Source organism: Halomonas sp. LBP4 (assembly GCF_003202205.1).
Lineage (GTDB): Bacteria > Pseudomonadota > Gammaproteobacteria > Pseudomonadales > Halomonadaceae > Halomonas > Halomonas flagellata.
This window is the reverse complement of the sequence record NZ_PDOG01000001.1, coordinates 435,726-629,330: the sequence shown is the minus strand read 5'-3', so window position 1 is coordinate 629,330 and position 193,605 is coordinate 435,726. Positions and strand designations below refer to the sequence as shown.

176 protein-coding genes, 5 tRNA genes and 2 riboswitches are annotated in these 193,605 nt (G+C 67.2%); of the genes, 108 read left to right on the top strand and 73 right to left on the bottom strand.

The features are described from left to right. Positions 1-562: 562 nt before the first annotated feature. Complete coding sequence (locus CR157_RS02990) at positions 563-1,588, top strand: D-alanine--D-alanine ligase family protein (RefSeq protein WP_110282041.1); 1,026 nt, start codon at positions 563-565, stop codon at positions 1,586-1,588. Positions 1,589-1,621: 33 nt separating this feature from the next. Here the strand turns inward: CR157_RS02990 and CR157_RS02985 are convergent, their stop codons facing one another. Next, positions 1,622-3,595 carry a CocE/NonD family hydrolase gene (locus tag CR157_RS02985; RefSeq protein ID WP_258364050.1) on the bottom strand — a complete coding sequence of 658 codons (1,974 nt, stop codon included), beginning with the start codon at positions 3,593-3,595 and terminating at the stop codon, positions 1,622-1,624. 186 nt (positions 3,596-3,781) lie between these two features. Here CR157_RS02985 and CR157_RS02980 point away from each other — a divergent pair, with 186 nt between their 5' ends. The 3 genes from CR157_RS02980 (at position 3,782) to rlmM (ending at position 7,501) form a co-directional block, all read left to right on the top strand. Beyond that, positions 3,782-5,794, top strand: coding sequence for a CocE/NonD family hydrolase (locus tag CR157_RS02980; RefSeq protein WP_110282039.1), 2,013 nt, complete (start codon positions 3,782-3,784; stop codon positions 5,792-5,794). A 205-nt stretch (positions 5,795-5,999) separates the two neighbouring features. Continuing rightward, positions 6,000-6,437 (top strand): DUF2721 domain-containing protein, encoded by a 438-nt coding sequence (locus tag CR157_RS02975; RefSeq protein WP_110282038.1) that lies wholly within the window; start codon positions 6,000-6,002, stop codon positions 6,435-6,437. Next, entirely contained in the window at positions 6,434-7,501 is a 1,068-nt protein-coding gene (gene rlmM, locus CR157_RS02970) for a 23S rRNA (cytidine(2498)-2'-O)-methyltransferase RlmM (RefSeq protein ID WP_110282037.1), read from the top strand. Before CR157_RS02975 ends, rlmM begins: the two co-directional genes overlap by 4 nt. A 31-nt stretch (positions 7,502-7,532) precedes the next feature. On the opposite strand, the gene CR157_RS02965 is transcribed toward rlmM, so the two are convergent. Continuing rightward, positions 7,533-7,820 (bottom strand): antibiotic biosynthesis monooxygenase family protein, encoded by a 288-nt coding sequence (locus CR157_RS02965; RefSeq protein ID WP_110282036.1) that lies wholly within the window; start codon positions 7,818-7,820, stop codon positions 7,533-7,535. 42 nt (positions 7,821-7,862) lie between these two features. Here CR157_RS02965 and tusA point away from each other — a divergent pair, with 42 nt between their 5' ends. Then, positions 7,863-8,114, top strand: coding sequence for a sulfurtransferase TusA (gene tusA / locus CR157_RS02960; RefSeq protein WP_110282035.1), 252 nt, complete (start codon positions 7,863-7,865; stop codon positions 8,112-8,114). A gap of 15 nt (positions 8,115-8,129) precedes the next feature. On the opposite strand, the gene CR157_RS02955 is transcribed toward tusA, so the two are convergent. From CR157_RS02955 to CR157_RS02945, 3 genes are all read right to left on the bottom strand, one after another. After that, a complete protein-coding gene (locus CR157_RS02955) occupies positions 8,130-8,846 on the bottom strand; it encodes a hypothetical protein (protein WP_110282034.1) in 717 nt (238 codons plus the stop codon). A gap of 182 nt (positions 8,847-9,028) precedes the next feature. Continuing rightward, entirely contained in the window at positions 9,029-10,102 is a 1,074-nt protein-coding gene (locus CR157_RS02950; protein ID WP_110282033.1) for a DUF3080 family protein, read from the bottom strand. Beyond that, positions 10,074-11,522 carry an MATE family efflux transporter gene (locus CR157_RS02945; RefSeq protein ID WP_258364049.1) on the bottom strand — a complete coding sequence of 483 codons (1,449 nt, stop codon included), beginning with the start codon at positions 11,520-11,522 and terminating at the stop codon, positions 10,074-10,076. The genes CR157_RS02950 and CR157_RS02945 overlap by 29 nt, the downstream gene beginning before the upstream one ends. A gap of 149 nt (positions 11,523-11,671) precedes the next feature. Between CR157_RS02945 and CR157_RS02940 the strand changes: the two genes are divergently transcribed. Further along, on the top strand, positions 11,672-12,250 hold the full coding sequence (locus tag CR157_RS02940) for an elongation factor P hydroxylase (RefSeq protein WP_110282031.1): 579 nt from the start codon (positions 11,672-11,674) through the stop codon (positions 12,248-12,250). Here the strand turns inward: CR157_RS02940 and CR157_RS02935 are convergent. Next, positions 12,205-13,068 (bottom strand): LysR family transcriptional regulator, encoded by an 864-nt coding sequence (locus CR157_RS02935; RefSeq protein WP_110282030.1) that lies wholly within the window; start codon positions 13,066-13,068, stop codon positions 12,205-12,207. The two genes, CR157_RS02940 and CR157_RS02935, sit on opposite strands and share 46 nt — an antisense overlap. Positions 13,069-13,169: 101 nt before the next feature. Here CR157_RS02935 and CR157_RS02930 point away from each other — a divergent pair, with 101 nt between their 5' ends. Continuing rightward, positions 13,170-15,443, top strand: coding sequence for a thiamine pyrophosphate-dependent enzyme (locus CR157_RS02930; RefSeq protein ID WP_258364048.1), 2,274 nt, complete (start codon positions 13,170-13,172; stop codon positions 15,441-15,443). After that, positions 15,440-16,480, top strand: a complete 1,041-nt coding sequence (locus CR157_RS02925; protein WP_110282029.1) for an ACP S-malonyltransferase — start codon at positions 15,440-15,442, stop codon at positions 16,478-16,480. The genes CR157_RS02930 and CR157_RS02925 overlap by 4 nt, the downstream gene beginning before the upstream one ends. Before the next feature lie 4 nt (positions 16,481-16,484). Here CR157_RS02925 and CR157_RS02920 read toward each other — a convergent pair whose 3' ends face one another. Together CR157_RS02920 and CR157_RS02915 are read right to left on the bottom strand one after the other, a co-directional pair. Further along, on the bottom strand, positions 16,485-16,964 hold the full coding sequence (locus CR157_RS02920) for a hypothetical protein (RefSeq protein WP_110282028.1): 480 nt from the start codon (positions 16,962-16,964) through the stop codon (positions 16,485-16,487). A 1-nt stretch (position 16,965) separates the two neighbouring features. Beyond that, positions 16,966-17,853, bottom strand: a complete 888-nt coding sequence (locus tag CR157_RS02915; protein WP_110282027.1) for a TatD family hydrolase — start codon at positions 17,851-17,853, stop codon at positions 16,966-16,968. Between the two features lie 146 nt (positions 17,854-17,999). Between CR157_RS02915 and CR157_RS02910 the strand changes: the two genes are divergently transcribed. Beyond that, positions 18,000-19,928: an ATP-binding cassette domain-containing protein gene (locus CR157_RS02910; RefSeq protein ID WP_110282026.1), complete on the top strand. Its 1,929-nt coding sequence runs from the start codon at positions 18,000-18,002 to the stop codon at positions 19,926-19,928. Positions 19,929-20,105: 177 nt separating this feature from the next. Here the strand turns inward: CR157_RS02910 and CR157_RS02905 are convergent, their stop codons facing one another. Next, positions 20,106-20,561, bottom strand: coding sequence for a universal stress protein (locus CR157_RS02905; RefSeq protein ID WP_110282025.1), 456 nt, complete (start codon positions 20,559-20,561; stop codon positions 20,106-20,108). 118 nt (positions 20,562-20,679) lie between these two features. Between CR157_RS02905 and CR157_RS02900 the strand changes: the two genes are divergently transcribed. After that, on the top strand, positions 20,680-21,210 hold the full coding sequence (locus CR157_RS02900) for a preprotein translocase subunit YajC (protein ID WP_110282024.1): 531 nt from the start codon (positions 20,680-20,682) through the stop codon (positions 21,208-21,210). A 6-nt stretch (positions 21,211-21,216) separates the two neighbouring features. Here CR157_RS02900 and slyA read toward each other — a convergent pair whose 3' ends face one another. Together slyA and CR157_RS02890 are read right to left on the bottom strand one after the other, a co-directional pair. Continuing rightward, a complete protein-coding gene (slyA, locus tag CR157_RS02895; RefSeq protein WP_110282023.1) occupies positions 21,217-21,660 on the bottom strand; it encodes a transcriptional regulator SlyA in 444 nt (147 codons plus the stop codon). 65 nt (positions 21,661-21,725) lie between these two features. Continuing rightward, complete coding sequence (locus tag CR157_RS02890; protein ID WP_110282022.1) at positions 21,726-23,075, bottom strand: DUF5924 family protein; 1,350 nt, start codon at positions 23,073-23,075, stop codon at positions 21,726-21,728. 190 nt (positions 23,076-23,265) lie between these two features. Between CR157_RS02890 and fadB the strand changes: the two genes are divergently transcribed. Continuing rightward, the gene (gene fadB, locus CR157_RS02885; RefSeq protein WP_110282021.1) at positions 23,266-25,443 is read left to right on the top strand and encodes a fatty acid oxidation complex subunit alpha FadB; all 2,178 of its coding nucleotides are present in this window, start codon (positions 23,266-23,268) and stop codon (positions 25,441-25,443) included. A 26-nt stretch (positions 25,444-25,469) separates the two neighbouring features. Further along, complete coding sequence (gene fadA, locus CR157_RS02880) at positions 25,470-26,648, top strand: acetyl-CoA C-acyltransferase FadA (RefSeq protein ID WP_110282020.1); 1,179 nt, start codon at positions 25,470-25,472, stop codon at positions 26,646-26,648. 88 nt (positions 26,649-26,736) lie between these two features. Here fadA and CR157_RS02875 read toward each other — a convergent pair whose 3' ends face one another. Then, positions 26,737-27,819 (bottom strand): TAXI family TRAP transporter solute-binding subunit, encoded by a 1,083-nt coding sequence (locus CR157_RS02875; RefSeq protein WP_110282019.1) that lies wholly within the window; start codon positions 27,817-27,819, stop codon positions 26,737-26,739. Positions 27,820-27,985: 166 nt separating this feature from the next. Next, a complete protein-coding gene (locus CR157_RS02870) occupies positions 27,986-28,447 on the bottom strand; it encodes a flavodoxin family protein (protein WP_110282018.1) in 462 nt (153 codons plus the stop codon). A gap of 86 nt (positions 28,448-28,533) precedes the next feature. Between CR157_RS02870 and CR157_RS02865 the strand changes: the two genes are divergently transcribed. Next, complete coding sequence (locus tag CR157_RS02865) at positions 28,534-29,010, top strand: YbhB/YbcL family Raf kinase inhibitor-like protein (RefSeq protein ID WP_110282017.1); 477 nt, start codon at positions 28,534-28,536, stop codon at positions 29,008-29,010. A 49-nt stretch (positions 29,011-29,059) separates the two neighbouring features. On the opposite strand, the gene CR157_RS02860 is transcribed toward CR157_RS02865, so the two are convergent. After that, positions 29,060-29,992 (bottom strand): 2-dehydropantoate 2-reductase, encoded by a 933-nt coding sequence (locus CR157_RS02860; protein WP_110282016.1) that lies wholly within the window; start codon positions 29,990-29,992, stop codon positions 29,060-29,062. 245 nt (positions 29,993-30,237) lie between these two features. On the opposite strand from CR157_RS02860, the gene CR157_RS22930 reads away from it, so the two are divergent. The 3 genes from CR157_RS22930 (at position 30,238) to CR157_RS02850 (ending at position 32,999) form a co-directional block, all read left to right on the top strand. Continuing rightward, positions 30,238-30,360 (top strand): hypothetical protein, encoded by a 123-nt coding sequence (locus CR157_RS22930; RefSeq protein ID WP_258364047.1) that lies wholly within the window; start codon positions 30,238-30,240, stop codon positions 30,358-30,360. Between the two features lie 153 nt (positions 30,361-30,513). Beyond that, positions 30,514-32,094, top strand: a complete 1,581-nt coding sequence (locus tag CR157_RS02855; RefSeq protein ID WP_110282015.1) for a thymidine phosphorylase family protein — start codon at positions 30,514-30,516, stop codon at positions 32,092-32,094. After that, positions 32,094-32,999, top strand: a complete 906-nt coding sequence (locus tag CR157_RS02850; RefSeq protein ID WP_110282014.1) for a ribose-phosphate diphosphokinase — start codon at positions 32,094-32,096, stop codon at positions 32,997-32,999. The genes CR157_RS02855 and CR157_RS02850 overlap by 1 nt, the downstream gene beginning before the upstream one ends. A gap of 131 nt (positions 33,000-33,130) precedes the next feature. Here the strand turns inward: CR157_RS02850 and CR157_RS02845 are convergent, their stop codons facing one another. Then, positions 33,131-34,093, bottom strand: a complete 963-nt coding sequence (locus CR157_RS02845) for a zinc metalloprotease HtpX (RefSeq protein WP_258364046.1) — start codon at positions 34,091-34,093, stop codon at positions 33,131-33,133. A gap of 170 nt (positions 34,094-34,263) precedes the next feature. Between CR157_RS02845 and CR157_RS02840 the strand changes: the two genes are divergently transcribed. Continuing rightward, positions 34,264-34,635 (top strand): thiol-disulfide oxidoreductase DCC family protein, encoded by a 372-nt coding sequence (locus tag CR157_RS02840; RefSeq protein WP_110282013.1) that lies wholly within the window; start codon positions 34,264-34,266, stop codon positions 34,633-34,635. A gap of 36 nt (positions 34,636-34,671) precedes the next feature. On the opposite strand, the gene fabF is transcribed toward CR157_RS02840, so the two are convergent. Then, positions 34,672-35,937 carry a beta-ketoacyl-ACP synthase II gene (fabF, locus tag CR157_RS02835; RefSeq protein ID WP_110282012.1) on the bottom strand — a complete coding sequence of 422 codons (1,266 nt, stop codon included), beginning with the start codon at positions 35,935-35,937 and terminating at the stop codon, positions 34,672-34,674. 91 nt (positions 35,938-36,028) lie between these two features. Between fabF and CR157_RS02830 the strand changes: the two genes are divergently transcribed. Beyond that, on the top strand, positions 36,029-36,685 hold the full coding sequence (locus CR157_RS02830) for a TetR/AcrR family transcriptional regulator (RefSeq protein ID WP_110282011.1): 657 nt from the start codon (positions 36,029-36,031) through the stop codon (positions 36,683-36,685). 42 nt (positions 36,686-36,727) lie between these two features. Here the strand turns inward: CR157_RS02830 and CR157_RS02825 are convergent, their stop codons facing one another. The 3 genes from CR157_RS02825 to CR157_RS02815 all read right to left on the bottom strand — a co-directional run bounded on the left by CR157_RS02825 (position 36,728) and on the right by CR157_RS02815 (position 39,645). Then, entirely contained in the window at positions 36,728-37,177 is a 450-nt protein-coding gene (locus CR157_RS02825; protein WP_181421940.1) for a GNAT family N-acetyltransferase, read from the bottom strand. A 57-nt stretch (positions 37,178-37,234) separates the two neighbouring features. Further along, on the bottom strand, positions 37,235-38,980 hold the full coding sequence (locus CR157_RS02820) for a M14 family metallopeptidase (RefSeq protein WP_110282009.1): 1,746 nt from the start codon (positions 38,978-38,980) through the stop codon (positions 37,235-37,237). 74 nt (positions 38,981-39,054) lie between these two features. Continuing rightward, positions 39,055-39,645, bottom strand: coding sequence for an NADPH-dependent FMN reductase (locus tag CR157_RS02815; RefSeq protein ID WP_219999868.1), 591 nt, complete (start codon positions 39,643-39,645; stop codon positions 39,055-39,057). Positions 39,646-40,094: 449 nt separating this feature from the next. Between CR157_RS02815 and CR157_RS02805 the strand changes: the two genes are divergently transcribed. From CR157_RS02805 to gloA, 3 genes are all read left to right on the top strand, one after another. Further along, entirely contained in the window at positions 40,095-41,033 is a 939-nt protein-coding gene (locus CR157_RS02805) for a hypothetical protein (RefSeq protein WP_181421939.1), read from the top strand. Between the two features lie 15 nt (positions 41,034-41,048). Then, entirely contained in the window at positions 41,049-42,176 is a 1,128-nt protein-coding gene (locus CR157_RS02800) for a CapA family protein (RefSeq protein ID WP_110282006.1), read from the top strand. A gap of 194 nt (positions 42,177-42,370) precedes the next feature. Then, a complete protein-coding gene (gene gloA, locus CR157_RS02795) occupies positions 42,371-42,904 on the top strand; it encodes a lactoylglutathione lyase (RefSeq protein ID WP_110282005.1) in 534 nt (177 codons plus the stop codon). A 91-nt stretch (positions 42,905-42,995) separates the two neighbouring features. Here the strand turns inward: gloA and CR157_RS02790 are convergent, their stop codons facing one another. From CR157_RS02790 to CR157_RS02780, 3 genes are all read right to left on the bottom strand, one after another. After that, positions 42,996-44,102, bottom strand: coding sequence for a histone deacetylase family protein (locus CR157_RS02790; RefSeq protein WP_258364045.1), 1,107 nt, complete (start codon positions 44,100-44,102; stop codon positions 42,996-42,998). Between the two features lie 102 nt (positions 44,103-44,204). Continuing rightward, complete coding sequence (locus tag CR157_RS02785; protein WP_110282004.1) at positions 44,205-45,107, bottom strand: complex I NDUFA9 subunit family protein; 903 nt, start codon at positions 45,105-45,107, stop codon at positions 44,205-44,207. A 14-nt stretch (positions 45,108-45,121) separates the two neighbouring features. Continuing rightward, positions 45,122-45,889 (bottom strand): class I SAM-dependent methyltransferase, encoded by a 768-nt coding sequence (locus CR157_RS02780; RefSeq protein WP_110282003.1) that lies wholly within the window; start codon positions 45,887-45,889, stop codon positions 45,122-45,124. A gap of 443 nt (positions 45,890-46,332) precedes the next feature. On the opposite strand from CR157_RS02780, the gene CR157_RS02775 reads away from it, so the two are divergent. The 7 genes from CR157_RS02775 to CR157_RS02745 all read left to right on the top strand — a co-directional run bounded on the left by CR157_RS02775 (position 46,333) and on the right by CR157_RS02745 (position 53,079). Further along, positions 46,333-46,797 carry an SUF system Fe-S cluster assembly regulator gene (locus tag CR157_RS02775; protein WP_110282002.1) on the top strand — a complete coding sequence of 155 codons (465 nt, stop codon included), beginning with the start codon at positions 46,333-46,335 and terminating at the stop codon, positions 46,795-46,797. Positions 46,798-46,869: 72 nt separating this feature from the next. Then, positions 46,870-48,312: a Fe-S cluster assembly protein SufB gene (gene sufB / locus CR157_RS02770; RefSeq protein WP_110282001.1), complete on the top strand. Its 1,443-nt coding sequence runs from the start codon at positions 46,870-46,872 to the stop codon at positions 48,310-48,312. Positions 48,313-48,381: 69 nt separating this feature from the next. Next, positions 48,382-49,134, top strand: coding sequence for a Fe-S cluster assembly ATPase SufC (gene sufC / locus CR157_RS02765; protein WP_110282000.1), 753 nt, complete (start codon positions 48,382-48,384; stop codon positions 49,132-49,134). Continuing rightward, entirely contained in the window at positions 49,131-50,489 is a 1,359-nt protein-coding gene (sufD, locus tag CR157_RS02760) for a Fe-S cluster assembly protein SufD (RefSeq protein ID WP_110281999.1), read from the top strand. The genes sufC and sufD overlap by 4 nt, the downstream gene beginning before the upstream one ends. Before the next feature lie 15 nt (positions 50,490-50,504). Beyond that, a complete protein-coding gene (locus CR157_RS02755) occupies positions 50,505-51,764 on the top strand; it encodes a cysteine desulfurase (protein WP_110281998.1) in 1,260 nt (419 codons plus the stop codon). Positions 51,765-51,772: 8 nt separating this feature from the next. Further along, on the top strand, positions 51,773-52,345 hold the full coding sequence (gene sufT, locus CR157_RS02750) for a putative Fe-S cluster assembly protein SufT (RefSeq protein WP_110281997.1): 573 nt from the start codon (positions 51,773-51,775) through the stop codon (positions 52,343-52,345). 20 nt (positions 52,346-52,365) lie between these two features. After that, positions 52,366-53,079 carry a SanA/YdcF family protein gene (locus tag CR157_RS02745; RefSeq protein WP_110281996.1) on the top strand — a complete coding sequence of 238 codons (714 nt, stop codon included), beginning with the start codon at positions 52,366-52,368 and terminating at the stop codon, positions 53,077-53,079. A gap of 11 nt (positions 53,080-53,090) precedes the next feature. On the opposite strand, the gene CR157_RS02740 is transcribed toward CR157_RS02745, so the two are convergent. From CR157_RS02740 to CR157_RS02725, 4 genes are all read right to left on the bottom strand, one after another. Then, positions 53,091-53,534, bottom strand: a complete 444-nt coding sequence (locus CR157_RS02740) for a hypothetical protein (RefSeq protein WP_110281995.1) — start codon at positions 53,532-53,534, stop codon at positions 53,091-53,093. 110 nt (positions 53,535-53,644) lie between these two features. Beyond that, positions 53,645-54,553 (bottom strand): 30S ribosomal protein S6--L-glutamate ligase, encoded by a 909-nt coding sequence (gene rimK / locus CR157_RS02735; protein ID WP_110281994.1) that lies wholly within the window; start codon positions 54,551-54,553, stop codon positions 53,645-53,647. A gap of 28 nt (positions 54,554-54,581) precedes the next feature. Continuing rightward, positions 54,582-55,019 carry an ATP-dependent zinc protease family protein gene (locus CR157_RS02730; RefSeq protein ID WP_110281993.1) on the bottom strand — a complete coding sequence of 146 codons (438 nt, stop codon included), beginning with the start codon at positions 55,017-55,019 and terminating at the stop codon, positions 54,582-54,584. A 24-nt stretch (positions 55,020-55,043) separates the two neighbouring features. Further along, on the bottom strand, positions 55,044-56,069 hold the full coding sequence (locus CR157_RS02725; RefSeq protein ID WP_110281992.1) for a DUF3549 family protein: 1,026 nt from the start codon (positions 56,067-56,069) through the stop codon (positions 55,044-55,046). Between the two features lie 386 nt (positions 56,070-56,455). On the opposite strand from CR157_RS02725, the gene CR157_RS02720 reads away from it, so the two are divergent. After that, positions 56,456-56,788: a YqcC family protein gene (locus CR157_RS02720; RefSeq protein ID WP_110281991.1), complete on the top strand. Its 333-nt coding sequence runs from the start codon at positions 56,456-56,458 to the stop codon at positions 56,786-56,788. 20 nt (positions 56,789-56,808) lie between these two features. After that, positions 56,809-57,309, top strand: coding sequence for a gamma-glutamylcyclotransferase family protein (locus tag CR157_RS02715; protein WP_110281990.1), 501 nt, complete (start codon positions 56,809-56,811; stop codon positions 57,307-57,309). 72 nt (positions 57,310-57,381) lie between these two features. Here the strand turns inward: CR157_RS02715 and CR157_RS02710 are convergent, their stop codons facing one another. Continuing rightward, a complete protein-coding gene (locus CR157_RS02710; protein ID WP_110281989.1) occupies positions 57,382-57,975 on the bottom strand; it encodes an OmpW/AlkL family protein in 594 nt (197 codons plus the stop codon). 290 nt (positions 57,976-58,265) lie between these two features. On the opposite strand from CR157_RS02710, the gene CR157_RS02705 reads away from it, so the two are divergent. Next, positions 58,266-58,559 carry a hypothetical protein gene (locus CR157_RS02705; protein ID WP_110281988.1) on the top strand — a complete coding sequence of 98 codons (294 nt, stop codon included), beginning with the start codon at positions 58,266-58,268 and terminating at the stop codon, positions 58,557-58,559. Between the two features lie 72 nt (positions 58,560-58,631). Here the strand turns inward: CR157_RS02705 and putP are convergent, their stop codons facing one another. The 5 genes from putP to CR157_RS02680 all read right to left on the bottom strand — a co-directional run bounded on the left by putP (position 58,632) and on the right by CR157_RS02680 (position 64,966). Then, the gene (gene putP / locus CR157_RS02700) at positions 58,632-60,110 is read right to left on the bottom strand and encodes a sodium/proline symporter PutP (RefSeq protein ID WP_110281987.1); all 1,479 of its coding nucleotides are present in this window, start codon (positions 60,108-60,110) and stop codon (positions 58,632-58,634) included. A gap of 42 nt (positions 60,111-60,152) precedes the next feature. Next, positions 60,153-63,344: a bifunctional proline dehydrogenase/L-glutamate gamma-semialdehyde dehydrogenase PutA gene (gene putA, locus CR157_RS02695; protein ID WP_110281986.1), complete on the bottom strand. Its 3,192-nt coding sequence runs from the start codon at positions 63,342-63,344 to the stop codon at positions 60,153-60,155. Positions 63,345-63,528: 184 nt separating this feature from the next. Continuing rightward, entirely contained in the window at positions 63,529-64,329 is an 801-nt protein-coding gene (locus CR157_RS02690; protein ID WP_110281985.1) for a helix-turn-helix transcriptional regulator, read from the bottom strand. 63 nt (positions 64,330-64,392) lie between these two features. Next, a complete protein-coding gene (locus CR157_RS02685) occupies positions 64,393-64,767 on the bottom strand; it encodes a hypothetical protein (protein WP_110281984.1) in 375 nt (124 codons plus the stop codon). 67 nt (positions 64,768-64,834) lie between these two features. Beyond that, positions 64,835-64,966, bottom strand: a complete 132-nt coding sequence (locus tag CR157_RS02680) for a 3-keto-5-aminohexanoate cleavage protein (RefSeq protein ID WP_219999867.1) — start codon at positions 64,964-64,966, stop codon at positions 64,835-64,837. Positions 64,967-65,254: 288 nt separating this feature from the next. Here CR157_RS02680 and CR157_RS02675 point away from each other — a divergent pair, with 288 nt between their 5' ends. After that, positions 65,255-65,884, top strand: coding sequence for a hypothetical protein (locus CR157_RS02675; protein ID WP_110281983.1), 630 nt, complete (start codon positions 65,255-65,257; stop codon positions 65,882-65,884). A 108-nt stretch (positions 65,885-65,992) separates the two neighbouring features. Here the strand turns inward: CR157_RS02675 and CR157_RS02665 are convergent, their stop codons facing one another. Then, the gene (locus tag CR157_RS02665; RefSeq protein WP_110281982.1) at positions 65,993-66,895 is read right to left on the bottom strand and encodes an FRG domain-containing protein; all 903 of its coding nucleotides are present in this window, start codon (positions 66,893-66,895) and stop codon (positions 65,993-65,995) included. Between the two features lie 285 nt (positions 66,896-67,180). Here CR157_RS02665 and CR157_RS02660 point away from each other — a divergent pair, with 285 nt between their 5' ends. Further along, on the top strand, positions 67,181-67,795 hold the full coding sequence (locus tag CR157_RS02660) for a recombinase family protein (protein WP_110281981.1): 615 nt from the start codon (positions 67,181-67,183) through the stop codon (positions 67,793-67,795). 416 nt (positions 67,796-68,211) lie between these two features. On the opposite strand, the gene rnhA is transcribed toward CR157_RS02660, so the two are convergent. Then, positions 68,212-68,754, bottom strand: a complete 543-nt coding sequence (gene rnhA / locus CR157_RS02655; protein ID WP_110281980.1) for a ribonuclease HI — start codon at positions 68,752-68,754, stop codon at positions 68,212-68,214. A 527-nt stretch (positions 68,755-69,281) separates the two neighbouring features. Continuing rightward, complete coding sequence (locus CR157_RS02650) at positions 69,282-70,841, bottom strand: helix-turn-helix domain-containing protein (RefSeq protein WP_110281979.1); 1,560 nt, start codon at positions 70,839-70,841, stop codon at positions 69,282-69,284. A 994-nt stretch (positions 70,842-71,835) separates the two neighbouring features. Here CR157_RS02650 and CR157_RS02645 point away from each other — a divergent pair. After that, positions 71,836-72,561, top strand: a complete 726-nt coding sequence (locus CR157_RS02645) for a hypothetical protein (protein ID WP_110281978.1) — start codon at positions 71,836-71,838, stop codon at positions 72,559-72,561. Positions 72,562-72,798: 237 nt separating this feature from the next. After that, positions 72,799-73,323 carry a hypothetical protein gene (locus CR157_RS02640; RefSeq protein ID WP_146218649.1) on the top strand — a complete coding sequence of 175 codons (525 nt, stop codon included), beginning with the start codon at positions 72,799-72,801 and terminating at the stop codon, positions 73,321-73,323. A 174-nt stretch (positions 73,324-73,497) separates the two neighbouring features. Here CR157_RS02640 and CR157_RS02635 read toward each other — a convergent pair whose 3' ends face one another. From CR157_RS02635 to CR157_RS02620, 4 genes are all read right to left on the bottom strand, one after another. Beyond that, on the bottom strand, positions 73,498-73,848 hold the full coding sequence (locus tag CR157_RS02635; RefSeq protein WP_110281976.1) for a hypothetical protein: 351 nt from the start codon (positions 73,846-73,848) through the stop codon (positions 73,498-73,500). A gap of 125 nt (positions 73,849-73,973) precedes the next feature. Further along, positions 73,974-75,299, bottom strand: coding sequence for a tyrosine-type recombinase/integrase (locus tag CR157_RS02630; RefSeq protein WP_181421938.1), 1,326 nt, complete (start codon positions 75,297-75,299; stop codon positions 73,974-73,976). 149 nt (positions 75,300-75,448) lie between these two features. After that, positions 75,449-75,522: transfer RNA gene (locus CR157_RS02625), tRNA-Gly, on the bottom strand. Between the two features lie 344 nt (positions 75,523-75,866). Further along, complete coding sequence (locus tag CR157_RS02620) at positions 75,867-76,274, bottom strand: CBS domain-containing protein (protein WP_110281974.1); 408 nt, start codon at positions 76,272-76,274, stop codon at positions 75,867-75,869. A gap of 330 nt (positions 76,275-76,604) precedes the next feature. On the opposite strand from CR157_RS02620, the gene CR157_RS02615 reads away from it, so the two are divergent. The 15 genes from CR157_RS02615 to CR157_RS02545 all read left to right on the top strand — a co-directional run bounded on the left by CR157_RS02615 (position 76,605) and on the right by CR157_RS02545 (position 90,922). Next, positions 76,605-77,120, top strand: a complete 516-nt coding sequence (locus tag CR157_RS02615) for a YqaE/Pmp3 family membrane protein (protein ID WP_110281973.1) — start codon at positions 76,605-76,607, stop codon at positions 77,118-77,120. Positions 77,121-77,485: 365 nt separating this feature from the next. Further along, on the top strand, positions 77,486-78,574 hold the full coding sequence (locus CR157_RS02610; RefSeq protein ID WP_110281972.1) for an ABC transporter ATP-binding protein: 1,089 nt from the start codon (positions 77,486-77,488) through the stop codon (positions 78,572-78,574). Between the two features lies 1 nt (position 78,575). Further along, positions 78,576-79,676, top strand: a complete 1,101-nt coding sequence (locus CR157_RS02605) for an ABC transporter ATP-binding protein (RefSeq protein WP_110281971.1) — start codon at positions 78,576-78,578, stop codon at positions 79,674-79,676. Then, complete coding sequence (locus tag CR157_RS02600) at positions 79,669-80,550, top strand: carbohydrate ABC transporter permease (protein ID WP_110281970.1); 882 nt, start codon at positions 79,669-79,671, stop codon at positions 80,548-80,550. Before CR157_RS02605 ends, CR157_RS02600 begins: the two co-directional genes overlap by 8 nt. A 1-nt stretch (position 80,551) precedes the next feature. After that, on the top strand, positions 80,552-81,445 hold the full coding sequence (locus CR157_RS02595) for a carbohydrate ABC transporter permease (protein WP_110281969.1): 894 nt from the start codon (positions 80,552-80,554) through the stop codon (positions 81,443-81,445). 16 nt (positions 81,446-81,461) lie between these two features. Beyond that, entirely contained in the window at positions 81,462-81,734 is a 273-nt protein-coding gene (locus tag CR157_RS02590; RefSeq protein WP_110281968.1) for a DUF2160 domain-containing protein, read from the top strand. A 57-nt stretch (positions 81,735-81,791) separates the two neighbouring features. Further along, entirely contained in the window at positions 81,792-83,534 is a 1,743-nt protein-coding gene (locus CR157_RS02585) for an ABC transporter substrate-binding protein (RefSeq protein ID WP_110281967.1), read from the top strand. A gap of 307 nt (positions 83,535-83,841) precedes the next feature. Continuing rightward, complete coding sequence (locus CR157_RS02580; RefSeq protein ID WP_110281966.1) at positions 83,842-85,521, top strand: glycerol-3-phosphate dehydrogenase/oxidase; 1,680 nt, start codon at positions 83,842-83,844, stop codon at positions 85,519-85,521. Further along, the gene (locus CR157_RS02575; RefSeq protein WP_373681000.1) at positions 85,487-85,681 is read left to right on the top strand and encodes a hypothetical protein; all 195 of its coding nucleotides are present in this window, start codon (positions 85,487-85,489) and stop codon (positions 85,679-85,681) included. The genes CR157_RS02580 and CR157_RS02575 overlap by 35 nt, the downstream gene beginning before the upstream one ends. 63 nt (positions 85,682-85,744) lie before the next feature. Beyond that, complete coding sequence (locus CR157_RS02570) at positions 85,745-86,641, top strand: NAD(+) kinase (protein WP_110281965.1); 897 nt, start codon at positions 85,745-85,747, stop codon at positions 86,639-86,641. Positions 86,642-86,660: 19 nt separating this feature from the next. Continuing rightward, positions 86,661-87,647, top strand: coding sequence for a metallophosphoesterase (locus tag CR157_RS02565; protein ID WP_110282799.1), 987 nt, complete (start codon positions 86,661-86,663; stop codon positions 87,645-87,647). Between the two features lie 178 nt (positions 87,648-87,825). Continuing rightward, positions 87,826-88,677 (top strand): rhomboid family intramembrane serine protease, encoded by an 852-nt coding sequence (locus tag CR157_RS02560; protein ID WP_110281964.1) that lies wholly within the window; start codon positions 87,826-87,828, stop codon positions 88,675-88,677. Between the two features lie 12 nt (positions 88,678-88,689). Then, entirely contained in the window at positions 88,690-88,974 is a 285-nt protein-coding gene (locus tag CR157_RS02555; protein WP_110281963.1) for a YeaC family protein, read from the top strand. Beyond that, on the top strand, positions 88,958-89,821 hold the full coding sequence (locus CR157_RS02550; protein WP_110281962.1) for a DUF2797 domain-containing protein: 864 nt from the start codon (positions 88,958-88,960) through the stop codon (positions 89,819-89,821). The genes CR157_RS02555 and CR157_RS02550 overlap by 17 nt, the downstream gene beginning before the upstream one ends. A 105-nt stretch (positions 89,822-89,926) precedes the next feature. Continuing rightward, a complete protein-coding gene (locus CR157_RS02545) occupies positions 89,927-90,922 on the top strand; it encodes a zinc-dependent alcohol dehydrogenase family protein (RefSeq protein WP_219999866.1) in 996 nt (331 codons plus the stop codon). A 12-nt stretch (positions 90,923-90,934) separates the two neighbouring features. On the opposite strand, the gene CR157_RS02540 is transcribed toward CR157_RS02545, so the two are convergent. After that, positions 90,935-92,023, bottom strand: coding sequence for a PA0069 family radical SAM protein (locus CR157_RS02540; RefSeq protein ID WP_258364044.1), 1,089 nt, complete (start codon positions 92,021-92,023; stop codon positions 90,935-90,937). A 130-nt stretch (positions 92,024-92,153) separates the two neighbouring features. On the opposite strand from CR157_RS02540, the gene cobT reads away from it, so the two are divergent. The 12 genes from cobT (at position 92,154) to CR157_RS02480 (ending at position 104,525) form a co-directional block, all read left to right on the top strand. After that, complete coding sequence (gene cobT, locus CR157_RS02535; RefSeq protein WP_110281961.1) at positions 92,154-93,203, top strand: nicotinate-nucleotide--dimethylbenzimidazole phosphoribosyltransferase; 1,050 nt, start codon at positions 92,154-92,156, stop codon at positions 93,201-93,203. Continuing rightward, positions 93,200-94,180 (top strand): adenosylcobinamide-phosphate synthase CbiB, encoded by a 981-nt coding sequence (gene cbiB, locus CR157_RS02530; protein ID WP_110281960.1) that lies wholly within the window; start codon positions 93,200-93,202, stop codon positions 94,178-94,180. Before cobT ends, cbiB begins: the two co-directional genes overlap by 4 nt. Then, on the top strand, positions 94,177-95,268 hold the full coding sequence (gene cobD, locus CR157_RS02525) for a threonine-phosphate decarboxylase CobD (protein ID WP_110281959.1): 1,092 nt from the start codon (positions 94,177-94,179) through the stop codon (positions 95,266-95,268). The genes cbiB and cobD overlap by 4 nt, the downstream gene beginning before the upstream one ends. After that, positions 95,265-95,798, top strand: coding sequence for a bifunctional adenosylcobinamide kinase/adenosylcobinamide-phosphate guanylyltransferase (locus CR157_RS02520; protein WP_110281958.1), 534 nt, complete (start codon positions 95,265-95,267; stop codon positions 95,796-95,798). The genes cobD and CR157_RS02520 overlap by 4 nt, the downstream gene beginning before the upstream one ends. Further along, on the top strand, positions 95,795-96,565 hold the full coding sequence (gene cobS / locus CR157_RS02515) for an adenosylcobinamide-GDP ribazoletransferase (RefSeq protein WP_110281957.1): 771 nt from the start codon (positions 95,795-95,797) through the stop codon (positions 96,563-96,565). Before CR157_RS02520 ends, cobS begins: the two co-directional genes overlap by 4 nt. Next, complete coding sequence (locus CR157_RS02510; RefSeq protein WP_110281956.1) at positions 96,517-97,158, top strand: histidine phosphatase family protein; 642 nt, start codon at positions 96,517-96,519, stop codon at positions 97,156-97,158. Before cobS ends, CR157_RS02510 begins: the two co-directional genes overlap by 49 nt. Further along, a complete protein-coding gene (locus CR157_RS02505) occupies positions 97,110-97,562 on the top strand; it encodes a bifunctional adenosylcobinamide kinase/adenosylcobinamide-phosphate guanylyltransferase (RefSeq protein WP_110281955.1) in 453 nt (150 codons plus the stop codon). The genes CR157_RS02510 and CR157_RS02505 overlap by 49 nt, the downstream gene beginning before the upstream one ends. A gap of 20 nt (positions 97,563-97,582) precedes the next feature. Further along, a riboswitch (cobalamin riboswitch) is annotated at positions 97,583-97,812 on the top strand. A 121-nt stretch (positions 97,813-97,933) separates the two neighbouring features. After that, entirely contained in the window at positions 97,934-99,772 is a 1,839-nt protein-coding gene (locus tag CR157_RS02500) for a TonB-dependent receptor domain-containing protein (RefSeq protein ID WP_110281954.1), read from the top strand. Then, complete coding sequence (locus CR157_RS02495; protein ID WP_258364043.1) at positions 99,769-100,686, top strand: cobalamin-binding protein; 918 nt, start codon at positions 99,769-99,771, stop codon at positions 100,684-100,686. Before CR157_RS02500 ends, CR157_RS02495 begins: the two co-directional genes overlap by 4 nt. Before the next feature lie 15 nt (positions 100,687-100,701). Beyond that, positions 100,702-101,670 (top strand): FecCD family ABC transporter permease, encoded by a 969-nt coding sequence (locus CR157_RS02490; protein ID WP_110281952.1) that lies wholly within the window; start codon positions 100,702-100,704, stop codon positions 101,668-101,670. Beyond that, the gene (locus CR157_RS02485; RefSeq protein ID WP_110281951.1) at positions 101,670-102,464 is read left to right on the top strand and encodes an ABC transporter ATP-binding protein; all 795 of its coding nucleotides are present in this window, start codon (positions 101,670-101,672) and stop codon (positions 102,462-102,464) included. Before CR157_RS02490 ends, CR157_RS02485 begins: the two co-directional genes overlap by 1 nt. A 120-nt stretch (positions 102,465-102,584) precedes the next feature. Next, a complete protein-coding gene (locus CR157_RS02480) occupies positions 102,585-104,525 on the top strand; it encodes a PTS fructose transporter subunit IIABC (protein WP_110281950.1) in 1,941 nt (646 codons plus the stop codon). A gap of 11 nt (positions 104,526-104,536) precedes the next feature. Here the strand turns inward: CR157_RS02480 and CR157_RS02475 are convergent, their stop codons facing one another. The 3 genes from CR157_RS02475 to CR157_RS02465 are packed head-to-tail and all read right to left on the bottom strand — an operon-like array spanning position 104,537 to position 107,378. Continuing rightward, positions 104,537-105,301 carry an ABC transporter ATP-binding protein gene (locus CR157_RS02475; RefSeq protein ID WP_110281949.1) on the bottom strand — a complete coding sequence of 255 codons (765 nt, stop codon included), beginning with the start codon at positions 105,299-105,301 and terminating at the stop codon, positions 104,537-104,539. Further along, positions 105,298-106,365, bottom strand: a complete 1,068-nt coding sequence (locus tag CR157_RS02470) for a FecCD family ABC transporter permease (RefSeq protein ID WP_110281948.1) — start codon at positions 106,363-106,365, stop codon at positions 105,298-105,300. Before CR157_RS02470 ends, CR157_RS02475 begins: the two co-directional genes overlap by 4 nt. Then, positions 106,362-107,378, bottom strand: a complete 1,017-nt coding sequence (locus CR157_RS02465; protein WP_110281947.1) for an ABC transporter substrate-binding protein — start codon at positions 107,376-107,378, stop codon at positions 106,362-106,364. The genes CR157_RS02470 and CR157_RS02465 overlap by 4 nt, the downstream gene beginning before the upstream one ends. 321 nt (positions 107,379-107,699) lie before the next feature. Next, positions 107,700-107,913, top strand: a riboswitch (cobalamin riboswitch). A 149-nt stretch (positions 107,914-108,062) separates the two neighbouring features. On the opposite strand from CR157_RS02465, the gene CR157_RS02460 reads away from it, so the two are divergent. The 8 genes from CR157_RS02460 to cobJ all read left to right on the top strand — a co-directional run bounded on the left by CR157_RS02460 (position 108,063) and on the right by cobJ (position 119,654). Beyond that, positions 108,063-109,796 carry an AAA family ATPase gene (locus CR157_RS02460; RefSeq protein ID WP_258364042.1) on the top strand — a complete coding sequence of 578 codons (1,734 nt, stop codon included), beginning with the start codon at positions 108,063-108,065 and terminating at the stop codon, positions 109,794-109,796. After that, the gene (locus CR157_RS02455; RefSeq protein ID WP_110281945.1) at positions 109,793-111,235 is read left to right on the top strand and encodes a cobyrinate a,c-diamide synthase; all 1,443 of its coding nucleotides are present in this window, start codon (positions 109,793-109,795) and stop codon (positions 111,233-111,235) included. The genes CR157_RS02460 and CR157_RS02455 overlap by 4 nt, the downstream gene beginning before the upstream one ends. Further along, the gene (cobW, locus tag CR157_RS02450) at positions 111,226-112,359 is read left to right on the top strand and encodes a cobalamin biosynthesis protein CobW (RefSeq protein ID WP_110281944.1); all 1,134 of its coding nucleotides are present in this window, start codon (positions 111,226-111,228) and stop codon (positions 112,357-112,359) included. Before CR157_RS02455 ends, cobW begins: the two co-directional genes overlap by 10 nt. Next, positions 112,359-116,207: a cobaltochelatase subunit CobN gene (gene cobN, locus CR157_RS02445; protein WP_110281943.1), complete on the top strand. Its 3,849-nt coding sequence runs from the start codon at positions 112,359-112,361 to the stop codon at positions 116,205-116,207. The genes cobW and cobN overlap by 1 nt, the downstream gene beginning before the upstream one ends. After that, entirely contained in the window at positions 116,204-117,412 is a 1,209-nt protein-coding gene (locus CR157_RS02440) for a cobalamin biosynthesis protein CobG (RefSeq protein ID WP_258364041.1), read from the top strand. Before cobN ends, CR157_RS02440 begins: the two co-directional genes overlap by 4 nt. A 132-nt stretch (positions 117,413-117,544) precedes the next feature. Next, the gene (locus tag CR157_RS02435) at positions 117,545-118,174 is read left to right on the top strand and encodes a precorrin-8X methylmutase (RefSeq protein WP_110281942.1); all 630 of its coding nucleotides are present in this window, start codon (positions 117,545-117,547) and stop codon (positions 118,172-118,174) included. Next, positions 118,171-118,896, top strand: a complete 726-nt coding sequence (locus CR157_RS02430; protein WP_110281941.1) for a precorrin-2 C(20)-methyltransferase — start codon at positions 118,171-118,173, stop codon at positions 118,894-118,896. Before CR157_RS02435 ends, CR157_RS02430 begins: the two co-directional genes overlap by 4 nt. Further along, complete coding sequence (cobJ, locus tag CR157_RS02425; protein ID WP_110281940.1) at positions 118,893-119,654, top strand: precorrin-3B C(17)-methyltransferase; 762 nt, start codon at positions 118,893-118,895, stop codon at positions 119,652-119,654. The genes CR157_RS02430 and cobJ overlap by 4 nt, the downstream gene beginning before the upstream one ends. Here the strand turns inward: cobJ and CR157_RS02420 are convergent. Beyond that, positions 119,618-120,376, bottom strand: coding sequence for a cobalt-precorrin-6A reductase (locus CR157_RS02420; RefSeq protein WP_110281939.1), 759 nt, complete (start codon positions 120,374-120,376; stop codon positions 119,618-119,620). The two genes, cobJ and CR157_RS02420, sit on opposite strands and share 37 nt — an antisense overlap. A 172-nt stretch (positions 120,377-120,548) precedes the next feature. Here CR157_RS02420 and cbiE point away from each other — a divergent pair, with 172 nt between their 5' ends. The 6 genes from cbiE to bluB all read left to right on the top strand — a co-directional run bounded on the left by cbiE (position 120,549) and on the right by bluB (position 125,247). Further along, positions 120,549-121,775 (top strand): precorrin-6y C5,15-methyltransferase (decarboxylating) subunit CbiE, encoded by a 1,227-nt coding sequence (gene cbiE / locus CR157_RS02415; protein WP_110281938.1) that lies wholly within the window; start codon positions 120,549-120,551, stop codon positions 121,773-121,775. Next, the gene (locus CR157_RS02410; RefSeq protein WP_110282795.1) at positions 121,772-122,146 is read left to right on the top strand and encodes a cobalamin biosynthesis protein; all 375 of its coding nucleotides are present in this window, start codon (positions 121,772-121,774) and stop codon (positions 122,144-122,146) included. Before cbiE ends, CR157_RS02410 begins: the two co-directional genes overlap by 4 nt. Continuing rightward, positions 122,143-122,946 (top strand): precorrin-4 C(11)-methyltransferase, encoded by an 804-nt coding sequence (cobM, locus tag CR157_RS02405; RefSeq protein WP_110281937.1) that lies wholly within the window; start codon positions 122,143-122,145, stop codon positions 122,944-122,946. Before CR157_RS02410 ends, cobM begins: the two co-directional genes overlap by 4 nt. Continuing rightward, positions 122,943-123,785: a precorrin-6A synthase (deacetylating) gene (cobF, locus tag CR157_RS02400; RefSeq protein WP_110281936.1), complete on the top strand. Its 843-nt coding sequence runs from the start codon at positions 122,943-122,945 to the stop codon at positions 123,783-123,785. The genes cobM and cobF overlap by 4 nt, the downstream gene beginning before the upstream one ends. A gap of 1 nt (position 123,786) precedes the next feature. Next, positions 123,787-124,392, top strand: coding sequence for a cob(I)yrinic acid a,c-diamide adenosyltransferase (gene cobO / locus CR157_RS02395; protein WP_110281935.1), 606 nt, complete (start codon positions 123,787-123,789; stop codon positions 124,390-124,392). A 129-nt stretch (positions 124,393-124,521) separates the two neighbouring features. After that, positions 124,522-125,247, top strand: coding sequence for a 5,6-dimethylbenzimidazole synthase (gene bluB, locus CR157_RS02390; protein ID WP_110281934.1), 726 nt, complete (start codon positions 124,522-124,524; stop codon positions 125,245-125,247). A 149-nt stretch (positions 125,248-125,396) separates the two neighbouring features. On the opposite strand, the gene CR157_RS02385 is transcribed toward bluB, so the two are convergent. From CR157_RS02385 to CR157_RS02365, 5 genes are all read right to left on the bottom strand, one after another. Next, positions 125,397-125,795, bottom strand: coding sequence for a GFA family protein (locus CR157_RS02385; protein WP_110281933.1), 399 nt, complete (start codon positions 125,793-125,795; stop codon positions 125,397-125,399). A 26-nt stretch (positions 125,796-125,821) separates the two neighbouring features. Continuing rightward, on the bottom strand, positions 125,822-126,244 hold the full coding sequence (locus CR157_RS02380; protein WP_110281932.1) for a VOC family protein: 423 nt from the start codon (positions 126,242-126,244) through the stop codon (positions 125,822-125,824). Further along, on the bottom strand, positions 126,225-126,650 hold the full coding sequence (locus CR157_RS02375; protein WP_110281931.1) for a hypothetical protein: 426 nt from the start codon (positions 126,648-126,650) through the stop codon (positions 126,225-126,227). Before CR157_RS02375 ends, CR157_RS02380 begins: the two co-directional genes overlap by 20 nt. 332 nt (positions 126,651-126,982) lie before the next feature. Then, a complete protein-coding gene (locus tag CR157_RS02370; protein ID WP_110282794.1) occupies positions 126,983-127,279 on the bottom strand; it encodes a type II toxin-antitoxin system RelE/ParE family toxin in 297 nt (98 codons plus the stop codon). Next, positions 127,267-127,524, bottom strand: a complete 258-nt coding sequence (locus CR157_RS02365; protein WP_110281930.1) for a type II toxin-antitoxin system Phd/YefM family antitoxin — start codon at positions 127,522-127,524, stop codon at positions 127,267-127,269. The genes CR157_RS02370 and CR157_RS02365 overlap by 13 nt, the downstream gene beginning before the upstream one ends. 91 nt (positions 127,525-127,615) lie before the next feature. Between CR157_RS02365 and CR157_RS02360 the strand changes: the two genes are divergently transcribed. Continuing rightward, positions 127,616-129,070 (top strand): cobyric acid synthase, encoded by a 1,455-nt coding sequence (locus CR157_RS02360; RefSeq protein ID WP_110281929.1) that lies wholly within the window; start codon positions 127,616-127,618, stop codon positions 129,068-129,070. Between the two features lie 28 nt (positions 129,071-129,098). Here CR157_RS02360 and CR157_RS02355 read toward each other — a convergent pair whose 3' ends face one another. Further along, positions 129,099-129,854, bottom strand: coding sequence for a glycerophosphodiester phosphodiesterase family protein (locus CR157_RS02355; RefSeq protein ID WP_110281928.1), 756 nt, complete (start codon positions 129,852-129,854; stop codon positions 129,099-129,101). 142 nt (positions 129,855-129,996) lie between these two features. Here CR157_RS02355 and CR157_RS02350 point away from each other — a divergent pair, with 142 nt between their 5' ends. Further along, on the top strand, positions 129,997-130,563 hold the full coding sequence (locus CR157_RS02350) for a hypothetical protein (protein ID WP_110281927.1): 567 nt from the start codon (positions 129,997-129,999) through the stop codon (positions 130,561-130,563). Between the two features lie 248 nt (positions 130,564-130,811). Further along, positions 130,812-131,789, top strand: a complete 978-nt coding sequence (locus CR157_RS02345) for an NADPH:quinone reductase (RefSeq protein WP_110281926.1) — start codon at positions 130,812-130,814, stop codon at positions 131,787-131,789. Positions 131,790-131,950: 161 nt separating this feature from the next. Here the strand turns inward: CR157_RS02345 and CR157_RS02335 are convergent, their stop codons facing one another. Further along, the gene (locus CR157_RS02335; protein ID WP_110281924.1) at positions 131,951-132,868 is read right to left on the bottom strand and encodes a MurR/RpiR family transcriptional regulator; all 918 of its coding nucleotides are present in this window, start codon (positions 132,866-132,868) and stop codon (positions 131,951-131,953) included. A gap of 239 nt (positions 132,869-133,107) precedes the next feature. Here CR157_RS02335 and CR157_RS02330 point away from each other — a divergent pair, with 239 nt between their 5' ends. The 4 genes from CR157_RS02330 to CR157_RS02315 all read left to right on the top strand — a co-directional run bounded on the left by CR157_RS02330 (position 133,108) and on the right by CR157_RS02315 (position 138,998). Beyond that, positions 133,108-133,914 (top strand): enoyl-CoA hydratase/isomerase family protein, encoded by an 807-nt coding sequence (locus tag CR157_RS02330; protein WP_110281923.1) that lies wholly within the window; start codon positions 133,108-133,110, stop codon positions 133,912-133,914. 55 nt (positions 133,915-133,969) lie between these two features. Continuing rightward, positions 133,970-136,168: an acetate--CoA ligase family protein gene (locus tag CR157_RS02325; protein ID WP_110281922.1), complete on the top strand. Its 2,199-nt coding sequence runs from the start codon at positions 133,970-133,972 to the stop codon at positions 136,166-136,168. Then, on the top strand, positions 136,165-136,971 hold the full coding sequence (locus CR157_RS02320; protein ID WP_110281921.1) for an enoyl-CoA hydratase-related protein: 807 nt from the start codon (positions 136,165-136,167) through the stop codon (positions 136,969-136,971). Before CR157_RS02325 ends, CR157_RS02320 begins: the two co-directional genes overlap by 4 nt. Positions 136,972-137,111: 140 nt before the next feature. Beyond that, positions 137,112-138,998, top strand: a complete 1,887-nt coding sequence (locus CR157_RS02315; protein ID WP_110281920.1) for an SLC13 family permease — start codon at positions 137,112-137,114, stop codon at positions 138,996-138,998. A 223-nt stretch (positions 138,999-139,221) separates the two neighbouring features. On the opposite strand, the gene CR157_RS02310 is transcribed toward CR157_RS02315, so the two are convergent. The 4 genes from CR157_RS02310 to betI form a co-directional block, all read right to left on the bottom strand. Then, a complete protein-coding gene (locus CR157_RS02310; RefSeq protein WP_110281919.1) occupies positions 139,222-141,669 on the bottom strand; it encodes an acyl-CoA dehydrogenase in 2,448 nt (815 codons plus the stop codon). A gap of 252 nt (positions 141,670-141,921) precedes the next feature. Further along, positions 141,922-143,619: a choline dehydrogenase gene (gene betA / locus CR157_RS02305; protein ID WP_110281918.1), complete on the bottom strand. Its 1,698-nt coding sequence runs from the start codon at positions 143,617-143,619 to the stop codon at positions 141,922-141,924. A gap of 184 nt (positions 143,620-143,803) precedes the next feature. Next, entirely contained in the window at positions 143,804-145,273 is a 1,470-nt protein-coding gene (gene betB, locus CR157_RS02300) for a betaine-aldehyde dehydrogenase (RefSeq protein WP_110281917.1), read from the bottom strand. Between the two features lie 11 nt (positions 145,274-145,284). Next, positions 145,285-145,890, bottom strand: a complete 606-nt coding sequence (gene betI, locus CR157_RS02295; RefSeq protein ID WP_181421937.1) for a transcriptional regulator BetI — start codon at positions 145,888-145,890, stop codon at positions 145,285-145,287. Positions 145,891-146,167: 277 nt separating this feature from the next. Here betI and CR157_RS02290 point away from each other — a divergent pair. The 3 genes from CR157_RS02290 (at position 146,168) to CR157_RS02280 (ending at position 146,571) form a co-directional block, all read left to right on the top strand. Next, positions 146,168-146,244, top strand: a tRNA-Met gene (locus CR157_RS02290). 132 nt (positions 146,245-146,376) lie between these two features. Beyond that, a tRNA-Asn gene (locus tag CR157_RS02285) sits at positions 146,377-146,452 on the top strand. A 43-nt stretch (positions 146,453-146,495) separates the two neighbouring features. Continuing rightward, positions 146,496-146,571, top strand: a tRNA-Asn gene (locus CR157_RS02280). 272 nt (positions 146,572-146,843) lie between these two features. On the opposite strand, the gene CR157_RS02275 is transcribed toward CR157_RS02280, so the two are convergent. Then, a complete protein-coding gene (locus CR157_RS02275; RefSeq protein WP_110281915.1) occupies positions 146,844-147,284 on the bottom strand; it encodes a quinol oxidase in 441 nt (146 codons plus the stop codon). 225 nt (positions 147,285-147,509) lie between these two features. On the opposite strand from CR157_RS02275, the gene CR157_RS02270 reads away from it, so the two are divergent. Further along, the gene (locus tag CR157_RS02270) at positions 147,510-148,325 is read left to right on the top strand and encodes a class I SAM-dependent methyltransferase (protein ID WP_110281914.1); all 816 of its coding nucleotides are present in this window, start codon (positions 147,510-147,512) and stop codon (positions 148,323-148,325) included. A gap of 291 nt (positions 148,326-148,616) precedes the next feature. Here CR157_RS02270 and CR157_RS02265 read toward each other — a convergent pair whose 3' ends face one another. Next, positions 148,617-150,677, bottom strand: a complete 2,061-nt coding sequence (locus CR157_RS02265; protein WP_110281913.1) for a carboxy terminal-processing peptidase — start codon at positions 150,675-150,677, stop codon at positions 148,617-148,619. A 148-nt stretch (positions 150,678-150,825) separates the two neighbouring features. Between CR157_RS02265 and CR157_RS02260 the strand changes: the two genes are divergently transcribed. After that, positions 150,826-152,124: a M18 family aminopeptidase gene (locus CR157_RS02260; RefSeq protein ID WP_110281912.1), complete on the top strand. Its 1,299-nt coding sequence runs from the start codon at positions 150,826-150,828 to the stop codon at positions 152,122-152,124. A gap of 121 nt (positions 152,125-152,245) precedes the next feature. On the opposite strand, the gene CR157_RS02255 is transcribed toward CR157_RS02260, so the two are convergent. From CR157_RS02255 to CR157_RS02220, 8 genes are all read right to left on the bottom strand, one after another. Then, positions 152,246-152,322, bottom strand: a tRNA-Met gene (locus tag CR157_RS02255). A 65-nt stretch (positions 152,323-152,387) separates the two neighbouring features. After that, positions 152,388-153,479: a redox-regulated ATPase YchF gene (gene ychF / locus CR157_RS02250; protein ID WP_110281911.1), complete on the bottom strand. Its 1,092-nt coding sequence runs from the start codon at positions 153,477-153,479 to the stop codon at positions 152,388-152,390. Between the two features lie 153 nt (positions 153,480-153,632). Beyond that, positions 153,633-154,223, bottom strand: a complete 591-nt coding sequence (gene pth / locus CR157_RS02245) for an aminoacyl-tRNA hydrolase (RefSeq protein ID WP_110281910.1) — start codon at positions 154,221-154,223, stop codon at positions 153,633-153,635. Positions 154,224-154,309: 86 nt separating this feature from the next. Beyond that, complete coding sequence (locus tag CR157_RS02240) at positions 154,310-154,957, bottom strand: 50S ribosomal protein L25/general stress protein Ctc (protein WP_110281909.1); 648 nt, start codon at positions 154,955-154,957, stop codon at positions 154,310-154,312. A 100-nt stretch (positions 154,958-155,057) separates the two neighbouring features. Continuing rightward, positions 155,058-155,999 carry a ribose-phosphate pyrophosphokinase gene (locus tag CR157_RS02235; protein WP_181421936.1) on the bottom strand — a complete coding sequence of 314 codons (942 nt, stop codon included), beginning with the start codon at positions 155,997-155,999 and terminating at the stop codon, positions 155,058-155,060. Between the two features lie 62 nt (positions 156,000-156,061). Next, positions 156,062-156,919, bottom strand: a complete 858-nt coding sequence (gene ispE / locus CR157_RS02230) for a 4-(cytidine 5'-diphospho)-2-C-methyl-D-erythritol kinase (protein WP_110281907.1) — start codon at positions 156,917-156,919, stop codon at positions 156,062-156,064. Next, a complete protein-coding gene (gene lolB, locus CR157_RS02225; protein ID WP_110281906.1) occupies positions 156,912-157,532 on the bottom strand; it encodes a lipoprotein insertase outer membrane protein LolB in 621 nt (206 codons plus the stop codon). Before lolB ends, ispE begins: the two co-directional genes overlap by 8 nt. A gap of 30 nt (positions 157,533-157,562) precedes the next feature. Next, a complete protein-coding gene (locus tag CR157_RS02220) occupies positions 157,563-159,347 on the bottom strand; it encodes a tetratricopeptide repeat protein (RefSeq protein WP_110281905.1) in 1,785 nt (594 codons plus the stop codon). A 172-nt stretch (positions 159,348-159,519) separates the two neighbouring features. On the opposite strand from CR157_RS02220, the gene hemA reads away from it, so the two are divergent. The 12 genes from hemA to CR157_RS02160 all read left to right on the top strand — a co-directional run bounded on the left by hemA (position 159,520) and on the right by CR157_RS02160 (position 172,570). Continuing rightward, a complete protein-coding gene (gene hemA / locus CR157_RS02215; RefSeq protein ID WP_110281904.1) occupies positions 159,520-160,788 on the top strand; it encodes a glutamyl-tRNA reductase in 1,269 nt (422 codons plus the stop codon). Between the two features lie 8 nt (positions 160,789-160,796). Next, a complete protein-coding gene (gene prfA, locus CR157_RS02210; RefSeq protein WP_110281903.1) occupies positions 160,797-161,888 on the top strand; it encodes a peptide chain release factor 1 in 1,092 nt (363 codons plus the stop codon). Next, on the top strand, positions 161,888-162,736 hold the full coding sequence (gene prmC / locus CR157_RS02205; RefSeq protein WP_110281902.1) for a peptide chain release factor N(5)-glutamine methyltransferase: 849 nt from the start codon (positions 161,888-161,890) through the stop codon (positions 162,734-162,736). Before prfA ends, prmC begins: the two co-directional genes overlap by 1 nt. A 181-nt stretch (positions 162,737-162,917) precedes the next feature. Next, complete coding sequence (locus CR157_RS02200; protein WP_110281901.1) at positions 162,918-163,418, top strand: Lrp/AsnC ligand binding domain-containing protein; 501 nt, start codon at positions 162,918-162,920, stop codon at positions 163,416-163,418. A 30-nt stretch (positions 163,419-163,448) separates the two neighbouring features. After that, positions 163,449-164,192: a HesA/MoeB/ThiF family protein gene (locus CR157_RS02195; RefSeq protein WP_110281900.1), complete on the top strand. Its 744-nt coding sequence runs from the start codon at positions 163,449-163,451 to the stop codon at positions 164,190-164,192. 239 nt (positions 164,193-164,431) lie between these two features. Beyond that, the gene (locus CR157_RS02190; RefSeq protein WP_258364040.1) at positions 164,432-165,751 is read left to right on the top strand and encodes an NAD(P)/FAD-dependent oxidoreductase; all 1,320 of its coding nucleotides are present in this window, start codon (positions 164,432-164,434) and stop codon (positions 165,749-165,751) included. A 31-nt stretch (positions 165,752-165,782) separates the two neighbouring features. Continuing rightward, positions 165,783-166,898, top strand: a complete 1,116-nt coding sequence (locus CR157_RS02185; RefSeq protein ID WP_110281899.1) for an ABC transporter ATP-binding protein — start codon at positions 165,783-165,785, stop codon at positions 166,896-166,898. Positions 166,899-166,908: 10 nt separating this feature from the next. After that, the gene (locus CR157_RS02180; RefSeq protein WP_110281898.1) at positions 166,909-167,832 is read left to right on the top strand and encodes an ABC transporter permease; all 924 of its coding nucleotides are present in this window, start codon (positions 166,909-166,911) and stop codon (positions 167,830-167,832) included. After that, entirely contained in the window at positions 167,829-168,626 is a 798-nt protein-coding gene (locus tag CR157_RS02175) for an ABC transporter permease (protein ID WP_110281897.1), read from the top strand. The genes CR157_RS02180 and CR157_RS02175 overlap by 4 nt, the downstream gene beginning before the upstream one ends. Positions 168,627-168,663: 37 nt before the next feature. Next, on the top strand, positions 168,664-169,728 hold the full coding sequence (locus CR157_RS02170; RefSeq protein WP_110281896.1) for an ABC transporter substrate-binding protein: 1,065 nt from the start codon (positions 168,664-168,666) through the stop codon (positions 169,726-169,728). 55 nt (positions 169,729-169,783) lie between these two features. Further along, the gene (locus CR157_RS02165) at positions 169,784-171,151 is read left to right on the top strand and encodes a glutamine synthetase family protein (RefSeq protein ID WP_110281895.1); all 1,368 of its coding nucleotides are present in this window, start codon (positions 169,784-169,786) and stop codon (positions 171,149-171,151) included. Between the two features lie 126 nt (positions 171,152-171,277). Next, positions 171,278-172,570 (top strand): NAD(P)/FAD-dependent oxidoreductase, encoded by a 1,293-nt coding sequence (locus tag CR157_RS02160; RefSeq protein ID WP_110281894.1) that lies wholly within the window; start codon positions 171,278-171,280, stop codon positions 172,568-172,570. A gap of 20 nt (positions 172,571-172,590) precedes the next feature. Here CR157_RS02160 and CR157_RS02155 read toward each other — a convergent pair whose 3' ends face one another. Next, positions 172,591-174,324 carry a formate--tetrahydrofolate ligase gene (locus CR157_RS02155; protein ID WP_258364039.1) on the bottom strand — a complete coding sequence of 578 codons (1,734 nt, stop codon included), beginning with the start codon at positions 174,322-174,324 and terminating at the stop codon, positions 172,591-172,593. A gap of 292 nt (positions 174,325-174,616) precedes the next feature. Here CR157_RS02155 and CR157_RS02150 point away from each other — a divergent pair, with 292 nt between their 5' ends. Then, complete coding sequence (locus CR157_RS02150; protein ID WP_110281893.1) at positions 174,617-175,654, top strand: GlxA family transcriptional regulator; 1,038 nt, start codon at positions 174,617-174,619, stop codon at positions 175,652-175,654. 66 nt (positions 175,655-175,720) lie between these two features. Here CR157_RS02150 and CR157_RS02145 read toward each other — a convergent pair whose 3' ends face one another. Then, complete coding sequence (locus CR157_RS02145; protein ID WP_110281892.1) at positions 175,721-178,288, bottom strand: GcvT family protein; 2,568 nt, start codon at positions 178,286-178,288, stop codon at positions 175,721-175,723. Between the two features lie 296 nt (positions 178,289-178,584). Between CR157_RS02145 and CR157_RS02140 the strand changes: the two genes are divergently transcribed. The 3 genes from CR157_RS02140 (at position 178,585) to CR157_RS02130 (ending at position 181,651) form a co-directional block, all read left to right on the top strand. Then, positions 178,585-179,781 carry a glycine cleavage T C-terminal barrel domain-containing protein gene (locus tag CR157_RS02140; protein WP_110281891.1) on the top strand — a complete coding sequence of 399 codons (1,197 nt, stop codon included), beginning with the start codon at positions 178,585-178,587 and terminating at the stop codon, positions 179,779-179,781. A 3-nt stretch (positions 179,782-179,784) separates the two neighbouring features. Continuing rightward, positions 179,785-180,699, top strand: a complete 915-nt coding sequence (locus CR157_RS02135; protein WP_110281890.1) for a methylenetetrahydrofolate reductase — start codon at positions 179,785-179,787, stop codon at positions 180,697-180,699. Between the two features lie 313 nt (positions 180,700-181,012). Continuing rightward, on the top strand, positions 181,013-181,651 hold the full coding sequence (locus CR157_RS02130) for a glycine zipper 2TM domain-containing protein (protein WP_110281889.1): 639 nt from the start codon (positions 181,013-181,015) through the stop codon (positions 181,649-181,651). A 140-nt stretch (positions 181,652-181,791) separates the two neighbouring features. Here the strand turns inward: CR157_RS02130 and CR157_RS02125 are convergent, their stop codons facing one another. Then, the gene (locus CR157_RS02125; protein WP_110281888.1) at positions 181,792-183,168 is read right to left on the bottom strand and encodes a glutamine synthetase family protein; all 1,377 of its coding nucleotides are present in this window, start codon (positions 183,166-183,168) and stop codon (positions 181,792-181,794) included. Positions 183,169-183,428: 260 nt separating this feature from the next. Here CR157_RS02125 and CR157_RS02120 point away from each other — a divergent pair, with 260 nt between their 5' ends. The 3 genes from CR157_RS02120 to CR157_RS02110 are packed head-to-tail and all read left to right on the top strand — an operon-like array spanning position 183,429 to position 187,170. After that, positions 183,429-184,205, top strand: a complete 777-nt coding sequence (locus CR157_RS02120) for a gamma-glutamyl-gamma-aminobutyrate hydrolase family protein (protein WP_110281887.1) — start codon at positions 183,429-183,431, stop codon at positions 184,203-184,205. A gap of 32 nt (positions 184,206-184,237) precedes the next feature. Then, the gene (locus tag CR157_RS02115) at positions 184,238-185,662 is read left to right on the top strand and encodes an aspartate aminotransferase family protein (protein ID WP_110281886.1); all 1,425 of its coding nucleotides are present in this window, start codon (positions 184,238-184,240) and stop codon (positions 185,660-185,662) included. Further along, complete coding sequence (locus CR157_RS02110) at positions 185,659-187,170, top strand: aldehyde dehydrogenase (protein ID WP_110281885.1); 1,512 nt, start codon at positions 185,659-185,661, stop codon at positions 187,168-187,170. The genes CR157_RS02115 and CR157_RS02110 overlap by 4 nt, the downstream gene beginning before the upstream one ends. A gap of 69 nt (positions 187,171-187,239) precedes the next feature. On the opposite strand, the gene aguA is transcribed toward CR157_RS02110, so the two are convergent. Together aguA and CR157_RS02100 are read right to left on the bottom strand one after the other, a co-directional pair. After that, positions 187,240-188,364 carry an agmatine deiminase gene (gene aguA / locus CR157_RS02105; protein WP_110281884.1) on the bottom strand — a complete coding sequence of 375 codons (1,125 nt, stop codon included), beginning with the start codon at positions 188,362-188,364 and terminating at the stop codon, positions 187,240-187,242. Positions 188,365-188,506: 142 nt separating this feature from the next. Further along, on the bottom strand, positions 188,507-189,931 hold the full coding sequence (locus tag CR157_RS02100; protein ID WP_110281883.1) for an aminotransferase: 1,425 nt from the start codon (positions 189,929-189,931) through the stop codon (positions 188,507-188,509). Positions 189,932-190,116: 185 nt separating this feature from the next. On the opposite strand from CR157_RS02100, the gene CR157_RS02095 reads away from it, so the two are divergent. Next, complete coding sequence (locus CR157_RS02095; protein ID WP_110281882.1) at positions 190,117-191,361, top strand: Zn-dependent hydrolase; 1,245 nt, start codon at positions 190,117-190,119, stop codon at positions 191,359-191,361. A gap of 18 nt (positions 191,362-191,379) precedes the next feature. Here the strand turns inward: CR157_RS02095 and CR157_RS02090 are convergent, their stop codons facing one another. The 3 genes from CR157_RS02090 to CR157_RS02080 form a co-directional block, all read right to left on the bottom strand. Continuing rightward, positions 191,380-192,228 carry a helix-turn-helix transcriptional regulator gene (locus CR157_RS02090; RefSeq protein WP_110281881.1) on the bottom strand — a complete coding sequence of 283 codons (849 nt, stop codon included), beginning with the start codon at positions 192,226-192,228 and terminating at the stop codon, positions 191,380-191,382. Positions 192,229-192,373: 145 nt separating this feature from the next. Next, positions 192,374-192,826, bottom strand: a complete 453-nt coding sequence (locus tag CR157_RS22465) for a hypothetical protein (protein WP_181421935.1) — start codon at positions 192,824-192,826, stop codon at positions 192,374-192,376. Between the two features lie 188 nt (positions 192,827-193,014). Then, positions 193,015-193,566, bottom strand: coding sequence for a cupin domain-containing protein (locus tag CR157_RS02080; protein WP_110281880.1), 552 nt, complete (start codon positions 193,564-193,566; stop codon positions 193,015-193,017). Positions 193,567-193,605: the final 39 nt, after the last annotated feature.

Below are 193,605 nucleotides of genomic sequence, written 5' to 3'. Positions count from 1 at the left end.
AACCCCGAGCACATCCGTGTTCGGGGTTTTTTCATGGGCATGGGGAGACCCGCGCTTTATCTCGTGGGGCCGCTTCGCGGACCGGCCCCTCGCCGGCTCGGGGCGTTCGACCGCCCTCGCGGCGGTGCCGCGAAGGGCCGGGCGGTCTCACCCCCATGCGAGAGTAGGGTGAGCGCCGCCCGGACAAGGCATTGCCTTGTCAGGCGCGAACGGGCGAGGGATGCAAAGCCGCGAAGCGGCGCCCCGAGCCCTGGCTCAAGCCCACGCAGTGGGAGAAGAGGCGTCAGGCACTTCTTCAGAGAAAACCCCGAGCACATCCGTGTTCGGGGTTTTTTCATTTCTTCCCGGAGTTCAGGGCCAAGATCGTGGCTGCCTGCCTCCAGCCGGCGTCTCCATCGCCCAAGTCGCCCTGCACACGGCCTGAATACCAACCTCGTTCAGACTCGGATCCGCAAGGCCAAGCGGCAAAGCCGGGCACCCGGACGGATACCTCGGTCATGCCAGAGCCTGGCGTATACTTTTCTTACCTTGCGTGAGTTGGCGAAAGGGGGAGGACTATCGGATGCAACACCTGAACGTGACCGTGCTGCTCGGCGACCCCCGCCTACCGTATGCCTATGCCGTCGATGGGGTGTTCGGTGCCGAGGAGCTCGAGGCGGTCGAGCAACTGCGCCGTGCCTTGGAGCGCCTATCGGGGTATCGCTTCAGCTACCTTGATGACCATGCCAGGCTAATCGACGACCTGCGCACTCATCCTCCCGATCTGGCGCTGAACTTCTGCGATACCGGGTTCCGCAACGATTGGGATTTGGAGCGCAATGTGCCGGCATTGCTGGAAATCCTCGATATCCCCTATACCGGTGCCGACCCGATGAGCATCAGCCTGACCACCGACAAGGCCTTGGTTCGTGCGCTGGCGGCTGGGCAGGGGATTCCCGTGCCCAACGAGACCTACGTGGAGCTGTCCGCCGATCCTCTGGTACTGCCGAGCATCTATCCCTGCCTGATCAAGCCGAACAGCAGTGGTGGAAGCTTCGGCATCACGCGGGACTGCGTGGTGCATGACGCCAGCGAGGCGGAGGCCTATCTGCGCTGGCTGGCTGAGGAGCTTGCGGTCGCGGATGCGCTGATCCAGGACTTCCTGACCGGCCCGGAGTATACCGTGGGGCTGGTCGGCAATCCCCAGACAGGCTTCACGGTGCTACCGCCGTTGGAGATCGACTATAGCGCTCTCGACCCCGTTCTGCCGCCGATCCTCACTTACGGCTCGAAAGCCGACCCTGACTCGCCGTACTGGAAGAAGCTGAGTTTCCGTCGCGCGGAGATCGACGACGTCAAGTGGAGCCAACTGGTCGATTATTCCGTGAAGCTGTTCCGTCGGCTGGGGCTGCGTGATTACGCCCGCTTCGACTTCCGCGAAGGCGAGGATGGGCAACCCCGGCTGCTCGATGCCAACACCAATCCAACCTGGTACTGGGACGGCAAGCTGGCGCTGATGGCCGAGTGGGCCGGCTACCCTTATCACGAGCTGCTGAGCTTGATCCTCGAGGCGGCGGCAGCGCGCTACGAACTCGGCGGGACGTCCTGACCTGGCGGCACACCACGGAGACGTATGGGTTATTCACAGCAGCTCGCGGGCGACTTCCTCGTCCCAGTCGCGGCGGGCGAATAGCGTGCCGCCGTCGTAGGCTTTCAGTATGCCGCGGATGCGAAAGCTCTGCGGTGTTGCGGTGAGTTGCGTGCGGCACTCCAGTCGCGTGGACCAGTCGCCACGTCGATGCGTGGTGGTCTGTTCGACCGTCGATTCGGCCAGCTCCGGGTCGTAGTCGTGAATGCGGTAGGTCTTGGTGATGGTGTAGCCGACGGTCAGGTCGATATCCTCGATCCGGGCGAGGGCAGCGTCGCCGAAGTCTCCGCCGGTGGTCGAGATGCGGTAGACCGTCATGCCGGTGGTCAGGTCCCGCTCGACCTGACGGCGGAGGGGCGCGACGGTGAGCGTCGTCATCTCGGGCATGGGAGCGCGCTCCGGCGGTTCGAAGACTCGTAGCTCGGCGTCTTCCGAGCGCGGCGGTCGTGCCGGAAGCCGTAGTTGGCTGGTACCGGTGTAGAGGGTCAGGTTGACGGGCTCCGGTGCCGGCCAGATCACCGGCCAGTAGCTGGTCGAGATCGCCAGGCGGATGGTGTGTCCGGGGGCGAAGGCATAGGCGATGTCGTTCAGCTTCACCGTCACACGATAGCGGTGCCCGGGCTCCAGCGGTTCGGGATGTTCGCGACTGTCGCGCTGGGTCAGGTTGAGAATGCCGTAGCTGACCCGGTCGGACGCGCCGTCGGGGGCGACATCATTGAGGCGTACGATAACGTAGGCGACAGGGCGGTCGGCTGCCAGTTCCAGTGAGACGATGGGAGCGCCGAGAATTTCCAGGCGCTCCGTCAGGGGGTCGGAGTCGAAGACCAACGACTTGCCGTCGTCCTCACGCTGGTCCGTGGGCGATTCGCCTTCCGCCCCGAAGCCGTACCAGTCCCCAGCCGCCAGCCCGGTGGTTTGCGGGGAAGCGATCCGCATCCGGTCTTCGCTGTCGGGGCGTTCGCCCAGCGACAGCACGTTGAGGTAGAAGGTGCGCGGTTGCAGGCGTCCCGATGGCCAGGTTTCCTCCGCCACCCAACGGCCCGGCCTTTCCGCGTGCATCGGGGCGGGCGGCACGTATTCCTCCATCCATACCCGCAGCATGGGTTCGTCCATGAGCCCGCTGTCGATTCCCTTCAGCCAGTGATCCCACCAGCGCAGCGCCTCCTGGAAGAAACCGATGGCCGGGCCGGGCAGGGCGGCGTGGGGGAAGGCGTGCGACCACGGTCCGATCAATGCCTTGCGCGGTACCTTCAGGCCGGCCATAAGGCGCGGAATGGCATCCACGTAGCCGTCGGCCCAGCCACCCACCGCGTAGACGGGACAGGCGATGGCGCCGAAGTCCTCGCAGATCGAACCATGCTTCCAATATTCGTCACGCTGCGGGTGGCGCATCCACACCAACGGGTAGAACGGCGCGTTGTCGATCCGGTGGCGCCACTTTGCACGCCAGTCGCCACCCACGATGTCGGGGTCGGGGGGCGTGGTGGCGCAGGACAGCAGGACCGAACCCCAGCCGAGGTTCTCGTTGAGCAGGCAACCGCCCTGGTAGTGCACGTCGTCACTGTAGCGGTCGTCGGTGGAGCACATGGTGATGATGGCCTTGAGCGGCGCGGGGCGCATGGCGGCGACCTGGAGCGCGTTGAAGCCGCCCCAGGAGATGCCCATCATGCCGACCTCGCCGTTGCACCACGGCTGGGCGACCAGCCAGTCGATGGCGTCGACGGCGTCATCGAGTTCCTGCTGCAGGTATTCGTCCAGCAGCAGCCCGTCGGAATCGCCGCTGCCGCGCAGGTCGAGCCGGATACAGGCATAGCCATGCCCGGCGAAGTAGCGATGCAGGGGTTCGTCGCGCAGGCGCGTGAAATCGCGCTTGCGATAGGGCATGTACTCCAGGATGGCCGGTACGGGGCTATGCTCCGCGTCGCTGGGTAGCCAGACGCGAGCCGCCAGCCGGATGCCATCGGACATGGGAATCCAAACGTTTTCTATGACCCGGACTTCGCGCGGAAAGTCATGGACGATTTTCATGGCACCCTCTGTGGGGCCTGTGGAGGAGAGTGCGCCGCAACGGCGATGCATGTCCTAATGATATACGATAAAAAGGCTTCCACTGGCCCGGCATCGGTGCCGGCCCCATAGTCGGGGGAACGCGAAATGAACGATGGGCACGCGGCCGCGGTGACGGTCATCGAGAATAGCTGGATCCCCATGCCCGACGGTTGTCGCCTGGCCGCCAAGTTATGGCTTCCCGCGGATGCCACGGACCACCCGGTTCCCGCGATCCTCGAATACATTCCCTATCGCAAGCGCGACTTCAGGGCCGTGCGTGATAGTGAAATCCACGGTTTCTTGGCTCGTCACGGCTATGCCAGCGTGCGCGTGGACCTGCGCGGCAGCGGCGATTCCGATGGCGTACTTCACGACGAGTACCTGCCCCAGGAACTGGCCGACGGCGTCGAGGTGATCCGCTGGATCGCCGCCCAGCCGTGGTGCAATGGCCGTGTGGGGATGATCGGTATCTCCTGGGGCGGTTTCAACGGTCTGCAGATCGCCGCCTTGCAACCGCCCGAGTTGCAGGCCGTGATCACCGTCTGCTCGTCCGACGACCGCTATACCGACGACGTGCATTACATGGGCGGCTGTCTGCTGACGGACAACCTGTCGTGGGCCTCGGTGATGTTGTCCTATAACGCCTGTCCGCCGGACCCGGCCATCGTCGGCGAACGCTGGCGCGATCTATGGTTCCAGCGCCTCGAGGAAAGCGGACCGTGGCTCAAGACCTGGCTGGAGCACCAGCGGCGCGACGCGTTCTGGCAGCATGCGTCCGTCTGCGAGGACTTCGCGGCGATTCGTTGCCCGGTGTTCGCGGTCAGCGGCTGGGCCGACGGTTATTGCAACACCGTGTTCCGGCTGATCCGCCATCTCGACGTACCGCGCAAGGGCCTGGTGGGCCCTTGGGGCCACAAGTATCCGCACATGGGCGGTCCCGGTCCCTCCATCGACTTCCTCGGCGAATGCGTACGCTGGTGGGACCGCTGGTTGAAGGACATCGATGACGGTGTCGACGCCGAGCCGATGCTGAGGGCCTGGATGCAGGACAGCGTATCGCCCATCAGTGACGATCGCCCCGGGCGTTGGGTGGCCGAGGACGAATGGCCGAGCCGGCGCCTTCAGACCCGGGCCTATGTCTTGACCCCGGGGCGGCTCGAACCGGGTGGTGACAACGCCGTCACTAATGCGCCTCCGCTCGAGATCCGCAGCCCGCTCAGCGTGGGGATGTTCGCCGGCAAGTGGTGCAGCTACTCGGAAAGCACCGATCTGCCCACCGACCAGCGCCTGGAGGATGGCGGTTCGCTGTGTTTCGACACGGCGCCGCTCGAGGAGGCCGTCGAGATCCTGGGGCAGCCGGTGGTCGAACTCGAACTGTCGGCGGACCAGCCGCAGGCGATGGTCGCCGTCCGGCTGTCCGATATCGGCTCCGAAGGCACGGTGACGCTCGTCACCTACGGCCTTCTGAACCTGAGCCACCGCGGCGGGCATGCCCGGCCCGAACCGGTTCGCCCTGGTGAGCGGTATCGGGTTTCGGTGCGGCTGAATCACGTCGCCCAACGGTTTCCGGCAGGCAACCGCATCCGGGTGGCCATCTCGACGTCCTACTGGCCGCTGGCCTGGCCGTCGCCGGTTCCCGCGGCTCTGACGCTTCACCCCGGCGGTCGTCTCCTGCTCCCTTCGCGCCCGTTGCGGGAGGCGGATGCCGGCCTGCTCGATCTCGGCGTGCCACGAGTGGCGCCGGGGCCGACGACGACGCTGCTCGTGCCGGCGCATCGCGAATGGACGGTACTGTTCAACCTGGCCACCAACGAGGCCACCCTGCAGGTCATCGATAACGATGGCCAGTGGCGCCTCGACGAGTTGGGCCTCACCATTGGCTACGACGTCACCGAGCGCTATCGCTATGCCAACGACGATTACGCCACGTTGAGAGGTGAGGTGGTCAATAGCCGCAGCTTCGAGCGAGGCGACTGGCGCATCGTCGTGGCCACTCGCACGCAGTTGACCTCGACGCCGACACACTTCCACTTGAATGCCACCGTTGATGCCTACGAGGGCGATGAGCGCGTCTTCTCCACCACCTGGAATGAAACCGTGCCGCGCGACAACATCTGATGCTTGCCGCGAAACGGCGCCCCGAACCCTGGCTCAAGCCCACGCAGTGGGAGAAGGGGCGTCAGGCACCTATCCCGAAACCCCAGCCTCCTTCGAGGCTGGGGTTTCTTCATTTAGGGGCCTCCCCATGGAGTCGAGTCGCCGGCAGGAAACGTGGCTGATAAGATAGCGAGCTTTGCCGATCATGCCTTTCTGGAGCCGAGCCTTGACCCTGACGACCCCGGCGCTGCTGTTTCCCGCCATTTCCTTGCTGTTGCTGGCCTATACCAACCGTTTCCTGGTGCTGGCCCAGCTGATCCGCAAGCTGGCCGATGAGGAACGCAACCAGCACCAGGACGTCAATGCCAAACAGATCCTGCTGCTACGCCAGCGGATTTCGCTGACCAAGCGCATGCAGCTGGCCGGAGTGATGAGCTTTCTGCTGTGTACCCTCTCGATGTTTGCACTGTTCCTGTCGCTGGAATTCACCGGTATGGTGCTGTTCGGCATCAGCCTGCTAAGCCTGTCTGTCTCGCTGGTCTATTCCCTGTGGGAGATCCAGATCTCGACCAATGCCCTCAATGTGCAGCTACAGGATATTGAGGACGTGCTGACGTCGGGCTCGCCCGCTGAATCGCCTGGCAAGTCGGGAGAAGACGCATGACGTCTCCCGTCGAACTGTTGTGCTATTGCCGCCCGGGGTTCGAACCGGATCTTGCCGCCGAGATCACCGAGAAGGCCGAGGCCATCGGGTGGACGGGGCAGGCGCTCTTCGATGCCAATGCCGGCTTCGTGCGCTTCCGGGTCGAGGGCGATGAGCCGGTCAATGCCCTGCATCGCGAGCTGCCGTTGATGTCCCTGGTATTCGCGCGCCAGAGCCTGGTGGCACTGCCGCCGCTGTCACTTGCGCGCGAGGACCGCCTGACCCCCATCGTCGAACAGGTCGTGGCCAGCGGCTGGAGCTTCGAGTCGCTCTGGCAGGAGACGCCCGACACCAATGACGGCAAGGCGCTGGCTGGCCTGATCAAGGCACTGAACCGACCGCTGGAGTCGGTGCTGAAGAAGCGCAAGGCGCTGCGGCGCAAGGCCGGTGGGCGGCGCCTGCATCTGCTCTGGGGGGCCGGCGACCGGGTACAGCTGGGCATGAGCTTCCCCGGTAACCGCAGCGAGATGCCGGGGGGCATTCGCCGGCTACGTTTCCCCCACAGTGCCCCGAGTCGCTCGACCCTGAAGCTCGAGGAGGCCTGGCACGAGTTCGTGCCCCGGGAGCAGTGGGACACGCGACTGGCCGAAGGGATGCAGGCCGCGGATCTCGGCGCCGCTCCCGGCGGCTGGACCTGGCAACTGGCGAAGCGCGGAATGCACGTCTATGCCATCGACAACGGCCCCATGGACAAGGCCTTGATGGCCACGGGGCTGGTGGAACACCTGCGTGAGGATGGCTTCGTCTGGGAACCACCCTATCGTCTGGACTGGCTGGTCTGCGACATCGTCGACAAGCCGTCCCGGGTGGAAGCGATGATGGAGCGCTGGCTGGTGCGGCGCTGGTGTCGCGAAGCGGTGTTCAATCTCAAGCTGCCGATGCGGCGGCGCTGGCCCGAGGTCGCCTCCTGCCTCGAGCGTCTCGCGCAGGCACTGGCGGAGGCCGGGATAGCGGCAGAGATCGGCTGCCGTCACCTCTATCACGATCGTGAGGAGGTGACGGTGCACGTGCGGATCACGGACTGATCCGCACCGTTGACGAGTGGCGGGCGTCCGGCTACCTCGTGGGTTCGTAGATCCGGATGCGCTCGTCCTCGGTCAGCAGGGGCAGGAGACGCTGTATCACCCGGGCGCGCTCCTCACTGGTGTACCATTCCTTCCAGGCGCGCAGGTCGCGCCACTTGGTGATCATCAGGCGTCGGTCGCTGTGCCCGAGCTCGACGAGGCTCTCGCCGCCCACGAAGCCGCGTGCACCCAGGGAGTGGCGCATGGCTTCACGAGCGGCTACCTCGTATTCCTCCTCGAGTCCGGGCATGATGCGACGTTCGATAATGATCTTGATCATCTAGTTGCTCCCTACTGATTGCTTCCCACGACGAGGTCATCGATGGTTGATTCCACTGATTCCCCGCCCGATTATCAAGCAGAACTCGACACCACCGGGCTCTACTGCCCCGAGCCGATCATGCTGATGCACAACAAGGTGCGCGACATGCGTGCCGGCGAAGTGCTCAAGGTGGTCGCCAGCGATCCGGCGACCACCCGGGACGTACCCAGGTTCTGCAGCTTCCTCGGACACGAGCTGGTTCATCAGCAGGAGCTCGATGGCTGTTATCTCTACTTTATCCGGTTGGGGTAAGCGACGGCCCTCGGCTCAGCCCGACGGCGGGCCGGTCTCGTCATCGGGCATCACCATCAGCGCCAGTGCCTCCAGGGTGGCGGGATCCTCGCGGCGAATGCGGTTGGCGATCCGGCGCTGGAAGAAGTAGACCACCCGATGACGGCTGTGGCCGGGGTAGAGGCAGGCGTCACCGGGGAGGATCGGCGTCGAGTCCACCAGTCGCTCGTCGGCCAGCAAGGCCTCCACCGAGCCATCGTTGTAGAGTCGCCAGCCGAATACCTGTTTGAGCTGCCAGGGGGCGTCGCCCTCGTCCATGCACAGGGCGTGGGTGCCCTGGGTCTCGGGGAGCTGCTGGATGAGGGTGGTCTCGCTGGTGTCTTCGTAGTCGAAGTAGGCCGCGGCGTGCTCGAGCTCCAGTACCTTGTGCTCGGGGGCCGATTCGAAGAGCTCTTCGGTCTCCGGATCGCGATACCCGACGAAGCTGCCGTGTTCGGGGTCATCCAGGCGGTGACAGGGAGTCAGCGCCTCCATCCAGGGCACCAGTCCGACCACCTCGCCATCCTCGCGCAGGCCCCAGGCGAGCAGTGGCATGCCATAGAGGGTGTCGGGGCTGGAGGCGAGCCGGTAGACCATCTCCAGGCTATCCAGTTCGGGAGCCAGGCGGATCAGGCGGCGCCTGGCACGCTGACGCTGGCGCATGATCTCCAGGTCGATGACCTGGGCCGGGCGGGGTGACAGCGGGATACCCATGATCTCCCTCCACGTGCTGCGTGTTCACGGCATCGGCTTCTGGGGGCCGTCGGGCCTGACGCTGATCCGTTGCGAAACCAGGGATGCTCGCCACGATCGCTCAAGCCCGGCAGGCCCTTGGGCCGGACGGTAGCGCACTGCGTCACTCGTTGCACAACCAATAGCACAGTCGCTCTCGCAGGTTAAGCCCCTCGGGGCAAACGGCAGCGGCGGGCGAGCTCCTCCCGCAGGGACTCGTGGCGCTCGCGGGCGGCGTCGAACGCCGGCAAGGGGGCCTCGGGGGCCTCCAGCGAGAGCCAGCGACGGCGATAGTCGGCGACCGGCTCGGGCCCTTCGGTCTGGGCCGCTAGCAGTTCGTCGATGGCACCGAGCCAGCCCCTGGCGGTCTTCTCGAGCCGTGCGAGCCAGGCCTCCAGTCGTGCGTGTTCGGGCGACTGGTGAAGCGCGTCGGGGAATCCCGACAAGCGGGAACAGCTACGCTCCAGGGAATGCTCGAGCAACTCGGAAGCCTCCTCCAGGCGCTGCTCGGCCAGCAGCAGGGTGCGCAGCAGCTCGGCGGAGAAGGGCCGGGTCCGCAGCGTCTTGAGGTGGCCTTCCAGGGTCGCCGAGTCGGGCTGCCAGCCGGGATCGAACTGGTGGAGGGTGGTGTCACGCAGGTAGGCCAGTGCGGCGAGCTGGTCGTCATGGGGCCGGGTTTCCGCCGGCGAGAGCGGCGAACTGGCGCGGGAGAAGCTGTCGGCCCATTCGCTCGAGTCGAACAGGGCGTTCCAGCTGACCCGCGGCAACTGCTCCGTCTTGGCCTCGGTGAGCCGTGCCAGGCGCTCCCGGTCGCTCTCGGCGAGGGTCTCGGGCACCTCGCTGCGCCAGCAGGCATCGAGGCGGCGCCACAGTTCCAGCTCATAGAGCCAGCGCTGGCTGGCGGGCGCCACCCGGCCGAGCTGGTTGTTGCGTCCGGCCACCAGGCTGGTGATATGACACTCGCGCAGGGCATAGACGTTGAGCATGCCGTCGCGGGTCTCGGGGATCTCGAGCAGGCGCTCGCGCTTGTCGGGGAAACTGCCGATATTGTCGGGTGAGCGGGGGGCGGGGGCCTCGAGCCCGAGGCTGGCGGCGAGGCGTTGCTGGTACTCGGTCAGCAGGGTGTCGCTCTCGCCGCCAGCGCTACCACCGCAGCCGACCAGCAGGGCGGCCACTAGCACCAGCCATGGCCAGTGGCGGGTGCATCGCTCAGTCCCGAGGGAGTTCCAGTCGCCCATGCGCCACCGCCTTGCCCATTCGCCGCAGGCGCTCGCCGAGGAGCAGGGCCGCTACGCTGAGCCCGGCGATCAGGCCGATCCAGTAGCCGTGCACCCCGAGCGGCTCGGTCCAGCCGAACGGCCCCCGGGTGCCGAGCCAGTGCCCGCCCCCCAGCCCCACCAGCCAGTAGGCCACCAGGGTGATCAGCATGATCACGCGGGTGTCCTTGTAGCCGCGCAGGGCACCGGCCAGGTTCACCTGCAGCGAATCCGACACCTGGAAGATCATGGCCAATATGACCAGCGAAAGCGCCAGGCGTTGCACCGCCACATCGTGGGTATAGAGCGCGATCACCGGTTCGGCGGTGAGCCACAGCAGCAGGCTGTTGAGCCCCGCCACCAGCAGGCTGATGACGATGCCGTTCCAGGCCACCAGGCGGGCGAACTCGGGCCGGCCCTGCCCCAGGGTGTTGCCCACCCGCACGGTCAGCGCCATGCTCAGCGACAGCGGGAGCATGAACAGGATCGAGGTGTAGTTCAGCGCCACCTGGTGGGCCGCCACCGTCACTTCGCCGAGGCTGGCGATGAACAAGGCGATCAGGGTGAACAGCGTCACCTCGACGAAGATCGCCACGCCGATCGGCACGCCCACGTAGAGCAAGCCGCCGATCAGGCGCCAGCGCGGCGGCGTCGGCGTGTGCCAGAGCTCGATGTCGCCGTAGATGGGGCTCTTGTGCGTATAGGCGCTCATTGCCAGGCCCATCACCCACATGGAGAGCGCCGTGGCGATGCCGCAGCCCAGGGCGCCGAGCGCCGGCAGCGCCTGCACCCAGCCCGGCAGCCAGGTGCCGAACAGCCCGCTGAGGCCAGCCCCGCCATAGATCAGCACGAAGTTGCCGGGGATGTTCACGCCGAGCCCGATCAGACTGATCCACAGCGCCGGTCGCGTATGGTTGACGCCGTCGGAGAAGGCGCGCAGCGCCTGGAACAGCGCCACCCCCGGCATGCCGAAGGCCACCGCCGCGAGGTAGGCGGCTGCGCCGCTGGCGACCTCACCGGGAACGCCCAACAGGCGAAAGATCGGCATCACCGAGAACCACAGCAGCCCCGCGGCGGCGATGCCGAGCACCAGGGCCACCCACAGCGCCTGGTGGACGTTGGGGCGGATACCGGCGAGGCGTCCGCCCCCGAGCAGCTGGGCGACGATGGGCGTGAGCCCCATCAGGGTGCCGGTCATGAACAGCATCAGCGGCAGCCACAGGCTGGAGCCCACGGATACCGCGGCCAGGTCGGTGGCGCTCAACCGGCCGGTCATCATCACGTCGACGACGCTCATGCCGGCCTGGGCGAGCTGGGCGCCGCAGATGGGCAGGGCGAGGCGGATCAGGGGTCGCGCTTCCTTGCGACTGGCGGCCAGAAGGTCGGAGGCAAACTGGGCCAAGGGGAGTGCTCCAGGCATGGGTCGAGAGATGGCCCCGACACCGCGGGGCGAACCGGTTAGTCTATCAGCCGTTGCCAATTTTCGCCTCGGCCGTCGTACCCCTATAATGGCCCGCTTTCCTGGCCCGATTCCGCCTACAGGGAGCTTGTGTGACCCATCGACTCGAGGATGTCATCACGCTGTTCGACGGCCTCTTCCGGGAGCCCTTCGGCACCCGGCTGGTGCGTGGTGGCGACGAGCCTCTCTACCTGCCGGCCGACGCTGCCTGTCCCTGGCATCGGGTGATCTTCGCCCGCGGCTTCTACGCCAGCGCGCTCCACGAGATCAGTCACTGGTGCATCGCCGGTGCCCGGCGGCGCGAGCTGGAGGACTACGGCTACTGGTACCTGCCCGACGGACGCGACGCCGCCGAACAGCAGGGCTTCGAGGCCGTCGAGGTGGCGCCCCAGGCCCTGGAACTGCTCTTCTCGCAGGCCTGCGGGCTGCGCTTCCATGTCAGCGTCGACAACCTGGGCGGGGAGGTGGCGGTCGATCGTGACGCCTTCCGTGCGCGGGTCGAGGCGCGGGCGGCGCGCTATGAGCGCGAGGGCCTGCCGGCCCGGGCGGCGGCCTTCCGGACGGCGCTCGAGGGCTTCTATCGCGGCGGCCTCGATCTGGCCAGGGCCCTCGAGGCGGGGCGCCGTCACCTGGCGACACCGGTCCGCCCCCTCGCTTCCCAGGCCTGCTGACCCAGCGCCAGCAATGGCGCCAGGGCCGGGGTGGCGCCGCGGGCCGGGTAGGCCACGCCGATGGTCTGGTGAATGTCCAGGCCCTCGAGGGGGCGGCACTGGACGTCGTGGCGGGCGAGAATCTCCGGCCAGGCCGGCACCAGGGAGGCGCCGATGCCGGCGGCCACCAGCCCCAGGGTGTACTCGATGGTGCGCAGTCGCGCCCTGACCTGGCAGCGCACGCCGGCCTCGTTGAGGGCGTCGGCCAGCCGCTCCATGGCGGCACAGGGGTGGCGCCAGATGAAGGGCAGTTCCGCGAGGTCGTCGAGCGTGATCCTGCCCTTCAGCAGCAGCGGGTGCCCGCCGGGCAGGGCCAGTCGGTAGCGGTCGTACCAGATCGGCTGAAACGCCTCCTGGGGCGCCAGCTCCTGCTCGCCGATGATGCGGGCGTCGCAGGGCTCCTCCGGATTGACCAGGGTCAGCGCCAGGTTGTCGCCCTGGCCGATGTACTCCTTGAGCAGCGTCGTCATGCGGCTGGCCCCCAGCGAGCGCATCAGCCCGAGGCGCACCGGCATGGTCGGCGAGGGGCGGCGAAACAGCCGCGTGATCGCCTGCAGGTCCTCGCTGACCTGCTGTGCCAGCGGATAGAGCCGCTGTCCTTCCTCGGTGGGGGTGATGCCGCGGCGGTGACGTTCGAACAGCGTCGTGCCGAGCCGCTCTTCCAGTTGGCTCAGCGCCGCCGAGATCGACGGCTGGGCCACGTGGCAGCGCCGGGCGGCGGCGCTGATCGAACCGCCCTCGAAGGCGGCGATGAAGTAGCGCAGGCTGCGTACATCCATAGGGGTATCCTGTAGCTGGTGCAGGATATCGATATTATTCCTTTGTCAGGCTCGCGCGCTAGGCTATAGGCAATACACCATGCCGACGGGAGTCTTTCATCGTGGCCGCCCCTTTGCCCCATCACAGCCCGCCTCACCACAGCCCGCCCCGGGACCGCCTGCCCCAGGAGAACCGCTTCTACGCCGCCCTGCGTGACGGCGACTGGCCCCGACCCGAACGGTCCTGGCGGCTGGGCGATGTCGGCCTGAGTGCCACCGCCCTGGCCGAGCTGTTCGAGTCCCAGCTCATGAGTCGCCACCTGGACCTGCATGCCCGGCGGCTGCAGGCCCGGGGCGAGGCCTTCTACACCATCGGCAGCGCCGGCCACGAGGGCAACGCCGCCATCGCCCGGGCGTTCCGGGCGACCGATCCCGCCTTCCTGCACTACCGTGATGCCGCCTTCCTGATCCAGCGCAGCCGCGCCGTGCCGGGGCAGACACCGCTGTGGGACCTGCTGCTGAGCTTCGCCGCCTCGGCCGACGATCCCATCTCGGGCGGCCGGCACAAGGTGCTGGGGTCCCGTGCCCTCAACGTGCCCCCCCAGACCAGCACCATCGCCTCGCACCTGCCCAAGGCGGTGGGCGCCGCCTACAGCCTCGGGCTGTGGCGGCGCCTGGGCGGGGGCGGCGAGTGGCCCGCCGACAGCGTGGTGCTGTGCAGCTTCGGCGACGCTTCCTTCAACCACTCCACCGCCCAGGGGGCGCTCAATGCCGCCGCCTGGGCGGCCTACCAGGGTACGCCCATGCCGCTGGTGATGATCTGCGAGGACAACGGCATCGGCATCTCGACCTCGACGCCCCGGGGCTGGATCCAGGCCGGCATGCGCGCACGCCCCGGCTTCCACTACCTGAGCTGCGATGGCCTCGACCTGCTCGACACCTGGCGTGCCGCCCGTGAGGCGGAGCGCATCGCCCGGACCCGCAAGCAGCCGGTGTTCCTGCACATGCGCTGCGTGCGACTGTTCGGCCATGCCGGCTCCGATGCCCAGCAGGCCTACATGACGCCGCAGCGCATCAAGGCCGACGAGGCCCGCGACCCGCTGCTGGTCAGCGCCGGCCTGCTGCAGCGACATGGCGTGCTCGACACGGATGACATCGCGGCCCTCTATCGGTCGGTGGGCGAGCGCGTCGCCCACGTGGCCGAGGAGGCGATTCGCCGCCCCAGGCTGGTATCCGCCGAGCAGGTCATGGCGAGCATCGTGCCGCCGCCCCGGCCCGGTCGACGCCGCCCCCGGGAGGAGGTGGTGGACGCCACGCCCGCACCCATGGCCAAGCTGCTCAACCAGGCGCTGCAGCGCCTGATGGCCAGCTACCCGCACCTGGTGATGGCCGGCGAGGACATCGGCCGCAAGGGCGGCGTCTACGGCGTCACCCAGCGGCTGCAGGCGCAGTTCGGCCCCCATCGGGTGATCGACACCCTGCTCGACGAGCAGAGCATCCTGGGACTCGGTATCGGCCTGGGCCACAACGGCCTGGTACCGATCCTCGAGATCCAGTTCCTCGCCTACCTGCACAATGCCGAGGATCAGCTGCGCGGAGAGGCCGCCACCCTGAGCTTCTTCTCCAATGGTCAATACACCAACCCCATGGTGGTGCGCATCGCCGGGCTCGGCTACCAGAAGGGCTTCGGCGGCCACTTCCACAACGACAACGCCATCGCCGTGCTGCGCGACATCCCCGGCCTGCTGGTGGCGTGCCCGTCCAATGCCGCCGACGCCGTGGGGCTGCTGCAGGAGGCGGTGCGCCTGGCCGACGAGGAGCAGCGCATCGTGGTCCTGCTCGAGCCCATCGCCCTCTACCACCATCGCGATCTGCTGGAGGAGGGCGACCAGCGGTGGTGCTTCGCCGACCCGGGGCCGGAACATCGCCTGCCGGTGGGCGAACTCGGCTGTTGGGGCGAGGGGCGCGAGCTCGCCATCGTCACCTATGGCAACGGGGTCTACCTCGCCCGTCAGGCCGCCGCGCGGCTCGAGGCCGAAGGCATTGCCCCGCGCATCGTCGACCTGCGCTGGCTCACCGCCATCGACCACGACGCCGTGTATCACCGGGTGGCCGACTGCGACCAGGTCCTGGTGGTGGACGAGTGCCGGCGCTCGGGCTCGATCAGCGAGGAACTGGTCACCGCCCTGGTCGAGCGTGGCGTCGAGAGCCGCCGCCTGCATCGCCTGACCGCCGAGGACAGCTTCATTCCGCTGGGCCGGGCCGCCACCGTGACCCTGCCGTCGAGCGAGGCGATCGCCGAGCGGGCGCGACACCTGGTGAGGTCCGGTTGCAAGGAGGAAAAGGCTGCCGACGAGGCGGCCCAGGGAACACTGGCAGGGAGCGATGAGGCATGAGCGGGACGCGCGAACGGTTGCTGGTCGTCTGTCCGGGACGCGGTACCTACAACCAGACCGAATGGGGCAGCCTGCTCCGGCACGCCGCCGGCAGCGAGTGGCTGACGCGCTTCGACGCCCGGCGGCGCGAGGCGGGGCTGCCGACCCTGAGCGAGCTGGACGGCGAGATGCCCTTTCGCCAGAGCCTGCACGGGCGAGGCGAGCACGTCGCACCGCTGATCCACGCCTGTGCCCTCGCCGACCTGCTGGCCATCGACCCCGGGCGCTACGAGATCGTCGCGGTCACCGGCAACTCCATGGGGTGGTATATCGCCCTGGCGGCGGGGGGCGCCCTGGAGCACGAGGAGGCCTTCACGCTGATCGGCAGCATGGGGCTGATGATGCAGGAAGCCCTGATCGGCGGTCAGCTGCTCTACCCCTGGGTGGACGAGCAGTGGCGGCCGCAATGGTCGCGGCGCCGTGAGCTGCTGGCGCTGATCGGGCGGCTGCACGGCGAGGAGGAGCGGGAGCTCTACCTGTCGATCGAGCTGGGCGGCATGCTGGTGTTCGGCGGCAACGAGGCGGGGCTGGCCGCGCTGAGCGAGGCGCTGCCGCCGCGGGAGCGCTTCCCCTTGCGGCTGCCTCAGCATGCCGCCTTCCATACCCCGCTGCAGCGGGAGGTGAGGGACGCCGCCCGTGAGCGGTTCACCGCCGCCCCCTTCCGGGCGCCGCGGGTGCCGCTGGTCGACGGTCGCGGCCATGTCTGGACGCCCTGGAGCAGTGATCCCCAGGCGCTCTGGGACTACACCCTCGGCGAACAGCTGGTGGCGCCCTATGACTTCACCGCGGCGCTGCGCGTCGGGGTGCGCGAGTTCGCGCCGGACCGCATCGTGATTCCCGGCCCCGGTGCCACCCTGGGCGGCGCCACGGCCCAGGCACTGATCCAGCTCGGCTGGCAGGGGCTGGACGACAAGGCGGCCTTCCAGGCCCGCCAGGCAGAGGACCCGCTGTTGATCAGCATGGGCATCGAGGCGCAGCGGAACCTGGTGGTTGGTTAGGCGCTTAGTCGGGAAGCCCCAGGCGTTGGTGCAGTAGCAGCATCACCTCGACCTCGTGCTCCGGCCGCAGCGGCTCCAGCCCCAGTTCGCCGAACAGCTCGCCCCGGGCCCGCGACCAGTCGCCGGGGTCCAGGGCGGCATAGAGGGTCTCCGCCGGGGCCAGCTCGACGAAGGGGTCCAGGCCATAGGTGTCGAAGAGTCGCGAGAGCGCGGCCTCGTCGTCACCGACACCGGCGGTGTAGAGCGTCTCGCTGAAGTGGTCGTTCTCCAGCTCACGGATCACGTCCAGCGGGCTCACGCCGATGCTGTTGAGCTCCTCGAGACTGTACCCGCCCAGCGAAACCAGTTCCTCGTTCAGCCAGTCGTCATCGGGCTGGATCAGGGTGTGCTTGATGCGTCCATCGCGCAGCGTCCAGGCGACGGCCAGCGGCAGGCCGCCGTCGTCGCCGGTCTCCACGGCGATGAAGCCGGGAACCTCATCCATGTCATTGCTCCTCGGGTTGAGCGTCATGTTGTGCCTGATCGGCCGGCAGGCGGAAGAAGGCCCGGCTGGTGGCCGTGGTGGCGCGGGCCAGCTCGAGTTCCGCGATGCCTCGCCAGTGGGCGATCTCCCGCACGATCCACGGCAACAGTGCCGGCTCGTGACGTCTACCCTTGAGTTTGGCAGGTAAATTGCGCGGCAGCAGGTAGGGACAATCGGTTTCCACCATCAGACGGTGCAGTGGGATCTCGCCGACCAGCTCGCGCAGATGATGGCCCCGGCGCTCGTCGCAGAGCCAGCCGGTGAGGCCGATGTGCAGGTCGAGATCGAGGTAGCCGTAGAGGGTGTCGCGGTCCGCCGTGAAACAGTGCACCACGGCATCGGCGAGGTCGTCGCGCCAGGCGTGCAGCATCTCGCGCATGCGCCGGCCGGCATCCCGCTCGTGGAGGAACAGCGGCTTGCCGCTCTGCGCCGCCAGGTCCAGTTGGGCCTCGAAGGCACGCTCCTGCTCGGCGGGGGTGGAGAAGTTGCGATTGAAATCCAGGCCGCACTCGCCCACCGCCACCACCTCGGGTAGGCGATGCAGCGCCCCCATGGCCCGCGCCAGCGCGGCGTCCCAGCGGCTGGCGTCATGGGGGTGTACCCCCGCGGTGGCGTACAGGCCGGGAAGGCGGCGGGCGAGCGCCACCGCCTGCTCGGCATGCTCCCGGTCGGTGCCGGTGAGGATCAGGGTGGTGACGTTGGCCGCCCGGGCGCGAGCCAGTACCGCCTCGAGGTCACGGGAAAAGCTGTCGTGGGACAGGTTGGCGCCGATGTCCACCAGCGGCGCCGGCGAGCGCAGCCGCAGCGCCTCGGGCAGGAAATCGTCGAAGGTCTCGGTCGGATCCACCAAGGCGGAACTCCTCTGGTCTTGAAGGCCGGAGCAATCCGGGCGCGCCGCATTGTACTCGGGATCGGGTCCCGGGACACGCGACCGGGATCACCTCGAGCCGGCCATGCGTTACACTAGCCGCCTTCGGAATGCGATGAGGTGAGCGAGTGACCCTGCTACGTCTGGAACGGCTGCAACTGTCCTATGGTACCCATGTGCTGCTCGACGGCGCCGACCTGGTGCTGGAGAAGGGCGAGCGCCTGGCGCTGGTGGGGCGCAACGGCACCGGCAAGTCGACCCTGCTCAAGCTGGTCGCCGGCGAGATCCTTCCCGACGGCGGCAGCATCTGGCGCGCGCCGGGGCTGAAGATCGGCGTGCTCGCCCAGGACCTGCCCGAGGCCACCGGCCAGACCATCTTCGACGCGGTCGCCGAGGGGCTGCCCGAGGCCGGCAAGCTGCTGTCCGAGTATCACCACCTGATTCACGAGGCCGACCCGGACATGCGTCGCATGGAGCAGCTGCAGACCCGGCTCGAGGCCATCGACGGCTGGACCTTCCACCAGCGCATCGACGTGGTGCTGACCCGCCTCGGCCTGCCGGCCGACGCCGAGATGGCCGCGCTCTCCGGTGGCTGGCGGCGCCGCGTGGCGCTGGCCCGGGCGCTGGTCGCCGAGCCCGACCTGCTGCTGCTCGACGAGCCGACCAACCACCTGGACCTCGACACCATCGCCTGGCTGGAAGAGCAGCTCGCCGCCTTCAACGGGGCGGTGCTGTTCATCACCCACGACCGGACCTTCCTGTCGAAGCTGGCCACGGCGATCCTCGAGCTCGACCGCGGGCGGCTGGGGCGTTACCCCGGCGACTACGCGAAATACCAGGAACAGAAGACCCATGAGCTGGAGGTCGAGGCCCGCGAGAACGCCGAGTTCGACAAGAAGCTGGCCCAGGAGGAGGCGTGGATCCGCCAGGGCATCAAGGCCCGGCGCACCCGCAACGAGGGGCGTGTGCGGGCGCTGGAGCAGCTGCGCCGCGAACGCAGCGAGCGTCGCGAGCGCCAGGGCAAGGCCAATCTGTCGGTGGACAGCGGCGAGCGCACCGGCAAGCGGGTGGTCGAGCTGAAGGGCGTCTCCCGGTATTTCGGCAACGAGGCGGTGATCCGCGACCTCAGCCTGGAGATCCAGCGTGGCGACCGCATCGGCTTCATCGGCCGCAACGGTGCCGGCAAGACCACCCTGCTGAAGATCCTGCTCGGCGAGCTCGAGCCCACCGAGGGCCAGGTGCAGTTCGGCACCAAGCTGCAGGTGGCCTACTTCGACCAGCTGCGTGCGGGGCTCGAGCCCGAGAAGAGCGTCTACGACAACGTGGCCCAGGGCAGCGACCGGGTCACGGTGGGGGGCCGGGACCGCCACGTGATGAGCTACCTGCAGGACTTCCTGTTCACCCCGGAGCGGGTGCGCCAGCCGGTCAAGGCACTCTCCGGCGGCGAATCGAACCGCCTGCTGCTGGCCAAGCTGTTCACCCAGCCGGCCAACGTGCTGGTGCTCGACGAGCCGACCAACGACCTCGACGTCGAGACCCTGGAGCTGCTCGAGGAGCTGCTGCTCGACTTCGACGGCACCCTGCTGCTGGTCTCCCATGACCGCGCCTTCATGGACAACGTGGTGACCAGCGTGCTGGCCTTCGAGGGGGAGGGGCGGGTGCGCGAGTACGTGGGCGGCTACAGCGACTGGGTGCGCCAGGGCGGCAAGCTGCCCCCGGCCCCCTGGGAGGGTGCGGCGCGCCAGGGGGCCGAGCCGGCCCGGACCACCGAGGAGATGGCCGGACAGGCGAAGCCGGCCCCGAAGGCGACGGCGGTGAGGAAGCCGGCCAAGCTCTCCTACAAGCTGCAGCGCGAGCTCGACGGCCTGCCGGCCGAGATCGAGCGGCTCGAAGCCGAGGTGGCCGTGTTCGAGGCCCGGGTGGGGGAGCCGTCGTTCTACCAGCAGGATGCCGAGCGCGTCACAGCGACCCTGCAGGCGCTGAGTGACCGGCAGGCCGAGCTGGATGCCGCCATGGAGCGGTGGATGGAGCTGGAGGCGATGGCGGCTGGAGAGTAAGAAAGCGATGATTCGCTACTGCGCTCGATATCCTGACCGCCGGCGGTGCTCGCCATCCTCATGTAGCAGGCTACACTCCGGTGGCTGCGCTCCGGCGGCGGTCAGCCTACCTTCGCTCGTGACGCGAATCCTTCGCTTTCTAAAGGATGATGTGACTGATACTCGGAAAGAAGGAGCCTACTCGGCGCTCTCCTCCCCCTTCTTCCCCACGCGCACGGCGAGCACGTCGCACTGGGCACCGTGCAGCACGCCGGTGGAGGTGGAGCCCAGCAGCAGGGCGAAGCCATGGCGGCCGTGGGAGCCGACCACGATCAGGTCGACCCCCTGTTCCTCGGCGAAACGGTGGATCTCGGTGTCGGGCATGCCCACCAGGACGTGCTGGTCCTCTCTGGCCACGTGGGGGTCGGCGATCTCGGCCAGGCGCTGCTTGGCGTGTTCGTCGAGCTGGTCCTGGATGCTGGTAAGATCCATGGGGATGTCGCCGCCATAGGCGAAGCCCAGCGGCTCGAGGGTGTGCATGATCGAGAGCTTGGCCTCGTTGCGTTCGGCGATCTGTACGGCGCGTTCCAGTACCTTGTGGGAGTCCTTGGTCAGGTCGACGGCGACCAGGACGTGACGATACTCGTTGCTCATGGTGTGGATCTCCGGCAGACGTCCAGCAACTGGTGATGCTTCCACTCTAGGACGCCTGACGAACCACGACAACGACTTGCATCAAGATTTGCGCATCAAGCGCCATTCGGGAGAGAGCATGACCTGGCTGATCATACTGTTCGTTCTGATGCTGGTGGTCTCGCCGGTGATGTGGCTCAGGCCGAGCCCGCGCCAGCGACGGGTCGCCGACCTGCGCAGCGAAGCGATGAAGACCGGCCTCTCGATCAAGCTGGAGGCGCCGCCGCTGCACGACACCCGAACCGCCATGCCGGCCTACCGCTGGCACTATCCCCAGGAACGGCCCGGCCCGGACTTCGTGCTGGTACGCGACAGCGAGTCCGCCGACTCGCTCAAGCCCTATGCTCACGGCTGGCGCTGGCGCAAGGAGCCGTTGCGGCCACTGCCCGAGGCCCTCGAGGAGCGCTTCAGGGGGCTGCTGTCGCGACTGCCCCGGGATGCCCTGGTGATTGAGTCGAATCACCGCGCCCTGACCCTCTGGTGGTGGGAGTCCCAGGACTTTTCGCGTTTCGCCACCTACCTGGAGGACTTCACGGCCCTGCGCGACGGCCTGGCCGGGCGCCCCGACGACCCCGGGATGTCGGACGTTTCCGTCGGTCGCCGGACGTGACGGGCCTCAGTCGCTCGCTTCGCGGGCCTGGATGGCCAGGCCGTTGTCCTCGATGCGTGAGAGCAGGCCGGCGAGCTGCTCCACGTCCTCGTCGCTGAGCCCGGCCAGCATCTCGGTACGGGCCTGGGTCACCACCGCATCGATGCGCTCGAGAAGAGGCGTGGCTTCGGGGGTGAGGTAGACACGCTTGGTGCGGCGGTCCTGGTCGCAGGGCTGGCGCGCGATCAGCCCCTGCTCGGAGAGCTGGTCCAGGGTGCGCACCAGCGACGGGGCCTCGACACCGATGGCACGGGCCAGGTCGCACTGGGGCTGGCCGTCGCCGAGTCGCCACAGGGTGTAGAGGGTGACCCAGCGGGTCTGGGTCAGCCCCAGAGGGGCCAGACGTTGATCGATGACGGCGCGCCACAGACGCGGGACTCGGGTCAGCTGTAAGCCGATGTTCTGATGCATGGGACTCTGGGTTCCGGTTGGCTTCGCTGGATTGTCCGTAGACCCAGCGTGTAATGCAAGCACGCTTACCGTTCGTCTGCCGCCGGATCGTCCTCGTCGGCCGCCCGTGCCGCGGCGTCTGCCTCGCTGGCTTCCTCCCCGGCACGACGCTCGGCAGCCTCTTCACGACCTTCCGCCGGTGCGGCGTCACCATCGGTCTCGTCCCGATCCGTCTCCTCGGTGCTGCGTCCTTCCCGCGGGGCGTCGTCCGCTTCCGAAGCCGCCTGCCCCTGGCCCGGTATCAGCCGGCGCCAGTCGAGCCCGGGCAGCCCCGGGGGCGACTGGATACGTCCGTCGGCCAGGGTCCCGCTCTTTTCGTTCACCGTGAAGCGCAGCACGCCGATGCGCTGGCCGCTGTCGGTCATCACGTCGATACGCCAGCGGCCCGCCACGTGCTCGGGGAAGTTCTGCTTGTGACTCCAGGCCCGGTAGCCCTGTTCGCGCCCGCCCTCGATCACCAGCGGGATCCGGTCGATCGCCTCGCCCTCGTGCCGCCAGACGTGGAAGACCTCCTCGCGCAACCCGCGCGGTGCGCGGATCGCCGTGTAGGCATAGAGGCCGGAGGCCTGCAGCGCCCGGGGGGTCAGGCGCAGGCTGTCGCGGGGCTCGCGGGCTTCGGTGTCGAAGCTGGGCGAGAGTGCCGTGGCGGTGATCCAGAGGTTCGCCGGCGGCACCCAGACCCGGCCGGCCCAGGCCAGGGTGGCCAGCATGCCCACGAGGGCGAGTAACGCCAGCCAGCCGCGAGGCCGACGGGGATGGAACAGGTGCAGCAGGCTCGGCAGGCTGAAGAGCAGCATGGCGGCCAGCGCCAGCTTGAGGCTCTGCCCGGTGCTCAGATGCAGCAGGGTCGGCAGGGTCACCAGCACCACCAGGAAGACGCATTGGGCGTGGAAGGCGAAGTAGAGCCAGCGCTGGCGATCGGCCAGCTTGTAATAGAGGGGGTCGAGAATCGAGAGTACCGCCATGGCCAGTAACAGCAGGGTGAACAGCGCCTGGCCGCTGGCCCAGACGGTGGTGGCCAGCAGGAACGGCAGGCAGAAGAACAGGGTCTCCTGGTGGATCATCTGGGCGATGAAGGTGGTGACCCCGCGGGGCAGGGTGGGATAGCCGCGGCGGGCCATGAGGCGGCCGATCAGGCTCTCCGAGAGCAGCAGCAACCAGGCCAGCAGCATCCCCAGGGCGAGCAGCGCTCCCAGCCATTGCTGGCGGTCGACCAGGAAGAAGCTACCAAGCCCGGCGGCGAAGGCGATCGGCGGCCACAGCCAACTCCAGGGACGAATATGCTCGATCAACCGCTCGATGCGTTCATGCAGCCGGTGCAGCCGCGGTGAGTCGAGGCTGGCGGGGGCCGGGGAGGAACCGGAGGGAGGAGGCATAGGCGTGTCGACTACCCTGAACAGAACCAGACTCGGATCCTACCAGCTTGGTCCGGGCGACGGGGACCTGTCATATCGTCGCGGGTCGTCGTGGCGGGCGGGGCAAGGAGAGCGGGGGCTTGACGTCGCCGTCGGAGTGGACCAAGCTGTGCGCATTCAAACGGTCGTATGAAATCGTGGAGATTCGCGGATGATCTATCAAGGCAAGGCCATCTCGGTGGCGCGCAGCGGCGACGACATCGCCACGCTCACCTTCGATCTGAAGGACGAGTCCATCAACAAGCTCTCCAGCGCGGTGGTTGCCGAGCTGGAAGAGGTGGTCGAGGCGCTCCAGGCCGAGAGCGGCCTCGCGGGGCTGGTGATCGGCAGTGCCAAGGACGTCTTCATCGTCGGTGCCGACATCACCGAGTTCCATGGCATGTTCGAGCAGGGAGAGGACCAGATCGAGGCCATGCTCGAGCGGGTGCATGGCATCTTCAACGCCATCGAGGACCTGCCGTTCCCCACCGTCACCGCCATCAACGGCCTGGCGCTGGGTGGCGGCTGCGAGGTGGCCCTGGCCACCGACTTCCGCGTGATGGCCGAGGGCGCGAAGTTCGGCCTGCCCGAGACCAAGCTGGGCATCCTGCCGGGCTGGGGCGGCTGCGTGCGCCTGCCGCGCCTGATCGGCGCCGACAACGCCATCGAGTGGATCGCCGGCGGCAGCGAGAACAAGGCGGCCGACGCCCTGAAGATGGGCGCCGTGGACGTCGTGGTGCCGGGCGAGGAACTCGAGGCGGCGGCGCTGGACATCCTGGCCCGGGCCAAAGCCGGCGATCTCGACTACCTGGCCCGCCGGGAGGAGAAGACCGGCCCGCTGAAGCTGGGTCCCATCGAGCAGATGATGGCCTTCGAGACCGCCAAGGGCTATGTGGCCGGCAAGGCGGGCCCGCACTACCCGGCACCTATCGAAGCGATCAAGGTGATTCAGAAGGGCGCCGGCGAGGCGCGCGGCCGCGCCCAGGCGATCGAGGCCAAGGCCTTCGCCAAGCTGGCCCTGACCGAGGTCTGCTACAACCTGGTGGGGCTCTTCCTCAACGACCAGCTGGTCAAGAAGAAGGCCGGCAAGTACGAGAAGCAGGCCCAAGCCGTCAAGCAGAGCGCGGTGCTGGGCGCCGGCATTATGGGCGGCGGCATCGCCTACCAGAGCGCCTCCAAGGGCACGCCGATCCTGATGAAGGACATCAAGGGCGAGGCCATCGAGCTGGGGCTCAGGGAGGCCCGCAAGCTGTTCGCCAAGCAGGTCGAACGGGGCAAGCTGACCACCGAGCAGATGGCCGAGCGGCTCACCAACATCCGCCCGACCCTCTCCTATGGCGACTTCGGCAGCGTCGACCTGGTGGTCGAGGCGGTGGTCGAGAACCCCAAGGTCAAGGAGGCGGTGCTCACCGAGGTGGAAGGCGTGGTCGGCGAGGGGACCATCCTCACCTCCAACACCTCGACGATCTCGATCACTCGCCTGGCCAGGAACCTCGAGCGCCCGGAGAACTTCTGCGGCATGCACTTCTTCAACCCGGTGCACCGCATGCCGTTGGTCGAGGTGATCCGCGGCGAGAAGACCGGTGACGCCGCCGTGGCGGCCACCGTGGCCTACGCCCGCGCCATGGGCAAGACGCCCATCGTGGTCAACGACTGCCCGGGGTTCCTGGTCAATCGCGTGCTCTTCCCCTACTTCGGCGGCTTCAGCCAACTGGTCGAGCAGGGCGCCGACTTCCAGCGCGTCGACAAGGTGATGGAGAAGTTCGGCTGGCCCATGGGCCCCGCCTACCTGCTCGACGTGGTCGGCATGGACACCGCGGTGCACGCGGGCGAGGTGATGGCCGAAGGCTTCCCGGAGCGCATGGCCAGCATGGGCGGCGAGGGTGGCAAGAGTGTCATCCAACTGATGGTCGAGAAGGAGCGCCTGGGCCAGAAGAACGACAAGGGCTTCTACGCCTATGAGGAAGACAGGAAGGGCAAGCCGCGGAAGGTCAGCGACGAGGCCGCCATCGAGCTGGTCAAGGGCGTGGCCAAGGAGCGCCGCGAGTTCAGCGACGAGGAGATCATCGCCCGCATGATGGTGCCGCTGTGCCTGGAGACGGTGCGTTGCCTCGAGGATGGCATCGTGGGCAGCGCCGCAGAAGCCGATATGGCGCTGATCTACGGCATCGGCTTCCCGCCGTTCCGCGGTGGCGCACTGCGCTACATCGACGCCATGGGCGTGGTGGCGTTCGTCGAACGGGCCGAGGGGCTGGCCGAGGAACTGGGACCGCTCTACGCCCCCACCGACAGGCTGCGCCAGATGGCCCAGGCCGGCGAGCGCTTCTATTCCACCAAGACCCAGGGCTGAACCCACCACGAACAGGAGATGGAAGAATGAATTTGAATCCGAGAGACATCGTGGTGGTCGACGCCGTGCGTACCGCCATGGCCAAGGCGAAGAACGGTGCCTTCCGCCACGTGCGCGCCGAGAACCTCTCCGCCGCCGTCATGCAGGCGCTATTCGAGCGCAACCCGGGCCTCGACCCGGCCGAGGTCGACGACGTGATCTGGGGGTGCGTCAACCAGACCCTCGAGCAGGGCTACAACATCGCCCGCAACGCCGCGGTCATGACCGGCATCCCGAGCAGCGTGCCGGCCCAGACCGTCAACCGCCTGTGCGGCTCCTCGATGAGTGCGCTGCATATCGCCGCGGCCAACATCAAGGCCGGCATGGGCGATTTCTACATCATCGGTGGCGTCGAGCACATGGAGCACGTCTCCATGATGCACGGCGCCGACGTCAACCCGGCGGTCAGCAAGCACACCGCCAAGGCCGCCATGATGATGGGCCTGACCGCCGAGCTGCTGGGCAAGATGCACGGCGTCACCCGCGAGGAGCAGGATCGGTTCGGCGTGCGCTCCCACCAGCGCGCCCAGGCCGCCATGGAGAAGGGTTACTTCGACAACGAGATCATCGGCATCGAGGGCCACGACCAGCGCGGCTTCAAGGTGCGGGTCGACCGCGACGAGGTGATCCGCGCCGATGCCAGCCTGGAGAAGATGGCCGAGCTCAAGCCGGTCTTCGACCCGCGGGGGGGCACCGTCACCGCCGGTACCTCCTCGGCGCTCTCCGTGGGTGCCGCCGGCATGGCGGTGATGAGCCACGAGCGCGCCCTGGCCCTGGGCCTCACCCCCATCGCCCGGGTGCTCTCCACCGGGGTGGCCGGCTGCGATCCCTCGATCATGGGCTACGGCCCGGTGCCGGCCTCGAAGAGGGCGCTCAAGACGGCGGGATTGACCAGCGACGACATCCAGACCGTAGAGCTCAACGAGGCCTTCGCCGCTCAGGGGATACCGGTGCTCAAGGACCTCGGGTTCCTCGATGCCCTGGACGACAAGGTCAACCTCAACGGCGGTGCCATCGCCCTGGGCCACCCGCTGGGCTGCTCCGGGGCACGCATCTGCACCACCCTGCTCAACGTGATGCAGCAGCGTGACACCACCCTCGGTCTGGCCACCATGTGCATCGGCATGGGGCAGGGCGTGGCCACCGTCTTCGAGCGGCTGAAGTAGCAGCAGAGCGACACCGGCCTGCAGCACGCCCCTGAACGACGGCACCCCGCGGGGTGCCGTCGTCGTTGGTGGCAGGCCATTTCGTTGCTCAGTCGGTGCCCTCGCCCCCGTCGTCCGGCTCGTCGGGCGCCGTCTCTTCCGCGGTATCCTCGCTCTCGTCGGGGGTGTCGTCCTCATCCTCGTCGCCCTCGATCCAGCCGCGCTCCCGGTAGTAGCGCAGGGCGCCCTCGTGCAGCGGGGCCGTGAGTCCTTCCCGGATCATCGACTCGACCGTCAGTTCGCCATAGGCTGGATGGAAGGACTTGAAGTGATCGAGATCGTCGAAGACCGCCGCGACGATGGTATGGATGGTCTCGGGGTCGGTTTCCGCCGAGGCGACCAGGGTGGCCCTCACGCCGAAGGTCTCGACGGCCGGCTGGTCGGGAGCGTAGATGCCGGCGGGAATCGTGGTCCGGGTGAAATAGGGGGTCTCCTCGACCAGTCGGTCGACCGCCTCGCCACCCACGTCGATGATGGCCGCGTCGCAGAGCCGGATCGCCTGTGCCACCGAATCATTGGGATGCCCCACCGTATAGACCATGGCATCGACGTTGCCGTGGCACAGCTCCAGCGACTGCTGGTCGGCGGGCAGGTCGTTGGCCAGGCTGAAGTCATCGAGGGTCCAGCCCTTGGTCTCGAGCAGTTTCATCATGGTACCGCGCTGGCCCGAGCCGGGGTTGCCGACATTGACGGCACGCTGTCGCAGGTCGTCGAACTCCCGGATGCCGCTGTCGCGGCGGACCACCAGGGTGAAGGGTTCGCCATGGACCGAGAAGAGCGACCGCAGCGAGTCGTCCGGCCCGACATCGCTGAACCCCTCGATGCCCGAAACGGCATAATGCTGGAGGTCCGACTGGGCCAGGGCGACGGTCACCTCGCCCTCGCGCACTGCCTGGAGGTTCGCGGCCGAGCCGTCGCTGATCCGGGCGGTGCAGGGGGGCTCCAGCAGCCGGCAGAGGGCGCGTCCGGTGACATGGTAGACGCCGGCCGAACTCGCCGTGCCGATGATGATTCGCTCCTCGTCGGCGAAGCCGCCTCCCGGTATCAGCAGCCCGGCCAGCAGGCCCGCCAGGCAGCTGGCCCGGGCGAGACGAGCAGGGGCGCACGGCGGTGCTGTTCTGTCGGTGTGCATGGGCGTCCCTCCGTTGAGGTCATCGGCCCGCCGGGCGGCGGCGTGCGTGCCGTCAGGGAAGGTGCGCGAAGCCGAATGACCTCGCTCAAGCCAAGCATAGCCGCCTGCCCCGCACGGTGCCGCTCTCCGGCCACCTGGCACACCCGCTACTCGACGGGGGGATGCCTCACAGGATCCCGCTGTCGAGCCCGGCGGCGAGGTAGAGGCCGAGCTCCTCGACCTGGTCGGCGAATCCCTCCTGCCACTCGCCGCGCAGGATGAGCGGCTCCTGTGCCCATCGCCAGCGCAGCCCGGTAACGATGCTCTCCACCGCCCGGCGGGTGCCGGTGCCGTCACGGCCGGCGCGAATGTAGAGCGCGCAGGGCAGCCCCTGCTTCTCCTCCAACACCGGGTAGTAGCTGCGGTCGAAGAAGTCCTTCAGGGCGCCGCTCATGTAGCCGAGGTTCTCGGTAGTGCCCATCAGGATGGCATCGCAGGCGCGCACGTCGTCGGGTCCCGCCTCGAGCGGTGGCTTGACCACCACCTCGACGGCCTCGATGTCCGGGTGGCGGGCGCCGCGCTCGGCGGCCTCGCGCAGCCTGAGCGTATTGGGGGAGGGCGCATGGGCCACGATCAGCAGGCGTTTCATGATTTGACAGTCTATCCTCTTTCTCCGACGCTGAGGCGTCCCGCCCACGTAATCCGCCAACTCAACGAGCAAGGAGGTTGATCGTCATGGCCTTTGCACTTTCGACCATGCAACTGGAAAGCTCCGCCTTCAAGGCGCAGGGCGCGATCCCGGTGAAGCACACCGGCGAGGGCGAGGATGTCTCGCCGGCATTGGCCTGGCGCGATGCACCGGAGGGCACCAAGGGTTTCGCGGTGATCTGCCATGACCCGGATGCCCCCCTGGTGCAGAACGGCAGCTACGGCTTCGTGCACTGGGTGCTCTACAACCTGCCGGCATCGACCACCTCACTGGAGGAGGGCACCACGGCAGGCACCAGTGGCCTGAACGACTTCGGCAAGTCCAGTTACGGTGGCCCCATGCCCCCGGAGGGTCACGGCGTGCACCAGTACTACTTCTGGGTGCTGGCCCTGGACAAGGCCACCGATCTGCCGGAAGGGCTGTCGCTGGCCGAGCTGCTCAAGCAGGTCGAGCCTCACCTGCTGGGCATGAACCGGTTGGTGGGAACCTATCGGCGCGGCTAGGAGGCCGATCTCCCCCGCCGTGACGCGGCCTTCCCGTCACGGCGGAGCGTCATGCGTTCTCCCGGGCCTTTCTCTCCTGGGGCAGCAGGGCGGCGTGGATCACCGCATTGACCGGGGTGGCCACGCCGTACTGCAGTCCAAGCCTCACCACGGCGCCGTTCTGGGACTCCAGCTCGGAGGGCCGACCGGCCATGATGTCACGCTGCATGGAGGCGGTGCTTTCGGGAGGCAGGGCGTCGATGAACTGCATCGCCCGGGCCACGGCGTCGCCCGGTAGCGCCACCCCGCAGGCCCGGGCCACGGCCTCGATCTCGGCCAGTATCCGTTCGATCAGCGCGCGGGTCTCGGGCAGGGTGCGGGTCTCGCCGATCGTCGCGCGGCTGATGCTGCCGATGCCACTCATGGCGCAGATGAACAGGAACTTGCTCCACACGCTTGCCTGGATGTCGTCGGGGACCTCGGCGCTCACCCCCTCGGCCCTGTCGAAGGCGGCCTTGAGCCGGGCGGTGCGCTCGCTCGCCCGGTTGTCACGTTCGCCGAAGCGCACGAAGGGATCGACTCCGGCATGGCGGATATGACCCGGACTCTCACGCCAGGCGAGGATGCCGCACAGGCCGTCGAGCACCGGCCCCTTGCCCAGCACCCCGGCCAGGATGTCGGCCGCCTCGACGCCGTTCTCCAGTGGCACCACCAGGGTCTCGGGGCCGACCATGGGACGAATCGCCTCGGCGGCCTCATGCACCTGCCATGCCTTCACCGCGACCAGTACGCAGTCCACCACGCCCACGGCGGCGGGGTCATCGGTGGCGCTGGCCGGGGCAATGGTGACGTCACCCTTGATACTCGAGACCTTCAGTCCGTCGCGGCGGATGGCCGCCAGATGCTCACCGCGGGCGATGAAGGTGACCTCCTCGCCGGCCGCGGCCAGGCGTGCGCCGAGATAGCCGCCGACGCCACCGCTGCCCATGATCGCGACTCTCATGTCCTGTCCTGTCGGGTTTCATGTCTGTTCAGCCAGCCTAACGCCAAAGGCGGCGTCTCGCACCGGGTCACCGCGGCTGGTGCCGCATCGCCGGGCGGTGTAGGCCTTCCGGCCTCATCCGATCCTCCCGCAACCAGGACTCCCCCATGAAGCTGAAGTCCGAGTTCGTCAAGAAGGCCTGAGCACCTGACCCTGGGGCGGCAGGCCCTCCTGCTCGCCGACGAGACGGCACCGGCTCGCGCAACATGCTCGGCTACTTCCTGCACAACTCCAAAGTGGTGGGGTCGGCAGCGAACCGGCGAGATGGCTACTACTTCGACTTCTCGCGCTACCCGTTCGACAAGGCCCTGCTGGGCCGCGAGGTCTGAGAGGCCACGCCTTCGCCTCGGCAGGGGACGAGCCGGGCGCTCTTGCGCCCGATCAAATGACGCCTTATCGGGGCGCTGCTAGGATGGAGCCATCCGTCACACTCGTGACAGGGGGGCGGCCAGTGCGCCGGCTCCTGCTGCATGGAAGGCGCCATGAAGAAGACCCGCCCCGATGTCGACGCTCTGGACGATACCCTCTCGCCGCTCAAGCTGAAGCGCGTGGGCATCGACACCTACCGCGAGAACGTCGCCTACCTGCACCGCGACTGCGCGCTGTATCGTGCCGAGGGCTTCCAGGCGCTCTCCAAGGTCGAGGTGCGCGCCAACGGCCAGCGCATCCTGGCGAGCCTCAACGTGGTGGACGACACCGCCATCGTCGGTTGCGACCAGCTCGGTCTCTCGGAGGACGCCTACGCCTCGCTGGGGGCGGGGGAGGGCCACCCGGTCAGCGTCTCCCAGGCCGAGCCGCCGGCCTCGATTCCCGCCCTGCACCGCAAGCTCGTCGGCGAGCGTCTCTCCCGGGATGACTTCCGCGACATCATCCATGACATCGCCGAGCTGCGTTACTCCAAGATCGAATTGACCGCCTTCGTGGTCGCCTGCAACCGTGGCGAGCTCGACCGCGAGGAGGTGTTCTACCTCAGCGACGCCATGAGTCGCGTCGGACGCCGGCTCGACTGGCACGAACACCCGGTGGTCGACAAGCACTGCATCGGCGGCATTCCCGGCAACCGTACCTCCATGCTGGTGGTGCCCATCGTCGCCGCCCATGGCCTGCTCTGCCCCAAGACCTCGTCGCGGGCGATCACCTCGCCCTCGGGCACCGCCGACACCATGGAGGTGCTGGCCAGGGTGGACCTGCCCTTCGATGACCTGGGCGATATCGTGCGCACCCATCGTGGCTGCCTGGCCTGGGGCGGCACCAGCCAGCTCTCGCCCGCCGACGACGTGTTGATCTCGGTGGAGCGGCCGCTCGCCATCGACTCGCCCGGCCAGATGGTCGCCTCCATCCTCTCCAAGAAGGCCGCCGCCGGCTCCACCCATTTGCTGCTCGACATCCCCGTGGGGCCCCACGCCAAGGTGCGCTCGATGCCCGAGGCCCGGCAGCTGCGCCGGCTGTTCGAGTTCGTCGCCAAGTGCCTGGGGCTGACCCTGGACGTGGTGATCACCGACGGCAGCCAGCCCATCGGCCGTGGCATCGGCCCGGTGCTCGAGGCCCGCGACGTGATGCGCGTGCTCGCCAACCACCCCGAGGCGCCCATGGACCTGCGCCAGAAGTCGTTGCGCCTGGCCGGGCGGATGCTGGAGTTCGACCCCGACGTGCGCGGCGGCGACGGCTTCGGCATCGCCCGGGACATCCTCGACTCCGGCCGGGCACTCGAGAAGATGCAGGCGATCATCCGCGCCCAGGGCGAGAAGCCCTTCGACCCGGACGACCCGCCGCTGGCGCCCCAGAGCTTCGAGGTCGTGGCGCCCGCGGCCGGCGTGGTCACCGCCATCGATAACCTCAAGCTGGCGCGCATCGCCCACCTGGCCGGCGCCCCCATGGCCGCCGGTGCCGGGGTCGATGCGTTCGTGCGCATCGGCGATACGGTAGGGGCCGGCCAGCCGCTCTACCGCGTGCATGCCGCCTACCGCAACGAGCTTGCCTTCGCCCACCGGTCCAGCGAGCGCGACAGCGGTGTCACCCTCGGACGCGCCGACGAGATCACCCGTTTGAACGTGGAGTTCTGATGACCATTGCACTGCTCCATTTCCCCGACGAGGCGGCCCCCGCCACCCGCCTGGCCGAGACCGCCGGCCTGGCCGCCCATGCCGTCGACCGCCACCGCTTCCCCGACGAGGAGCTCAAACTCCGGCTTCCCTTCGCCGAGGCCGGCACCTTTCCCGACACCCTGGTGATCTACCGCAGCCTCGACCGCCCCAACGACAAGCTGATCGAGCTGCTGCTGCTCGCCCGCCATGCCCGGCGGCAGGGCGTGACACGCCTGGTGCTGGTGGCGCCATACCTGGCCTACATGCGCCAGGACATCGCCTTCCACCCCGGCGAGATCGTCAGCCAGACCATCGTCGGCGGCTTTCTCGCCGAGCTGTTCGACGCCGTGATCACCGTGGATCCGCACCTGCACCGCATCAATCGCCTCGACCAGGCGATCCCCATCGAGCACGCCATCGCGCTCTCCGGCGCACCACGCCTGGCCGAGCTGATCGCCAGGAAACGCCGCGAGGCGCTGCTGCTCGGCCCCGACGAGGAGGCGCGGCAGTGGGTGCAGGGTGCCGCCGAGGTCACCGGCTTCGACTTCGGCGTATGCCGCAAGGTGCGCCACGGCGACCGGGAGGTGGAGATCCAGCTTCCCGACCTGGACCTTTCCGGCCGCCGGGTGGTGCTGATGGACGACGTCGCCAGCTCCGGCCACACTCTCGCCCGCGCCGCCGAGCAAGTGCTCGCCGCCGGCGCCGCCTCGGTCGATGTGGCCATCACCCATGCGCTCTTCGCCGGCGATGCGCTGGCGGTGATCAAGGCCGCCGGCGTCGACGAGATCTGGAGCACCGACTGCATCGCCCACGAGAGCAACGCCATCGCCATGGCGCCGGAGCTGACCGAGGCGTTGGACCAGGTGCGGAGGAAAATCGGGTGACCATGCGACTCCCGCCTTGCGAGGCCATGGGGCGGCGGCGAGCCACTGGGTGAGGGGATCCTGCGCTGATGGAGCTTGGTCAGCCACAGCAAGGCGGAGATCGCCGAGGTCTGGCGCGACCAGGAGGCCCGTCAGCGCCGCAGGATCCAGTAGCGTCCGCCCAGCGGGCCGGGGCGTTCGAGGATGATCGGGGGCTCCTCGGCGGGGATCCGGATGACCGGAGGGGGGCCGGCCTGTCGGGGCTGTGCGCCGAGCTCCCGCAGCCGGCGGATGCGCGTTTCCGTCGGCGGGTGGGTGCGCAGCCAGTCGAGCCAGGCGGGCTGGTAGCGGCCGTACATCGTCGTCAGCCAGCTGCCGTGGTAGCGCTCCAGCACGTCCAGGGCCGAGGCGAGGCCGTGGGGGTCGCCGGTGAGGGCGGCGGCTTCCAGGTCGGCAGTGTATTCGCGGTTGCGGGAGAGCGCGAGCTGCAGCAAGGTGCTGAGGGTCGGGGCAAGGGCCAGCAGCAGCAGTGGCAGCCACGGCACGACGAGCTCCCCGGCCATGACCAGGGGCAGCATCACCAGCAGGCTGATCTGCACCAGGGTCGTCACCCAGATTGTCAGGCGGGTCATGGCGGCGGCCATCGACATCACCCGGGTGTCGCCGTGGCGCAGGTGGCTCACCTCGTGGGCGAGCACGCCGGCCAGTTGGCGCAGGTCCAGCGCCCGCAGCAGGCCCTCGGTGACCGCAATGCCGCCGTCGTGCCGGCTACCCACGGCGAAGGCGTTGAGGTCACGCGACGGGGCGTAGTAGAGCAGCGGGGCGATCTCCAGGCCGGCCCGACGATAGAGGATATCGAGGACCCGATAGAGTTCCGGGGCCTGGTGAGGGCGGAGCAGCCCGGCGCCGGCGTTGGCCAGGATCAGGCGGGCCGGGATCCAGCCGCTGAAATACACCGCCAGCAGCGCCGACGCGAGGCACAGGAGCACGCCGCCGGCGCCGGCGAGGAGATAGCCCGGCACGGAGAGCACCAGGGCCAGTCCGGCCATGATCAGCAGGGTCTGCAGGCCATTCTTGAAGCGGCTGCGCCAGAGCCGTCCCGGTTCGAGTGCCACGGTGAACCTCGCTCCCGACAGAGGTGTGCGTCAACGGGTCAATCCACGATATCCGAAACCCGGGAGATGAAGAAGGCACCTGGGTTCTCAGGAAGCCCGGGCGGCTGGGTCATGGTACGCTCTGAGGCGTACCCCGACATTGGCCGACACCGCCGGCGATGGGAGCCCCCATGAGCGATCTGCCCCTCCTCAAGGTCTACTACGACGCCGTCTGTCCCGGCTGCCGGCGCGACCGGGCGCGCTATGAACGGTGGGCCGGCGGGGCGGCCGAGGCGGTGGAGTGGATCGATGTCACCGATAACGCGGCCCGGCTGCGAGAGCGGGGCGTGGAGCCCCGCGAGGCGTTGCTGTCGCTGCATGTGGAGGATCACCGCGGGCGCATCGTGGAAGGCATCGACGCCTATATCCTGCTGATGCGCCGGGTGCCGCGGCTCAGGCCGCTGGCCTGGTTGCTCGACCTGCCCGGGGTGAAGGCGCTGCTGGAACGGGCCTACCGCCGCTGGGTGCGGCGGCGTCTGGCCCGGGAAGGGCGGCTTCCGTGACCGGGGGCCGCCTCGCCGTCCTCCCCGGGTGTGCCCCTACACCTTGCTGACGATCAGGGCGGCGTTCACCCCGCCGAAGCCGAAGCCGTTGCACAGGACGTGCCGGGTGAGCTGGTCGCGCGCCGCCCCGGGCACGAAGTCCAGGTCCCGCATGTCGTCGTCGGGGGTCTCCAGGTTCAGGGTCGGGGGGAGCCGGTCCTGCATCACCGCCAGGCTGGAGAAGATGCTTTCGATACCGCCGGCGGCGCCCAGCAGGTGGCCGGTGGCCGACTTGGTGGAGGAGATCGGGATGCCCGCGAGCCTATCCCCGAACACGCTCCTGAGCGAGGCGATCTCGGCGCGGTCGCCCACGGGCGTCGAGGTGGCGTGGGCGTTGATGTAGCCGATCTCCTCGGGCGACAGCTGTGCCATGCGCAGGGCGGCCCGGATGGCCGCGGCGGCGCCGGCACCGTCTTCCGGTCCGGCGGTGATGTGGTAGGCGTCGGCGCTGGTGCCGTACCCGCTGAGGATCGCGAGCGGCGTCGCACCACGCGCCTCGGCGTGCGCCAGGGTCTCGATCACCATCAGTCCCGCTCCCTCGCCGATCACGAAGCCGTTGCGTGCCCGGTCGAAGGGCCGCGAGGCTCGGGTGGGCTCATCCCGTTCGGTGGAGAGCGCCTTCAGCGCGTGGAAGCCGGCCAGCGAGAGCGGGTCGACACAGGCCTCGGCGCCGCCCACCAGGGCGACATCGGCCTCGCCGCTGCGCAACAGGCGCATGCCGTCGCCGATGGCCTGGAGGCCCGCCGCGCACGCCGTGACCGGGCAGCCCAGCGGGCCCCGGAAGCCGTACCGGATGGAGAGGTTGCCCGCCGCCATGTTGGCCAGGAAGGCCGGCACGGTGAAGGGGGAGAGGCGCCGGTAGCCGCGCTGCACCAGGGTGTCCTGCGCCTGGGTGATGGTGGGAAGGCCGCCGATTCCCGTGCCCACGATGGTTGCGGTGGCCTGCTGTCCGGCCTCGTCCTCGGGGAACCAGCCGGCCTGGGTCAGCGCCTGTTGGGCGGCGGCCAGGGCGTAGAGGCTGAACAGCTCCAGCTTGCGGCGCTCCTTGCTGTCGGCGACCCGGTCGAGGTCGAAGCCGGCCTCGGTGTCGTCGCCGATCGTGGGGACCAGCCCGGCGATCTTGATCGGCAGGTCGCCGGTGTCGAAGCGGGTGATCGGGCCGATGCCCGAACGCCCCTCGAGCAGGCGGCGCCATGCTGCCTTGACGCCGCATCCGAGGGGACTGATCATGCCCATGCCCGTGATGACGATCGGTGATTCCATGGTGTCTCCTGAAGGTCAAGGGTCGCGGCCAACCTAGCATCGGGCTAGATATGATCAAGATAATATTCAGTCTCGTGACGGCGAGGTGGTCATGCCATATTCAGCAGCGCACAAGGCGAGATCCAGGGAGCGCATCCTGACGTCCGCCACCGAGTTGTTCTGTCGCCATGGCTTCGACAAGGTCTCCATCGGGCAGATCATGAAGCTGGCGAAGATGACCCATGGCGCCTTCTATGCCCACTTCGCATCGAAGGAGGCCCTCTACAATGCCTCCGTCCATGAAACCCTGGAGGGCAGCCGCGCGGCGCGACTGGTCAAGGGGCCCTTGTCAGTGAAGCACCTGACGGCCCTGGTGGCCAACTACTGGAACCTCCAGGAACTGGAGCGCAAGCACAAGCCGGGGCCGGAAACGGTGCTGTTCAATGAGATAGGCAACGAGAACGCCGAGATCAGGACCCTGTTCGAGGCCTCTTACCAGCGCATGAGGAAGATGCTGGAAACCCGGCTCATCGCCCTGAGCCGCCTGAAGCAACTGCCCTTCGAGCCCGATCGCCAGGTCATCGCCGAGAAGTCCCGCGCCATCCTCGCCTCCCTGGTGGGCGCCGTCGCCATCGCCAAGAGCCTGCCCGAGGAGGAGGAACGGCGGAACCTTCTCGAGGCCGCCCAACGGCAGATCCTGCTCATGCTCGGCGTCAGGGAGAGCGAGCTCGAGGGCCTGCTCGGCGCCGCCGGGCAGGGTGGCGACTGACGCCGGGCGCCTGCCCGGGTCGGCGACGGGGGAGCGACATCGTCACCCCCGGATCTCGGCGATGACCTCGCCGGTCTCCTCGCTCAGCCCCGTCTCCTGGAAGCCGAGACTGGCGTAGAAGTCCCGGGCGACCTGGTTGGTGGGCACATAGCAGATCGCGATCCGCTCGAAGGGGCCCTGTGCCCTGATCTCGTCCAGCACGCACTGCATGGCCCTGTGCCCGATGCCTCTTCCCTGATGGTGTCGGTCGACCATGAGACGGAAGATGTTGTAGGCAGGCGGCCGGTCGTCGTGGTCGAAGGATTCGTACATGAGAAAGCCGACCACTTCCCCGTCGCAATAGATGGCGCGAGGATGATAAGTCGGATGGAAGCTCGCTTCGGCAATGGAGTACAGATTGTCAGCGACATAGTCACGCTGCGATGTCGCTACCTCCAGCGCAATGACGGCCTCGAAGTTCTCGCGGGTGACGTCCTTCAGTGCTATGTCCATCACATGCTCCTCCTTTGGGGGCATCACCCGCCGCATGGGCAGAGGCGTCGCGGCCGCTCAGCAGGCGCCCGGTGCACCGGACTCCCCGGGGAGCGGGATCGTCTGGTGCACCTCACCCAGCCGCGGGCTGCCGATCCGCACGGTCACCTCGCCCTCGCCCAGGATCACCCAGCATACACGGGCCTGGTGGCCGTTGCCTCGGGAGCGCTGGAACCAGGGCATCTGGGCGGTGTCGCCCAGCCCGCGGCCCCAGCCCTCCAGGTGACCCAGCACCTGGCGAGCCTGGCCGGGGTCATGCAGCCGGCAGCCCACGGCGCTGGCCGTGGCCTCGACACCGCTGTTCCAGGGCCGTTCGCGGGCGGCCTGCACGCCATAGCTCGGCAGGTAGCCGTGGTTGGCCACTGTCACCGTCAGCTCGTGGTAGCCGTCGCCGAGGGATGTGCAGCGCACCGCCTCGATCACCAGCCGCGGCAGGAGGGAGGCGACTTGGAGCCAGTAGGTGACCAGGCCGTTGCAGATCGCCGGCAGGATCTCCGGCGGCGGGTTCCAGATGCCGATGCAGGCATCCAGCCCACCGACCTCCACCGCCCCCAGCTGCGGATGGTCCAGGGGGTGCCAGGGGTGGAACAGGCGACCGTGGTTGTTGACGAGGTCCCACTGTGCCAGTCGTTCCATCTCCTCGCGGTCGAAGGCGGTGTAGTGATCGATGAAACGCTCGGGCCGGGGGCGGCCGAGCCGGTGGAAGAGGTCCCAGAGTTCGCAGACCTGGGCCACGCAGCCTCGCTGATGGTAGGCAAAGTCGGTGAGGTCGCCGTGCAGCGGGGTGTCCGGCTCGTAGGTGAACTCCTCGAAGCCACTGACGGTGGGGTAGCCGACCAGCGACTGGCCCCAGGCGGCCAGTTGCCGGTAGAGGGCGAGGTCGTGCTGGTCCATGCGATCGTCGGGGGCATCGGCGAGCGGGCGGATGAACACGCCGCCGAAGGTGTGCAGGTTCAGCCAGGCATAGAGGTTGGGGTGGGCGAGGGCGAAGTCGATGACGGCACGGGGCTCGGGCTCGTCGCCAGGGTAGTGGCCGGCGCCGAGCTGATCGGGCTCCGGCCGCCAGCCCCAGGGGAAGTGGCGGTTGAAGTCCGGCGTATCGCGCAGCCAGTCGGGTTCGGGGATCGTCACGCCGTCCCAGTGTGCGATCACGCCCTCGGGATAGAGGCGCCAGTAGGGCGGCGGGTCTTCCACCCGGCGCGGCAGCATCAGGCCGGGGTGGTCGGGCGACTCGACGAAGTCGCCGGCCTCGTCGTGTCGGCGCAGGTAGCGGCACTGGCCGTCGCCGTCCAGGTCCTCGGTACGCCAGTGGGGCCTGGCGGGGCTGTCCGGGGTGCGCCGTGGGGCGGAGCGCACGAACCCGCGCTGGCGCAGCACCTGCTCGGCGCCGTCCGGCGAGATGCGCGGGCAGACGTAGAACAGCACCTCGCGCAGGAAGCGGCGCTGGTGCTCGGGCCAGCCACCTGGCAGGGCCTCGGGGTCGAGGTGCAGCGCCAGGGCTGCCTCGGCCACGGCCAGGGCGACACTGGAGCCGGCCAGCTCGGTTCCGTGCATGTTGCCGTCGACCCAGACGCCGGGGCGTCGACGCTCCGGCTCGGGGCCGATGGTCAGCACCCAGATGTCGCGCCCCTGGGGGGTGGTACCGATGCTCTGCAGGCGAGCCAGCTGCGGGAAGGCCTGCGCCCACTCCTCGAGCTGTCGCGTCAGCGCCTCGTGGGTCAGGTAGCGATGACGAAAAGGGCCATCGAGTGCGTCCTGCGCCATGCCGATGCCTCCGGTTGCCAAGCTCCGCTGTCAGTATGGCTGACTTTGCGGGCCGGCCCGCCGGATCGCGGGCCTCAGGCGCCGAGCCTGACCAGTGTGTCGATCAGCCGCCGGCAGATGGTGTCCAGCTTCTGCTGCTGGCCGTCGCTTGCCAGGCTGCCGTCGTCATCGAAGGCCTCCGCGGCCCGGGCGACGGCGAGCTGGTCGGGCAGCACCGTCACGCCGATATTGCCCAGTAACTGGCGGATCAGCGCCAGGCTGCGGATACCACCGAGCCCGCCGGGGGAGGCGGAGACCACCGCGGCGACCCGCCCCTGGAACAGCTTGAGCCCGCTGTCGCCTTCATGGGGGCGGGTGAGCCAGTCGATGGTGTTCTTGAGCAGTGGCGTGATGAAGCCGTTGTACTCCGGCGAGGCGATCAGCAGGCCCTGGTGCTCGGCCAGTAGCCTGCGCAGAGCCAGGGCGTTCTCGGGCAGGCCGCTCTCGGCCTCCAGGTCGCCGTCGTAGAGCGGCAACGGGTAGTCGCGCAGGTCGATGAAGGTGGGCTCGCCGCCCAGCGCCTCGATGCGATCGGCGGCCAGGCGGGCCAGCTGCTTGTTGAAAGAGTCCTCCCGGGCGCTGCCGGCGAAGACCAGGATGCGGGGCGGGATCGGGCGATCGGTCATGTTCTCGGGCTCCATGGGCAAATACCTCCCTCTTCACGAACTTCCCTAGCAAGAGTGGCCGTCATGGGCTGTCTGCGCCAGGCGAAACGGGGCCTGGCGAGAGGGGGCAGGGCGACGTACTCTACTCGCATGGTCCCGCCTCAGGAGCCTCACGAGTGGACATGGACATGCAGGCCGCCCGGGAGGAGGCCCGCCAGGGGCTCGCCGAAGGGGGCATTCCCATCGGCTCGGTGCTGGTGCACCGGGGCGTGGGCATCGACCGTGGGCGCAACCGGCGGGTGCAGCTGGGCAGCACTGCTCTACGGCATCCCGAGGGTGGTGATCGGCGAGAGCCGCACCTTCCTCGGCGAGGAAGCGCTGCTGCGCTCCCGAGGCGTCGAGCTGGAGGTGCTCCAGGCGCCCGAATGCATCGCACCGATGGAGGGCCTTATCCAGGAGTCGCCGGCGCTATGGAACGAGGATATCGGCGAATACCCCCGGACCGGGCGGATCGCCTCGCCTGGGCGGTGTGGCTGGTGCTCTGGGCGTGGCTGGCTTGGCTGCTGCCGGGACCAGCCGTGGCCCAGGACGACTGGCTGCGCGATAGCTGGCGGGAGGTGATTGCCGGCTCCCCCTTCGACGAGCCCCTGCAGGTCGAGTCGGAAGCGCGCAGCTACTCGGTGAGCGGCCGCGTCCACGCCCGGGTCCATTACCCCTTCGAGCGCCTCGCCGAGGAGCTCGCCTCGCCCGCGGCCTGGTGCGAGATCCTCTTCCTGCACCTGAACGTCAAGGGCTGCCTTCACGGGCCGGGGGGGAGCGCCGAGGGCATTGCCCTGGCGCTTTTCGTGGGGCGCCAGGACCAGGCCAACCCGGCGGACGCCGAGCGTCTCGACCTGCGATGGCGGGTCGTCGCCCGCCAGCCGCGCTACCTGGATGTGGCACTGGAGGGGGACGAGGGGCCCTACGGCACCCGCGCCTTTCGCCTGCAGTTGCGGGCGGTGCCCGATGACGACGATCACAGCCTGGTCCAGCTGCGCTACTCCCTGGTCTTCGGCATGCGGGCGCGGCTCGCCCTGCGTGGCTATTTCACCTTCGGTGGGCGCGATCGTGTGGGGTTCACGCTGGAAGGCACGGGAGCGGACGGGCAGCCGACCCATGTGGGCGGCACCCGGGGCATGATCGAGCGCAACGTCATGCGTTTCTACCTGGCCCTCGAGGCGCATCTGGATACCCGCATGCTGCCCGAGGCCGAACGGCTCGACGCCAGCCTGCAGCGCTGGTTCACCCTGACGATGCGCTACCCCCGCCAGCTCTTCGAGATCGACCGGGCCACCTACCTCGACCAGAAGCGGCGCGAGTACGAGCACCAGCAGGCCCTGGCCGGGGAAGAGGCGCAGAGAATCCGATAACGGAGGCATGCACCGATGGCTTCCCCACGTCGCGACGCGACCGATACGACCCTGTGGCTGACCGGGGATGTGATGACCGGGCGCGGCATCGACCAGGTCTTGCCCCATCCCGGCGATCCCCGACTCTTCGAATCGTACATGACGTCGGCCATCGGCTATGTCTCGCTGGCCGAACGGGCGACCGGCCCCATCCCCCGGCCCCAGGACTTCGCCTACATCTGGGGCGATGCCCTGGAGGAACTGGACCGCCTGGCGCCGGACCTGCGGCTGGTCAACCTGGAGACGGCGGTCACCACCAGCGACGATGCCCAGCCCAAGGGCATCAACTACCGCATGCATCCGGCCAACCTGCCCGTGCTCGGTGCCGCCGGGGTGGAGGGCTGCGTGCTGGCCAACAACCATGTGCTCGACTGGGGGCCGGATGGCCTCGTCGAGACCCTGGAGGTGCTCGAAGGCGCCGGATTGCGCACCGTGGGGGCCGGGCGCCGCCGCGCAGAGGCGCTGGCGCCGGTGCCCTTCGACGTGCCGGGGGGCCGGGTATGGCTGCTGGCCCTGGGGGCACCCAGCAGCGGCATCCCCAGGGCCTGGGCGGCCACCGATGAGCGGCCCGGCATCCACCTGTTGCCCGAGCTCACGGCCGATGCCGTGGGTGCCATTGCAACCGAGATCGCCAGGCGTCGGGAGCCGGGGGACCTCGCCGTGGTCTCGCTGCACTGGGGCGGCAACTGGGGCTACGAGATTCCTCGCGCGCATCGGCGTTTTGCCCATCGGCTCGTCGACGAGGCCGGCGTCGATCTCGTCTGGGGGCACTCTTCCCATCACCCCCTGGGCATCGAGGTGCACCGCGGCAAGCTGATCCTCTACGGCTGCGGCGACCTGATCAATGACTATGAAGGCATCTCCGGGCACGAGGGCTTCCGCAGTGATCTGGTGCTGCTCTACTTGCCGACGCTCGGGCTGGCCGATGGCCGCCTGGCGCGGCTGGTCCTGGTGCCCATGCGGCTGCGTCACTTTCGCCTGAACCGGGCGACGCCCGACGAGGCGCAGTGGCTGTGCCGGATGCTGAATCGGGAAGGGCGGCGGTTCGGCACCGGGGTGCGGCTCGACGCGCACGGGCGGCTGGTCCTCGCGTGGCGTGGATAGCCCGGTGGCGAGGGGAGACCCTGGCGCCGGGCCCGCCGTTCATGGCAGCCTTTCTCGATCCCTGTGCCTGGGAGCCCTTCACCGGGGCCCTGGGCCAGTACGGCCACCATGGCGGGTAGACGAGGCCTGAATCCGATAGCGGGCACCCGGCCTGGCGGGGTGCCCGCGCACTGTGCAGCGAAAAGGAGATCAAGATGAGCTTTCAGGGTGAGCAGTATCCCGGCGTGCAGTCGCCGACAGCGGAGTCCGACGGCTTTCGCCTCAACCACACCATGCTGCGGATCAAGGACCCGGAGAGGGCGCTGGCCTTCTATACCCGGGTGTTCGGCATGCGCGTGCTGCGCCGGCTGGATTTCGAGGAGATGCAATTCTCGCTCTACTTCCTGGCCCGGCCGGAAGCCGGCGAGACCGTGCCCGAAGCGACCGGCGAGCGCACGGTCTGGACCTTCAGCCAGCGCGGCGTGCTGGAGTTGACCCACAACTGGGGCACCGAGGAGCAGGCGGACTTCGCCTACCACGACGGCAACGCCGAGCCCCAGGGCTTCGGCCATATCTGCTTCTCGGTACCCGATCTCGAGGCGGCCGAGGCCTGGTTCGACGCCAACGAGGTCGAGTTCGTCAAGCGCTCGGACCAGGGCAAGATGAAGAACGTGGTCTTCGTCAAGGACCGCGATGGCTACTGGATCGAGGTGGTCCAGGCCGAGCGACTCGCCGCCCTGGGCGACTGACTCCGCCGGCCCGAGCCCGGCATCGTGATCCGGGAAGTCGCTTGCGTGCCACCTGCGAGGCTGGCCGGCCCCGTTCCCTGCGTTCGCCGGGTCAGTCCGGGGGTGGCCCGACGAAGGCAGCGCGGTGAAAGCCCGCCGCGGCCTCGACCTCGGCGATGCCCCGCTGGCCGGGTTCCGGCGGCTCGTCGCCGGCCAGCACCCGCAGCACCGACCTGACACCGCGTGACAGCGAGATCAGGTTGTAGCCGCCCTCCAGCACGAAGACCAGGCGTCCCTGGCAGTGCCGGCGGGCCAGGGCCTTGAGGATGCCGGTCATGGCGGCGAAGCCGTCATAGGAGACCTCCAGGGCCAGGTCATGGCTGTGCGGATCGAAACCGGTCGAGACCAGGATCAGGTCGGGCTGGAACCAGTCGGCCGCCGGTACCAGGATCTCGCGAAAGGCCTTGAGGTAGGCGGCGTCGCCGGCGTCGGCGGGGAGGGGAACATTGACGTTGGTGCCATCCCCCAGGCCCATGCCGATCTCCTCGAGACCCCCCGTGCCGGGATAGAAGGGGGCGGCGCGGTGCAGGTCGAAGAACAGCACATCCGGGTCGGCCCAGAAGATATCCTGGGTGCCGTTGCCGTGGTGGGCATCCCAGTCGACGATCATCACTCGCGCACAGCCCAGTGCCGTGCGGGCATGAGCGGCGGCCACCGCCACATTGTTGAACAGGCAGAAGCCGCGGGCGCGCACCGGCTCGGCATGGTGGCCGGGGGGTCTCACCAGCGCGAAACTGCTCTCGGCTCTTCCCTCGACGACGGCCTCGACGGCGGCGATCGCCGTGCCGGCGGCCACCTCGGCGGCGTCGACGCTACCGGGTGACACGGCCGTGGTGTCCACATCCAGCCAGGCACTCTGGCCGCGAAGCTCGAAGATGTGGTCCAGGTAGGAACTGGTGTGCACGCGCCCCAGCTGCTCCCGCGTCGCCGCCATGCCCGACTCGAAGATCACGCCGGGAACCGGCTCGAGTTCCAGAAGATGCCGGATGGCGGTGAGCCTGGCGGGGTGTTCCGGATACTTCCAGGGGACGCCCAGCTCCGACAACAGTGAGCGGATACGATCGTCCATGCGACCCGGCAGGAAAGGCACCTCGATATCCGGTTCATGGGCCAGCATCCGCTCGTCATAGAAGGCGATCACGCTGTTCTCGTCGGCCACAATACAAGCTCCATGGGTGTGCAGCGAAAAGGCGATTCAGGCGAAGTGTGTGGCTACAGCATAGACGGGGCAGGGTTGTCGGGGGAACGGGTGTCGATGAACTCACTCGGTGGCCAGGCACTCCGGCAGGCTATCGCGCAGCGAACGCGGGCCGATGCCCAGGTCGTCGAAAGTGCCGACGCCGTCACCGACGAGGTTGTCCCGCTGCATCAGGATCACCTGGTCGCGGGTCAGGGGAGGGCTGGGCAGGGCCGAGGCCAGTGCCGCCAGCGTCCGCCAGGCGACGAAGGGCACCGGCAGCAGCCGCCGGTCGCGCTTCAGGTGAGCCAGCACCAGTTCGAGGATCTCGCGGTAGCGCATCACGTCCGGCCCGCCCAGCTCGAACAGCCGGCGCTCGGTGAGCGGCTCGCCGAGCAGCCGGATCAGGGCCCGGGCGACGTCCACCACATGCACCGGCTGCAGCCGGGTCTCGCCGTGGCCGAACAGCGGGATCAGCGGCAGGCGAGTGAGGCCGGCGAGGGTGGAGAGGAAGGCGTCGCCGGGGCCGAACAGCACGCTGGGACGCACGATGATCGCCCTGGGCAGGGCCTCGAGCACGGCGGCTTCACCCCGGGCCCGGGCACGCACATAGGCCGAGGCCGAGTGCGGGGTAGCGCCGATGCCGGAGATCTGCACCAGCCGCTCGATACCGGCCAGGCGCGCCAGGCGCGCCAGGCGGCTTGCGCCTTCCACATGGATGGCCTCGAAGCTCGCCTGGCGGGACTCTACATAGAGGCTCACCGCATTGACCGTGGCGCTGGCGCCGGCAAGGGCGGCGGCCGTGCTGGCCTCGTCACGGATATCGGCGGTGACGGGCTCGAGCCGGTCGCCGTCCTCGGCCCAGTCGGGCAGGGCCGGGTGGCGGGCGGCGATGCGCACCGCCTGGCCGGCGTCCGCCAGCTCGCGGACGATGGCGCGGCCCAGGAAACCGGTGCCGCCGAAGACCGTGATCGGGCCCCGGGTCATGGCGGTGCCTCCCGTCAGCAGTGTGCCTTGAGTCTCAGCCGCACATAGTCGGCCGTCCAGTTGCCGTGGCTGTCGCACAGGCTGGGGGCCAGCCAGGCGAGGGCGTCGTCCAGCACCGCCTCGCGCACGTCATCCTCGAGGCCGTGCAGGAAGGGGTTGGCGAAGGTGGCGAGCCAGCCGGCCATGCCGGTGGGCAAGGGCGTGGGGCGGGGAATCAGCTCGAGGGTCTCGACCCTGAAGCCGGCGGCCTCCAGGCAGTCGCGATACTCGTCGGCGGTGGGGAAGTACCAGGGGAAACGGGCCTTGCCGCTGATGCCGCGAACCTGCAGGGCCGCCAGCAGGGCGGTGCAGATGGCGGCGACATTGCCGTGGCCGCCGAACTCGGCGACGAAACGTCCGCCCGGCTTCAGCGCCCGCCGGACGCCGGCGACCACCGCCTCGTGGTTGAGCATCCAGTGCAGGGCGGCGTTGCTGGAGACGGCGTCGAACTCGTGATCGAAGGGCAGGTTGTGGGCATCCACCACCCGGGCATCCAGGCCACGGGCCCGGGCGGCGTCGACCATGTCGGCCGAGGCATCGACCCCGACCAGGGTGGCGCCGGACTCGGCCAGCACCTCGCTCAGGGCGCCGTCGCCACAGCCCAGGTCGAGGATACGCTCGCCGGGTCGTGGTGCCAGCAGTTCGGCCACGGCGCTCCCCAGGGCCGGTACGAAGTCGGCGTGCTGGGCATAGCCATTGGCGCTCCAGTGCTGGCCGGGGGCGTTGTGCGGGACATCGGTCATGGGAGGCTCCATGGCTGGGGCAGGATGCGTGCCGTACTGGCTTCAGGTTAACCCATTACCGGTAGCCGGCCATCAACGCGCGGATCAGCGAGCGCGGGCGATAGCGGCGTGCGAGAGGTTGGTGATGCCCTCCGCCACGCCCATCGACTTGACCCGTTCGAATGCCACAAGCTTAGCAGAGCCGGTTATCTATTTGTTTTGGCAATGGATGACGATCTGCAATGGGTGGAATGGATGGTTCCGATCCATGCGTGGTGGGGGATCGATAGCGGTGGCAAATGAGAATGATTGGCGTTTTTGATGGGATCGGCGCTGATCATGCCGGCATCCTGCCGCTTGCGCGCGAGAAGTGGTCGGGGGGCTTCACATCGAAATCATACAGGACTAAAATGGTCCCCAATCGATCGCGGGTCCGTCCAGACCCGCGCCCTGAGGAGTCAGGCATGCTCAAGCTTTCACGGCTGACCGACTATGCCGCGGTGGTGATGGCGCATATCGCCAGGCACCCCGACCAGTCGCATGCGGCGGCGGAGCTCGCCGAGGCGGTGCAGCTGCCGCATCCCACGGTCAGCAAGACCCTGAAGATGCTGGTCAAGGCGGGATTGCTGGAATCGCACCGCGGCGCCCAGGGGGGGTACTCCCTGGCGCGGCCGGCATCAAAGATCACCGCCATCGACATCATCACCGCCATCGAGGGGCCGGTAGCGATGACCGAATGCAGCCACGCCGAGGGCGACTGTGATCTCGCCGCCACCTGCGGGGTCGCCGACAACTGGCAGCGCGTTTCACTGGGGGTGCGCACCCTGCTCGACAGCGTGACGCTGGCCCACCTGGCCGATACCGCGCCGCTCAAGCTGCCGGTGCAGCTACCCATACAGAGCGTGAGCCTGGCCGCCGACACGGCCTGAGCCCACCGAACCGGATTCATTACCCGAGGCGAGCACGGCTCGCCGACCCAACCGCCCGGGAGGGGAAGCATCATGGCAAGTCAGGAAATGGAACAGCTCGTCCGTCGCGACTACAAGGAAGGGTTCGTGACCGACATCGAGAGCGACACGGTACCGCCCGGTCTCGACGAGAGCACCATCGCCTTCATCTCGAACAAGAAGGGCGAGCCGGAGTGGATGCTCGAGTGGCGCCTCAAGGCCTACCATCAGTGGCTGAAGATGACGCCGCCCTCCTGGGCGCACCTGGACTACCCGGCCATCGACTACCAGGCGATCTCCTACTACAGCGCGCCCAAGCGGCCGGAGGACCGTCCCCAGAGCCTCGACGAGGTCGACCCCAAGCTGCTCGAGACCTACGAGAAGCTGGGCATTCCGCTGCACGAGCGGGCGGCGCTGGCCGGGGTGGCGGTTGACGCGGTGTTCGACTCCGTCTCGGTGGCCACCACCTTCAAGGAGAAGCTGCACGAGGCGGGGGTGATCTTCTGCTCGATCTCCGAGGCGATTCGCGAGTACCCGGAGCTGGTCAAGCAGTACCTGGGCACCGTGGTGCCCCAGGGGGACAACTACTTCGCGGCGCTCAATTCGGCGGTGTTCACCGACGGCTCCTTCGTGTTCGTGCCCGAGGGCGTGACCTGCCCCATGGAGCTCTCGACCTACTTCCGCATCAACGCCGCCAACACCGGCCAGTTCGAGCGCACCCTGATCATCTGCGAGAGCCGCGCCCAGGTGTCGTACCTGGAGGGCTGCACCGCGCCGATGCGCGACGAGAACCAGCTCCACGCCGCGGTGGTCGAGCTGGTGGCCCTGGAGGACGCCTACATCAAGTACTCCACGGTGCAGAACTGGTACCCCGGCGACGAGGACGGCAAGGGCGGCATCTACAACTTCGTCACCAAGCGTGGCGACTGCCGCGGCGACCGCTCGCGCATCAGCTGGACCCAGGTCGAGACCGGCTCCGCCATCACCTGGAAGTATCCGTCCTGCGTGCTGCGCGGCCGCGACAGCATCGGCGAGTTCTACTCCGTGGCGGTGACCAACGGCCGCCAGCAGGCCGACACCGGCACCAAGATGATTCATATCGGCGAGGGCACCCGCTCCTACATCGTCTCCAAGGGCATCTCCGCCGGACGCGCCAACCAGTCCTATCGGGGGTTGGTCAAGGTGGGGCCGCGGGCGAAGAACGCGCGCAACTTCACCCAGTGCGACTCCCTGCTGATCGGCGACCGGTGCGGCGCCCACACCTTCCCCTATCAGGAGATCGGCAACAGCAGCGCCACCGTCGAGCACGAGGCGACCACCTCCAAGATCGGCGAGGACCAGCTGTTCTACTGCCAGAGCCGCGGTATCTCCGAGGAGGATGCGGTCAGCATGATCGTCAACGGCTTCTGCAAGGACGTCTTCCAGGAGCTGCCGATGGAGTTCGCCGTCGAGGCCGAGGCGCTGCTGAATGTCACCCTCGAAGGGGCGGTTGGCTAGGCCGCCGCGGAAACCACCGAACGTATCGGCGCCGCGCGGGCGGCGCAAACTGGATCAAAGGTAATCAACATGCTCGAAGTCAAGGATCTGCACGTCACGGTCGAGGGTTCCGAAATCCTCAAGGGCCTCAGCCTGACCGTCAACGCCGGGGAAGTCCACGCCATCATGGGTCCCAACGGGGCCGGCAAGTCGACCCTGTCCGCGGTGATCGCCGGCAAGGACGGCTATGAGGTGACCGCCGGCTCCATCACCTTCGAGGGCCGGGACGTCCTGGAGATGGAGATCGAGGAGCGGGCCCAGGCGGGGCTGCTGCTGGGCTTCCAGTACCCGGTGGAGATCCCCGGGGTCAAGAACATCTACCTGCTCAAGGCGGCGCTCAACGCCCAGCGTGCGGCCCGCGGCGAGGGGGAGATCCCGGCGCCGGAGTTCATGAAGCTGATCAAGGAGAAGGTCGCCTTCATGAAGATGGACACCAGCTTCCTGCAGCGTGCCGTCAACGAGGGGTTCTCCGGCGGCGAGAAGAAGCGCAACGAGATCCTGCAGATGCTGGTGCTGCAGCCGCGGCTGGCGATGCTCGACGAGATCGACTCCGGCCTCGATATCGACGCCATGCGCGTGGTCGCCGACGGCGTCAACAGCCTGCGCGCCGAGGATCGCGGCATCCTGCTGGTGACCCACTACCAGCGCCTGCTGGACTTCGTGGTGCCCGACAAGGTCCACGTGCTGGTCGACGGCCGCATCGTCAAGAGCGGCGATGCCGGGCTGGCCCGCGAGCTCGAGGCCCGCGGCTACGAATGGCTGCTGGAGGAAACCGCCGCATGAGCGATGTTCAGAACGATGTGACGCGCTTCCTCGACCGCCTGGCCGAGCGCGCCGCTTCACGAGGGCCCGAACCGACCTGGATCGCCGCCCGGCGCCAGGCCGGCGCCGCCCGCTTCGAGGCCATGGGCTTTCCCCATCGCCGCGTCGAGCAGTGGAAGTACACCGACGTGCGCGCCATCGCCCGGGGCGACTTCGCCCTGGCCACCGACGGCGAGTTTTCCCAGGCCTCGGCGGCGGCCCTGACGCTGCCCATCGAGGCGCACCGCCTGACCTTCGTCGACGGGGTCTTCTCCGCGGCGCTCTCCCGGCTCGACGACCTGCCCGCCGGCGTGCAGCTGCTGCCGCTGTCGCAGGCGCTGGTCGAGAACCACGAGGCCGTGGGCGGTCCGCTGGGGCGGCTGACCGGGGTCGAGTTCTCGCCCTTCTCGGCGCTCAACACCGCCTTCATGGAGGAGGGCGCGGTACTGCGCCTGGCGCCGGGCACCGTGGTCGAGAAGCCGATCATCCTGCAGTTCCTCTCCCGGGCCGGCGAGGCGCCGGTGATGAGCCACCCGCGCATCCTGGTCGAGGCGGGCGGGCGCAGCCAGGCCACGGTGATCGAGCACCATGTGGGCGAGGAGGCCGCGACCAACTTCACCAACCTGGTGGAGGAGATCATGCTGGATCGCGGGGCCATCCTGACCCACTACAAGCTGCAGGAGGCGCCGCTCGGCGACCTGCACGTGGCCAGCATCCAGGTGGAGCAGGCCCGCGACAGCCGCTTCACCTCGTTCAACCTGAACCTGGGCGGCGGCCTGGTGCGCACCGACCTGGTGGCGGACCTCAACGGTCAGGGGGCGGAGACCCACTTCAACGGCCTCTTCTACGGCCAGGGGCGCCAGCACGTGGACAACCACACCCTGGTCAACCACAACGCGCCCTACACCTTCTCCGACGAGAACTACAAGGGCATTCTCGACGACCGCGCCCATGGCGTGTTCAACGGCAAGGTGATCGTCAAGCGCGACAGCCAGAAGATCGAGGCGTACCAGAACAACGCCAACCTGCTGCTCTCCGACCGCGCCGAGATCGACACCAAGCCCGAACTCGAGATCTATGCCGACGACGTCAAGTGCTCCCACGGCGCCACCACCGGCCAGCTCGACGAGGAGGCGATCTACGCCCTGCGCACCCGCGGCATCGACGAGCAGACCGCCCGCGGCCTGCTGACCCTGGCCTTCGCCGGCGAGGTGATGGAGCAGGTGGATCTCGAGGCCGTGTCCGAACGGGTCGAGCTGGCCGTGGCCGGCAAGCTGCCCGAACGCTTCAACCTGGCCGGCCTGGTGGAAACCGCCGTGGCACTCGGCGAGCAATGAGGAGGGGAAGCAGCCATGACTGACCTGGCCACCAGCACCACACTTGATGTTCCGTCCCTCGACGTGACAGCGGTCCGCGCGGATTTCCCGATCCTGGCGCGCCAGGTACACGGCAGGCCGCTGGTGTATCTCGACAACGCCGCCACCAGCCAGACCCCGCGGCAGGTGATCGAGGTATTCGACGACTACTACGGCCGCTACAACGCCAACATCCACCGCGGGCTGCACACCCTCGCCGACGAGGCCACCGCCGCCTTCGAGGGCACCCGAGAGACCGTGCGGGCCTTCCTCAACGCCGCCGAGAGCCGCGAGATCGTCTTCACCCGCGGCACCACCGAGGCGATCAACCTGGTGGCAGGCGCCTGGGGCCGGGCCAACCTGACGCCGGGCGACGAGGTGCTGGTGTCGCTGCTCGAGCACCATTCCAACATCGTGCCCTGGCAGCTGCTGGCCAGTGAGCTCGGCATCGTGATCAAGGTGATTCCGGTGGACGAGCGGGGCGTGCTGGACCTCGACGCCTACCGTCGGCTTTTCACCGCACGCACCCGACTGGTGGCGGTGAACCATGTCTCCAATGCCTTCGGTACCGTCAACCCGGTGCGCGAGATGGCGGCGATCGCCCACGCCGAGGGGGCCCTGATCCTGGTCGACGGTGCTCAGGCGGCGCCCCACCAGAAGGTGGACGTGCGCGATATCGATGCCGACTTCTATGCCTTCTCGGGGCACAAGGTCTACGGGCCTACCGGGGCGGGCGTGCTCTACGGCAAGGCCGGGCTGCTCGAGGCGATGCCACCCTGGCAGGGGGGCGGCGAGATGATCCGGAGCGTCTCCTTCGAGACGCCCACCACCTTCGCCGCGATTCCCCACAAGTTCGAGGCCGGCACCCCGGCCATCGCCGAGGTGATCGCCCTGGGCGCCGCGCTGAAGTGGGTCGACGCCCTGGGCCTCGAGGCCATCGGCGCCTGGGAGCAGCGCCTGCTGGCGCACGCCACCGCACGTGTCTTGCGCATCGACGGCCTGCGCATCCTCGGCACCGCACCAGGCAAGGCCGGCGTGCTGTCGTTCGTGGTCGACGGGGCTCACTCCCAGGACATCGGCCTGCTGATCGATCAGCTCGGCGTGGCGATCCGCACCGGCCACCACTGTGCCCAGCCGCTGCTGACGCACTTCGGCGTCGATGCCACCTGCCGGGCCTCGTTCGCCGCCTATAACACCCTGGAAGAAGTCGATGTCTTCGCCGAGGCCCTGGAGCGGGTCATCGGCATGGTGCGCTAAGGAGCCCCATGAGCACTATCGAGCAGATTGCCAGCCTCGAGAAGGGCCAGACGCTGCCGCTGCAGCGCGACGTGGAGGCGATCTCCATTCCCTTCGGCAAGACCGTGACCCTGGTCGAGGACAGCCTCGTCAGCGTGATGCAGGCCAAGGGCAGCTCGGTCAGCGTTGGCTTCGAGGGGCGGCTCTACCTGATCGAGGGGGCCAACCTGGATGCCCTGGGGCTCGAGGCCTTGCCGCGCCCGACCCTGCCCGAGACGGCCTCCGACGACGAGATCGAGCAGTTCGTCTGGGACCAGTTGCGCACCTGCTTCGATCCGGAGATCCCGGTCAACATCGTCGACCTGGGCCTGGTCTACGGCTGTCGGATCGAGCGGCTGATCACCGGCGAGCGCATCGTCACCATCCGCATGACCCTGACCGCACCGGGCTGCGGCATGGGCGACGTGATCGCCGCCGATGCCCGCAACAAGATTCTCGGCGCCCCGCAGATCAGCAAGGTGCACACCGAGATCGTCTTCGACCCACCCTGGAGCCGTGAGATGATGAGCGACGAGGCCAAGCTGGAACTGGGCATGTTCTAGCCTCGCGGCCGGGGAGTTCGATGCACGCGCTGCTGTTGAGGTTCTTCAAGGTGTTGCTGATGTCGCTGGGGGCGTTGCTGCTCCTGGCGACACTGCTGTTCGTGGCCGGCAACCTCTGGGTGCTCGGCAAGACCCAGGCGCGCATCGAGCACGAACTGCCGCTGTGCGGCGCGGAGCGGGTCGGCATCGTCTTCGGCACCTCCCACTGGACCCGCAGCGGCGTCCGCAACCCTCACTTCGATGCCCGCATGAGCGCCTCGGCACGCCTGATTCGCCTCGACCGGGTCGACCACCTGCTGCTCTCCGGCGACAACCGCACCCGTTTCTACAACGAGCCCGTGACCATGTGGCGCGACCTGCGCGGGCGCCATGTCCGCGACGAGGACATGACCCTGGACTATGCGGGCTTCAGTACCTTCGACACCCTGACCCGGGCGCGTGACGTGTTCGGCGTGGAGAGGGCGCTGTTGATTACCCAGGCGTGGCATCTGCCGCGGGCGCTGTACATTGCCGACACCCTGGGGCTCGAGGTGACCGGCTGTGCGGTGCCGTCGCGGCCGGTGAGGGGAGTCTGGCGGCTGCAGGCGCGGGAATGGATCGCCCGGGTGGCGACCCTGGGGGATCTCTACGTCTGGGGCCGAGAGCCCTACTTCCTCGGCCCGCTGGAGCCGCTGGAGATCGCGCCCCGCTCCTGGGAGGCGTGGGTGCTGGACGGAGCCGTCGTCGAGGAGTAGGTGGCCGGCGGTCAGCGGCGCTGACGCTGCTGGGAGGCGTAGAGCTCGCGGATCAGTGCCCGGCAGCCCTTCAAGCACTCCTCGATCACCGGCTCGATGGGCTCGGGCAGGGGGTGGGTGAAGAGGGTGGAGAGCGCCTGCATCAGTACCCGCTCCTGTTCGAGCAGCTCGCCGATCAGCACCTGGCTGTCGTTGCCGACGAAGCTCTTCAGCCGACTCCACAGCCACATGTAGTCGTCTCGCTCGACATCGGCATCTCGAGGCAGCAGGGCGAGGTGCTTGCGGGCCAGCTCCTGCAACTCGTGCATCGACTTCGCCCTGGCTTCGTAGTGGGGCTTGAGGGCGTCGCGCAGGGATGGGCGCAGGCGCTCCAGATTGTCCTGAAAGTAGTCGATGCTGTCGGCCAGCGCCTCGAGGGCGCTGTCCATCGCCACTTGGCGATTGTCGAGAAACATGAGCGGTCACCTCCTCCGGTGACGGCGATTGTGGCGGGGGAAACACTGTTTTGCTACCCCCGGGAGCGATTAATTTCCCCTTTTTACAAGTTCGGGCGCTTTTCCCGCAATTAACCCTTGGGTTTAGGGGGGGCCTTGCGCGGGGTGGCGGCGTTCTTCTCGATGTGCTCGATGATCAGGCCGGCGATGTCCTTGCCGGTGGCGTCCTCGATGCCCTGTAGGCCCGGCGAGGAATTCACCTCCATGATCACCGGGCCGTGGTTGGAGCGCAACAGGTCGACGCCCGCCACCCGCAGCCCCATGGCCTTGGCGGCACGGATCGCCGTGGAACGCTCCTCCGGGGTGATGCGGATCACGCTGGCGGTGCCGCCGCGGTGCAGGTTGGAGCGGAACTCGCCATCGGCCGCCTGACGCTTCATCGATGCCACCACCTTGTCGCCGATCACGAAGCAGCGGATGTCGGCCCCCCTGGCCTCCTTGATGTACTCCTGAACCATGATGTTGGCCTTCATGCCCATGAAGGCCTGGATCACGCTCTCGGCCGCCTGGTTGGTCTCGGCCAGCACCACGCCGATGCCCTGGGTGCCCTCCAGCAGCTTGATCACCAGGGGGGCCCCCTTGACCATGGTGATCAGGTCGGGAATGTCGTCCGGCGAGTGGGCGAAGCCGGTGATCGGCAGGCCCAGCCCCTTGCGCGAGAGCAGCTGCAGCGAGCGCAGCTTGTCCCGGGAGCGGGTGATGGCCACCGAGTCGTTGAGCACATAGGTGCCCATCATCTCGAACTGGCGCAGCACCGCGCACCCGTAGAAGGTTACCGAGGAGCCGATGCGCGGGATCACCGCGCCGAACGGTTCGATCTCCTGCCCCTTGTAGTGCATCGAGGGCCGATGCGAGGCGATGTTCATGTAGCAGCGCAGGGTGTCCACCACCCGAGCGGTATGGCCCCGTTGCTCGGCCGCTTCCACCAGTCGGCGGGTGGAGTAGAGGTTGCGGTTGCGTGACAGCAGCGCGATATGCATGCAGGACTCCGGGTCGATTGCCGGGGGGTCAGGGTTCGCCGTGCAGGAAGGCGGCGCCGGGGGCCACCAGGAGGCGGCGCAGGGCGCGGCGTCCCAGCAGCATGGGGTGGCGCATGTTGCGCCGGTCGGACAGGGTCAGCTCCACCGGGTACTCGAGATCGCCCAGGCGCATCGGTGTGCGGATCACGTAGCGCCACTCGGCCTGGCCGTTGGAGCTGGTCACGAGGCGCCGGTCATGCAGGTGCAGGCGATAGACGTGCGCCGGGGTTCCGGGGCCGGCACTGCGGGTGGTGAAGCTGACCCAGAGGTGGTCGTCCTCTTCATAGGACTCGATGTCCTCGGCATGCAGCGCCGACGTACGAGCCCCGGTGTCGGCCTTGGCACACAGGGTCAGGTGCAGCTCCGGCAGGGTGATCATCTCGCGACGGCCGATCACCGCCTTGGGCGTGTAGGGCAGTTCTTTCATCGTCTCGCTCCCAGGTCTCTGCGCTCAGCGTGACAGCCCGGCCAGTCGACGACCGATGGCGCTGTCCACCTCGGCCTCGCGCAGCGTCATCAGTACCGGCAGGCGCAGCCGTGGCACCAGCGCCAGGTCGCGTATCAGGGCGGCGAAGTCGACCTCCCGCTGCTCCGCGAGGCGCGTGAGGAAGCGCGGCAGGCGCTCGCCGTGCTCGAGGTGCGTCCAGCCACGGCCGGCGATGGCCGCCAGCAGGTCGGGGCCGCAGGCGTCCGGGTCGTCGAGCAGTGCGTCGAACCAGGGGCCGGCGATTGTCGCCGAGGCGCCGCCCATGGCGCGCACGCAGGCACAGAAGCCTTCGATGTCACCGGCGGAGGCGGCCGCCTCCCCGCGCTGGCGCAGTGCCCGGGCGAGGTCGTCGTCGATGGTCACATGTTCGAGACAGTAGCACAGCGAGACGAGTACCTGGCCGGGCAGCTCGGGGAGGCGAGCGGCCAGGCTTCGGCTCGCCTCCTCGTCCATGCGCACGGCGAAGTCGGCCAGGCCCTGCAGGCCGAGCGCCTGCCAGTCGAGCGCCTGCTGGCCGCTCAGATAGGCCTCCACCGGCTCCAGGTGCTGGCTGGCTGGCAGGCCCAGGTCGAGGCTGGCCCGGGCGTGCAGCATGGCCTGGAAGGGCAGGGCGGGCGTGAAGGCCAGCGGGTTGTCCTGCATCAGGTTGTCGACCTCGGCGCCATCCCCGCGGCCCACGGCCGAGACGCTGCGGCCCAGGGTCTCGAGCAGGCGCTGGACGAAGGCGTCTCGCGGTGCCGGCACCAACCGGCCCTGTTCGTCGAGGGGCAGCGCCAGGAACCAGATCAGCGGATCTCGCACGTCACCCAGGCGGAACACCAGGCCGAGGCGCGCCTCGCCCCGCCAGGGGGTTGGCCAGGCGAGCTCGTCGGCCTCGAAGGCGGCCAGGGTCGCCAGGGGGCAGGGCTCGACGCGTCGCCCCAGGTGGTAGAGGTACACCTCGGCGCCGCTGCGCACGAAGAAATCATGAAGGCTGTGAATCGGTTGCATGCTCCCTCCTCTCGGACCGTGCACTCTACCGTGGCGCCTGCGTCCTGTCAGCCCGCAGCGAGCAGGGCGGCGGGACCGCGCTGGTCAATTCCTGATCAGCGGTGGCGAAGGCCCGGCTTACCGGCGTATGACACACCTTTCCAACGATTATCCACAGGGACGTTCAGGGATTCTGTGAATGAACTTCCTGCACAGCTGGCCTATGGCAGGCATGATCAGCGGTTATTGGCCGTGGCCCGGGTCGAGGTGATCCTGTTCGACGAACCGACCTCCTCCCTGGGGCCCGAGTGGGTCGAGCATCGGCTTCGGGGGGTCTCTGATCCCGGTTGGCCCTCACCGGGTGGGCGCGAGATAATGAAGGGACAGACATACCGGAGGGACACCCCATGACCGTTCACGAGGAGCTCGAGCAGGCACTGCGGGAGCTCGAGGCCACCATGAGGGCCACCAACCTGTGGAGCATGGAGCGCCCCGACCCCGAGGCCTTCGAGAGCGTGCAACCCTTCTGCGTGGACACCATGGCGCTGCCCCAGTGGCTGCGCTTCGTGTTCATCGTTCGCCTGGACGCCCTGGTCGAGGAGGCCGCGCCCCTGCCGGCGAAGTGCGAGGTGGCGCCGGCGGTGGACGCCTACCTGGCCCAGCAGGGGGCCCGGACCAGCGAGCGGTTGCTGATGCGCAAGGTGGTCGAGGAGATCGATCGCCTCGTCACCGAAAACTAGTACCGGGAGCCGAACCTGACATGCCTTACTACTTCGCCTATGGCAGCAACATGAACCCGGCCCGGGTCGCGGCGCGCATCGGCGATACTCGCCGCGTGCTCGCCGGGGTCCTGCACGACCATGCCCTGCGCTTCGACAAGGCCTCGAAGGTCGTGGGCATCGCCCATGCCAACGTGGCACCGGTGACGGGGGCGCGGGTCGAGGGGGCGCTGTTCGAGCTCGAGCACCCGGAACAGATCCGGCTGATGGATCCCTTCGAGGGCTATCCTCGCGAGTACGATCGCCATCGCCTGCCGGTGACGACCCGCGAGGGTGCCATCGAGGCCTGGGTCTATATCGCCGCGCAGGGCACCACCGCCGAGGCGCTGCGGCCGGCCCGGGAGTATCTCGAGCACCTGCTGGCCGGCGAGCCCTTCCTGACCCCCGACTACCACCGCCGCCTGGCGGCGGTGGAGGCCGTGGCCGGCCTCGACGACCACGCCCTGGGGCAACTGGGGTTGTCGCGGCATGCGCCCCGCTGACGTCGTGTCGCTACCCGGAAACGCCACGAGGCCCGCCAATTTTGGCGGGCCTCGTCATGACGGGCGGTGCGCTCAGAAGCGCAGGGTCACGCCGCCGCCGATGGTCATCGGGTCGACCTTGGCTTTGCCGATGCGCTCGCCGTCCACCGACAGGCGGGATTCGACGTCGGCGTAGTTGGCGAAGCCGTTGAGCATGAAGTTGTCGGTCACGGCCAGATCGATACCCACCTGACCCACGGCACCGTAGTTGCGGCGGGCGTCGATGCCTTCCGGCTCGCCGGAGAAGCGAGTGTAGTTGAGGCCGGCGCCGACGTAGGGCTGGACACGGGAGTCGAGGCCACCCAGCGGGTAGTAGTTGACCAGCAGGTTGACCGGCATGCGGTCGAAGCTGCCGGACAGGTCGCCGGCGGAGAAGTCATGCTCGATCTTCTCGGAACCGTTGAGCTCGACGCCGATCTTGTCGTGGAACAGGTAGCCGGCACCGTAGGTGAAGCCGCGCTCGCCGCTGCTGATGCTGTCGACGACGCCGTTGTCGGAGCGGGTGTCGGACTTGCCGATGCCGCCACGGACGAAGATGTCACCGGCGCTATAGGCCAGGGCGGCCTGGCTGGCGAAGGCGCAGCCGGCAGCGATGGCGACGGCAGAGATCAGTTTGGTCTTGCTCATGAGGGGATTCCTCCATTAGTTCGAGCCAGAAACTTCTCACCGGATAGCCCGGCGGGCATTGGACGTTCCCATTATAGGAAACGCTGTTTCTAAAAGTCTTGTAAAAAATTGTTATGGCCGTGGCGATCCTGATATAGCGAGTGTATCACCGATGTTCTCCCTCAGGGCGGCGGCGAGAGGATAATGAGGTGTTGCAAAACTTGTACAAATATTTCTGCACTGCAGCAGGTGTGACTCGCCAGTTCGGCCGGAATCGTCTTGACTAGAGGGAGGCGACAAGGAGAGCCGTGATGAGGATCGAGACACGTCGATGTCTGCCCTGGATAACGCTGGGGGGCATCCTGCTCGCCGCGGGCCTGGCCGGATGGTTGCTGTTGCAGCCGGCGCTGCTGCGCGGTCTCCCGCTGCCGCTGCGGCTACCGTTGGTGGGGCTCGGGATCTGGGCGCTGGGCGCGGCCTTCATGCAGGCGCTCGGGCTGGAGGCCCGCTGGCCGTGGCTCAGGCGGATGACCACGCCACCCTGGAGCCTGGTGGCACTGGCCGGCTTTACCCTGGTGGTGGTGATCCGTGCCCTGATGCTCTAAGCCCCGGCCACCAACACATGAAGCCGCCTCCTGGGCGGCTTCATGTGTTGCTTGCGGGCTGGGCGCCGGTGATCAGGCCTGGTCGAAGGTGTCGAAGTCGGCGGTGATGGCGTCGCTCGGCTCCTCGGTGGCCAGGCTCGCCACCACGATGGCGATATAGGCGAAGATCACGCCGGGCACGATCTCGTAGAGGTCGAAGAGCCCGCCGGAGAACTCGGCCCAGAGCACCACGGTCACGCCGCCCACCACGATGCCGGCGAGCGCCCCCCACTTGGTCATGCGGCGCCAGTAGAGCGACATGATCAGGGCGGGACCGAAGGCGGCACCGAAGCCGGCCCAGGCGTAGGCAACCAGGTCGAGCACGGTGGCGTCCGGGTTGAGCGCCAGCAGGTAGGCGAGGATGGCGATGGCGATCACCGCGAAGCGGCCCACCCAGACCAGCTCTGACTGGCTGGCTTCCTTGCGGAAGAGGGCCTTGTAGAAGTCATCGGTCAGCGCCGAGGAGGAGACCAGCAGCTGGGAGTCGGCGGTGGACATGATGGCGGCCAGGATGGCGGCCAGCAGGATACCGGCGATCACCGGGTGGAAGATCAGGTTGACCATCACCATGAATACCGTCTCACCGTCGGCCAGGTCGCGCTGAACGAAGCCCACACCGAGCAGGCCCACGGCGATGGAGCTGACCAGGGCGATGGCGGTCCAGCTCACCGCGATGCCGCGGGCGGCGGGAATGTCGTGCTCGCTGCGGATGGCGGCGAAGCGCGCCAGGATATGCGGCTGGCCGAAGTAGCCCAGGCCCCAGGCCAGCGAGCTGACGATGCCGATGACCGACAGCGCCTCGCCGGTAGAGGCATCCCGGAACCAGGCCAGCATGTGCTCGCTCTCGGCGGCCAGTGCCGCGCCGGCCCCGCTGGCCCCGCCCAGGTCGGCGAAGGCGATGATCGGCACGATGGCCAGCGCCGCGGCCATCATCAGGCCCTGGATCAGGTCGGTCCAGGAGACCGCCAGGAAACCACCGATGAAGGTGTAGACGATGATGGTCAGGGTGCCCACGGTGACCGCGGTGCGGTAGTCGAAGCCGAAGACCGTCTCGAACAGCCGGCCGCCGGCCACCAGGCCGGAACTGGTATAGAAGAGGAAGAACAGCAGGATGAACAGCGCCGAGATCACGCGCAGCAGATGTGACTTGTCCTGGAAGCGGTTGGCGAAGTACTCCGGCAGGGTCAGGGCATCGCTGACCTTGAAGCTGTAGAGCCGCAGGCGCCGCGCCACCACCAGCCAGTTGAGCCAGGTGCCGATCAGCAGGCCCACGGCGATCCAGCTGGCCGAGATGCCGCTGACATAGGCGGCACCCGGCAGGCCCAACAGCAGCCAGCCCGACATGTCCGAGGCCCCGGCGGAGATCGCCGAGGTCCAGGGGCCCAGCGAGCGGCCGCCGAGGATGTAGTCGGAGAGGTCGGTGGTGCGCTTGTAGGCGACGATACCGATGCCGAGCATCACCAGCAGATATATCGCGAAGGTGATGCCGATGGCCATGTTGTTTTCAACCATTAGAGAGTTCCTTCAATGTTGTTGTCGATTCGACGAGCGGGGTCACTCGTCTCCCAGCGCGAGCAGTGACGCGTTGCCGCCCAGGGCAGCGGTGTTGACGGTCACCGTCTTTTCCGTGGCAAACCTCAGCAGGTAGTGAGGACCACCCGCCTTGGGACCTGTGCCGGAGAGGCCCTGGCCACCGAAGGGCTGGACCCCGACGACGGCGCCGATGATATTGCGGTTGACATAGACATTGCCAGCCCGAATCTTCTGCGCTATCAGCTCGGCAAAGGATTCGTTGCGGCTGTGCACGCCGAACGTCAACCCGTAGCCACGGCCGTTGATCGAGTCGATTACCTTGTCGATCTCGCTGGCCTTGTAGCGCACGATGTGCAGGACCGGACCGAACTGCTCCCGCTCCAGGGCATCGATGCCGTCGATGCGGAAGGCCGTGGGCGCGATGAAGGTACCGTGGGCGGTGTGGGCCGGATCGAGCCGTGTCTCGGCCAGCAGGCGGCCTTCGCCCTTGAGCTTCTCGATATGCGCCATGAGGCCCTTGCGGGCATCCTCGTCGATGACCGGGCCGACGTCGGTGCCCAGCTCGCGGGGATCGCCGACATGCAGCTCATCCATGGCGCCCTCGAGAATCTCGATCACCCGGTCGGCGACATCGTCCTGCAGGTAGAGCACGCGCAGCGCCGAGCAGCGCTGGCCGGCACTCTGGAAGGCGGACTGGATGACGTCGGCCACCACCTGCTCGGGCAGGGCGGTGGAGTCGACGATCATGGCGTTCATGCCGCCGGTCTCGGCGATCAGGGTCGGCAGCGGGGCGTTCTCCCGTGCCGCCAGGGCGCGGTTGATGATCTGGGCGGTGTCGGTGCCGCCGGTGAACACCACGCCGGTGATGCGCGGGTCGGAGGTCAGCACGCTGCCCACGGTGGGGCCGTTGCCGGGCAGCAGCTGGACCACGTCCCGCGGCATGCCGGCTTCAAAGAGCAGCTCGACGACGCGGTGGGCGACGATCGAGGTCTGCTCGGCGGGCTTGGCCAGCACGGTGTTGCCGGCCACCGCGGTGGCGACCAGCTGGCCGCAGAAGATCGCCACCGGGAAGTTCCAGGGGCTGATCGCCGCGAACACGCCCTTGCCGCCCATCACCAGGTCGTTGGACTCGCCGGTCGGCCCGGGCAGGCGGGTCGGTTTGGCGAACAGTTCCTCGGCGCGGGTCGCGTAGTAGCGGCAGAAGTCCACCGCCTCACGGATTTCGTCGACGCCGTCGGTGAGCAGCTTGCCGCCCTCGCGGGAGCACAGCGCCATCAGCTCGGCCAGGTGTTCCTCCATCAGGTCGGCGAAGCGGCGCAGGATGGCCGCACGCTCGGCCACCGGGGTCTCGTCCCAGCGGGGGAAGGCTGCCCAGGCGGCGTCCAGGGCCTGCTGTGCCTGCTCCTTGCTGGTCCACAGCACGCTGCCGACGGTCTGGCGTCGGTCATGGGGACTGGTGACCTCGTGGACCAGGGCCGGGTCGGTGGCCACGTCGAAGGCCAGCAGGGGGCGGGCCTCGTACCGGGTGTCCATGTGCTTGGCCATGGCGTCCATCAGCGGCTGGTACTGGCTGTTGATGTTCAGGTTCACTCCCTTCGAGTTCCGACGGTCAGGGCCATAGATGTCCTTGGGCAAGGGAATCCTGTTGTTGGCATAGGTCTTGTGCTGCTTGAGGGTCTCCACCGGGTGCACGCACAGCGATTCCACCGGCACCTTGGGGTCGACCAGCTGGTGGACGAAGGAGGAGTTGGCGCCGTTCTCCAGCAGGCGACGCACCAAGTAGGGCAGCAGGTCCTTGTGGGCGCCGACCGGCGCGTAGATGCGGCAGTAGGTGCCCCGGGGGGCGCGCTTCAGGGCGGCGTCGTAGAGCGCTTCACCCATGCCATGCAGGCGCTGGAACTCGAAGGCGCGCGAGACCTCGTTGGCCTGCTCCAGGATGGCGCTGATGGTATGGGCGTTGTGAGTGGCGAACTGCGGGAAGATTCGACCACGCGTCGCGTCGGAGAGCAGGAAGCGTGCGCAGACCAGGTAGGCCACGTCGGTGGCGGCCTTGCGGGTGTAGACCGGGTAGCCGTCCACGCCGAGTTGCTGCGACTCCTTGATCTCGCTGTCCCAGTAGGCACCCTTGACCAGGCGCAGCGGGATCTCGTCGCCCTGATGCTCGGCCAGGCGGTTGAGGTAGTGCAGCACCGGCAGGGCGCGCTTGGAATAGGCCTGCACCACCAGGCCGAACTTGCCCCAGCCCCGGCAGGTGACGCTCTCGTAGACGGCGCGGAACACCTCCAGGGACAGCTCCAGGCGGTCGACCTCCTCGGCATCGATGGTCACCGCCACGCCCAGCTCCCGCGCCAGGCCGGCCAGCTCCAGCACGCTGCCGACCAGCTCCTCGAGCACCTGCTCGCGACGGCCGAACTCGTAGCGCGGATGGAGCGCCGAGAGCTTGATCGAGATCGAGGGGGTGGGCGTCTTGGCGGACAGCGAGCGGCTGGTCTTGCCGACCTGCTCGATGGCCCGAGCATAGTCGTCGAAGTAGCGCTTGGCGTCGCGGCGGGTGCGGGCGGCCTCGCCGAGCATATCGTAGGAGTAGGTGTAGCCCTTGTCGAACAGCGGCTTGGAGCGCTTGAGCGCCTCGTCGATGTCGCGGCCCAGCACGAACTGCCTGCCCATGATCTTCATGGCCTCGACCATGGCGCGGCGGATCACCGGCTCGCCCATGCGATTGACCAGCCTGTTGATGAAGCTCGAGGGCTTGCCGTCCTTCGGCTTGTCCAGGGTCACCACCCGGCCGGTCATCAGCAGGCCCCAGGTGGAGGCGTTGACCATCCAGGACTCGCTCTGGCCGAGGTGGGCCTTCCAGTCGGCAGGGCCCAGCTTGTCCTCGATCAGGGCATCGGCGGTGGCCTTGTCGGGGATGCGCAGCATCGCCTCGGCGAGGCACATCAGCATCAGCCCCTCGTGGTTATCGAGGCTGTACTGCTGGAGCAACTCGTCGATGGTGTCGACGGCGGTATCCATCTCCCGGACCTCGCGCACCAGCTCGGCGGTCTTGCCGGCGATGCGACGGAAGTCCTCGGGGTTGGCGCTGAGGGTGTCGATCAGCTCGCCGACGAAGGCGTCCTCGTCGACCACGTAGTGGTCGCTGATGCGGGCGAAGAGGGTGTCGAGATCCTGCTGCCAGGTGGTGGCATTCAGCATGTTGTTGGAATTGAGCATGAAAGAATTCCTGGTGGAGTCGTCTGACGCGGTGGGCCGGATTCGTGGCAGGCGTGATGCGCCAGGTAAAACGGCTTTACCCTGACTTTAGGAGGCGATGGGCATGGCTGCTTGCCGATTCCGCGGAGATTCTTGTCGATTCTGCGGTTATCGGTGCGCGGGCGCCCTGGAGTGCGACCTTGGTCTAATGCCCGGCGAGCGCCGCGGTCCGCGACGACGCGGGATGCCCGACCCGTCGCAGCTTGCTGGGTGACTGGCCGAAGGCTTCGCGACAGGCGTTGGAGAGGGCGCTCTGGTTGGCGAAACCGGTGAGGGCGGCGACCTCGGAAAGCGGCAGCCGGCTCTCGGCCAGCAGCCGCCGTGCCGATGCGAGGCGCTTGCGTCGCACGTACTGCCAGGGGCTGAGCCCCGTCTGCTGTCGGAAGCAGTGGCGGAAGTGGGCCTCGCTCAGGCAGGCCTCGCGGGCCAGGTCGCCCACGCTCAGGCGGCTCGAGAGGCGACGCTCGATGAAGCGGTCGAGGTGTTGCAGGTCCAGCCGGTGGCGGTCGGGCTCGGCTCCACCGGCCAGGCGGGCGTGCAGGCAGCCCAGCAGGGTGGCGGCCAGGCGGTCGCCCTGGGTGGCGGTCGCCGAGGCCGGGGAAACGGCCAGTTCGTGGAGCAGGAAGTCGAGATAGCGCCTGAGCGGATCATCCAGGGTGAAGAAGCGCGGAGCGTCGAACAGTCGTGCCAGCTCGTGGTGGAAGCCGGTCAGCGACGGGGCCTGGGCGGGCAGGTCGAGGATCAGCTGGCGATTGTCGCCGGTGCCGGCGTAGTAATGCACGTGGTTGGCCGGCACGATGCAGCCCGACAGCGCCGTGATCGAGCCGCCCAGCCCCTCGATCTCGAATTCCGCCTGGCCACGCAGCCCGATCACGACCTGGTGAAAGTCGTGGTCGTGGTGCTGGGTGGCGGTGTCGAGGGGAATCTGGCGGATGAAGCTGGGCATGGCGGTCCCCGTCCCGGACGGTGTCGGCATGAGCCCACATTCTAGCCGAAGCGGTGGCGGAACTCATGTCTCATGGCGCCGGCGCTCCTGCAGGTCGGCATGGGCGGCGAGGTGCTTGCGCAGCGCGGCGAGTTCCTCCCGCCCGGTGCTGTCGAGCAGCGGGCTGCCCTGCGCCTTGCGCCAGTGGCGGCCGTGCTCCTCCATCAGCCGACGGGCCCGCCGGCGTACGCCGTCCAGGTAGTCGTCATGGCGAATCGGGTAGTCGATGATGGCGTTCCATTCGCCCTCGTCGACACGGTCCTCCAGTGCCTTGTCGAACAGGTCGAGCAGATGGCGAGGTTCGGTGCGGTAGCGGGGCGTGCGGGAGAACAACAGGATGGCGATCATGCCGCCGAAGATCAGCAGGCAGACGGCGAAGACGAGTAGAAACAGTGCCATGGAGTGACTCATTGCCAGGCTGCCCGGGATGGGCCGGGCGGCCGTGTTCGCGAAACCCGGTCGTGGTTCAGGGCATGTCGAGCTGGAGAATCTCGCGGGCCTGCTGCCAGGTCGCCACGGGGCGCTCGTAACGTTCGCACATCTCGGCCACGCGCTTGACCAGGGCCGTATTAAAGGTAGGAAAAATCCGGATGATCAACTAGTTGGATGGTGCCTGGAGCGGGTGAAGGGAATCGCCCGTCATTCGACAATGTGTTTTAAAATCAACTCTTTATCTGTCATCGGTAGCCATCTGTAGGCACATCTGTAGCCATTGGCGTAGCCACCGATTCCCTGATAATACGGTCCTCAGGCAGGGGGTTCAACAATCGCTGTCTGTGGGGCTCGCCACCCGACTGGGGCAGCGTTGATGCGTTATCCCAGGTGGCACCTCCTCAGTGCTATTGTGTATCTGTGTTGTAAATCTCAATGAACGCAGGGGGAAAGCATGGGACTGGAAGATCTTTACCGTGACAGCGTCAAGATCGAGAAGCCTGACGGTGAAACCTTGGGTCCGGTCAAGGCATCGGTACAGAAGAGGAAGATTCATCTCCAGGCCAAGCATCCTCTTGAACCGGGGGATGTCCTGATCAGAGAGATGCCCTTCGGGAAGCCAGAGAGGTATGTTGTTGATGAGCCCGGTTACAGTCCCGGTTTGCAAGGTATCCCGCCTCACTTTCAAGCGGATGTAAGAAGAGAGGGTGAGCAAGGTAGCAATGCGGTCGCTGCTGGTGGCAATAAAACTCCAGTCGACGAGCTTCCCCCCTCTGTCACCTACAACATCTATGGCCCAAACGCGAGGGTGAACCAAAGCTCGGCTGACCATTCGGTAAACATCACAATTGACACTAGCGACAGCGTCTTCGATGACCTTAGGTCTGAACTCTTTGCTCAGGTTGATGATGCCGAGTTGCGAGAAAAGCTCTCGTCCTTGGTGGATGAGATGGAGAAGGCTAAAGGAGATAGCCCAACAATGTCGCAGAAGCTCGGCCAGTTCATCAGCACTGGCTCTAACGTGATGGGGATCATCGGGCCGTTTATCCCCATGCTCACAGGCATTGCCTCTGGGGCTGGGTGAACTGCGAAATAAAGTGGGTGATGACCACGAACAAGGCGCCCGCCAATTAAGCCATGCCCCCGATATGCTGAACTTGCGGTCAATCTCGCGGGGGCTATGGTGGCATTTTTAATTGCTACCCTTGAAGGCGTAAGAGTTCCTAATTTCTTGGTCCAAGTCCTCAAGCAGCATGGATTCAATTGAGTGTTTCGCAGCACCGTCGTGGCCAGGAAAGAGTGTCGCTGTAGTCACTCCTAACATTTCGATCTGCCGCATCAAGTTGTATGCCGCTGAAAGAGGAAGAAGATGTCTTTTCAGGTAAGTATGGGAAAGCCTATGATTCAAAAGATCAAGGTTATCAAGCTCAAACCCTTTGATAAACGTAAAGCGCCCTTTCTGGGCGGCCAAGTTCTGGCTGGTGGAGCCCGGAGCATGTCTGATCCTAAACGTCTCGTTGAATGGTGCTGCTTGCATCGTATCAAGCTCAATAATGGCCAGTCTCCACTCTGCTAGATTTGCATATTTTTTCTCTGAAAATAGCCTCCTTCGCTCATGTATAGCTTGGGAAACAGTGAAGTAACAAGCAACTAACGGCGAGGTTGTCCAGTCTAGGAGTCGTGTGGGAACACCGTGATGTTGGGCTTGTGCAAGAAAGTGAAATACAGCATTACCATCTGACGGCCAAAGGCTTGGGTACTGAAATAAATCCACGACATGCCCGCGACTATTTGGACCTCGTGGCTCTAAGAGAAACTCTCTAAGCTGGTCACTGTCTCCAGCGACTTTTAGTCCCGCATCATCGCAAGCATTTACGAATCTTGCTAAATAAGCAATTTCCTTGAAGGCTCTTGAGTCATCGGCGTAGACAGCATCCAATTTACGCGAGCCTGTAGCTCTAGAAATTGATGGGCTAAGGGTCCAAGCCTGATGCCCTAGTCCTCTATAAATGATATTAGCACTTTGTTGAGCAATAAAGTATTGCAGGAGTCCTGAGGCAGTGTGGTGCTCAATCTGTGGTATCTCATCCCACATCGTTTACTCCTTCTTGTGATGCTAACTCACGGTGGCGTTCAATCTGCATGAAAAAATCATATCATGCCAGACGTTCTCGGTAAGAAATTGAGGATTGCTCCAAGGCATTGTCTGTGGTTGCTCGGTATCGATCTGGAACTGTCATTCTTGCGTGTTCCTTAGTGTGTACATCAGCGGTTACGCCTCAGTTCCGCCCTTATCCGTGTTCACATACCATGGTTGACAACCCAAAAGAGTACGCATATTGTGAACACACCCATGCGAATACAAGGGAGTAGCTTGACCATGTTCATCCGTGCCTACCTCAGAGCCTCCACCGATGACCAGAACGCCAGCCGTGCACGTGAGGCGCTCACCAGCTTCACCAAGGAGAAGGGAGCGAAAGTCGCCTCGTGGTACGTGGAGAACGACAGTGGGACCAAGGCCGATAGGACTGAGCTGGCGCGATTGATCGACGATGCTCAGCCAGGAGACGTTCTGCTGGTCGAGCAGGTGGACCGACTGACGCGCCTGACGAAGGGCGATTGGGACAGGCTCAAGGGAGCCATCCAGAGTGCTGGTCTTCGGGTCGTGTCCCTCGATCTACCGACCAGCCACACGGCCTTGACCGTCAATGCCAGCGATGACTTCACCGGGAGGATGCTCGATGCAGTGAACGCCATGCTCTTAGACATGCTGGCTGCTGTCGCTCGCAAGGACTATGAGGACAGGCGGAGGCGTCAGGCTGAAGGGATTCAAAAGGCCAAAGAACAGGGACGCTACAAGGGCCGTCCGGTGAATGAAGGGCTACATCGGCGGATCGTGGAGCTTCGAGAGCAAGGCTTCAGTGTTCGCAAGACCGCCGACATCATCGGGTGTGGTGTCAGCACAGTTCAGCGAGCCACCAAGAGACAAGAGTAAGTACCAGTCGAAGGGGTAGACCTGATCTATCCCTCGGCATTCTCATCACGACGCTAGCCTTCGCAGGTACGGCAAGCCTCAACTACTCAGCTTTGACCAAGAGCATCGGATGCACATTGTCCAAGAAATAAGCAGTGGGTGCCTCGAAAGATTAATTTCTTGGATTCGCCTGGACCTTCACCAAGGGCACCGTGGGGTAAACGCGCTGCTCTATATACATCAATACCGGCTTAGATGTTCGCCACAAAATAGCCCGGTGAACGTTTCCGGAAGCAAACCCCAGAGGCCGCCAGAAGATCATCGATTAGGAGTCCCGTTCCTCCAGTTCAAGGACGGACACGAAGTCGAAGATATTCGGGTAGGAGTCCCGTTCCTCTGGTGCTGCACCTTCAACACCGCTCACCACATCACTGGTATCACCTTTCCCGCTGCCCGAGATGACTGACGGGGGCGTGGTCGTACTCCCTCACTGACTGGCCTTCAGCACCAGCCACCGCCAAGGCATCCGCGAGTTCATTCTCTGGATGACCTCTGTGACCTCTTACCCAGTGGAACCGGACGGAGTGAACCTCCAGCAGTTCATCGAGCCGCTGCCACAGGTCGGCATTCTTGACGGGCTTCTTGCTGGCCGTCTTCCAGCCTTTCCGTTTCCATCCGCTGAGCCACTTTATGGCACCGTTCATAACGTATTCGCTGTCGGTGGTGAGATCCACGTCTGACGCCTTCTTCAGTGCCGACAGGGCTTCAATGACGGCGGTCAGCTCGGCTCGATTGTTCGTCACAGGCTCGCCCTGGAGCTTGTCGGCGATCTTCAGACGATGCCCAGAGGCGCTGAGTAGGACAGCCCCCCAGCCAGCTTGTGGATTGCTCTGACCGTTATTGGTACAGGCTCCATCGGTGTAGATGCTGATGGTAACGGTCGGGCCATTGGTATCGGCAAGTGTGTTCGGTGCAACCATGATTGTTTCGTCCTCATTGTCGGAGACAGTCGGTTCCCTTTCAGACAGACGGACCAGCAGACGGACGAAACCGCCAGTCTGACCGACTGCCTTCGAGAATGTGCTGGTGATGATCGAAAGGGATGGCTCAAGGGACGAGCCTTCTGGATAGCCTGATGCAGGTCTATCGACTTCATTGGACGTGCTGTTAGATGAACGAGGGGGTCATCGATGAGACTGACCGGAAGTCTTCGATAGCGTCTACGGCGGAGCCAAGGAAGTAATGATGTCAGCCCCGAGCGAAGCGAGTTATCGGACCAATCTTCAGGACCATGTGTCAGTCCAACCATCGACCCCCCATGGCTCGTCTGACAGACATCCTGAAGGCGAACCCTACAGACGGACTTTGTTCGTGGTATTCACCACGGTTGAAACATCCTCCGTAGATGAGGCTAACAGACGAATCGATTCGATGATCTACTAGTGGCCTCGATGGGGATTTTTTGTCTTAAAGCCTCTAAGACATTTTTTCCCCACCCTCGGCATCCTCAAGCTGCCTGTACTTCCTGAGCCCACCACTTCCTGATGGTCTTACGATCCGCTGGAACGGCTCTGCTTACAGCCGAGATGGTGTGTCCCTCCTTGAGCAGCTTCACGGCCTTCATCCTCCTGGCCTCACTGGCTTCTCGATTGGCCTGTCGCTCAGCTTGTTGTTTATGGCTCGGCTGTGACTTCTCACTTGGCTCAGGTGGATCGATCATAATGCTAGTATCAACCTCACAGTCGATCTTCAAGTTGTCTCTGACCGCACCCACAAGGCCCATCGTGGGAATCACGGAGACGGTCTGATACTTCTGTTCATCTAGGTTTCGCATGTCCGTACGAAGCATTGTCTGAGAAATCTTCTCAACGAGCCGTTCATGCCGAAGAGCTTGAAGCCCCTCCTGTACGTCAACTCCCATCAGCTCCAGCATCCGCTTGTTCATTTGGGAGTCTACCGGGGCAGCATTGCCATGGATCATGTGAACCGTTCTGTTCAAGTGCCTATGCTGATTCAAGCCACGGCTATCGAGATCAACCACCACGACGTTCGGGTAGGTGTTTGCCTTGAAGAACGGCTTCATCCACTTGTAGATGTGAACGAGCAGGGGCTTTCCCTCGTGGTACTCGATTGCCCGCTTGAGCATCTGCCAGCCGACCGTAGACGTGTCGAAGGTATCGGACTTTGATCCGTCCTTCTCCCGAGTCAACATCATTGTCTTTGAGAAGCGATCCCCGGACAGCAAGGGGACCAGCCGAGGGGACATCTTGTAGCCATCGAATTTCGGGGTGAACTTGGATTCGTCGAATCTAAACCCCTTGGCCTTCAGGAAAAGGTAGAACAGGCTTTTCTCGATAGCATTCCCCATTACATGGACCTCCTTTGCCGCCCTGAAGACAGGCGAGAAGTCATGGTAGCCGACCGACTTTAGTACCTGCCTCCCGTTGGACTTGGGTTCAAGCGAGACTTCGGACGTCTCATGGATCAGTCCCTCGAACATCAGGACTGCGTGGCTGAAGTCGGTAGCCTTGGCCTTCGAAAGCTGGTCCTTGGCATCGAACTCCATCCCGTCCTTGAGCTCTAGTCGACCAGTTTTCGTGTCTACCATGTAGACGTGGTCGGAGAAGTTCCTCTCGAATTGATCCTTGAAGATGAACATGTAGGCGCTCGCCTTGATGTCCGGCACCTCGTCGAGGATCAAGGTCCAGCTCTGCCCTCTTAGGATGTCCGGCGGGAGGTTTACCAGGGTGGCCTGAGTCAGGATCAGAACCTTGCCGACACTGCCCGACATGCCGAAGCTCTCCGCATACTCTGTGTCAGTGTTCACTTTGTTGATGGCGTCGATGGCTTCACAAAGGACCGTTGAGCCGGAGCAGACGGTATCGGAGTTGACTAGGTCTACGTCCAGGTCTTGGCGTTGGCTCTTGAAGGACTTGAAGATTTCCCGGCACAGTTCCTTCTTCGGCGCGGCCACAATGATGCAGTCGTCTGACTCAATGCCGTTGATCATGGACTGTGTCTTGCCGGAGCCCATCAGGGCGGATGCAAGATGTATAGTGTTGCTCATATCGTACTTTCCTCATGAGTAGAACCACGCACCAGCCGAGCCCACCACAAGCCCGTAGACGCAGGACTACCTGACCGGGCGTACGAAAGGCCCAGTCCTGCGCTTGGTTAGTAGGTGGCTCTACTGATGAGAGGTCAGGTAGTGTGTGGTGGAAGCGTCATCGAACGCCAGTGAGACTGGCTTACTTGAATGCTGTGATGAGTGGAAGGACGCTCTCTTCCTTGGGTGTCTGGTATTTACCCGATATGGCCATGCTCCGTCCTTGGGTGCAGGGTAATTGCTTGGTGGGAGAGTCTCATTCCTCCCTGAGGTGCACCCTAATCACCTGAGACCGCCGGCGGTTCTCTCCCATAGGTCAGGGTCAATTCCCCCTCTTCCCAAGAGAGGTGATCTGTACGCTCGCTGCGCAACGTGGATCACTCTTCCTCCCTGAGGTGCATGGTTTTTCCTGAGGGGCGTCCGAAGGGATGCTTCTCTCTCCCTGAGCTGAGTGCAGTTAATCAGCGCCTATCACAGCCGCGTCTCTTCCCGAGATGCAGGGTTTTCACTGAGGCTGACGGTTCTCTCCCTGAGGTGGGCACAATCACTGCCTGTGAAAGGGAACGGCCTCTTGAAGGTGGGGAAGCGGCTCCGGCTTGAGATGAGAGGCAGCTCTCCCTGAAGTGAGGGAGAATTGATGACGCCCAGAGAGCGTCTCTGAGGAGTTCTGCCAGCGTGGCGGGGGAGGCCAGGGTGCTCGGATGGATGCGCTCAGAGAGGCGCGCAGGGCCGTACAGATTCTTCGATGAAAGCACTAGGCGAAGCCAGAAGATACGTCACGGGATTTAACTTCGCATGGCGCCACGACTGCTAATTGGCTTCTTGCCGAAGTGGGCAGTATTGGCCATATGGGTATAAACTGACACTCTTTGTTGGCTATATCTTACATTGGGTGATCATCAGCTAGTCTACTGTTATTGCGGATGGCGATAGAAGATCAGCCAAAGGAGAAACGATGTCAAAGCGAAGACAGGGATTGAATGTGGTGGCAATTTTTCTCGCTAGCCTTACGCTCAGCGGTTGTAGTGAGGACACGGAGGAAATGTCCGCAACGACAGAGGAGGCGCGCACGGAAACGACAGCGGCGACGGCTCAGGAGGACTACTATTTGAAAGCCACTCCTGAAGTGCAGAGCGGAGAGTGGCTCATCGTGCCGCTGACCTCGAACATCCCCGGGGATATCGAGGTGATGGTTTCGGTAGGGTTGGTTGGACAGGCGCCTGATGACCTTGCTGTTGGCACAAGTCAGCGCGTACCACTTAGGGGTGGACGCGGGGAGGCAGTGCTTCAGCTGTCCGAGGTTCCCCAAGGGGACTATGAAGTTGGTGCGACCTTCTATCCGCGCTGGGGATTCAGGGATGGCGAGAAGATCGTAGATATCAGGGAACCGATTGCTTCAGAGACACAAGTACTAGCGATCACTGGTTCGGGAGAATCCGCCGAGGCCTATCTCGACCGAGAGGAAGGGCAGATGTGGGTGATGAATAATGTCTTTCCCGGCACCCCCTGGAAGCCCGAGACCTTTCGCACCCGATTTGGCGAATGGGAAGAGTTCCCAGCTACCAAGAGAAACCCCGCTATCATCAAGAACTATTACTTTTCGAATCTCGAAATGACCATTGTGGTTAATGATCTGAAGGGGGAGGTGGCGACCTGGATGATGGGGCGAGAGGGGCTATAGTCGAGGGGCTAGCAACGAAGGTGGATATTTTATCCGGCATCTCCTGGCTATGCTAAACAACTGAAATGTAAATAAATATCGATAAAAAGATCTTCAGCATGTACTATGTGATTCCCTCTGAATGGCTCGCGGGGTACACCTTATGACCCCTGCTTCATGCAAAGGTAAACAGACTGTGCTAATATTGCTTAGGCTGATGACAAAAAGCGGATAAGCTCACCAAATGTAGGGAAGGAAATGAAAAAATCACTGGCTTCATTGCTCGGCATAACCACCTTTTGCCTCTCTAGCTTTGCTTTCGCCCAAGAGTTCTTAGGTGGCATAAAGGTTGGGATGACACCTCAAGAGGTCGTTGAGGCTTCAGATGGAGCAAGAATGATAGAAGGAGGAGACTCCCTAGGGACAGGCGCTGTGGAATTAGTCAGGAGGGATGACTACAGGGTAGTCGGCGAGTCATTCAGAAAGAAATTCTACTTCTCTGGTGGCGAACTGAATCAAGTCACGCTATCCCTTGATAGACAAAGAGATTTCCACGCGACGTTGCTGGTTTTTGAATCCCTTGTCGAAGCCTTGCGCGCTAGGTATGGCCAAGAGGTTAATTACTCAGTAGAACCCTTAGGAGTTATGAAAGAAGCCGAGGCTGATTGGTTCAATAGCAATGGAGTTAACATCTCCTTGTACGCCATGACAATTGGTGACAGCGACGCCTTGCTAAATGTCAACTATCAGGTCCGTGTTTCAGAAGAAGCTGGCAAGCTGTGACCTAATACACAGCAAGCCATTAATATTATTATAGGTCTTCAAAAACATGACTTGAGCAAATTATGACCACCGGCTGACTTGTGGAGATCGTTGATGTTGCAGCGGCCATCATCGTCATGTTGAAGTAACTTGCTTGGCGGAAGGTCAGGGTCTTGTTTTTCCACTGCTTGGTGATCAGTTGGTGATGCCTTTGTAGAGAAGTGCTTGCCGACTGGTGACGTAGAGATCTTCGAACAGTTCGGCTTCGTCATCTTCAGAGAAGCCCGGTAAGGCTTCAACTAGCTCTGGAGTATCAAAGACAGTTTTCTTGGCTACCCCGTCTGCTGCTAGAGCCAGCTTGGTTAGTTTCCAATGTGATGCCTTGTGTCCGTTCTCTTGGAGCCAAGCCATAACGAGTTTCTGCCTGAAATCTTCATCAACCCATGCTCCCTGTTTGGCATAGAAGCCAATGGTCGAGGCAGCCACATAGGTGACAAGGTGGGTCATCTGATCAAGGCTCATTGTGTTCTGAGTGAAGAATCCCATGTTACTCCCTGCGTTGTACGGACCTCGTCACGACCCTAGCTTTTTCGGTGATCTACCATCAATCACATTTTGGCTGATTTTGTGCAACCCTTCGCCCGCAAGGTCTACCAAGCCTCCGAAGGTTCTCAGTGCAGAGCCTCCAGCCGTATCGTCTCCACCGCCTCAAGCCTTGTCTTGAAGGTTGGCCCCCGGTTATAGACCTTGTTGGCGGTAGTAAGCCCTCGCTCATGCCCTGTGATCCACACGATGACCGATTCATTCACTCCAGTGTCACCCATGATGGTGATGGCGGTTGTCCTGAACGAGTGGAAGCCGAGCTTCCGGTCTCCTCTGACGATGGCCTTCTTCGACAGCCGGGCGAACCACTGGGAGAACTTCGGACCCTTCTTACCGTCGCTCCGTGTGGATGCCTCGGCTTCGGGGAACAGGTACGTGCATCCAGCAGCCTTAGCGCTACGTAGTTGGTCCATCACAAGGGACTTGATCTCAGGGTGAAGCGGGACTTCCCGTGTGGCGTTCTGGTTCTTCCCCTCGCGGATCGCCAGACACCAGATGCCCTGACGCTGGATGATGTCGGTCACCTTCAGCGAGCACAGTTCATCGAGCCGAGCGCCTGTGTAGAAGCCCAGACGCGGGAGTAGGTGATAGATGCCTTCGTTCTCTGCCGTGGCCTTGAAGATGGCGGCTACGTCTCTCCGGGTGAACTGGTCGTAGCTCCTGACGGTAGCCTTGGGCTTGAGCTGGTGACCCTTGAAAGGGTTGCCGTTTGGCAGTTCCTCTTCCATCGAGTATTCGGCGTGATGCCAGATGGCCGATAGCCCGGACAGGTAGTTGGCCACGGTCTGCTTCGTCTTGCCCTCGCCAAGCATCGAGGTGATGAAGCCCTTGATCTGGCGGCGGTCGAGGGAGATCAGTGTTACGTCATCCTCACCCAGGTGCGCCAGCAATCGCTCCATGGCCAGCTCATTCTTCGAACGAGTCGAAGGCTTGCGCTCCACCAGCGGTGATGCCTTCCAGTCCTCCAGCGCCGCTCTCAGGGTCAGACGGTAGCGGGCCGGTGTGTCCCCCTGGTAGACGCTCCGAAGCGCGTCCTGCTCGATCTCTGGCAGTTTCTCGGGGTCCATGATCTCGGTCAGGCTCACAGGGTCGCGGGGATCAGTACTGACGAGTGTGTTTTCTGTGCCCTGGTAGTGGTCCCGTGCCTGGAGGAACATCCGCCGTTGTTGGAGCTGGCTGGCCTCGCCCTTCAGTTGGGCTTCAAGGTCGCCCAGGTCGGCCAACACTCGGTCCCGTATCCGACAGGCTTCGTCGAGGTCGCCCGTCCGGGTGCTCTGCTGGAGGATCTTCTTGCCCAGGTGCTTGGCGAGGGTTGGCGATAGCCGCTTCTGGATGAACCAGACGTTGCCACGCTGGCGAAGGCTGCGGGTGTCGGTGGGCTTGCCTCTGGCCATGATGGTTTCCCCCAATCGCACGGCGGTCGATAGGGCGAGGATATCATTGGAGCGGGGAGCAGGTGTAGCCACTTGTGTAGCCATTCCTGTAGTACCTAACCCCATGAAAGGCAGGAAAAATATTGAATATCAACTAGTTGGATGGTGCCTGGAGCGGGTGAAGGGAATCGAACCCTCGTCTTAAGCTTGGGAAGCTTCTGCTCTACCATTGAGCTACACCCGCGAGGCGGATTCGATAGTAAATCCAACGGCTTATGCTTTGCAAGCCGTCTCGTGCTTTTCGTGGTCCTCATCCGCTAAGTGGTTGTTTTTCTGTTCCATCAGGCCGCCGGGGCGGGAGGAAGAGAAAAATTTGCCCCGCTCGAGAACTTTTCGCTTCGTTGCTGTCTGACTGGGGGCACAGGCAGCAGCATGCGATAGCAGTCGCTAACACTGTTGTTCTGGCTCGCAGTTTCGATCGATTCTTGCCGCCTCGGAAACGGGGCGGCTTTTTCTTTGCGCGCCCGAGGGGGCAACGGCCGACACGACGACGTCACCCGGCGGGCGACCGGGTGGCGTCGGCGGGGGTCAGCTGTAGCGCATGCGCAGGACGGCGCTGAGTACGTCGCGGCGGGTGACGATGCCGACCAGGCGACCCTGCTCGACCACCGGGTAGACCTTGGGTTTGGCCCCCAGCATCTCCTGGGCGAGGTCGGTGATGCTCTTGTTTGGCGACACGGCGAGCACCTCGTTGCGCATCAACTCATGGACCAGCGGCGGCTCTTCGTTGAGGTAGGAACTCTCCAGTACCTTGCCCAACACGTCCTGCTCGGAGATGAAGCCGATCAAGTGGTCGCGTTCGTCGACGACGGGGACCCCGGGCAGGCGATGCAGTGCCAGGCCTTTGGCCAGGGTGGACACCGAGGTCTTGCCGGTGACCCGGTAGCAGTCACGGGACATGATCTCGCGAACGATGGTGGGGGCCTTGCTGGGCATGGCATGTCTCCTTGTGCCGGCGATGATTGCCTGTTGCTACGGGGGCCGTGCCGGCCGGTCCCGGGGCTTTTCCTCTCGGGGGTGCTGGGTTGCCTGCGGCGCTGTACTGGGCCCGTAGCCGGGTCTCGAGTTCAGCATAGCCGACTCGCGGGGTTGCCAAGGGCGATCGGCAAGGGGCTCCACCAACGGTTCGCGAGGCCCGTACCTGCATGGCGTACGGTGCGCCGGAACCCGGGGAGCGGCATCGGCTCCAATATGTTACACATCCGATCAGTGGTCGGGGTGTACCCCCGGCCCGAGTCGAGTTCAACCGAGTGATGGAGGCGCACCGTGGATGCCCGTGAATACCTCGCCAGGAAGGGGCTGAGTGGAGAGCGTGACGAGGAGCGGCCCAACACCCTGGAGGAAAAGGCCTGGTCGCGAGCCCGGGAAGCTGGCGAGCACCGTCCTCATGCCGGTACTCCCCATGACTGGGAGGACTGGGAGCGTTACCACGACGCGCTGGCCGAGGGCGCCTCGGAACTCGAGCAGAAGATCGATCACGACGCTCATCGCAAGGCACTCGAGCATGAGTCACGTCGGGGCGTGGAGCATTTCACTCCCGCCGCCGGTGATGGTGCGCGAGTCGACCGGGTGCCAGGCGGTCCGGCGCACGGCGCGGCGCCGGCGTCACCCGAACCCCGCGCGGCCCTGCTGGCACTGGCGCTGTTGATGCCCCCGCTTGCCGTGGGGCTCTCCCGGGGTGGCGGGCAGCGGGTGGCGTTGAGCCTGCTGCTCACGTTGCTGGGCTGGCTGCCCGGTGTCGGCCATGCCCTCTGGTGGCTGAGACGGCAAGGGCGCTGGTGACCCGCCGATGCCGTGATCGTACATTCCCTTCCTGATCGAAAGCGAAACTCCGCTGTCTGGCCTCGGCGACTCCCCCTTGTCGTGAGGTCTCATCTCTTCTGTTCCCTTTAGTGTCTGATATACATATAGAAATACGTGATACCCCGCCTTTTTTAGACCAAGGTCTAGGGGCTTGGGGGGTGTTTCGGCATTGCCGTGGGATACTGGCTGGGCTAGTCTCGCTATCGGAAACGAACATTAATGCTCGAGTGTGTTGCAAATCGAACAGTAGCTGGCCTGGCCCCCGCGAGGGATGGATCGGTCACTGTTCATGAGCACAGCGTGCTTCACGCATCCAGCTCGACAACAACGACAACGAGGACGCCATGTCCCTGATCCTAGAAAACATCGACCGCGTGGTCGGTGGAGCCACTCACATCGAAGGGGTGCAGCTGGAGCTCAAGCCCGGCTCGTTCAACGTGCTGCTGGGCCGTACGCTTTCCGGCAAGACCACCCTGATGCGCCTGATGGCGGGACTGGACGCACCGACCCGGGGACGGGTGCTGATGGACGGCGAGGACGTGACCGGCCGCTCCGTGCGCCAGCGCAATGTCTCCATGGTCTATCAGCAGTTCATCAACTATCCCGGCCTCAGCGTCTACGACAACATCGCCTCGCCGCTCAAGCTCGCCAAGGTGGAGCGCCGCGAGATCGATCGCAGGGTGCGCGAGATCGCCGAGATGCTGCACATCGAGCACCTCCTGGCGCGGCTGCCCCTCGAGCTGTCCGGTGGCCAGCAGCAGCGCACTGCCATGGGGCGGGCGCTGGTCAAGGACGCCGACGTCGTGCTCTTCGACGAGCCGCTGGTCAACCTGGACTACAAGCTGCGCGAGGAGTTTCGCGAGGAGTTGCGCGCGGTCTTCAGCGAGCGCAACTGCATCGCCGTCTACGCGACCACCGAGCCGGCCGAGGCGCTGGCCCTGGGGGGCAATACCGCGGTGCTCCACGAGGGGCGGCTGCTGCAGTACGGCCGCACCGAGGATGTCTATCACCGTCCGCGGGACATCCTGACCGCCGAGATGTTCTCCGAGCCGCCCATCAACATCGTGCGGGGGATCATTTCCGGGTCCGAGGTGACCTTCGACAAGCGCCTGCACTTCCCCCTCAACGACGAGCTGCGCTCGCTCCCGCCAGGGGAGTATCGCTTCGGCGTGCGCGCCTCGCATCTCTCGTTGACCCCCCGGGCCAAGGATGACATCGAGGTGAAGATGACCGTCGACCTGGCGGAGATCAGCGGCTCCGAGACCTTCCTTCACGTGCACAACGACCTCTTTAACATGACGGTACATCTCGAGGGCGTCCACGAATTCGCCGTCGATGCGCCCGTGACCCTCTACTTCCCGACCCACAAGGTCTATGCCTTCGACCGGCAAGGGGCCGTGGTGCATATCCCGACCCACCTGGGAGGCATCTGACATGGCCGAGATCACGCTGAAGTCCCTGGCCCACTCCTACCTGGCCACTCCGGCATCGCCGGAGGACTACGCCATCCGCGAGATGAACCACGTCTGGCACCAGGGCGGCGCTTATGCCCTGCTCGGCCCCTCGGGCTGCGGCAAGTCGACCCTGCTCAACATCATCTCCGGGCTGCTGGAGCCCTCCAGCGGTGATGTGCTCTTCGACGGCGAGCGGGTCAACTCGTTGCCCCCGGAGGCGCGCAACATCGCCCAGGTTTTCCAGTTCCCGGTCATCTACGACACCATGACGGTCTACGACAACCTGGCCTTCCCCCTGCGCAACGTGAAGACGCCCGAGGCACGGGTGCGCGAGCGAGTCATGGAGGTGGCCGACGTGCTGGAGCTCACGGGCCAGCTCAGGCGCAAGGCCAAGAACCTCACCGCCGACGAGAAGCAGAAGGTCTCCATGGGGCGTGGCCTGGTGCGCGACGACGTCTCCGCGATCCTCTTCGACGAGCCGCTCACGGTGATCGACCCGCAGCTCAAATGGAAGCTGCGCCGCAAGCTCAAGGAGATCCACCAGCGCTTCAACCTCACCATGGTCTACGTGACCCACGACCAGCTCGAGGCCTCCACCTTCGCCGACAAGATCGCGGTGATGTACGAGGGGCAGGTGGTGCAGTTCGGCACGCCCCGGGAACTCTTCGAGCGGCCGAATCACACCTTCGTCGGCTACTTCATCGGCAGCCCCGGGATGAACTTCCTCGAGGTCTCGACCCGGGACGATCGGGTCATGGCCGGCGAGACCCCCATCGCCGTCGGCCCGCGCCTGCGGGAGGCCGTGGCCGGTGCCCGCTCGCGCAACGTCAAGCTGGGTATCCGTCCCGAGTTCATCGAGGTATCCGGCGAGCCGGTGGAAGGCGGCATGGAGGCGGTGGTCGAGCACGCCCAGGACCTGGGCACCTACTCGATCCTCTACCTGCGGTTGGGCGAGTACGCCGTGAAGGCCCGTATCGAAGAGGACCAGGAGCCGCCCGAGGGGCGCGCCTACCTTCGCTTTCCCGACAACCACGTCGGCCTGTACGTCGACGAGTACCGCGTGGAGACCAACCATGAATAAGGTCTACAACAATCGAGCGTGGTGGCTGATTCTCCCGATGCTGCTGCTGGTGGCCTTCTCGGCCATCATCCCGCTGATGACCGTGGTGAACTACTCGGTCCAGGACGTCTTCGACGCCAACACCCGCTTCTTCACGGGCACCGAGTGGTTCCGGGAGATGCTCAACGACCCGGCGTTGCACGCCGCCCTGCTGCGCCAGTTCGCCTTCTCGCTGACGGTGCTGGCCATCGAGGTCCCGCTGGGCATCGGCATCGCCCTGATCATGCCCAAGAAGGGCTGGCAGGCCTCCGCCGTGCTGATCCTGGTGACCATGCCGCTGCTGATCCCCTGGAACGTGGTGGGCAGCATCTGGCAGATCTTCACCCGCGGCGACATCGGCCTGATGGGCTGGAGCCTGCGCGAGCTGGGCTATGGCTACAACATCACGGCGAGCCCGGTGGATGCCTGGGCGACCATCATCCTGATGGACGTCTGGCACTGGACGCCGCTGATCGCGCTGCTCTGCTACAGCGGCCTGCGTTCCATTCCCGATGCCTACTACCAGGCCGCGCGCATCGATCGCGCCTCGAAGTGGTCCGTGTTCCGCTACATTCAGCTGCCCAAGCTCACCAACGTGCTGGTAATCGGCGTGCTGCTGCGGTTCATGCACTCCTTCATGATCTACGCCGAGCCCTTCGTGCTCACCGGTGGCGGGCCCGGCAACTCGACCACCTTCCTCAGCCAGTCGCTGACCACCATGGCGATCGGTCAGCAGGACCTGGGGCCCTCGGCGGCATTTTCCCTGATCTACTTCCTGATCATTCTGCTGGTCAGCTGGGTGTTCTACACCGCCATCATGAACATGCAGAAAGACCACAAGAACGAGGAGGCCTGAGATGACCAAAGCCATGCCCACGACCCCCGAGGCGGTCCGCAAGCGCGCCGCCGCCGCGGATGCCAAGCGTCGTCGCCAGGCCCGTCCGGTCTCGCGCCAGTGGCGCCGCCGGACCCTGATGACCGCCTATATCCTGTTCGTGCTCCTGCCGGTCTACTGGCTGCTCAACATGTCCTTCCAGTCCAATACCGAGATCCTGGGGGGACTGACCCTGTGGCCCGAGGCGTTCACGCTGGAGCACTATGCCAAGATCTTCACCGATCCCAACTGGTACATGGGCTACGTCAACTCCATCACCTATGTGATGATGAACATGGTGATCAGCCTCGCGGTGGCCCTGCCGGCCGCCTACGCCTTCAGCCGCTACCAGTTCATCGGCGACAAGCATCTCTTCTTCTGGCTGCTGACCAACCTGATGGCGCCGCCGGCGGTGTTCCTGCTGCCCTACTTCCAGCTCTACTACACCGTCGGGCTGTTCGATACCCATATCGCCGTGGCACTCGCCCACTGCCTGTTCAACATCCCGCTGGCGGTGTGGATCCTCGAGGGCTTCATGAGTGGCGTGCCCAAGGAGATCGACGAGACGGCCTTCATCGACGGCTACAGCTTCCCGAAGTTCTTCGTGAAGATATTCATCCCCATGATCAGTTCCGGCATCGGCGTGACCCTGTTCTTCCTGTTCATGTTCTCCTGGGTCGAGCTGTTGCTGGCCAGCACCCTGACTTCCACGGGCGCTCAGCCCATCGCCTCGGTCATGACCCAGACCAAGGGCGCCTCCGGCATCGACTGGGGAACGCTGGCGGCCGCGGGCACCCTGACCATCCTGCCGGGCATCGTGGTGGTCTACTTCGTTCGCAACCACATCGCCAAGGGCTTCGCCCTGGGCCGTACCTGAACCGGAGGATGGCGTAATGGAATGGATGGTATGGACAGTTCCCACCGCGGTCTTCTTCTCGGTCATCGCCGCCATGCTGGTCGGCATGACGGCCTGGGAGGTCGTCTCCCCGAGTGTGGAGCGCAAGGGGTTTCTCCCCATCGCGACCACACGGGGCGACCGCCTCTTCATCGGCCTGCTTTCCGCCGCCTATATCCACCTGGGGGTGGTGGGCTTCACCCCGCTGAGCATCTGGCTGGCCCTGGCGGCATCGGTGCTGTGGTTGCTGGTACTGCTGCGCTGGGGCTGAGCGAAGATCATGGAGTCACTCGTTCACGGACGAACCCCGACAACCCAAGAGGTCAATATGAAACCGATAACAATGCGACTCTCGTTACTGGCGGCCGGCGTGATGCTGGCGAGCACCGCCCTGCACGCCGACAACCACGATGCCCGGGCCATCGCCGAGCGCCTGGTCGACGAGCATTTCCAGGACTCGACCCTGACCCGCGAGGAGCAGATCGCCGAGCTGATGTGGTTCGCCAAGGCGGCCGAGCCCTTCCGCGGCATGGAGATCAAGACCGTCGCCGAGGGGCTGACCACGCATATCTACGAGCGAGATGTGCTGGCCGAGGCCTTCGGCGAACTAACGGGTATCGAGGTGACCCATAACATCATCGGCGAGGGTGATGTGGTCAACAACATGCAGACCCAGATGCAATCGGGGCGCAACATCTACGATGGCTATGTCAATGACTCCGATGCCATCGGTACGCATATTCGCTATGGCACCACCATCAATATCTCCGAGGCGATGGAGAACGAGTGGTCCGATTTCACCCTGCCCACGCTGGATCTCGAGGATTTCATCGGCATCCAGTACACCACCGGCCCCGATGGCAGCATCTACCAGTTGCCCACCCAGCAGTTCGCCAACCTCTACTGGTTCCGCCATGACTGGTTCGAGCGCGAGGATCTCCAGGAGCAGTTCCGCGAGATCTATGGCTACGACCTGGGCGTGCCGACCAACTGGACCGCCTATGAGGATATCGCCGAGTTCTTCACCGAGCATGTCGGCGAGATCGACGGCAGCAAGGTCTACGGCCACATGGATTATGGGCGTCGTGACCCGTCGCTTGGCTGGCGGTTCCATGACTCCTGGCTCTCGATGGCCGGTATGGGCAGCCCCGGGGTGCCGTTCGGCAATCCGGTGGACGACTGGGGGATCCGGGTCAACGAGGAGAGCCAGCCGGTGGGCGCCAGCGTGAGCCGTGGCGGTGCTACCAACTCCCCGGCTGCGGTGTTCGCCGTGACCAAGATGGTCGACTGGCTGGAGAAGTACGCGCCCCCCGAGGCCAGCGGCATGACCTTCGGCGAGGCCGGGCCGGTACCCGCCCAGGGCAACATCGCCCAGCAGATCTTCTGGTATACCGCCTTCACTGCCGACATGACCGATCCCGGCCTTCCCGTCACCGAGGAGGACGGCACGCCCAAGTGGCGCATGGCGCCGTCGCCCGTGGGGCCGTACTGGGAGGAGGGCATGAAGGTCGGCTACCAGGACGTGGGGTCCTGGACCTTCTTCGATTCCACGCCCGAGGATCGCCGGACCGCCGCCTGGCTTTTTGCCCAGTTCACCGTCTCCAAGACGGTCTCCCTGGAGAAGCTGATGGCCGGGCTCACGCCGATCCGCGAGTCCGACATCTTCTCCGAGCAGATGACCGAGATGGCGCCGCAACTGGGTGGCCTGGTCGAGTTCTATCGCAGCCCCAACGAGTCCAACTGGACGCCGTCCTCCACCAACGTGCCGGACTACCCGCGCATGGCGCCGCTGTGGTGGCAGAACCTGGCGCCGGCGGTGAACGGCGAGATCTCGCCCCAGGAGGCGCTGGACAACCTGGCCGGGGATCTCGACAGCATCATGGCGCGCCTGGCCCGGGCACGGGTCTTCGAGTCCTACGCGCCCAACCTCAACGAGGAGCGGGACCCCGAGACCTGGCTCTCCCAGCCGGGTTCGCCCAAGGCCAGGCTCGACGACGAGATGCCCCAGGGCACCACCGTCCCCTACGACGAGATGATGGAGGCGTGGATGGCCACCGGTTCGCGCGACTGATGACCGGGCGGGTCGCCTGACCCGCCCTGCGCCCCGGCTGTCCCGGGGCCGACTCGAGACGTGTGACCGGTTGCCTGAACGGGACCTGGGAGCTTGTCGGATTTGACCGATCGTCGCGAGAGATTCGGATTTCGAGACAAGTTTATCGATCTGATGAGGCGAATAGCGCGCTATTTAACGAATCAGATCGAATGAAATTGGCCGAAAGATCGGATCTCGCAGTAGATCAGCGTCAAGTCCGACAGGCTCCTGAGGCCCCGCTCGGTGCACGCCGAGCGGGGCCTCTTACTTCGCAAAAGGGCCAGACATGCAACTACGTGAGAGCAACATTCGCAAGCTGCGCGACCGGGATTTCGATGCGCTGGTCATCGGCGGGGGCATCAACGGCGCCTCCGCCGCCGCGGCGCTCAGCGGCAAGGGGGCCAAGGTGGCGCTCATCGACCGGGGAGACTTCGCCGGCAGCACCAGCATGCAGTCGTCCAACCTGGTGTGGGGCGGCATCAAGTACATGGAGAGCGGCGACTTCAAGCTGGTCCGCAAGCTGTGCAAGAGTCGCAACCACCTGATCCGCAGCTACCCCTCCACGGTGCAGGAGATCCGCTTCCTGACCACCATCAACAAGGGCTTTCGCCACCACCCGCTCTACCCCTGGGCCGGCACCTGGCTGTACTGGCTGATGGGCAGCGCCTTCACGCGCCGCCCCCATTTCCTCCGCCCCGCCGACATCAAGGCCCGGGAGCCGATCATCGATACGCGAAATGCCCGGGGTGGCTTCGAGTACTCCGATGCCTATCTCCACGACAACGACGCGCGCTTCGTTTTCAATTTCGTGCGCGGGGCGCTGGATTTCGGCACCGTGGCGGCCAACTACGTGGAGTCGCTGGGGTCCCGGCGCGAGGGCGATCACTGGGTCACCGAGGTACGGGATCGCATGGACGGTGCCACCTTCACGATCTGCTCGAAGGTGCTGATCAACGCCGCCGGGCCCTGGGTCGACCAGCACAATCGCCTCTCCGGTCAGCACACCGAACACCGGCATGTCTTTTCCAAGGGCATCCACCTGATCGTACCGCGGTTGACCGACAGCAACCGGGTGCTGGCCTTCTTCGCCGACGACGGGCGGCTGTTCTTCGTGATTCCCATGGGCATGCGCACCTGCATCGGTACCACCGACACGCGCGTGGATCGGCCCGAGGTCGAGGTCACCGAGGAGGACGTGCGGTTCGTCCTCGACAACATCAACAAGCGCCTCGAACTGGACAAGCCACTGGGCAAGGAGGACATCATCTCCACCCGCTGCGGCGTGCGGCCCCTGGCGGTGAAGCCCAGTGGTGGCGACGACCGCGACTTCCTCAACCTGTCGCGCAAGCACGCCATCGACATCGACCACGAGACGCGGCACCTGAGCATCTTCGGCGGCAAGCTCACCGACTGCCTCAACGTCGGGGAGGAGGTCGTCGAAGAGGTGCGCCGGCTGGGGGTGACGGTGCCCCATCCCGACTACCGCTGGTACGGCGAACCTCCGGCCGCGGTCCGGGAGGCCTTCATGCATCAGGCACGGCTGATGGAGCTCGATGCGATGACCGCCGCCCACGCCTCCGAGCCGCTCAGCCTTCGGCTGTGGCGTCGCTATGGCGCCCAGGCGGTGGAGATGCTCGAGGACATTCGCCAGGACCCGCGCCAGGGGGAGGTGCTGATCGAGGGCACCGAATACCTGCGCTGCGAGTTGCGCCAGGCCCGGCGCCGCGAGATGGTCACCCGCCTGGAGGACTTCCTGCGCCGGCGCTCCAAGATCGCCCTGGTGGTGCCGGAGGAGACCATCCGGCGCTCACCCGGACTGGAGGAAGCCTGCGAGATCCTCTTCGGCGACCAGGCGCAGGCGCGCCTCGCGGAGTACCTGGCCGAGGAGGGCGATCCACTGCCCGTGAACGCCGCCCCGGAGAGCGAGGGGGATGGCGCAGCTCACGCCGCCCCCCGGCGCGGCTAGGGGGCGAGGCGTTGCACTCCCTGCCGGGCTCGCCGTCAACCTGGTGCTCTGGAATCGCGACGCCGACCTGGTGCGCCTGGCGCTGGGCGGGGCGATCATCCTCGCCTCACTGGCGCTCAACGAGTGGTGGCTGCGTCGACGCTCGCCCGCCACGGCCTGAGGCCGTTTGCCCGCCCTGCGGCCAGCCCCCATAATGAGCGGCCGCGAAGCGAGAGGCGTGCGCATGCAATCGAGCAAGAGTGGTGGTTTCAGGAACATCGGCCTGATCGGTCGTCTGGGCAGCGCCAGGGTGGTCGACACCCTCAAGCGTCTGCTCCGCTTTCTCGACGAGAGCGGCTATCACGTCATCATCGAGGACCGCACCGCCACGGTACTGCTCGAGCACGGCCATCCCGAAGCCAGCCGGCGCATGCTCGGCGAGCTCTGCGACCTGGTGATCGTGGTCGGCGGCGACGGCAGCCTATTGGGCGCCGCCCGCACCCTCTGTCATAGCGGTACCCTGGTGCTGGGCGTCAATCGCGGGCGCCTGGGCTTTCTCACCGATATCTCTCCCGGAGAACTCGAGGCGCGGGTCGGCGGGGTGCTCGAGGGGCACTACGAGGTGGAGGAGCGCTTCCTGCTGGATGCCGAGCTGTATCGCGACGGCGTGCTGTCGGGCAGCGGCGATGCCCTCAACGAGGTGGTGATCCATCCCGGCAAGGCCGTGCGCATGATCGAGTTCGAGCTGTTCATCGACGGCCAGTTCGTCTACAGCCAGCGCAGCGACGGCCTGATCGTGGCCACGCCCACCGGCTCCACCGCCTACTCGCTCTCCGGTGGCGGGCCCATCATGCACCCCAAGCTCGACGTGGTGACCCTGGTGCCGATGTTCCCCCACACCCTGTCGAGCCGGCCCATCGTCATCGATGCCGCCAGCGAGATCCGCGTGCACATCGGCGAGACCAACCAGACCTACCCCCACATCAGCTGCGACGGTCAGACCCGCGCGGTGGCCAAGCCCGACGATGTGCTGGTGATCCGTCGCAAGCCCCAGCGGGTGCAACTGGTGCATCCCCTCGGTCACAATTTCTACGAGGTCCTGCGCAGCAAGCTGGGCTGGAGCAACCGCCTGGGGGACTGACGTGAAGACACAGGCCAGGATCGAAGGTTACGACCTGATCGGCGACGTGCACGGCTGCGGCGCCACGCTGGCGGCCCTGCTCGAGAAGCTCGGCTACCACCAGCGCGGCGGGGTCTACCGCCATCCGCGCCGCCGGGTGATCTTCCTCGGTGACCTGATCGATCGCGGGCCGCGCATCCGCCTGGCGGTGACCATCGCCCGGCGCATGGTGGAGGAGGGCGAGGCCTTCATCGTCATGGGTAACCACGAGGTCAACGCCCTGGCCTACTGCCATCGAGCGCCCACTGGCCTCGGCCGGGAATGGCTGCGCGAGCATACGCCGCGCCACAACCGCATCATCCAGGAGACCCTGGAGCAGTTCCGCGACCACCCCCAGGAGTGGGAGGAGGCGCTGGCCTGGTTCCTGGAGATTCCGCTCTGCCTGGAGCGCGATGGCCTGCGGGTGGTCCACGCCTGCTGGGACCAGCCGCTGATCGATGCGCTGCGGCGCGATTTCCCCGATGGCCGCATCGACGAGGAGTTCCTGGCGGAGTCGGTGACGCCCGGTACCCGAGCCTTCCGCATCCTCGACCGGCTCACCCGCGGTATCCATATCCCGCTGCCCGAGGGGGTGGAGATCCACTCCGGCGACGGCTTCACCCGGCGCAGCTTCCGCGCCCACTTCTGGGCCCGCGAGCCGCAGACCTGGGGCGACGTGGTGTTCCAGCCCGACAACCTGCCGGGCGACCTGGAACGGCGCCCGCTTTCCCCCGAGGAGCGCGCGCGCCTCAGCCACTATGGCCCCGAGGAGCCGCCGCTGTTCATCGGCCACTACTGGTGCGAGGGGATTCCGGCGCTGCCGGCGGCCAATGTCGCCTGCCTGGACTACAGTGCGGTCAAGTTCGGCCGCCTGGTGGCCTATCGCTGGAGCGGCGAGCGCCGGCTGGATGCCAACCACTTCGTGTGGATCCGCGTGCCGCGGGAGGAGCAGGCCCGGCCACAGCCCTGGGAGATCGATTTCGATTGATACAATTCCTTACTCGAAAATTCCGACGACGGACTGAACTCGCGGGCGTCAAGGCCATCAGAGTAGGTGTTCCCTTGAATGATCCCTTGCTCTTGTCCGGCGGCTCCCTCCGCCGGATTTTTTCTGTGCGCGTCCCCGGCGTGCCGCAAGACCAGGACCGACAACTGCTGGAGTCGCCATGTACCGGGTAATCCTGCTGCCCCATGATGCCGATACCCGCGATCTGCGCCGGGCGCTGTGGGCCCACCGCATCGGCCACCGCTTCACCGAGGAGACGGAGGGGCAGGTGCTGTGGCTGGTCGATCCGGCCCAGCACGAGGCGATGCTGCGTCTGCTCGAGCGCTGGCAGCGCGGCGAGTCGCTGATGCCGGAACGGCGCCGCACCGCACCCTCCGGCGGCAAGAGCCTGATGGTTCCCTTCCGCCAGGCACCCGTGGCCGCTGCCACGCTCGCCCTCTGTCTGCTGGTGTTCGCCGTGATGGGCGTGTTCGGCGACAGGGTCATCGCCGCACTGGCCATCGTACCGCTCGGTGTGGTCAACGGTGGCCTGGCCTTCGGCACCCTGGGCGAGGCGCTCGCCGCGGGGCAGGTGTGGCGGCTGCTGTCGCCGGCCTTCCTGCATTTCGGCTGGATGCACCTGATCTTCAACATGCTATGGCTGTGGTACTTCGGCCGTCAGGTGGAAGTGCTGCAGGGCAGCGGGCGAATGCTGACGATCCTGCTCACCGCGGGCATCGGTGCCAACCTGGCCCAGTACGCCACCGGCACGGTGCTGTTCGGCGGCATGTCCGGGGTCGACTTCGCGCTGCTCGGCTATGTGTGGTTGATGTCGCGCCGGGCGCCGCGCAGCGGCTTCTTCGTGCCGCAGATGCTGGTGGTCTTCATGCTTGGCTGGATGCTCTTTACCATGACCGACATGGCCGCCGTCGTGGGCTTCGGCAATGTCGCCAACGAGGCCCACCTGGGCGGGCTGGTCGTGGGCCTGGTGCTGGGCTGGTATCATTCCGGGCGTGCCCGCCGCCACCATTGAGAGAACACGCTGATGAGCGACATGACCTTCGAGCGCATGATCCAGCAGATGACGCCCGCCATCTACGACAGCCTCAAGCAGGCAGTGGCCCTGCGCAAGTGGCCGGACGGCCGCCGCTTGACCGCCGAGCAGACCGAGCTCTGCCTCGAGGCGGTGATCCGCTACGAAGCGGAGAACCAGGTGGCCGAGGAGCAGCGGGTCGGCTATCTCCAGCAGCGCACCTGTGGCGGGGCCAGCAGCGGGGCCGGTGTGTCGCCGGAACTCGCGGGCCTGGCCCGGGATGCCGGACGTGACTGATACGACCCTGATCGATGCCGTCACCCCGCTGCAGGGCTGCCTGGCCAAGCTGGCCATCGCCCCCGGCGCTGCGGGAGAGGTGGCGCGCTATACCCTGCGGGCCGGCGAGCATCGCCTCGACCTCAACGCGCGGCTCGGCCGGCCGCTCGCGCTCGAGTGGACCGGTGCCATCGCCTGTACCCACTGCGGCCGGGCGACCAGGAAGAGCTTCGGCCAGGGCTACTGCTACCCCTGCTTCAAGAAGCTCGCCCAGTGCGACACCTGCATCATGAAGCCCGAGCTCTGCCACTACTTCGAGGGCACCTGCCGCGAGCCGGAGTGGGGCGAGCGCCACTGCTTCCAGCCCCATGTGGTCTACCTGGCCAACGCCTCGGGGCTCAAGGTGGGCATCACCCGCCGCACCCAGATACCGACCCGCTGGCTCGACCAGGGGGCGGTACAGGCGCTGCCGGTCCTCGAGGTCGATAGCCGCCAGCAGTCGGGCTTCGTCGAGGTGCTGTTCAAGGAGGAGGTCTCCGACCGCACCAACTGGCGCGCCATGCTCAAGGGGGAGACCGAGCGCATGGACCTGGCCGCCGAGCGCGACCGCCTGCTGGCGCGCCTGGAGAGCGGGCTCGCCAACCTGCGCGAGCGCTTCGGGGCCGATGCCATCCGCCCCCTCGACGAGGCGCCGGTCGCCTTCGAGTACCCGGTGCTGGAATTTCCCGCCAAGGTGGTCTCCCACAACTTCGACAAGCACCCCCTCGTCACCGGCACCCTGCTCGGCCTCAAGGGCCAGTACCTGATCCTCGACAGCGGTGTCATCAACCTGCGCAAGTTCACCGGCTACGAGGTGGTGGTGAGCTGAAAGTGGTCGTGCGGACACGAGTCGTGTGGATGAGGAATGCCTGACGCCTTTCCGAACGGCCTGCATTATGCTCCTGAGGTAGGGATAAACAGTGCGGGAGGGGCCATGAACGAGATGCGTGCGATGCGGCTCCATGGGCCGGGGGAGCCGCTGCGGCTGGAGCGGATCCCCCGGCCCGAGCCCGGGCCGGGCGAGGTGCAGCTCAGGGTGCTGGCCTGCGGGGTGTGTCGCACCGACCTGCACGTGGTCGATGGCGAGCTCGTCGAGCCCCGGCTCCCCCTGGTGCCCGGCCACGAGATCGTCGGCGAGGTCACCGCCCCCGGCGAGGAGGTCGCGCGGCTTTCACCCGGCCAGCGGGTCGGCGTGCCCTGGCTGGGCTGGACCTGCGGCGAGTGCGACCACTGCCTGGCCGGGCGCGAGAATCTCTGCGGGCGAGCGGCGTTCACCGGCTATACCCGAGACGGCGGCTATGCGGAGTTCTGCGTGGCCGACGCCCGCTACTGCTTTCCCGTCCACGGCGATGACGCCCAGGCCGCCGCGCCGCTGCTCTGCGCCGGCCTGATCGGCTATCGCACCTGGCGCCTCGCCGGTGGCGACGAACCCCGTCGGCTCGGCATCTACGGCTTCGGCGCCGCCGCCCATATCCTCGTCCAACTCGCCGTGTCGCGCGGCCAGCGGGTTCACGCCTTCACCCGGCCCGGCGATGCCACCGCCCAGGCCTTCGCCTTGCGGCTGGGGGCGGTCTGGGCCGGGGGCAGTGACGAGGCGCCCCCCGAGCCGCTGGATGCCGCCCTGCTGTTTGCCCCGGTGGGCGCACTCGTGCCCATCGCGCTCTCCCATGTGCGGCCTGGCGGCGTGGTGGTCTCCGGTGGCATCCACATGTCCGATATCCCGTCCTTTCCCTACCGCCTGCTGTGGGAGGAGCGTTGCGTGAAGTCGGTGGCCAACCTCACCCGCCGCGACGGCGAGGAGTTCCTGGCCCTGGCCCCCGGCGTGCCGATCCGCACCGAGACCCGTGCCTACCCCCTGGAACAGGCCAACGAGGCGCTCGCCGACCTGCGCGAGGGGCGGCTTTCCGGGGCCGCGGTGCTGATTCCCTGACTGTCCGGCCGGCTACGAGAACAGCTCGCCCTGGGCATGGGGCGGCCGGAAGGCGGTGGTGTCGAGGCGCATGGCCGCCGGGCTGTCGGGGCTGTTCAGGCCGAGCTGCCGGCAGGCCCTCCGGAAGCGCTGTTCGAGCAGGTCGGCGAAGACGCCCCGACCGCGCATGCGGTGGCCGAAGCGCGGGTCGTAGTCCAGCCCGCCGCGGCACTGGCGGATCAGGCTCATCACCTTGCCGGCCCGCTCGGGGTAATGGGCCTCGAGCCAGGCCGCGAACAGCGGCGCGACTTCCCGGGGCAGGCGCAGCAGCATCCAGCCCGCGGTGGCGGCCCCCGCTTCCCGGGCCGCTTCCAGCAGGCCTTCCAGTTCGTGGTCGGTGAGGCCGGGAATCACCGGTGCCGCCAGGGTCCCCACCGGCACGCCGGCCGCGCCCAGGGTGCGGATCACCTTGAGCCGCGCCTCCGGCGAGGCGGCGCGGGGCTCCAGGGCGCGCTTGAGGTCGCTGTCGAGGCTGGTCAGGCTGACCATCACCCGCACCAGGCGCTGCTCGGCCAGCGCGCGCAGCAGATCGAGGTCGCGCAGGATCAGGGCGCTCTTGGTCACCAGGGTGACGGGATGGCGGCACTCGAGCAGCAGTGCCAGGATGGCGCGCGTGGTTCCCCGCTCGGCCTCCAGTGGCTGGTAGCAGTCGGTGTTGCCCGAGAGGTTGATCGGTCGACAGACGTAGCCGGGCTTGCACAGCTCCTCCCGCAGCCGTTCGACGAGCCCGGTACGGGCGATCAGCTGCGTCTCGAAGTCCAGCCCCGGCGAGAGGTCCCAGTAGGCGTGGCTGGGGCGCGCATAGCAGTAGATGCAGCCATGCTCGCAGCCGCGGTAGGGGTTGAGCGAGCGGTCGAAGGGCAGGTCGGGCGAGGTGTTCCACGACAGGGCGCTGCGGGTGCGCTCGTCGCGGACCTCGGTGGCCAGCCGCTCGGGGACCGCCTCCTGCCACCAGCCGTCGTCGACGGCCTCGCTGACGGACGGAGCGAAGCGGTTGTGCGGGTCGAAGGTGGCGCCACGCCCCTTGCGGACCCTGGCGTCGCGGTGGCGGTTCATGCTCATGGCGGCTCCTGTGCTGTTTGTTTGTACAGTATAGGAGGGTGTCGGCAAGATGCCAGCCGTCGCGCGGAGGACGGCCATGACTCTGGTAACATGAGCGGCCCGACATGGACGACTTGCCTGGAGCCACCCCGTGACCGATATCCCCCTGCCCATTGCCGCACCCGACCGCCGCCTCGGCGCGCGGGTGGGTGCCTACCTCGACACCCTGACCAAGCCGCCGGGTAGCCTGGGCCGCCTGGAGCGACTCGCGGTGGACCTGGCGGTGATGACCGGCGACCCCTTTCCCCGGGTCACGCCGCCCGGTGTGCTGGTCTTCGCCGCCGATCATGGCATCGCCGACGAGGGGGTCTCCGCCTTTCCCCGGGAGGTGACGGCGCAGATGGTGGCCAATTTCGTCGCCGGCGGCGCGGCGATCAATGTCTTCGCCCGCCGGATCGGGGCGCGGCTCGAGGTGATCGACGTCGGCGTGGCCAGCGAGGTGGCCGGCGAGGGCGTCGTCGACGAGAAGGTGCGGCCCGGGACGGCCAACTTCGCCCGCCGGGACGCCATGAGCCGGGCCGAGGCCGAGGCGGCCATCGAGGCGGGCCGGCGGGCCGCCGGGCGCGCCGTCGCGGCTGGCTGTCGCTGCCTGATCATCGGCGAGATGGGCATCGCCAACACCACCGCCAGCAGCGCCGTGCTGGCGGTGCTGACCGGCGAACCGGTGGCGCGGCTGGTGGGGCGTGGCACCGGCATCGACGACGTCCGCCTGGCCCACAAGCGGGCGGTGATCGAGGGCGCGATCGTCGCCCGCGCCCCCGACCCCGGCGATCCGCTCGGGGTGCTGGCGAGCCTCGGCGGGCTGGAGATCGCCGCCATGACCGGCGCCTGCCTGGAGGCGGCGGCGCGCCGGGTGCCACTGCTGGTCGACGGCTTCATCGCCACCCTGGCGGCCCTGGTGGCCTGCCGGCTCGCACCGGACGTGCGCGACTACCTGGTCTTCGGCCATCGCTCCCGGGAGCCGGGCCATGACGTGGCCCTGGCGGCGCTCGACGCCGAGCCGCTGCTCGACCTCGACCTGCGGCTGGGCGAGGGCACCGGGGCGGCGCTGGCCTTTCCGCTGCTGGACGCCGCCTGCCGCATGCTGGCGGAGATGGCGACCTTTGCCGACGCCGGCGTGGCCGGCGGCGACCGGGCATGAGCCAGGCGCCCCTGGGCCTGTCACTGCTGGCCCTGGTGCTGGCGGCCATCGCCGTCGACCTGCTGGTTGGCGACCCGCACCGGCTGCCCCATCCGGTGGTGGGCATGGGGCGAGTGATCGCCCGGCTCGAGCGGGCCTGGAACCGCGGTTCGGCCCGGGCGCGGCGTTACCGGGGCGCGCTGCTCACGGTGGTGGTGGTGCTCGGCGTCTACGGCCTCGCCTGGGGGCTGCTCACCCTGCTCGGCCGATTGGGTCCCTGGCTGGCGCTGGCGGCGGAGCTCTGGCTGCTGGCCACGACTCTCGCCATCAAGGGGCTCGGCGATGCCGCCCGGGCGGTGGCCTCGCCCCTGGCGCGGGGCGACCTGCGGGGTGCCCGGCAGGCGCTGGCGGGCATCGTCGGCCGCGATACCACGGCCCTGGACGAGGGTGAGGTCGCCCGGGGCGCGGTGGAGACCGTGGCCGAGAACACCGTCGACGGCATCACCGCGCCGCTGTTCTGGGCACTGCTCGGCGGGGCGCCCCTGGCGCTGGCCTACAAGGCGGTCAATACCCTCGACTCCATGGTCGGCTATCGCAGCGAGCGTTACGCGGACTTCGGCTACGCCTCGGCGAGACTCGACGACCTGGTTAACTGGCTGCCGGCGCGCCTCACCGCGCTGGCGATCTGGCTGGCGGCCTGGGGCATGCCCGGCATGCGTGCCCGTGGCGCCCTGGCCGCCACCTGCCGCGAGGCGCCGCGTCATCCCAGCCCCAATGCCGGCTGGCCCGAGTCGATAGTGGCCCGGCTGCTGGGCGTGCAGCTGGGCGGCACCAATGTCTACGCTGGCGTGGCCTCGCATCGTGCCACCCTGGGCGAGCCCCGCGAGGCGCTGCACGCGGCCCATATCGGCGCGGCGATTCGCCTGATGCATGGGGGCTGGCTGGCGTTCCTGGCGGTAATGCTGCCGGTGCTACTGACGAGGGAGTGGCTGACATGACGCGACCCGACGAGCCGTGGCCGGGCCATGGCGGCCAGGCGGCGCCACTGCTGGCCCGCTTCGGCCTGCCCGCCGATCACGCGGTGCTCGACTTCAGTGCCAACATCAACCCGCTGGGACCGCCGGCCTGGCTGCCCGGGCGGCTGGCGGAATCGCTCGCCGGCGTGGCCCGCTACCCCGACCCGGAGTATCGCGAGGCCCGCGCCGCCATCGCCAGCGCCGAAGGCGTGACACCGGCGCAGGTGCTGCCGACCAACGGTGGGGCCGAGGCGATCCTGCTCGCCGCCGCGCTCCACGCCGGTGGTCGGGCCGCCATCGTCCAGCCGACCTTCTCGGAGTATGCCCGGGCCTGCCGCCACCATGGCCTCCCGGTCGATGCGCTCCGCCTGGCAGGGCAGCACTTCGAGCTGGACGAGCCGGCCGCCCGGGCGGCCCTGGCACGCTGCGACGTACTGTTCCTGTGTCGGCCCAACAACCCCACCGGCAGCCTGATCCCGCGCGGGGCGATCGAGCGCTTGCTGGCGGCCGGCCTCGAGCAGGGCTGTACCCTGGTGGTCGACGAGGCCTTCATCGACTTCGTGACGCCCGACGAGCGCCTGACGCCGCTGCTGGCGACCTGGCCGAACCTGATCCTGCTGCGCTCGCTGACCAAGCTCTACGCCATCCCCGGGCTGCGCCTGGGCTACCTGCTCGGCAGCGCCGGGACGGTGGCGCGCGCCAGGGCGCTGCAGATGCCCTGGAGCGTGAACCACCTCGCCGCCAGCCTGGTGGCGCCGCTGCTGGCCGATCACGACTTCCTCGCCCGCACCCGGCGCTGGTTCGCGACCGAGCAGCCGCGGCTGCAGGCCGGGCTTTCTGCCGCGGGCCTCGAGGTGATCCCGAGCAGCGCCAACTTCTTCCTGGTGCAACCGGCGGAGGGACCCGCGGTGACCGATGATCTGTTCGAGGCGCTGCTGCGCTCCGGTATCCTGGCCCGGCACACCCGCAACTTCCCCGGCCTCGACGGCGGCTGGCTGCGCCTGGCCCTGCGCAGCCGCGCCGACAACGATCGGCTGCTGGCGGTGCTGGCCGAGAGACGGTCGCGATGATCGCCTTCGTCAGCGGCGGGGCGCGCTCCGGCAAGAGCACCTTCGCCGAGCGGCTGGCCCGGGAGTGGCACCAGGGGCGCGGTGGCCAGCGTTACTATCTGGCCACCGCCCGGGCCTCGGACGACGAGATGGCGGCACGCATCGCTCGTCATCGCCGCGAGCGCGGCGCGGGCTGGCTCGTCCTGGAGGTACCGCTGGCGATCGACGAGGCCCTGGCCCGGGTCGAGCCCGGCAGCACCGTGCTGCTCGACTGCCTGACCCTGTGGGCCAGCCAGTGGCTCTACGGCGGGGGAGGCCCGGAGGCGGAGGGCGAACGCCTGCTGGGCGCACTGCTGGCCCGGGCCCGGGGGCAGTCAATCGCCCTGGTGGTGGTCTCCAACGACCTCAACGAGGATCTGCCGCCGCGGGATCCCGGGGTGTGGCGCTATCTCGCCTTCCTGCAGCGGCTGCATCGGCAGCTGGCCCGCGAGGCCGACCGGGTGGTCGAGGTGGTCGCCGGCCTGCCCATCGACTGGAAGGACGTGACATGAAGAGTGCGAGCTACGGACTGCTGCTGGCGGTCCAGTTCCTGACCCGATTGCCGGTGCCGGTCGAGTGTCCCTGGAATGCGGCCACCAGTCGCTGGGCGGTGCGCTGCTACCCGCTGGTGGGGCTGCTGCTCGGCGCCCTCCTGGCCGGGGTGAGCTTGGTGCTGCAGGACCGGGTCCCCACGCCGCTGCTGGCGCTGCTGCTGCTCAGCCTGTGGGTGGCGCTCTCCGGCGGCCTGCACCTGGACGGCCTGATGGACGTGGCCGATGCGCTGGGCAGCAATGCGCCCCTGGCCCGGCGCTGGGCGATCATGAAGGATCCGCAAGTGGGCAGTTTTGCCATCCTGGCGCTGGTCTTCCTGCTGGCCTGGAAGGGCATGCTGCTATGGGCGCTGCTGGAGACGCGAGCCAGTCCGGCGCTGCTCGCCCTGGTGCCGGCGCTGGGGCGCCTCGGTGCGGTGGCGCTGCTGGTGCTGGCCCCGGCGGCGCGCGCCGAAGGACTGGCCTGGGCCTGGAAAGCGCACCTGGGCCGCCGGGACCTCTGGCTGTCGGCGATACCGCTGGCCCTGCTGTTGCCGTGGCTGCCGGACTGGCCGCGGCTGCTCGGCGGCTTGCTGGTCGCCCTGCCGAGCTTTCTGCTGATCTATGGTGCGGTGATGATGCGCGCCTTCAAGGGCATCAACGGTGATATCGTCGGTGCCGCCATCGAGGGAGGAGAACTATGGCTGTTGCTGATCGCCTGGAGCTGGTGGTGGTTCGCCACGGGCTGACGGCATGGAATCGGGAGCGGCGTTACCAGGGGCAGCGCGATATTCCGCTGCTGCTGTCCGAGGCACGCCCGGACATGGATCGGCTCCGCGACTTCCTGGCCGGAGAGCGCTTCGACGTCGTCCACTGCAGTGACCTGACCCGCTGTCGCCAGACCCTGGCCCATGTGCTCGAGGGGCGGGAGTCCGAGGTCGAGACACGCTTCGATGCCCGGCTGCGCGAACTCGACTTCGGCGACTTCGAGGGCCGATGTTACGCCGAGCTCAAGGAGATGGCGGCGTATCGCGAGTGGATCGACAGCCAGGGCGAGCGGGCGCCGCCGAATGGCGAGTCCGCCGCCGCCCTGCGCGAGCGTCTGGCGGCGTGGCTGGTCGAGCTGCTCGTGGCCGCCGAGGCCGGCGGACACCGCCGGGTGCTGGCGATGACCCATGGCGGGGTCATTCGCGAGCTACGCAGGCGTTTCGAGGCGATCGACTTCTGGGGGGGCAGCGTGGGGCAGGCCCAGGGGCGGCGGTTCGTTTTCGTCTACCGGACAGGAGGCTGGCAATGCAGCTCTTCATCGGCGGTGCCTGCGCCGGCAAGCGCGACACGGTAAGCGAGCGCTTCCCCGTGGCGCGCTGGCATCGGCTCGAGCCCGGCACGCCGCTGGAGGGGTGGCGCGAGACGGCGATATCCGGCGAGCCGCTGGTCGTGACCGGCTGGGCGGGCTGGATCGAGGCGGCACTGGCCACCCGGACCGACGACGGGCTGCGCCGCGAGTGGGAGCAGACGCTCGATGCCTTCGCCGATGCCGAGCGGGAGAGGGCGGTCGAGGTGGTGGTGATCCTGCCGGAGATGGGGCGCGGCATCGTGCCCATGGCCGTCGAGGAGCGCCGCCTGCGCGACCTGACCGGCTGGCTGGCCCAGGACGTCGCCGAGCGCAGCGAGGCGGTGTGGTATGTGCGCCATGGCCTGGTGCAGCGGCTGCGCCAGGTCAAGCCCGGGGCAGACGCGCGTTGACGCCCCCCGGTGGGGTTGCTAGCTTTCTTCCTCTCTCAGGTGCTGGCGGAGTCATCCGCCAGTGAAACGGGAAGTCGGTGCGCGCTCCCATGACGCCATTCCGACGCTGCCCCCGCAACGGTGATCGAGACAAGAACGGCCTTCATGCCACTGTGCCCAGGCACGGGAAGGTGGCCGTCCGGGAAGCCCGCTGTTCCAGACATGGCTTCCGCTCGTCAGCCCGGAGACCGGCCCGAGAGATCATGCCGGGTTGCGGTGGGAGACCATGAGGCAGGGCAGGCGCCCGTTTTCCCTCTTCCTCGATCCCTTGCCCCCGGCGCATATAACGCCATTCGACCGTGCGGGTAGGCACGGCGAGCAAGGGACACCTCATGAAAACCGGAATCAACGCCCCCCGTGGCCTGGCCGCCTTCGGCCTGGCGGCCCTGCCGCTGGCGCTGCAGGCCCAGTCCGCCGGAACCGATACCGACGAGTCGCTGCGCCTCAATCCCCTGTTAGTCACCGCCACCCTGGCGCCCCGTACCGCCGACCAGAGCCTCGCCTCGGTCACCTTACTCGACGAGGCCACCCTGCGCCGCCAGGATCCCGTCAGCCTCACCGACCTGCTGCGCGGCCAGCCGGGGGTGGATGTGACCACCAACGGTGCCTTCGGCAAGAACAGCAGCGTCTTTATCCGCGGCACCGACAGCGACCAGAATGTGCTGCTGATCGACGGCATCCGCCTGCGCTCGGCCACCACCGGTGGCGCTGCCTGGCAGTTTCTGGACCCGCGAATGTTCCAGCGCGCCGAGATCGTGCGCGGTCCCCGCGGCAGCCTCTACGGCGCCGACGCCGTGGGCGGCGTGGTGCAGTTGTTCACCCATGAAGCGGAAGAGGGCGGGCCTCACCCACACATTTCCGTGGGTGGTGGCTCCTTCGATACCCAGCGTTACAGCGCCGGGCTCTCCGGCAGTAGTGGCGGCACCCGTTACAGCTTTGCCGGCAGCCATTTCAATACCGATGGCGTTCCGGTACGGCGTGGTGGAGACGACAAGGGTTACGACAATGCCTCCGGCCTGGCTCGCCTCTCGCATACCTTCGACGGAGGCACCGAGTTGGGCTTGTTGGCATTGCGCGCCCGCGGCAATACCGAATTCGACAGCTTTGGCTCGCCTGCCAATACCGACTTCGTCCAGCAGGTGGCCGGTATCTACGGTGAGCTGCCGGTGACCGATAATCTGCGCAGCCGCCTGACCTTGAACGAGGCGCGGGACGAGAGCGATACGATCGATGCATTCGGGTTTTCGGTCTTCGATACCCGGACACAGACAGCGCGCTGGGAGAACACGCTGAACGTCGGTTTTCATGAGCTGGTTGTCGGCATCGAGCACAGCGAGGACAGGGTCAGCGGCACGACGGATTTCGACGAGGACAGCCGCGACAATACCGCCGTCTTCGCCCAGGGACTGCTCGATTTTTCCCCGCTTTCGGTGCAGGCCAGCCTACGGCATGACGACAACGAAGCCTTTGGCGATGAAGTCACCGGTAGCCTGGCCCTGGGCTATGAGCTGGACGCCCACCATACCCTGCGCGCCAGCTATGGCACGGCCTTCAAGGCACCGACGTTCAATGACCTCTTTTTCCCCGGGTTCGGCAACCCCGACCTGGACGCCGAGACCTCCGAGACGTTCGAACTGGGTGTTCGCGGTCGGTACCGGCATGCGTTCTGGGATCTGGCGGCCTACCAGACCCACATAGACGATCTGATCGCCTTTACCTTTCAGGATGGCAGGTTTTCCGCCTTCAACGTCAACGAGGCCCGCATTCGCGGTGTGGAGTTCTCTGCCGGCACCGAACTCGCCAACTGGACCCTGCAGGCGGCATTGACCTATACCGATCCGGAAGATCGCGAGACTAGCAACCGCCTTCCGCGGCGCGCCTCACGAAGCCTGCGCCTGGATGTCGATCGTGAGCTGGGCGACTGGTCGCTGGGTGGCTCGTGGATCGTGCAGAACCATCGTTACAACGACGCCGACAACGAGGAGCGCCTGCCCGGCTTCGGGCTGGTCAACCTGCGTGCCGGCTGGCAGTTCGCCCCATTCTGGTCGGCCCGCCTGACGGTCGAGAACGTGCTCGACAAGGACTTCGCGACGGCAAGGTTCCTCGATGGGGATGATTTCCTCAACGCCGGTCGCGCTGCCTTCGTCAGCGTTCGCTACGGTGCCCAATGACGATGCGGCGCCTGATCCTGCTGCTGCCGGGCCTGGCCTTCGTGGGCTTGGGACTGGGGCTGGTCGCGGGCACGGCCCAGGCCGAGGAGCGGGACCCGGTATGCGCCACCGACGACCGCGACCGCGAGGTGTGCCTGGACGCCCCGGCGGAGCGCATCGCCGTGCTCTCGCCGGGCGCCACCGAGCTGACCTACGCCGCCGGGGCCGGCGATCGGGTGGTGGCGGTGGTCGCTTTCAGCGACTACCCTCCCGAAGCCAGGGAGGTGACCTCGGTGGGCAGCCATACCCGGGTCGACCTGGAGGCCCTGGTCTCGCTCGAGCCCGACCTGGTGGTCGGCTGGGTGACCGGCAACCCCGCCGAGCAGCTCGAGACCATCGAGGAGCTGGGCATGGCGGTCTTCTATATCGAGCCGCGCGATGTCGAGGGGGTGGCCAGCGCCATGGAGCGCCTGGCACGGCTGGCCGACACCGAGGCGCAGGGGGAGCGCGCGGCGCGGGAGTTCCGCGAGGGCATGGCGTCGCTGGCCGAGCGCCATGCCGATGCCGAGCCGGTGACGACCTTCTACCAGGTGTGGGACGAGCCCTTGATGAGCGTCAACGACGAGCACCTGATCGGCCAGGTGGTGGCGATGTGTGGCGGCGTCAACGTCTTCGGCGAGCTCTCCCGGCTGGTACCGCGCATCGATGACGAGGCGGTGCTGGCCGCCGATCCCGAAGTGATCGTTGCCGGTGGCATGGGGGAGGAGAACCGTCACTGGCTGACCCACTGGGAGCAGTACCCGAGCCTTGCGGCGGTGGCCCGCGACAACCTGTTCTTCGTGCCGCCGTCGCTGATCCAGCGGCCCACGCCCAGGCTGCTCGAGGGCAGCCGGATACTCTGCGAGAAACTGGAGGTGGCACGTGGGCGTCGCTAGACGGGGGCGGGCGCCATGCGCCAGCTGAGCCTGCCATTGGGTGTGCTGCTGCTGGCCGCCCTCGCCGCCCTGGTGCTGTCGGTCGGCGTCGGCAGCGCCAGCGTGGCGCCGGCGGACCTGTGGGCGGTGCTGCGTGGCCAGGGCGACGCCCTACCGCGCACCCTGATTCTCGACCTGCGGGTCCCGCGGTCGCTGTCGGCCTTCGCCACCGGCGGGCTGCTGGCGGTGGCGGGGGCGCTGATGCAGGTGCTGCTGCGTAACCCGCTGGCCGACCCCTATGTGCTGGGACTCTCCGGCGGCGCCTCGGTGGGCGCGCTGGCCGCCATGCTGGCGGGGCTCGGCGGTGTGGTGATCTCCGGCTCGGCCTTCGCCGGGGCGCTGGTCTCCACCCTGCTGGTGTTCGGCCTGGCCCACGGCACCGGTAGCTGGACCCCCTCGCGCCTGCTGCTCACCGGGGTGGTGGTGGCGGCCGGCTGGGGCGCGGTGATCACCCTGATGCTGGCGGTGAGTCCCGCCGATCGCCTGCCCGGCATGCTCTACTGGCTGATGGGCGATCTCTCCTATGCGCGCACCCCCTTGCCGCCGCTGGCGTTGCTGGGGGTGGTCTGCCTGCTGCTGATCCCCCTGGGGCGCAGCCTCAACGTGCTGGCCCGCGGGCCGCTGCAGGCCGCCGCCCTGGGCGTGGCGGTGCGCCCCCTGGAGTGGACGATCTACATCGCCGCCAGCCTGCTCACCGCCATGGCGGTGACCACCGCCGGCAGCATCGGCTTCGTCGGTCTGGTGGTGCCGCATATGCTGCGCCTGGTGCTGGGTAACGACCAGCGGTTGATCCTGCCGGCCTGTGCCCTGGCTGGCGGGATCCTGCTGGTCCTGGCCGACACCCTGGCGCGCATCATGATCGCCCCGGAGCAGCTGCCGGTGGGGGTGATCACCGCGCTGCTCGGCGTGCCCACCTTCCTCTACCTGCTCTACCGGAGCCGCTGATGAGCCGACTCGAGACGCAGGGACTGGTCATCGACGTGCCACAGCGCGGCGACGGCCGGGCGCTCGACCTGCTCCTCGAGCCGGGACAGGTGTGGGGCGTGCTGGGGCCCAACGGCGCCGGCAAGACCACCCTGCTGCATACCCTGGCCGGGCTGCGCGCGCCACGCCGCGGCGAGGTGCGCCTCGATGGCCGGCCGCTGTCTGCGCTTGCGCGCCGCCGGGTCGCCCGGCAGCTGGGGCTGGTGTTCCAGGAGCGCCTGGACGGCTTTCCCGCCACGGTGCGCGAGACCGCCCTGATCGGCCGCCATCCCTGGCTGTCTCCCTGGCAGATGGAGGGCGGCGAGGACCTGCGCCTGGCCGAGGCGGCGCTGGCGCGGCTGGATGTCGGTCACCTGGCCGATCGCCTGGTGAACACCCTCTCCGGGGGCGAGCGCCAGCGGCTGGCCATCGCCACGGTACTCACCCAGGCGCCGCGCATCTGGCTGGCCGACGAGCCGACCAACCATCTCGACCTGCATCACCAGACCGCGGTGATGGCACTGCTCGCCGAGCAGGCCGGTGCCGGCCACGCGGTGATGATGTGCCTGCACGATCTCAACCTGGCGGCACGCTGGTGCGATCACCTGCTGCTGCTCTATCCCGACGGCGAGGCCTGCTGGGGGCCGCGAGATGCCATGCTGGTGCCGAGCGCCATCGAGCGACTGTATGGCCAGCGCCTGGCCACCGCCGAGGTCGACGGCGCCCCCGTCTTCGTTCCCGCGAGGCGACGGGCGAGAGGCTCCGAAGGTCCGTGAACTGGTCCTCCCCTCACTGAGCCAAGACGCGCGGGGATAGAACAGAGCGCCTGCCATTGCACCGATAGCCGTTGAGAAAACCGTCTAAACTTCAAACAATAACCTGCGACGGTGAGTGCGATGGAGGTTACCAGCCTGCTCAGTACCGATACGATCTGTCTGCGCCTGCATGGACACACCAAGTCAGAGATTCTCGATGAGCTGATCGAGGTGCTGACGAAAGCGGGCAAGCTGACCGATCCGAAAGCGTTCAAGGAGGCGATTCTCAAGCGTGAGGCAGAGTTTCCGACCGGACTCGAGAAGGGCATCGCCATCCCCCATGCACGCACCGACGCGGTCCGATCACCGGCGATCGCCCTGGGCATCGCGCCGAACGGCGTCGAATACGGCTCGCTCGACAATCAGCCTAGCCGGATCTTCTTTTTGATTGCCGAAACCGAGGCGGTGGCCGAGGAACATCTCGAAATCCTCGCCGCGCTGACCCGGCATATGCAGGAGTCGAACTATATTCAGAGCCTGCTGCAGGCGGGGAGTGCGAACGAGTTGATCAGGCTGCTGGCCGACGAAGCGCAGGCCGGCAATGCCGTCGAGGCCGGCAATGCCGTCGAGGCTGGCGCCGACGCCACCGGGCCGGCGGCAGCAGCCGCCCCGCCGATGCCGCGAGTGCTGGCGGTGACCGGCTGTCCGACCGGCATCGCGCACACCTATATGGCAGCCGATGCGCTGAAAGTCTGTGCCGAACGGATGGAACTGCCGATCCGGGTCGAGACCCGCGGCGCAATCGGCGAGCGGGATCGCCTGACGGAGCAGGAGATTGCCGCCGCCGAAGTGATCGTCATCGCCTCCGATACCCGGGTCGATATGAATCGCTTTGCCGGCAAGAAGCTGATCAGGGTGCCGGTAGGGGACGCGATCCACGACCCGAAGGGGCTACTGGAACGGGCCCTGAGCGGAGAGGCGGCGGTCTACACCGGCGAAGGGGACGCCGCCGCGCCCCGGCCGGCCGCGACCCGGCCCGGCATCTACCAGCACCTGATGAACGGCGTCTCGAATATGTTACCGTTCGTCGTCGGCGGCGGCATCCTGATCGCGCTCTCCTTAATGTTCGGCGTCGATGCGTTCGACCCGGACAGCCCGAACTACCATCCACTGGCGGCCGCGCTGATGACCCTGGGGGGCAGCGAAGGCGCCTTCGGCCTGATGATACCGGTGCTGGCCGCGTTCATCGGCATGAGCATCGCCGACCGGCCCGGCTTCATGCCGGCGATGGTCGGCGGCTGGATGGCGGTGCATTCCGGCGGCGGCTTTATCGGCGGCATGATCGCCGGCCTGCTGGGCGGCTATCTGATGCTGGCCGTCAGCCATCTCTGCCGCAATCTGCCGCGCAGCCTGCAGGGGGTGGAGACGGTGCTGATCTACCCGGTGATCGGCCTGCTGCTGACCGGCGGCATCATGTACCTGCTGCTGATGCCACTGGCCGATATCAATAGCGCGCTGGTGAACTGGCTGGGCTCGCTCGGCATCGGCAACCTGATCCTGCTGGGCACCTTGCTGGGCGGGCTGATGGCGGTGGACCTAGGCGGGCCGGTCAACAAGGCGGCCTACACCTTCGGCATCGCCGCCATAGCGGCGGGCAACCACCTGCCCCAGGCCGCGGTCATGGCCGGCGGCATGGTGCCGCCGCTGGCGATGGGGCTGGCGACGCTGCTGTTCCGCAGCCGCTTCGGCGCCAACGAGCGGCGCGCCGGCAAGAGCTGCTTCGTGCTCGGCGCCTCCTTCATCACCGAAGGCGCCATCCCCTTCGCCGCCGCCGACCCGCTCCGGGTGCTGCCCGCCTGCATCGTCGGCTCGGCGCTGGCGGGCGGGCTGTCGATGTACTTCGGCTGCCAGCTGCCGGCCCCCCATGGCGGCGTCTTCGTCATCCCGCTGGTCCAACACCCGTTTCTCTATCTACTGGCGATCGCCTGCGGTTCGCTGCTGAGCGCCCTGTTGGTCGGCAGCCTGAAACCGCCGCTCGCCGTCGAAGCCCGCGTAAAACCGCCTCATTCATCGGGACCGTGAGATGGGGGCACTTATAGGGCGTGGCGGAAGCGCAGGATCCGGCGATCATCCTGGGGGTCGTCGAGGATATCGGCGTGCACGCCGAAGGTGCGCTGCAGCCTGTCGGCCGTCAGCACCCGCCGGGGTGTGCCGATGTCGACCAGGCGCCCGGCATCCATCACGCCGATGCGGTCACAGTCCATGGCCTGGTTGAGGTCGTGCAAGGCGATGACCACCGTGACCGGCAGCTGCCTGACCAATTGGAGGATCGATAGCTGGTGACGAATATCGAGGTGGTTGGTGGGCTCGTCGAGCAGCAGGATGCTCGGCTGCTGAGCCAAGGCGCGAGCAATATGGACGCGCTGACGTTCACCGCCGGAAAGCGTGTGCCAGAGACGGCCCGCCAGATGTCGCATGCCGACATCATCGAGGGCTCGGGAGACGATGGCGTCATCCTGGTCCGACCACGAACGTAGCGGTGAGAGGAAGGGGGTCCGGCCCAGGGCTACCGCCTCTCGTACCTCTATCCGATCGAGGGTTTCCGCCTGTTGCTCGACGAAGGAGATGGATCGGGCGATGTCACGTTGCCGCATCCTGGTCATCGGCAGGCCGTCCACCAGGACGCGTCCGCTCTTCGGCCTGCGCAGCCCCGCGAGCACTCGCAGCAGGGTGGTCTTGCCAGAGCCGTTCGGGCCAATCAGGCCGAAGGTTTCGCCGGCCTCCACCGCGAGGCTGACGTCGTCCAGCAACTTGTGCCCGTGGACCGTCCAGTCGACCCGTTCAGCGGCCAGTTTCATCGTATTTTCGTCCCACGAACCAGAATCATGGCGAAAGCCGGGGCACCGATCAGCGAAGTGACCACTCCGATCGGCAACGCCTGCCCCGGCACGAGGATACGCGAGAGGATGTCCGAGCCGATCAGAAAGACGGCGCCGGCCAGCGCCGAGGCAGGCACCAGGCGGGTGTGGCGGCTGCCAACGAGAAAGCGCATGGCATGGGGAATCACCAGACCCACGAAGCCGATGGCGCCGACCTTGGAGACCATCACGGCGGTCACCAGTGCCATGGCGGTAATCAGGATGCCCCGGACGCTGCGCACGGCGATGCCCATCGAGGCGGCGCTGTCGGCGCCGAAGGTAAAGGCATCCAGCGCACGCCGGTGCCACAGGCAGATCAGTAGACCGCCCAGGGCGACGGGCAGCCCCAGGAGGACATCGTCCCAACGAACGCCGGAGAGGTTGCCCATCAGCCAGAACATGATACCGCGCGCCTGCTCGGCACTCGCTGACTTGGCGATGATGAAGGCGGTGAGGGCATTGAAGAGTTGCGATCCGGCAATGCCGGCCAGAATGATGGCCCCCGCGGCCTGGGTACCGCGTCCGCCCCCTGTACCGCTGCTGGCAGCATGGGCGAGCAATACCACCAGGCCGAAGGCCAGACCCGCCCCGGCAAAGGCCCCGAGCGAGAGCGTCATGGCGCCGGCGCCGATCCCGGTGATGGTGACCGCCACGGCACCGGTCGAGGCGCCGGCGGAGATCCCCATCAGGAACGGATCGGCCAGGGGGTTGCGCAACAGCGCCTGCAGGACGACGCCCGCCAAGGCCAGCCCGGCGCCGCAACAGGCCGCGAGAATGGCGCGGCTGAGCCGGTAGCTCCAGATGATGCCGGCGTCGATTCGATCGACGGCATACCCCGCCCCCCAGAGCCGGTTGGCCAGCACCTTGAGGATCGTCTCGAGCGGGATCGACGTCTCGCCGATCGCGGTGCCCGCCATCACGGCGATGAGCAGGATCAGTGGCGTCAGCCAGGTCCAACGCCATCGGAAGCGAGCCGGGGATCCCAGCGCTATTGCCGAATTCATCGGTCGAAGGACAGGGTCGACAGGGCATCGGCCAGCGTCTCGAGGCCGAAGATCGTGCGCATCGTGGCGCTCATCGCATGGGCGTCCATTTCAATGATGTGCCCGTTCTTCACCGCTGCCATTTCGCGGGTGACGGGATCGCTGTGTAGAAACTCGTGCTTTTTATCGACAGCGTCGGCAGGGTAGCGGCGACGATCCATGTGGGCCACCACGATGACATCCGGATCGGCCTTGGCAATGGACTCCCAGCCGACGGTGGGCCACTCCTCATCGGACTGGATCACATTGCGAATGCCGAGCTTGTCCATTATATAGCCTGGCGCACCGAGCCGGCCGGCGACGTAGGGAGCAGCCGACAACTCCGGAGAAGAGAACCAGAATACCGCCGACAGGTCTTCCGGCAGCTCGAGACCCTCGGCGTTGGCGATAGCGCGCGCCTCGCGCGCCTCGAGGTCGGCCACCAGCGCCGCCCCGGTGTCCTGCACGTCGAAGATCGTGGCCAGCTCGTTGATGCCCTTGTAGACCGAATCGGGGGAGAAGGCGGCAATACGGGTGCCGTCGCCGCCGGTGGCATTGTCCTTGGTATCGCAATCGGCTGGCATGATGTAGGTGGCGATGCCCAAGTCATGAAACTGGCCCCGGGTCGCCACGCTGCCGGTGGGGCCAATGTGCCACTCATATTGGGCGACGACGAGATCGGGTTTCTTGTTCACCACGGCCTCGAAACTCGGATCATTGTCGGCGATTCGCTCGATGTCGGCATTGACATCGCGGAACTGTGGCAATACCGGATTGAACCAGACCGAGGTTCCTGCGACCCGGTCGGCCAGCCCCAAAGCATAGAGGATTTCGGTGGCCGATTGACCGACGGTGACCGTGCTGTTTGGTGCGGATTGAAAGCGGACTTCCATGCCACAATTGGTCAGCGTCAGTGGATAAGAAGTGGTATCGGCCATGGCATGTAAAGCCGGGATAAGAGATAGCGTTGCCAATATATGACGAGCGACGTTCATGCATTTCTATCCGAGTTTTTGGGAAGAGGTGGCCGATCACGATATTGTGATTTTCGATCTTAATACCGTGTTTTTCATGGCCATGCCGCGATGATGCTCGCCTCGACCTCGGGGTGTTGATCGCGAGCGGCGAAGATCATGTGATAAAACCGCATGCAAAAACAAGCCCTGAGATACCCATGAGGATCGGGCCATCGGGCCGCAACCGAGCCCCCCCGTGCCTGCCCGGCGGGGTGCCCAGGCGCACCAGGAGTGCGGCGTGGCCGTCTTATGGAACGGAAGCTAGCCATCGATTGCGCCTGTTGCGGCAATTGCTTTAGGATGGCCCGACTGAAGATGGGTGCCCCTGCCTGCAGGGGATAATCGGGAAGTATGGTGAGGCTGTACGGCCAAGTCCATCGCTGCCCCCGCAACGGTAATGAGCGAGTCGCCTGCGAAGACCACTGGCATGGGCCGGGAAGGTGCAGGCGTTGGCGTGACTCTTTCGAATGCGCCCTCCTTGAGCCCGGAGACCGGCCCGTCGTTTCGTTTCATCCAGTGGCGGTGCGGTGGGCACCGGGGATTAGGGTGTGTCTGCGATTCCTTTCTTTCCTTTCCAACGAGCTTCCCGTTCCTGTCGGCTGCCGGCCAGGCGGTCGTGTGCCATCGCCCTGACGTCTCTTGCCGCTTTCATGCGAGGCCATGATGCCCGCCGTGTGTGAGTTTCCCTTTGCCGCCGTCGTCGGCCAGGAGGCGCTCAAGACCGCCTTACTGCTCAACGTCATCAATCCCCGGGTGGGCGGCGTGCTGATCAGCGGTCCACGGGGGAGCGCCAAATCCACCCTGGCGCGGGCGCTGGCGGCGATCCTTCCCGATGACGCCGAGGGGCGTCGGCCGCCGTTCGTCACCCTGCCGCTGGGCGCCAGCGAGGACCGCTTGACCGGCAGCCTGGACCTTCAACGGGTGCTTTCCGAGCGCGAGGCGACCTTCCACGCGGGCTTGCTGGCCAAGGCGGATGGCGGCGTGTTGTATGTCGACGAGGTCAACCTGCTGCCGGACACCCTGGTGGACCTGCTGCTCGATGTGGCGGCGAGCGGCATCAATATCGTCGAGCGCGACGGCATCAGCCATACGCATCCTGCGCGCTTCAGCCTGATCGGCACCATGAATCCGGATGAGGGGGAACTGCGCCCCCAATTGCTCGACCGTTTCGGCCTCTGCCTCGAGCAGGACGCGGCGCTGAGCGTCCGGGAACGGATTGCCATCGTGCAGCAGCGAGAGGCCTTCGACCGCGACCCGCAGGCCTATGTGGCGCACCATGAGGCCGTCCAGGCGTCACTGACCCAGCGTATCCGGCGAGCGCAGCGGGCGCTGGCCGAGATCACCACCGAGCCCTGGGTCTACGAGCATATCGCGGTGCGTTGCGAGGCCGCGGGTGTCGAAGGCCTGCGGGCGGATGTGACCTGGCATCGTGCGGCCCAGGCGCATGCCGCCTGGCGAGGCGCGAACACGGTGGGCCAGGAGGACCTGGAGACGGTCGCGCCCTGGGTCCTGGCGCATCGCCGTACGACTCACCACACCCCGCCACCTCCGCCGTCCGGAACGCCGCCGCCTCCCCCGGGGAAGGGGGATTCCGGCGCCGACAGGGAGGCTTCGTCCGCCACCCCCGACCACACCGCTGCCTCGGAGGCCCAGGGGCAGTGGGGCGCCATGCCCCCGGTGACACAGCAAAGCGTGAGGGTGCCGATAGCGGATTTGCCGGAGCTCTCCGCTGGGACTCCCGCGACACCCTCGCCATCGACGCCGCCGTCCTCGCGAGTGCGCCGGGGGCACCAGCCGGGGCAGCGCCGGGCGCATGCCGAGGCGAAGCAGCCGGACTGGTTCGGCACCCTGATCGCCAACCGGGGGCACTGGCCCTGGCGACAACTGCGCTATCGCAAGGCCCGCACCGGGCAGCCGGTGTTGCATGTCATCCTGCTGGATACCTCCGCGTCCACCCTGGGCCAACGTCTGTTGGGCCGGGCCAAGGGCCTGGTCGACCGGCTGGCGCGCCAGGCCTACGCCGCCCGGGAGCAGATCGTGGTCCTGGGCTTCGGCAATGACGGCGTCACGTCGATCCTGCCACGGCGACGCGCGCCCAAGGACATGCTCAGCCGGCTCGATGCCGCGGGCGGTGGCGGTGGCACACCGATCCGCGACGCCGTCCTGCGGGCGGCGCGGCTGATTCGCCAATGGCGGCGACAGGACGCCGGCCTGCATGTCCGGACCTACCTCATCACCGACGGTCGCACCCGGCAATCCCTGGCCGGCCTGCCGTCACTCGGTGACTGTGTCGTCGTGGATACCGAGCAGGCTGCCGTCAAGCGGGGGCGGGGGGCCCTCATCGCCCGGCAACTGGGCGCCCTGTACCGGCCGTTGTCCGGGATGGAGTCAGCATGACCGAGCACGCCTTGATTCGAGCCAGGGGCCGTTCCGATACGGAGGCAGGCCGGGGGCCGGCGCGGGCGGCCTGTCCCGCGGTCTTCATCGCCGCGCCGGCATCGGGGCAGGGCAAGACCACGGTGACAGCCGCGCTGGCCCGGATGCTGCGCAACCAGGGCAAGGTGGTACGGGTCTTCAAGACCGGTCCGGATTACCTGGATCCCCTGGTGCTGGCTCAGGCTTCGGGCCAGCCGGTCGACCAGCTCGATCTGTGGATGGCCGGCGAGGCCTATTGCCGGCAGCGCCTGTTTGATGCCGCCCTCGAGGCGGACCTCATCCTGGTGGAAGGCGCCATGGGCCTGTTCGATGGCGAACCGTCCAGCGCCGATCTCGCGGCCTTGTTCGACTTGCCGATGGTCATCGTCATGGACGTGAAAGGGATGGCCCAGACCGCGGCGGCGCTGGTGGCCGGCCTGGCGGGGTTCCGTGACGATATCCGCATCGCCGGGCTGATCGCCAACGCCTGCGGTTCGCAGCGCCACCGGGAACTGATCGACGCGGCGCTGCCGGCCGCCATTCCTCTGCTGGCGGCGGTGGAGCGCAATGCGGCCCTGGCCCTGCCCGAACGGCACCTGGGGCTGGTGCAGGCCGATGAGATCCGCGAGGACCTGGAAACCCGCTTCGAGGCCGGTGCCAAGGCGCTGCTGGCCGAGGGGCTGGCGGAGGCACTCCTGCAATTGCCGCCGGTCGCCTTCGACGCGGTGCCCGACAATCACACGGCGATACCGCCCGCGCTTCACGGCCAGACCATCCTTCACGGCCATACCATAGGAGTGGCGCGGGATGCGGCGTTCAGCTTCATCTACCAGGCCAACCTGGACCTGCTGGAGCGGATGGGAGCGACACTGCGTTTCTTCTCGCCGCTGACCGACGGATGCCTGCCCCCCTGCGATGCCCTCTGGCTGCCAGGCGGCTACCCTGAGCTCCACGCCGCGCCGTTGGCGGCGAATGCCGCCATGCGGGATGACATCCGCCGCTTCTTCGCCGCGGACAAGCCCATCCTCGCCGAATGCGGCGGCATGCTCTATTGCCTGGAAACCCTGACGGACTACGACGATCGGGCCCACGCCATGCTGGGCCTGCTGCCCGGGCATGGCGCCATGCGAGGGCGGCGAGGCTGTCAGGGGATGCAGACCGCCGAGCTGCCGGAGGGGCCGATCCGTGGCCATGCCCATCACCGCTCGGTGGCGGAGGGCACACCCGCGCCAATCGCCCATGGGCGGCGCCAGCGCCATCCCGCGCCGGGGGAGGCCATCTATCGCCAGCGACGGCTGACGGCGTCCTACCTGCACCTGTTCTTCCCTGACAATCCCGCCGCCGTGGCCTGCCTGTTCGGGCAGGGCCCGGTGTCGGCACGCCAGACCATCGACATTGAGGAATCCAACGGATGCGACTGAACAAGATCCCCGCCACGGTGGTGACCGGCTTCCTGGGCAGCGGCAAGACCACGCTGCTGGCGAGCATTCTGCGCCAGGTCACCGGCAAGCGCATCGCCGTCATCGTCAACGAATTCGGCGAGCAGGATATCGATTCCAGCCTGCTGCGCGGCTGCGCCTTGGGTTGTGAAGAGGGCGGCGAGGACGGTGGTTCCTTAGATAAAGGTCTCTCAGAAAATGGCATCTACGAGCTGGCGAATGGCTGCATCTGCTGCACGGTGGAAGAGGAATTCCTGCCGGTGATGAAAAAGCTAGTGGCCCGCCGGGACGACATCGACCACATCCTGATCGAAACCAGCGGCCTGGCCTTGCCCAAGCCGCTGGTCCAGGCGTTCAACTGGCCGGAGGTGCGCCAGCATTGCACCGTCGATGCCATCATCACCGTGGTCGACGGGCCGGCTGTCGCCGCTGGTCGTTACGCGAGCGATGTCGACAAGGTGGAGGCTCAGCGCCGGGCCGACGAAAGCCTGGATCATGATCCCAGCCTGCGTGAATTGCTGGACGACCAGCTGAGCGCGGCCGACCTGGTGCTGGTCAGCAAGACCGACCTGCTCGAGCCGGCCGACAAGGCGCGGGTGGAAGCACTGGTGGCCCAGCGGGTGCCGGAATCCGTGAAGACCCTGTTTATCGACCAGAGCTTTTTTATCAACCAGACTCGGGCCACGGATACGTCCCAGTTGGAAGCCCTCATGGGCATCGGCGCGGCGAGCGAGGAAAACATCGACCGCATCGCGAACCACCACGATCGCCACCATGCCGAGGGGGCGCATCACGACCACGCGCACGATCATTTCGATTCCTGCGTGATCCGGCTGGGGGAAGTCGATGGCGACGCCCTGGCGGACAGGCTCCAGCAGCTGCTGAAAACCCACGAGATCTATCGGGCCAAGGGCTTCGCGGCGATTCCGGGCAAGCCCATGCGTCGGGTGATCCAGGCCGTGGGGGAGCGCCTGGACGGCTATTTCGACCGGCTATGGGGGCAGGACGAGCCGCGCCGCACCCAGCTTGTCATCATCGGCAAGGCGCTGGACGGCCATGACCTGCACGCGGCCCTGGCGAGCGCCGAGATCGCGACGACCACCTGATGCACCTTTTCGCCGCCAAGCCCGGGGGCTTCGTCGACGATGAGGGCATCGTCGACCTGCAGCAGAGCCCTGCCGAGATCGTGATCCTGTCAGCCGCCGACAGCAGCCTGTCGGCCCTGGCGCAGGCGGTCGATCGGCTGGTCTCGACGGTCGGGGATGGTTACCCGACGGTACGGCTCGCGAACTGGATGAACCTGGTCAAGCCCGCCGCCTACGATCTCTACGAGGATCGTGTGCTGGAAGAGGCGCGTCTGGTGATCGTCTCGCTGATGGGGGGCAGCGCCTACTGGCAATACGGCCACGAGCGTCTACTGGCCTGGGCGGCCGCCGGCCAGGGGCGCCAGCTGATCCTGGTGCCGGGCAGTGACGAGCCGGACGACGCCTTGCTGGAGGATTCCAGTGTGCCTTTCGAGTCGGCCCACCGAGTGTGGCGCTACCTGAGAGAGGGCGGGGTGGACAATGCCGAGCAGTTACTGCGTTTCGTCGGCGCGCAGTGTCTGGGGTTGGCACTGGACTGGCAGGAACCCAAGGCGATTCCCGCGGCACTGCTCTACGCACCTCTCTCCACACCCCAGTCGTCAGGGCGACAGGACGCGACCCTGAGCGAATGGCGAGAATGTCAGGTCCCCGAACGTCCGGTGTGTCTGCTGCTGTTCTACCGGAGTCACCTGCAGGGCGCCAATACCGCCGTGCTGGACGGCCTGATCGAGGCGCTGCGAGCCCAGGGGCTCGAGCCGCTGGCGGTGGCCGTGGCGTCTCTGAAGGAGGAATCCTGCGTCGCCTTCGTCAATCACCTGATCGAACAGACGGGCGCCATGCTGGTGGTCAACACCACCGGGTTTTCCGTCAACCGCAATCCGGACGACCTGGACGCCCTCGACGTCCCCGACAGCCTCTTCGTCGGGCGGCCGGTGGTGCTTCAAGCCATTTTGGCGAGCAGCACCGAGGAAGACTGGAGCGCCAAGGTGGCCGGCCTGCATAGCCGCGACGTGGCCATGCAGGTGGTCCTGCCGGAGATGGATGGACGCATCATCACTCGGGCGGTGGGTTTCAAGGCGGAAGCTCTCTACAGCGAGCGCTGCCAGCTATCGGTGACCCGCCACGCCCTGCATCCCGAGCGCGCCGCCTTCGTCGCCAAGCTGGCTCGGCGATTCTGTCGTTTACGTCAGGCGCCCAATGCCGACAAGCGCCTGGCGCTGGTGCTGGCCAATTATCCCAATCGCGATGGCCGCATCGGCAATGGGGTCGGCCTGGATACGCCGGCATCGACGATAGAGATTTTGCGGGCGCTGGCCGCGGCGGGCTATCCGGTGAGCGACGTGCCGGACGACGGCGATGCCCTGATCCGGCTGCTGCAGGGCACCGTCACCAATGATCACCGCGTCCTGGACCAACGCGGCTGCTGGCAGAGCATCGGGCTCGACGACTACCTGCAGTGGTTCCAGACCCTGCCGGAAGCACTTCAAGAAGCGGTATGCAGGCGCTGGGGGGCGCCGTCGGAGGATCCCAAGTGCCGCCAGGGCCGCCTGATGATCGCCGGGATCCGCCTGGGGGAGACCTTCGTCGGGATCCAGCCGGAACGAGATTTCATCGACGACCCGACCCAGACCTACCACGATACCGCACTGGTGCCGCCCCACAGCTACCTGGCGTTCTATCTCTGGCTGCGCGATCACTACCGGGTGGAGGCGGTGGTCCACGTCGGCAAACACGGCAATCTGGAATGGCTGCCGGGCAAGAGCACGGCACTGAGCGCCGATTGCTGGCCGGAGATCGCCCTGGGGCCGGTGCCGCATTTCTACCCGTTCATCGTCAATGACCCGGGCGAAGGCGCCCAGGCCAAGCGCCGCAGCCAGGCCGTCATCATCGATCACCTGATGCCGCCGCTGGCCCGTGCCGAGCTCTACGGTGCCATGGCGGAACTGGAAGCCCTGACCGACGAGTATTACCAGGCCCTGAGCATGGATCCGCGGCGTGAGGCGCTGCTGCGCGAGCGGATCCTGGAGCATCTGCGCCGCACCGGTATCGACCAGGAGCTGGCCCATAGTGCGGATAGCGTGGATGACGAGTGCCTGCTCAACGAGCTGGACACCTATCTGTGCGATATCAAGGAAGCCCAGATCCGCCATGGCTTGCACGTGCTGGGCACCCTGCCGCCGCAGGACAAGCTGGCGGGGACCCTGGTCGCCATCCTGAGACTGCCACGCGGAGAAGGGCCGGCCCATCGCGGCTTGTTGCACAACCTGGCCGACGACCTGGGATTGCAGGAAGACGGCAGGCACTTCGATCCCCTGACGGCCGGGGCCGAACCCTGGACCGGCCCGAGGCCACCGGTCCTGACCGAGCTGGAGGCGTCCGCCTGGCGCACCGGCGCCGATACCCGTGAGCGTCTGGAACGGCTCGCCCATCGGCTGGTGACCGACTACGTCCTGGCGCCGGGCTGCCTGGCCACCTTGGCCCGTGACTATCCGGCCACCGCGGCGCAGTGTCGCTATGCCCGCGAACGGCTCTGGGTCGCCATGCAGCGTGGCGCCGAGATGGAGATCCAGTCGCTGCTGGACGGACTTAACGGCGTCTTCGTGCCGGCTGGACCAAGCGGCGCCCCCAGCCGCGGGCGGCTGGACACCCTGCCCACCGGGCGCAACTTCTTCAGCGTGGACAATCGCTCGATTCCGTCACCCGCCGCCTGGTCCCTGGGCGAGAAATCGGCGCAGGCGTTCGTGGAGCGCTATCTGCAGGACAACGGTGACTACCCGCGCCGGCTGGGGCTGTCGATCTGGGGCACCGCGACCATGCGTACCGGCGGCGATGACATCGCCCAGGCCTTCGCCCTGATGGGGGTGCGGCCGGTCTGGTCGCTCGGCTCGCAGCGGGTGATCGATGTCGAGGTGATTCCCGCCATGCTGTTGGGGCGCCCCCGCGTGGACGTCACCCTGCGGGTGTCCGGCTTCTTCCGCGATGCCTTTCCCAATGTCATCCGCCTGTTCGATGCCGCGGTGCAGGCGGTCGCCGAGTACGAGGAGCCAGGCAACGGCAACACCATCCGCGCGGCGGTGCTGGAGCGCCGGCAGGAACTCGAACGCCAAGGGCTATCGCCCGACGCAGCCGCCCGGGAGGCCAGCTACCGGGTCTTCGGCAGCAAGCCCGGCGAGTACGGCACCGGCCTGAACCGGCTCATCGACAACCGCGCCTGGGACACCGCGGACGATCTGGCGGAGGCCTACCTCGGTGCCGGTGCCTACGCCTACGGCCAATTCCCGGAATCCGGAATCGCCGCCCGGGGGGCCTTCGAACGACAGCTCAAGGGTCTGGATGCGGTGATGCAGAACCAGGACAACCGCGAGCACGATATCCTCGATTCGAACGGCTACTACGAGTTCCAGGGGGGCATGGCCAATGCCAGTCGTTCCCTCGGTGGCCAAGCGCCGGTCATCTACCACGCCGATCACGCCAACCCGGCGCATCCGCGGATTCGTACCCTCAAGGAGGAACTGGCCCGCGTGATTCGTTCCCGGGTGCTCAATCCCAAGTGGATCAACGCCATGCGGGAGCACGGCTACAAGGGCGCCTTCGAGATGGCCGCCACGGTGGACTATCTGTTTGCCTATGATGCCACTACCGATCTGGTGGCCGACTATCAGTACACCCAGGTCACCGAGGCGCTGGTACTGGATCGCCGCAACCAGCAGTTCCTGCGCGAGCATAACCCGGCGGCGCTGGAGGAGATGGCCGAGCGGTTACTGGAAGCCGTCCAGCGGGGGATGTGGCAGGACCCCGGCCAACAGGGCCCCGACCTGCAGGACCTGCTGCTGCAGATTGATGAGGCCAAGGAGACAGGGGCCCCATGATGAATAAGATGGATAAGCCGGCTGACGCTCGCATCAAGGGCTGGTGTCCCGGGGCATGGCGACCCATGGCGACCGGCGATGGCCTGCTGGTCCGCGTACGTCCCCGCCTGGGCCGACTCACCCGGAGCCAGATGCTGGCACTATGTGACGCGGCCGAGACTTTCGGTAGCGGCCTGATCGAACTCACCAGTCGCGCCAATCTGCAGTTGCGCGGCGTGTCGGAAGCCACCTGGCCAGGGCTGATGGACTTCCTCGTCGAGCATGGGCTGGTCGACCCGGACCCGCACGCCGAGCGCCGGCCCCAACTGCTGCTGGCACCGGACTGGCAAGCGGGCGACGCCACGCATGAGGCGGCCCGCTTGCTGCAGGCCCGCCTTGGTGAGATGCCGGAACTGCCGGACAAGATGGGCATCGCCATCGATGTCGGTGATGCGCCGGTGCTGGGCGAGGTATCCGCGGACTTCCGCATCGAGCGGTCGGCACCGGGCACCTTGCAGCCGCGGGCTTCGGGCGGCCTATTAGTCCGGGCCGATGGACGTGCGCTGGGCACCCCCGTGGACTCGGTCGCTGCCGCCGTCGAGCACCTGGTGCGGCTGACGCACTGGTTCGTCGCCAGCGGTGGAGGCCAGGCCGGACGGATGCGACGGCATCGGACGCCACTGCCATCCTGGGCGCCGGCCTCGATTCGGCCCGCCGAGGCCGGCCCCCGCCCAGCGCTGGGCCACCATGTCCGGGGCCGGGTCGTTGGCCTGCCGTTTGGACGGGCGCCGGCCTCGGCACTGCGTGCCGCGATCGAACCAACCGCGGTAACCGCCGTGCGGGTGACGCCCTGGCGGCGCCTGCTGGTGGAAGGGGCTGGAGAAGGCGCCGCATGCGCAGGGGCGGCGTCGGTCGCTGGCCTGCTGAACGATGAAAACGATCCGCGCCTGGCCATGCAAGCGTGTCCGGGCGCCCCCCATTGCGAACAGGCGAGTGTCGAGACGCTGGGCCTGGCCGAACGACTGGCAGGCCGGGTCGAGGGCAGCGTGCATGTGTCCGGTTGTGCCAAGGGCTGCGCCAGCCAGACCCCCGCCGAGCTATGCCTGGCCGGGCGGGCCGGAGGCTTCGACCTGATCGTCGGCGGTTGCGCCGATGGTACGCCGGTTGCGACCGGCCTCAGCGAAGCCGAGGTTGTAGAACTCATTTCCAGACGTCCGGGAAGATGAGTGCCGGGGACAAGGCGGCCATGGATGGCAAAAGTAGTGCCCATGGAAAGGCTTGCAGCGCCCTCGCGAAGGCTTGGCGCCGGGAAAGCTCGCGGTTGAGAAAGAAGCTTTTAGTCCATTTGGAGAAAAGATATGCCTCACGTCTATGAAACGGACGGACCGGCCATCTACCGGGAGTCCTTTTCCATCATCCGTCGCGAGGCCGAACTGGAGCGCTTCTCGGAGGAGGAAGAGCCGGTGGCCGTGCGCATGATCCATGCCGCCGGATTGGTGGGGCTTGCCTCGCACCTCCATTTCCGCGGCGACGCGGTGAACCGGGCTCGGCAGGCGCTGGAGCAGGGCGCGCCGATTTTGTGTGACGCGCGCATGGTATCCGAGGGCATTACCCGCAAGCGCCTGCCGACGGACAACGCCATCATCTGCACCCTGCACGACGAGCGGGTACCCGGCCTGGCCCGGGACATGGCCAACACTCGCTCGGCAGCGGCCGTGGAACTCTGGCGACCTTACCTGGACGGTGCGGTGGTGGCGATCGGCAATGCGCCGACCGCGCTGTTCCACCTGTTGAACATGCTGGAAGCGCCGGATTGCCCGCGCCCGGCGGCCATCATCGGCTGTCCGGTGGGTTTCGTGGGCGCGGCCGAGGCGAAGGACGCCCTCTGGGAGAGCGCCTCGGTACCCTGCTGCATCGTGCGCGGTCGACTCGGCGGCAGTGCGGTGACGGTGGCCGCCATCAATGCCATAGCGGATCGTAGCGAATGAAGCAGGGAACCATTTACGGGGTCGGCCTTGGGCCCGGCAGCCAGGATCTGATGAGCGTCAGGGCGGATCGACTGATCCGCGGGGCGTCGCATGTCGCCTATTTTCGCAAGAAGGGCCGAACCGGCCATGCCCGCAGCATCGTGGAAGGCCTGGTGGCGGCCGAGGCTACCGAACTGCCGATGGAATACCCGGTCACCACCGAGATTCCGTTCGACGACCCCCGTTACAACGAGCTGCTGGCGGCCTTCTATGAAAGAAACGTCGCACGACTGACCGAGATCGCTGACGCGGGCCACGATGTGGTGGTGCTGTGCGAGGGCGATCCGTTTTTCTACGGCTCTTTCATGCACCTGTATACGCGCCTGCAGGGGCGGGTGCCGGTATCGGTGGTGCCCGGCATCACGGGCATGTCCGCCGCCTGGACCGCCACCGGGCAGCCGGTGACCTGGGGCGATGACATCATGACCGTGCTGATGGGCACACTGCCGGAGGCGACGCTGGTCGAGCGCATCTCGCAGACCGACGCCCTGGTGGTGATGAAGATCGGACGCAATCTGGACAAGCTCAGGCGGGCGCTGGCCCGGGCTGGCCGAGAAGGGGAGGCCTGGCTGATCGAATACGCCACCATGCCGCAGGAGCGGATACTGCCGTTCCGCGAAGCCGGCGATAGCGTCCCGTACTTTTCCATCCTGGTGATCCACGGCCACGGGAGGCGACCATGAGGGGCTGGCTGAAAGTCGCCGGCCTGGGCCCGGGCGCCGAGGTGATGGTCACACCGGAAGTGTCTGCCGCGCTGGCGGATGCCACCGATGTAGTGGGCTATGTGCCCTATGTCGAGCGGGTGCCGCCGCGGCCGGGACTGACGTGCCACGGCTCGGACAATCGCGAGGAAATCCGGCGGGCGGAACAGGCGCTTCGGATGGCCGCCAACGGCCGTCGAGTGGTGATCGTCTCATCGGGTGACCCTGGCGTGTTCGCCATGGCCGCGGCCATCTTCGAGGCGCTGGAGGCGGGAGAGCATACGTGGCGCGCGCTGGACATCCAGGTGTTGCCGGGCATCTCCGCCATGCTGGCCGCCAGTGCGCGCGTAGGTGCGCCGCTGGGACATGATTTCTGTTGTATCAACCTGTCCGACAACCTCAAACCCTGGGCCCTGATCGAGAAGCGCTTGCGGCTGGCCGCGGAGGCCGACTTTGCCATGGCGTTCTACAACCCCCGCTCCCGGGCGCGGCCGGAGGGGTTCGCACGCGCCTTGCAGGTGTTGCGGGAGGCCTGCGGGCCAGGGCGCCTGATCGTGTTCGCGCGGGCCGTCTCCACGCCGGAGGAATCCGTTCGGATCACGACCCTGGCCGAGGCGGAGCCGGAAATGGCCGATATGCGCACCCTGGTGATGGTGGGGTCCAGTCAGACGCGCCGCATCGAGCGCGATGGGCAGCCGTGGGTTTATACGCCGCGCTCGGCGTCAGGGTCGGAGTTATGACCGAGCCAGGCCAGGACCGCGTCGACGGAATGGGCTTCCTGGCGCGGCGGGAGAGCCGGCCGCTCGATCATCACCACCGGCAGGCCCAGTTGCCGGGCGGCGGTGAGTTTGGACACCGCGCCATTGCCGCCGGAATTCTTGCACACCAGGCGCTCGACGCCATGTTCCCGGAGCAGGGCCAGGTCGCCGTCCAGCGTGAAGGGACCACGGTCGATGGTCACACTGTGACGGGGCAAGGGCGGTGGGGCCTCGGGTCCGTCGACCAGCCTCAGCAGGTAGTGGTGCTGGGGCCGTGCCGCAAAGGCGGCGAGATGCATGCGCCCGATCGCCAGCAGCACCCGCTGCGGCGGACCGGCCAGGGCGCTCACCGCCGCGTCGACACTGGCGACCCGTTGCCAACGATCGCCGGCCATCGGCTCCCAGGGGGGCCGGGTCAGGGCGATGAAGCGGATGCCGCTTCGCTGCGCCGCCGATACGGCGTTGCGGCTCATTCGTTCGGCAAAGGGGTGGGTGGAGTCGACCAGATGGGTGATGCGCTTGTCCGCCAGGAAGGCGGCCAGGCCCTCCACCCCGCCAAAACCGCCGACGCGGGTGGGCAACGGCTGCGGTTTGGGAGTGCTTACTCGACCGGCATAACTGAACAGGGCAGGGATCGATCGTTCGGCCAGGGCGCGGGCCAGGGCGCTGGCTTCAGAGGTGCCCCCCAGGATCAGGACTTTCATTGGGGCTTCTTGAGCTCCTTTCCCATTCAAGCTGTTGGCAAGATGAGCGCCGGGGACAAGGCGCAGCGAGGGTCTTTTGCCATGGATGGCAAAAGTAGCGCCCATGGAGGGGTTTACAGCGCCCTCGCGGAGGCTTGGCGCCGGAACAGCTCATCTCCTTTCTGGGACTCAGATGGTGGCTGACGTTAACGACGCTCCCTGGCTGACGATTCTAGGCTGGGGCGAGGGTGGCACAAAGGGGCTGACACCGGCAAGCCGCGACGCGCTGGAAGGTGCCGAGGTGGTGTTTGGCGCAAGTCGCCACCTGCGCCTGTTGCCGCCTCTGGCTGCCGAGGTGCGGGAATGGCCGGTGCCATTCGCGGACGGACTCCCCCAACTGTTGGCCGAGCGCGGCCGCCGGGTCGTCATGCTGGTTTCCGGCGACCCGTTCTGGTTCGGGGCAGGCACCACCTTGGCGCGTCATGTGCGCATCGAAGAATGGCAGGCCCTGCCATCGCCATCCACCTTCAGCCTGGCGGCGTCGCGGCTGGGCTGGTCGCTGGAGGGCTGCCCGTGCCTGGGGCTGCATGCCAAACCCCTGACGCGCATCCGGCCATATCTGCATCGCGGAAGGCGCTTGCTGGTGCTGCTGAGGGATGGGGAAGCGGTGGCCGAACTGGCGGCGTTGCTGGTGCGCTGCAGTTTCGGCTCGTCTCGGCTGCATGTGCTGGAATCGCTGGGCGGTGATGGCGAGCGCATCCGCAGCGTGCGGGCAGATGCCGCCCTGCCTAGCGATATCCGCCACCCGGTCGCGGTGGGCCTGGTGGTGGCCGGTGATGGGCCGGCGTTGCCGCTGACACCTGGCCTGCCGGACGAATGGTTCGAGCACGATGGCCAGATCACCAAGCAGACCGTTCGCGCCATGACGCTGGCCGCCTTGGCCCCGGCACCGGGGGAGCGGCTGTGGGATATCGGCACGGGGTCGGGCTCGATTGCCATCGAGTGGCTGCTGGCCCACCCGGACAACCGGGCCGTGGCCTTTGAGCGTGCCAGTGAGCGGGCGGCGCGGGCGCGTCGCAATGCACGAATGCTGGGCGTCGACTGGCTCGAGGTGGTGGAGGGGAGCGCCCCCGACGTACTGAGTGATCAGATGCTGAGCGATCATCCGCCGCCCGACGCGGTATTCATCGGGGGCGGGCTATCGGAAACGCTGCTGGAAGCTCTTTGGCGGCGTCTGCCGGCTGGCGTTCGCCTCGTGGCCAATGCGGTGACCCTGGAATCCGAGGCCTTGCTGGCTCACTGGCAGCAGGTGGCCGGCGGTGAGCTGCTGCGTCTCGAGCTGGCGGCCGCCGCTCCCATCGGCACGCGGCGGGGCTGGAAGGCCAGCTACCCCATCGTGCAATGGCGGGTGATTCGATGATAGTGGCGGGTTTCGGCTTTCGCCGAGGGGCGCTGCTGGCGTCGCTGATTGATGCGCTGGATCGGCTCCACGAACACTACGGTGCCGTTGACCGGCTGGCCGCGACCCAGACGATGTGGCCGCTGGTTGAGGCATTGGGCCAAGCCCGGGGGCTCGCGGTGATCGCCGTGGCCGACGCCGCCCTGCCGACGGCCACCACCCTCACCCGCTCCAGGTACAGTTGGCGGGCCCGGGGCACGGGGAGCGTCGCCGAGGCCGTCGCCCTGTTGGCGGCGGGTCCCGGTGCGGCATTGCTCGGGCCGCGGCTGATTTCGAATGACCGACTGGCCACCGCGGCGGTGGCGCGAGCCCCTCTGGGAGAGACAGCATGACGGTACACTTTATCGGCGCCGGCCCCGGTGCGCCGGATCTCCTGACATTGCGGGGGCGGGATCTCATCGCCTCCTGCCCCGTGTGCCTCTACGCGGGGTCGCTGGTACCCGAACAGGTACTCGAGCATTGCCCGGAAGGCGCCCGGATCCTCAACACGGCGCCTCTGTCCCTGGATGAGATCATCGACGAGATGCGTAGCGCCCATGCCGCAGGCCTGGACGTGGCCCGACTGCATTCCGGAGACCTGTCGGTGTGGTCCGCCATGGGGGAACAGTTGCGCCGGCTGCGCGAGCGGGACATTCCCTATGCCATTACCCCGGGCGTGCCGTCCTTCGCCGCGGCGGCCGCCACCCTGGGACAAGAGTTGACGCTGCCGGGGGTGGCGCAATCCGTGGTGCTGACCCGCACACCGGGGCGTGCCAGCGCCATGCCGGGCGGCGAAACCCTGGCCCACTTCGCGAAAACCGGTGCCACCCTGGCGATTCACCTTTCCATTCATCACCTGGCCCAGGTGGTGGAAGACCTGGTGCCGTTCTACGGTGCCGATTGTCCGGTCGCCATCGTCTGGCGGGCCAGTTGGCCCGATGAACGGGTGGTCCGGGGGCGCTTGTCGACGGTGGCATCCCGAGTCGACGAGCGCATGCAGCGGACGGCACTGATCCTGGTGGGACCCGTTCTGGAAAGTGAGGATTTCCAGGAAAGCTGCCTGTATTCGGTCGGCTATGATCGTCGCTTTCGGCCCCAGTCGGCGGACTCGCCCTTTGCCGGTACCGCAGAAGACATGGGAGGCGACGCATGATCCAGCTCTCGCTGATCGGCATCGGTACGGGCAATCCCGATCATGTCACCCTGGCTGCCGTGCGGGCGCTCAATGAGGCGGACCTCATCCTGTTGCCACGCAAGGGGGAAGCCAAGTCGGACCTGGTCGACCTGCGCCGGCTGCTGTGCCGGAACCTCCTGGACGATCCGTCACGGACCCGGGTCGTGGAGTTCGATCTGCCTCGACGCGATGCCCGCGCCGATTACCTGGGCGCGGTGGACGACTGGCACGGGGCGATCGCGCGTGTCTGGGCCGGGCTCATGGAGACTCATCTGCCGCAGGGCGGACGGGTCGGCATGCTGATCTGGGGTGACCCGTCGCTGTACGACAGCAGCCTGCGCATCGCCGGGCGGCTCCGATCTTGTATGAAAAGCTGTATGAAAAGCACCGCCGGCCGGGCGGTCGAGGTGGACCTGAAGGTAGAGATAGTACCGGGAATCACCAGCCTGCAGGTCCTGACCGCCGAGCACCGCATCCCCCTCAATGCGCTCGCCGAACCGGTCCTGATCACCACGGGGCGGCGTTTGCGTGAGCGCGGCTGGCCCGGCGATGCCGCCAGCGTCGCAGTCATGCTCGACAGCGGAGGCGCCTTCGAGGCGCTGCCTCCCGAAGGCCTCTACATCTGGTGGGGCGCCTACCTGGGCATGGACAAGCAAAGCCTGCTCGACGGCTGGTTGGCTGACGTGGCCCCGTCGATCCTCGAGCGCCGCTCCGCCCTGCGCGAGCAGCATGGCTGGATCATGGACGCCTACTTGTTGGCCCGGGCGCCGCTGCTGCCGAGCCAATCGAATAGCCCTATCGACACCGCAGGAGAGTGAAATGAAGAAGGTCGATCCCCAGCGCCATGCCGAGCGCATGGCCCACAAGCAGAAGATCATGAACGAGCGCATCGCCGCCGCCGACAAGGATCAGGGCGTGCTGCTGGTGCTCACCGGCCCCGGCAAGGGCAAGAGCAGCTCCGGCTTCGGCATGCTCGCTCGCGCCCTGGGCCATGGCATGCAGGTGGGGGTGGTGCAGTTCATCAAGGGCAAGTTCCAGACCGGGGAGGAGGCCTTCTTCCGCCAGCTGCCGGGCGTGGACTATCACGTCATGGGCGAGGGCTACACCTGGGACACTCAGGACCGCGAGCGCGATATCCGTGCCGCCGAGGCCGCCTGGGCCGAGGCAAGCCGGATGCTGGCCGACGACAGCTACGACCTGGTGCTGCTCGACGAGCTCAATATTGCCCTGCGCCACGAGTACTTGAACCTCGACCGGGTACTGGACGACCTCCAGGCCCGCCCGGTGATGCAGCACGTGATCGTCACCGGCCGCCATGCCCCCGAGCCGCTGGTCGAGCTGGCCGATACCGTCACCGAGATGAAGGTGGTCAAGCACGCCTTCAAGGAGCAGGGGGTCAAGGCCCAGAAGGGGATCGAGCTTTAAAGCGCCTTTCCGAACGTCCCGCGAGATGAGCGCCGGAACAGCTCATCGCTTTCGTCGAGTTGTGACAGACGTGCTTAGACAGCTTCGTCGGGGCCACGAGCATCAATGACATTTCCAGGAGAGAGCCGCATGGCAGAGCAGAGCGGGCGACCCGACCACGCCTTCCCCGAAGCACAGCGGGCCGGCGTCTACCGGGCCATCCACGAGCGCCGGGACGTGCGCGCCCAGTTCCTGCCGGATCCCATCCCGCCCGAGGTGCTGGCGCGCCTGCTGGAGGCTGCCCACCACGCGCCCTCGGTGGGCTTCATGCAGCCCTGGGACTTCCTGGTGATCGACAGCCTCGAGGTGCGCGAACGGGTGCATCGGATCTTCGAGCGTGAGAACGCCAGGGCGGCCGAATGCCATGCCGGGGCGCGCGGGATGCTCTACCGCCGCCTCAAGCTGGAGGGCATCCTGGAGAGCCCGCTCAACCTGTGCATCACCTGCGACCGGGAGCGTGGCGGCGAGCACGTGCTGGGTCGGCACAGCATCGTCGAGACGGACCTGTTCAGCACCTGCCTGGCGGTCCAGAACCTGTGGCTGGCGGCCCGGGCCGAAGGCATCGGGGTCGGCTGGGTCAGCATCCTCGACCCGGCCGAACTGGCCGAGGTGTTGTCGCTGCCGGCGTCGGTCTACCCGCTTGCCTACCTCTGCCTGGGCTATGTCGGCGACTTCCTCGACCGGCCGGAACTCGCCCGCGCCGGTTGGCGGCAACGCCTGCCGCTGGCCGCGCGGGTGCATGGCAATGGCTGGGGCGAGCCACTGGCCAGTACTCCCTTGAAGCGGGCGATCGACGCTCGACATGACAGCAGTTGATGGAAGTCATTGTCCACTTTGATGATTCGGGCCACCACCCCGGATGCGGGCAAGAGCTCGGTGGTGGCGGGGCCGTGAAGGCGGGTCACCAGGACGCGAGAGTCAGGGGGATCGCAAGCTTGCGGTCAGGGGGGGGAGCGGTCCAATTTCTATCTCCCTGGCGGCCATTCGTCATATGACGGAAGCTCGTCCCCATGCGCCAACCAGGGTACGTCATGTGATCGCCAGAGATGGACGGTCGGGCGCATCCCAGGGTCTTCGTCCAGTGTCGGAACCCGAAGGATGAGGTGGGGCTGTCCCGCTCGCTCCGCCATCAGGTGAGTACCACATACCGAACAGAACCAGCGTCGCTTACCAGCTGACGACTCGTAGTGGGAGAGGTGTCGCTCACCGGCTGTCCAGCGAAAGTGCTGTCGCTCGACGCCGGCGGTGGTCGCAAAGGCCGCGGCATGCGCCTTCTGGCAGGTGCGACAGTGGCAGTGCCCGATCGGCATATCGAGCCGATCGACCTCATACGTTACGACACCACAAAGACAGCTTCCTTGCATGCTCACCTCGAAAGATTGATCAGGGCTTACGTCTGATACATGGCCCGGTTCGAAGCAGCTGAAGACGCTAGCGACGAAACTGATGGTTGTGTTGTCCGCTCCATTAGCTCGATTTTCCTGTCGTCGGGATCCTGGACGATGTAGACCTCCCTGCCGGCGATTTTATGCCGATTCGCAATCTCCAGGTGCGAGAGAACCTTTTCGAGATCCGGAATGATGAAGCCGAGCCGTGTATTGTCCACCGCTTCATTCTCGAACAGCGGATATAGCTCGAACACCATCCCTGCATCCTGCGAGGCGTAATGGATAGGTCCGTCTCCATGCCGCTCCTTCAAGAAGCGAAAGCCCAGTAGCTCATAGAACCGCTTGCTTGCCTCCAACTCCTTGCAGCGCAAGACGAGAAGGTTGATCTGCAGGGCAGGCCCATCCCTATGCTGTGCCGTAGTCATCATACACCTCGATATACCACTTGGGTTTCATTCGCCAAAGATCCCGTCGGATATGTGATGTCAGGCTCTTCTTGGAATCCAGTACGAAGGAGCGTTCGCCTTGCCTGACAAACACCACCCAATGCCAGAATGGCTTGTCTCCTTCCATACGCCATTTTATTGAAAGCAAGGCCTTGTCCGGCAGAGCCTTCCAGGACTCGAATGGAGATTCCGTAGGCGATATGGATATTTGAAAGGCCGAGAGGAGGGTTCGGACATGCTCAGTATCAGACCATAATGCCTTGTCCTCGGCATGAATCCCCAGGCCGTTGGCTACCCGCTTGGCTTCGGGGTAGGAAACGCCCGCCAGGGCAGCGCTCGCCGCAATTCCGCAACCCGATGTTTCTTCCTGGATGACCGGCTCCATGTCATTCTCCAATGAATAGCGACTAACTGATGACGGCATGGGCCGAATCAACGTGTCTTATTCAGCAGGATAAGTCAATCTGACGTAGTCGTGTCTCTCCGTTGGTTGACTATCCATCGGGAGATTGTGTGGCGACTGATTGTGGCAGGCCATTCCCCCTCGGATTGCGGGCAGTAGGGCGGGTGGGTAGAGTCTCGCTATTCCAAAGGGCGTACCGGCTGGGGCGAGACGTAATGCATGGCGACACTGATGATCCAGGGCACCACCCCGGATGCGGGCAAGAGCTCGGTGGTGGCGGGTTGCGCCGGGTGCTTGCAGGCGTGGATTCGTAGTCAGCCCAAGAGATAGGTCCTGAGCTGTCTTTCCTCGCGCATGACATGGAGTATCAGCACGCTATCGGCGTCCTGGCGGTAGAAGACCCGGCAAGGTGGCACTACGACCTCCCGGTAGACGGAATCGGGAAGTTCCGGGGGCGTGCGGCCTGATCCAGGGAAGGTCTCGAGGCGTTCGGTGGCGGCAAAGACCGCTGTCACCAGCTTGCGGGCGGCGTCGGGGTTATCCAGGGCGATATAGTCGGCAATGGCCTCCGGGTCGGAGAGGGCGGGTTCCGTCCAGGTTACTTCAGCCATTTGCCCAGCTTCTCTTTCGCCTCCGACTGGGAGTAGGTCCGTCCCTCCAGAGCTGCCCGTTCCCCTCGAGACAAGCCATCCAGCAGTGCCAGGCGACGCTGCATGAACTCGTAGTCTTCCACATCGACGAGGTAGGCGGAGGGCTGGCCATGCTCGGTGATCAGCACCGGCTCCTTGGAGTCGTGCAGTTCTGCCAGGATCTTGGTGGCCTGGCGTTTAAGATTGGTCACCAGCTCGACTTTCATGGGAATCTCCGTCTCGGGAGTGGCAAGTGATACTATAGTGTCACTTTGGGGCGGCGGGCAATCCACCAACGGCAAGGGGACGGCAACGAGCATGGCAACACTGATGATCCAGGGCACCACCTCGGATGCGGGCAAGAGCACCGTGGTGGCGGGGTTGTGTCGGGTGCTGGCGCGGCGCGGGGTGTCGGTGGCGCCGTTCAAGCCGCAGAACATGGCGCTCAACAGCGCGGTGACGGTGGATGGCGGCGAGATCGGCCGCTCCACGGCGCTGCAGGCGCTGGCGGCCGGGGTGGCGCCGCATAGCGACATGAACCCGGTGCTGCTCAAGCCCGAGAGCGACCGCGGCGCCCAGGTGATCCTGCGTGGCCGGGTGCAGGGTCATATGGCTGCCCTGGACTACCACGCCTACAAGCGTGAGGCGAAGGCCGCGGTGATGGCCGCCTGGCAGGCGCTATCGAGCCGCCATGACGTCGTCATCGCCGAGGGTGCCGGGAGCCCGGCGGAGATCAACCTGCGTGCCAACGACATCGCCAACATGGGCTTCGCCGAGGCCGTCGACTGCCCGGTGCTGCTGGTGGGGGACATCGACCGCGGCGGTGTCTTCGCCCAGCTGGTGGGCACCCTGGAACTGCTCTCGGCCTCCGAACGGGCGCGTACCCGGGGCTTCGTGATCAACCGCTTTCGCGGCGATATGGCGCTGCTGCAGCCGGGCCTTGACTGGCTCGAGCAGCGCACCGGCAGGCCGGTGATGGGCACGCTGCCCTATCTGCCGGGGCTGCTGCTGGATGCCGAGGACAGCATCGGCCGCGAGGGGCGGGAAGAGGGCGAGCCGGCGCTGCACGTCGTGGTCCCGGCGCTGCCGCGCATCAGCAACCACAACGACTTCGACCCCCTGCGCCTGCACCCGCGCGTGGCGCTCACCTTCGTCGGACCGAACCAGCCCATCCCGCCGGCGGATCTGCTCATCCTGCCGGGCAGCAAGAGCACCCGCAGTGACCTCGATTGGCTCCGCCGCCAGGGCTGGGAGACCGCGATCCGGCGCCACCTGCGCTTCGGCGGCAGGGTGCTGGGCATCTGCGGCGGCTTCCAGATGCTGGGCACGGTGATCGACGACCCGGAGGGGCTCGAGGGGCCGGCCGGCTCCACGCCGGGGTTCGGCCTGCTGGCGATGACCACCCGCATGGTGGCCGGCAAGCAGCTGCTCAACGTCGAGGGCCGCCTGCTGTCGGAGGGGGAGCCTATCGCCGGTTACGAGATCCACAACGGCGTCAGCGAGGGGCTTGCGTTGGAGCGACCCTTCTGCGAGCTGGAGGGGCGACCGGACGGCGCGGTCAGCGACGATGGCCAGGTCATGGGCACCTACCTGCACGGCCTGTTCGACCGCCCCGAGGCCTGCACGGCGCTGCTGGCGCGCTGCGGCCTGGGCGGCGAGGGCGGGGCGGTGGACTACGCCGTCCACCGCCTCGCCGAGCTCGACCGGCTGGCCGATGCCCTGGAGGCGTGCCTCGACATGGTGGGGATCGAACGTCTACTGGCATCGCGGTGATGCAGTCGACCCCGGGCTCCGGAGCGGCTCAGGCGTCGGGCAGATGACCGGCGAAACACGCCGGGTCGTCGCTGATCACGCTCTCCACCCCCCAGGCCCACTGGTGGGCGAAGGCCGTGGGATCGTTGGCGGTGTAGCAGAGCAGGCGATAGCCCGCCTCGCACACCGCTCGGGCACCGCGTCGGCTGAGCCGCTTCCAGTCGGCATGCACGCTGTAGGCGTCCACCACCTCGCAGCGCGAGCGCCAGTCGCGGGAGATGCCCTCGAACAGCACGCCCAGGGCCAGCCGCGACGGGGGGGCCAGCTCCCGGGCGCGGGCCAGGGCGCCATCGTGGAAGGAGGAGAGAATCAGCCGCTCCGGGGGCAGGGCATCGAGCAGGGTCGGCACTACACTGTCGACCAGCGCCGCTGCATTGCGGCCGCGGGTGACCTTGAGCTCCAGGTTGAGGCCCATGCCGAGTTCGTCGAGCAACTCCAGCATCTCGCGTAACGTGGCCATGGGCTCGCCACGGTAGCGGTCGCCGAACCAGCTGCCCGCGTCCAGCCTGCGAGCGCGAGGCCAGTCCAGGTCGGCCAGCCGTGCACGCCCGTCGGAGCAACGTCGCACGGTGGCGTCGTGCCAGATCACCGGGGTGGCGTCGCCGAGCAACTGCACATCGAGCTCCACCCAGGTGCAACCGGCCTCGAAGGCGGCCCGCACGGCGGCCAGGGTGTTCTCCGGAGCATGGGCCGAGAGGCCGCGGTGGGCCATCAGGCGGGGCAGGGCGATGGCGGGGTGTGGCATGGACGTCGCTTCCTTGTTCGGTCGGCCTGGGATCATACTGCACGGGGGTGACGGCAGGATGTCACTGCACGATATGCCAGGCTGTCGCCGGAAGGAATATGCTAGCCTTCGCGCGACTGTCTACAGGCACGGGGGGATGACGATGAAGGTGGTGAGTCTCGAGCCGGGCGAACGGCGCGATGCCTGCCTGGCCCGGTTGTGTGCGGCGGTGCACGGCACGACCGCGGGCTTGACGCCCCTGGTGGCGTTCAGTGGCACGCGACACCTGCTGTTTGCCAACGAGGCGGCACGGCTGTGGGCGCTGGTGGACAACGACGAGGCGCCGTTGTCACTGGCCCTGCTGGTGCTCGACGAGGCCGGCGACGGCATGACGCTGGCGCTGAGCGCGTCTCTCGTGGAGAGCCGCGAGCCCCGGCGGCGGCTGATTCGCGAGCTGGCGCTGAATGCGCCGCTGCGGGTCGAGCCGACGGATGACCTCGACGAGGCGTTCCTGCGCGAGTGCGGCATCTCGCGCTGGGTCGAGGATGCCTGCGGCCAGCGCGTGGGGCTGTCCGGCCGGCATCCGGCGACCCTGCCCGGTGAACTCAAGCCGACGCTGTCCTTCGACGAGCAGGAGGTGCTGCGCCGCTTCAAGCACGACGCTCGCTTCTTCGAGGCGGAGAAGCGGGCCTTCGTCGAGGGGTTGGCGTCCTTAACCTCCGGGGCCTGATCTCGACGGATCGGCCCCTGACTTGACCCCCGGAGCCATCGGCGTTTGGATAAAGGGCCCTAACCCGAATGCGAGGGAAGCGCTGAACAAATCGGCGAGCGAGATGAAGCGCAAGGCGTACGGAGCACAGGAACCGGAGCATATGCGGTATATGTGAGGATTCCGCGCACCGCGCAACGCAGCGATTCGCTCGCGCAGACATTTGTGCAGTGCTTCCCTAAGCATCCCGATACACAGGACAGCATCCCATGGCCAAGCGCATCCAGTTTGCCCGCACCGGCGGTTCCGAGGTGCTCGAGTTCGCCGACGTCGCGCCAGCCGAGCCGGGGCCGGGCGAGGTCCGGGTCGCGAACCGGGCCATCGGCCTGAACTTCATCGACATCTACTTCCGGACCGGCCTCTACCCGGTACCGTCGCTGCCTTCGGGGCTCGGGACCGAAGGCGCCGGCGTGGTCGAGGCGGTGGGCGAGGGGGTCAGCCACCTCAAGCCGGGGGACCGGGTCGCCTACGCCCAGGGGCCGCTGGGCGCCTACGCCGAGCGGCACACCCTGCCCGCCGCCAAGGTGGTGGTGCTGCCCGATGCCATCGACTTCGAGACCGCGGCGGCCTGCATGCTCAAGGGGCTGACCGTGCAGTACCTGCTGCGCCAGACGCGTCGGCTCGAGGGCGGCGAAACGATCCTCTTCCACGCCGCCGCCGGCGGCGTCGGTTCCATCGCCTGCCAGTGGGCGCGGGAACTGGGCGTCAAGCTGATCGGCACCGTGAGCTCTCCCGAGAAGGCGGAACTGGCGAAGCGCAACGGTGCCTGGGCCACCATCGACTACACGAAGGAGAACGTGGTCGAGCGGGTACGCGAGCTGACCGGTGGCGAGAGGTGCGACGTGGTCTACGACTCGGTGGGCAAGGACACCTGGGAGACCTCGCTCGACTGCCTCAAGCCGCGGGCGCTGATGGTCAGCTTCGGCAACGCCTCGGGCCCGGTGGAGGGCGTGAACATCGGCATCCTCAACCAGAAGGGTTCGCTGTTCGTCACCCGGCCGAGCCTCAACGGTTACGCCGACACCCGCGAACGCCTGGAGACGATGGCCGCCGAGCTCTTCGAGATGCTGGAGAGCGGCAAGGTCAAGGTCGACATCGCCCAGCGCTATCCGCTGGCGGAAGCGGGGAAGGCCCAGGAGGCCCTGCAGGGACGCCGGACCATCGGCTCCACCATCCTGATACCTTGAACCCGGCTTCGCCGGGAGCTTGAAGCTGGAAGAGCGCCGCTTCGCGGCTGGAAGCTAGAAGAAAGACCTTGATACAGGGATTGGTGGCGACAGGCTGCCTTCCAGCTTCCAGCTTCCAGCTTCCAGCTTCCAGCTTCCAGCTTCCAGCTTCCAGCTTCCAGCTACTCGATATCGACGTAGGCGCCCATCTCCCGCATCCGCGACTCGAAGCGTGCCACGTTGTCGACCAGGTCGTCGGGGCCGAAGGCCACGCATTCGGCCAGCAGCACCTCGATCAGGGTGATCGCCGAAAGAATCGAGGGGAAGAAGTGGGGCGTGGCGTTGGTCACGTTGAAGGTAATGCTCGCCCCGGGCACCAGCGGCGAGCGCATGGTGTCGGTTACCACGATGGCGCTGACGCCCGCCTCCCGGGTGAGTTCCAGCGCACGGATGGTCTCGGCGCAGTAGGGCTCGAAGCCGAAGGCGACCACCACGTCGCCCTCGCCGAAGGGGGCGAGCTCGGTGAGCAGCCCTCCCTCCAGGCCGCGGACCAGGTGGATGTTGGGCATGGCGATGCGCCCCACATAGGCGAAGTGGTAGGCGCAGGCGAAGGTATCGCGGAAGCCCACCACCGCGACCTTGCCGGCCCCCAGCAGCAGGCGGGCGGCCTCGCGTACCCGGGACTGGTTGTCGGCGGTGAACAGCCGGCCGATGTTGTCGAAGGCCGCATCGCCGACGTCGAGGAACACCTGGTCGTCGGTCTGGCTGGCCAGGCTGCGCAGGTGGCTGGCTCGCCCCGAGAGCTCCACCGGGCCGGCCTGCACCGCCGACTGGAACACCTCGCGGAACTGCTCGTAGCTCTCGAAGCCCAGCCGCTTGGCCAGGCGCATCAGGGTCGAGGGGGTAACGCAGGCGGCGGCGGCCGACTTGCGAATCGACTGAAAGGCGATCTCGACCGGATGCTCCAGCACATAACCCGCGGCCAGCTTGAGCTGTGGGCTTAGTTCCGGGTAGGCCTCGGCGAGTTGCTGGTTGACGGCATCCAGCCGGGCGGCGCCGTCCAGGGGGGCCTCGGGACGCCGGGTCTCCTGTTCCAGCACACTGTTCTCCTCACCTGATTCCTGTCATGACCGCGCAAGCGCAGGACGCATTGTAACCCATGGGGACGATGGATGGGTGAAACAAACGTATCCCATGCCAATAGATAATGGCACGTGTGTGTTGACCCGACACATGACCTTCGTCTAGCATGCGGCCACAACAGGCGTGCCTTTCTCGAGGAAAAAATGACACGTTTGTTCCGGTTGCCGTCCCTTCGTCCGTTACCGCCGAGACCCGCATGCCCCACGCCACCCCCAAGCCCGACTACGCGACCCTGATCACCCGCCGCCACGACCAGGTGCTGGAGATCCGCTTCAACCGCCCGCACCGCCTCAATGCGGTGGTCGAGACACTCTACACCGAGCTGCTCGATGCCCTGGCCGTGGCCTCCGCCGACGTCGATGTCCATGCCGTGATCCTCACCGGCGAGGGCCGGGCCTTCTGCGTCGGCGCCGACATGAAGGAGCACGGCAGCGCCAAGCGCTCGCCGTTCCAGCGGCGCCAGTACCTGCGGCTCGGCAACGATGTCTGCGAGGCGATCCTTCGGCTGAAGAAACCGGTGATCGCCGCGGTCAACGGCTATGCCCTGGGCGCCGGGGCCGAGATGGCGGTTGCCTGCGACTTCATCCTGATGGCCGACGAGGCCCAGATCGGCTTCCCCGAGACCAGCATCGGCACCTGCGTGGGCGGCGGCGTCTCCAAGATCCTGCCCCAGCTGGTCGGCCTCAACATGGCGCGCCAGCTGCTGTTCACCGGCAGGCGCATCGACGGCGAGGAGGCCGCCCGCATCGGCCTGGCGACGGCCAGCTGGACCGGTGACGCCCTGCTCGACGAGGCCCGCCGCCTGGCCGGCCAGCTGGCCGGGCAGGCGCCGGTCTCCATCGCCATGCTCAAGCGGCTGGTCAACCAGGGCAGCGATACCGGCCTGGAGAGCCAGCTCCAGCAGGAGCTGGACGCGGTCTTCACCTGCTCCACCACCGAGGACTGGCAGGAGGGCGTCGACGCCTTCGCCGAGAAGCGTTCGCCCCGGTTCCAGGGCAAGTAACCATCTTCACCCGTCGATCACCGTTCAAGGGCCCTCGGGCCAAGGTCAGCACCACATGAATCCCATCGAAGGACATCTCGACAGCCGCAGCCCCCTGCACGACATCCTGGCCCCCACCGGCATCGCCGTGGTCGGGGCCTCGGCAGACCCCACCAAGCGCGGCTACAAGGCCATGGCCGGCCTGGTCAAGGATGGCTATCGCGGCGACATCTATCCGGTGAACCCCAGGGCCGACATGATCCTGGGGGTCAAGGCGTGGCCCTCGGTCACGGCGATCCCCGGCAGCCCGGAGCTGGCGCTGATCTGCACCCCGGCCGCCACGGTGCCCGGGCTGATCGCCGAATGCGGCCGTCGCGGCATCAAGGGGGCGGTGATACTCGCCAGCGGCTTCGCCGAGATCGGCTTTGATGGGGCCGAGCTCGAGCGCGAGATGATGGCCAAGGCCGAGGCGCACGGGGTGCGCATCATCGGGCCCAACACCTCGGGCATCTTCAACCTGCATCACCGCGTCAACCTGCTGGCGCTGGACAACGTCAGGCCCGGCGACGTCGGCATCATCTCCCAGTCCGGCAACATGCTGCTGTCGCTGGCGCTGGAGGCCCAGCACAACGGCCACGTGGGCTTCAGCACCTATGTGGGGCCCGGCAACCAGAGCGACATCGGCTTCAACGACTACCTGCGCTATCTCGGCGAGGATGTGCACACCCGTGTCGCCACCCTCTACGTCGAGGGCTTCCGCGACGGGCGCAAGTTCCTCGACGTGGCCCGCGAGGTCACCGCCATGAAACCGGTGGTGGTCTACAAGTCCGGTTCTACCGAGCAGGGCCAGAAGGCGGCCAGTTCCCACACCGGCGCCCTGGCCGGCAGCTACACCATGACCGTGGACCTGCTGCGCCAGTCCGGGGTCAGCGTGGTGCAGTACTCCGACGAGATCCTGCCGGTGGCCGAGGGCCTGGGGCTGTTGCAGAAGGCCCGCGGCAAGCGGGTGGCGGTGATCTCCGACGGCGGCGGCCAGGCGACCATCGCCTCCGATCGCCTGGCCGAGGCGGGGCTGGAGCTGGCCGAGCTCAGCGACACCACACGCCAGAGTCTGCGCGAGGTGCTCTTCCCCCAGGCCTCCACCCTCAACCCGGTGGACGTGGCCGGCTCCACCGATGCCCATCCCTCGCTGCTGGCCACCTGCATGGAGATCGTCGCCGCCGATGACAACGTCGACAGCGTCTTCCTGGTCGGCATGTTCGGCGGCTACAGCATCCGCTTCGCCGAATCGCTGCTGGGCGACGAGATGCGCGGCGCCGAGGCGATGGTCGACCTGTCCAAGGCCACCACCAAGCCGCTGGTGATCTACAGCCTCTACACGCCGATCAAGCCGCCGGCGCTGCGTCGCCTGCACGAGGCGGGCCTGCCGGTCTACGCCTCCATCGAGCAGTCGGTACGGGTCCTCGCCGCGCTGGGCGAGCGGGGCCAGTACCTGGCGCAGTTGCACAGCCAGAGCCGCGAGGCGGCCGTGGCGCCCCGGCCGGCACTGGTCGCGATGTTCGAGCGGGCCCGCGGCGAGGGGCGGGACCTCTTCGAGTACGAGGCCAAGCAGCTGCTGCGGGATCACGGTGTCGAGGTGCCGGCCGAGCGCATCGCCAGAAGCGAGGCGGAACTGGCGGCCATCGCGGCCCGGTTCCGTGAGGAGGTCGGCGATACCCCGCTGGCGATGAAGGTGGTCTCGAAGGATATCCTGCACAAGTCCGATGCCGGCGGCGTCAAGCTGAACCTCATCGGCGAGCAGGCCCTGCGCCGGGCCCACGACGAGATCCTGATCTCCTGCCGGGCCCATGCCCCGGCCGCCGAGATCGAGGGCGTGCTGGTGACGCCGATGGCGAGGAAGGGCGTGGAGGTGATCGCCGGGGTGATCCGCGACCCGATCTTCGGCCCGGTGCTGATGTTCGGCCTGGGCGGCATCTTCGTCGAGATCCTCGAGGACGTGGCCTTCCGCGCCATTCCGCTGTCGCGCCATGATGCCTGCGCCATGGTGGAGCAGATCAAGGCGAAGAAGGTGTTCGAGGGGGCCCGCGGCGAGCCGGCGGTGGACAAGGAGGCGCTGGTCGACCTGCTGCTCAAGGTGTCGAGCATCGTCGACGCCTACCCGGCGCTCTCCGAGCTCGACCTCAACCCGGTCATCGCCTACGCGGACGGCTATGCGGTGGTGGATGCCAGGGTTATCGTCGATCGTCAATCCATCGACGCGGAGGCCCGCGCATGAGCCCGACACTGCCGCAACTCACCGACGCCCGCCTGGCCCTGGAGGGGCGCGTCGCGACCCTGACCCTGGACCGCCACGACGTGCGCAATGCCCTGACCGGCAGCGCCCTGGCCGACGACATCGTCGCCACCGCCCAGTGGGTGAATCGCTGCGACGACGTCTCGGTGCTGGTAATCACCGGTGCCGGCAGCGCCTTCTCCGCCGGTGGCAACGTCAAGGACATGGCCAATCGCGGCGGCGACTTCGAAGGCGGTGTGGCCGAGGTGGCCACCCGCTACCGCCGGGGCATCCAGCGCATCCCGCTGGCCCTGCAGGACGTGGAGGTGCCGATCATCGCCGCGGTCAACGGCCCGGCCATCGGCGCCGGCTTCGACCTGGCCAATATGGCCGATCTGCGGCTGGCATCGAGCAAGGCCAAGTTCGGCGAGACCTTCCTCAACCTGGGCATCATCCCCGGCGACGGCGGCGCCTGGTTCATGCAGCGCCTGATCGGCTACCAGCGGGCCTTCGAGCTCACCCTGACCGGCCGGGTGATCGATGCCGAGGAGGCCCGCGACCTCGGCATCGTGCTCGAGGTAGTGGTGCCCGAGGCGCTGATGGCACGCGTGGGGGAACTGGCGTCCCGCATCGCCGCCCAGCCGCCGAAGGCCACCCGCCTGACCAAGCGACTGATGAAGATGGCGCAGCGCACCGAGCTCAAGGACTTCCTCGACCTCTGCGCGGTCTTCCAGGGCCTGTGCCACAACGAGCCCGAACATCTCGAGGCCGTCAACGCCATGCTGACGCAGATGGCGAGGAAGTAGGCATCAGCGGGCAGCGACAAACCCGGCTTCGGCCGGGTTTTTCATGGCCAGCCCCGGCAAGCATCATCGAAAGCGCTGGATTTTCAGGCGTACTGCTGTTGTGCTTGATGCAGTGCGCAACCACACGGAGGTGAGCGGGTATGGCCGACAGCACCCTGGTCTTCATCGTGCTCGGGTTGACGCTGGCGGCCTTCGTCTGGGGACGCTTCCGCTATGACCTGGTGGCATTGGCGGCCCTGCTGGGTTCGGTGATGCTGGGGCTGGTGCCGTCGCAGGAGGCCTTTCTCGGCTTCGGCCACCCGGCGGTGATCACCGTGGCGGCGGTGCTGGTGATCAGCCGCGGCTTCGAGCGCTCCGGGGTGGTGGACGTCATCGCCGAGCAGGTGCTCAAGGTGGGCGAGCGGCTCTTCCTGCAGCTTGCCGCCCTGACCGGCACCGTGGTGGTGCTCTCCGGTTTCATGAACAATGTCGGGGCCCTGGCGCTGCTGCTGCCGGTGGCCATGCGCCTGGCCCGCGAGCACGACACCTCGCCGTCGCTGCTGTTGATGCCGCTGGCCTTCGGCTCGCTGCTGGGCGGCCTGACCACCCTGATCGGTACCCCGCCCAACATCATCATCGCCAGCTATCGTCGTGCCGTCACCGGTGACGCCTTCGGCATGTTCTCCTTCTCTCCCGTCGGGGTGTCGGTCGCCCTGGCCGGCCTGGTCTTCATTCTGCTGCTGGGGTGGCGGCTGGTGCCTCAGCGGGCCGGCAAGGCCTCCACCGAGGAGATGTTCGATACTGCCAACTACCTCGTCGAGCTCAAGGTGGGCGAGGAGGCGAAGGCCATCGGCTGGACGCTGCGTGACCTGCACGACGCCCTGGAGGAGACCATCCCGGTGCTGGCCGTGGTACGGGGCGAGAAGCGTCGGGCCGGCCATGCCTTCTACGGTAGCCTGCAGGAGGGCGACATCCTGCTGGTGGAGGCGGGTCCCGAGGAGATGAAGTTGCTCGAGGACAAGGCCGGGCTTTCGCTCGGCGCCGAGCTCGAAGAGGATGAGGTGTCGGCCGACGAGACAGCTTCCCGGGAGAGCGATGCGGAGCCGGTGCAAGAGAATCCGGGAAGGAAGCACCGCAAGGAGAAAAAAGAGAAGAAGGAAAAGAAGAAAAAGAAGAAGGAGGTCGATACCGAAGGGCTCGAACTGGTCGAGGCGGTGGTGCGCAACGATTCGATGATGGTCAATCGCACTGTCACCCAACTGCGGCTGCAGAACCAGTTCGGTCTGCACCTGGTGGCGGTGGCCCGCGACGGCGGGCGTCTCAAGCAGCGGCTGCGGGAGATCCGCTTTCGTCCCGGCGACGTGCTGCTGCTGCAGGGCGGTGAGAGCGAGCTCACCGAGAGCCTGGCGACGCTGGGCTGCCTGCCCCTGGCCAGCCGCAACCTGGCGCTTGGGCAGCCGCGGCTGCTGCTGGTCTCCCTGGCCATCTTCGGTGCGGCGATCCTGGCCATTATGCTCGACCTGTTGCCGGCCGCGGTGGCGCTCTCCGTGGCAGCGCTGATCTCGCTGCTGGTGGGGGTGCTGCCGCTGCGCGACGGTTACCAGGCCATCGACGGGCCGGTGCTCGTACTGCTGGGTGCCATGATCCCGGTGGGCCAGGCGCTGGAGAGCAGTGGTGGGGCGGCGCTGATCGCCGAGAGCCTGCTGGCGCTCGGCAGCGACTGGCCAGTGGTGGTCACCCTGGTGGGACTGTTCGTGATCACCATGATGCTCTCGGACGTGATCAACAACGCCGCGGCGGCAGTGCTGATGGCGCCCATCGCGGCGAGTCTGGCCAACGGTTTCGATGTCTCGATCGACCCTTTCCTGATGACGGTGGCGGTCAGCGCCTCCTGCGCCTTTCTCACGCCCATCGGCCACCAGTCCAACACCCTGGTGATGGGGCCCGGCGGCTACCGCTTCGGCGACTACTGGCGGATGGGGTTGCCGCTGGAGTTGGTGGTGATGGCAGTGGCGGTGCCGATGATCCTGTTGGTCTGGCCGCTGTAGGAAAGCGTGATTCGCTACTGCGCTTGATATCCTGGCCGCCGGCGGTACTCACAATCCTCATTGAGCAGCCAGTCAACTCCGGTTGCTCCGTTCCGGCGGCGGCCAGCCTAGCTTCGCTCGTGACGCGAATCAGTGCTTTCCTATTTCTGTCATCAAAACGCCCCGACGGATGTCGGGGCGTCGTCGTTCAGGGGGCGGGGGGCCGCCGCTCGGGCGGCGCGAGTCAGGCCGCGTTATGGCGCAGGATAGAGGCCTTGTCGCTGGCGAAGGCGTCGTAGTCGAAGTCGTCGACGCTGAGCAGTTCCAGCACCTCGGCTTCGTAGCGCCGCATGAAGGCGGCGACGTCCGCGTCGATGATGCCGGCCTCCAGGGCCGCCTCGACGCGCTGCTCGGGGTGCAGGGCCTGCATCGGCAGTTCTCCTCCGGCGTGGGCCCTGTCGACCGTGCGGTAGAGCGCCTCGGCACGGTCGTAGTCGGCGAGCAGGGCGTTGTAGTGAGCCAGGGGGTTGTCGCGCGCGCCGTTGCTGCCCTGCCAGGTGGCCTCCAGCAGGGTGCGGCGAAGCGCGGTATCGCGCGAGACGGCCTGGGCGATCTCGCGGGCCAGGTCGTCATGGGGGCGCTTCCAGCGGCGGCCGGCGGGCATGACCACGACGCGCAGCAGGCGACCCAGGGCGCGGCTGGGCAGGTTGTCGAACAGCTCGTCCAGGGCCTGTTCGGCACGATGGAGCAGGAAGCGGCAGCTGTAGTGGAGCAGCGTCGCCTCGCCCTCGACCTTGGCGCCGTCGTGCCACTGCTTGAGCACCATGGAGGCGAGGTAGAGGTTGGAGAGCACGTCGCCGAGGCGCGCCGAGAGCATCTCGCGCTGCTTCATGCTGGCGCCGAGGCTGGCCATGGCGGCGTCGGCACACAGGCCGAAGCCGGCGGAGAGCCGTGCGGCGTCCTGGGCGTAGGGGGCGGCGGTGGCATCGAAGGGCACCGCTGGCTTGCCCAGCCCCAGGCCCTGGGTGAGGGCGCGAGCGGCGTTGCCCAGCACCAGCCCGGTGTGGCCGAAGACGGCGCGGTCGAAGGCCGGGAGGTCGTCGGCGTCCTGGGCGGCCAGCTCCTCGAGCACGTAAGGGTGGCAGCGGATGGCGCCCTGGCCGAAGATCATCAGGTTACGGGTCATGATGTTGGCGCCCTCCACGGTGATCGCCACCGGGTTGGCGCTGTAGCCGATGCCGAGGTAGTTGCGCGGCCCCAGGGTCACCGCCTTGCCGCCGTGGATATCCATGGCATCGCCCAGCGCCTGGCGCTGGAACTCGGTGAGCTGGCTCTTGAGGATCGCCGAGGGCACCGCCGGCTTGACCCCGTGATCGATGGTGTTGGCGGTCTGGTACACGGCCGCCCGCGAGATGTAGCAGAGCGCGGCCATGCGCGCCAGGGGCTCCTGCACGCCCTCCATCTCGGCCACCGGCACGTTGAACTGGCGGCGAATGCGGGCGAAGCCGCCGCTCCAGCCCAGGCCGTAGCGGGCGGTGCCGGCGGCGCCGGAGGGCAGGGTGATGCAGCGGCCCACCGAGAGGCACTCGACCAGCATGCGCCAGCCCTGGCCGGCCATCTCGGGGCCGCCGATGATGGTGTCCAGCGGCACGAAGACGTCGCGGCCCTTGATCGGGCCGTTCATGAAGGGGCTGCCGATGGGGTGGTGGCGGCGGCCGATCTCCATGCCAGCGGTATCGCGGGGAATCAGCGCGCAGGTGATGCCCAGGTCCTCCTCGTCGCCGAGCAGGTGGTCCGGGTCGAACATGCGGAAGGCCAGCCCTACCACGGTGGCGATGGGGGCCAGCGTGATCCAGCGCTTCTCGAAGTTCAGCCGCAGGCCCAGCACCTCCTGGCCGTCGACCAGCTGCCGGCACACCACGCCGGTATCGGGAATGGCGGTGGCATCACTGCCGGCACGGGGGCCGGTGAGGCCGAAGCAGGGAATCTCGCGGCCATCGGCGAGGCGAGGCAGGTAGTGGTCCTTCTGGGCCGGGGTGCCGTACTTGAGCAGCAGTTCGCCGGGGCCCAGCGAGTTGGGTACGCCCACGGTGACCATCAGCGTCTCGCTGATCGACAGCTTCTGCAGCACCAGTGACTGGGCCTTGGCCGAGAACTCCAGGCCGCCGTAGGCCTTCGGGATGATCATGCCGAAGAAGCCCTCCCGCTTGAGGTAGTCCCACAGCTCCTGGGGCAGGTCGGCGCGCTCCCGGGCGATCTCCCAGGCGTTGCACATGCCGGCCGCCACGCTGCACTGGTGCTCGAGGAAGGCGCGCTCCTCGTCGGAGAGCCCCTCGTCACGGTAGCCGAGCAGGCGCTGCCAGTCCGGCCGGCCGGAGAAGAGTTCGCCGTCCCAGGCCACGGTGCCGGCCTCCAGCGCGGTGCGCTCGGTGTCCGAGACCTTCGGCGCGACCTTCTTGAAGGTGGCGAAGAGCCGGGGGCTGAGCCAGCGCATGCGCAGGACCGGCAGGCCGGCCACGGCCACGCCGCCGGCGCCGATGAGCAGCAGTACGCCGAGCACCGGCGAGCCGAACAGCAGGCCGACCAGACCGAGGGCGGCGAGTACGCCGACGGCGGGCAGGGCGCCCGCCTCGCGGCGCATGACCACCAGCAGGCCGGCCACGGCGAGGACGAGAAGAATCAGGGTGAGCATGGGGCGTCTCCGTGCTGTCGTTGAACACGTCATTCGAACAGTTGTTTGAATTCTTGAAGACTAGCCCACTTTACTGCAACCGGCCAATCGGGTGGATGCTTCCCAGGGCTGATCCGGCGGCAGGCTTGCGAGGAGGCGCTGTGAACCCGTCCTTGGGCGCTACATTTGCCATCCCTGGCAAATGACCTCCTCTTCAGCCTGCCCCCGGCGCCCCTCGCCTCACGTCACGACTAGCAGCCATGGCGGGAACGGTCAGGCTTGATCGAGCCGGCGCTGGGGTTCTTCGCGGGCCGGAGCATCGCCCGCCACATAGTAGGGGGCATCGCTCTTCGGCAGCGGCTCCCGGCCGCGGATCCGGTCGGCGATCTTCTCCGCCAGCATGATGGTCGGTGCGTTGAGGTTGCCGGTAGGGATCACCGGGAACAGCGAGGCGTCCACGACCCTCAGCCCCTCGAGGCCGTGCACCCGGCCCTGGCCGTCCACCACGGCGTCGTCGCCCTCGCCCATGCGGCAACTGCCGCAGGGGTGGTAGGCGGTCTCGGCATGCTCGCGCACGAAGGCGTCGAGCTCGGCGTCGGACTGCACCGCCGGCCCGGGAGAGATCTCCCGGCCGCGGTAGCGGTCGAAGGCGGGCTGGGCGATGATCTCGCGGGTCAGGCGGATGGCGTCGCGGAACTCCTGCCAGTCCTTGTCGGTGGCCATGTAGTTGAACAGGATGCTGGGGGCGGCCCCGGGGTCGCGGGAGGTGAGGCGGATGCGCCCGCGGCTCTCCGAGCGCATCGAGCCGACATGAGCCTGGAAGCCGTGGGCCTGCACCGCGCTCTTGCCGTTGTAGCTGATGGCGATGGGCAGGAAGTGGTATTGCAGGTTGGGCCACTTCTCCTCATCGCTGCTGCGGATGAAGCCACAGGACTCGAACTGGTTGCTGGCCCCGACGCCGCGGCCGAGGAACAGCCACTCGGCGCCGATCCCGGGCTGGTTATACCATTTCAGCGCCGGATAGAGGGAGATCGGCTGCTTGCACTCGTACTGGATGTACATCTCCAGATGGTCCTGGAGGTTCTCGCCGACACCGGGCAGGTCGTGGACCACGGGGATATCGAGCTCGGCGAGATGATCGGGATTGCCCACGCCCGAACGCTGCAGGATCTGCGGCGAGGCGATGGCCCCGGCACAGAGCAGCACCTCGCGGCGGGCGCGTACCCGCTGCCCCTGGCCCTTGCGCGCGTAGCGCACGCCCACCGCGCGCTTGCCGTCGAACTCGATGACGTCGGTGGTGGCGCGGGTCTCGATGGTGAGATTCTCACGCCCCTTGGCCTGGTCGAGATAGCCGCGCGCGGTGGAGGCGCGACGCCCCTGGGGGGTGACGAAGCGGTCCATGGGGCCGAAACCCTCCTGGCGATAGCCGTTGACGTCTTCGGTCTCGGCATAGCCCGCCTGCACGCCGGCCTCGATGAAGGTGCGATACAGCGGGTTGTTCCCCGCTTTCGGCGTGGTGACGCTGACCGGGCCGTCGCCGCCATGGTAGGCGTCGGGGCCGATGTCGCGGCTCTCCGCCTTCCTGAAGTAGGGCAGGCAGTCGGCGTAGGTCCAGTCCTCGAGGCCGGGCGCCTTGGCCCAGTGGTCGTAGTCCAGGGCGTTGCCACGGATGTAGCACATGCCATTGATCAGCGAGGAGCCACCCAGCCCCTTGCCGCGGCCGCACTCCATGCGGCGGCCGTCCATGTGCGGTTCCGGGTCGGTCTCGAAGGCCCAGTTGTAGCGCTTGCCCTGCAGCGGGAAGGCGAGTGCGGCCGGCATCTGGGTGCGGAAATCGAGGCGGTGGTCGGGACCGCCGGCCTCGAGCAGCAGCACGCTGACGTCGGCGTCCTCGGTGAGGCGGGTGGCGAGCACGTTGCCGGCGGAGCCGGCGCCGATGATGACGTAGTCGAATTCGCGAAGCTGGGACATGGCGATCTCCCAAAAAACAGAAACGGAGACGGGGCTATCCCGGAGGCAGGCCTCCGCGAGGGCGCTGTGAACCCATCCCTGGGCGCTACTTTTTCCTTCCCTGGAAAAAGACCCTCGCTGCGACCTGCCCCCGGCGCCCCTTGTCAGGTGAGCCTAGCCGTTAGCAAGGCCCGGAAAGACGCTGTTAAAACACCGACTCGAAGGGCCCCATCTCCACCTGGACCGACTTGGTCTGGGTGTAGTGGGCGAGGGTCTCGATGCCGTTCTCGCGGCCCACACCGGACTGCTTGACCCCGCCCACCGGCATCTCGGCGGGGGACTCGCCCCAGGTGTTGATCCAGCAGATGCCGGCCTCCAGGCGGTGGATGGTGCGGTGTGCGCGGTTCAGGCTCTCGGTGAAGACCCCGGCGGCCAGGCCGTAGTGGGTGGCGTTGGCGCGGCCGATCACCTCCGCCTCGTCGTCGAAGGCGAGGATCGCCATCACCGGGCCGAAGATCTCCTCGCGCACGATGCGCATCGTGTCGCGGCAGTCGGTGAACACCGTGGGGGCGGCCCAGGCGCCGCGGGCCCGCTCGCCGTCGTTCCAGGCGTCGCCACCGGCCAGCACGGTGGCGCCTTCCTCCTTGCCCAGGGCGATGTAGGAGAGCACCTTCTGCTGGTGCTCGAAGCTCACCAGGGGGCCGAAGTTGACGGCCGGGTCCAGCGGGTCGCCGGGGCGGATGCGCGCCACGCGCTCCCTGATTTTCGCCTCGAAGGCCTCCTTGACGGGGCGCTCGACGAATACCCGGGTACCGTTGGTGCAGATCTGCCCGCTGGAGTAGAAGTTGGCCATCATGGCGGCGTCGGCGGCGCGGTCGAGGTCGGCATCGGCGAAGACGACCAGCGGCGACTTGCCGCCGAGCTCCATGGTCACGTCCTTGAGCGTCGAGCCGCCGGCGGCGGCCATCACCTTCCTGCCGGTCCCGACCTCACCGGTGAAGGAGATCTTGTCGATGCCGGCGTGCTCGGTGAGCAGGGCGCCGACCCGGCCGTCGCCATGGATGACGTTGAAGACACCGTCGGGCAGGCCCGCCTCGGTGAAGATCTCGGCCAGCTTCATGGCGGTAAGCGGGGTGACCTCGCTGGGCTTGAAGACCACGGCGTTGCCGGCGGCCAGCGCCGGGGCGGCTTTCCAGCAGGCGATCTGGATCGGGTAGTTCCAGGCGCCGATGGCGCCGACCACCCCCAGCGGTTCGCGGCGGGTATAGACGAAGGAGCTCTCGCGCAGCGGAATCTGGTTGCCCTCGATGGCCGGGGCCAGGCCGGCGTAGTATTCGAGCACGTCGGCGCCGGTGACGATATCCACCGCCGCGGTCTCGCTGATCGGCTTGCCGGTATTGCGGGTCTCGAGCTCGGCGAGCTCGTCGTTGCGCTCGCGGAGCAGGCCCACGGCGCGGTTCAGGATGCGGGCGCGCTGCATGCCGGTCATGGCGGCCCAGGCCCGCTGGCCACGCCGCGCCGCGGCGACGGCAGCGTCCAGGTCGGCAGGGGAGGCCTGCTGCACATTGGCCAGCAGGCTGCCGTCGAAGGGGTTCACGACCGGGAAGGTCTCGCCGGAGGTGGCGTCTACCCGGCGGCCGTCGATGTAGAGTGTCTGGGTGTCGAGGGTTGCCATGGGGTCTCCTCTCAGGAAAGGGGTGACGAAGGATGGGTGACCAGCAGTTGATCCAGGTACTCATGGGCCAGCCGGCGAGCGCGGTCGGCATCGAGCCCCGCCGGTGTCAGGGCGCCACGCAGCCACAGGCCGTCGATCATCGCCGCCAGGCCGCGGGCGGCGCGTCGCGCCTCCTCCCGGGGCATCAGGCGGCGGAACTGGCTGCACAGGTTCGAGTAGAGGCGATGGTCGTTGACCCGCTGCAGGCGCTGCAGCGTCGGCTTGTGCATGCTGCTCGCCCAGAAGGCCAGCCAGGTCTTGGCCACCGGCCCGGTGATCTGGCTGCGGTCGAAGTTGCCGTCGATGATGGCGCCGAGGTGAGCCCGGGGACACTCGTCGGCGAGTGCCCGCCGCCGTGCCGCCACAGCGGTCCCGAGATCGCTGAGGATCTGGCGCATGGTGGCCTCGAGCAGACCATCCTTGCCGCCGAAGTAGTGGCTGATGATGCCGGCGGAGACGCCGGCGTGACGGGCGATGCGCATCACGGTGGCGTCGGCCAGGCCGACCTCGTCGATGGCCGCCATGGTGGCCTTGATCAGCTGCTGGCGGCGGATGGGTTGCATTCCGACCTTGGGCACCTTGCTGACTCCTCTCCGGTGGGGTTCATCCTGCTGCCCACGGGGAGCAGGATGGCCGATACCCTCAGCATGGCATTTTTTTATTGAACGTTCAATCAATAAAAATAGATGAGCGAGGGCACACAGGCCCCCTCGCCGACCTGTCGCCGGAACAGCCTCGAGCGTTACCGCCATCTGCGATAGCCCTGACAGCAGGGCTCGGGGCTTGCCAAGTCGGCCGGCCGCGTGCATAATTCAGCCCCGTTGTCCGGCGCAACCTGGCCGGCAACGGGAAAATGGCTACGTAGCTCAGCTGGTTAGAGCACATCACTCATAATGATGGGGTCCCCTGTTCAAATCAGGGCGTAGCCACCAGATCAGTTCGAGAACGCCCGCCCGGTCATGATCCGTGCGGGCGTTTTTCGTTGCCTCTACGCCGGGGCCCATGGCAAACCCTCTTGACCTGGCGCGCCCGATCCGTATACTACGCCCCGTGCTCGAGGCCATTCCCCGATAGCTCAGTTGGTAGAGCAAATGACTGTTAATCATTGGGTCGCAGGTTCGAGTCCTGCTCGGGGAGCCAGCTTCGCCTCCACGGCAGCGAGCACAGCGCGGTAACCGGCCATTCCTCGATAGCTCAGTTGGTAGAGCAAGTGACTGTTAATCACTGGGTCGCAGGTTCGAGTCCTGCTCGAGGAGCCAGCTTCGGCAGCGAGCACAGCGCGGTAACCGGTCACTCCTCGATAGGAGCCCACCGCACCGTAGCTTTTTGCTAACGCTTTCAATGACGTAGTGCCATGAGTCATCACCTGTTCCATCCACCAGGAACGGGGATTTGGCATGCGTATCATAGCGGTGCTCTCCACCAAGGGGGCGTTGGCAAGACCACCACCGCCAACACCGGCGGACTACTCGCGGATGCGGGCCTCCGGGGCCTGCTCAATCCTCCATCAGCAAGGCGTCGGCAGCATGGATCACTCCACCACCTCCAGCACACCGGACATTCCTCTGTTGCGGTGGCTGGGCAGGAACCACAACTTTTTCCCGCAATAGAAGACCACCCGACCCGGCACCTGAGGGGTAAAGCGGATGACCTTCTCCTCACGTTCCAGTTCCTCTTCGATATCGAGCCCCAACACCTCCGACTGGATCACCAGGTTATGCGGCACAAGACCGCGCTCCCGGCTGGCCACCAGTTCCACCGGGACGCCTGCCTTGACCTGAATATGCTCGGGCTCGAAGAAATAACTGCCACCGACGAGGCGGATACGTTGCACACCGTCGCCGTCGGGCGTGGCCACATATGGCGCCGTATTGGCCCACGTCTCGCTCGTGGCCAGGGCAATCAACGCCGCCACCATCAGCATTCCCACCCGCATGATTTTCCTGTACTTCTTTCTTTCGTCGATTACCATCTCGCCTGCCTCTGGCTACATGTTATCAGCATAGTAGCGGATCGCTTCCCCTTGCATAGTCACAGAAAATCCACGAAATCAAATGCTTGCATTGCTCCACAATGGAGCGAGTCCTCACTTCGCCCCGCCCCCCGAATGGCCGCAGGCTTGTCACGCTCTTCGAATTTTTCTTGGTCTTCCCAGTAAGCACTTACTTACACTGTGCTTATGAATCGGGAGACGCGGATGCCAGCCGAGAAGATCACCCTGAGCGGAAAGCAGGAAACTTTCCTCATCACGCTCTATGCCAAGGCCATGGAGAGCCGCATGCCGGACTCGCTGCTCAAGGACGAGTTCGCCGCCAACACCATTCGCCGGATCGATTACGATTTCGCGAAACTCAACGTCCCGCACGACCCCATGATCGGCCTGGCGTTGAGGGCCAAGATCTTCGATGACTGGACACGTGAATTCATTGACCACACCCCTGTTGCGACGGTACTGCACCTTGGCTGTGGCTTGGACAGCCGGGTGTTCCGACTCGAGCCGCCCACCAGCGTGCGCTGGTTCGATGTCGACTTCCCGAAGGTGATCGAGCTGCGCCGCCGCTTGTACCCGGAACGCGATGGATGTCACCTGATCGGGGCATCCGTCACCGACCCGGACTGGCTGCGCGATGTGCCCGCGGACCAGCCGGCGATGGTGATCGCCGAAGGCCTCCTCCCTTATCTCCGCAAGCACGAAGTGCTCCGCCTCCTCGATACACTCACGGAAAGTTTTCCGAGTGGCGAACTCGCCTTCGACGGCTACAGCCGGCTCGGCGTTAGCCTGCTCAGGCTCGCCCCACCGGTCAGGGCAACCGGCGCCTCCCTTCACTGGGGTATCGACGATCCGCGCGAACTCGAACGCCAAGTTCCCAAGCTCAAACTCGTGAAGGAACTCACCGGGCTCGACCCGACACAGATCGCCAGGATGTCATGGCCCACCCGTCTGACGATCTGCCTGTACCAATCCGTTCCCGCCTTCCGAAGATTGGGCCGTTTCCTGCTCTATCGCTTTTGACGGAAATCAGCTTACAAGATCACCGGGAATAAAAAGCCCCGGCCAGGCCGGGGCTTATGTAGGGGGTGTTTGGGGGAGGGGGCGAAATGACACGCCAAGCAGTCCTTGGATAACCCCCTCGCGGCCGACTGCTGCCGACCTGTTCCGGAATTCGGGCCTGAACCGCGCCGGGATTCCCATACGAACCATCCTCGAGGTGTAGCGCCGCTTCGTTGTGCCGGTGACCTTGACCTGCGTGCAAAGCAGAACGCGCCGGGGGCCGGCGCGTTCCGAGGGTGAAAGGGGAGGGGCTCAGTCCCGGTTGGCCAGCCGGTAGCTGCCGTCGAGCTGGGCATAGTCGAGCAGGATCTGGGCGGCTTCCTGCACCTGAGCACGATCCACCGGCTCGTCCGCGTCGTCCGACTCCTCGTCCCGAGTGTCGATCCACTCCTCGAGCGGGTCTAGCCCCAGGGCCCGGCGGCGCTGGTTCTCGAGGGCGAGCTGCTCGGCTTCCCGGGCCTCGACCTCGCGCTGGCGCTGCTCGCGGTTGAGGCTGACGCTGGTGGTCTTCTCGCGCCTGCTCTTCGCCAGCTCGGCCTGGCGCTCCAGGTAGCGGAAGTTGGGCAGCTCGTCGGCACGGATGCGGTGCCGGTCCTTGAGCGTCTCGAGGTACTTCCAGGGCTCGCCGTAGGTACGGTACTGCACGGCGCGTACGGTATCCCACGCCAGGGCATTGTCGAGGCTGCTCTCGCCGATGATCTCCGGGTCCACCAGGTTGGGGAAGATGATGTCGGGCTCGACCCCGCGGTGCTGGGTGCTGTCGCCGGAGATGCGGTAGAACTTGGCACGGGTCAGCTTGATCTGGCCGTGGCTCAGCTCGTTGAGGGTCTGCACCGTGCCCTTGCCGAAGGTCGGGTTGCCCAGCACCAGGCCGCGGCCATAGTCCTGGATGGCGCCGGCGAAGATCTCCGAGGCGGAGGCCGAGAGACGGTTCACCAGCACGCCCAGCGGGCCGTCATAGACGGTGCCGGTCTCGGTGTCGCCGTAGAGGCTGATGCGCCCACGGGCGTCACGTACCTGCACGGTGGGGCCGCGGTCGATGAACAGGCCGATCAGCGAGTTGGCCTCCTGCAGGGCGCCGCCGCCATTGTTGCGCAGGTCGAGGACGATGCCCTCGACGCCTTCCTCCTTGAGGCGCTCGATCTCCCGGGCCACGTCGCGGGTGGTGCTGCGGTAGTCCTCCTCGCCGGCCTGCCAGGCGTCGAAGTCGACGTAGAAGGTAGGGATCTTGATGGCGCCGATGCGGTGCACGCCGTCGTCGCGCTCGATCTCGATCACCTCGCCCTTGGCGGCCTGGTCCTCGAGGCTGACGGTGTCGCGGGTGATCTCGACGACCTTGGAGCGGGTCATGTCGACGGCCTGGGCCGGCACCACGTCGAGGCGCACCACCGAGCCCTTGGGGCCGCGGATCAGCTCGACCACGTTGTCGAGCCGCATGCCCACCACGTTGACCATCTTCTCCTCGTCTTCCTGGCCCACGGCGATGATGCGGTCGGCAGGCTCCAGCACGCCGGCGCGCTCGGCGGGGCCGCCGGGCACCAGGCTCGACACCTTGACGTACTCGCCGTCGGACTCGAGCAGGGCGCCGATGCCTTCCAGCGAGAGGCGCATCTGGATGTCGAAGGACTCGCCCTGCCGTGGCGAGAGGTACTCGCTGTGGGGGTCGATGCTGCTGGTCACCGCGGCCATGAACAGCCCGAAGACGTCCTCGGGTTCGGTCTGCCGCAAGCTGGCGAGCTGGCCTTCATAGCGCTGTCGCAGGTTGGCTTCCACCTGGTCGTCGTCCTGGCCGCCGATCACCTGAGTGAGGGCAGCGTTCTTCAGGCGCTTGAGCCACAGCTCGTCCAGCTCGGCCTGGCTGTCGGCCCAGGAGGCGTCCTCGCGCTCCAGTTCCAGGCGCTGGTCGGTGTCGAAACGAAAGGTGGTGGCCTCGTCGAGCCTGGTCAGCAGCCATTCGAAGCGCGACTCGGCCCGCTCGTGGTGGCGCTGGTAGAGGGCAAAGACCCGCTCCAGGTCGCCGTCGATGAGGGCGTCGTCCATGGTGCTTTCCAGGTCGCGGAAGGCCTCCACGTCCTCGCGCAGCAGATAGGCGCGCTGGCCGTCGAGGATGTCGAGGTAGCGCTCGAAGGCCCGGTGCGACCAGGCGTCGTCGAGGCTGACCTCATCATAGTGGCCATAGCGCAGCGACTCGGCCACTTCCACGGCCGCCTGGCGCTGGGCCTCGGTGGGTTGCAGCTCTGCGAAGGCGGTGTTGGCGACCATCAGCAGGCCCGCCAGGGCAACCGAACGGCCAAGGGTGGCAAACAGGCTCATCAATGAAGCACTCCCGGTTTCATGTACACTACTTCTTCCCTAGACCCGCGCTCGGCTGTCGAGTTGCGTGGACCGAGCGGGCATTGTAGCAGCTCGACCCGGTCGTATGACCCTGTATCACCCCACGACCCCTGCATTGAGGACGCCTATGCCACAGGACGACCTGCTCGAGCGATTGCTCGATTTCCTGCGCCGTTCGCCCACGCCCTGGCACGCCGTGGCCAATATGGCCGCACGACTCGAGGGCGCCGGTTTCCGGCGTCTCGACGAGACCGAGGCCTGGCAACTCGCCCCCGGCGAGCGGGTCTTCGTCACCCGTAACGACTCCTCGATCATCGCCCTGCAGCTGCCGGAGGGGGCGTTGGCAGCGCTGCGCATGATCGGTGCCCATACCGACAGTCCGGGGCTGCGGCTCAAGCCCCATGCCGCCCAGACCGCCGCCGGCTGGCTGCAACTGGGGGTCGAGGTCTACGGCGGTGCCTTGCTGGCGCCCTGGTTCGACCGCGAGCTGGGGCTGGCCGGGCGGGTACACGTCCGCCATCCCGACGGGCACCTGGAAGGTGTGCTGCTCCATGTCGACCGTGCGGTGGCGATCATCCCGAGCCTGGCGATCCACCTCGACCGGGAGGCCAACAACGGCCGCGCCCTGAACGCCCAGACCGAGATGGCGCCGGTGTTCCTCCAGGGAGGCGATCGGCCCGACCTGGAGCGCTTGCTGCTGGCCTGGCTGGACGAGCAGCACGGCCTGTCCGGTGCCGAGATCCTCGACGTCGAGCTGGCTTTCCATGACATGCAGCCGCCCTCCCGGGTCGGCGTCGAGGGGGAGCTGATCGCCGGCGCCCAGCTCGACAACCTGCTCTCCTGCTTCATCGGCCTGGAGGCGCTGCTGGCCAGCGACGGCAGCCAGGGGGCGCTGCTGGTGGCCAACGACCACGAGGAGGTCGGCAGCGCCAGCGCCTGCGGTGCCCAGGGACCCTTCCTCGGCGATGTCCTCAAGCGGGTCAACGCCCAGCTCGGCGAGGCCGGCGACGAGGGATTCATCCGGCTGATCCAGGCCTCGAGGATGATCTCCTGCGACAATGCCCACGCCCTTCACCCGAACTTCCCGGACAAGCATGACGCCGCCCACGGTCCGGCGATCAACGGCGGGCCGGTGATCAAGGTCAACGCCAACCAGCGCTATGCTACCAACAGTGCAACGGCCGCCATGTTCCGGGATCTCTGCCGCGAGGTGGGTGAACCGGTGCAGACCTTCGTCACCCGTGCCGACATGGCGTGCGGCAGCACCATCGGGCCGATCACCGCCACCGAGCTCGGTGTGCCGACCCTCGATGTGGGTGTGCCCCAGTGGGCGATGCACTCGATCCGCGAGACCGCGGGGGCGCGCGACGTGGCCTCGCTGGCCCGGGTGCTGACCGCCTTCTGCAATCGCGCCGAGCTGCCCTAACGCTCCGAGCCGCGGGCGGCGAGCTGCTAGATAGGCTGGCCGCCCGAAGCCGCTCTCGAGAACGCACCGGAGCCCGAAAACGAAACGCCCGCCTGGCGAACCAGGCGGGCGTTTCGTTATCTGGTGGCTACGCCCTGACTCGAACAGGGGACCCCATCATTATGAGTGATGTGCTCTAACCAACTGAGCTACGTAGCCTTGCAACGGGGGCGAAGTCTACGGATCCGCTCCCCGGAGGTCAAGCGCCCCCGCCGGCAGCCTGTCTAGACGTTGAACCGGAAGTGGATGACGTCGCCGTCCTGCACGACATACTCCTTGCCTTCCAGGCGCCACTTGCCGGCGTCCTTGGCGGCCTGTTCGCCGCCCAGGGTGACGAAATCGTCGTAGGAGATGACCTCCGCGCGGATGAAGCCCTTCTGGAAGTCGGTATGGATCACCCCGGCGGCCTCGGGCGCGGTGGCGCCCACCTTCACCGTCCAGGCACGCACCTCCTTGACCCCGGCGGTGAAGTAGGTCTGCAGGCCGAGCAGCTGGTAGCCGGCACGGATCACCCGGTCGAGGCCGGGCTCCGCCATGCCCATCTCGTCGAGGAACATGGCCCGCTCATCAAAGTCGAGTTCGGCGATCTCGGCCTCGAGCTGGTTGCACACCGGCACCACCACGGCGCCTTCCTCGGCGGCGATCTCGTTGACCACCTCGAGGTAGGGGTTGGCCTCGAAGCCGTCCTCGTTGACGTTGGCGATGTACATGGTCGGCTTCAGCGTCAGGAAGCCAAAGCTCCTGAGCTGGCGCTTCTCGTCGTCGTCGAGACCGAAGCTTCTCAGCGGCAGGCCCTCGGCCAGATGCGGCTGGATGCGCTCGAGGATCGCCTTGGTGGCGATGGCTTCCTTGTCGCCCCCCTTGGCCACGCGCACCAGGCGCTGGATCGCGCGCTCGACGGTGTCGAGGTCGGCCAGTGCCAGCTCCATGTTGATGATCTCGATGTCGGCCCGCGGGTCGACCTGGTTGGCCACGTGGATGACGTTGTCGTTGTCGAAGCAGCGCACCACATGGGCGATGGCCTGGGTCTCGCGGATATTGGCCAGGAACTGGTTGCCCAGCCCCTCACCCTTGGAGGCACCCGCCACCAGGCCGGCGATATCGACGAACTCCATGGTGGTGGGGAGCACCTTCTGCGGCTTGACGATCTCCGCCAGGGCGTCGAGACGCGGGTCGGGCATCGGCACGATGCCGACGTTGGGCTCGATGGTGCAGAACGGGAAGTTCTCGGCATCGATGCCGGACTTGGTCAGCGCATTGAAGAGCGTGGACTTGCCGACGTTGGGCAGGCCGACGATACCGCAGTTGAAACCCATGGGATCTTCCTGGAAAGCGTGTTCGAAATTGGCGATTGGCCGGTATTCTACTCGACCGAGCTGTAAGCCATAAGCTGTAAGCCGCAAGAAAACCCATCCGGCCCGGAAGGGGGGTGACTTACCGCTTATGGCTTCAAGCTTATGGCTGACTCGTCAGCCGGAGGCTGAAAAGCTGTGCAGCCGGTTCATGGCGCGGGCCCAGTCGCCGGCCAGCACCAGGGGCAGGGTGGCCAGGCATTCGTCGATGGCCGCCTCGATGGCCGTGTGCTCGGCCTTGCCGGGGCGCCCCAGGACATAGGGGGTCACCTGGCGGGCGTCGCCCGGATGGCCGATGCCGATACGCAGGCGATGGAACGACTTGTCGTTGCCCAGGGCGCTGATGGTGTCGCGCAGGCCGTTGTGGCCACCGTGACCGCCTCCCTGCTTGTAGCGCGCGGTGCCGGGGGGCAGGTCGAGCTCGTCGTGGGCCACCAGCAACTCGTCCGGGGCGAGGCGAAAGAACTGGCACAGCGCTGCCACCGCGCCGCCGCTGCGATTCATGAAGGTGGTCGGGTTGAGCAGGTGCAGGTCATGGCCGTCGAGCTGCACCCGCGCATGCAGGCCGAGGAACTTCCTCTCGGGGCGCAGTTCCCCGCCGGCCTGGCGGGCCACGGCCTCCACCAGCCAGGCACCGGCATTGTGGCGGGTGGCCTCGTAGTCGGCGCCGGGATTGCCCAGCCCGATGATCGCTTTGACCTGGCTCATCGTCGCTGCCTCCAAAAAAAATCAAGCGCGACAGCGCTTGATCGGAAAGGGGAGGGCCATGCGTGCATGGCCCCGGACAGGCGCGATTACTCGGCGCTGCCTTCGCCTTCTTCGCCTTCACCCTCGGCGCCTTCGCCGGCTTCCTCGCCGCGGACCTTGGCCTTGGTCACGCTCAGCACGGCGTTGTCGTGCTCCTCGCCGTGAGTCAGGTCGACCAGGGTGACACCGGCCGGCAGCTGGAGGTCGGAGAGGTGCAGGGTGGTGCCCATCTCGACCGTGGCGATGTCGACTTCCAGGAAGTCGGGCAGGTCCTTGGGCAGGCAGCTGATCTGGACCTCGTTGGAGAGCACGTGCAGCTCGCCGCCCTGGTCCTTGATGCCGACACACGTCTCTTCGCCCACCACGTGCAGTGGCACGTTGATGGTGATCTCGTGGGTGGCGTCGATGCGCAGGAAGTCGGCGTGGGTGACCAGCGGCTTGAAGGGGTGGCGTTGCAGGTCACGGACGACGACCTGCTCGCTCTTGCCGTCCACCACCAGGTTGATCACCGAGGAGAAGAAGGACTCGTCCTCGATCGCCTTGTAGAAGGGGGCCTTCTCGACGGAGATCGGCTGGGGAGCCTGCTCGCCACCATAGATGATGGCCGGCACCTGGAGGTTCGCACGACGCAGGCGGCGGCTCGCACCTTTCCCCAGGTCGTTACGAACGCTGGCGTTGAGGGTAAAATCGGACATGGGTTTGCCTCTTGCTTGATGTAAGGGAAGCGCTGCGGCCCGCGACCTGACCGCAGCGTTCCCGAAAGCCCCGAAGGGCGCTACTCCGGCGCCTGGTTCCCTAGTGGAACATGGCGCTGACGGATTCCTCGTTGCTGACCCGGCGGATCGCTTCGGCGATCAGCCCGGCCACGCTGAGCTGGCGGATCTTGCCGCTGCGACGAGCGACGTCGGACAGCGGAATGGTATCGGTGACGACCACCTCGTCGAGCACCGAACCGGTGATGTTGTCGACCGCGGGGCCGGAGAGGATGGGGTGGGTGGCGTAGGCCACCACGCGGCGCGCGCCGTGACCCTTGAGGGCTTCGCCGGCCTTGCACAGGGTGCCGGCGGTGTCGATCATGTCATCCACCACCACGCAGGTGCGGTTGTCGATCTCGCCGATGATGTGCATCACCTGGGCCTGGTTGGCCTGGGGGCGGCGCTTGTCGATGATGGCGAGGTCGGCATTGAGCTGCTTGGCGATGGCGCGGGCGCGCACCACGCCGCCTACGTCGGGGGAGACCACCACCAGGTCCTCGTAGTTCTGGCGCTCGATGTCGTCGAGCAGGATCGGCGAGCCGTAGACGTTGTCTACCGGCACGTCGAAGAAGCCCTGGATCTGGTCGGCATGCAGGTCCATGGTCATGACCCGGTCGACCCCGGCCTTGACCATCATGTCGGCGACGATCTTGGCGGAGATCGGCACCCGGGCGGAGCGCACGCGACGATCCTGGCGGGCGTAACCGAAGTAGGGTACCACCGCCGTGATCCGTGAGGCGGAGGCCCGGCGCAGGGCGTCGACCATCAGGATCAGTTCCAGCAGGTTGTCATTGGTCGGTGCACAGGTGGACTGCAGGACGAAGACATCCTTGCCGCGCACGTTCTCGTTGATCTCGACCGCGATCTCGCCGTCGCTGAACTGGCCCACCGTGGCGTTGCCCATGCGGGTGTCCAGACTCTCGGCAATCTTCTGGGCGAGTTCGGGATTGGCGTTCCCGGCGAAAACCATCAATTTTGACACGCGCAGCCACCTTTGCAGTGTTGGGGATCTCTGGGGGTCATGCCTGTGAGCCGGTGCCGCACTCATCGACCCAGCACGACATGGAGAGGAGAGCGGCTGAGGCCGCGTGCCTTGAAGGTCTGCCAGTGCCGGCTCGCGTCTTCCCGGAGACGATCCGCCTCGGCCTCGCTGTCGAGGCGAGCGAACACGCAGGCACCGGTACCGGTCAGCATGGTCGGGGCGCGGCTCGACAGCCAGTCGAGTGCCCGTGCCACCTCCGGATAGAGCTCCCTCACCGTGGCCTCGCAGTCGTTGCGCCAGCTCGACGCTCCCCCCTGCAGTGCGCGCGCCATGGTAATCGGGGGGGTGTCGCGTGTCAATTGTGCCGCTCCGAACACCGCCGGGGTGGAGACCGCCACGCCGGGATGGACCACCACGAACCAGGGGGCGTCGAGTTCGACCGGGGTGAGGCGCTCGCCGATGCCCTCGGCCCAGGCGGCCCGGCCGTGCACGAAGACCGGCACGTCGGCCCCCAGCCCCAGGCCCAGTGTCGCCAGGCGCTCGAGGTCGAGGTCGAGGCCCCAGAGTCGGTCGAGGCCGAGCAGGGCGGTGGCGGCGTTGGAGCTGCCGCCACCCAGGCCGCCGCCCAGGGGCAGGCGCTTCATCAGGTGGATCTCGGCGCCGAGCCGGCAGCCGGTCTCCGCCTGCAGGGCCCGCGCGGCACGCAGGATCAGGTTCGCCTCGGGAGCGACGCCGGGGAGTGCCGGCGTCAGGCGAATCTCGCCGTCATCGCGCGGCGCGAGGTGCAGGGTGTCGCCATGGTCGAGGAACTGGAACAGGGTCTGCAGCTCATGGTAGCCATCGGGCCGCCGGCCGGTGATCAGCAGCAGCCGGTTGAGCTTGGCCGGTGCCGGCAGCGTGAGGGGGGCCGGCTCAGGCATCGTCGACGACCGGGCGCCAGTCGGTCACCACCAGCGTCACCCGCAGCTCGTCGATCTCCATGACCAGGCGGCGTGGCAGCCACAGCCCCTCGACGAGTATCCAGTCGCGATAGTCGATCTGCCAGCCGTCCTGGCGCAGGCGCAGCGGGAAGCCGAGGTCGTCGCGCTCCAGCTGGTGCGCGCTGGTCTCCGATGGCAGGCCGCGGATCCAGTCGGAAAGCGCGCTCACCGGCAGCGACCAGCCCAGCTGTTGCTCCATCAGCGCTTCCGGCGTCTGGGCCTCGAAGCGGCCCTCCGAGGTGGTCAGCGAGAAGCGCCCCTCGCGACCCTCCAGGGTACTGCGACCGCTGCCGAAGGGGCCGCTGATCAGCAGCCGGTAGTAGTGGGGGTGTTGACTCCAATCGAGGTTGGCGCTGGTCGACTCCTCGGGGGTGCGCAGGCCGGCCTTGCCGGCCAGTACCCAGGTGTCGAGGCGCTCGAGTCGCGTGGTCTGGGCCTCCCACTGGCCGGCGGCGCGGTCGCCGTCCGGGGCCGGGGCGCGTCCGGCGCAGCCGGCCAGCAGGGCCAGGATCAACAGGGGAGTCAGTCGTCGCAGCGGGGTGGCAGTGGGCATGGCATCTCTCGTCGTGGGGGCCGCCGTCGGTCACCGGCTCCGGTCGGGGGCCAGCTCGGGGATGCGCTCGAGCAGCGCATCGAGCACCGGGCGTTCGTCGTAGCGCTCCACGGCCTCGCGCACCAGGGCGCGGGCCGCGTCGCGTCGATCCAGCTCCCAGAGCACCTCGGCGAGGTGGGCGGCGACCTCCTGGTCGGGCATGGCGCCGTAGGCCCGTTCGAGCCACGGCAGGGCGCGCTCGGGGTCGCCGAGGCGGAAATGGACCCACCCCAGGCTGTCCATGACGGCGGGGTTGTTCGGTTCGAGCTCGTGAGCCCGCTCGATCATCTCCCGGGCTTCCTCCAGGCGCCCTTCGATATCGAGGTCGGCCAGGGTGTAGCCCAGGGCGTTGAGGGCGGTGGCATGGTCGGGATTGCGCTCGATGATGCGGCCCAGGTCACGCTCCATGGCCTCGAGGTCGCCGTCCTCCCAGGCGCGCATGGCACGCAGGTAGAGCAGTTCCTCGTCGTTGGGGGTGCGCTCCAGTTCCCGGTCGAGCAGGGCGTCGGCATCGTCGGGGCGCCCGGCGCGCTCCAGCAGTTCCACTTCCAGCGACACCAGGTCGGCGAAATAGGTTTCGTGGCGCAGGCGCTCGATGCGCAGGAAGGCGCGGGCGTCGGGCAGGCGGTCGTCCTCGATCAGCATGCTGGCAGCGCTCAGGCGTGCCGGCAGGAACTCGTCGCCCGGCGGCACCTGGCGGTAATAGAGGAGGGCGTTGTCGATCTCGTCTTCGGCCTGGGCGATGGCGCCGAGCAGGTAGAAGGCCTGCGCCGGGGTGTCGTCCTCGCCGATCAGCGGCAACAGCAGGCGCCGGGCCGGTTCGGGATGGTTCTCCTCCAGGTAGAGCCGGGCCAGTGCCAGGCGCAGCTCCTGATTGTCGGCCCGGGATTCGAGCAGGGCGTCGGTCTGCGCCTCGGCGGCGCCGATGTTGCCCAACCGCAGCTCGCTCTGGGCCAGCATCAGGATGAAGCGAGGATCGCCGGGAGAGATGGTCAGGCCGCGCCGGGCCGCCTCCCGGGCCAGGGTGTGGTTGCCGGCCTCCTGGGCCAGCCGGGTCTTGGCCAGCCAGAGTGCCGGTAGCTCCGGCGAACGATCGGCTAGCCGGTCGAGGCGGCGCTGGGCCGAGGTGGTGTCGCCGACGGCGACCTCCAGCAGGGCGGTGGCCAGCTCGGCATCATGGTGCTGGGGGTGTTCGTCGGCCCCCGGGCGTGCCAGGTGGCGTCGCATCAGCTCCAGCAGCGGGGCCGGGTCGGCACCCTCGCCCAGGGCCAGCTCGACAAAGGCGACCAGTTCGCCCTGGCCGCCCCGCGCGACCACCTGCAGTCGCTGGGCCAGGGCCTCCGGCCAGTCGCCGCGCTGCAGGGCCAAGCTGGCGAGCAGGCGGGTCGGGGCCTCGGAGTCGGGGGCCAGGGTGCGCCACAGCTCGGCGGTGTCGGTGAGCAGTTGGGGGTCGTTGCTGAAGCGGGCGGCGAGGGCGGCGCGCTCCACCAGTGCCACCGAGCCGTAGCGCTCGGCACCCTCCAGGTAGCCGAGGGTGGCGCGCCGGTAGTCGCCGCGCTGGCCGGCGAGCTCGGCGGTCAGCAGGCCGGAGAGGCCCCGGGCATCCAGTCCGCGCTCGACGGGGGGCGCGCCGGCCAGCGGGTCGTCGTCCAGCTCGCTGGCCGGACCGGGCGGACCGGCCGGCAGGACCTGGCAGCCGGCGACCAGCGCCGCCAGTGCCAGCGGTGCCAGGCAGGTTCGAGCACAACGGGGGAAAGTGTCGAGTGCGGGGGGCATGCGAGTCTCGTTCAGGATGCCGAGCTGCCAGCATAACGGCTTGGCTGCCCGGGGCAAAGGTCACCGCTCCGGTCATGGCGCTCGGGCGGCTCGGGCTGTGATAGAATTGGGCGCCTCGATGATGGGGGGGTGGACCCGCACCGCCGGATGAACTAGTGAAGACGCCGAACGCATGACGCTGCTTGCCCTTGGAATCAATCACCGGACCGCGACCGTGGAGGTGCGCGAACAGGTCGCCTTCACGCCCACCCAGCTGGAGTCGGCGCTCGATGAGTTGCGTGGCCTGCCCGAGGTGCGCGAGGCGGCGGTGCTGTCCACCTGCAACCGCACCGAGCTCTACTGCGTTACCGGTGCCAGCGGCGAACAGGCGATTCTCGACTGGCTGGGCCGTTTCCATGGCCTCCGGGTGGAGGACCTCTCGCGCTGTGCCTATCACTACCTCGACGATGACGCCGCCCGCCACCTGATGCGAGTGGCGGTGGGGCTCGATTCCATGGTGCTCGGCGAGCCGCAGATTCTGGGCCAGCTCAAGGATGCCTACCAGAGCGCCCGCCAGGCCAAGGGGCTGGGCGGTGAGCTCGAGCGGCTCTTCCAGCACACCTTCGCCGTGGCCAAGCAGGTGCGTACCGAGACCGGTATTGGCCGCAACCCGGTCTCCGTGGCCTATGCCGCGGTCAGCCTGGCGAGCCGCATCTTCGACGACTTCTCCCGCTCCCGGGCGTTGCTGATCGGTGCCGGCGAGACCATCGAGCTGGTGGCACGCCACCTCCATGAAGCCGGGGTGCGCCAGCTCACCGTGGCCAACCGCACCCGCGAGCGCGCCGAGCGCCTGGCTGGTGCCCTGGGCGGGCAGGCGATCACCCTGGACGAGATCCCCGCGGCGCTGGAGCGGTCCGATATCGTCATCTCCTCCACCGCCGCGCCGCTGCCGATCCTCGGCAAGGGCATGGTGGAGCGGGCGCTGAAGAAGCGCCGCCACCGGCCGATCTTCATGGTCGACATCGCCGTGCCCCGGGACATCGAACCCGAGGTGGGCGAGCTTGGCGATGTCTTCCTCTATACCGTCGATGACCTACAGGAGGTGATCGAGGAGAATCGTCGCCACCGTCAGGTGGCCGCCGACCAGGCCGAGTCGCTGATCGAGCATGGCGTGGGTGCCTGGCAGCACGAACGGCGGATCCGCAGCGGTGGCGAGCTGATCCGCGACTACCGCGCCCGGGCCGAGGCGCTGCGCGACCTCTCCGAACAGCAGGCGCTGGCCGGGCTGGCCCGCGGCGAGGACCCCGAGACGGTGGTGCGCCGCCTCGCCCACCAGTTGACCAATCGCCTGCTGCATCGTCCCACCGTGGCGCTGCGCGAGGCGGCCTCCGCCGAGCGTCACGACCTGCTCGATGCCGCCACGGCATTGCTGCTCGACGGCTCATCCGACAAGACCCCATAGGACTGCCAATGAAAGCTTCCCTGCGTCAGCGCCTCGACGCCTTCGCCGAGCGCTTCGAGGAGCTCGCCGCCCTGCTGGCGGAGCCCGAGGTGATCGCCGAGCAGGCCCGTTTCCGTGACTATTCCCGCGAGTATGCCGAGCTCGAGGGGCTCGTCGAGGCCTGGCGCGAGTTCCGCGCCATCGAGGCCGATATCGCCTCGGCCGAGCAGCTCACCGGCGACAGCGATGCCGAGATGCGCGAGCTGGCCGAAATGGAGCTGGCCGAGGGGCGCGAGCGTCTCGAGGCCATGGAGGTGCGGCTCAAGCAGCTGCTGGTGCCCAAGGACCCCGATGACCGGCGCAACGTGTTTCTCGAGGTGCGCGCCGGCACCGGTGGCGACGAGGCCGCGCTCTTCGCCGGCGACCTCTTCCGCATGTACTCCCGCTATGCCGAGAAACGCGGCTGGAAGGTCGAGGTGGTCAGCGCCAGCCATGGCGAGCAGGGCGGCTACAAGGAGATCATCTCGCGGGTGAAGGGCGAGGGGGTCTATGCCCGGCTCAAGTTCGAGTCCGGCGCCCACCGCGTGCAGCGGGTGCCGGCCACCGAGTCCCAGGGGCGCATCCATACGTCGGCCTGCACCGTGGCGGTGATGCCCGAGGCCGACGAGGTGGGCGACATCGACATCAACTCCGGTGATCTGCGGGTGGATACCTTCCGGTCCAGTGGTGCCGGTGGCCAGCACGTCAACACCACCGACTCGGCGATCCGCATCACCCACCTGCCCAGCGGGGTGGTGGTCGAGTGCCAGGAGGAGCGCAGCCAGCACAAGAACCGCGCCAAGGCGATGTCGTTGCTCGCCGCGCGGCTCCGGCAGACGGCCGTGGAGAGCCGTCGCCAGGAGCAGGCCGATGCCCGCCGCTCGCTGGTCGGGTCGGGCGATCGCAGCGAGCGCATCCGCACCTACAACTTCCCCCAGGGGCGGATCACCGACCACCGCATCAACCTCACCCTCTACAAGCTCGGCGAGGTGATCAGCGGCGAACAGCTCGACGAGGTGATCGAGCCGCTGATCCATGAATACCAGGCCGAGCAGCTCGCCGCCCTGCAGCAGGAGGCGTGATGCGCCTGGATGCCCTGCTGGCGCGGGCGACGGCGCGCCTGGACCGGGCCGGTTCGCCCAGTGCGCGCCTCGATGCCGAGGTGCTGCTGTGTCACGTGCTGGGGGTCGATCGCACCTGGCTCTATACCTGGGGCGACCGCGAGGCGCCGGGCCACGAGCGTGCCCGCTTCGAGGCGCTGCTCGCGGCCCGCGCCGCCGGTCGGCCGGTGGCCTACCTGACCGGCGAGCGGGAGTTCTGGGGGCTGGTGCTTGCCACCGACCCCAGCACCCTGATTCCACGTCCGGACACCGAGGTCCTGGTCGAGGCGGCCCTGGCCCGGGCCGAGGCGCCGCGGGGGCGGCTGCTCGACCTCGGTGCCGGCACCGGGGCCATCGCCCTGGCGTTTGCCAGCGAGCGTCCGGGCTGGCGGGTGCTCGGCGTCGACCGGGAGCCGGCCGCGGTGGCGCTGGCCCGGCGCAATGCCGAACGGCACGGCCTCGACAATGCCGAGTTCCGCCAGAGCGACTGGTTCGCGGCGCTTGCCGGCGAGGCGTTCGAGCTGATCGTCGCCAATCCGCCCTATGTCGCCGCCGACGACCCACACCTGGTCTCGGGCGATGTGCGCTTCGAGCCACGCAGCGCGCTGGTGGCGGCGGGGGAGGGCATGGCCGACCTCCATCACCTGGTGCGCGAGGCGCGGGGCCACCTCCGGCCTGGCGGCTGGCTGCTGCTGGAACACGGCTGCGAGCAGGCCGCGGCGGTGCGCTGCGCCCTCGTCGCCTCGGGCTATGGCGAGGTGGCGAGCCTGTGCGACCTGGCCGGCCGTGAGCGGGTCGGCCTGGGCCGGTATCTCCATGCCCGGCGTTGACGGTGCGGCACTGGAGCCGCGCGGCCCCCTGTGGTACATCTGGTGGCAGGAAAAAATTCCAGATGCTGCCGTGATTGCGTGACCGAACACCAGAGAGTCGCTACCGGCATGGTGATTTTCAGTCGATTCGTCTGCCATGGCGGCGTGTCCAGCCACCCTTGACCGGCCTGCCCATACGACAATGAAAGCCAAGACCCGCTCGCTCGACCGCATCGACCTCAAGATCCTGCGCTGCCTGCAGGAGAACGCCCGTATCTCCTATGTCGACCTGGCGTCCCAGGTGGGCCTCTCCACCACGCCCTGCCTGGAGCGTGTCAAACGCCTCGAGCGAGCAGGGATCATCCGCGGCTACAAGGCCCTTCTCGACCCCCGGGCGCTCAAGGCCAACCTGCTGGTGTTCGTGGAGATCAGCCTCGAGACCCAGTCACCGGCGGTGTTCGACGAGTTCCGCCGCGCCGTGGCCAAGCTGCCGCAGATCCAGGAGTGCCACCTGGTCTCGGGGCAGTTCGACTACATCCTCAAGTGCCGCATCCCCGAGATGTCCGCCTATCGCCAGCTGCTCGGCGACGTGGTGTTGACCCTGCCCGGGGTCAAGGAGTCCAAGAGCTATGTGGTGATGGAGGAGGTCAAGGAGGACTTCTCGCTGCATGTGCCCGACATCGAGGAGTTCGAGGACAAGTGATCCGCCCTGCCCGACGGAGCCCCCGCGACCATGAATGACGACGACCTGCTGCGCTACAGCCGCCAGATCATGCTCGAGCAGATCGACATCGCCGGCCAGGAGCGGCTGCTCGCCGGCCACGCCCTGGTGATCGGCGCCGGCGGGCTGGGCTCGCCGGTGGCCCTCTACCTCGCCGCCGCCGGGGTGGGCCGGCTGACCCTGGCCGACGCCGATGCGGTCGAACTCTCCAACCTGCAGCGCCAGATCGCCCACGGCCAGGTCGACATCGGCCGCAACAAGGCCGAGTCGGCCCGCGAGGCGGCATGCGCGCTCAATCCCGGCTGCCGGATCGAGGCGGTGACCGAGCACCTCGAGGGGGCGGCCCTGGCGAGCATGGTGGCCGCCGCCGACGTGGTGCTCGACTGCACCGACCGCTTCTCCAGCCGCTATGCCATCAACGCCGCCTGCCGGGCCGCCGGGGTGCCGCTGGTCTCGGGGGCGGCGATCCGTTTCTCCGGCCAGCTGGCGGTGTTCGATCCCCGGGATCCCGAATGTCCCTGCTACGCCTGCCTCTACCCGCCGGGCGAGGAGGGCGACGAGGAGCTACGCTGTGCCGAGAATGGTGTGGTGGCGCCGCTGGTCGGGCTGATCGGCTGCTTCCAGGCGCTCGAGGCGATCAAGTTGCTGAGCGGGGCCGGCACGCCCCAGGGTGGGCTTTCCACCTTCGACGGCCTCACCGGCCAGTGGCGCCATTTCCGGGTGCCGAAGGACCCGGCCTGCCCGGTCTGTGGCTGAGTTCGGGTGATGCCGTTGATGAACTATTCTTGACGCCATGGCCGCCGGCGCTGCCTCGCTTTCGGCCACCTCGATAGGGCCAGATTCCCCTTATATAAGCCTCCATGGCGCGCGGTGTGGCGACTTTTCGGTGCGGGTGAGCACCCGTTGTGGGATGTTGTTGTTATTGAATACTTGACATCTCGGGGGCGCCTGGTGTCAAACTGACGGCATCACGAATAACAACGAGCGCTGCGCGCATGACGGCACAGGTCCCTTTCACGCCCCTCATGTCCCCGCGGGCCGCCTCCTGGTACCGCGACTCCATTGACCCCGAGGTGGCCATCCAGCCCGGCGACTGCCCGTCGCTGGCGGGCGAGGTGCGCGCCGATGTCTGCGTGATCGGCGGCGGCGTCACCGGTTGCTCGGCGGCGCTCCACCTGGCCGAGCGCGGCTACTCGGTGGTGCTGCTGGAGGCCGCCGAGATCGGCCATGGCGCCTCCGGCCGCAGCGGCGGGCAGATCCTGCCGGGGCTCGGCACCGACCTCGCCACCGTGGAGCGGGCGCTGGGCCTCGAGCGCACCCGGGCGATCTGGGAGATGAGCCGCGAGGCGGTGCGGCTGACCGCCGAGCTGATCGACCGCCATGCCATCCCCTGCGAACTCGCCTGGGGCTACCTGCACGCCGCGGTCAGGCCGCGCCATGTCCGTGAGCTGCTGGCCTTCCGCGATCGCCTGGCCCGGGATTACGGTTACCAGGCGCTCTCCTGGCTCGAGGGTGACGCCCTGCGCGAGCATGTGGTCACCGATGCCTACCCGGGCGCCCTCTTCGAGAGCGAGGGCGGCCACCTGCACCCGCTCAACTACACCCTGGGCCTGGCCCGGGCCGCCCGCGAGGCCGGTGCGGTCCTCCACACCGGCAGCCCCGCGGTCGAGCTCCGTCGCGGCAAGCCGGCCGTCGTCGCCACGCCCGCCGGGCGCGTGACCGCCGACTTCGTGGTGATGGGCACCAACGCCTTCCAGGGCGGCCTCGTCCCCGAGCTCTCGGGACGCATCATGCGCGCCGCCAACTACCTCATCGCCACCGAACCGTTGTCGGCCACGCAGGCCGCCCAGGTGCTGCCGCGCAACGATGCCCTGTCCGACGCCAACTTCGTGCTCGACTACTATCGCCTCTCCGCCGACCGGCGGTTGATCTACGGCGGCGAGGTGAGCTACACCGGCCGCGAGCCGCGGGGGCTGCAGGCACGCATGGACGCCAAGATCGCCAGCCTCTTCCCGGTGCTGCGCGGTATGCACATCGACTACCGCTGGGGCGGCGAGGTGGCCATCACCCTCAACCGGGCGCCGGACTTCGGCCGCGTGGGCGACAATCTCTACTATGCCCAGGGCTACTCCGGCCACGGCATGGCGCTGGCGGGCCTGGCCGGCAAGCTGATGGCCGAGTCCGTGGCCGGGCAGAGCGAGCGCTTCGACGTCTTCGCCGCCATGCCGCACCGCCGTTTCCCCGGCGGGGAGCGGCTGCGCACGCCGCTGCTGCTGCTGGCCACGACCTTCTACAAGTTACGCGATCGGCTGTGAAGAGCCGGCAATAACAAGAGAGGGCAAGCCCATGACCGACACCCTGACCGCGGATGTCGCCGACACCCGGATGGTGCGATCCGCCACCGTCGAGTCGGCCCGCGAGGCCTCCTCCATCGAGATGCAGAGGCTGCACAAGCGCTTCGGGCGCGACACCGTGGCCCTGGACGGGGTGGACCTGACCATCCGGGCCGGCGAGTTCTTCACCCTGCTGGGGCCCTCCGGCTGCGGCAAGACCACCCTGTTGCGCATCCTCGCCGGCCTCGAGGAGGCCGACGACGGGCGCCTGGCCATCGGCGGCCGCGACGTCACCGAGGTGCCGCCCCACCGGCGCAGCGTCAACACCGTCTTCCAGTCCTATGCGCTCTTCCCGCACCTCTCGGTGCGAGAGAACCTCGCCTTCGGCCTGAAGATGCGCGGCATGCCCCCCGAGGAGCGCGAGGCCCGGGTGGCGAAGATCGCCGAGTTCATCCAGCTCGGCGACCTGGTGGACCGCCGCGTCGACCAGCTCTCCGGTGGCCAGCGCCAGCGCATCGCCCTGGCCCGGGCGCTGGTCAACGAGCCCGATGTCCTGCTCCTCGACGAGCCGTTGTCGGCCCTGGACGCCGGCCTGCGCAGCCAGCTGCAGGTGGAACTGCTGCGGGTCCAGAAGCGCCTGGGCATGACCTTCGTCTTCGTCACTCACGACCAGCAGGAGGCGATGGTGATGTCGGATCGCATCGCCGTGCTCAACGGCGGGGTGATCCAGCAGGTGGGGCCGCCCCGGGAGGTCTACGAGCACCCGGTCAATGCCTTCGTCGCCCGTTTCATGGGCCACGACAACCTCTATCCGGTCACCGCCCGCTCGGGCAGCCGGCTCAGCACGCCGCTGGGCGAGCTGACCGCCGAGCAGCCGGGGAAGGGCGGGCTGTTACTGATCCGCCCCGAGACCCTCGACCTGCTGCCCGGCGAGGTGGCGGGCGACAACCACCTGCCTGCCACCGTGGCCGAACGGCTCTACCGCGGCAGTCATGCCGAGTATCGTCTGGAGGTCGGCGAGACGACCCTGCAGGCCACGGTCAACAACCGAGGTCGGCAGCTGCCCGAGAGGGGCGACCGGGTCACCGTGACGGTGGCGCCGGGAGACCTGGTCACCCTGAGCGAGTGAGGTAGCGACCATGTCCTATGCCGGCGTGATCCCCTCTGCCCGTAGCCGCGGCATGGTGCGCGAGAGCCGTCACCTGCTGTTCACCGTGGCCCCCGGGGCGACCTGGATCCTGGTCTTCCTGGTGCTGCCCAGCGCCTACCTGATGGGCGTGGCCTTCATGACCAATGGTCCCTACGGCCTGCCCGAGATGCCGCTGTCGCTGGAGTCCTTCAAGCGCCTGGCGGGCTTCGGCTTTCTGGGCTGGAGCCCGGGCAACCTCTATACCTTGCTGCGCTCGCTGTGGCAGACCCTCGTCTCCACGGGGCTGGTGGTGCTGGTGGCCTATCCCATCGCCTACTACATCACCACCTGCCGCGAGAAGTGGCGGCCCATCCTGCTGCTGCTGGTGGTGGTGCCCAGCTGGACCAACCAGGTGATCCGCACCTTCGGCTGGATGAACCTGCTGGCACCCGGCACCCCGCTCTCGGAGCTGGCCGAGGCGCTGGGCCTGATCAGCGCCAACATGGGGCTCTACCCCTCCAACTTCGCGGTGACCCTGGGCCTGGTCTACAACTTCCTGCCGTTCATGGTGCTGCCGCTCTACGCCGCCTTCGAGAAGCTCGACACCGCCCAGGTGGAGGCCGCCCAGGACCTTTATGCCTCGCCGGTGCGGGCCTTCTGGCACGCCGTCTTCCCCCAGACCCTGCCGGGGCTGCTGGCGGGCATCGTGCTGGTGGCGATCCCCGCCTTCGGCATGTACGTCATCCCCGAGCTGCTGGGCGGCGGCAAGGGCATGATGCTGGGCAACCTGGTGGCCAATCAGTTCGCCGGTGGGTCCAACTGGCCGCTGGGGGCGGCCGGCGCGATCCTGATGCTGCTCGCCACCTTCGTGGGGCTCTTCGTCATGCGTCGCATCGGCAAGCGCCTGGGTGGTGGCGAGGAGGTAGTGATATGAGAAAGCGTACCCTGCGTCGCGGCCTGACCGCCTTCTGGTGGTTCACTCTGGCGTTCCTCTACCTGCCGCTCGCCGTGGTGGTGCTGTTCTCCTTCAATGCCTCCAACAGCGCGGCGAGTTTCACCGGCATCTCGCTTCGCTGGTACTACCGCCTGCTGGGCAACGAAGAGATCCTCTCGGCCTTCGCCAACAGCATGGTGCTGGCCATCGTCTCCTCGGTGATCGCGCTGGTGATCGGCTGCCTGATCGGCTACGGCATGTATCGCCATCGCCACCGCAAGCTGGGCTGGCTGATCGTGCTGATCTACCTGCCCATCGTGCTGCCGGACATCGTCTTCGGCATCTCGGAGATGGCCTTCTTCGTGCAGGTGCATCGCCTCACTGGCCTGCTGCAGCCGGGGTTGCCCACCATGATCATCGCCCACGTCACCTTCCAGATCCCCTTCGTGGCGTTGATCATCTACTCGCGCTTCGTGGGCCTTGACCCCACGCTGTTCGAGGCGGCCAAGGACCTCTACGCCACGCCGGCCAAGCGGGTAGTGCACTTCATGCTGCCGACCATCAAGCCGGCGTTGATCTCGGCCTTCTTCCTCTCCTTTACCCTGTCGATCGATGACTTCGTCATCAGCTTCTTCACTGCCGGGCCGGAGAGCGCGACCCTGCCCATCTACATCTGGGGCGCCATCAAGAAGGGGGTATCGCCGGAGATCAACGCCATCGCCACCCTGATGATCGGCGCGGTGGCCATCGCCGCCATCATCAGCCTGGTGTTCAGCCGCCGCCGGCCGGCCTGAGCCGGCATCCTGCCCAAGGGGAAACGAGGAGAGCATCATGACAATGCACACGACCACCCTGGCCCTGTCCCTCGGCGGGCTGCTGCTCGTCGGCAGCGCCCAGGCCCAGGAGAACAAGATCTACCTGTTCAACTGGACCGAATACATGGACCCAGGGATCATCGAGGCCTTCGAGGAGGCCTACGACGTCGAGGTGGTGCAGAACTACTTCAACTCGCTGCCCGAGATGTTCGCCAAGCTCAACGCCGGCGGCGTCTCCCAGTACGACATCATCGTGCCGTCCAACTACTACATCCCGCGGTTGATCGAGACCGGCCTGGTGCAGAAGCTCGACAAGGCGAAGCTCGAGAACCTGGACAACGTCAGAGAGCAGTTCCGGGATCCCGGCTACGATCCCGGTGCCGAGTACAGTGCCCCCTACCAGTGGGGCACCACCGCCATCATCTACAACACCGAGACCTTCCCCGACGCCCCCAAGAGCTGGTCCTTGATGTTCGATCCCGAGGTCAACCCCGAACATCCCTTCGCCCTGATGGGCGACGGCCAGGTGAGCATGGGAGCGGCCTGCGCCTACCTGGGCCACGGTTACGACTGCACCGACCCCGAGGCCTGGCAGGAGGCCGCCCGGCTGATCATCGACACCAAGGGCCGCGACACCTTCAGCGGCTTCACCGACGGCACGCCGTCCCTGCAGCAGCTGGCCCGCGGCGTCACCCATGTGGGCATGAGCTACAACGGCGACTACCTCTTCTTCAAGGACGAGGACCCGGAGACCTTCGAGACCCTGGACTTCATGATCCCCGACGAGGGCGCCGAGATGTGGGTGGATGCCATGCTGATCCCGGCCGAGGCGCCCAACCCCGACATGGCCCACAAGTTCATCGACTTCATCCTGGATGCCGAGGTGGGCGCCCAGCTCTCCAACTACAACTACTATGCCAGCCCCAACGCCGCCGCCGAGCCCCATCTCGACGAGGTGCTCACCCAGCCGCCGGTGACCCCCAGCGAGGATGACATGGCGCGCCTGCGCTTCACCCCCAGCCTGGAGGGCGATGCCCTGCAGACCTTCCAGCAGCTGTGGTCCGAGGTCCAGTCTCGCTGAGCGGCAGGCCCCCGGCAGCGCCGGGGACCGCCTTCCCACGAGCAAGGAAAATCCCATGAGTAACCGCCAGGAGCAGCCGCTCCTCAACGATTGGTTCCAGACCCACGGCATCACCGAGGTCGAGTGTCTGGTCAGCGACCAGACCGGCATCCTCAAGGGCAAGATCATGCCCGCCGGCAAGTACCTGGGCGGCGGACGCCCGCGGCTGCCCGACTCGATCTTCATCCAGACCGTTACCGGGGGCTACCCGGACGACGAGGATATCCGCTTCTGGAACCCGGCCGAGCGCGACATGGAGCTCGTGCCCGATCCCAACGCCATCTACCTGGTGCCCTGGGCGGACGATCCCACCGCGCAGATCATCCACGACTGCCACTACCTCACCGGCGAGCCGGTGGAGCTTGCGCCGCGCCACGTGCTCAGGCGCGTGCTGGAGGCCTACGCCGAGCGGGGATGGAAACCGGTCATCGCTCCCGAGGTGGAATTCTACCTGGTCAAGACCAACACCGACTCCGACTACCCGCTGGAGCCGCCCATCGGCCGTACCGGGCGCCAGGAGAGCAGCCGCCAGTCCTTCTCCATCGATGCGGTCAACGAGTTCGATCCGCTGTTCGAGGAGATGTACGACTACTGCGAGGCCATGGACCTCGACCTCGACACCCTGATCCACGAGGAGGGGGCGGGGCAGATGGAGGTCAACTTCCAGCACGGCGATCCGCTGATCCTGGCCGACCAGGTGGTGATGTTCAAGCGCGTCCTGCGTGAGACGGCCCTGCGCCACGGCATGTACGCCACCTTCATGGCCAAGCCGATGGCGGGTGAGCCGGGCAGCTCGCTGCACATCCACCAGAGCCTGCTGGACCTCGAGCGCGGCCACAGCCTGTTCGCCGGCGAGGGCGACCAGCCGAGCCCGCTGTTCCACCACTTCATCGGGGGCCTGCAGCGTTACCTGCCCGCGGCGATGCCGTTCTTCGCCCCCAACGTCAACTCCTACCGGCGACTGATGCGTACCGAGACCAGCGGTTCGGCCCCCATCAACGTGGAGTGGGGGCTGGACAACCGCACCGTGGGCCTGCGCGTGCCGGTCTCCTCCCCCGAGGCGACGCGCGTCGAGAACCGCCTGGCCGGCGCCGATGCCAACCCCTACCTGGCGATTGCCGCGTCGCTCGCCTGCGGCTACCTGGGTCTGCTCGGCCAGCTCGAGCCGCGCCCGCCGATGCTCGGTTCGGCCTGGTCCGGCGGCAACACGCTGCCCGACGACGTCGGCCCGGCGCTGGATGCCCTGCACGACTGCCAGGCGCTGGCCGACATCCTCGGCGAGCGCTTCACTCACAGCTATCTGGCCGTCAAGCGCGCCGAGCACAAGGCCTATTTCCGGGTCATCAGCTCCTGGGAGCGCGAGCATCTGCTGCTGCGGGTTTAGGGCAGGGCGATCGCAGTTGGACATGACGAGGGGCGCCGGGGGCAGGTCGAAGAGGAGGTCACAGCGCCTCCTCGAAGACCTGTCGACGGATCAGCCCGAGAAACGAATCTTACTGAGGAAAGCGATATGACGGCAACGGCGGCCACCGAGCACGTGGCCTCCTGGTATGCTGCCACCGCCAACCCCGCCCCCGAGCGCCCGGCGCTCGCCGGCGAGATCGACTGCGATGTCTGCGTGGTGGGGGCCGGTTTCACCGGCATGTCGTCCGCCCTGCACCTGGCCGAGCAGGGGCTGTCGGTGGTGGTGCTGGAGGCCGCCCGGGTCGGCTTCGGCGCCTCGGGGCGCAACGGCGGCCAGATCGTCAACGGCTATAGCCGCGACATGGACGTGATCGAGGCGAAATACGGTGCCCGGACCGCCCGTGCCCTGGGCGACATGGCCTTCGAGGGTAACCGCATCATCCGCCGCCGCATCGAGCAGTACGGTATCGCCTGTGACCTGCGTGACGGCAACCTCTTCGCCGCCTGCAACGCCAGGCAGCTCGAGGGGCTGCGCGAGCACAAGGCGCTCTGGGAGCGCTACGGCAACCGTGAGCTCGAGCTGCTGGAGGGCGAGGCGCTCAGACGCGAGGTGAACTCGGCGCGCTACCTGGGCGGCCTGGTGGACCACTCCGGTGGCCACCTGCATCCGCTCAACCTGGTGCTGGGCGAGGCGGCGGCCGTCGAGTCGCTGGGTGGGCGGGTCTTCGAGCAGTCGCCGGTCACCGAGGTGAGCCACGGCGAGCCGGTGCGGCTGCGCACCCCGCAGGGTGTGGTCAGGGCGGCGCGGGTGGTGATGGCCGGCAATGCCTACCTGCAGGGGGTGCTGCCGGCGCTGGAGGACAGGTCGATGCCCTGCGGCACCCAGATCATCACCACCGAGCCCCTGGGCGAGGAGCTGGCCCGGGAGCTGATCCCGAACGACAAGGCGGTGGAGGACTGCAACTACCTGCTCGACTACTACCGGCTGACCGCCGACAACCGCCTGCTCTACGGTGGCGGGGTCAACTACGGCGGCGACGACGCCGCCGACATCGAGGCGGTGGTCCGGCCCAAGATGCTCAGGACCTTTCCGCGACTGGCCGGGGTCGGGGTCGACCATGCCTGGAGCGGTACCTTCCTGATGACCCTCAACCGCCTGCCGCAGTTCGGGGTGATCAACGGCAACGTCTACTACGCCCAGGGCTACTCCGGCCACGGTGTCACCTGCACCCACCTGGCCGGCCGGCTGATCGCCGAGGTGATGCATGGCCAGGGCGAGCGCTTCGACGCCTTCGCCGGCATTCCCCACCTGCCGTTTCCCGGCGGGCGCCTGCTGCGGGTGCCGCTCTCGGCACTGGGCGCCTGGTACTACGCGACCCGCGACCGCCTGGGTATCTGAGCTCGGCGCCCGCAGCGGGTTCAATAGAGCCCGGTGATCTCGCCGTTGTCGTCGATGTCGAGCCGGGCGGCGGCCGGGTCGGCGCCCAGGCCCGGCATGGTGCGGACGTCGCCGCACAGGGCATAGAGGAAACCGGCCCCGGCGGAGAGCCGGACCTCGCGTACCGGCAGGGTCCAGCCGGTGGGCGCGCCGAGCAGCGTCGGGTCCGAGGAGAGCGACAGGTGGGTCTTGGCGATGCACACCGGCAAGCCGCCATGACCCTGCTCCTGGTAGGCCTCGAGCTGGCGGCGGGCCTCGGGGGCGAAGGCGACGTCGGCGGCGCCGTAGAGCCGGGTGGCGATGCGCTCGATCTTGGCGTCAGGTGGCATGTCGTCCGGATAGAGGAAACGGAACTCGCTGCCGTTATCGGCGGCATCGATGACGGCCCTGGCCAGTTCGATGGCGCCGGCGCCACCGTCGCGGACATGGGTCGTGACCACGGCGCGGGCACCGGCGGCGTCGGCAAGGTGGCGAATGACGGCGTGCTCGCCGGGGCTGTCCGACGGGAAGGCATTGATCGCCACCACCGGTGTGACACCGTGGGCACGGATGTTGTCGATCTGCTTGATCAGGTTGGCGGCACCGGCGCGCACATCCTCGGGGCTCTCCGCCTGCATGGCGGCGGGCAGCGGCTTGCCGGCCACCACGCGGTAACGCCCGGAGTGGTACTTCAGCGCCCGCACCGTGACCACCAGCACCGCGGCGTCCGGCGCCAGCCCCGAGGCGCGACTCTTGATGTTGAAGAACCGTTCGGCCCCCATGTCCGCGCCGAAGCCCGCCTCGGTGACGAGGAAATCCCCGCCATGAATGCCGATCCGGTCGGCGACGATGGAGGAGTTGCCGTGGGCGATGTTGCCGAACGGCCCGGCATGGATGAGCGCCGGCGCGTGCTCCAGGGTCTGCAGCAGATTGGGCTTGATCGCCTCCTTGAGCAGGGCGGTCATGGCGCCGGCCGCCCCGATCTCCTCGGCGGTGACCGGCTCGCCGACGCGAGTGTAGCCCACCACCATGCGGCCCAGGCGACGCCGCAGGTCCTGCAGGGAGTCGGCCAGGGCGAGCACCGCCATGACCTCGGAGGCGGCAGTGATCTCGAAGCCGCTCTGGCGGGTGACGCCATCGGTGCGGGGGCCCAGCCCCGTGACGATGTGGCGCAGGGCACGGTCGTTGATGTCGACCACCCGCTGCCAGCGGATGTTCTCGGGGTCCAGGTCGATACCATGGCGATGGTGGAGGTGATTGTCGACCATCGCCGCGAGCAGGTTATGCGCCGCGGTGACCGCATGAATGTCACCGGTCAGATGCAGGTTGATGCGCTCCATGGGGACCACCTGGCTGTAGCCGCCGCCGGCAGCACCGCCCTTGATGCCCAGCGTCGGCCCCATGGAAGACTGCCGGAGGGCGACCGTGGCGGCATGGCCGAGCTGTTGCAAGCCCTGGACGAGGCCGATGGCGGTGGTGGTCTTGCCTTCGCCGAGCGGGGTGGGCGTGATCGCCGAGACCACCACGTAGCGTGCCCGCGGGCGCCCCGCGAGGGCGTCCGCGGCGGCGAGGTCCAGCTTGGCCACGCCCCGGCCGTAGGGCTCCACGGCTTCGCCGGGCACGCCCATGCGATGGGCAATCTCCTCGATGGGCCAGAGTCGCGCATCACGAGCGATCGTGAGGTTGTCCGGCATCGACGGCTGCGCGTGCCTGACTTCTTGCGGGGTGATTGCCATCGCCAAGCCTCCTGACGTATCAACCGAGCCATGTGCGTTGCAATACGCTCAGTATTCTCGCCCGGGCGCGGCCGGATTTGCTCACCGACGTCAAGGGAATTGGCCACAGCGACACAGGCAGCCTGGCAGGACCAGCGCTTTCGCCGGGGAGCGGCGGTTGCCGAAGCGTGCGGGCGGCCTGGTGTAACCGTGCGATCTCGATGACGTGGATCAGCGGGCCACGCAACTATCGCCGTGGATCAACTGTCGGTAAATTAACGTAGTGAGGACTCATTTCCGGGAGGAAGACGCGATGGTGCCCACTGCCACTCCAGAGAACGGCCACTACGAGATCGGCTTCTTCCTGGTACCGGGGTTCTCCCAACTCGCCTTCTCCTCGGCCCTGGAGCCGTTCCGCATGGCCAATCACCTCACCGACCGCCGGCTCTACACCTGGCACATGGTGAGCCGGGACGGCGCCCCGGTGAGTGCCAGCAGCGGCCTGCAGACCGGGGTGGACCACGCCATGGAGAAGGCGCCACCGCTGGATCTCGTGGTGGTATGTGCCGGGGTGGAGGTACAACACCATTGCGACCGCGGCACCCTCCGATGGCTGCGCCGGCTGGCCGCACGTCACACCCCCCTGGGGGCGGTCTGCACCGGTAGCTATGTACTCGCCCAGGCGGGAGTCCTCAATGGCTACCGCTGTACCCTGCACTGGGAGCACTTCTCGAGCATCCACGAGGCGCTGATGTTTCCCGAGGTGACCTTCACCTCGCAGCTGTTCGTCATGGATCGCGACCGCTATACCTGCTCCGGCGGCATCTCGCCCCTGGACATGATGCTCACCCTCATCGCCCGCCAGCAGGGCCTGGAGCTGGCCGAGGCCATCGCCGAGGAGTTCATCCACGAGCGGATCCGGGACGTGGGAGATCACCAGCGCAACCCGCTGCGGGTGCGCCTCGGCCACAGCCACCCCAAGCTGGAGGAGGTGGCGACCCTCATGGAGGCGAACCTGCAGGAGCCGTTGTCGCTGAACGAACTGGCGAGCTACGCCGACCTCTCGCGGCGGCAGCTGGAGCGGCTGTTCCAGCGCTACGTCGACTGCCCGCCGTTGAAGTACTACATGGACCTGCGCCTGATGCGGGCGCGGTTGCTGCTGCGACAGACCCATATGCCGATCACCGACGTGGCGCTGGCGTGCGGTTTCATCTCGCCACCACACTTCACCAAGTGCTATCACGACCGCTTCGGCCATTCGCCCAGCCGCGAGCGCAAGCGGCGCAGCGACCGGGTGGCGGATGCCGCGACCCAACACGCCGAGGCGACCCCGCCCCCCGGCGAGGAGTGAACAATGAGTACTTTGGGCTGATTTTTAACGCCGTATGGCCGAGCGCAGACAGTTCTCGGACAATGCCTAGCTCCTGGGGCGCTGATTGTCCGGGTCATACAGGGCGCGATAGCCGACGGCCTCGACGGTCAGCGGGTAGTGCTCGCCGAAGTACTCCAGGGTGAGGGTGTGGCCCTCCCGGGCATGCTCCACCGGCAGATAGCCCAGGGCGATGATCCTGCCCACGGAGGGGCCGTAGGCGATGCTGGTCACGTAGGAGCGGCGCCCCAGGGCGTCCACGAGCACCTCGCCGCTCTCCGGGTCGAGGATCGGGGACTGGCCCACCGGATAGCGTGGGATCCCCCTGGCGTCGCGGTTGTCCTGCAGGGTCAGGGTGCAGAGGTAGGCCGGCTGTCGCTCGCGCTCGCGCTGTGCCAGGTAGGCGGCCTTGCCATGGAAGTCCGCCGGCTTGACCCTGGGGCGTGCGAGCCCTGCCTCGACGAGGTTGTACTCGGTGAGCAGGTCGACGTTCTGCAGTCGCAGGCTCTTCTCCAGGCGCCGGCTGTTGGCGTAGGTCTCGATGCCCACCGGTGTCACGCCTTGATCAAAGAGCAGGTCCCACAGGCTGAGCCCGTAGCTGAACGGGATGTACAGCTCCCAGCCCTGTTCGCCGACGTAGGAGATGCGGAAGGCCCACACCGGCAGTCCGCGCACGCGGATCTCGCGGGCCGTGGCGAAGGGGAAGCGCTCGTTCTCCAGCGCCTGCGGGTCGTCGGCGACCGCCTGCAGCGTGCGTCGGGCATTGGGGCCCCACAGTCCCAGGGTGGCCAGGCTGTCGGTGCGGTCCTCGAGATGCAGGCGGGTCAGGCCCCTGTCCTCGGCCAGGCGTTTCATCCACACGTAGTCGCGATGACCGGTGTCGCCGCCACAGATCACCCGGAAGGCATCGGTGGCGAGACGCACGATGGTCAGGTCGGCATGCACGCCGCCGGCCTCGTCCAGGAAGTGGGTGTAGACGCCCTTGCCGAGGGGCGTCTCGCCGCCCACCCGGGCCACCGAGAGGGTCTCCAGCAGTGCCTCGGCATCCGGCCCGGTGACGTCGAAGATGGCGAAGTGGGAGAGGTTGATCATGCCCACGTCCTCGCTCAGCGCGAGGTGCTCGGCGTTGGAGACCCGCCAGAAGTGGCGAGCGTCCCACTCGTTGAGGCGCTCGGGAACCCGCTCGGCATAGCGCTCGAGCAGGGGCTCGTTGGCCGCATAGCCGTGGGCCCGCTCCCAGCCCGCCGCCTCCATGAAGTAGCCGCCGAGCTCCTTCTCCCTGGGCCAGAAGGGGCTGCGCCGCAGGTCGCGACCGGTTTCGAAGGGCTCGCGAGGGTGCACCGGCGGGTCGTAGATCTTTCGGGCGATCTCGAGACAGCGCCCGTGGACGTAGTGCGGGGTCTTCTGCACGGGGTAGAAGCGCGCAATGTCGATGCCGAAGGGGTCGAGTTCCGGGCGGCCCTGGGTGATCCAGTCGGCGAACACCTTGCCCATGCCCGGGCCGTCCTTGACCCACACCGCCTCGCAGAACCACAGGCCGCGGGTCTCCGGCGATTCGCCGACCAGGGAGCCGCCGTCATTGGTGACCGACAGCAGGCCGTTGAACGAGTGCTTCTCATCCCAGCCCAGTTCGCCGAGCGCGGGGGTGAGTTCCACCGCCCGGGTAAAGGCGTGCATGACCTGGTCGATCTCGAGGTCGCGCATCGACGGCGACAGCCGTGCCCGGTCGCGTTCGAGGATCTCGGTGGGGTGCACCAGGCGAGGGGCGGCGGCCTCGTAGTAACCCCACTCGAGCTGCCCGCCCTCGGTGGTGGCGGGGTCGCCGGTGTCGCGCATGTAGGCCGAGTTGCCCTGATCGCGCAGCAGGGGGTAACCGATCTCCTGGCCGGTACCGGCGAAGACATCGAAGGGCCCGAAGAACAGCAAGGGGTGTTCCACCGGCATCAGCGGCAGCGCCGCGCCGCCCATGGCCGCCGGGATCGGCCCCCAGATCCCCGAGGTCACGATCACCACCGGGGTCTCGATATAGCCCCTGGCGGTCTCCACGCCGCGCACATGGCCGTCCCGGACGTCGATGTCCAGCGCCGGGGTATCGGGGAAGGTCTGCAGCCGCCCGGCGGCCACCGCCGCCTCGATCAACTCGCCGGCGACCTGCTGGGAGCGGGGCACCACCAGGCCGGCGTCCGGGTCCCACAGGGCGCCCTGGATCAGCTCCCGTTGCACCAGGGGAAAGCGCTCGATCACCTCGTCGGGGCCGATCAGTCGGGCACGGGTACCGAACGCCTTGCCCGAGGCGACCTTGCGCTTGAGCTCCTCCATGCGGGCGTCGTCGCCCACTCGTGCCACCTCGAGGCCGCCGATGCGCCGATAGTGGCCCAGGCGCTCGTAGAAACGCTGGCTGTAGGTGGTGGTGTAGCACGACATCTTGTCGTGGGAGGTCATGTAGCAGAAGTCGGAGGCGTGGGAGGTGGAGCCGATGTCCGAGGGAATGGCGGACTTGTCGAGTCCCACGAGGTGCTCCCAGCCCTGCTCGATCAGGTGGTGGGCCACCGAGGCGCCGACGATGCCGCCCTGGCCGATGATCACCGCGTTCGCGCGCTTGGGTAGTGTCGCCATGACCGCTCTCCTGTGGTGACCCGCCCGCCGACCCCGTCGCTCTCTCGTCAACATAATCCAAGCCGGGTCCGGTTGCTGTCCCGTGGCGACGATAACTTTCGTCGCTGCGACAGGCGGTTGCGTCACGAATCCACCGATCTCGAGAGTGGCCGGGCCGGTGTCGCTGTCACCAAAGTGGCCGTCGTCGCTGGTGCCATGGTGTGGGGTCGGCGGCGCTAGCTTCGATTCAAGGGCGGCCGTTCGCCGTCCCTCCGCGACCAATCGGTACGGGTCAGGAACGGAAAGGAGACATGATCATGTCCCAGGTCATCGAAAGCATCGAGCACCGCCAGGCGGCACCGGAGATCCTGCTCTATCCCCGGATCCGCAAGTCGCCGTTCTTCTATGCTTCCCGTCGTCACGGGGTGCGCAAGTACAGCGTCTACAACCATCACTATCACCCGCGGTTGTATACCGATCCGGTGGACGAGTACTGGGCCCTGGTGCAGGGCGTCACCCTCTGGGACGTGGGCGTGGAGCGCCAGATCGAGATCAGCGGTACGGACGCCTTCGCCTTCACCCAGATGCTGGTGCCCCGCGACATGCGCCAGTGCCAGGTGGGGCAGTGCAAGTACGTCTTCGTCACCGCCCCCGACGGCGGCATCATCAACGACCCGGTGCTGCTGCGCATCGAGGAGAACCGTTTCTGGCTGTCCCTGGCCGACAGCGATGTGCTGCTGTGGTGCCAGGGGCTGGCCTACCACGCGGGCATGGACGTCACCATCCGGGAGGTGGACGTGGCGCCGGTGCAGGTCCAGGGGCCCAAGGCCAAGCAGGTCATGCTCGACCTGTTCGGCGAACGGGTGCTGGAGATCCCCTATTACCACCTCATGGAGGCGGCGCTCGACGACATGTCGGTGGTGGTCTCACGCACCGGCTATTCCGGCGAGATCGGCTACGAGATCTACCTCCGCGATGCGACCCGTCACGGCGAACGCCTCTGGCAGCGGGTCTTCGAGGCCGGGCGACCCCATCAGATGCAGGTCATCGGCCCCTGCCATATCCGCCGCATCGAGGGGGGGATCCTCGCCTTCGGCTGCGACATCTGGTACGACACCAACCCCTTCGAGGTGGGCATGGGCTACGACTGGATGGTCGACCTGCGCGGCGACGACGACTTCATCGGCCGCGCGGCGCTGGAGCGCATCAAGGCCGAGGGGGTGTCGCGCAAGCTGGTGGGCGTGGAGATCGAGGGGCCGAGCGTCGGCTACTTCACCGACGGTTCGATGATCGACGTCTTCCCCGTGTACGACACCGCCGGCGAGCGCATCGGCAAGGTGACCTCGGCCACCCACTCGCCGCGCCAGGATCGCAATATCGGCTATGCCATGGTGCCGACGGCCCAAGCCGAGCTCGGCACGCCGCTGCGTATCGAAGCCAATACCGGGATGCAGGACGCCGTGGTGGTGCCGAAGCCGTTCCATGATCCACGCAAGGAAATCCCCAAGGGCTGAGCCATGAATGACCTGCTGCGGTTGACCACTGCCGAGGAAATCGGCAGGAGCTGTGCGGCCCTGGCCGCCCCCCGCTACGAGCTGCTGCCGCTCAAGGGCATGCAGGAGGCGGCCCGGAGCCTCCCACCCGGCGCAGTGGTCACCATGACCTGCTCGCCACGGCACGGCCTCGAGCGGACCCTGGAGGCGGCCGAGTGGCTGGTGGGGGCAGGCTTCCAGGCGGTGCCCCATATCGCCGCTCGCCTGGTCCGCGACCCGGCCCATCTGCGACGGCTGGTGGAGCGCATGCTGGCCGCCGGCATCGACGACTGCTTCGTGGTGGGCGGTGACGCCGACCGCCCCGCGGGGGAGTATCCCGGCGGGGTGGAGCTCCTCGAGGCCATGGCGGCCATGTCGCCGCGGCCGGCCCGCCTCGGGGTACCCGCCTATCCCGAGGGCCATCACCGCTTCGATGACCCAGACCTGCAGCGGGTCCTCGACGCCAAGGCGGCGCTGGCCGATTACGTCGTCACGCAGATGTGCTTCGAGCCCTCGACGGTGCTGGCCTGGCTCGAACGGCAGCGCCGGTCCGGCATGACACTGCCGGTCTATGCGGGGATCCCCGGCGTGCTGGACCGCACCCGGCTGCTGTCGGTGGCCATGCGCCTCGGCCTGGGCGCCTCGACCCGGGTGCTGAGCCGCCGCAAGGGGCTGGTCGGGCGCCTGCTGCAGTCCGACCTCTATCGTCCCGACGACCTGCTGCAGGGGTTGTTCCCGGCCCTGGGCGACGGCGGAATCGCCGGCCTGCATGTCTACACCTTCAATCAGGCGGCCGCCACCCGTGCCTGGCTGGCCGCGCATCACGCCGCGCACTGTCGGCGGCACGGGCTCGAGGGGCCGGAGATGTCGGAGGCCGCCACCGTCGAGCAGCCCGGCTGAGCCGTCGTGTCGGGCGAGGGCGGTACCCACTCGGCCCGCCCTCGTCTCCCGGTTGTCCCCGGTGGGTGACGGCGGGCGGCCGGGCCCACTCGGGCATCGGGACTGTCGTCGTTCGCCGACGGCTGGTCAGAGAATATGGAAGTCGCCTTCGCCTGCTGTCGTCGTCCCCCTGGGAGGCATATACTCAGGGCATCGCTTCGAGGAGGCGCAGGAAGCGCCACCCGATATCGCAACCCTTCCCGTGTCACGCATCTCCCGGAGCCGATGTTCCATCATCGCAAGAGGCGCCCGAGCGCCCGCAAGGAGGTGACAGATGAGCAAGTCGATCATGGTCGGTACCACGCTGGCCGTGCTGGGCCTGGGCGGCCTCGCCTTCGGCACCTGGCAGGTGCAGCAGGAGAGCGGGCCGCAGTACGCCGAGATCGTCGGCGTCGAGGCGCTGACCCGCACCGTGGAGACGCCCCGCGAGGTGTGCGAGGACGTGGTGGTGAACCGGGAGGTGCCCGTGGAGGTGCCCGTCGCTCAGTCCAGCCAGGCGGCCGGTAGCCGCGATCCGCACCGGATCGTCGGGACCGCGGCCGGGGCCATTGTCGGTGGCCTGCTCGGCAACCAGATCGGCGGCGGCAGTGGCAAGAAGATCGCCACCGTGGCCGGCGCCGTGGGTGGCGGCCTGGCCGGCCGCGAAGTACAGAACCGCGTCGAGGCCCGTCAGCATGCCCAGGCGGCTCAGCCCCAGACCCAGATCCAGATGCAGACCCAGAGCGTCACCGAGCGGCAGTGCCAGACGGTGGTGGATACCCACCAGGAGACCGAGGGCTACGAGGTCACCTGGCAGCATGGCGAGGTGATCCAGACCAGCCGTCTGGACAGCCCACCCCAGGGCGACCGGGTGCTGCTCGAGGAAGGGCAGCCGCAGTGGCAGGTGGTGGTGCAGGGAGACAACGACGCCTGACGTTGGACGTGTATCTTCGACGCCAGCGGGGCCGCTCATCGAGCGGCCCCGCTGGCGTCAGGGGAGGGCATGAAGGATCAGGGGGCCGTGGCCGGCGGGTGCGCTTCCCGCGGGGCATCGGCGTGCCTCGGTGACGGCGCTCAGACGTGACGCAGGTACCAGGCGTACTCCAGGTGGCTGACCTCCTGCATGGCCTGGGCGCGCTCGGCGCGCCGGTTGGCCACGAACACCCGGAGGAAGTCGTGGCCCAGGGCCTCGCCCAGTACCTCGTCGGCCTCGAGCAGGGCGAGGGCCTGGTGCCAGCTGTTGGTCAGGCTTGGCTCGAACTGCTCGTAGGCGTTGCCGCTGACGGCCGGGGGCGGCGACAGGCGCTGCTCCAGGCCGTAGGTGATGCCCGCCAGCAGCGTGGCCATCAGCAGGTAGGGATTGGCGTCGGCGCCGGCGACGCGATGTTCGATGCGCCGTGCCGCATTGGGGCCCGAGGGAATGCGCAGGGCCACCGAGCGGTTGTCGTAGCCCCAGGTGGGGGCCATGGGCACATAGAGCCCGGGTTGAAAGCGGCGGAAGGAGTTGAGGTTGGGCGCGCAGATCGCCATGGAGGGCGGCATCAGCGCCAGCAGGCCGGCGATCGCCTGGCGCAACCGGGGCGTGCCCAGGGGGTCGCCATCCTCGGCGGCGAAGACGTTCGCCCCCGACTCGTCCAGCAGGCTGATGTGCACATGGGTGCCGTTGCCGGCCTCCAGGCCATAGGGCTTGGCCATGAAGGTGGCCTCGAAGCCGTGGGTCAGGGCCACGCCCTTGATCAGCCGCTTGAGCAGCACGGCGCTGTCGCAGGCCGCCAGGGCATCGTCGCAGTGGACCAGGTTGACCTCGAACTGCCCCGGGGCGCACTCCTTGAGGGCCGTGTCCAGGGGCAGCCCCTGGGCGAGCGCCGCGGCCTGGATGTCCTCGAGGAAGTCGGCGTACTCGTCGAGCTCGAGCATCGAGTAGAGCTGGCTCTGGGTCGCCCGTTCGCCGCTGCCCGGCGAGCACGGCGGCTGGATCAACCCTTCGGCGGTACGGGCCCGGTCGATCAGGTAGAACTCCAGCTCCACGGCGACCACCGGGGTCAGGCCGGCGCGGCGCAGGCGCTGCAGCACCCGGACGAGCACCTGGCGGGGGTCGGCGAAGAAGGGCGTCTCGTCGGCCTCGACCATGGTCATCAGCAGCTGCGCCTGGCGACCCCGCCGCAGCCAGGGGCTCGGCACCAGGGTGCCGGAAACCGGCCGGCAGACCCGGTCGCCGTCGCCGGTGGCGAGTCCCAGGCCGGTCTCCTCGATGGTGTTGCCGTTGATATCCAGCGCGAAGACCGAGGCCGGCAGGTTGACGCCGTCACGACACGCCTTCTCCAGGTTGTCGCGGGGAATGCGCTTGCCGCGCATCACGCCGTTGAGGTCGCTGATCAGCAGGTCGATGCTGTCGACATCGGGGTGGCGTTCGAGAAAGTCGCGAGCTTCATCGACGGGTAAGGACGACATGGTGTCACCTGTGGAGTCTGGTTCGTTGTTGATGGGGGTATCTTTCCGGCAGAGAACTGGTGTTGTCAAATCCTTTACAACGGCGTCGTGGGATTACGCCAGAATCTCACCCTGGTAATCTTTTTTATTTATCTTTATATCAGTTACTTAACCTCGAAAAGCTCGAGGCCTGATCAACGGTGTGTTGGCAAGGGAAATCAACGGCGGTATGTTGAGTAAAGTATAACAACCCGCATCATGAGTGTTTCGAGGAGGCTGCGATGCAGACCCGACCCCTGGTGGGCGTGATCGCCTGTCGCCGTGAGGTGGAGGGGCACCCCGCCCACATGGTCACCGACAAGTACCTGAGTGCCCTGCGCGACTATGGTCTGGCACCGGTGATCCTGCCGGTCTGGGAGGAGGCCGTGGAGGGCGACCTGCTGGCCCATCTCGACGGCCTGCTGCTGACCGGCAGTTACAGCAACGTGGCGCCGCGGCGCTACGGCGCCGAGCGTGCCCCCGAGAATACCCGCGACGACCCCCATCGCGATGCCGTGGCGCTGGCGTGCATTCCCGCTGCCCTGGACCTCGGCCTGCCGCTGCTGGGCATCTGCCGCGGCTTCCAGGAGATCAACGTGGCCTTCGGCGGCACCCTGCACCAGGCGGTGCAGGGGGTGCCCGGCCTGCTCGACCATCGCGAGCCGGCGGGCGATCGCGAGGCCCGCTATGCCCCGGCCCACGACCTGACGATCCTGCCCGGGGGCGTCCTCGCGGCGCTCTATCCCCGGCCGGGCGCCCGGGTCAACTCCCTGCACCAGCAGGGTATCGCCGAGCTGGGGCCGGGGCTCGTCGCCGAGGCCACGGCCCCCGACGGCCTGATCGAGGCGGTATCGGTGGCCGGCGCGCCGGCCTTTGCCCTGGCCGTGCAGTGGCACCCGGAGTGGCGACCCCGCGAGCATCCGCTCTACCACGCCCTGTTCGACGCCTTCGCCGGCGCCTGTCGCCAGCGGCGGTCGAGCCGCGCCGCTGCCCCGACCCGTGACCCGCTCTCGGCCTGATGGCCACCGACCCCGTTGCGGAGATTCCATCCATGCAGACCCCCGACGTTCACACCCATGAGTATCAGGCGCTGGACCGCGCCCACCACCTGCATCCCTTCACCGACTTCAAGGCCCTGGGCGAGGAGGGGAGCCGCATCATCACCCGCGCCGAAGGGGTTTATATCCATGACAGCGAGGGGCATCGCATCCTCGACGCCATGGCCGGCCTGTGGTGCGTCAACCTCGGCTATGGCCGCCAGGAGCTGGTGGACGCCGCCACCGCCCAGCTGCAGCAACTGCCCTACTACAACAACTTCTTCAAGACCACCCACCCGCCGGCGGTCAGGCTGGCCGCGAAGCTGTGTGACCTCGCCCCCGCGCATATCAATCATGTGTTCTTCACCGGCTCGGGGTCCGAGGCCAACGACACCATGCTGCGCATGGTGCGCCGCTACTGGGCGCTCGAGGGCAAGCCGCAGAAGCAGTGGATCATCGCCCGCGAGAACGGCTACCACGGCTCCACCCTGGCCGGCATGAGCCTCGGCGGCATGGCGCCCATGCACGCCCAGGGCGGCCCCTGCGTGCCGGGCATCGCCCATGTGCGCCAGCCCTATTGGTTTGGTGAAGGGCGGTTTGGTGAAGACCGCAACCAGGGCCCCGACGCCTTCGGCCGCGCCTGCGCCGAGGCCCTCGAGGCGCAGATCCTCGAGCTCGGCGAGCAGAACGTCGCCGCCTTCCTCGCCGAGCCGGTGCAGGGGGCCGGCGGCGCCATCATCCCGCCGGCCAGCTACTGGCCGGCGGTGAAGGCGGTGCTGGCGAAGTACGACATCCTGTTGGTGGTCGACGAGGTGATCTGCGGCTTCGGCCGGCTGGGCGAGTGGTTCGGCAGCGTGCATTACGACCTCAAGCCCGACCTGATGCCCATCGCCAAGGGGCTGTCGTCGGGCTACCTGCCCATCGGCGGGGTGCTGGTGGGTGACCGCGTCACCGACACCCTGATCGAGGAGGGCGGCGAGTTCTTCCACGGCTTCACCTACTCCGGCCATCCGGCCTGTGCCGCGGTGGCGTTGAAGAACCTCGAGCTGATGGAAGCCGAGGGCATCGTCGAGCGGGTACGCGATGATCTCGGCCCCTATCTGGCCCGCCGCTGGGCGGAACTGGCCGACCACCCCATCGTCGGCGAGGCCCGCTCGCTGGGGCTGGTCGGGGCGCTGGAGCTGGTGGCCGACAAGGCCGGCGGCGGGCGTTTCGACAAGTCGCTCACCGCCGGCAACCTGTGCCGCGACCTCTGCTTCGAGCTGGGCCTGGTGATGCGTTCGGTGGGTGATACCATGATCATCTCGCCGCCGCTGGTGATCACCCGTGGCGAGATCGATGAACTGGTGCGCCTGGCCCGCGCGGCCCTGGACGAGACCGCCCGCCGCCTCGCGGCGCATGTCGTCGGCGAACCTGATACAGAGGAGATGCGCGCATGAGCATCGAGGCCCCCAAGACCCGTGACGACTGGCACGCCCTGGCACAGTCCTTGACACAGCCCCTGACGCTGGAGAGCCGCGCCTTTATCGACGATGCCTTCGTCGACGCGGCAAGCGGCGCGACCTTCGACACCCTCAATCCCGCCACCGGCGAGACCCTGGCCCGCATAGCCAGCTGCGACGCCGCCGACGCCGAGCTCGCCGTGGGTCATGCCCGGGCGGCCTTCGCGCGCGGCGACTGGTCGCGGCTGGCGCCGGGCAAGCGCAAGAGGGTCATGCTCCGGCTCGCGGAGCTGATGGAGGCCCACAAGCACGAGCTGGCGCTGCTCGACACCCTCGACATGGGCAAGCCGGTATCGAGTTCGCTGGGCGACACCGCCGGTGCCATCGCCTGCCTGCGCTACAACGCCGAGTCCATCGACAAGCTCTACGGCGAGGTGGCGCCCACCGGCGAGGAGAGCCTGGCGCTGGTGCTGCGCGAGCCCCTGGGGGTGGTGGCCTCCATCGTGCCGTGGAACTTCCCGCTGATGATGACCGCCTGGAAGATCGCCCCGGCGCTGGCCGCCGGCAACAGCGTGATCCTCAAGCCCTCGGAGAAGTCGCCGCTCTCGGCGCTGCGGTTGGCGCAGCTGGCCCGCGAGGCCGGCATTCCCCGCGGCGTCTTCCAGGTACTGCCCGGCTTCGGCCACACCGTGGGCAAGGCGCTGGCACTCTCCATGGAGGTCGACTGCCTGGCCTTCACCGGCTCCACCGGCACCGGCAAGCAGCTGATGCAGTACGCCGGCCAGTCGAACCTGAAGCGGGTCTATCTCGAGTGCGGCGGCAAGAGCCCGAATATTATCTTCGCCGACTGCAGGGATCTCGACAGGGTCGCCCGCCATGCCGCCGCGGCCATCTTCCACAACCAGGGCGAGGTGTGCATCGCCGGCTCCCGGTTGCTGGTGGAGAACGCGATCCGCGAGGCTTTCGTCGAGAGGGTCCTGTCTTGCGCCGAGACCATGCAGCCCGGCGACCCGCTCGACCCGGCCAGTTTCATGGGCGCCATCGTCGACGAGGCCCAGCACCGGCGCATCCTCGACTATATCCGCCAGGGGGTGGAGGAGGGCGCCAGGCTATGCGCCGGCGGCCAGGCCATCGAGGGCCAGGGGCTCTTTATCCCGCCCACGGTGTTCGACGGCGTGACCCCGGCCATGACCATCGGCCGCGAGGAGATCTTCGGCCCGGTGCTCTCGGTATTCGGTTTCGACAGCGAGGAAGAGGCCGTGGCCATGGCCAACGACAGCGTCTATGGCCTGGCGGCGGGGCTGTGGAGCCAGGACATCGACCGCATCATGCGGGTGACGCGCCGGCTGCAGTCGGGGCAGGTGTTCGTCAACAACTGGGCCGGCGGCGACCAGACGGTGCCCTTCGGCGGCGTCAAGCAGTCGGGCAACGGCCGTGACAAGTCCCACCACTCCCTAGAGGAGTACTCGGAACTCAAGAGCGTCTGGATAGCGCTGTCGACCTGATCCCGGGGAGCGTGAGCAGAACGACGACGCCGGCCCTCGAGGCCGGCGTCGTCGTTCTGGCGGCTTGCCTCAGGGCCGCGGCTGTTGCTGGGTGATGCAGTGGATGTTGCCGCCGCCGAGCAGGATCTCGCGGGCCGGCACGCCGATCACCCGGCGCCCGGGGAAGAGCCCCTGGAGGATCTCCCGGGCCGTCTCGTCATGGGCCGCATCGAGCAGCGGCATCACCACCACCGAGTTGCCGATGTAGAAGTTGACGTAGGAGCCGGCCATGCGATCGCCGGGCCGGCGCGGGTGCGAGTGGCTGAGGCGGTCGATGCCGCTGGCCTCGTCCTCGGCGATATGCAGCGGCCCCGGCTGGGGCAGCCTGTGCACCCTCAGGCGCCGGCCGTGGGCGTCGCGGCTGGCCTCGAGAACCTCGAGGGCCTCCCGGGAGATGGCATGCTGGGGGTCGGTCTCGTCGTCGCACCAGGTCAGGACCACCTCGCCGGGGGCGACGAAGCAGCAGAGGTTGTCCACGTGGCCGTCGGTCTCGTCGAGATGGCAGCCCCGGGGCAGCCAGATCACCTTCTCCACCCCCAGGGTGTCGCGCAGGATCCGCTCCATCTCCGCGCGGTCGAGGGAGGGGTTGCGGTTGGCGTTGAGCAGGCACTCCGCAGTGGTGATCAGGGTGCCCTCGCCGTCCACATGGAGGGCGCCGCCCTCGAGCACCACCGGCGCCTCGAAACGCGGGATGCCGAGCATCTCGGCGATCTTGGTGCGGATGCGGCGATCCTTGTCCCAGGGGAAGTAGAGCCCGCCGTCGAGGCCGCCCCAGGCGTTGAACTCCCAGTCGACCAGGGCCAGGCGGCCATCCGGGTGGGTGAGGAAGGTGGGGCCCACGTCGCGCATCCAGGCGTCGTTGCTGGAGAGTTCCACCACCCGCACCCGGGGTGGCAGCTGGTGACGGGCGTTCTCGTACTGGTCGTCGTTGACGCCGACATACACCGTCTCGCTCTCGGCGATGGCGCTGGCCACCGCCACGAAGGCCTGCTGGGCCGGCTTGGCACCATAGCGCCAGGTGTCGGGCCGCTGGGGCCACAGCATCCAGCAGGCATCGTGGGGGGCGCACTCGGCGGGCATGGCAAAGCCCAGGGCCGCGGGGGTGGGTGCCCCGTCCGGCGTGGCGACGTTATCGGTCTCGAGGGGGTGTGTCATGGTCGTTCTCACAGGTGGCCCACCATCAGGAAGACGGCGGCGGCGATGGCCGCGGCGATCAGCACATAGGGCAGCTGGGTCAGACTCACAATTATCGTTGTGGTCGTGGTCTCTAGGGGCCGGTCGCCCGGCCCGGGGCGGGTTACAGGAAGCCATCGGCCTTTAGAGAGGCCGTGGTGGCGGCGTAGGCCTCGTCGAGGATCGCCACCACCCTGTCCACCACCTCGCGGTCCCAGATCAGCGGCGGCGAGATGATGTTGAGGTGGCCCACCGGACGGATGATCAGGCCGCGCTTCTGGGCCTCGGCGGCGACCCGGTCGCCGACCCGCGCCTCCACCGGCAGCAGTGCCTTGGTGGCCTTGTCGGCGACGTTCTCGATGGCCAGCATAAAGTGGCTCCCCCGCACGTCTCCCACCGTGGCGTGACCCGCCAGGGTCTTGAGCTTCTGCTCCAGGTAGGGCCCCACCTCGCGCACGTTCGCGCAGATCCCCTCGCGCTCCATGATCTCGATGTTCGCGAGCGCCGCCGCGCAGCTCACCGGGTGACCGGAGTAGGTGAAGCCGGTGCTCAGCACGCCGCCCTGGCGCTGGGGGGTGCCCAGCACCTCGAAGAGGTCATCGGAGATCAGGGTGGCGCCCAGGGGCGCATAGCCCGACGACAGCCCCTTGGCCACGTTGATGATGTCCGGCCGGGTGTCGAAGACTTCCTCGGAGGCGAAGAAGTGGCCCAGGCGGCCGAAGCCGGTGACCACCTCGTCGGCGATATAGAGGATCTGGTGGGCGCGACACACCGCCTGGATGCGGGCGTGGTAGCCCTTCGGCGCCATCAGCACGCCGCCGGCGCCCATGATCGGCTCGGCGATAAAGGCGGCAATGTTATCCGCACCAAGGCGCTCGATGGTCTCTTCCAGCTCGGCCACCAGCTGGTCGCAGTAGTCCGCCTCGCTCATGCCCTCGGGGCGGCGGTAGAGGTTGGCTTCGCTCAGATGGGTGACCAGGTGGTCGAGGGTGTCGAAGTCCCAGTTGTTGCTCTCGATGCCGGTCAGGCTGGCGGCCAGGTAGGTGGTGCCGTGGTAGGCGTTACGTCGTGACAGGATGCGCTTCTTGTCGGGCTTGCCCAGGCGGTTGAAGACGTAGTGCACCAGGCGGATGGTGGCGTCGTTGGCCGCCGAGCCGCCGCAGCTGTAGAACACGTGGTTGAGGTGGGCCGGGGCCAGGTTGGCGAGCTTGGCGGCCAGCTCCGCGGCCGGGGCGTTGGAGAGGTTGTTGAAGGTGGAGAAGTAGGCCATGCGGGTGGCCTGCTCGGCCATGGCCTGGCCGATCTCGGCGCGGCCGTGGCCGACGTTGACGCACCACAGGCCGGCGATGCCGTCGATGAAACGGTTGCCGTGGACGTCCTCGACGTAGATGCCGTCGCTGTCGGTGATCAGGTCGCAGCCCTTGTCGTGGAAGAGGCTGTAGTCGGTGAAGGGGTGGATGAAATGATCCTTGTCCTTCTGCCACAGCGCCTGGGCGTCGTAGTGCCGCGTCGGCTGGGCGGGGCGAGCGGGGGTCGCTGTCGTTGTCATGGGGTGGCTCCTCTCTCGGTGTTTCGGAGTGACCGACAGGGCCAGCCTAGTCAGGGTGAGGGAGTCGCCGGTATATCCTGATTGGGGTATATCGGCACCGCGATCGGCCGGCCTAGGGTGGAGGCACGGATTCACCGAACCAGCACTTTTCACAAGTACCCTTCACAAGTACAGGGAGGCACCCCATGACGGTTTCCATCGACGGCCAGCGGCTCTGGGAGAGCCTGATGGCCATGGCCGAGATCGGCCCCACCGCGAACGGTGGCAACTGCCGACTGGCGCTCACCGAGGAGGATGCCGCCGGGCGGCGCCTGCTGATCGAGTGGTGCGAGGCGGTCGGCTGCACGCTGCGCGTCGACCGGGTCGGCAACCTCTTTATCCGCCGCCCGGGTAAGCGTGACGATCTCGACCCGGTGGCCACCGGCAGCCACCTGGATACCCAGCCCAGGGGCGGGCGCTTCGACGGCATCCTCGGGGTGCTGGCGGGCCTCGAGGTGTTTCGCACCCTGCACGAGGCGGGTGTGGTCACCGAGCGGCCCCTGGAACTGGTGGTGTGGACCAACGAGGAGGGCAGCCGCTTCGCCCCGGCCATGGTGGCTTCCGGCGCCTATGCCGGGGTGTTCAGCGAGGCCTACACCCTGTCGCGGCGGGATCGCGACGGCGTGACCCTGGGCCAGGCCCTGGAGGCCACCGGCTTCGCCGGCGAGATGCCGGTGGGCGAGCCGCGCCTGGCGAGCTTCTTCGAGCTGCATATCGAGCAGGGCCCGGTGCTGGAAGAGGAGGGCGAGGCCATCGGCGTGGTCACCGGGGTCCAGGGCATGCGCTGGTTCGACCTGACCCTGCGCGGCCAGCCGGCCCATGCCGGCCCCACCCCCATGGCCTATCGCCGCGACGCCCTGGCCGCGGCGGCGCGACTGATCGACCGCCTGCAGGGCCATGCCCTGGCGGATACCAGCGGCGCGACCCGGGTCACCGTGGGCTGCCTGGAGGTCGACAGCCCCTCGCGCAACGTCATTCCCGGCGAGGGGCGCCTCACCGTCGACCTGCGCCATGTCGATGAGGGCGAGCTGGACGCCCTGGAGAGCCGTTTCGAGCGCGAGCTGGCCGCCCTCGCCGAGGCCTTCGGCGTGGAGACCGCGAGCGAGCGGATCTGGGCCTCGCCGGTGGTGGCCTTCGATGCCGGCTGCATCGCGGCCGTGGAGCGGGCCACCCGTGCCCAGGGCGTCCCCTGGCGGCGCATGGTGAGCGGCGCCGGCCACGACGCCGTCCAGGTCTCCCGGGTCGCTCCCACGGCGATGATCTTCATTCCCTGCCGCGATGGCATCAGCCACAACGAGGCGGAGTACGCCACCCCGGAGCACTGCGCCCTGGGCGCCCAGGTGCTCTGCGAGGCCTTGCTGGAGCGCGCCAACCGCAGCGCCGTCAGCTGACGGGCGATGCTGAGTAGTTCAACCGCTGCGCTGGCGCGAGACCAGCGCCACGTGGTCGAGGAACAGCCGGAACAGCTGCGACTGGCTGGAGACCTCGAGGCGCTGGTAGATGTGCTTGCGGTGGACCTTGACGGTGCCGTCGCTGATGGCGAGCTCCCGGGCGGCCGACTTGGTGGAGTGGCCGGCGAGCAGCAGGCGCACGATCTCCTGCTCGCGGGCGGTCAGCACGCCGGCACCGAAGCTGGCGAAGGCGGCCTCCACCGGGGCCTGTGCCTCCAGGTGCTGCTGGAAGTGCCCGCCCTGCCATTTCCAGTAGTCGATCAGCAGGGCCTCGATGACCGGCGAGGCGTTGCGCAGTGCCTGCAGCGCCCGCCGCTTGAGCGGCATGTCCGCCCGGAAGCCCAGCGATACCACCATCACCACGTCCTGCGTCACCCGGGCGAAGAGCCCGACCTCGTCCACCAGCCCCAGGGCGCGGTAGTAGTGGGCATAGTAGTCGCTCGACTCGAAGCGGTCCGGCGCCAGCTCCCGCAGCCGGTGGGCGCCCCGGTCGAGGCCCTCGCGCACCGCGGTGAAGAAGGGGTCGAGCAGGTAGGCCTCGCTGAGATAGCGGTCGATGCCCTGTGCGCGACTCTCCGCCGGGTAGTCGTCGTGGATCAGCAGCGGCCGCTGGCGGCCGTGGTAGGTGTTGATCAGGATGGTGTCGAAGGGAACCAGCGCTCTCAGGGTCTGCTCCAGCCGGGCGGGGAAGTCCCGGCTGGCTGCCGCCTGGATCAGGCCGGCCAGGTGCCGGTGCCAGCCGGCACTGCCGCGGCCGGCAAGGAAGTCGCGGTCAAGCTCGCCGGTGGGCGGCAGCGGGTGTTTCATGGGTGACTCGTGACGGGGGGCGGTCGCCAGACGATACCTCACGGGGTGGCGATGACCAAGCCGGCGTCCGAGTCGCGATAGCCGAAACGACAAGGCCGGCTCCAGGGAGCCGGCCTTGTCATGGCTAGGGGACGTGAGCAGGCGATCAGTTGCGGCCGCCGCCGGCACCACCGCCGCCGCCGCCAGCACCACCGCCGCCGGCACCGCCGCCGCCGGCGTTACCGCCGCCCATGCCTCCAGCACTACTGCCGCCCATGCCGCCGGCACTGCTGCGGCCATCGGACGCGGTAGCGCCCATGCTGCCGGCCGGGTCGCCGGCCTCGGTGCTGCGGCCATCGCTGGCGGTGTCGCTGACGGCCTGGCCGTCGACGCCACCCTCGGTCACCGCCTCGCGGGCAGTGTCGAGGCCGAACACGGCCGCTTCGGGGGCGTCTTCCCGTACGTCGTCCAGGCTGTCCTGAGCCTGCTGAGTGGTGGCGGGCTCGCTCTCCTCCACGACCACCTCATCATCCACCTCATCGTCGGCTTCCTGGGCCATCACGGCCAGGGGCAGCAGTGCGATGGCCAGGGCCAGGGGAATCAGGATTCGTGTCTTCATGTCATGTCCTCCTTCGGGTAAGGCATTGCATCCGCTGCATGGGCATGAGCTTGCCCTCGACAACGTCTTTCCCTTCAGCCACCTGCAGCCGGCCTCTTGTCGATCGGGCCCTGCTGGCAGGATGCGGTATAACCGGGCAGCAGGCAAGCGACCACTTTGCTCGCCCGGATACTGGAGCAGGGAGGGGCTCAGAACGCCCGGGCCGGGGTGGTGCAGCTGACCAGGCGACAGGGTATTTCGCCGGGGTTGCGGAAGCGGTGGGGGACGTTGGTCTCGAAGTAGTAGGCCTCGCCGGGGCCGAGTCGCCGGGTGTCGGCACCGATGGTGATCTCGATCTCGCCCTCCAGCACCACGCCGGCCTCCTCGCCCTGGTGGGTGATCATCTCGCGGCCGGTATCGGCGCCGGCCGGGTAGGTTTCGATCATGAACGACAGGGCGCGGTCGTGGCGGTTGGCGCCCACCAGCTTGTAGATCACGTCGCCGCTGCCCACGTCGGCCAGTTCATCGGCCGAGTAGAACACCTGTCGACGGCTCTCCAGGTCCATGGTGAAGAAGTCGCCGACGCTCATGGGGATGGCGTCGAGGATCTTCTTCAGCGAGCTGACCGAGGGGCTGACCTTGCCCTGCTCGATCAGCGACAGGCTGGAGTGGGTGACGCCACAGCGCTTGGCCAGCTCGCGCTGGGAGATCCCGCGCAGGGTGCGCAGGGCCCGCAGGCGGGCGCCCACATCGTCCGACATCCGGATGTCCTCTTGTTCAGACGGTGGCCGTCGTCCGGG

What these genes read in the sequence shown, in the direction of transcription:
- rnhA (WP_110281980.1), bottom strand. Translation starts at nt 68,754, where the DNA reads ATGGTTGCACCGAACACACTTGCCGATACCAATGGCCCGACCGTTACC.
- CR157_RS02870 (WP_110282018.1), bottom strand. Translation starts at nt 28,447, where the DNA reads ATGAAACGCCTGCTGATCGTGGCCCATGCGCCCTCCCCCAATACGCTC.
- CR157_RS02440 (WP_258364041.1), top strand. Translation starts at nt 116,204, where the DNA reads ATGATGAATAAGATGGATAAGCCGGCTGACGCTCGCATCAAGGGCTGG.
- CR157_RS02635 (WP_110281976.1), bottom strand. Translation starts at nt 73,848, where the DNA reads ATGGGATTCTTCACTCAGAACACAATGAGCCTTGATCAGATGACCCAC.
- CR157_RS02660 (WP_110281981.1), top strand. Translation starts at nt 67,181, where the DNA reads ATGTTCATCCGTGCCTACCTCAGAGCCTCCACCGATGACCAGAACGCC.
- cobO (WP_110281935.1), top strand. Translation starts at nt 123,787, where the DNA reads ATGAAGAAGGTCGATCCCCAGCGCCATGCCGAGCGCATGGCCCACAAG.
- CR157_RS02140 (WP_110281891.1), top strand. Translation starts at nt 178,585, where the DNA reads ATGTCCCAGGTCATCGAAAGCATCGAGCACCGCCAGGCGGCACCGGAG.
- CR157_RS02920 (WP_110282028.1), bottom strand. Translation starts at nt 16,964, where the DNA reads ATGGATGAGGTTCCCGGCTTCATCGCCGTGGAGACCGGCGACGACGGC.
- CR157_RS02125 (WP_110281888.1), bottom strand. Translation starts at nt 183,168, where the DNA reads ATGTCGTCCTTACCCGTCGATGAAGCTCGCGACTTTCTCGAACGCCAC.
- CR157_RS02370 (WP_110282794.1), bottom strand. Translation starts at nt 127,279, where the DNA reads ATGGCTGAAGTAACCTGGACGGAACCCGCCCTCTCCGACCCGGAGGCC.
- CR157_RS02875 (WP_110282019.1), bottom strand. Translation starts at nt 27,819, where the DNA reads ATGCACACCGACAGAACAGCACCGCCGTGCGCCCCTGCTCGTCTCGCC.
- CR157_RS02740 (WP_110281995.1), bottom strand. Translation starts at nt 53,534, where the DNA reads ATGTTTCTCGACAATCGCCAAGTGGCGATGGACAGCGCCCTCGAGGCG.
- CR157_RS02800 (WP_110282006.1), top strand. Translation starts at nt 41,049, where the DNA reads ATGGCTTCCCCACGTCGCGACGCGACCGATACGACCCTGTGGCTGACC.
- slyA (WP_110282023.1), bottom strand. Translation starts at nt 21,660, where the DNA reads ATGCATCAGAACATCGGCTTACAGCTGACCCGAGTCCCGCGTCTGTGG.
- CR157_RS02315 (WP_110281920.1), top strand. Translation starts at nt 137,112, where the DNA reads ATGGCCGACAGCACCCTGGTCTTCATCGTGCTCGGGTTGACGCTGGCG.
- CR157_RS02420 (WP_110281939.1), bottom strand. Translation starts at nt 120,376, where the DNA reads ATGAAAGTCCTGATCCTGGGGGGCACCTCTGAAGCCAGCGCCCTGGCC.
- CR157_RS02830 (WP_110282011.1), top strand. Translation starts at nt 36,029, where the DNA reads ATGCCATATTCAGCAGCGCACAAGGCGAGATCCAGGGAGCGCATCCTG.
- pth (WP_110281910.1), bottom strand. Translation starts at nt 154,223, where the DNA reads ATGAGCCAGGTCAAAGCGATCATCGGGCTGGGCAATCCCGGCGCCGAC.
- CR157_RS02505 (WP_110281955.1), top strand. Translation starts at nt 97,110, where the DNA reads ATGCAGCTCTTCATCGGCGGTGCCTGCGCCGGCAAGCGCGACACGGTA.
- CR157_RS02345 (WP_110281926.1), top strand. Translation starts at nt 130,812, where the DNA reads ATGGCCAAGCGCATCCAGTTTGCCCGCACCGGCGGTTCCGAGGTGCTC.
- CR157_RS02715 (WP_110281990.1), top strand. Translation starts at nt 56,809, where the DNA reads ATGCCTTACTACTTCGCCTATGGCAGCAACATGAACCCGGCCCGGGTC.
- CR157_RS02905 (WP_110282025.1), bottom strand. Translation starts at nt 20,561, where the DNA reads ATGAGCAACGAGTATCGTCACGTCCTGGTCGCCGTCGACCTGACCAAG.
- cobM (WP_110281937.1), top strand. Translation starts at nt 122,143, where the DNA reads ATGACGGTACACTTTATCGGCGCCGGCCCCGGTGCGCCGGATCTCCTG.
- CR157_RS02330 (WP_110281923.1), top strand. Translation starts at nt 133,108, where the DNA reads ATGCCCCACGCCACCCCCAAGCCCGACTACGCGACCCTGATCACCCGC.
- CR157_RS02470 (WP_110281948.1), bottom strand. Translation starts at nt 106,365, where the DNA reads ATGAATTCGGCAATAGCGCTGGGATCCCCGGCTCGCTTCCGATGGCGT.
- cobJ (WP_110281940.1), top strand. Translation starts at nt 118,893, where the DNA reads ATGAGGGGCTGGCTGAAAGTCGCCGGCCTGGGCCCGGGCGCCGAGGTG.
- CR157_RS02500 (WP_110281954.1), top strand. Translation starts at nt 97,934, where the DNA reads ATGAAAACCGGAATCAACGCCCCCCGTGGCCTGGCCGCCTTCGGCCTG.
- betB (WP_110281917.1), bottom strand. Translation starts at nt 145,273, where the DNA reads ATGGCAACCCTCGACACCCAGACACTCTACATCGACGGCCGCCGGGTA.
- CR157_RS02190 (WP_258364040.1), top strand. Translation starts at nt 164,432, where the DNA reads ATGACGGCACAGGTCCCTTTCACGCCCCTCATGTCCCCGCGGGCCGCC.
- CR157_RS02260 (WP_110281912.1), top strand. Translation starts at nt 150,826, where the DNA reads ATGCCACAGGACGACCTGCTCGAGCGATTGCTCGATTTCCTGCGCCGT.
- bluB (WP_110281934.1), top strand. Translation starts at nt 124,522, where the DNA reads ATGGCAGAGCAGAGCGGGCGACCCGACCACGCCTTCCCCGAAGCACAG.
- CR157_RS02150 (WP_110281893.1), top strand. Translation starts at nt 174,617, where the DNA reads ATGGTGCCCACTGCCACTCCAGAGAACGGCCACTACGAGATCGGCTTC.
- CR157_RS02815 (WP_219999868.1), bottom strand. Translation starts at nt 39,645, where the DNA reads ATGACCGATCGCCCGATCCCGCCCCGCATCCTGGTCTTCGCCGGCAGC.
- CR157_RS02570 (WP_110281965.1), top strand. Translation starts at nt 85,745, where the DNA reads ATGCAATCGAGCAAGAGTGGTGGTTTCAGGAACATCGGCCTGATCGGT.
- rlmM (WP_110282037.1), top strand. Translation starts at nt 6,434, where the DNA reads ATGACGTCTCCCGTCGAACTGTTGTGCTATTGCCGCCCGGGGTTCGAA.
- putA (WP_110281986.1), bottom strand. Translation starts at nt 63,344, where the DNA reads ATGCTCAATTCCAACAACATGCTGAATGCCACCACCTGGCAGCAGGAT.
- CR157_RS02460 (WP_258364042.1), top strand. Translation starts at nt 108,063, where the DNA reads ATGCCCGCCGTGTGTGAGTTTCCCTTTGCCGCCGTCGTCGGCCAGGAG.
- CR157_RS02275 (WP_110281915.1), bottom strand. Translation starts at nt 147,284, where the DNA reads ATGGTAATCGACGAAAGAAAGAAGTACAGGAAAATCATGCGGGTGGGA.
- CR157_RS02720 (WP_110281991.1), top strand. Translation starts at nt 56,456, where the DNA reads ATGACCGTTCACGAGGAGCTCGAGCAGGCACTGCGGGAGCTCGAGGCC.
- hemA (WP_110281904.1), top strand. Translation starts at nt 159,520, where the DNA reads ATGACGCTGCTTGCCCTTGGAATCAATCACCGGACCGCGACCGTGGAG.
- CR157_RS02585 (WP_110281967.1), top strand. Translation starts at nt 81,792, where the DNA reads ATGAAACCGATAACAATGCGACTCTCGTTACTGGCGGCCGGCGTGATG.
- CR157_RS02170 (WP_110281896.1), top strand. Translation starts at nt 168,664, where the DNA reads ATGACAATGCACACGACCACCCTGGCCCTGTCCCTCGGCGGGCTGCTG.
- CR157_RS02540 (WP_258364044.1), bottom strand. Translation starts at nt 92,023, where the DNA reads ATGAGCATGAACCGCCACCGCGACGCCAGGGTCCGCAAGGGGCGTGGC.
- CR157_RS02200 (WP_110281901.1), top strand. Translation starts at nt 162,918, where the DNA reads ATGAAAGCCAAGACCCGCTCGCTCGACCGCATCGACCTCAAGATCCTG.
- CR157_RS02990 (WP_110282041.1), top strand. Translation starts at nt 563, where the DNA reads ATGCAACACCTGAACGTGACCGTGCTGCTCGGCGACCCCCGCCTACCG.
- CR157_RS02265 (WP_110281913.1), bottom strand. Translation starts at nt 150,677, where the DNA reads ATGAGCCTGTTTGCCACCCTTGGCCGTTCGGTTGCCCTGGCGGGCCTG.
- fadB (WP_110282021.1), top strand. Translation starts at nt 23,266, where the DNA reads ATGATCTATCAAGGCAAGGCCATCTCGGTGGCGCGCAGCGGCGACGAC.
- CR157_RS02780 (WP_110282003.1), bottom strand. Translation starts at nt 45,889, where the DNA reads ATGACCGATGTCCCGCACAACGCCCCCGGCCAGCACTGGAGCGCCAAT.
- sufC (WP_110282000.1), top strand. Translation starts at nt 48,382, where the DNA reads ATGCTCGAAGTCAAGGATCTGCACGTCACGGTCGAGGGTTCCGAAATC.
- CR157_RS02785 (WP_110282004.1), bottom strand. Translation starts at nt 45,107, where the DNA reads ATGACCCGGGGCCCGATCACGGTCTTCGGCGGCACCGGTTTCCTGGGC.
- CR157_RS02220 (WP_110281905.1), bottom strand. Translation starts at nt 159,347, where the DNA reads ATGCCCCCCGCACTCGACACTTTCCCCCGTTGTGCTCGAACCTGCCTG.
- cobN (WP_110281943.1), top strand. Translation starts at nt 112,359, where the DNA reads ATGCACCTTTTCGCCGCCAAGCCCGGGGGCTTCGTCGACGATGAGGGC.
- CR157_RS02375 (WP_110281931.1), bottom strand. Translation starts at nt 126,650, where the DNA reads ATGGAGCCGGTCATCCAGGAAGAAACATCGGGTTGCGGAATTGCGGCG.
- CR157_RS02365 (WP_110281930.1), bottom strand. Translation starts at nt 127,524, where the DNA reads ATGAAAGTCGAGCTGGTGACCAATCTTAAACGCCAGGCCACCAAGATC.
- CR157_RS02165 (WP_110281895.1), top strand. Translation starts at nt 169,784, where the DNA reads ATGAGTAACCGCCAGGAGCAGCCGCTCCTCAACGATTGGTTCCAGACC.
- CR157_RS02520 (WP_110281958.1), top strand. Translation starts at nt 95,265, where the DNA reads ATGATCGCCTTCGTCAGCGGCGGGGCGCGCTCCGGCAAGAGCACCTTC.
- CR157_RS02090 (WP_110281881.1), bottom strand. Translation starts at nt 192,228, where the DNA reads ATGAAACACCCGCTGCCGCCCACCGGCGAGCTTGACCGCGACTTCCTT.
- putP (WP_110281987.1), bottom strand. Translation starts at nt 60,110, where the DNA reads ATGGTTGAAAACAACATGGCCATCGGCATCACCTTCGCGATATATCTG.
- CR157_RS02710 (WP_110281989.1), bottom strand. Translation starts at nt 57,975, where the DNA reads ATGAGCAAGACCAAACTGATCTCTGCCGTCGCCATCGCTGCCGGCTGC.
- CR157_RS02510 (WP_110281956.1), top strand. Translation starts at nt 96,517, where the DNA reads ATGGCTGTTGCTGATCGCCTGGAGCTGGTGGTGGTTCGCCACGGGCTG.
- CR157_RS02730 (WP_110281993.1), bottom strand. Translation starts at nt 55,019, where the DNA reads ATGAAAGAACTGCCCTACACGCCCAAGGCGGTGATCGGCCGTCGCGAG.
- CR157_RS02490 (WP_110281952.1), top strand. Translation starts at nt 100,702, where the DNA reads ATGCGCCAGCTGAGCCTGCCATTGGGTGTGCTGCTGCTGGCCGCCCTC.
- CR157_RS02630 (WP_181421938.1), bottom strand. Translation starts at nt 75,299, where the DNA reads ATGGCCAGAGGCAAGCCCACCGACACCCGCAGCCTTCGCCAGCGTGGC.
- CR157_RS02430 (WP_110281941.1), top strand. Translation starts at nt 118,171, where the DNA reads ATGAAGCAGGGAACCATTTACGGGGTCGGCCTTGGGCCCGGCAGCCAG.
- CR157_RS02195 (WP_110281900.1), top strand. Translation starts at nt 163,449, where the DNA reads ATGAATGACGACGACCTGCTGCGCTACAGCCGCCAGATCATGCTCGAG.
- CR157_RS02775 (WP_110282002.1), top strand. Translation starts at nt 46,333, where the DNA reads ATGCTCAAGCTTTCACGGCTGACCGACTATGCCGCGGTGGTGATGGCG.
- CR157_RS02675 (WP_110281983.1), top strand. Translation starts at nt 65,255, where the DNA reads ATGGGACTGGAAGATCTTTACCGTGACAGCGTCAAGATCGAGAAGCCT.
- CR157_RS02095 (WP_110281882.1), top strand. Translation starts at nt 190,117, where the DNA reads ATGACGGTTTCCATCGACGGCCAGCGGCTCTGGGAGAGCCTGATGGCC.
- CR157_RS02820 (WP_110282009.1), bottom strand. Translation starts at nt 38,980, where the DNA reads ATGGCGCAGGACGCACTCGATGGCCCTTTTCGTCATCGCTACCTGACC.
- CR157_RS02145 (WP_110281892.1), bottom strand. Translation starts at nt 178,288, where the DNA reads ATGGCGACACTACCCAAGCGCGCGAACGCGGTGATCATCGGCCAGGGC.
- CR157_RS02865 (WP_110282017.1), top strand. Translation starts at nt 28,534, where the DNA reads ATGGCCTTTGCACTTTCGACCATGCAACTGGAAAGCTCCGCCTTCAAG.
- CR157_RS02900 (WP_110282024.1), top strand. Translation starts at nt 20,680, where the DNA reads ATGACCTGGCTGATCATACTGTTCGTTCTGATGCTGGTGGTCTCGCCG.
- CR157_RS02665 (WP_110281982.1), bottom strand. Translation starts at nt 66,895, where the DNA reads ATGTGGGATGAGATACCACAGATTGAGCACCACACTGCCTCAGGACTC.
- gloA (WP_110282005.1), top strand. Translation starts at nt 42,371, where the DNA reads ATGAGCTTTCAGGGTGAGCAGTATCCCGGCGTGCAGTCGCCGACAGCG.
- CR157_RS02270 (WP_110281914.1), top strand. Translation starts at nt 147,510, where the DNA reads ATGCCAGCCGAGAAGATCACCCTGAGCGGAAAGCAGGAAACTTTCCTC.
- CR157_RS02685 (WP_110281984.1), bottom strand. Translation starts at nt 64,767, where the DNA reads ATGGCACTGTTTCTACTCGTCTTCGCCGTCTGCCTGCTGATCTTCGGC.
- fadA (WP_110282020.1), top strand. Translation starts at nt 25,470, where the DNA reads ATGAATTTGAATCCGAGAGACATCGTGGTGGTCGACGCCGTGCGTACC.
- cobW (WP_110281944.1), top strand. Translation starts at nt 111,226, where the DNA reads ATGCGACTGAACAAGATCCCCGCCACGGTGGTGACCGGCTTCCTGGGC.
- CR157_RS02465 (WP_110281947.1), bottom strand. Translation starts at nt 107,378, where the DNA reads ATGAACGTCGCTCGTCATATATTGGCAACGCTATCTCTTATCCCGGCT.
- CR157_RS02545 (WP_219999866.1), top strand. Translation starts at nt 89,927, where the DNA reads ATGAACGAGATGCGTGCGATGCGGCTCCATGGGCCGGGGGAGCCGCTG.
- CR157_RS02110 (WP_110281885.1), top strand. Translation starts at nt 185,659, where the DNA reads ATGAGCATCGAGGCCCCCAAGACCCGTGACGACTGGCACGCCCTGGCA.
- CR157_RS02985 (WP_258364050.1), bottom strand. Translation starts at nt 3,595, where the DNA reads ATGTCCGATGGCATCCGGCTGGCGGCTCGCGTCTGGCTACCCAGCGAC.
- prfA (WP_110281903.1), top strand. Translation starts at nt 160,797, where the DNA reads ATGAAAGCTTCCCTGCGTCAGCGCCTCGACGCCTTCGCCGAGCGCTTC.
- CR157_RS22930 (WP_258364047.1), top strand. Translation starts at nt 30,238, where the DNA reads ATGCTCGGCTACTTCCTGCACAACTCCAAAGTGGTGGGGTCGGCAGCG.
- CR157_RS02645 (WP_110281978.1), top strand. Translation starts at nt 71,836, where the DNA reads ATGTCAAAGCGAAGACAGGGATTGAATGTGGTGGCAATTTTTCTCGCT.
- CR157_RS02355 (WP_110281928.1), bottom strand. Translation starts at nt 129,854, where the DNA reads ATGCCACACCCCGCCATCGCCCTGCCCCGCCTGATGGCCCACCGCGGC.
- CR157_RS02955 (WP_110282034.1), bottom strand. Translation starts at nt 8,846, where the DNA reads ATGGGTATCCCGCTGTCACCCCGCCCGGCCCAGGTCATCGACCTGGAG.
- CR157_RS02160 (WP_110281894.1), top strand. Translation starts at nt 171,278, where the DNA reads ATGACGGCAACGGCGGCCACCGAGCACGTGGCCTCCTGGTATGCTGCC.
- CR157_RS02590 (WP_110281968.1), top strand. Translation starts at nt 81,462, where the DNA reads ATGGAATGGATGGTATGGACAGTTCCCACCGCGGTCTTCTTCTCGGTC.
- CR157_RS02310 (WP_110281919.1), bottom strand. Translation starts at nt 141,669, where the DNA reads ATGCTCACCCTGATTCTTCTCGTCCTCGCCGTGGCCGGCCTGCTGGTG.
- sufD (WP_110281999.1), top strand. Translation starts at nt 49,131, where the DNA reads ATGAGCGATGTTCAGAACGATGTGACGCGCTTCCTCGACCGCCTGGCC.
- betA (WP_110281918.1), bottom strand. Translation starts at nt 143,619, where the DNA reads ATGTCCCAGCTTCGCGAATTCGACTACGTCATCATCGGCGCCGGCTCC.
- cobD (WP_110281959.1), top strand. Translation starts at nt 94,177, where the DNA reads ATGACGCGACCCGACGAGCCGTGGCCGGGCCATGGCGGCCAGGCGGCG.
- CR157_RS02575 (WP_373681000.1), top strand. Translation starts at nt 85,487, where the DNA reads ATGGCGCAGCTCACGCCGCCCCCCGGCGCGGCTAGGGGGCGAGGCGTT.
- sufT (WP_110281997.1), top strand. Translation starts at nt 51,773, where the DNA reads ATGAGCACTATCGAGCAGATTGCCAGCCTCGAGAAGGGCCAGACGCTG.
- CR157_RS22465 (WP_181421935.1), bottom strand. Translation starts at nt 192,826, where the DNA reads ATGAAGACACGAATCCTGATTCCCCTGGCCCTGGCCATCGCACTGCTG.
- CR157_RS02850 (WP_110282014.1), top strand. Translation starts at nt 32,094, where the DNA reads ATGACCATTGCACTGCTCCATTTCCCCGACGAGGCGGCCCCCGCCACC.
- fabF (WP_110282012.1), bottom strand. Translation starts at nt 35,937, where the DNA reads ATGGAATCACCGATCGTCATCACGGGCATGGGCATGATCAGTCCCCTC.
- lolB (WP_110281906.1), bottom strand. Translation starts at nt 157,532, where the DNA reads ATGCCCACTGCCACCCCGCTGCGACGACTGACTCCCCTGTTGATCCTG.
- CR157_RS02155 (WP_258364039.1), bottom strand. Translation starts at nt 174,324, where the DNA reads ATGGCAATCACCCCGCAAGAAGTCAGGCACGCGCAGCCGTCGATGCCG.
- CR157_RS02560 (WP_110281964.1), top strand. Translation starts at nt 87,826, where the DNA reads ATGTACCGGGTAATCCTGCTGCCCCATGATGCCGATACCCGCGATCTG.
- CR157_RS02640 (WP_146218649.1), top strand. Translation starts at nt 72,799, where the DNA reads ATGAAAAAATCACTGGCTTCATTGCTCGGCATAACCACCTTTTGCCTC.
- CR157_RS02130 (WP_110281889.1), top strand. Translation starts at nt 181,013, where the DNA reads ATGAGCAAGTCGATCATGGTCGGTACCACGCTGGCCGTGCTGGGCCTG.
- CR157_RS02745 (WP_110281996.1), top strand. Translation starts at nt 52,366, where the DNA reads ATGCACGCGCTGCTGTTGAGGTTCTTCAAGGTGTTGCTGATGTCGCTG.
- CR157_RS02175 (WP_110281897.1), top strand. Translation starts at nt 167,829, where the DNA reads ATGAGAAAGCGTACCCTGCGTCGCGGCCTGACCGCCTTCTGGTGGTTC.
- CR157_RS02840 (WP_110282013.1), top strand. Translation starts at nt 34,264, where the DNA reads ATGAGCGATCTGCCCCTCCTCAAGGTCTACTACGACGCCGTCTGTCCC.
- CR157_RS02495 (WP_258364043.1), top strand. Translation starts at nt 99,769, where the DNA reads ATGACGATGCGGCGCCTGATCCTGCTGCTGCCGGGCCTGGCCTTCGTG.
- CR157_RS02595 (WP_110281969.1), top strand. Translation starts at nt 80,552, where the DNA reads ATGACCAAAGCCATGCCCACGACCCCCGAGGCGGTCCGCAAGCGCGCC.
- CR157_RS02555 (WP_110281963.1), top strand. Translation starts at nt 88,690, where the DNA reads ATGAGCGACATGACCTTCGAGCGCATGATCCAGCAGATGACGCCCGCC.
- CR157_RS02480 (WP_110281950.1), top strand. Translation starts at nt 102,585, where the DNA reads ATGGAGGTTACCAGCCTGCTCAGTACCGATACGATCTGTCTGCGCCTG.
- CR157_RS02410 (WP_110282795.1), top strand. Translation starts at nt 121,772, where the DNA reads ATGATAGTGGCGGGTTTCGGCTTTCGCCGAGGGGCGCTGCTGGCGTCG.
- CR157_RS02600 (WP_110281970.1), top strand. Translation starts at nt 79,669, where the DNA reads ATGAATAAGGTCTACAACAATCGAGCGTGGTGGCTGATTCTCCCGATG.
- CR157_RS02605 (WP_110281971.1), top strand. Translation starts at nt 78,576, where the DNA reads ATGGCCGAGATCACGCTGAAGTCCCTGGCCCACTCCTACCTGGCCACT.
- CR157_RS02890 (WP_110282022.1), bottom strand. Translation starts at nt 23,075, where the DNA reads ATGCCTCCTCCCTCCGGTTCCTCCCCGGCCCCCGCCAGCCTCGACTCA.
- CR157_RS02620 (WP_110281974.1), bottom strand. Translation starts at nt 76,274, where the DNA reads ATGCCCAGCAAGGCCCCCACCATCGTTCGCGAGATCATGTCCCGTGAC.
- CR157_RS02950 (WP_110282033.1), bottom strand. Translation starts at nt 10,102, where the DNA reads ATGGGCGACTGGAACTCCCTCGGGACTGAGCGATGCACCCGCCACTGG.
- tusA (WP_110282035.1), top strand. Translation starts at nt 7,863, where the DNA reads ATGGTTGATTCCACTGATTCCCCGCCCGATTATCAAGCAGAACTCGAC.
- cobS (WP_110281957.1), top strand. Translation starts at nt 95,795, where the DNA reads ATGAAGAGTGCGAGCTACGGACTGCTGCTGGCGGTCCAGTTCCTGACC.
- CR157_RS02320 (WP_110281921.1), top strand. Translation starts at nt 136,165, where the DNA reads ATGAGCCCGACACTGCCGCAACTCACCGACGCCCGCCTGGCCCTGGAG.
- CR157_RS02935 (WP_110282030.1), bottom strand. Translation starts at nt 13,068, where the DNA reads ATGGATGTACGCAGCCTGCGCTACTTCATCGCCGCCTTCGAGGGCGGT.
- CR157_RS02650 (WP_110281979.1), bottom strand. Translation starts at nt 70,841, where the DNA reads ATGAGCAACACTATACATCTTGCATCCGCCCTGATGGGCTCCGGCAAG.
- CR157_RS02965 (WP_110282036.1), bottom strand. Translation starts at nt 7,820, where the DNA reads ATGATCAAGATCATTATCGAACGTCGCATCATGCCCGGACTCGAGGAG.
- CR157_RS02385 (WP_110281933.1), bottom strand. Translation starts at nt 125,795, where the DNA reads ATGCAAGGAAGCTGTCTTTGTGGTGTCGTAACGTATGAGGTCGATCGG.
- cobF (WP_110281936.1), top strand. Translation starts at nt 122,943, where the DNA reads ATGATCCAGCTCTCGCTGATCGGCATCGGTACGGGCAATCCCGATCAT.
- CR157_RS02925 (WP_110282029.1), top strand. Translation starts at nt 15,440, where the DNA reads ATGAGCGGGACGCGCGAACGGTTGCTGGTCGTCTGTCCGGGACGCGGT.
- ychF (WP_110281911.1), bottom strand. Translation starts at nt 153,479, where the DNA reads ATGGGTTTCAACTGCGGTATCGTCGGCCTGCCCAACGTCGGCAAGTCC.
- cbiE (WP_110281938.1), top strand. Translation starts at nt 120,549, where the DNA reads ATGGTGGCTGACGTTAACGACGCTCCCTGGCTGACGATTCTAGGCTGG.
- CR157_RS02455 (WP_110281945.1), top strand. Translation starts at nt 109,793, where the DNA reads ATGACCGAGCACGCCTTGATTCGAGCCAGGGGCCGTTCCGATACGGAG.
- CR157_RS02115 (WP_110281886.1), top strand. Translation starts at nt 184,238, where the DNA reads ATGCAGACCCCCGACGTTCACACCCATGAGTATCAGGCGCTGGACCGC.
- CR157_RS02755 (WP_110281998.1), top strand. Translation starts at nt 50,505, where the DNA reads ATGACTGACCTGGCCACCAGCACCACACTTGATGTTCCGTCCCTCGAC.
- CR157_RS02435 (WP_110281942.1), top strand. Translation starts at nt 117,545, where the DNA reads ATGCCTCACGTCTATGAAACGGACGGACCGGCCATCTACCGGGAGTCC.
- CR157_RS02805 (WP_181421939.1), top strand. Translation starts at nt 40,095, where the DNA reads ATGGAACGAGGATATCGGCGAATACCCCCGGACCGGGCGGATCGCCTC.
- CR157_RS02855 (WP_110282015.1), top strand. Translation starts at nt 30,514, where the DNA reads ATGAAGAAGACCCGCCCCGATGTCGACGCTCTGGACGATACCCTCTCG.
- CR157_RS02080 (WP_110281880.1), bottom strand. Translation starts at nt 193,566, where the DNA reads ATGTCGGACGATGTGGGCGCCCGCCTGCGGGCCCTGCGCACCCTGCGC.
- CR157_RS02120 (WP_110281887.1), top strand. Translation starts at nt 183,429, where the DNA reads ATGCAGACCCGACCCCTGGTGGGCGTGATCGCCTGTCGCCGTGAGGTG.
- CR157_RS02475 (WP_110281949.1), bottom strand. Translation starts at nt 105,301, where the DNA reads ATGAAACTGGCCGCTGAACGGGTCGACTGGACGGTCCACGGGCACAAG.
- CR157_RS02860 (WP_110282016.1), bottom strand. Translation starts at nt 29,992, where the DNA reads ATGAGAGTCGCGATCATGGGCAGCGGTGGCGTCGGCGGCTATCTCGGC.
- CR157_RS02360 (WP_110281929.1), top strand. Translation starts at nt 127,616, where the DNA reads ATGGCAACACTGATGATCCAGGGCACCACCTCGGATGCGGGCAAGAGC.
- ispE (WP_110281907.1), bottom strand. Translation starts at nt 156,919, where the DNA reads ATGCCTGAGCCGGCCCCCCTCACGCTGCCGGCACCGGCCAAGCTCAAC.
- CR157_RS02100 (WP_110281883.1), bottom strand. Translation starts at nt 189,931, where the DNA reads ATGACAACGACAGCGACCCCCGCTCGCCCCGCCCAGCCGACGCGGCAC.
- sufB (WP_110282001.1), top strand. Translation starts at nt 46,870, where the DNA reads ATGGCAAGTCAGGAAATGGAACAGCTCGTCCGTCGCGACTACAAGGAA.
- CR157_RS02980 (WP_110282039.1), top strand. Translation starts at nt 3,782, where the DNA reads ATGAACGATGGGCACGCGGCCGCGGTGACGGTCATCGAGAATAGCTGG.
- CR157_RS02185 (WP_110281899.1), top strand. Translation starts at nt 165,783, where the DNA reads ATGACCGACACCCTGACCGCGGATGTCGCCGACACCCGGATGGTGCGA.
- cbiB (WP_110281960.1), top strand. Translation starts at nt 93,200, where the DNA reads ATGAGCCAGGCGCCCCTGGGCCTGTCACTGCTGGCCCTGGTGCTGGCG.
- CR157_RS02325 (WP_110281922.1), top strand. Translation starts at nt 133,970, where the DNA reads ATGAATCCCATCGAAGGACATCTCGACAGCCGCAGCCCCCTGCACGAC.
- CR157_RS02180 (WP_110281898.1), top strand. Translation starts at nt 166,909, where the DNA reads ATGTCCTATGCCGGCGTGATCCCCTCTGCCCGTAGCCGCGGCATGGTG.
- rimK (WP_110281994.1), bottom strand. Translation starts at nt 54,553, where the DNA reads ATGCATATCGCGCTGCTGTCACGCAACCGCAACCTCTACTCCACCCGC.
- CR157_RS02240 (WP_110281909.1), bottom strand. Translation starts at nt 154,957, where the DNA reads ATGTCCGATTTTACCCTCAACGCCAGCGTTCGTAACGACCTGGGGAAA.
- CR157_RS02725 (WP_110281992.1), bottom strand. Translation starts at nt 56,069, where the DNA reads ATGCAACCGATTCACAGCCTTCATGATTTCTTCGTGCGCAGCGGCGCC.
- prmC (WP_110281902.1), top strand. Translation starts at nt 161,888, where the DNA reads ATGCGCCTGGATGCCCTGCTGGCGCGGGCGACGGCGCGCCTGGACCGG.
- CR157_RS02550 (WP_110281962.1), top strand. Translation starts at nt 88,958, where the DNA reads ATGCCGGACGTGACTGATACGACCCTGATCGATGCCGTCACCCCGCTG.
- CR157_RS02610 (WP_110281972.1), top strand. Translation starts at nt 77,486, where the DNA reads ATGTCCCTGATCCTAGAAAACATCGACCGCGTGGTCGGTGGAGCCACT.
- CR157_RS02705 (WP_110281988.1), top strand. Translation starts at nt 58,266, where the DNA reads ATGAGGATCGAGACACGTCGATGTCTGCCCTGGATAACGCTGGGGGGC.
- CR157_RS02825 (WP_181421940.1), bottom strand. Translation starts at nt 37,177, where the DNA reads ATGGACATAGCACTGAAGGACGTCACCCGCGAGAACTTCGAGGCCGTC.
- CR157_RS02580 (WP_110281966.1), top strand. Translation starts at nt 83,842, where the DNA reads ATGCAACTACGTGAGAGCAACATTCGCAAGCTGCGCGACCGGGATTTC.
- CR157_RS02135 (WP_110281890.1), top strand. Translation starts at nt 179,785, where the DNA reads ATGAATGACCTGCTGCGGTTGACCACTGCCGAGGAAATCGGCAGGAGC.
- aguA (WP_110281884.1), bottom strand. Translation starts at nt 188,364, where the DNA reads ATGACACACCCCCTCGAGACCGATAACGTCGCCACGCCGGACGGGGCA.
- CR157_RS02350 (WP_110281927.1), top strand. Translation starts at nt 129,997, where the DNA reads ATGAAGGTGGTGAGTCTCGAGCCGGGCGAACGGCGCGATGCCTGCCTG.
- CR157_RS02380 (WP_110281932.1), bottom strand. Translation starts at nt 126,244, where the DNA reads ATGACTACGGCACAGCATAGGGATGGGCCTGCCCTGCAGATCAACCTT.
- CR157_RS02690 (WP_110281985.1), bottom strand. Translation starts at nt 64,329, where the DNA reads ATGCCCAGCTTCATCCGCCAGATTCCCCTCGACACCGCCACCCAGCAC.
- CR157_RS02485 (WP_110281951.1), top strand. Translation starts at nt 101,670, where the DNA reads ATGAGCCGACTCGAGACGCAGGGACTGGTCATCGACGTGCCACAGCGC.